This is a genomic window from Streptosporangium sp. NPDC051023, assembly GCF_040689595.1.
Classification (GTDB): domain Bacteria; phylum Actinomycetota; class Actinomycetes; order Streptosporangiales; family Streptosporangiaceae; genus Streptosporangium.
On the sequence record NZ_JBFBCE010000004.1, the window covers coordinates 1 to 211,191 of the forward strand.

The 211,191-nt window shown below is 69.3% G+C and carries 185 protein-coding genes and 2 pseudogenes; 96 read left to right on the plus strand and 91 right to left on the minus strand.

The annotated features are described in order from the left end of the window. Window positions 1-83: 83 nt before the first annotated feature. Entirely contained in the window at window positions 84-1,979 is a 1,896-nt protein-coding gene (locus AB0395_RS03605; protein ID WP_366276597.1) for an ABC transporter ATP-binding protein, read from the minus strand. Window positions 1,980-2,532: 553 nt separating this feature from the next. Between AB0395_RS03605 and AB0395_RS03610 the strand changes: the two genes are divergently transcribed. From AB0395_RS03610 to murJ, 3 genes are all read left to right on the plus strand, one after another. Then, a complete protein-coding gene (locus AB0395_RS03610) occupies window positions 2,533-2,781 on the plus strand; it encodes a DUF6400 family protein (protein WP_366276599.1) in 249 nt (82 codons plus the stop codon). Next, window positions 2,768-2,998, plus strand: a complete 231-nt coding sequence (locus tag AB0395_RS03615; protein WP_366276600.1) for a hypothetical protein — start codon at window positions 2,768-2,770, stop codon at window positions 2,996-2,998. Before AB0395_RS03610 ends, AB0395_RS03615 begins: the two co-directional genes overlap by 14 nt. Window positions 2,999-3,173: 175 nt before the next feature. Further along, a complete protein-coding gene (murJ, locus tag AB0395_RS03620) occupies window positions 3,174-4,751 on the plus strand; it encodes a murein biosynthesis integral membrane protein MurJ (RefSeq protein ID WP_366276601.1) in 1,578 nt (525 codons plus the stop codon). Between the two features lie 54 nt (window positions 4,752-4,805). On the opposite strand, the gene AB0395_RS03625 is transcribed toward murJ, so the two are convergent. Both AB0395_RS03625 and AB0395_RS03630 read right to left on the minus strand, forming a co-directional pair. Next, entirely contained in the window at window positions 4,806-6,017 is a 1,212-nt protein-coding gene (locus tag AB0395_RS03625; protein ID WP_366276604.1) for a hypothetical protein, read from the minus strand. A gap of 11 nt (window positions 6,018-6,028) precedes the next feature. Then, on the minus strand, window positions 6,029-6,841 hold the full coding sequence (locus tag AB0395_RS03630) for an AraC family transcriptional regulator (protein WP_366276605.1): 813 nt from the start codon (window positions 6,839-6,841) through the stop codon (window positions 6,029-6,031). A 117-nt stretch (window positions 6,842-6,958) separates the two neighbouring features. Here AB0395_RS03630 and AB0395_RS03635 point away from each other — a divergent pair, with 117 nt between their 5' ends. Both AB0395_RS03635 and AB0395_RS03640 read left to right on the plus strand, forming a co-directional pair. Then, window positions 6,959-7,315, plus strand: a complete 357-nt coding sequence (locus tag AB0395_RS03635) for a VOC family protein (protein ID WP_366276607.1) — start codon at window positions 6,959-6,961, stop codon at window positions 7,313-7,315. Between the two features lie 148 nt (window positions 7,316-7,463). Continuing rightward, window positions 7,464-7,958 carry a hypothetical protein gene (locus AB0395_RS03640; protein WP_366276609.1) on the plus strand — a complete coding sequence of 165 codons (495 nt, stop codon included), beginning with the start codon at window positions 7,464-7,466 and terminating at the stop codon, window positions 7,956-7,958. Between the two features lie 127 nt (window positions 7,959-8,085). On the opposite strand, the gene AB0395_RS03645 is transcribed toward AB0395_RS03640, so the two are convergent. Then, on the minus strand, window positions 8,086-9,363 hold the full coding sequence (locus AB0395_RS03645; RefSeq protein WP_366276611.1) for an aminotransferase class I/II-fold pyridoxal phosphate-dependent enzyme: 1,278 nt from the start codon (window positions 9,361-9,363) through the stop codon (window positions 8,086-8,088). Between the two features lie 168 nt (window positions 9,364-9,531). Next, window positions 9,532-10,539 (minus strand): aldo/keto reductase, encoded by a 1,008-nt coding sequence (locus AB0395_RS03650; protein ID WP_366276612.1) that lies wholly within the window; start codon window positions 10,537-10,539, stop codon window positions 9,532-9,534. 112 nt (window positions 10,540-10,651) lie between these two features. Between AB0395_RS03650 and AB0395_RS03655 the strand changes: the two genes are divergently transcribed. After that, window positions 10,652-11,197: a helix-turn-helix domain-containing protein gene (locus AB0395_RS03655; protein WP_366276614.1), complete on the plus strand. Its 546-nt coding sequence runs from the start codon at window positions 10,652-10,654 to the stop codon at window positions 11,195-11,197. A 4-nt stretch (window positions 11,198-11,201) separates the two neighbouring features. Here AB0395_RS03655 and AB0395_RS03660 read toward each other — a convergent pair whose 3' ends face one another. Further along, entirely contained in the window at window positions 11,202-12,170 is a 969-nt protein-coding gene (locus AB0395_RS03660; RefSeq protein WP_366276616.1) for a magnesium transporter CorA family protein, read from the minus strand. Window positions 12,171-12,353: 183 nt separating this feature from the next. Beyond that, on the minus strand, window positions 12,354-13,466 hold the full coding sequence (locus AB0395_RS03665; protein ID WP_366276617.1) for an FAD-dependent oxidoreductase: 1,113 nt from the start codon (window positions 13,464-13,466) through the stop codon (window positions 12,354-12,356). 95 nt (window positions 13,467-13,561) lie between these two features. On the opposite strand from AB0395_RS03665, the gene AB0395_RS03670 reads away from it, so the two are divergent. Beyond that, the gene (locus AB0395_RS03670) at window positions 13,562-14,083 is read left to right on the plus strand and encodes a hypothetical protein (protein ID WP_366276620.1); all 522 of its coding nucleotides are present in this window, start codon (window positions 13,562-13,564) and stop codon (window positions 14,081-14,083) included. 148 nt (window positions 14,084-14,231) lie between these two features. Here the strand turns inward: AB0395_RS03670 and AB0395_RS03675 are convergent, their stop codons facing one another. Then, a complete protein-coding gene (locus tag AB0395_RS03675; RefSeq protein ID WP_366276622.1) occupies window positions 14,232-14,972 on the minus strand; it encodes an alpha/beta hydrolase in 741 nt (246 codons plus the stop codon). A gap of 294 nt (window positions 14,973-15,266) precedes the next feature. Then, window positions 15,267-16,550 (minus strand): benzoate/H(+) symporter BenE family transporter, encoded by a 1,284-nt coding sequence (locus AB0395_RS03680; protein WP_366276624.1) that lies wholly within the window; start codon window positions 16,548-16,550, stop codon window positions 15,267-15,269. 374 nt (window positions 16,551-16,924) lie between these two features. Here AB0395_RS03680 and AB0395_RS03685 point away from each other — a divergent pair, with 374 nt between their 5' ends. Together AB0395_RS03685 and AB0395_RS03690 are read left to right on the plus strand one after the other, a co-directional pair. Next, a complete protein-coding gene (locus AB0395_RS03685) occupies window positions 16,925-17,491 on the plus strand; it encodes an XRE family transcriptional regulator (protein WP_366276625.1) in 567 nt (188 codons plus the stop codon). A 58-nt stretch (window positions 17,492-17,549) separates the two neighbouring features. Continuing rightward, window positions 17,550-18,767 (plus strand): MFS transporter, encoded by a 1,218-nt coding sequence (locus AB0395_RS03690; protein WP_366276628.1) that lies wholly within the window; start codon window positions 17,550-17,552, stop codon window positions 18,765-18,767. A gap of 7 nt (window positions 18,768-18,774) precedes the next feature. Here AB0395_RS03690 and AB0395_RS03695 read toward each other — a convergent pair whose 3' ends face one another. Further along, window positions 18,775-19,524 (minus strand): MBL fold metallo-hydrolase, encoded by a 750-nt coding sequence (locus tag AB0395_RS03695; protein ID WP_366276631.1) that lies wholly within the window; start codon window positions 19,522-19,524, stop codon window positions 18,775-18,777. A 186-nt stretch (window positions 19,525-19,710) separates the two neighbouring features. Between AB0395_RS03695 and rho the strand changes: the two genes are divergently transcribed. From rho to AB0395_RS03710, 3 genes are all read left to right on the plus strand, one after another. After that, complete coding sequence (rho, locus tag AB0395_RS03700) at window positions 19,711-20,838, plus strand: transcription termination factor Rho (RefSeq protein ID WP_366276632.1); 1,128 nt, start codon at window positions 19,711-19,713, stop codon at window positions 20,836-20,838. A 63-nt stretch (window positions 20,839-20,901) separates the two neighbouring features. Next, window positions 20,902-21,780, plus strand: a complete 879-nt coding sequence (locus tag AB0395_RS03705; protein WP_366276633.1) for a putative RNA methyltransferase — start codon at window positions 20,902-20,904, stop codon at window positions 21,778-21,780. A gap of 151 nt (window positions 21,781-21,931) precedes the next feature. Further along, on the plus strand, window positions 21,932-23,698 hold the full coding sequence (locus tag AB0395_RS03710; protein ID WP_366276636.1) for a prolyl oligopeptidase family serine peptidase: 1,767 nt from the start codon (window positions 21,932-21,934) through the stop codon (window positions 23,696-23,698). Window positions 23,699-23,938: 240 nt separating this feature from the next. Here the strand turns inward: AB0395_RS03710 and AB0395_RS03715 are convergent, their stop codons facing one another. Together AB0395_RS03715 and AB0395_RS03720 are read right to left on the minus strand one after the other, a co-directional pair. Beyond that, window positions 23,939-25,246, minus strand: coding sequence for a helix-turn-helix transcriptional regulator (locus AB0395_RS03715; protein WP_366276637.1), 1,308 nt, complete (start codon window positions 25,244-25,246; stop codon window positions 23,939-23,941). A gap of 124 nt (window positions 25,247-25,370) precedes the next feature. Then, a complete protein-coding gene (locus tag AB0395_RS03720) occupies window positions 25,371-26,129 on the minus strand; it encodes a dienelactone hydrolase family protein (RefSeq protein WP_366276639.1) in 759 nt (252 codons plus the stop codon). A gap of 68 nt (window positions 26,130-26,197) precedes the next feature. Here AB0395_RS03720 and AB0395_RS03725 point away from each other — a divergent pair, with 68 nt between their 5' ends. Further along, entirely contained in the window at window positions 26,198-27,019 is an 822-nt protein-coding gene (locus tag AB0395_RS03725; protein ID WP_366276642.1) for a helix-turn-helix transcriptional regulator, read from the plus strand. Between the two features lie 35 nt (window positions 27,020-27,054). Here the strand turns inward: AB0395_RS03725 and AB0395_RS03730 are convergent, their stop codons facing one another. After that, a complete protein-coding gene (locus AB0395_RS03730) occupies window positions 27,055-27,873 on the minus strand; it encodes an MBL fold metallo-hydrolase (protein WP_366276644.1) in 819 nt (272 codons plus the stop codon). 112 nt (window positions 27,874-27,985) lie between these two features. Here AB0395_RS03730 and AB0395_RS03735 point away from each other — a divergent pair, with 112 nt between their 5' ends. Next, on the plus strand, window positions 27,986-28,594 hold the full coding sequence (locus tag AB0395_RS03735; RefSeq protein WP_366276646.1) for an XRE family transcriptional regulator: 609 nt from the start codon (window positions 27,986-27,988) through the stop codon (window positions 28,592-28,594). A gap of 23 nt (window positions 28,595-28,617) precedes the next feature. On the opposite strand, the gene AB0395_RS03740 is transcribed toward AB0395_RS03735, so the two are convergent. Continuing rightward, window positions 28,618-30,156, minus strand: a complete 1,539-nt coding sequence (locus AB0395_RS03740) for a SpoIIE family protein phosphatase (protein ID WP_366276647.1) — start codon at window positions 30,154-30,156, stop codon at window positions 28,618-28,620. Window positions 30,157-30,277: 121 nt separating this feature from the next. Between AB0395_RS03740 and AB0395_RS03745 the strand changes: the two genes are divergently transcribed. Together AB0395_RS03745 and AB0395_RS03750 are read left to right on the plus strand one after the other, a co-directional pair. After that, a complete protein-coding gene (locus AB0395_RS03745) occupies window positions 30,278-34,456 on the plus strand; it encodes a HAMP domain-containing protein (RefSeq protein ID WP_366276648.1) in 4,179 nt (1,392 codons plus the stop codon). Continuing rightward, complete coding sequence (locus AB0395_RS03750) at window positions 34,457-35,089, plus strand: response regulator (RefSeq protein ID WP_366276651.1); 633 nt, start codon at window positions 34,457-34,459, stop codon at window positions 35,087-35,089. A gap of 50 nt (window positions 35,090-35,139) precedes the next feature. Here AB0395_RS03750 and AB0395_RS03755 read toward each other — a convergent pair whose 3' ends face one another. Continuing rightward, window positions 35,140-36,174, minus strand: coding sequence for a helix-turn-helix domain-containing protein (locus AB0395_RS03755; protein WP_366276653.1), 1,035 nt, complete (start codon window positions 36,172-36,174; stop codon window positions 35,140-35,142). Window positions 36,175-36,268: 94 nt separating this feature from the next. On the opposite strand from AB0395_RS03755, the gene AB0395_RS03760 reads away from it, so the two are divergent. Next, window positions 36,269-37,165, plus strand: a complete 897-nt coding sequence (locus tag AB0395_RS03760; RefSeq protein WP_366276655.1) for an alpha/beta hydrolase — start codon at window positions 36,269-36,271, stop codon at window positions 37,163-37,165. A 37-nt stretch (window positions 37,166-37,202) separates the two neighbouring features. Here AB0395_RS03760 and AB0395_RS03765 read toward each other — a convergent pair whose 3' ends face one another. Then, entirely contained in the window at window positions 37,203-37,718 is a 516-nt protein-coding gene (locus tag AB0395_RS03765; RefSeq protein ID WP_366277012.1) for a hypothetical protein, read from the minus strand. On the opposite strand from AB0395_RS03765, the pseudogene AB0395_RS03770 reads away from it, so the two are divergent. Next, window positions 37,650-37,853: pseudogene (locus AB0395_RS03770) on the plus strand (helix-turn-helix domain-containing protein); the annotation flags it as partial. The gene AB0395_RS03765 and the pseudogene AB0395_RS03770 sit on opposite strands and share 69 nt — an antisense overlap. Before the next feature lie 81 nt (window positions 37,854-37,934). On the opposite strand, the gene AB0395_RS03775 reads toward AB0395_RS03770, so the two are convergent. Continuing rightward, a complete protein-coding gene (locus AB0395_RS03775; protein ID WP_366276657.1) occupies window positions 37,935-38,588 on the minus strand; it encodes a class I SAM-dependent methyltransferase in 654 nt (217 codons plus the stop codon). Between the two features lie 231 nt (window positions 38,589-38,819). Here AB0395_RS03775 and AB0395_RS03780 point away from each other — a divergent pair, with 231 nt between their 5' ends. Next, window positions 38,820-40,667, plus strand: coding sequence for a pentapeptide repeat-containing protein (locus tag AB0395_RS03780; protein ID WP_366276658.1), 1,848 nt, complete (start codon window positions 38,820-38,822; stop codon window positions 40,665-40,667). Window positions 40,668-41,125: 458 nt separating this feature from the next. Here the strand turns inward: AB0395_RS03780 and AB0395_RS03785 are convergent, their stop codons facing one another. Further along, window positions 41,126-42,316: an NYN domain-containing protein gene (locus AB0395_RS03785; RefSeq protein ID WP_366276660.1), complete on the minus strand. Its 1,191-nt coding sequence runs from the start codon at window positions 42,314-42,316 to the stop codon at window positions 41,126-41,128. A gap of 284 nt (window positions 42,317-42,600) precedes the next feature. Between AB0395_RS03785 and pyrE the strand changes: the two genes are divergently transcribed. Next, entirely contained in the window at window positions 42,601-43,137 is a 537-nt protein-coding gene (pyrE, locus tag AB0395_RS03790; protein WP_366276662.1) for an orotate phosphoribosyltransferase, read from the plus strand. A gap of 77 nt (window positions 43,138-43,214) precedes the next feature. Here pyrE and AB0395_RS03795 read toward each other — a convergent pair whose 3' ends face one another. After that, window positions 43,215-43,646, minus strand: coding sequence for a hypothetical protein (locus AB0395_RS03795; RefSeq protein ID WP_366276663.1), 432 nt, complete (start codon window positions 43,644-43,646; stop codon window positions 43,215-43,217). 54 nt (window positions 43,647-43,700) lie between these two features. Further along, window positions 43,701-44,426 (minus strand): VTT domain-containing protein, encoded by a 726-nt coding sequence (locus tag AB0395_RS03800; protein WP_366276664.1) that lies wholly within the window; start codon window positions 44,424-44,426, stop codon window positions 43,701-43,703. 166 nt (window positions 44,427-44,592) lie between these two features. On the opposite strand from AB0395_RS03800, the gene fbaA reads away from it, so the two are divergent. After that, window positions 44,593-45,615, plus strand: coding sequence for a class II fructose-bisphosphate aldolase (fbaA, locus tag AB0395_RS03805; RefSeq protein WP_366276667.1), 1,023 nt, complete (start codon window positions 44,593-44,595; stop codon window positions 45,613-45,615). 175 nt (window positions 45,616-45,790) lie between these two features. Here fbaA and AB0395_RS03810 read toward each other — a convergent pair whose 3' ends face one another. Genes AB0395_RS03810 through AB0395_RS03825 form a run of 4 tightly spaced genes read right to left on the minus strand, consistent with a single transcriptional unit; the run spans window position 45,791 to window position 48,781 of the window. After that, window positions 45,791-46,429, minus strand: coding sequence for an SDR family oxidoreductase (locus tag AB0395_RS03810; RefSeq protein ID WP_366276670.1), 639 nt, complete (start codon window positions 46,427-46,429; stop codon window positions 45,791-45,793). Further along, window positions 46,426-47,250, minus strand: a complete 825-nt coding sequence (locus AB0395_RS03815; RefSeq protein ID WP_366276671.1) for a GDSL-type esterase/lipase family protein — start codon at window positions 47,248-47,250, stop codon at window positions 46,426-46,428. Before AB0395_RS03815 ends, AB0395_RS03810 begins: the two co-directional genes overlap by 4 nt. Beyond that, complete coding sequence (locus AB0395_RS03820) at window positions 47,247-47,999, minus strand: hypothetical protein (RefSeq protein WP_366276674.1); 753 nt, start codon at window positions 47,997-47,999, stop codon at window positions 47,247-47,249. The genes AB0395_RS03815 and AB0395_RS03820 overlap by 4 nt, the downstream gene beginning before the upstream one ends. Beyond that, the gene (locus tag AB0395_RS03825) at window positions 47,996-48,781 is read right to left on the minus strand and encodes an SDR family NAD(P)-dependent oxidoreductase (protein WP_366276676.1); all 786 of its coding nucleotides are present in this window, start codon (window positions 48,779-48,781) and stop codon (window positions 47,996-47,998) included. Before AB0395_RS03825 ends, AB0395_RS03820 begins: the two co-directional genes overlap by 4 nt. Window positions 48,782-48,849: 68 nt before the next feature. Here AB0395_RS03825 and AB0395_RS03830 point away from each other — a divergent pair, with 68 nt between their 5' ends. The 3 genes from AB0395_RS03830 (at window position 48,850) to AB0395_RS03840 (ending at window position 51,393) form a co-directional block, all read left to right on the plus strand. Continuing rightward, window positions 48,850-49,356, plus strand: coding sequence for a MarR family transcriptional regulator (locus tag AB0395_RS03830; RefSeq protein ID WP_366276678.1), 507 nt, complete (start codon window positions 48,850-48,852; stop codon window positions 49,354-49,356). 207 nt (window positions 49,357-49,563) lie between these two features. Continuing rightward, window positions 49,564-49,983, plus strand: coding sequence for a DUF3151 domain-containing protein (locus tag AB0395_RS03835; protein ID WP_366276680.1), 420 nt, complete (start codon window positions 49,564-49,566; stop codon window positions 49,981-49,983). Between the two features lie 126 nt (window positions 49,984-50,109). Beyond that, the gene (locus tag AB0395_RS03840; protein WP_366276682.1) at window positions 50,110-51,393 is read left to right on the plus strand and encodes an adenylosuccinate synthase; all 1,284 of its coding nucleotides are present in this window, start codon (window positions 50,110-50,112) and stop codon (window positions 51,391-51,393) included. Between the two features lie 94 nt (window positions 51,394-51,487). Here the strand turns inward: AB0395_RS03840 and AB0395_RS03845 are convergent, their stop codons facing one another. The 4 genes from AB0395_RS03845 to AB0395_RS03860 form a co-directional block, all read right to left on the minus strand. Beyond that, the gene (locus AB0395_RS03845) at window positions 51,488-52,366 is read right to left on the minus strand and encodes a phosphotransferase (protein WP_366276683.1); all 879 of its coding nucleotides are present in this window, start codon (window positions 52,364-52,366) and stop codon (window positions 51,488-51,490) included. Window positions 52,367-52,534: 168 nt separating this feature from the next. After that, the gene (locus AB0395_RS03850; RefSeq protein WP_366276685.1) at window positions 52,535-52,843 is read right to left on the minus strand and encodes a 4a-hydroxytetrahydrobiopterin dehydratase; all 309 of its coding nucleotides are present in this window, start codon (window positions 52,841-52,843) and stop codon (window positions 52,535-52,537) included. Window positions 52,844-53,383: 540 nt separating this feature from the next. Beyond that, window positions 53,384-54,010 (minus strand): 2'-5' RNA ligase family protein, encoded by a 627-nt coding sequence (locus AB0395_RS03855; protein ID WP_366276688.1) that lies wholly within the window; start codon window positions 54,008-54,010, stop codon window positions 53,384-53,386. Window positions 54,011-54,013: 3 nt separating this feature from the next. Continuing rightward, on the minus strand, window positions 54,014-55,519 hold the full coding sequence (locus AB0395_RS03860; protein WP_366276691.1) for a tetratricopeptide repeat protein: 1,506 nt from the start codon (window positions 55,517-55,519) through the stop codon (window positions 54,014-54,016). 248 nt (window positions 55,520-55,767) lie between these two features. Between AB0395_RS03860 and AB0395_RS03865 the strand changes: the two genes are divergently transcribed. From AB0395_RS03865 to AB0395_RS03875, 3 genes are read left to right on the plus strand one after another with little or no spacing between them, the layout of a single operon-like run. Continuing rightward, the gene (locus AB0395_RS03865) at window positions 55,768-55,983 is read left to right on the plus strand and encodes a hypothetical protein (protein ID WP_366276692.1); all 216 of its coding nucleotides are present in this window, start codon (window positions 55,768-55,770) and stop codon (window positions 55,981-55,983) included. Next, entirely contained in the window at window positions 55,980-56,375 is a 396-nt protein-coding gene (locus AB0395_RS03870; RefSeq protein WP_366276694.1) for a hypothetical protein, read from the plus strand. The genes AB0395_RS03865 and AB0395_RS03870 overlap by 4 nt, the downstream gene beginning before the upstream one ends. Continuing rightward, window positions 56,372-56,698, plus strand: a complete 327-nt coding sequence (locus AB0395_RS03875) for a hypothetical protein (RefSeq protein ID WP_366276696.1) — start codon at window positions 56,372-56,374, stop codon at window positions 56,696-56,698. The genes AB0395_RS03870 and AB0395_RS03875 overlap by 4 nt, the downstream gene beginning before the upstream one ends. 353 nt (window positions 56,699-57,051) lie before the next feature. On the opposite strand, the gene cyaB is transcribed toward AB0395_RS03875, so the two are convergent. Together cyaB and AB0395_RS03885 are read right to left on the minus strand one after the other, a co-directional pair. Further along, the gene (gene cyaB / locus AB0395_RS03880; RefSeq protein WP_366276697.1) at window positions 57,052-57,606 is read right to left on the minus strand and encodes a class IV adenylate cyclase; all 555 of its coding nucleotides are present in this window, start codon (window positions 57,604-57,606) and stop codon (window positions 57,052-57,054) included. 246 nt (window positions 57,607-57,852) lie between these two features. Further along, window positions 57,853-58,302 carry a carboxymuconolactone decarboxylase family protein gene (locus AB0395_RS03885; RefSeq protein WP_366276698.1) on the minus strand — a complete coding sequence of 150 codons (450 nt, stop codon included), beginning with the start codon at window positions 58,300-58,302 and terminating at the stop codon, window positions 57,853-57,855. 83 nt (window positions 58,303-58,385) lie between these two features. Here AB0395_RS03885 and AB0395_RS03890 point away from each other — a divergent pair, with 83 nt between their 5' ends. The 4 genes from AB0395_RS03890 to AB0395_RS03905 all read left to right on the plus strand — a co-directional run bounded on the left by AB0395_RS03890 (window position 58,386) and on the right by AB0395_RS03905 (window position 62,845). After that, window positions 58,386-59,264 carry a sigma-70 family RNA polymerase sigma factor gene (locus AB0395_RS03890; RefSeq protein ID WP_366276700.1) on the plus strand — a complete coding sequence of 293 codons (879 nt, stop codon included), beginning with the start codon at window positions 58,386-58,388 and terminating at the stop codon, window positions 59,262-59,264. Window positions 59,265-59,360: 96 nt separating this feature from the next. Continuing rightward, window positions 59,361-59,957, plus strand: a complete 597-nt coding sequence (locus AB0395_RS03895) for a hypothetical protein (RefSeq protein WP_366276703.1) — start codon at window positions 59,361-59,363, stop codon at window positions 59,955-59,957. Between the two features lie 648 nt (window positions 59,958-60,605). After that, the gene (locus AB0395_RS03900; RefSeq protein ID WP_366276704.1) at window positions 60,606-61,736 is read left to right on the plus strand and encodes a methyltransferase domain-containing protein; all 1,131 of its coding nucleotides are present in this window, start codon (window positions 60,606-60,608) and stop codon (window positions 61,734-61,736) included. Window positions 61,737-61,906: 170 nt separating this feature from the next. Next, window positions 61,907-62,845 carry a glycerophosphodiester phosphodiesterase family protein gene (locus tag AB0395_RS03905; RefSeq protein ID WP_366276706.1) on the plus strand — a complete coding sequence of 313 codons (939 nt, stop codon included), beginning with the start codon at window positions 61,907-61,909 and terminating at the stop codon, window positions 62,843-62,845. 126 nt (window positions 62,846-62,971) lie between these two features. Here AB0395_RS03905 and corA read toward each other — a convergent pair whose 3' ends face one another. After that, the gene (gene corA, locus AB0395_RS03910; RefSeq protein ID WP_366276708.1) at window positions 62,972-64,087 is read right to left on the minus strand and encodes a magnesium/cobalt transporter CorA; all 1,116 of its coding nucleotides are present in this window, start codon (window positions 64,085-64,087) and stop codon (window positions 62,972-62,974) included. A gap of 528 nt (window positions 64,088-64,615) precedes the next feature. On the opposite strand from corA, the gene purD reads away from it, so the two are divergent. Further along, window positions 64,616-65,848 (plus strand): phosphoribosylamine--glycine ligase, encoded by a 1,233-nt coding sequence (purD, locus tag AB0395_RS03915; protein ID WP_366276711.1) that lies wholly within the window; start codon window positions 64,616-64,618, stop codon window positions 65,846-65,848. Between the two features lie 35 nt (window positions 65,849-65,883). Here purD and tnpB read toward each other — a convergent pair whose 3' ends face one another. Next, window positions 65,884-67,239, minus strand: coding sequence for an IS607 family element RNA-guided endonuclease TnpB (gene tnpB, locus AB0395_RS03920; protein WP_366276713.1), 1,356 nt, complete (start codon window positions 67,237-67,239; stop codon window positions 65,884-65,886). After that, window positions 67,236-67,823, minus strand: coding sequence for an IS607 family transposase (locus AB0395_RS03925; protein ID WP_366276716.1), 588 nt, complete (start codon window positions 67,821-67,823; stop codon window positions 67,236-67,238). The genes tnpB and AB0395_RS03925 overlap by 4 nt, the downstream gene beginning before the upstream one ends. A gap of 344 nt (window positions 67,824-68,167) precedes the next feature. Between AB0395_RS03925 and AB0395_RS03930 the strand changes: the two genes are divergently transcribed. The 4 genes from AB0395_RS03930 (at window position 68,168) to AB0395_RS03945 (ending at window position 73,669) form a co-directional block, all read left to right on the plus strand. Next, window positions 68,168-69,202 carry a hypothetical protein gene (locus tag AB0395_RS03930; protein WP_366276719.1) on the plus strand — a complete coding sequence of 345 codons (1,035 nt, stop codon included), beginning with the start codon at window positions 68,168-68,170 and terminating at the stop codon, window positions 69,200-69,202. Window positions 69,203-69,582: 380 nt separating this feature from the next. After that, complete coding sequence (gene murA / locus AB0395_RS03935) at window positions 69,583-70,848, plus strand: UDP-N-acetylglucosamine 1-carboxyvinyltransferase (protein WP_366276721.1); 1,266 nt, start codon at window positions 69,583-69,585, stop codon at window positions 70,846-70,848. A 227-nt stretch (window positions 70,849-71,075) separates the two neighbouring features. Further along, complete coding sequence (locus AB0395_RS03940; protein ID WP_366277010.1) at window positions 71,076-72,365, plus strand: GTP cyclohydrolase IIa; 1,290 nt, start codon at window positions 71,076-71,078, stop codon at window positions 72,363-72,365. A 365-nt stretch (window positions 72,366-72,730) separates the two neighbouring features. Then, window positions 72,731-73,669 carry an EamA family transporter gene (locus AB0395_RS03945; RefSeq protein WP_366276724.1) on the plus strand — a complete coding sequence of 313 codons (939 nt, stop codon included), beginning with the start codon at window positions 72,731-72,733 and terminating at the stop codon, window positions 73,667-73,669. 172 nt (window positions 73,670-73,841) lie between these two features. Here the strand turns inward: AB0395_RS03945 and hisC are convergent, their stop codons facing one another. After that, complete coding sequence (hisC, locus tag AB0395_RS03950) at window positions 73,842-74,903, minus strand: histidinol-phosphate transaminase (protein ID WP_366276726.1); 1,062 nt, start codon at window positions 74,901-74,903, stop codon at window positions 73,842-73,844. A gap of 110 nt (window positions 74,904-75,013) precedes the next feature. On the opposite strand from hisC, the pseudogene AB0395_RS03955 reads away from it, so the two are divergent. After that, window positions 75,014-75,151 (plus strand): annotated as a pseudogene (locus AB0395_RS03955) (Uma2 family endonuclease); the annotation flags it as partial. A gap of 124 nt (window positions 75,152-75,275) precedes the next feature. Here the strand turns inward: AB0395_RS03955 and AB0395_RS03960 are convergent. The 6 genes from AB0395_RS03960 to AB0395_RS03985 form a co-directional block, all read right to left on the minus strand. Continuing rightward, a complete protein-coding gene (locus AB0395_RS03960) occupies window positions 75,276-76,241 on the minus strand; it encodes a hypothetical protein (RefSeq protein ID WP_366276728.1) in 966 nt (321 codons plus the stop codon). A gap of 350 nt (window positions 76,242-76,591) precedes the next feature. Continuing rightward, window positions 76,592-77,257, minus strand: coding sequence for an NUDIX domain-containing protein (locus AB0395_RS03965; protein ID WP_366276730.1), 666 nt, complete (start codon window positions 77,255-77,257; stop codon window positions 76,592-76,594). A 19-nt stretch (window positions 77,258-77,276) separates the two neighbouring features. Then, complete coding sequence (locus tag AB0395_RS03970) at window positions 77,277-79,106, minus strand: DUF4434 domain-containing protein (RefSeq protein ID WP_366276732.1); 1,830 nt, start codon at window positions 79,104-79,106, stop codon at window positions 77,277-77,279. A gap of 60 nt (window positions 79,107-79,166) precedes the next feature. Beyond that, complete coding sequence (locus AB0395_RS03975) at window positions 79,167-80,255, minus strand: glycosyltransferase (protein ID WP_366276734.1); 1,089 nt, start codon at window positions 80,253-80,255, stop codon at window positions 79,167-79,169. A gap of 19 nt (window positions 80,256-80,274) precedes the next feature. After that, window positions 80,275-81,537, minus strand: coding sequence for a nucleotide sugar dehydrogenase (locus AB0395_RS03980; protein WP_366276737.1), 1,263 nt, complete (start codon window positions 81,535-81,537; stop codon window positions 80,275-80,277). A gap of 198 nt (window positions 81,538-81,735) precedes the next feature. Then, window positions 81,736-83,406 (minus strand): glycosyltransferase family 4 protein, encoded by a 1,671-nt coding sequence (locus AB0395_RS03985; RefSeq protein WP_366276739.1) that lies wholly within the window; start codon window positions 83,404-83,406, stop codon window positions 81,736-81,738. Between the two features lie 56 nt (window positions 83,407-83,462). Between AB0395_RS03985 and wecB the strand changes: the two genes are divergently transcribed. The 3 genes from wecB (at window position 83,463) to AB0395_RS04000 (ending at window position 87,451) form a co-directional block, all read left to right on the plus strand. Beyond that, window positions 83,463-84,632: a UDP-N-acetylglucosamine 2-epimerase (non-hydrolyzing) gene (wecB, locus tag AB0395_RS03990; protein WP_366276740.1), complete on the plus strand. Its 1,170-nt coding sequence runs from the start codon at window positions 83,463-83,465 to the stop codon at window positions 84,630-84,632. A gap of 63 nt (window positions 84,633-84,695) precedes the next feature. Then, complete coding sequence (locus tag AB0395_RS03995; protein WP_366276741.1) at window positions 84,696-86,765, plus strand: glycosyltransferase; 2,070 nt, start codon at window positions 84,696-84,698, stop codon at window positions 86,763-86,765. 293 nt (window positions 86,766-87,058) lie between these two features. Continuing rightward, the gene (locus AB0395_RS04000; protein WP_366276743.1) at window positions 87,059-87,451 is read left to right on the plus strand and encodes a hypothetical protein; all 393 of its coding nucleotides are present in this window, start codon (window positions 87,059-87,061) and stop codon (window positions 87,449-87,451) included. Window positions 87,452-87,639: 188 nt separating this feature from the next. Here the strand turns inward: AB0395_RS04000 and AB0395_RS04005 are convergent, their stop codons facing one another. Further along, window positions 87,640-88,767, minus strand: a complete 1,128-nt coding sequence (locus AB0395_RS04005) for a methyltransferase domain-containing protein (protein WP_366276744.1) — start codon at window positions 88,765-88,767, stop codon at window positions 87,640-87,642. Window positions 88,768-89,025: 258 nt separating this feature from the next. Beyond that, window positions 89,026-89,853: an alpha/beta hydrolase gene (locus AB0395_RS04010; RefSeq protein ID WP_366276747.1), complete on the minus strand. Its 828-nt coding sequence runs from the start codon at window positions 89,851-89,853 to the stop codon at window positions 89,026-89,028. Window positions 89,854-90,252: 399 nt separating this feature from the next. On the opposite strand from AB0395_RS04010, the gene aroQ reads away from it, so the two are divergent. Next, window positions 90,253-90,702, plus strand: coding sequence for a type II 3-dehydroquinate dehydratase (aroQ, locus tag AB0395_RS04015; RefSeq protein WP_366276750.1), 450 nt, complete (start codon window positions 90,253-90,255; stop codon window positions 90,700-90,702). A 50-nt stretch (window positions 90,703-90,752) separates the two neighbouring features. Here the strand turns inward: aroQ and AB0395_RS04020 are convergent, their stop codons facing one another. Both AB0395_RS04020 and AB0395_RS04025 read right to left on the minus strand, forming a co-directional pair. After that, the gene (locus AB0395_RS04020) at window positions 90,753-91,544 is read right to left on the minus strand and encodes a MerR family transcriptional regulator (protein WP_366276752.1); all 792 of its coding nucleotides are present in this window, start codon (window positions 91,542-91,544) and stop codon (window positions 90,753-90,755) included. Window positions 91,545-91,681: 137 nt separating this feature from the next. Then, a complete protein-coding gene (locus AB0395_RS04025) occupies window positions 91,682-92,005 on the minus strand; it encodes a YciI family protein (RefSeq protein ID WP_366276754.1) in 324 nt (107 codons plus the stop codon). Window positions 92,006-92,148: 143 nt separating this feature from the next. Here AB0395_RS04025 and AB0395_RS04030 point away from each other — a divergent pair, with 143 nt between their 5' ends. After that, entirely contained in the window at window positions 92,149-92,814 is a 666-nt protein-coding gene (locus tag AB0395_RS04030) for a DUF998 domain-containing protein (protein WP_366276755.1), read from the plus strand. A gap of 125 nt (window positions 92,815-92,939) precedes the next feature. After that, window positions 92,940-93,347: a DUF1801 domain-containing protein gene (locus AB0395_RS04035; protein ID WP_366276757.1), complete on the plus strand. Its 408-nt coding sequence runs from the start codon at window positions 92,940-92,942 to the stop codon at window positions 93,345-93,347. 197 nt (window positions 93,348-93,544) lie between these two features. On the opposite strand, the gene AB0395_RS04040 is transcribed toward AB0395_RS04035, so the two are convergent. Next, window positions 93,545-96,124 (minus strand): S8 family serine peptidase, encoded by a 2,580-nt coding sequence (locus AB0395_RS04040; protein ID WP_366276758.1) that lies wholly within the window; start codon window positions 96,122-96,124, stop codon window positions 93,545-93,547. A gap of 1,173 nt (window positions 96,125-97,297) precedes the next feature. On the opposite strand from AB0395_RS04040, the gene AB0395_RS04045 reads away from it, so the two are divergent. Continuing rightward, window positions 97,298-97,954 carry a hypothetical protein gene (locus AB0395_RS04045; protein ID WP_366276761.1) on the plus strand — a complete coding sequence of 219 codons (657 nt, stop codon included), beginning with the start codon at window positions 97,298-97,300 and terminating at the stop codon, window positions 97,952-97,954. A gap of 106 nt (window positions 97,955-98,060) precedes the next feature. Here AB0395_RS04045 and AB0395_RS04050 read toward each other — a convergent pair whose 3' ends face one another. Continuing rightward, a complete protein-coding gene (locus AB0395_RS04050) occupies window positions 98,061-98,606 on the minus strand; it encodes a CGNR zinc finger domain-containing protein (RefSeq protein ID WP_366276764.1) in 546 nt (181 codons plus the stop codon). 354 nt (window positions 98,607-98,960) lie between these two features. Between AB0395_RS04050 and AB0395_RS04055 the strand changes: the two genes are divergently transcribed. Further along, complete coding sequence (locus tag AB0395_RS04055; protein WP_366276766.1) at window positions 98,961-99,746, plus strand: MerR family transcriptional regulator; 786 nt, start codon at window positions 98,961-98,963, stop codon at window positions 99,744-99,746. Next, window positions 99,743-100,588 carry a hypothetical protein gene (locus tag AB0395_RS04060; protein ID WP_366276769.1) on the plus strand — a complete coding sequence of 282 codons (846 nt, stop codon included), beginning with the start codon at window positions 99,743-99,745 and terminating at the stop codon, window positions 100,586-100,588. The genes AB0395_RS04055 and AB0395_RS04060 overlap by 4 nt, the downstream gene beginning before the upstream one ends. A gap of 66 nt (window positions 100,589-100,654) precedes the next feature. On the opposite strand, the gene AB0395_RS04065 is transcribed toward AB0395_RS04060, so the two are convergent. Further along, window positions 100,655-102,142 (minus strand): SPFH domain-containing protein, encoded by a 1,488-nt coding sequence (locus AB0395_RS04065; protein ID WP_366276771.1) that lies wholly within the window; start codon window positions 102,140-102,142, stop codon window positions 100,655-100,657. Between the two features lie 36 nt (window positions 102,143-102,178). Next, window positions 102,179-102,379 carry a hypothetical protein gene (locus tag AB0395_RS04070; RefSeq protein ID WP_366276773.1) on the minus strand — a complete coding sequence of 67 codons (201 nt, stop codon included), beginning with the start codon at window positions 102,377-102,379 and terminating at the stop codon, window positions 102,179-102,181. 434 nt (window positions 102,380-102,813) lie between these two features. On the opposite strand from AB0395_RS04070, the gene AB0395_RS04075 reads away from it, so the two are divergent. Together AB0395_RS04075 and AB0395_RS04080 are read left to right on the plus strand one after the other, a co-directional pair. Then, window positions 102,814-105,585 (plus strand): M4 family metallopeptidase, encoded by a 2,772-nt coding sequence (locus AB0395_RS04075; protein ID WP_366276776.1) that lies wholly within the window; start codon window positions 102,814-102,816, stop codon window positions 105,583-105,585. Window positions 105,586-105,759: 174 nt separating this feature from the next. After that, window positions 105,760-107,754, plus strand: a complete 1,995-nt coding sequence (locus AB0395_RS04080) for an NAD(P)-binding protein (RefSeq protein WP_366276779.1) — start codon at window positions 105,760-105,762, stop codon at window positions 107,752-107,754. A 10-nt stretch (window positions 107,755-107,764) separates the two neighbouring features. Here AB0395_RS04080 and AB0395_RS04085 read toward each other — a convergent pair whose 3' ends face one another. Beyond that, window positions 107,765-108,796 (minus strand): acyltransferase family protein, encoded by a 1,032-nt coding sequence (locus tag AB0395_RS04085; RefSeq protein ID WP_366276781.1) that lies wholly within the window; start codon window positions 108,794-108,796, stop codon window positions 107,765-107,767. A gap of 82 nt (window positions 108,797-108,878) precedes the next feature. Further along, entirely contained in the window at window positions 108,879-109,685 is an 807-nt protein-coding gene (locus tag AB0395_RS04090; protein WP_366276782.1) for an SDR family NAD(P)-dependent oxidoreductase, read from the minus strand. 158 nt (window positions 109,686-109,843) lie between these two features. Between AB0395_RS04090 and AB0395_RS04095 the strand changes: the two genes are divergently transcribed. The 4 genes from AB0395_RS04095 to AB0395_RS04110 all read left to right on the plus strand — a co-directional run bounded on the left by AB0395_RS04095 (window position 109,844) and on the right by AB0395_RS04110 (window position 113,666). Then, a complete protein-coding gene (locus tag AB0395_RS04095; protein ID WP_366276784.1) occupies window positions 109,844-112,288 on the plus strand; it encodes a nitrate- and nitrite sensing domain-containing protein in 2,445 nt (814 codons plus the stop codon). Further along, a complete protein-coding gene (locus AB0395_RS04100) occupies window positions 112,288-112,695 on the plus strand; it encodes a roadblock/LC7 domain-containing protein (RefSeq protein ID WP_366276785.1) in 408 nt (135 codons plus the stop codon). The genes AB0395_RS04095 and AB0395_RS04100 overlap by 1 nt, the downstream gene beginning before the upstream one ends. Before the next feature lie 67 nt (window positions 112,696-112,762). Further along, window positions 112,763-113,110, plus strand: a complete 348-nt coding sequence (locus AB0395_RS04105) for a DUF742 domain-containing protein (RefSeq protein WP_366276786.1) — start codon at window positions 112,763-112,765, stop codon at window positions 113,108-113,110. Further along, window positions 113,091-113,666 (plus strand): ATP/GTP-binding protein, encoded by a 576-nt coding sequence (locus tag AB0395_RS04110; RefSeq protein WP_366276788.1) that lies wholly within the window; start codon window positions 113,091-113,093, stop codon window positions 113,664-113,666. Before AB0395_RS04105 ends, AB0395_RS04110 begins: the two co-directional genes overlap by 20 nt. 221 nt (window positions 113,667-113,887) lie before the next feature. On the opposite strand, the gene AB0395_RS04115 is transcribed toward AB0395_RS04110, so the two are convergent. The 3 genes from AB0395_RS04115 to AB0395_RS04125 form a co-directional block, all read right to left on the minus strand. Further along, on the minus strand, window positions 113,888-114,487 hold the full coding sequence (locus AB0395_RS04115; protein ID WP_366276789.1) for a dihydrofolate reductase family protein: 600 nt from the start codon (window positions 114,485-114,487) through the stop codon (window positions 113,888-113,890). Window positions 114,488-114,660: 173 nt separating this feature from the next. Continuing rightward, entirely contained in the window at window positions 114,661-114,894 is a 234-nt protein-coding gene (locus AB0395_RS04120) for a BldC family transcriptional regulator (protein ID WP_366276790.1), read from the minus strand. Window positions 114,895-115,112: 218 nt separating this feature from the next. Next, complete coding sequence (locus AB0395_RS04125; RefSeq protein WP_366276792.1) at window positions 115,113-115,346, minus strand: hypothetical protein; 234 nt, start codon at window positions 115,344-115,346, stop codon at window positions 115,113-115,115. A 1,692-nt stretch (window positions 115,347-117,038) separates the two neighbouring features. Between AB0395_RS04125 and AB0395_RS04130 the strand changes: the two genes are divergently transcribed. The 3 genes from AB0395_RS04130 to AB0395_RS04140 are packed head-to-tail and all read left to right on the plus strand — an operon-like array spanning window position 117,039 to window position 121,371. Further along, window positions 117,039-117,863 carry a hypothetical protein gene (locus AB0395_RS04130; RefSeq protein WP_366276794.1) on the plus strand — a complete coding sequence of 275 codons (825 nt, stop codon included), beginning with the start codon at window positions 117,039-117,041 and terminating at the stop codon, window positions 117,861-117,863. Next, a complete protein-coding gene (locus AB0395_RS04135; protein ID WP_366276797.1) occupies window positions 117,775-120,867 on the plus strand; it encodes a DNRLRE domain-containing protein in 3,093 nt (1,030 codons plus the stop codon). Before AB0395_RS04130 ends, AB0395_RS04135 begins: the two co-directional genes overlap by 89 nt. A gap of 12 nt (window positions 120,868-120,879) precedes the next feature. Next, on the plus strand, window positions 120,880-121,371 hold the full coding sequence (locus tag AB0395_RS04140; protein WP_366276800.1) for a hypothetical protein: 492 nt from the start codon (window positions 120,880-120,882) through the stop codon (window positions 121,369-121,371). Between the two features lie 164 nt (window positions 121,372-121,535). On the opposite strand, the gene AB0395_RS04145 is transcribed toward AB0395_RS04140, so the two are convergent. The 9 genes from AB0395_RS04145 to AB0395_RS04185 all read right to left on the minus strand — a co-directional run bounded on the left by AB0395_RS04145 (window position 121,536) and on the right by AB0395_RS04185 (window position 132,559). Beyond that, complete coding sequence (locus AB0395_RS04145) at window positions 121,536-123,515, minus strand: FHA domain-containing protein (RefSeq protein WP_366276802.1); 1,980 nt, start codon at window positions 123,513-123,515, stop codon at window positions 121,536-121,538. Window positions 123,516-124,091: 576 nt separating this feature from the next. Next, window positions 124,092-124,469 (minus strand): DUF742 domain-containing protein, encoded by a 378-nt coding sequence (locus AB0395_RS04150; RefSeq protein ID WP_366276805.1) that lies wholly within the window; start codon window positions 124,467-124,469, stop codon window positions 124,092-124,094. Further along, window positions 124,466-124,855, minus strand: coding sequence for a roadblock/LC7 domain-containing protein (locus tag AB0395_RS04155; protein WP_271216084.1), 390 nt, complete (start codon window positions 124,853-124,855; stop codon window positions 124,466-124,468). The genes AB0395_RS04150 and AB0395_RS04155 overlap by 4 nt, the downstream gene beginning before the upstream one ends. Before the next feature lie 99 nt (window positions 124,856-124,954). Continuing rightward, window positions 124,955-127,162: a nitrate- and nitrite sensing domain-containing protein gene (locus AB0395_RS04160; protein WP_366276809.1), complete on the minus strand. Its 2,208-nt coding sequence runs from the start codon at window positions 127,160-127,162 to the stop codon at window positions 124,955-124,957. 144 nt (window positions 127,163-127,306) lie between these two features. Continuing rightward, complete coding sequence (locus AB0395_RS04165) at window positions 127,307-127,981, minus strand: DUF998 domain-containing protein (RefSeq protein WP_366276813.1); 675 nt, start codon at window positions 127,979-127,981, stop codon at window positions 127,307-127,309. A gap of 455 nt (window positions 127,982-128,436) precedes the next feature. Beyond that, window positions 128,437-129,852, minus strand: coding sequence for a xylulokinase (xylB, locus tag AB0395_RS04170; RefSeq protein WP_366276815.1), 1,416 nt, complete (start codon window positions 129,850-129,852; stop codon window positions 128,437-128,439). Window positions 129,853-130,143: 291 nt separating this feature from the next. Beyond that, on the minus strand, window positions 130,144-130,365 hold the full coding sequence (locus AB0395_RS04175; RefSeq protein ID WP_366276818.1) for a hypothetical protein: 222 nt from the start codon (window positions 130,363-130,365) through the stop codon (window positions 130,144-130,146). 261 nt (window positions 130,366-130,626) lie between these two features. Next, on the minus strand, window positions 130,627-131,283 hold the full coding sequence (locus tag AB0395_RS04180) for a response regulator transcription factor (RefSeq protein WP_366276820.1): 657 nt from the start codon (window positions 131,281-131,283) through the stop codon (window positions 130,627-130,629). 28 nt (window positions 131,284-131,311) lie between these two features. Further along, window positions 131,312-132,559, minus strand: a complete 1,248-nt coding sequence (locus AB0395_RS04185) for a histidine kinase (RefSeq protein WP_366276823.1) — start codon at window positions 132,557-132,559, stop codon at window positions 131,312-131,314. 130 nt (window positions 132,560-132,689) lie between these two features. On the opposite strand from AB0395_RS04185, the gene AB0395_RS04190 reads away from it, so the two are divergent. After that, on the plus strand, window positions 132,690-133,475 hold the full coding sequence (locus AB0395_RS04190) for an ABC transporter ATP-binding protein (protein WP_366276826.1): 786 nt from the start codon (window positions 132,690-132,692) through the stop codon (window positions 133,473-133,475). Further along, entirely contained in the window at window positions 133,472-135,976 is a 2,505-nt protein-coding gene (locus AB0395_RS04195) for an ABC transporter permease (protein ID WP_366276828.1), read from the plus strand. The genes AB0395_RS04190 and AB0395_RS04195 overlap by 4 nt, the downstream gene beginning before the upstream one ends. Here the strand turns inward: AB0395_RS04195 and AB0395_RS04200 are convergent. After that, a complete protein-coding gene (locus AB0395_RS04200; RefSeq protein WP_366276831.1) occupies window positions 135,963-136,418 on the minus strand; it encodes a MarR family transcriptional regulator in 456 nt (151 codons plus the stop codon). The genes AB0395_RS04195 and AB0395_RS04200 overlap by 14 nt on opposite strands. 74 nt (window positions 136,419-136,492) lie before the next feature. Here AB0395_RS04200 and AB0395_RS04205 point away from each other — a divergent pair, with 74 nt between their 5' ends. After that, window positions 136,493-137,002 (plus strand): VOC family protein, encoded by a 510-nt coding sequence (locus tag AB0395_RS04205; RefSeq protein WP_366276834.1) that lies wholly within the window; start codon window positions 136,493-136,495, stop codon window positions 137,000-137,002. A gap of 141 nt (window positions 137,003-137,143) precedes the next feature. Here AB0395_RS04205 and AB0395_RS04210 read toward each other — a convergent pair whose 3' ends face one another. The 6 genes from AB0395_RS04210 to AB0395_RS04235 all read right to left on the minus strand — a co-directional run bounded on the left by AB0395_RS04210 (window position 137,144) and on the right by AB0395_RS04235 (window position 141,524). Next, complete coding sequence (locus tag AB0395_RS04210; protein WP_366276837.1) at window positions 137,144-137,575, minus strand: Rrf2 family transcriptional regulator; 432 nt, start codon at window positions 137,573-137,575, stop codon at window positions 137,144-137,146. A 294-nt stretch (window positions 137,576-137,869) separates the two neighbouring features. After that, window positions 137,870-138,118, minus strand: coding sequence for a hypothetical protein (locus AB0395_RS04215; RefSeq protein ID WP_366276840.1), 249 nt, complete (start codon window positions 138,116-138,118; stop codon window positions 137,870-137,872). Then, window positions 138,102-138,245, minus strand: coding sequence for a hypothetical protein (locus tag AB0395_RS04220; RefSeq protein WP_366276843.1), 144 nt, complete (start codon window positions 138,243-138,245; stop codon window positions 138,102-138,104). The genes AB0395_RS04215 and AB0395_RS04220 overlap by 17 nt, the downstream gene beginning before the upstream one ends. 96 nt (window positions 138,246-138,341) lie before the next feature. Next, on the minus strand, window positions 138,342-139,322 hold the full coding sequence (locus AB0395_RS04225) for a DMT family transporter (RefSeq protein WP_366276845.1): 981 nt from the start codon (window positions 139,320-139,322) through the stop codon (window positions 138,342-138,344). A gap of 36 nt (window positions 139,323-139,358) precedes the next feature. Then, on the minus strand, window positions 139,359-140,102 hold the full coding sequence (locus AB0395_RS04230) for an asparaginase domain-containing protein (RefSeq protein ID WP_366276847.1): 744 nt from the start codon (window positions 140,100-140,102) through the stop codon (window positions 139,359-139,361). Between the two features lie 228 nt (window positions 140,103-140,330). Then, a complete protein-coding gene (locus AB0395_RS04235; RefSeq protein ID WP_366276850.1) occupies window positions 140,331-141,524 on the minus strand; it encodes a cytochrome P450 in 1,194 nt (397 codons plus the stop codon). Window positions 141,525-141,737: 213 nt separating this feature from the next. On the opposite strand from AB0395_RS04235, the gene AB0395_RS04240 reads away from it, so the two are divergent. The 4 genes from AB0395_RS04240 (at window position 141,738) to AB0395_RS04255 (ending at window position 144,355) form a co-directional block, all read left to right on the plus strand. Then, window positions 141,738-142,307, plus strand: a complete 570-nt coding sequence (locus AB0395_RS04240; protein ID WP_366276852.1) for a dihydrofolate reductase family protein — start codon at window positions 141,738-141,740, stop codon at window positions 142,305-142,307. A gap of 202 nt (window positions 142,308-142,509) precedes the next feature. After that, window positions 142,510-143,139, plus strand: a complete 630-nt coding sequence (locus tag AB0395_RS04245) for a TetR/AcrR family transcriptional regulator (RefSeq protein ID WP_366276855.1) — start codon at window positions 142,510-142,512, stop codon at window positions 143,137-143,139. A gap of 224 nt (window positions 143,140-143,363) precedes the next feature. Then, complete coding sequence (locus AB0395_RS04250; RefSeq protein ID WP_366276858.1) at window positions 143,364-144,050, plus strand: sigma-70 family RNA polymerase sigma factor; 687 nt, start codon at window positions 143,364-143,366, stop codon at window positions 144,048-144,050. A gap of 41 nt (window positions 144,051-144,091) precedes the next feature. Next, the gene (locus AB0395_RS04255; RefSeq protein ID WP_366276860.1) at window positions 144,092-144,355 is read left to right on the plus strand and encodes a zf-HC2 domain-containing protein; all 264 of its coding nucleotides are present in this window, start codon (window positions 144,092-144,094) and stop codon (window positions 144,353-144,355) included. On the opposite strand, the gene AB0395_RS04260 is transcribed toward AB0395_RS04255, so the two are convergent. Continuing rightward, window positions 144,296-144,724: a zf-HC2 domain-containing protein gene (locus AB0395_RS04260; RefSeq protein WP_366276863.1), complete on the minus strand. Its 429-nt coding sequence runs from the start codon at window positions 144,722-144,724 to the stop codon at window positions 144,296-144,298. The two genes, AB0395_RS04255 and AB0395_RS04260, sit on opposite strands and share 60 nt — an antisense overlap. Before the next feature lie 309 nt (window positions 144,725-145,033). On the opposite strand from AB0395_RS04260, the gene egtA reads away from it, so the two are divergent. The 5 genes from egtA to AB0395_RS04285 all read left to right on the plus strand — a co-directional run bounded on the left by egtA (window position 145,034) and on the right by AB0395_RS04285 (window position 151,103). After that, window positions 145,034-146,260 carry an ergothioneine biosynthesis glutamate--cysteine ligase EgtA gene (egtA, locus tag AB0395_RS04265; RefSeq protein ID WP_366276866.1) on the plus strand — a complete coding sequence of 409 codons (1,227 nt, stop codon included), beginning with the start codon at window positions 145,034-145,036 and terminating at the stop codon, window positions 146,258-146,260. A gap of 277 nt (window positions 146,261-146,537) precedes the next feature. Beyond that, window positions 146,538-147,851 (plus strand): ergothioneine biosynthesis protein EgtB, encoded by a 1,314-nt coding sequence (gene egtB / locus AB0395_RS04270; RefSeq protein ID WP_366276869.1) that lies wholly within the window; start codon window positions 146,538-146,540, stop codon window positions 147,849-147,851. After that, window positions 147,852-148,562: an ergothioneine biosynthesis protein EgtC gene (gene egtC, locus AB0395_RS04275; RefSeq protein ID WP_366276871.1), complete on the plus strand. Its 711-nt coding sequence runs from the start codon at window positions 147,852-147,854 to the stop codon at window positions 148,560-148,562. Window positions 148,563-148,584: 22 nt separating this feature from the next. Then, complete coding sequence (gene egtD / locus AB0395_RS04280) at window positions 148,585-149,565, plus strand: L-histidine N(alpha)-methyltransferase (RefSeq protein ID WP_366276874.1); 981 nt, start codon at window positions 148,585-148,587, stop codon at window positions 149,563-149,565. A gap of 374 nt (window positions 149,566-149,939) precedes the next feature. Further along, a complete protein-coding gene (locus AB0395_RS04285) occupies window positions 149,940-151,103 on the plus strand; it encodes a M20 family metallopeptidase (protein ID WP_366276876.1) in 1,164 nt (387 codons plus the stop codon). Between the two features lie 163 nt (window positions 151,104-151,266). On the opposite strand, the gene AB0395_RS04290 is transcribed toward AB0395_RS04285, so the two are convergent. The 4 genes from AB0395_RS04290 to AB0395_RS04305 form a co-directional block, all read right to left on the minus strand. Further along, complete coding sequence (locus AB0395_RS04290; RefSeq protein ID WP_366276879.1) at window positions 151,267-152,028, minus strand: alpha/beta hydrolase; 762 nt, start codon at window positions 152,026-152,028, stop codon at window positions 151,267-151,269. Beyond that, complete coding sequence (locus tag AB0395_RS04295; protein WP_366276881.1) at window positions 152,022-152,609, minus strand: TetR/AcrR family transcriptional regulator; 588 nt, start codon at window positions 152,607-152,609, stop codon at window positions 152,022-152,024. Before AB0395_RS04295 ends, AB0395_RS04290 begins: the two co-directional genes overlap by 7 nt. A 195-nt stretch (window positions 152,610-152,804) precedes the next feature. Beyond that, entirely contained in the window at window positions 152,805-154,226 is a 1,422-nt protein-coding gene (locus AB0395_RS04300) for an amidase (protein WP_366276884.1), read from the minus strand. A 125-nt stretch (window positions 154,227-154,351) separates the two neighbouring features. Next, window positions 154,352-154,558, minus strand: a complete 207-nt coding sequence (locus AB0395_RS04305) for a LuxR C-terminal-related transcriptional regulator (RefSeq protein WP_366276887.1) — start codon at window positions 154,556-154,558, stop codon at window positions 154,352-154,354. On the opposite strand from AB0395_RS04305, the gene AB0395_RS04310 reads away from it, so the two are divergent. The 5 genes from AB0395_RS04310 to AB0395_RS04330 all read left to right on the plus strand — a co-directional run bounded on the left by AB0395_RS04310 (window position 154,557) and on the right by AB0395_RS04330 (window position 159,497). Continuing rightward, the gene (locus AB0395_RS04310) at window positions 154,557-155,015 is read left to right on the plus strand and encodes a hypothetical protein (protein WP_366276889.1); all 459 of its coding nucleotides are present in this window, start codon (window positions 154,557-154,559) and stop codon (window positions 155,013-155,015) included. The genes AB0395_RS04305 and AB0395_RS04310 overlap by 2 nt on opposite strands. Before the next feature lie 149 nt (window positions 155,016-155,164). Continuing rightward, complete coding sequence (locus AB0395_RS04315; RefSeq protein ID WP_366276892.1) at window positions 155,165-156,256, plus strand: histidine kinase; 1,092 nt, start codon at window positions 155,165-155,167, stop codon at window positions 156,254-156,256. After that, on the plus strand, window positions 156,253-156,915 hold the full coding sequence (locus AB0395_RS04320) for a response regulator transcription factor (protein WP_366276894.1): 663 nt from the start codon (window positions 156,253-156,255) through the stop codon (window positions 156,913-156,915). The genes AB0395_RS04315 and AB0395_RS04320 overlap by 4 nt, the downstream gene beginning before the upstream one ends. Before the next feature lie 132 nt (window positions 156,916-157,047). Then, window positions 157,048-158,670 carry a carboxylesterase/lipase family protein gene (locus AB0395_RS04325; RefSeq protein ID WP_366276897.1) on the plus strand — a complete coding sequence of 541 codons (1,623 nt, stop codon included), beginning with the start codon at window positions 157,048-157,050 and terminating at the stop codon, window positions 158,668-158,670. Between the two features lie 377 nt (window positions 158,671-159,047). Continuing rightward, window positions 159,048-159,497, plus strand: a complete 450-nt coding sequence (locus AB0395_RS04330) for a hypothetical protein (RefSeq protein WP_366276900.1) — start codon at window positions 159,048-159,050, stop codon at window positions 159,495-159,497. A 230-nt stretch (window positions 159,498-159,727) separates the two neighbouring features. Here the strand turns inward: AB0395_RS04330 and AB0395_RS04335 are convergent, their stop codons facing one another. Then, the gene (locus AB0395_RS04335; protein WP_366276903.1) at window positions 159,728-160,528 is read right to left on the minus strand and encodes an MOSC N-terminal beta barrel domain-containing protein; all 801 of its coding nucleotides are present in this window, start codon (window positions 160,526-160,528) and stop codon (window positions 159,728-159,730) included. A gap of 244 nt (window positions 160,529-160,772) precedes the next feature. After that, complete coding sequence (locus AB0395_RS04340) at window positions 160,773-161,666, minus strand: oxidoreductase (protein ID WP_366276905.1); 894 nt, start codon at window positions 161,664-161,666, stop codon at window positions 160,773-160,775. Window positions 161,667-161,863: 197 nt separating this feature from the next. On the opposite strand from AB0395_RS04340, the gene AB0395_RS04345 reads away from it, so the two are divergent. Both AB0395_RS04345 and secY read left to right on the plus strand, forming a co-directional pair. Continuing rightward, complete coding sequence (locus tag AB0395_RS04345; RefSeq protein ID WP_366276908.1) at window positions 161,864-162,532, plus strand: DNA-binding response regulator; 669 nt, start codon at window positions 161,864-161,866, stop codon at window positions 162,530-162,532. Between the two features lie 130 nt (window positions 162,533-162,662). Further along, on the plus strand, window positions 162,663-163,988 hold the full coding sequence (secY, locus tag AB0395_RS04350) for a preprotein translocase subunit SecY (RefSeq protein WP_366276911.1): 1,326 nt from the start codon (window positions 162,663-162,665) through the stop codon (window positions 163,986-163,988). Here the strand turns inward: secY and AB0395_RS04355 are convergent. From AB0395_RS04355 to AB0395_RS04365, 3 genes are all read right to left on the minus strand, one after another. Further along, window positions 163,960-164,655 (minus strand): response regulator transcription factor, encoded by a 696-nt coding sequence (locus tag AB0395_RS04355; protein WP_366276914.1) that lies wholly within the window; start codon window positions 164,653-164,655, stop codon window positions 163,960-163,962. The two genes, secY and AB0395_RS04355, sit on opposite strands and share 29 nt — an antisense overlap. After that, window positions 164,652-165,806 (minus strand): histidine kinase, encoded by a 1,155-nt coding sequence (locus AB0395_RS04360; protein ID WP_366276917.1) that lies wholly within the window; start codon window positions 165,804-165,806, stop codon window positions 164,652-164,654. The genes AB0395_RS04355 and AB0395_RS04360 overlap by 4 nt, the downstream gene beginning before the upstream one ends. A 258-nt stretch (window positions 165,807-166,064) precedes the next feature. After that, the gene (locus AB0395_RS04365) at window positions 166,065-166,838 is read right to left on the minus strand and encodes a lytic polysaccharide monooxygenase (protein WP_366276920.1); all 774 of its coding nucleotides are present in this window, start codon (window positions 166,836-166,838) and stop codon (window positions 166,065-166,067) included. A gap of 861 nt (window positions 166,839-167,699) precedes the next feature. Here AB0395_RS04365 and AB0395_RS04370 point away from each other — a divergent pair. Together AB0395_RS04370 and AB0395_RS04375 are read left to right on the plus strand one after the other, a co-directional pair. Next, a complete protein-coding gene (locus tag AB0395_RS04370; protein WP_366276922.1) occupies window positions 167,700-168,626 on the plus strand; it encodes an alpha/beta hydrolase in 927 nt (308 codons plus the stop codon). 282 nt (window positions 168,627-168,908) lie between these two features. Beyond that, the gene (locus AB0395_RS04375; RefSeq protein ID WP_366276925.1) at window positions 168,909-169,379 is read left to right on the plus strand and encodes a DUF1992 domain-containing protein; all 471 of its coding nucleotides are present in this window, start codon (window positions 168,909-168,911) and stop codon (window positions 169,377-169,379) included. A 107-nt stretch (window positions 169,380-169,486) separates the two neighbouring features. Here AB0395_RS04375 and AB0395_RS04380 read toward each other — a convergent pair whose 3' ends face one another. The 5 genes from AB0395_RS04380 to AB0395_RS04400 form a co-directional block, all read right to left on the minus strand. Next, the gene (locus tag AB0395_RS04380) at window positions 169,487-170,410 is read right to left on the minus strand and encodes a 1,4-dihydroxy-2-naphthoyl-CoA synthase (RefSeq protein ID WP_366276928.1); all 924 of its coding nucleotides are present in this window, start codon (window positions 170,408-170,410) and stop codon (window positions 169,487-169,489) included. Window positions 170,411-170,477: 67 nt separating this feature from the next. Then, entirely contained in the window at window positions 170,478-171,272 is a 795-nt protein-coding gene (locus AB0395_RS04385) for a helix-turn-helix domain-containing protein (protein ID WP_366276931.1), read from the minus strand. Window positions 171,273-172,445: 1,173 nt separating this feature from the next. Then, complete coding sequence (locus tag AB0395_RS04390; RefSeq protein WP_366276933.1) at window positions 172,446-173,516, minus strand: aryldialkylphosphatase; 1,071 nt, start codon at window positions 173,514-173,516, stop codon at window positions 172,446-172,448. Then, window positions 173,513-174,631, minus strand: a complete 1,119-nt coding sequence (locus AB0395_RS04395; protein WP_366276936.1) for a phosphotriesterase — start codon at window positions 174,629-174,631, stop codon at window positions 173,513-173,515. Before AB0395_RS04395 ends, AB0395_RS04390 begins: the two co-directional genes overlap by 4 nt. A 115-nt stretch (window positions 174,632-174,746) precedes the next feature. Beyond that, complete coding sequence (locus AB0395_RS04400; RefSeq protein ID WP_366276938.1) at window positions 174,747-175,370, minus strand: XRE family transcriptional regulator; 624 nt, start codon at window positions 175,368-175,370, stop codon at window positions 174,747-174,749. Window positions 175,371-175,697: 327 nt separating this feature from the next. On the opposite strand from AB0395_RS04400, the gene AB0395_RS04405 reads away from it, so the two are divergent. The 16 genes from AB0395_RS04405 (at window position 175,698) to AB0395_RS04480 (ending at window position 195,315) form a co-directional block, all read left to right on the plus strand. Beyond that, complete coding sequence (locus AB0395_RS04405; protein ID WP_366276940.1) at window positions 175,698-176,525, plus strand: hypothetical protein; 828 nt, start codon at window positions 175,698-175,700, stop codon at window positions 176,523-176,525. 51 nt (window positions 176,526-176,576) lie between these two features. Then, entirely contained in the window at window positions 176,577-176,780 is a 204-nt protein-coding gene (locus AB0395_RS04410; RefSeq protein WP_366276942.1) for a hypothetical protein, read from the plus strand. Between the two features lie 40 nt (window positions 176,781-176,820). Continuing rightward, window positions 176,821-177,987 (plus strand): hypothetical protein, encoded by a 1,167-nt coding sequence (locus AB0395_RS04415; protein WP_366276944.1) that lies wholly within the window; start codon window positions 176,821-176,823, stop codon window positions 177,985-177,987. An 8-nt stretch (window positions 177,988-177,995) separates the two neighbouring features. Then, a complete protein-coding gene (locus AB0395_RS04420) occupies window positions 177,996-178,388 on the plus strand; it encodes a hypothetical protein (protein ID WP_366276946.1) in 393 nt (130 codons plus the stop codon). Further along, complete coding sequence (locus AB0395_RS04425) at window positions 178,385-178,702, plus strand: hypothetical protein (RefSeq protein WP_366276948.1); 318 nt, start codon at window positions 178,385-178,387, stop codon at window positions 178,700-178,702. Before AB0395_RS04420 ends, AB0395_RS04425 begins: the two co-directional genes overlap by 4 nt. 5 nt (window positions 178,703-178,707) lie before the next feature. Next, window positions 178,708-181,572 carry a pre-toxin TG domain-containing protein gene (locus AB0395_RS04430; protein WP_366276951.1) on the plus strand — a complete coding sequence of 955 codons (2,865 nt, stop codon included), beginning with the start codon at window positions 178,708-178,710 and terminating at the stop codon, window positions 181,570-181,572. Beyond that, window positions 181,569-184,751: a hypothetical protein gene (locus AB0395_RS04435; protein WP_366276954.1), complete on the plus strand. Its 3,183-nt coding sequence runs from the start codon at window positions 181,569-181,571 to the stop codon at window positions 184,749-184,751. Before AB0395_RS04430 ends, AB0395_RS04435 begins: the two co-directional genes overlap by 4 nt. 36 nt (window positions 184,752-184,787) lie before the next feature. Continuing rightward, complete coding sequence (locus AB0395_RS04440) at window positions 184,788-185,300, plus strand: hypothetical protein (RefSeq protein WP_366276957.1); 513 nt, start codon at window positions 184,788-184,790, stop codon at window positions 185,298-185,300. Then, window positions 185,297-185,686, plus strand: a complete 390-nt coding sequence (locus tag AB0395_RS04445; RefSeq protein ID WP_366276960.1) for a hypothetical protein — start codon at window positions 185,297-185,299, stop codon at window positions 185,684-185,686. Before AB0395_RS04440 ends, AB0395_RS04445 begins: the two co-directional genes overlap by 4 nt. Then, the gene (locus AB0395_RS04450; protein ID WP_366276963.1) at window positions 185,674-187,446 is read left to right on the plus strand and encodes a hypothetical protein; all 1,773 of its coding nucleotides are present in this window, start codon (window positions 185,674-185,676) and stop codon (window positions 187,444-187,446) included. Before AB0395_RS04445 ends, AB0395_RS04450 begins: the two co-directional genes overlap by 13 nt. Next, window positions 187,446-187,778 carry a hypothetical protein gene (locus AB0395_RS04455; RefSeq protein WP_366276966.1) on the plus strand — a complete coding sequence of 111 codons (333 nt, stop codon included), beginning with the start codon at window positions 187,446-187,448 and terminating at the stop codon, window positions 187,776-187,778. Before AB0395_RS04450 ends, AB0395_RS04455 begins: the two co-directional genes overlap by 1 nt. A gap of 43 nt (window positions 187,779-187,821) precedes the next feature. Further along, window positions 187,822-188,220, plus strand: coding sequence for a hypothetical protein (locus AB0395_RS04460; protein ID WP_366276969.1), 399 nt, complete (start codon window positions 187,822-187,824; stop codon window positions 188,218-188,220). Then, complete coding sequence (locus AB0395_RS04465; protein WP_366276971.1) at window positions 188,220-189,533, plus strand: baseplate J/gp47 family protein; 1,314 nt, start codon at window positions 188,220-188,222, stop codon at window positions 189,531-189,533. The genes AB0395_RS04460 and AB0395_RS04465 overlap by 1 nt, the downstream gene beginning before the upstream one ends. After that, the gene (locus tag AB0395_RS04470; protein ID WP_366276974.1) at window positions 189,530-193,555 is read left to right on the plus strand and encodes a LamG-like jellyroll fold domain-containing protein; all 4,026 of its coding nucleotides are present in this window, start codon (window positions 189,530-189,532) and stop codon (window positions 193,553-193,555) included. Before AB0395_RS04465 ends, AB0395_RS04470 begins: the two co-directional genes overlap by 4 nt. Window positions 193,556-193,586: 31 nt before the next feature. Further along, complete coding sequence (locus tag AB0395_RS04475) at window positions 193,587-194,186, plus strand: hypothetical protein (protein WP_366276977.1); 600 nt, start codon at window positions 193,587-193,589, stop codon at window positions 194,184-194,186. 73 nt (window positions 194,187-194,259) lie between these two features. After that, the gene (locus AB0395_RS04480; protein WP_366276980.1) at window positions 194,260-195,315 is read left to right on the plus strand and encodes a hypothetical protein; all 1,056 of its coding nucleotides are present in this window, start codon (window positions 194,260-194,262) and stop codon (window positions 195,313-195,315) included. Between the two features lie 276 nt (window positions 195,316-195,591). Here AB0395_RS04480 and AB0395_RS04485 read toward each other — a convergent pair whose 3' ends face one another. Beyond that, window positions 195,592-196,167: a TetR family transcriptional regulator gene (locus tag AB0395_RS04485; RefSeq protein ID WP_366276983.1), complete on the minus strand. Its 576-nt coding sequence runs from the start codon at window positions 196,165-196,167 to the stop codon at window positions 195,592-195,594. 56 nt (window positions 196,168-196,223) lie between these two features. Between AB0395_RS04485 and AB0395_RS04490 the strand changes: the two genes are divergently transcribed. Further along, a complete protein-coding gene (locus AB0395_RS04490) occupies window positions 196,224-197,144 on the plus strand; it encodes an alpha/beta fold hydrolase (RefSeq protein ID WP_366276985.1) in 921 nt (306 codons plus the stop codon). A 376-nt stretch (window positions 197,145-197,520) separates the two neighbouring features. Here the strand turns inward: AB0395_RS04490 and AB0395_RS04495 are convergent, their stop codons facing one another. Then, window positions 197,521-197,919 (minus strand): hypothetical protein, encoded by a 399-nt coding sequence (locus AB0395_RS04495; protein ID WP_366276988.1) that lies wholly within the window; start codon window positions 197,917-197,919, stop codon window positions 197,521-197,523. Window positions 197,920-198,636: 717 nt separating this feature from the next. Between AB0395_RS04495 and AB0395_RS04500 the strand changes: the two genes are divergently transcribed. Continuing rightward, window positions 198,637-200,253, plus strand: coding sequence for an alpha/beta fold hydrolase (locus AB0395_RS04500; RefSeq protein WP_366276990.1), 1,617 nt, complete (start codon window positions 198,637-198,639; stop codon window positions 200,251-200,253). Window positions 200,254-200,489: 236 nt separating this feature from the next. After that, complete coding sequence (locus AB0395_RS04505; RefSeq protein WP_366276993.1) at window positions 200,490-200,927, plus strand: hypothetical protein; 438 nt, start codon at window positions 200,490-200,492, stop codon at window positions 200,925-200,927. An 809-nt stretch (window positions 200,928-201,736) separates the two neighbouring features. On the opposite strand, the gene AB0395_RS04510 is transcribed toward AB0395_RS04505, so the two are convergent. The 4 genes from AB0395_RS04510 to AB0395_RS04525 all read right to left on the minus strand — a co-directional run bounded on the left by AB0395_RS04510 (window position 201,737) and on the right by AB0395_RS04525 (window position 209,163). Then, complete coding sequence (locus AB0395_RS04510) at window positions 201,737-202,342, minus strand: hypothetical protein (RefSeq protein WP_366276995.1); 606 nt, start codon at window positions 202,340-202,342, stop codon at window positions 201,737-201,739. A 62-nt stretch (window positions 202,343-202,404) separates the two neighbouring features. After that, window positions 202,405-207,351, minus strand: coding sequence for a DNRLRE domain-containing protein (locus AB0395_RS04515; protein ID WP_366276998.1), 4,947 nt, complete (start codon window positions 207,349-207,351; stop codon window positions 202,405-202,407). A gap of 1,087 nt (window positions 207,352-208,438) precedes the next feature. Continuing rightward, complete coding sequence (locus tag AB0395_RS04520; RefSeq protein ID WP_366277000.1) at window positions 208,439-208,750, minus strand: hypothetical protein; 312 nt, start codon at window positions 208,748-208,750, stop codon at window positions 208,439-208,441. A 251-nt stretch (window positions 208,751-209,001) separates the two neighbouring features. Beyond that, window positions 209,002-209,163: a hypothetical protein gene (locus AB0395_RS04525; protein ID WP_366277003.1), complete on the minus strand. Its 162-nt coding sequence runs from the start codon at window positions 209,161-209,163 to the stop codon at window positions 209,002-209,004. A gap of 497 nt (window positions 209,164-209,660) precedes the next feature. Here AB0395_RS04525 and AB0395_RS04530 point away from each other — a divergent pair, with 497 nt between their 5' ends. Beyond that, entirely contained in the window at window positions 209,661-210,272 is a 612-nt protein-coding gene (locus AB0395_RS04530; RefSeq protein ID WP_366277005.1) for a DUF6461 domain-containing protein, read from the plus strand. A 386-nt stretch (window positions 210,273-210,658) separates the two neighbouring features. On the opposite strand, the gene AB0395_RS04535 is transcribed toward AB0395_RS04530, so the two are convergent. Then, complete coding sequence (locus AB0395_RS04535; RefSeq protein ID WP_366277008.1) at window positions 210,659-210,892, minus strand: BldC family transcriptional regulator; 234 nt, start codon at window positions 210,890-210,892, stop codon at window positions 210,659-210,661. Between the last annotated feature and the right edge of the window lie 299 nt (window positions 210,893-211,191).

Sequence of the window (211,191 nt, forward strand, 5' to 3'; positions counted from 1 at the left end):
GTAGCCGGAGGGGTGGAGCACCCCGCCCGCCCCGTCGGGCCCCTGCCGAAAGGCTTTCGGCAGGGGACGTCTCGCGCGGCGGGTCAGTGGACCGGTTCCCTGTCCGCTTCCCTGTCCGCGGACTGGTCGAACTGGGTGCGGTACAGCTCCTCGTAGCGACCGCCCGCGGCGAGAAGGTCGGTGTGCGTGCCGCGCTCCACGATCCGCCCGTCCTCGATCACGAGGATGAGGTCCGCGGCCCGGACGGTGGAGAGCCGGTGCGCGATCACCACCGAGGTCCGCCCGGCGAGCGCCTCGCCGAGCGCCTCCTGCACGGCCGCCTCCGAGGTGGAGTCCAGGTGGGCGGTCGCCTCGTCGAGGATGACCACCCGAGGGCGGGCCAGCAGGAGCCTGGCGATCGTCAGGCGCTGACGCTCACCCCCGGAGAGGCGGTATCCACGCTCGCCGACGACGGTGTCGAGCCCATCGGGCAGCATGGAGACGAGGTCTGCGAGGCGGGCGCGGCGCAGCACCTCCCACAGCTCCTCTTCCGAGGCCTCGGGACGTGCCAGCAGGAGGTTCGCGCGGACCGACTCGTGGAACAGGTGCCCGTCCTGCGTCACCATGCCGAGCGTCTCGCGGACCGAATCGGCGGTCAGGTCGCGGACATCGGTTTCCGAAAGCCGCACCGCGCCGCTGTCGACGTCGTAGAGGCGCGCCGCCAGCTGCGCGATCGTCGACTTGCCCGCCCCCGACGACCCGACCAAAGCGACCATCTGCCCCGGCTCCGCACGGAACGACACATCGTGCAGCACCTCGACCCCGCCGCGCGTGTCGAGGGTCGCGACCTCCTCAAGCGAGGCGAGCGACACCTTGTCCGCGGACGGGTAGCCGAAGCGAACCCCGTCGAACTCGACGGAGACCGGCCCCTCGGGCACCGACCGGGCATCCGGCCGCTCGGCGATCAGGGGCTTGAGGTCCAGCACCTCGAAGACCCGCTCGAAGCTCACCAGCGCGCTCATCATCTCGACCCTCGCGCTGGCCAGGGCGGTCAGCGGGGCGTAGAGACGGGTGAGCAGCAGCGCCATCGCGACGACGGCGCCCGGCTCAAGCTGCCCCTGCAGGGCGTAGAACCCGCCTAGACCGTAGACGACGGCCAGCGCGAGCGCGGAGACGAGCACGAGCGCGGTGATGAACACCGACTGCGACATCGCCGTACGCACCCCGATGTCGCGCACTCGCCTGGCCCGTGCCTCGAACTCCGCCGACTCCTGCGCGGGCCTGCCGAAGAGCTTCACCAGCGTCGCGCCCGGCGCGGAGAAGCGCTCCGTCATCTGGGTGGTCATCGCGGCGTTGTGGTTGGCCGACTCGCGTTCGAGCCTGGCGAGGCGGGTGCCCATCCGCCGCGCGGGCAGGACGAACACCGGCAGCAGGAGCAGGGCGAGCAGGGTGATCTGCCACGAGGTCCCGATCATCACGACGAGCGTGAGCACGAGCGTCACGAGGTTGCCGACCACTCCGGAGAGGGTGTCGCTGAACGCCCGCTGCGCGCCGATGACGTCGTTGTTCAGCCTGCTGACCAGCGCGCCGGTGCGGGTGCGGGTGAAGAAGGCGATGGGCATGCGCTGCACGTGGTCGAACACCGTGGTGCGCAGGTGGAGGATGAGCCCCTCACCGATGCTCGCCGACAGCCAGCGCGTGACCAGCCCGAGCCCGGCCTCCATGACCGCGATCACCGCGATGAGCGCCGCGAGCCTGACGACGAGGCCCGTCTCCGCGCCCTGGACGATCGCGTCGACGACCCGGCCCGCGAGCACCGGGGTCGCGACCGCCAGCACCGCCGTCGTGACGCTGAGCAGCAGGAACCACACGAGCAGCCTGCGGTGCGGCCCGGCGAACGCGCCGATGCGCCGCAGGGTGGCCCTGGAGAAGGGCCGCCGGTCCTCCTGGGCGTGCATCGCGTGGTACATCGACGTCCACGCGGTGACTTCCATGTCCATCGCTTGTCTCCGGGGGGTCGGAGCCGGCTGCTCTCCGAGCCGGTTCTTCGAACAGGTTTACGACGCCACAGACGATCTCATGCGCCACCGACAAAACCACGACGGCGCCTCCACGGGAGCCCGTACGGGCCTCAGGGGGATGTCGTGGCGTCTCCGGCGTCCTTCGAAGGCGACACCTGAACCCTAAAACCTCAACCTATCTTCAGGTCAACCTCTCGCCCCGCAGAGCCGTACGGCACGGCGGACCGGCGGCCACAGGAGCACCCCGTGACAGAGAGTGGCCCCCAGAAGAACGACACCGGGCGACGGAAGCCGCACGGGAAGTCGTGAGATGCGTCACGAACTAGGCAAGGAAAGCGACATAAGGTATACAAAGGTGTAAAGAACCCTCTTGGTGGGGGTTCTGTTCCGACGAACGTTCAGGTGATCGCAAAGAACCGGCCACACCGGCCTCGCACAGGCCTGGCCGCTTTCCGGCCCCTCCCGGCCCGTCTCCGCACCCGCCAGCCGATCACACTGTGACACGTTCTCCATCCCACCGGAAAGTCGCGTCATGAGTCAGGACAGCAACAGCGCACAGGTCGTCTTCGAGATCGACCTCACCCTGGAGGAAGCCCGGCGGCGGGCCGCGGTCATGGAGGCCCTGGAGACCGACTGGGATCCGCTCGCGGTGATGCGGGGCGAGGAGGAGGCCTACGACCTCCTGTACTCGGGCCTCGACGAGCGGCAGCAGGAGATCTACGACATGCTCGTCGCGGCCGACGTCCTGCCGCGCAGGGGGCCGGGGCATGCTGCCGCTTGATCCACACGCCGACCTGGGACGCAGGGCGTGGGTGCCCTGCCCGGGATGCCGCGACGACAGGGGCTGCGCCCCCTGCTCCGACGGCCGCAACTGCCCGGAGCACTGGCGTTACCTCATCGGCAACACCGGAAGCCTCCTCCACCTGCAGTGCCCCGGCTGCACCCATCTGTGGAACCACGAAACCGGCTTCGGCGCGGGCGGCTCCCGCCCGTTCTGAACGCGCCCGCCCAAGGCCTCCCGCCCGTTCCGAACCCCCTGCCCGCCCCTGCCCGCCCCGAGCCCTCGCCCGTTCTGACGGGATGTAGTGGATTTTCACCACCCTTTCCGGCAATTCATGGTTCATTGCCTGAAGCCGTATGGGGAAGCGGGGAGCCAAAAAAAGGGGGACGACCGTGCGGGAACAGCCACGCCTGGCGCGGGCGGGGCGGGCGATGGCCGTGGCCACGCTCATCTCCAAGATCACCGGATTTCTGCGCACGTTGACGCTGGTCGCCGCGCTGGGCCTGGGGTCGCACCTGTTCGACGCCTACACCGCCGCCAACACGCTTCCCAACTCGATCTACGACCTGGTTCTCGGCGGAGCACTGACCAGCATCCTGGTCCCGCTGCTCATCCGGCACTCCGACGAGATGTACGCGCAGCGGCTGCTGTCGCTGGTGGTGTACGGCCTGGGCGTGACCGTGGTGGTCACGATGCTGTTCGCCCCGCAGATCGTGGACCTGTGCGTGTCCGACTTCACCGCGGACCAGCGGCGGACGGCGATCATCCTCACCCGGTTCTTCCTGCCGCAGATTCTGTTCTACGGAGCGGGAGCGACCGTCGCCGCCGTCCTCAGCGCCCGGGACAGGCAGGCCGCGCCGATGTGGGCGCCCGTCGCCAACAACCTCGTGGTCATCGCGACCGCCGCAGCCTATCTGGCGATCGGCGGCACCGAGCGGCTTGAGGCACTGACCACGGCCCAGACCTGGCTGCTGGGCGCGGGCACCAGCGCGGGCGTGGCCGTACAACTGCTCGTGCTCTGCCTGGCGACCCGTGGCACGGGCTTCCGGATGCGACTGCGCGCCGATCCGCGGGGCGTCGGGGTACGGCGGATCGCGGCCATGGCGAGCTGGACACTCGTCTCCGTGGTCGCGGCGCAGGCGGCGCTCATCGTCGTCAACCGGCTCACCTCGGGCGCGGGCCCGGGCGCGCTCGGCGTCCACGCCAACGCCTACACCCTTTTCCAGCTCCCGTACGCGATCGTCACCGCGTCCATCATCACCGGTGTGCTGCCGAGGTTGAGCCGGGCCGCGGCGGAAAGCGACCTGTCCCAGGTGACGGCCGAGCTGTCCCAGAGCCTGCGGCTTTCCAGCGTGGTGCTCCTGCCGGTGGCCGCCGCCCTCGTCGTGCTCGGCCCACAGGTCACCACCGTCCTGTTCGCCCACGGCAACGCCGACCCCTCGGCCGCCGCGCTGGCGGGATCGGTCCTGGCGGTGTACGGCCTGGCCCTGGTGCCGTTCTGCGGCTACCAGATCATGCTGCGCGGGTTCTACGCCCTGCAGGACACCCGCACCCCCGCCATGATCAGCCTTCTCGTCACCGCGACCACCGTCGCGGGCGCGGTCGTCTCGGCACGGCTGGCGCCGGGCCCGCAGACGGTGGTCGGGATCGCGGCGGGATACGCCGTCGCCCAGGTCGTCGGGTTCGTCGCCGCGGCCCTCGTCCTGCGACGGAGGATCGGCAGGGTCGACGGTCACCGCCTCCTGCGGGCCCATGGCCGGATGCTCGTCGCGGCCGTCGCCGCGGGCGGAGCGACGGCCGCGGTCGCCCACCTGACCGGAGGCGTCGCCGGAGCCGGGTGGGCGGGGGCGCTCCTCGTCGTGGCGGCGGGCGGATCCTGCGGGGCGCTGTGCTACGCCCTGGCGACGCGGTCGCTGCGCGTCATCGAGCTCCGCGTGCTGATCGGCGCCCTACGGTACGGTGGCGCCTGACCCGGGACCGGCCCCGCCGTCCCCCGCGCCCGAACCCGCCCGAACCCGCACGGCTCACGCGCCGCTGCCGAGCAGGGCGCTGCAGGTGTCCCGGTCGTAGGTGAGCCCGGCGGAATCGAACCAGCGCAGGGCGTTGCCCATCCTCGGATCCCAGATGGCGTCGTTGGCCACCAGTGCCTCGAGGTAGCGCCGCTGCGCGCCGGTCAGGACCGGCGGTTCCGCGACGGGTTCGGGGAAGGCCGCGGCGAGCAGCGGCCCCCAGTCGAGGTCGACGGTCCAGCTGCTGGTCATCCCCGCGACCGCGAGAGCCGGGGAAAGCACCTCCTCGAAGGACCGCGCCCTCCTGACGGCGGTGGCGACGAGCGCGAACCGCAGGTGACCGAAGATCTGACGGGGCTGTACGGCCAGCCAGGAGTCGGCCGCGACGGGGTCCTCAAGGGCGGCCAGGACCTCGTGCACCGCGGCGGCGTCACCGTCCAGCGCGGGGGCGAGCGCGGCGCAGACCCGGACGGCCGGGTGCGGGTCGGTGAGGAAGCCACGAGGGGCGGCGCCCAACTCTCCCAGCGCCAGCACCAGAGCGCAGCGCTCGTTGTGGTCCGCGGCCTCGCGGGCGGCCCGCTCCAGGCGGTCCGTGAGGTCGGCCGGTCGCGCGAGGGCGCCGGGGACCAGGGCAAGGGCGGCCAGTGTCCCGATCGCGCGGCTGCGCACGTGGAGGTTCTCGTCGTCCAGGCAGGCGACCACCGGGTCGACGAGAAGCGGCGCGACCGCCCTGAGGTCAAGCACGACCCGGGCCATGATCGCGTCGGCGAGTTCGTCACCCCAGGCGTCCTCGTCTTCGTCGAGCAGCGCCTTCAGCGTGGCGGCGATCTCCGCCTCCCGCCCCTCGGGATGGGCGACGGCCCTGATCTCGTCCTCCGAAACCTCCGGCTGGGTCGCCTCGGCCACCTCTCCGAGGAAGCCCAGCAGGACGGCGCGCAGGGGCACGGGCTCAAGCCCGGAGGAGGCGGAGACCGCGTCACGAGAGGGCCTGGCCGTACGCGGATCGGACAGCAGACCGGCGACGACCAGGGCCGCGGGCGGGGTCGCCGACCAGGGCGTCCCCTGGTGGATCACCGCTCCACACAGGTGATCGACGGCCTCGGCTCTCGGCTTCTCCGCGTCGTGGACGAGCGCTGCCAGGTGGTCGGGGGTGTCGGAGGCCACGCCGTAGGCATGGAACAGACGCGACCAGTCGGTTTCCGCCACAGCGGCCAAACCCATTCGCATAGGGAGATTCTTCACCGTATTCCCAGTGCGAGGAGGCAGCGGAGCGCGGTCGGGGTGTGGCCCAGGTGCTCGCGGACGGTCCGGGTCAGGTGGGCCTGGTCGGCGAAGCCGAGGTCGGCGGCCAGGACGGCGAGGCCGTGTCCATCGCGCTCGCCGTCCTCGACCCGTTGCAGCACCCGGCCGACGCGGACCCGGTTGCGGTAGCGGGTCAGCGAAACGCCCATCTCCCGGGAGAAGGCGCGGCTCAGCCGGTACGGCGAGACCTCCAGCAGATCGGCCAGCGAACAGAGTCCGGCCGCGTCGGGATGGCCCTCGATGATCGCCTCGCGGGCCGCCGCGACGAGCGCCCGGTCGGCGGGTCCCGGCCTGGCGGCCGGGCGGCCTGAGCGCTGTCCCGCGCGCTGGCCGGTGGCCGACGCGACCAGCCGGAGCAGTTCCTCCGTGAGCGCGTAGTCGACGTCGCCGCCGCGAGCGGCGGCGAGCAGGCGCCGGTGGGCCAGGTCGACACGGGCGTCCACATACACCGTCGCCCCGCTCCAGGGCCCTTCCCAGAGCCCGGGCGTGACGGTCACGGAGGTGCAGAGGTCGCCGCCCATGGGATGGGCGAACCGCTCCTCCTCGCCCGGCGCGCCCAGGTAGGCCATCGTCGGATCCAGGTCGGCGTCGGCTCCGTCGGCCTGCCGCCGGAACCTGCCGCGCCGTACCAGCACCAGCCGGTGGACCTCGTCGGCGTCCGGCTCGGACCAGCGGGTGTGGTGAGCACGGCAGGTCACCGCGGACACTGTGAAGTGGGGCCGGGCGGCGAGGGTCACGGCGGAGAGCACGGTGCGGACGTTACCCCGGCGGGACGACAGAACGGCCTGCAAGGATCTTCAAGACCATAACCGCCGTATGAATGATGCTGGTTACGCAAGCGACGAACGACGACCAAGGAGTCACCGATGGCCGCTCTCGCGGAACCCACCGCCATCATCATCGACTGCGCCGCCCCAGGAGCGCTCGCCGAGTTCTACCGGAAGGTCACCGGCTGGGAGATCACCCACAGCGACGACGACACCGCCTACCTCGGCGACGGCCCGATCCAGCTCGCCTTCCAACGGGTCGAGGGCTACCGGGGGCCGGGATGGCCCGACGCGGCCAAGCACGCCCACCTGGACTTCCGGGTCACCGACCTGGACGTCGCGACGAAGGAACTGCTGACGCTCGGCGCCACGAGGCCCGAGTTCCAGCCCGGCGGGAGCGACTGGACGGTCCTCGCCGACCCCGAGGGGCATCTGTTCTGCGTCAGCGCAGGCTGACCGGACGCGGCCGGGCCGGACGAGGGCCGACCGAATGGGGGCCGACCGGACAGGGCCGGGCCGGACGGAGGCTGAGCGGAGGTGAAGGGACCGCTTCCGGCGACCGGCCACCGCGCGCCCGGCCCGGCCGCCACGCTAGCGTCGCGGTGTGAGCGAGCGGTTCCGCGATCCCGGCACCTCCTGGTACGGCCTGCTGGACGACGAGATCCTTGTCCGCTGTCCTCGTTGCGACGGCCTGGCCATGGTCGTTCTCCGGGAGGGCGGCCCCGGGCACGGCCTCTTCGCCCCGCGCAGGCTGCTCTGCCCGGCGTGCGGGCTCGGCCGTGACTGGGACGGCGACCGGATCGGCCGCTACGACGCCCCTGAGGATCCGTACTTCCGCCTCCCGCTGTGGCTGAGCTCCTCCTGCTGCGGCGGCCGGACGCTGTGGGCGTACGGCAGGCGGCACCTCGACCTGCTGGAGGACTACGTCGCCGCCCGGCACCGCGAGCGCCCCTTCCCCAGCGGGGACCCCGGCACCCCAGCCTCCGCCGGGGCCCGGTCCCTGGTCGAAACGCTGCCCGCCTGGATCAAGAGCGCCAAGCACCGCGACGAGATCCTGCGGGCCGTCGCGCGGATGCGGGCCACTCTCGACGCCCCCTGAAACGACGGGGCGTCCGGACGTGGCCCGCCTGACGCGTCAGCCGGTGAAAGCGGGGTCACCCGAGAGCACCCCGGACCCGCTCCAGCGAACCCGGAGCTCCCCCGAACCCACTCCAGCAGACCCGAAACTATCGGGCCCGCTCCAGCAGCTTCTCGGTGCCGACCAGGCGCACGCAGGTGGCCAGGCCGCCGATCGCCAGCTCGACCTCCTCCAGCTCCGGGTAGCTGGGCGCGATGCGGATGGTGCTGTCACGGGGGTCGTCGCCGTAGGGATGGGTCGCGCCCGCCGGGGTCAGCGCGATGCCCGCCTCAGCGGCCCGGCTCACCACCTGGCGCGCGCATCCCTCCAGCACGTCGAGGCTGACGAAGTAGCCGCCGAGCGGGCTGGACCAGGACGCCAGGCCGGTGCCGCCCAGTTCCTTGGTGAGGATCAGGTCGACCGCCTCGAACTTCGGCCACATCAGCTCCCTGTGGCGGCGCATGTGCTCGAGCACGCCGTCCTCGTCACGGAGGAACTCCGCGTGACGGAGGTGGTTGATCTTGTCGGGGCCGATGGTGCGCTTGCCGGTGTGCCCAAGCAGCCAGGCCACGTTCGCCGGGGAGGAGCCGAAGAACGCGACCCCGCCACCGGCAAAGGTGATCTTCGAGGTCGAGCCGAAGACGAAGGCGCGGTCGGGGTTGCCGTTCTCCGCGCACAGCGCCAGGACGTCGGCGATCTCCACCGGGGTTTCGGTGAGGTGGTGCACGGCGTAGGCGTTGTCCCAGAAGATCCGGAAGTCCGGGGCGGCCGTGGGCATGGCTGCCAGGCGCCGCACCGTCTCGTCGCTGTAGGAGACGCCGCTCGGGTTGCTGTACTTGGGCACGCACCAGATGCCCTTGACCTGGGAGTCCTCACGCGCAAGAGCTTCCACGACGTCCATGTCGGGGCCCTCTTCCGTCATCGGCACGGGGATCAGCTCGATGCCGAAGCGCTCGGACAGGGCGAAGTGGCGGTCGTATCCGGGGACCGGGCACAGGAAGGCGATCCGCGGCTCGTCCGCCCAGCGGCGCTCGGCGCCCGGCAGCTTGCCGAGCAGCGCGTGGACGATGGAGTCGTGCATCAGGGAGAGGCTGGAGTTGTCCGCGGCCACGAGCTGGGCGACGGGGACCTGGAGCAGACGGCTGAAGATCGTCCGAATCTCGGGAAGGCCCTGCCCGCCACCGTAGTTACGGCAGTCGGTCCCGTCGGCGGCGGTGTGACCGCTGGGAAGCGTCAGCATGGCGGCGGCCAGGTCGAGCTGACGCGCCGACGGCTTGCCCCGGGTGAGATCGAGTGACAGGCCGCGCTGGACGAGGGCGTCGTAATCACGCAGGGCGCGGTCACGCTGCGCGATCAGCTCATCGAGGTTCAGGGCCGAAAAGGTCACGAGGTTTCCTTCGCCTGCTGGTCAGAATGGACTTCGAAGGATAGAAGACCTGTCCTTAAGCCCGAAAACCGGGCCCAATGCCACATATCATCAACGTCCCGTGTCCGCCGCCCTCGAACCCTCCGGCGGCACCGGGCCGGAACGACATCGGGTGAGGGCGACCACGGGTCAGAACGAGGCGCCCGTCACGGGGCCGTGGGCGGGGCGGGAGACCTCCTCAAGGCGGCCTGCCAGCTCGGCGGGGAGGTCGAGGGTGAATCCGGCCGCGTTCTGCTCGTACTGTTCCAGGCTGCGGGGGCCGATGATGACCGAGGTGACGCCGGGACGGGCGGCGACCCAGGCGATGGCCACCTCGGTCGGGGTCACACCCAGTTCGGCGGCGACCGCGGCGACCTCGTCGGCGATGCCGAGGCTGCGCTCACTGAGCATCTCCCCCGCCCAGCGGTCGGCGGCGGGCGAGGACATCGCCAGCAGCCCGCTCATCCTGCTGCCCGGATCGGGGGTGCCGCCGCGCCGGTAACGACCGGCCAGCACGCCACCGCCGAGCGGGGCGTAGGTGACGAGGCCCAGGCCGTGCCGCTCGCACGCGGGCAGGATCTCCGCCTCGATGAGCCTGGCCACCAGGGAGTACTGCGGCTGGAGACTGATCATCCGGGTGCCCCCGACCCGCTCCGCGGCCCACTGCGCCTCCACGATCTGCGACGCGGTGAAGTTGGAGCACCCCAGGTAGCGGACCTTGCCCGAGCGGACGAACCCGTCCAGGGTCGCCATCGTCTCCTCGATCGGGGTCTCGGGATCCCACATGTGGCACTGGTACAGGTCGACGTGGTCGGTGTCCAGCCGTCGCAGGCTCGCTTCAAGAGCCCTGGTGAGGTGCACCCGCGACAGTCCCCTGGCGTTCGGGCCGGGCCCCTGGGGGGCGAAGGCCTTGGTCGCGACGACCACCGAGTCGCGGCGCCCGCGCAGCGCGTGGCCGACGATCCGCTCCGAGTCGCCCCGATGGTAGAGGTCCGCGGTGTCAACGAAGTTGTTGCCCGCGTCGAGGAAGGCGTCGATGACGCGGCGGGCCTGCGCCTCATCGCAGCCGCCCACTCCGGGACCGGTGCCGAAGTTCATGGTGCCCAGACAGGCGCGCGAAACCTTCAGGCCCGAGTCGCCGAGCCGTACGTAGTCCACGGATGTCCCCCTAGAATCGGAACAAGCGTTCCGCTTGGAATGTGGGGAACGTTACGGAACAACGGTTCCGGTTGTCAACGGCTCACTGACACCGGTCAATGGAGGAAGAACGATGATGCGCGCCGACGCGCAACGCAACCTGGCCCGGGTGCTCGAGGCGGCCGAAGAAGTCCTGGCCCGCGACGGCCTCTCCGCGCCGATGCGGGAGATCGCCAGGCAGGCCGGGGTCGGCGTGGGCACCATCTACCGGCAGTTCCCCACCAAGGAGGCCCTCTACCAGGCGATCGTCGTGGACCGTAAACGCAGGCTGGCCGAGGAGGCGCGGGCGCTGTCGACGGCGGCCGAGCCGGGCCCCGCCTTCTTCGCCTTCTTCGCCCGCGTCGTCGAGGACGCCACCGCGAAGAAGGTCTTCGCCGACGCCCTGTCGGAGGCCGGGATCGACGTCAAAGCCGCGACCGCGGGAACCTACGACATCCGCGGTGCCATCGAGACTCTGCTGACCCGCGCCCAGCGGGCGGACCAGGTGCGCGCGGAGGTGGGGATGCCGGAACTGCTGGCCCTGCTGACCGCCACCTGCCTGGCCGCGCAGCACCAGGGCTGGGATGAGCGACTCAGAACCAGCACACTGGAGATCGTCTTCAACGGCCTGCGCCCCTGAGGATCTAGAGCCAGCCCCGCTTCTTGAAGATCGTGTAGAGGATGAACGAGGCGACAAGGATCGCCAGGGTCGAGGTCCAGAAGCCGATCGGGTGACTGAAGCCCGGATAGGGGACGTTCTGCCCGTAGAAGCCGGTGATCATCGTGGGCACCGCGATGATGGCCGCCCAGCTCGTGATCTTCTTCATGATGTCGTTGAGCCTGAACCCCTGCTGGTTGATGTGGGCCTCCCTGACGTTGCCCACCAGCTCCCGCAGGGAGTCGGTCCACTCGGCGGCGCGCAGCGTGTGGTCGTAGACGTCCTGGTAGTAGGGGGTCATCGCGGGGTCCAGTATCTCCACGCTCCTGCGCAGGAGGCTGCCGACGATCTCGCGCATCGGTACGGCCAGCCGCCGGAACCGCACCAGCTTCTTGCGCATCTCGTAGGTCAGGCGCTGGATGTGCACCCGGTCGCCGGGATCGTCGGCGAACAGGTCGTCCTCGAGTGCCTCGACCCGGTCGTCCATCGCCTGCAGCACGTCGAAATATCCGTCGACCACGTAGTCGAGCAGACCGTGCAGCAGGTACGGCACGCCGTACTTGGCCATCTCCGGGTTGGCGTCCCAGCGCCTGATCACCTCGTCGATGTCGAACCCGGGGTTCTCCCTCACCGTCACCAGGGCGTTCTTGGTGACGAAGATCGATATCTCGATGAGGTCGAGGTCCCTGTCGGCCAGCTTCGCGCCGTAGGCGGTGATGAACAGGTGGCTGTCGTAGGTGTCCAGCTTGGGACGCTGGTGACTCTGCAGCGCGTCCTCGACGGCCAGCCGGTGCAGCCCGAGCTCCTCGCTGATCTTGCCCAGATCCGCGGACGTCGGCGAGCACAGGTCGAACCACACCACGGCGGAGCTGTCTCCGACGTACTCGGAGACGTCGTCGACGGGAAAGCCCTCGGCCTCCAGAACGCCGTTGCGGTAAAGACGGGTGCGGTCCATGGCCGTCAACACTAGTCCGAGATCGGGCCTCGAAACCCCTGGCGCGTATGGTCTCGCGAACGTCGGGAACAGCCTGTCCCGAACGGCCTCCGCCGGTTGAAACCAACCGCCGTCCCGCACCGCCGCACGCGGTCACGAACCGTCCCCGGCCACGGCGAACCGCTTCGAGCCGCCACGAGCGCCTCAGGCCGCCGCGGGAGCGGCGAGGAGGCGGCGGATGTGCTGGACCGCGGTACGGCCCGCGCGGTTGGCGCCGATGGTGCTCGCGGAGGGGCCGTACCCGACCAGGTGGACGCGGGGATCCAGGACGGCCCGCGTGTCCTCGACCCGGATCCCGCCGCCGGGCTCGCGCAGGCGCAGCGGAGCCAGGTGGTTGACGACCGGCCGGAACCCGGTGGCCCACAGGATCGCGTCGGCCCTGACGAGGCGGCCGGACCTCGGGGACACAGGGGACACGATGCCGCCGCCGGGAAGGGGACCCGGCTGAAGGACGGCGTTCCCGTCGTCCCAGACCACGCCTTCCCCGACGATCCGGTCGAACATCGGCAGGCGGTTCAGGACCCCGGCCGCCATCGCGGCCCGGACCTCGGGCGTCATCGGATATCCGGTCGCGCCGACCACGCTGCCCGGCGGCAGCCCCGCGCGGACCCGGGCGTCGACCCGGGCGACGGCCGCGCGACCCGCCTCCTCGTCGAACGGCCCCTCCCTGAAGACCGGCGGACGGCGGGTGACCCAGGTGGTCGTGGTGACGCGGGCGATCTCCATCAGGAGCTGAACGGCGGAGGCGCCCGCGCCGACGACATGCCCGCCCGCGAACTCGTCCGCGCTCACGTAGTCGGCGGTGTGGAGCTGCCTGCCGAGGAACGTCTCCTGCCCCGGATAACGCGGCCAGAACGGGCGGTCCCAGGTGCCGGTCGCGTTGATCAGCGCTCGGGCCGACCAGTCGCCGGCCGAGGTCCGCACCAGCAGCCGCCCCTGCTCCCCCTCGCTCACGGAGCGCACCTCCACGGGACGGCGGACCGGCAGGTCGAAGGCTCGCTCGTAGGCGGCGAAGTACGCGGAGACGACCTCGGCGGAGGGCCGAGTCACGTCGACGCCCCCCATCGGCAGACCGGGGAGGTCGTGCACGCGGTGTGTGGCGCCGAGCGTCAGCGACGGCCAGCGAAACTGCCAGGCGCCGCCGGGCCCGGGAGAACGGTCGAGCACGACGAAGTCCAGCCCGGCCCTGCGCAGGAAGTAGGCGCTGGACAGTCCGGCCTGCCCCGCCCCGATGACCACGACGTCGATCTCCGCCATGTTTTCTGGCAACCGTCCACGCCCGGCGAATAATCCCGCCCGCACGGGGCAGCAGAAGCCATCACCACAGCAGACGCAGCCCGAGATGAGGACACATGATAGTTCTGGGACTCCTCTTGATCGTACTCGCGGGCGCGACCGTGATCGCGGTCTCCTGGGATGAGACGGCGGCGGCGACGAGCACCGCCACGTTCACGGTCTTCGACCGCACCCTCCAGTTCTCCCAGCTGGAGTTCTTCTTCGCCGGTGCCGTCACGGGAGCGGTGTTCCTGCTCGGCCTGGCGATCCTGTTCAGCGGGATGCGGCGCTCCGCCGTACAGCGGCGCAGGCTCCGCGACTCCCGCCTTGAGGCGCGCGACCGGGTCGCCCGTCTTGAGAAGGAGAAGCAGGAGCTTGAGCGCAAGCTGGAAGAATCCCCCTCCACCTCTGCCCCCTCCACCCCCGCTCCCGCCGTGTCACCGGCCGCCGCTCGCACCTCCCCGGTGGTCGACAGGGACCGCGACGGGGTCGACGACCGCGCCGAGACGACGGCTCCGCACCCCCGCGTCGAGGTTCCCCGCCAGAACTCGGCCGACCAGCTCGTCGCGGGCCGCCACACCCGCCCTTCGGGCAGGTAGCCCCCCTTCCCATCCGCCGGTACGGCACGCTCGCCGTACCGGCGGATGTTTTTTCGACGGGCCGATGTCGGGATGCCCGGCCGGAGCGAGGTCCGGCCGGGCACCGCCTACCGCCCGCTGTCGGCCTGACGGCGAGGGTGGTCGGCGGTTAGCGCAGATGCCGGGCGAAGAACCCGGCCGCGTCCTCCCCTGCGAACTGCGGGACGCCGGTGTGCCCGCCCATGTTGGCGTGCAGCGTTTTCTCCTTGGAGCCGAAGGCGTCGAACAGGTTCAGGGCCGCCTGCCGGTCGTTCCCTTCGTCATCCCACTGCAGCAGGACATGCAGCGGAATGGTGACCTGCCGGGCCTCCTCGAACATGGCGCGAGGCACGAAGCTCCCGGCGAAGAAGCCGGCGGCCACGATGCGCGGCTCGACCACCGCAAGCCGGATGCCGATGGAGATCACTCCTCCCGAGTACCCGACCGGGCCGCCGATCTCGGGCAGCGACAGGAGGGCATCCAGGGCGGCCTGCCATTCCGGGACCGCCTTTTCGACGAGCGGGAGGATGAGGGCGTCGATGATCTCGTCGCTGACCGGCTCGCCGGCCTCCATAGCCCGGCGCAGGTCGGCGCGGGCCTGCTCGGCGGCGGCCCAACGGGGCCGGTCACCGCTCCCGGGGAGCTCGATGGTGGCCGCGGCGAAGCCCTCCGCCGCGGAGTGCCGGGCCCGCGCCACCAGCCGGGGGTACATCTTGTGCAGTCCGAGCGGAGGGTGACCGAGCAGGATCAGCGGGACCGGTGCGGATGCGGATGCGGATCCGGGCGTCCACAGGATGCCGGGGATCTCGCCGAGGGTGAATTCGCGTTCGAGGACGCCGTCGTCGAGGCGCTGCTCAGAGGTGAATCGCATGGTCGTGCCTTTCGGGAGTGCTCTTGAACGGCGCTCCCGGACGACCTATCGCCCGACCGTGACCCCGGAGGGGAGCACCCATGTCGATACTGCGTTCACGGGTACCACCTCCTCGTTCTCTCGCACGGCCTCCGGCAAGGTAGCAGTGGTCACCGTGGTCCGCCAACGGGTTTTCGCGGAGGCTCCGTGGCCGAATGCCACGGAGCCACTCGCCCAAGCAACGTGCCACCCCGCGCTCAACCTGAGCCCGATCCACGAAGCCGCCGCCAGGCGCCGATTTCCCGCGAACCACGGTCACTGGTGCGTGAGCCTGTCCTCCCTTTCCGGCCCGGGAGCGATCTCGGACATGGTTTCGGCCTCGGACGCCGTCTCAGGCGACGGCTCGGATACGGCACTGGTTCCGGGGGCCGCTTCGCCTGTCCGGGGAGACCTCCTGGGACGGCGATGCAGAAGTGTCATGAGGCCTCCGGCGACGAGGCCCCAGAACGCGGCGCCGATCCCGAACAGGGTCAGCCCGGAGGCGGTGACCACGAAGGTGACCACCGCGGCCTCCCTCCTGTCCGGCTCGGCCAAGGCCGAGGCGAGGGCGGAGACGAGCGCGCCGATCAGGGCCAGGCCCGCGACGGCCTCGATGAGCACCGGCGGGGAGAGCAGGACCAGCGCGGTGGCCAGCCCCGAGCCGACGCCGAGGACGATCATCGAGGCTCCCGCGCTGACCGAGGCGATCCAGCGACGGCCGGGGTCGGGATCGGCGTCAGGGCCCGCGGCCAGGGCGGCGGTGATGGCGGCCAGGTTCACCGCGTGCCCGCCGAGGGGAGCGCCGAGCGTGCTGGCCAGACCGGTGCCGACCAGGATCCCGCGCAGCGGGGGGCGGTAGCCGTACTGGGCCAGGACCGCCATGCCCGGCACGTTCTGGGAGGCCATGGTGACCAGGAACAGCGGGAGCGCGACGCTGATCATGGCCGAGGCGCTCCACGAGGGCACGGTCAGCTCGACGACCGGGCGCACGTCCACGGCGCCGAGGCCGGGACCGGTCAGGGCGATCGCCACGACCGCGACCAGCAGGGCTCCGGGGATCGCCCATTTGCGGGCGAAGCGGCTCAGCAGCGCCCAGGCGAGCACGACAGGACCGGCCATCAGCGGCACCTCACCGAGGGCCTTGACGGGCGCGACACACAGGTTGAGCAGGACCCCGGCCAGCATGGCGCCCGCTATCGGGGCGGGGATGGCGGCGATCGTACGGCCAAGCACGGGAAAGAGCCCGGCGGCGGTGATCAGCAGCCCGCAGACCACGAACGCCCCGACGGCCGCGGGGAAGCCGCCCTCGACCGCGCCGGTCGCGACCAGCAGCGCCGCGCCCGGCGTCGACCAGGCGATGGTGATCGGCATCCGCTGTCGCAGCCCGAGCCAGATCGCCACCAGACCGTTCGCCAGGCAGAGAGCGAGCAGGCCCGACGCCGCCTGCCGCTGGTCGGCGCCAACCGCCCGCAACCCGGCCAGGACCACGGCGAAGGAGCTGGCGAAGCCGACGAGCGCGGTGACGAGGCCGGCCAGCGTCGGTTGCAGAAGGCGTGTCATCGTCTCCGTCCTTTCCATGGTTCACCGGGTCCGTCGGATCTCCGGGATTCATCGGATTCGTCGAGGCCGCCGGGCGTTCAGGGCCGCCGGGCCGTTGGAGTCGCCGGGTTTCCAGGTCCGTCGAGCCCGCCGGCCCCATCGGGTTCGCCGAACTCGCCATAGCCGACCACAGCCGACAGTGGCCGACAGTGGCCGACAGTGGCCGACCGGAGCTACTGGATTCGCGGGGCTGTCAGGTCCGTCGGGGCCGCTGGGTTCGCGCCGGGTTCAGCGGCCCCGCCAGGACAGCCGGATTCTTTAGATATCTGGCATGTCATCAACACGCCGACATTCGTTCCGTAAACGGAACATCGGTCATGCTGCACCATAGCCTCATGGACAGCGGCACACAAAACTCTCGTCCGGCTCTGGAGACCGACACCCACGACGTCGGGACGCGGATCCGCCGGTTGCGAGAGGAGCGCGGCGTCTCACTCTCCGAACTGGCCCGCCGCGCCGGTGTCGGCAAGGCAACGCTCTCCGGGCTGGAGAACGGCACCAGAAACCCGACCCTGGAGACACTCTGGGCGGTCACCGCCGAACTCGGCGTACCGCTGGCGGTCGCCCTCGGCCCGGCCCCGGCCGCTCCCGGCACCGCGATCAGGGGCACCGCCGTCACGGCCGTGCTGCTGGAGGTGTTCGAGGAGGAGAACGTCACCTACGAGCTCTACCGGCTGACGGTCCCGGCCGGGACCGCGCAGACCTCCCCCGCCCACCACGAAGGGGTCACCGAGTACATCACCGTCTTCGGCGGGACGCTCGAGGCCGGTCCCGCGGGATTCCCGCTGCTGGCCAGGCCCGGCGAGCACATACGCTGGGTCTCCGACGTGCCTCACACCTACGCCGCGATCGGCGACCAGGACGTCCAGGCCAGCCTGCTCATCCGCTACCCGCGCCGCTGAACCGACCGTCCGCGACCCCAAAGTAATCGCAAAAACCCCTAAACGTAATATTTACCCCATGACTCCACGGTCAAAGGCAGTGATCTTCTGGGCCGTCGGTGTTCTGGCGTATGTCATCGCGGTCTTCCACCGCCAGTCCCTGGGCGTCTCCAGCATCGAGGCGGCGGCTCGGCTCGGCATCGGCGCGGCCGGGCTCTCCACGCTGGCGATGCTGCAGCTACTGGTCTACGCGGCCATGCAGGTGCCGGTCGGGGTGCTGGTCGACAGGCTCGGCTCGAAGCGGATGCTGGTCATCGGGGCGACCATCATGGCCTGCGGCGAGCTGGTCTTCGCGCTGGCCGACGGACTCCTCCCCGGGGTCGCGGGCAGAGCGCTGATCGGCTGCGGCGACGCGATGACGTTCATCAGCGTGATCCGGCTGGTCAACATCCACTTCTCTCCCCGCCGCAACCCGGTGATGGTGCAGCTCACCGGCCTGATCGGGCAGGTCGGCGCGATCGCCTCAACGGTGCCGCTGATCCAGTCCCTGCACGCGTACGGCTGGACGCCGACCTTCCTGGGCGCCGCCGTACTGGGCGTGGTCTCGGCTCTGCTGCTGCTCACGGTGCTGCGTGACTCCCGCCCCGGGCTGGCCGGGGAGCGGCCGAGCCTGAGCGCCGCCTGGGCCGAGCCGGGCACCCGCCTCGGCATGTGGACCCACGCGGCCACCCAGTGCTCGGCGGCGTCGTTCCTGCTGCTGTGGGGATATCCGTTCCTGGTCCAGGGCCAGGGGCTGTCCCCCTCGGTCGCGGGCGTGCTGCTGTCGACGCTGACCCTGTGCGGCATGGTCTGCGGGCCGCTGCTCGGCTACCTCGCGGGCCGGTTCCCCTTCCACCGGTCCCGGATGGTGTTCGTCATCATCGGCACGACCGCGGGGGCGTGGACCGTCGTGCTGGCCTGGCCGGGACGGGCGCCGCTCTGGCTGCTCGTGCTGCTCATGGTGGTGCTGGCGGCCAACGGGCCGGGGTCGATGATCGGCTTCGACTACGCCAGGACCTTCAACCCCGCGGCCAGGATCGGCGCGGCCACCGGCATCGTGAACGGCGGCGGGTTCGTCGCGTCGATGACCCTGATCGCCGTGATCGGGATCGTCCTCGACCTGATGGGGAAGACCGACCTGGACGCCTTCCGCTGGGCCCTCGCCGCGCAGTACCCCATCTGGGCGCTGGGTGCGTTCCAGGTCCTCCGCTACCGGGGCAAGGCCAGGCGCCTGCTCCTGGCCGCCCAGAGTTCTTGAACGGCGCTCACCCCCGCAGGCGGGTGAACGGCTCCGCGAAGTGAGCGGTGGCGATCATGCCCTGGGCCGCTCTGACCTGCTGGAGCAGCTTCGCCCGCGTGACGGCGGCGAGGTCCGGGTCGTCGTCGTACAGGTACGGGATCGCCGGATCGTCCAGTTGCACCGGGTGCAGCACCACGTCACCGGTCAGCACCAGGTCTCCTACCTGGACGACCTGGTGACCGGGCGTGTGGCCCGGGGTGTGCAGGATCCGGATGCCGGGGAACACCTCCGCCCGGCCCTCGACCACGTGAACACGCTCGCCCAGCGGCCTGACAACCTGGTCGAGGACCGACTCCGCCGCCGTGTCGATCTCGGCCCGCTGGAACAGGTGCCTGGCGTTGGGGAAGGCGGGCACCCCGCCGATCACCGCGCCGCTCGCGTGATCGCTGTGCAGATGTGTGATGACCACCGCGTCGATCTCCCCGGCCGTGACGCCGACCCGTGCCAGCTCTGCGCCGAGCGCCCCGGGAACCGGGGCCCAGCTCGACGCCGCCGAGTCCTCGGGGCCGATGCCGGTGTCGACGAGCACCGTACGGCCCGCACCGTCACGCAGCAGATAGCAGTGGAAGTGCAGCACCCACTCCTCGGACCCGCCGTGGTCGGCACCGGGGAACATCTCCGCCAGCGGACGCCGGATCGAATCGCCCATCGGTCCCACGGCGTCGCAGAGCGGGAACACCTCGACACCGGCGATTGTTATAGGTAGGTGTGGCATCCGGTCTCCTGTTGCTGGGGGATTGACGGTGCTACCGTGATAGCAGGCGTGACGCACCGCTGGCCAAGCCGCGTGCGATGATCCGCCCTTTTCTCCGCGTGAACGCCTTTTTCGGCGTGCGGTCTTTTCCCCCGGTATTTCCCCTGTGTGAGTGACCATCCGTGGTCCCCCGTGTGAAAGGTCGTCATGACCACCCAGACAACTGTCAAACCTCCCCGGCCCCGCCAGAGCGACACCCCCGTCGAGACCGTGGCCGGGCTGCTCGACGTCCGTGACAAGACCGGACATCTCAGAACCGACGGCTACCTGCCCCGTCCCGGTGACGTGCGCGTCCCCCACTCCCAGATCAGGCAGTACGGCCTGCGCCCCGGCGACCATGTCGTCGCGACGGCGCGCAGGCCGTACGAGAGGCTGGAGGAGGTGCGGAGCGTCAACGGCGCCCCGGCCTGGCGGGACAGGCCCGACTTCGCCGACATGACCCCCGTCCATCCCCACGACCGGCTCCGCCTGGAGACCGAGTCGGTGACCACCAGGGTCATCGACCTGTTCGCACCGATCGGCAAGGGCCAGCGCGGCCTCATTGTCGCACCGCCGAAGGCGGGCAAGACGATGGTCCTGCGGGACCTGGCCGCCGCGATCACCCGCAACCACCCCGACTGCCACCTCATGGTCGTCCTCGTCGGCGAGCGTCCCGAGGAGGTCACCGAGATGCGCGAGTCCGTACACGGCGAGGTCGCCGCGTCGACGTTCGACCGCGCGGACCGCGACCACACCGCCGTCGCCGAACTCGCCGTCGAACGCGCCAAGCGCCTCGCCGAGACAGGGCGCGACGTCGTCGTCCTGCTGGACTCCCTGACCCGCCTGGCCAGGGCCTACAACAACCTCGCCCCCGGCGGGGGACGCACCCTGGCCGGAGGCCTCGACGCCGCGGCCCTGCTTCCCCCTCGCCGTTTCTTCGGCGCGGCCCGCAACCTCCGTGACGGCGGCTCGCTGACGATCCTGGCGACCGCCCTGGTCGAGACCGGTTCCCGGATGGACGACAACCTCTTCGAGGAGTTCAAGGGAACCGGCAACATGGAGCTGCGGCTCAGCCGTGCCCTCGCCGACAAGCGCCTCTACCCCGCGGTCGACCTCGACGCCTCCGGCACCCGCCGCGAGGAGATCCTCCTCGACCCCGCCGAGCTGGACCTCACCTGGCGGCTGCGCCGTACTCTGGGGGGTCTCGACCGGCAGCAGGCCCTCGAACTCCTCACCGACCGGCTCAGGGAGACCCCCTCGAACGCCGCCTTCCTCAGGCAGATCCAGGCCGCCTGAAACCGGGCACGGGCGCCGGAGGGCGACGACCGGGTCACCCGGGGAACACGGGATGATGGACGGATGCTGGCCGACGTCGTCGAACTTCTCATCTGCCCGGTCTGCGGGGGCGATCTCGGCCTGGACGAGCGGGCCGTGCGCTGCCCCTCGGGGCACGCCTTCGACGTCGCCAGACAGGGATACGTCAGCCTGCTGACCGGTTCGCGGGCGCCGGGGACGGCCGACAGCGCGGAGATGGTCGCCGCCAGGGACGCCTTCCTCGGGGTGGGGCACTTCGATCCGCTGGCCGAGGCGGTCGCGGAGGCGTGCCGTACCGGGGCGGAGGGCTCGCGCCGTACCGGGGCGAAGGTGGTCGCGGACGCGGGCGCGGGGACGGGCCACTACCTGGCGAGGGCGCTCGACCGGCTGCCCGACGCCGTCGGGATCGCGCTCGACGTCTCCAAGCACGCGGTCAGGCGGGCCGCGCGAGCGCATCCCCGGTTGGGAGCCGTCGTGGCCGACGTGTGGCGGCCCATGCCCGTCAGGAGCGACTCGGTCGACGTGCTCCTGAACGTGTTCGCCCCCAGGAACGGCCCCGAGTTCGCCAGAGTGCTCGGAGACGACGGCACACTGGTCGTGGTCACGCCCACCTCCCAGCACCTGGAACCGCTGGTCGAGCGGCTCGGGCTGCTGTCGGTCGACGAGGAGAAGGAGCGACGGGTCGCGGAGAGCCTCGGCGGCCACTTCGCGGAGACCGGACGGAGCGTCCACGAGTTCGGCATGACACTCGGACGCGAGGCGGTCGAGGCCGTCGTCGGCATGGGGCCGAGCGCCTGGCACACCGATTCTCACGCTATGCGGGCCCGTATCACGGCCCTACCGGAAACCAGTGAAGTGACGGCTTCTTTCCGTATGTCTATCTTCCAACGCCATCACCGTTCAAGCCCTGTGCTTGACAGATAACCCCGTGTTCTATGTTACTGGAGTGACATTTAGCCCGAAATTCCCACACATTAACTAAGCAAATCAGTGGTGGAGGCGACATACTGGACGGCAATCCGGCGAGCCCGCGCCTGGACGCTTGAAGTCACGCCTTGACGAGGGGAAGCGCCATATGAAGGCGGAGGAACGCTGGCAGTCCAGGTTCCGAGCGCCACGCGTGACATTGCCCGTGTGGGCGCGCCAGGCACCCGCCAGGACCGTCTACCGGAGCAACGCCTCAGGCGCGTGGGAGATCTACGCCTGGGACCGCGCCGCGGGCTCGACCCGCCAGGCGACCGCGCGGACCAAAGGCACCTCGCATGGCACGATCGACCCCACGGGTCAGTGGATCTGGTGGTTCTCCGACACCGACGGCGACGAGTGGGGCACCTGGATGCGCCAGCCCTTCTACGGCGGCCCCGACGAGCCGATCGACCTCCCGCCCGGCTTCCCCTCGGGGATCGCGCTGTCCACGACGGGCGAGGCGGTGATCGGCATGGCCAGGCCCGGCGAGGGCTTCAAGATCCATCTCGTACGGCCAGGCGAACCCGCACGAGTGATCTACGAACACGCCGAGGCCGCCTCGGTGGCCGCCGTCTCCCTGGACGGCTCCCTCATCGCGATCAGCCACAGCGAGCACGGCGACTCCCGCCACCCCGCGCTGCGGGTGATCAGACGCAACGGCGCCGTCGTCGGCGACCTGCACGACGGCCCGGGCAAGGGTGTGCTCGGCCTGCGCTTCGCGCCCGTGCTCGGCGACCGCAGACTCCTCACCCTGCACGAGCGCAGGGGACGCAGGGAGCCGCTGGTGTGGGACCCGGAGAGCGGCGACCAGCGGGAGATCTGGCTGCGTGACCCCGGTGAGATCACCGCGGACTGGTACGCCGACGGCCGCTCACTGCTCGTCATCAGGGCCAATCGGGGCCGCACCTACCTGCACCGCTACGACCTCGTCGGCGGCAGGATGTTCCCGATCGACACCCCGCACGGCGTGATCGACGCCGCCGCGCCCAGGCCGGACGGCTCCGTCGAGTACTCCTGGTCGAGCGGAGCCCACCCGCCGGTGATCAGGTCGACGAACGGCCACGTGGTGATGAACCACGGTGGCCCGACCTCGCCGCCGTCCGTGCCGGTCGAGGACGTGGACGTCGAGGGCCCCGGCGGGCGCATCCACGCGCTGGTCTCCCGCCCCGAACGGGGCTCGGGGCCGTTCCCGACGGTCTTCCTGCTGCACGGCGGCCCCAGCTCGCAGGACGACGACTCCTTCGTGCCACAGGTGGCCGCCTGGGTCGACCTCGGCTTCGCCGTCGTGCGGGTCAACTACCGTGGTTCGACCGGCTACGGCTCCGCGTGGCGGGACGCCCTGACCGGCGAGGTCGGGCACATCGAGCTTGCCGACGTGGCCGCGGTGCGGAGCGTCATGGTCGACCGCGGCGTCGCGGACCCGGAGCGGCTGGTGCTGGCGGGCGCCTCGTGGGGCGGCTACCTCACGCTGCTCGGCCTGGGCACACAGCCCAAGATGTGGGCGGCGGGCATCGCGACGGTGCCCATCGCCGACCACCTGGCCACCTACCAGGAGGAGACGGAAGCGCTGCGGTCCTACCACCGCGCGCTGCTCGGCGGCTCGCCGGACGAGCAGCCGGAGCGCTACGTGAACTGCTCGCCCATCACCTACGTCGACCACGTCCAGGCTCCGGTGCTGATCCTGGCCGGGGAGAACGACCCGCGCTGCCCGATCGGGCAGATCGAGACCTATGTCTCCCGGCTCGCCGAGCGCGGCCACCGGCACGAGGTCTACCGCTACGACGCGGGCCACGGCTCGCTGGTCGTCTCCGAGCGCATCGCGCAGATGTCGGCCCAGCTCGACTTCGCCCGCAAGCACGTCAACATCGAGAGGTGACCACCCGGCTTGGGCGCGTCGGTGTCTGGAGTGACGGGGGGAAGACACCGACCCGAAAGCGCCCAAGCCCGCGACACCGAAGGTGTCGCAATGAACATGGACTGAGGAACCTTCGTAGAGGTACCAGCGCGATACGGGTCTGTAGCCGACCGGTTGTAGAGGACGCGGAATCGTCCCGCGCACGCCAGAATCACGAACGCCCCGCCGGTCATTGACCGGCGGAGCGCCATCGTGTCCGGCTCAGGCCGACCGGTTCCCCGTCGTCAGGGCGCGCAGCTCCCGAACCACGGGCAGGGCGCGCGCCTCCTCCGGAAGCGTGGTCAGTGTCAGCCGAGCGGCTGGCAAGCTACGGCTGTCTCGCCGTTCGGCCGGAAGATCGTCGAGAGTCCGCAAGGCATGCTGAGCGCCCTGCTCCGGGTCTGTGCGCGCTTGCGCCGCCGCTCGGTGTAGCTCGAACACGGCCGACATGATGTGCCCGGAGTCGTATGCCGCCTTGGCGGCGTCCTGTGCCTCACTGGCCTGCCTGTCGTCGCCCGCCAGGGTGTAAATCAGGCTCCGGGTGTACCAGTCAGTCTGAACGGTTCCCGGTGTCTGCGCGGGCAGACCTGCCAGCACGTTCTCAACCTGGTTGAGCGTGGCGATCGCCTCGTTGGAACGCCCCTGCATCGCGAGAACCTGAGCTTCTACGCGGAGCCCGGAGAACAGCGTCCAGCTCGGCTGATTCCCGGCCAGACGGCGAGCTTCCTGAATCAGTGGCAGGACGTCATCGCCGTCATGGCCTCGCTGGGACGCCTCCCAGCTTCGCAGCACGGATGCTTGCATAGCGTCCCGGGATGCATCGGCCAACGTGTGGGTCCGCTTCCACCACCGCCCTGCCTCCCGCTTGTTGCCCAGGTTGAACCATGTCCAGGCGATCAAGGCGCTGTAGCGTGCGGCGGCGTGCGCCAGGTCCCGCTCCACGGCTTTCGGCTGGTGGCGGTTGAGGTGGGGAGCGATGTCGGTGTAGTCCACGGCGAGAGCCGCGAGCACGACGGCGGGCGGATCATAGTAACTCCGTTCGCGGTGCGCTTCGGCCGCGTCCTCCCAGTCGTCGATCATCTCCTGTGACACGCTCGCCCCGGAGATGCGCGGTCCGTAGCTCTGCCAGGTGTCGGTCAGGGTGGCCAGCACGGGCGCCACCGCACCACCGACAGCGACGGCGGCGGCATCCCGTATCAGTCGTCTGCGCTCCATGTCCTCGCCCTCATCCCGCGTTGAGGCCTTTGCCTCGACGTTACTCTTCCGCGCCTGATCGGCATCAGCCATCGCTGCATGAAGCGCCTGTGTCATGAGGTCGCCCCCGGCGTCGAATTCGGCGTCGAGAACCTTGACGGCCTCGACGGGCGGGCGGTTCTTGCCCTGCTCCCACTTGCCGATCACGGAGTGATGCCACCTGATCCGCCCGGCGAGATCCCGCAGGCTCAGCTCACGCTGTTCTCGATGCGCCCTCAGCACACGGCCGAACTCCCGCCAGTCCGCCGGTGTGGTTGGTGTTGATTGTCCGGTCACGCCTGTCCTCGCGATCCGTCTCATGCGTCGCACGGGCATGGGCACGACACAACGTGTCTTGTCCCACACTCTCGGTGACTTCAACTATGGCATCGGAAAGCGTCATGTAAAGCGGAACCCCGCACTAGGCTTCGACGCTGGTCAGCAGTGCGTGGACGCGACGCCACGCGTCGGCTGACGTGGTCCGATCGGTGCTGAGGAAACCGTGCCCGATGCCGGGGTAGACGACCATCTCGTGCTGTATGCCCGCCTCGCGCAGCGCGTCCGCGATCTCGCGTCGCTGTGCGGGCGGGACGACGTGGTCGCTCTCGCCGACGAGGAAGAGGACACGCCCGGTGATCTTCGGGGTCAGTGACAGCGTCGGTTCGGGCCGGCTGATCGGAATGTCGGTGGTCGGCAGCCAGCCGCCGTAGAAGACGGCCACCGCGGCGAGGTCGAACTCCGTGGCCGCGAGGTAGGCGATGTGACCGCCCAAGCTCAGCCCGACCATGCTGACGCGTTCGCTGCCGGCCGCGTGAAGGTGGTCAATGGCGGCGCGCACGTCACTGAGCAGTGTGGTGCGCGTCATCAGCCCCAGCAGTTCGAATCCTCGCTCCCGGCCCACAGGGTCGCGTGGCAGTTCGCTTCCGGGAGCGGTCCTGTGGTGGAAATCCGGCGCGAGTGCCACGAATCCCAGTCTCGCGAGTCGGTCGCACACGTCGCGGACAGCGGCGTCGACACCGAAGAGCTCCATGCCCACCAGGACGCCCGGGAACGGGCCGGGAGCCGTCGGCCGGGCGACGTAGGCCCCCATCGGAGGCCCGTCGCCCACCGGGATGTCCATGTGTTCGGTGCGGATGGCGTACGACCCGGCCATGCCGAAGTCCGTGTTCATGACGTTCATGGCGCCAACGTAGCCACAGCCTAGACTGGTATCCACAGGGTGTTTTTCCTAGTAATGGAAGTACCAGGATGCCTCAGTCCACGCCTCGGGCCCGAGAGCTGGGAGAGCTGCTCCGCTCCCGCCGCGAGCGGCTCCAGCCGGCCGATGTCGGTCTGCCCGCGGGAGCTCGGCGCCGAACCCGCGGTCTGCGCCGGGAAGAGGTGGCCCAACTCGCGGCCATCTCCTCGACGTACTACACCTACCTGGAACAGGGCCGCGAGGTACGTCCCTCCCGCCAGGTGCTCGACGCGCTCTCGGCGGCCCTGCGGCTCGACGCCGCCGAGCGGAGCCATATCCACGAGCTCATCCACGGCGCCCCGCCCGCCGAAACACGAGCTGTCGCCGAAACACTCTCACCTGCCCTCGTCTCGCTCGTCGACCGGCTCGACCCGTGCCCGGCCTATGTCACCGGCCGGTGCTGGGACGTGCTGGCCTCCAACCGGGCCGCCCGGGCGTTGTGGACCGACTGGCCCGCCCGGCCGCCGGAGGCCCGCAACCTGCTCTGGTGGATGTTCACCGACCGTGGCGCCCGTCAGGTGATGGTCGACTGGTCAGCCGAAGCATCCGCGCTGCTCGGCCGATTCCGCACCGCCGCGGCACGGCACCCGGGCGATCCCGGCTTCAGCGCGTTGTTCGAGCGCCTGCACGCGGCGAGCCCCGAGGTAAGAGAGTGGTGGCCACAGCACAGGGTCGTGCCCCTGAGTTCCGGCGCCAAACGGCTGCGCCATCCCGCCCTCGGGGAGATCGAGTTGGAGCACGTCGTGCTTCAACTCGCCGACGATCCCGAGCAGAAACTGGTCACCTTCACCGCCTCCGACCAGGTTCAGGCTCGGATCTCCCAGCTGCTGTAAACGGCCCCCACCCCACCGGCAGCCGCACGCCTCGATCAGCCGATCGGTGGTGCGAGGTATTCCAGCGCATAACCGTCGCCGGAGGGGGTTACCCGGGCGATGCCGGGTGAGTCGAGGTGGGCGCCGGCTACGAAGTGGTGTGGTTGGGTCAGTCGTTCGAGGAGGGCCGCTCGCGCGGCGCGGGCCTGGGACTGGTTGCCGTCGAACTCCCAGGACACGTTCGGCTGATCGAATTGGAGCGTGGGAACGTGAACGGTGTCGCCCCAGACGAGAAGGTGGCCGGTGCCGCTCCTGATGTCGTAGACGGTGTGACCGGGTGTGTGGCCCGGTGTCGGGATCGCGGTGGTCCAGTCGTTGATCGCGACCTTCTCCGACACGGGTACGACCCGGTCGCGGATCGGCTCGAGCCGCCCCGTGAACACCGAGGTGTCGCCCGCGCCGATCCACACGCGCTCGAGTTTGGTGAACGCCTCTGAACCGTCCGGCGCGATCAGGCCGCTCACGTGGTCTTCGTGGTTGTGGGTGATGGCCACATCGGTGACATGCGCGCGGTCGATTCCCGCTTCGTCGAGCGCGTCGTAGATCAATCCCATGGTGGGGTCGTGCCAGGCGTTGGACGCGCCGGTGTCGATGAGAACCGACCGCGTGCCGTCGGTGACGAAGAAGGCGTTGACCGACAGCCGCAAGTTGTCGCCGACCAGCGGGACGGCGGCCGGCAGCTCATCGAGCGTGCGCCCATCCTGGTCGCGGAGCCGTGTCGGCGGCATGTCGATGTACCCGTCTCGCAACGAGATCACCTGCAGATCGCCGAATTCGAACGTGGCATGGTGCCGGCCACTCGAGATCAAACGCATGGAACCTCCGTCGTGTTGGGCGCACATCGCGCGTCTCCGATAGAAGACTCTATCTTCTTTAGAAGAAACACTACACTGTGGGCAGCGAGGTACCTATCGATCGAGGAGCACGGTGGTCGAGCAAGACGCAAGCGCAGCCGAACCACAGCACGGTGACGACCTGGCCGGCGCGTTCGGCGGTAACGTGCGACGACGCCGCGAGGAGGCGGGCCTGACACTGGAGCAACTGTCCACACAGTCGTCGGTCAGCCGGGCGATGCTGTCCAAGGTCGAACGCGGTGAGAAGAGCCCGACGATCGGCGTCGCATCCAGGATCGCCCACGCGCTCGACGCGTCGCTCTCGGACCTGATCGGTGCGCCGACTGCTGCCGCGTCTGGTGTGGCCATTGTCATGCGCAAGAACGACCGCCCCGTTTTCCGTGACCCGGAAACCGGCTTCGAGCGGCACATGGTGTCAGCGGCCCCGGGCGCGGGAGGAGCCGAGATGGTCGTCCACTACCTCCCCGCGCAGGTCTCCACCGGGCTGCTGCCCGCGTATCCGCCGGGTACGGAGAAACAACTCGTGGTGCTCGAAGGCACCCTCACCGTCGCGATCGGCGGGATCAGCGAGACCCTGAACACCGGCGACTCCCTGTTCTTCCAGGCCGACGCGGACCACGGCTTCGCCAACCGAACGAACGCTCCCTGCGAATACATCATGGTCTTCTCGCGCAGAACCTGACGGTGAATTTCCGGCGGATGACGCTAGCGGGCGCGTAGGACCACGATCGCCATGTCGTCCGCGCTGGGCTCCGGGGCGAAGTCCTGTACGGCCCGGCGGATCCGCTCCGCGACCGCCCGCGCGGACAGCCCGACGCACTCGGCGAACAGCTTGGCCAGTCCCCCGTCGTCGTCGAGCAGCCTGCCGTCCTGACGCCGCTCGGTCACCCCGTCGGTCACGGCGAGCAGGACGTCTCCGGGGTCGAGGTGGACGAGCTGGGCCTTGAAGGTCGCCTCGGGGAAGACGCCGAGCAGCGACTGCGAGGTCACCACGGTGTCCACCACTCCGCTCGGCCGCAGCCGCAGCGCCTCAGGGTGGCCCGCGGAGACCATCCACACGTCCAGCCCCTTCGACACCGGCTTGATCTCTCCGTGCAGCAGGGTGAGAAAGCGGGCCCGGTCGCCCTCCTCCAGGATGGCCTGGTTGAGGCGGTCGAGGACGGCGGCGACGCCGTACCCCTCCCTGGCGAGCAGGCGCAGGGTGTGCCGGGCGAGGCCGGTGACCGCGGCGGCCTCCGGCCCGGTGCCGCAGACGTCGCCGACCGCGAACCGCCACGAGCCGTCGCCCGCCGCGAACAGGTCGTAGAAGTCGCCGCCGACCTCGTTGGTCTCACCGGCCGGTTCGTAGACCACGGCGGGGTCGAGACCCGGGATCTCGCCGGGCTCGTCGGGCGGCAGCAGGCTGCGCTGAAGCGCCCGGTTCGCCGCCGCCTGGGTCGCGTAGAGCCTGGCGTTGTCCATGGCCAGGGCGGCGCGGCGGCCGATGTCCTCGGCGTACTGGAAGACGTCCTCGGCGAACCGGTCGGGACGCCCGAGGCACATCACGCCGAGTGCCCTTCCCCTGGCCAGCAGCGGGATGACGAGCACCTGCGAGTCGCCGAGCTGCATGGCGCCGCCCGCCTGCGGTATCTGGACCGTGGCGAGCTCCTCGCGCAGCCCGTCGATGCTCCGCTCGTCGGTGTGCCACAGGTAGGCGGGACGCTGCGGGCCGCCGCCGTCGGTCCAGGTGTAGACCGCGCACCAGGTGGCGAGGCGGGGAACCACGATCTGGGAGATGATCGCGGGCACCATGTCCGGGTTGAGGGTCCCGGCCAGCAGGTCGCTGGCGTCGGCGAGGAACCCCATCCAGAGCGGTCCCCGGCTCGGCTCCTCCGCGGACCACTCAGCGGCCTGTCCCTCCGGCGAACCGGACAGACTCAGTCTCGCCCAGTGGGTACGCTGTTCTCCGGTGAAGGTGACACCCCATTCCTCCACCGGCACGGTCGGATGGCGCAGAGCCGTCTCCGAGGTGCTCCGCTGCCGCACCTCAAGCCGCAGCCCGTCGCCGAGATGGCTCCAGACGACCTCGAACGACACAGCCTTCGCCTGCACGGCGAGTTCCTCGACCAGTCGCTCCGCCGGAGCGAGCGCGGAAACGGCCGCCCAGGCGGTCATCACCTCTTTGGTGAACCGCCTGGCTGCGGGAACGGCCGTGTCTCCTGGGGCGAAGGTCGCGGCCAGGACGGCGCGGGGAGCGTTTGTCACTGTTCCGTGCCTATCACACTTGCCGTTGACATGCGGTAAATCGAAGGCGGGACTCGGAGTTGCGCACCGTGACAGACTGGGATGACTCGCGGCTGCGCCCCCCGGGAGTCAAGGAGGTCTTATGACCACGGCCAACACCGTGTCCGGCGTCGAGGAACGACGTTACACCGAGTCGGACCTGCAGCCGATTCTCCAGACACTGATCACCTGGCGCGACGGCGACTTCCGCCGCCGGGTGCCGCACGCGCCTCCGGGGATCCTGAGTGAGATCCGCCTGCTGCTCAACGAGGTGGCCGACCGCCGTGAGCACCTCGCGAACGAACTGCACCGGGTGCGCCGCGAGGTGGTGCGGGAGGGCCGTTTCGGGGAGCGTCTCATGCCCGGCCCCGGCGTCGGGTCGTGGACGGAGAGCGTCGACTCGGTGAACGCCCTGATCGACGCGCTGGTCGGGCCGGTCAGCGGGGCCGCGGACGTGATCGACGCGGTGGCCAAGGGAGATCTGTCCCGCAGGATCGACCTGGACCGCAGCGCGCGGGGCGAAGTGCGCCGTCTCGGCAAGGCGATCAACGGCATGGTCGACCAGCTCTCGCTGTTCACCTCGGAGGTGACCCGCGTGGCGCGCGAGGTCGGCACCGAGGGCCGTCTGGGCGGCCGGGCCAACGTGCGGGGCATGTCGGGCAGCTGGCGCGACCTCACCGAGGCCGTGAACACCATGTCCAGCCGCGTCTCGGCGCAGGTCCGCGACATCGCGCTGGTCACGACCGCGGTCGCGAAGGGCGACCTGAGCCGTAAGGTCACGGTCGACGCGGTCGGCGAGATGTTCGAGCTGAAGACCACTGTCAACACCATGGTCGACCAGCTCTCCGCGTTCGCCGAGGAGGTCACCCGCGTCGCCCGCGAGGTCGGCACCGAGGGCGAGCTCGGCGGCCAGGCGCAGGTGCGCGGCGTCTCCGGCGTGTGGAAGGACCTCACCGACAACGTCAACTTCATGGCGGGCAACCTGACGACGCAGGTCCGCGCGATCGCCTCGGTCGCGACGGCGGTGGCGCAGGGCGACCTGTCCAAGAAGATCACCGCCGACGCGCAGGGCGAGATCCTCCAGCTCAAGGACACCCTCAACACGATGGTGGACCAGCTGTCGATGTTCGCCGACGAGGTCACCCGCGTCGCCCGCGAGGTCGGCACCGAAGGACAACTCGGCGGCCAGGCCCGCGTACGCGGCGTCTCCGGGGTCTGGAAGGACCTCACCGACAACGTCAACTCGATGGCGAACAACCTCACCTACCAGGTCCGCAACATCGCCGAGGTCACCACGGCCGTGGCGACCGGCGACCTCACCCGCAAGATCGACGTGGACGCGCAGGGCGAGATCCTCGCCCTGAAGACCACCATCAACACCATGGTCGACCAGCTCTCCTCCTTCGCCTCGGAGGTCAGCCGGGTCGCCCGTGAGGTCGGCACCGAGGGGCAGCTCGGCGGCCAGGCGCAGGTGCGCGGCGTCTCGGGCACCTGGAAGGACCTGACCGACAACGTCAACGTCATGGCGAACAACCTCACCACGCAGGTCCGCCAGATCGCGGCCGTGTCGACCGCGGTGGCGCAGGGCAACCTGTCCAAGAAGATCACCGCCGACGCGCAGGGCGAGATCCTCCAGCTCAAGGACACCCTCAACACGATGGTGGACCAGCTGTCGATGTTCGCCGACGAGGTCACCCGCGTCGCCCGCGAGGTCGGCACCGAAGGACAACTCGGCGGCCAGGCCCGCGTACGCGGCGTCTCCGGCGTGTGGAAGGACCTCACCGACAACGTCAACTCGATGGCGAACAACCTCACCTACCAGGTCCGCAACATCGCCGAGGTCACCACCGCGGTCGCCAACGGCAACCTCACCCGCAAAATCGACGTGAACGCGCAGGGCGAGATCCTCGCCCTGAAGACCACCATCAACACCATGGTCGACCAGCTCTCCTCCTTCGGCGCCGAGGTCACCCGCGTCGCCCGCGAGGTCGGTTCCGAGGGCAAGCTGGGCGGCCAGGCCCGCGTCGAGGGCGCGGAGGGCATCTGGAAGCGGCTCACCGAGAACGTCAACGAGCTGGCGGGCCGTCTCACCACCCAGGTCCGTGCGATCGCCGAGGTCACGACGGCCGTCGCCAGGGGCGACCTGACCCGCTCGATCACGGTGGACGCCGAGGGCGAGATCGGCGAGCTGAAGGACAACATCAACACGATGGTGTCCAACCTGCGCGACACCACCACGGCCAACCAGGAACAGGACTGGCTGAAGTCCAACCTGGCCAGGATCTCCCGTCTCATGCAGGGCCACCGCGACCTGATGGAGGTCGCAAAGCTGATCATGAGCGAGCTGACCCCGCTGGTCTCGGCCCACTACGGCGCCTTCTACCTGGCCGAGCCTGCCGGCGATCACGACCTGCACCTGATCGCCGGGTACGGCGCGCGCCCCGGCTCCCGGATCAGGCAGCGCTTCGCGACCGGCGAGGGGATCGTGGGACAGGCCGCCCTTGAAGGCAGGGGGATCGTTCTGCAGGAGGTCCCGGCCCGCTACCTGACCGTGGACACCGGCCTCAGCAGCTCGGTGCCCGCCCAGATCGTCGTGCTGCCGATCCTGTTCGAGACCCAGGTCCTCGGCGTGCTGGAACTGGCCTCCTTCAGCCACTTCAGCGAGGTCCACCACGACTTCATGAACCAGCTCGTCGAGACCATCGGCGTCACGATGAACACGATCATCGCCAACTCGCGCACCGAGGACCTGCTGACCGAGTCGCAGCGTCTCACCACCGAGCTGCAGGAGCGTTCTGACGAGCTCCAGCGCCAGCAGGAGGAGCTGCGCCGCTCCAACGCCGAGCTGGAGGACAAGGCCGCCCTGCTGGCCAAGCAGAACCGGGCCATCGAGATCCAGAACTTCCAGATCGAGCAGGCCCGCCGTACGTTGGAGGAGCGCGCCGAGCAGCTCGCGGTCTCCTCACGCTACAAGTCCGAGTTCCTGGCGAACATGTCCCATGAGCTGCGCACCCCGCTGAACAGCCTGCTGGTGCTGGCCAAGCTGCTCACCGAGAACGCCGAGGGCAACCTCACCGTGCAGCAGGTGGAGTTCGCCAAGACCATCCACGGCGCGGGCTCCGCCCTGCTCCAGCTCATCAACGACATCCTCGACCTGTCCAAGGTCGAGGCCGGGCGGATGGACATCCACCCCCAGCGGATCTCCCTGCCCAAGCTCGTCGACTACTTCGAGGCGACCTTCGCCCCGCTGGCCCAGGACAAGGGGCTCTCGTTCGCCGTCGAGGTCGACCCGTCGATCCCGCAGGAGCTCCGCACCGACGAGCAGCGCCTGCAGCAGGTGCTGCGCAACCTGCTCTCCAACGCGATCAAGTTCACCCCGAAGGGCGAGGTACGGCTGCGCGTCATCCACGCGCCCCGCACGGTCGCCTTCGTCGACGACACCCTGCGCGGGGCGGACGGCATCCTGGCCTTCGAGGTGGTCGACACCGGCATCGGCATCGCCGCCGACAAGCTGGAGGTCATCTTCGAGGCGTTCCGGCAGGCCGACGGCACGACCAGCCGCAAGTACGGCGGGACCGGCCTCGGTCTGTCGATCTGCCGCGAGATCGCCCGCCTGCTCGGCGGCGAGATCCACGTCTTCAGCGAGGTCGGCCAGGGCAGCACCTTCACGCTGTACCTGCCGCCGTCCTACGTCGGCCCGCTGGCCTCGCGCGACGGCGGCGCGGCGGCGCCGAACTACTCCCTCTCCAGGCAGACGATCGTCGGGGTGCTTGAGGAGCCGGAGGACCTTCCCGACATACCGATGCCGGAGGAGCCGCCGATCTCGCTCTTCCCGCAGCAGGAGGCCCGGACGTGGAAGGGTGACGACCCGCTCACCGGGACCAAGATCCTGATCGTGGACGACGACATCCGCAACGTGTTCGCGCTGACCAGCGTGCTCGAACGGTACGGCTCAACGATCGTGTACGCGGAGAACGGCCGTGAGGGCATCGAGCAGCTCGAGCGCAACGAGGACGTCGCGCTGGTGCTCATGGACATCATGATGCCGGAGATGGACGGCTGGGCCACCACGTCCGCGATCCGCAGGATGCCGCAGTTCGCCGACCTGCCGATCATCGCGCTCACCGCCAAGGTCATGCGCGGGGACAGGGAGAAGAGCATAGCCTCGGGGGCCTCGGACTACATTCCCAAGCCCGTGGACGTCGACAGTTTGCTGGAACGGCTGCGTGGCTGGCTCACCCGGGGCAGGCCCGCAGGCGAATCCAACGAAGGGGCACGATAGATGCCGGACCGCGCCAAGATCCTCCTGGTCGACGACCGAGAGGAGAACCTCATCGCGCTTGAGGCCATCCTCAGCTCGCTCGATCTGGTGCCCGTGCGGGCCAGGTCGGGCGAGGAGGCATTGAAAGCCCTGCTCAACACGGAGTTCGCGCTGATCCTGCTGGACGTGCGGATGCCCGGCATGGATGGGTTCGAGACCGCCTCGCACATCAAGCGCCGCGAGCGCACCCGGAACATCCCGATCATCTTCCTGACGGTGGTCGACAGCGCCCCCGACTACGCCTTCCGCAGCTATGCGGCCGGCGCTGTCGACTACCTCACCAAGCCGTTCGACCCCTGGGTGCTACGGGCCAAGGTCGCGGTCTTCGTCGAGCTGTACAACATGAACCGCCGCCTGGCCGAGCAGGCGAGCATGCTCCGCGAACGTCTGGGCGCCGAGCTTCCCCCCGGCGACGCCGACACCCAGGCGACCGTCCTGCCCGAGCTGTCGAGGCGGCTCACCGCGGTCGAGGACGAGCTGGCCCGGGTGGTCGAGCTGGCCCGCAAGGCCAACGACCCGAGCCTCGTCGTCCCGCTCTCCGACCTGTCCCACCGCCTCAACCACCTCAGGGCGGGCTTCGACGCCCTTTCCTGAGCCAACGCCGACACCGCATGCGTCGCAAGCAAACTGAGATTTCCGCTTCCTCAGTCGTTGAGTAGCCGCCACACGGTCAGGGCGAGCCTGGCCCGTGTCAGCCCGGTGGGCTCGGTGAGTCCGATGCCCAGGGCCTTCCCGATCTGGTCGAGCCTGCGGGCGACGCTGCTGTGGTGCAGGTGGAGAAGGTCGGCGGCCTGGCGGAGGGAGCCGGTGGCGCAGTAGGCGTCCAGCGTCTCCAGATCTTCCGCACTGTTGGCCATGCGGGCGATCGCGGCCACGTCGGCGTTGTCCCGTGCGGCATCGGGGGGTATCTCGGCCAGGAGCGCCAACGCCCCCAGATCGTCGTTGCGGACGACCGGCTGACGTGGGGTGGTGAAACGGAGGGCGGTGCGGGCCTGCCGCCAGGACCGGTCGGGACTCGCGGCAGCGCCGATGCCCGCGCGGACACCCGCTGGAAACCGGGCCGGGTCCACGGTGGTGGCCAGGATGACGCCCACACCGGCGAGCGATGCCGCCCGCACCGGACGGGCCGGGCAGATCAGGCCGCCGACCTGATCGAGCGGGAGCCGCGAGCGGACGGCGAGGACGCGAACGGGCAGGTCGGCGGCGAACCCCAGGAGCCGTAGCGCCCGGGCTCTGGCCGCCTCGTCGCTGTCGGCGCTGATCACCAGTTCGACCAGGGCGGGGTCGGCCATGGTGGTGCGGGCCGGGCCGTACCTCTCCACGACGGCCGCGGCGGCGATGGCGAGCCGGTCCAGCAGCACCCCGTCGAGCGGACTCGGTGAGCCGGGGCGCTCCAGCCACACCGTGCCGATCTCCTCCTCATCGAGCGTGATCGGCGCCGTGGTGGACGCGGGTGACGGCGGGCCGGAGGCCTGCCCGCCGTCGGGCAGGGCACGGATCACCCGCCCCGTGCCGGACAGCCGAATCCCGGCCACGCACTCGGCCAGGCCCGCCGAGGCCCGGGCCAGCGCCGCGAGATCCACCCGTCGGCGCATCAGCGTGTCGTAGAACGCGACGACACGGATCACGCCTTGGACCTGTGAATCCAGGTGCGGCAACCGTTCGGCCAGTGCCTCCATGGCACGACAATAGCGCCGATCGGCGCGGAATCCGGGAGGGATGCCCGACGAATGGCGGATGATCTCGGGGGTGACGTTTGTGAGGATGACCGATATGAATCCAGAACTGGAAGCCTTCATCCCCTTTCTCCCGACCGTCGACCTGATCGACCCGGTCACCGATCGCAGGAACTTCGCCAAGCTGGCCGCCGCGAGGCCGGCACCGGACACGGCGGGAATGGAGATCGAGGACCGCACAGTGCCCGCCGGCCCAGACGTGCCGGTGCGGATCTATCGCCCGCACCAGGCGCAGGGCGCCATCGTCTGGCTGCACGGCGGCGGACTGGTCTTCGGCGACCTGGACACCGAGCACCCGTGGGCCACTCGGCTCGCGGACGGCTCCGGCGCGGTGGTGATCTCGGTGGACTACCGCCTGGCCCCCGAGCACCGGTTCCCGGCCGCCCTAGATGACGCCTACGCCGTACTGACCTGGACGGCCGAGCACGCGGCCGAGCTCGGCATCGACCCGGCCCGCATCGCGGTCGGAGGCCACAGCGCAGGCGCCGGGCTCGCGGCCGCGGTGGCGCTGCGGGCGCGTGACCGGCAAGGACCGCCCATCCGCTTCCAGCTGCTCAACGAGCCCGGGCTCGACGACCGGCAGGAGACATGGTCGCAGCGGCACTTCACCGACACGCCCTGGAACTATCGTGACAAGGTCGCCGCGGCGTGGCGGCACTACCTGGGGTCGGTGCCCGCCTCGCCGTACGCCGCCCCGGCGCGGGCCGACGACCTGTCCGGCCTGCCCGCCGCCTACATCACCACCGCGGAGTTCGACCCGGTCCGCGACGAAGGCATCGGCTACGCGCTGCGCCTGCTGCAGGCGGGCGTGCCGGTCGAGCTGCACCAGTGGCCCGGCACCTTCCACGGGTCGCAGGCGATCCTGTCCGCCGAGGTGTCGCAGCGGCAGATCGCCGAACTCGGCGCAGCGCTGCGCCGTGCCCTGGCCGATTGAGGTCGAACGGCTGAGCACCAAGCCGAAGGCCTGTCCCTCACCCACGAAGAGAAGAGATGGGGCCGATTAAAGTTCCTCCATGGCCGATGACGAAAGAGACGGCGAGAGGCTGGTGCCGGATTTCGTCGTCGGCCCTGGCTACGCCTTCTATCAAGGCCCGTCGGTGGACAGCGCGCTTCACCGGCACGCCGCCTTTCAGATCGCCGTCGCCCCCGCGGGCGAGGTGGCCATGGTGGACGCCGACAGCGGCCGTCACCAAGCGCCCGCGCTCGTTGTGCCGCCCATGGTGCGGCATCGGATGCTCGCGACGGCGGACCTTCGGGTGTTCTTCGTCGAGCCGCAGTGCGTGATGGCCGATCGGCTGCGCCGGCGTTACGGTCCCAGGATCACCGTCGCACCCGAACTGCGCCATCTCGACGAAAGCGACGTTCGCCACGCCGGTGCCAGGCCGGCCGACGAACTTGATCCCCGTCTGCTCGCGGCGATGACGGCGCTGTCGGACGGATCGGTCCCGCTGACGGATGTGGCCGCGAGAGTCGGCCTGTCTCCACAACGTTTGCGCTCCTTGGCGCGTAGCCAGCTGGGCATGCCGTTGGCGCGCTGGCGCGCTTGGCGTCGGCTGCGCGGAGCGGTCGAGGCGTTGCGGAACGAGGAGTCCCTGGCCGACGCGGCGATGACGAGCGGCTTCGCCGACCAGGCGCACCTAACACGGTGGATGCGCGAGATGATGGGCTTGACACCCAAGGTGGTGACCCCGCTGCTGCGCTCCTCAGGGCCGGAACGCGACGTACACCGAGATCGAACCCGTGAACGTCGGCACAACCTCGGCCTCCCTCACGTCACGGAAACCGGCCTGGGCGATCAGGTCCGGCAGGATGCCCTCGGCGTTGGGCCGGGTGTCCTCGACCCCGTCCGCGAACTGCACCAGCCGGAATGCCAGCCGCATCAGCCTGGTGCGTTGTAGCCCGTAGTCGGCGATGACCAGCTTTCCGCCGGGCCGCACCACCGTGTACATCGACGCGAGGATGGCCTGCTTCATATCGAGCGGACATTGGTGGAACACCAGGCTGGACACCACCGTGTCCGCGACACCGGATCCAAGGACCTGCGGCAACGCATCGCCCATGCCGATCTTCCACTGGACCCTGGCGCCGGAGGCCTCGGCCTTGCGTTGTGCCACCGCGATCACGTCCGGGTCCGGGTCCACGGCGATGACCTGTGTACGCGGCTCGATCCGATTCAGCAACAGCTCCGTCGAACCGGTGCCGCATCCCACGTCGACGATGACATCCTCCGGCCGCGGCGCGACGTGCATGAGCATCAGAGCGCGCCACAGCCGTTCACGGGTCAGCGCGACAATCGAATCGTAGAATCGCGTGGGCGCCACGCGCCCCAGAGCGGGAGTGAATGTGTTTCCGGCCATGTCCGTAGTCTCGGCGGCACGGCATGCCCCGTCTTGAACGAAACGCTCGGCCCGTCCTCGGCGCCATTCGTCGCGCTCTTCGCTCTCATCACCGCGATCGGACCATGGTTCACTCCTGCGGCTACCCGCATTACGCGAGGTCGCCGATGCGGCACCCGCATCCTGGTATGCCCTCGTACCGATCGGACACCATATGGCCGAGTACGGATCGCGGACGGCTGAAATGGAGGCATGCCGTTACTTCCGCGCCGTCGCGTCCACCGCCGAGCCGTCACGGTCACGGCCCCGCCGACGCTCCACTCGCCGCGTTCGGCCATCTGGTGGATCGTCTGCGTGATCGTGCTGGTGGGCGCCGCAGTCGCCAGCGCCTTGTGGTGGCTTTTGGCCGACCCTGCCGCCACCGTTCCCCTCTCAGGTGCCGTCGGCGGAAGCGCGGCGGGGAGCGCGCGGGGGGAGATGCTGCGCACCGCATTGGCCGCAGGCGCCGGGGTGGGGGCGGCGGTCACGTTGATGCTGGCCTTTCGCCGCCAGCGCCACCAGGAGATCACCGCCGCGCACACCACCCACGACGCCACCGAGCGCCGGGTGACTGAGCTGTACACCACAGCGGTCGAGCAGCTCGGCCACGAGGCCGCCGCGGTGCGCCTGGGCGGCCTGTACGCTCTGGAACGCCTGGCCCAGGACAACCCCGGCCACCGGCAGACCATCGTCAACGTGATCTGCGCCTACCTGCGCATGCCGTACGTCCCGCCCGAGCTCGCCCCCGCCTCTGGCCCGGAGCGGGAAGACGAGGACACACCACCGCAGGAAGCCGACGAAGCAGGCGGTGAGGCACAAGGGCAGCAGGACGACGACAGCGCAGGAGCGGCGCAGGAGTCACAGGACGCCAGCGACGGGGGAACCCCTGTGGCAACGACACGTCGGCGCCGCCCAACGCCGAGCTCTCGGCGCCGCCATCCGCAGGCACGGCGGGATGCCGGTGACCGGGAAGGGGAACGGCAAGTCCGCCTGACCGCCCAGCGCATCCTGGGTGAGCATCTGCGCGATGACCGTCCCCGCGACCGGCGAGACAAGCTTCCGCCCGGCCCGCGGTTTTGGGAGGGCATGCGCATCGACCTGACCGGCGCCACCCTCATCAACCTGGACTTCGGTCACTGCCACACCGCGGAGGCCAACTTCACCGGGGCGACCTTCAGCGGGAACGCCGTGTTCGACGAGGTCACCTTCACCGGGAACACCGCATTCAACGAGGCCACCTTCACCGGAGACGCCGTATTCGGCGAGGCGACCTTTACCCGGACCGCCGGGTTCCGCAGGGCGACCTTCACCCGAACCACCATATTCACCGGGGCGACCTTCACCGGAGACGCCGTATTCGGCGAGGCGACCTTCACCGGGGACGCCGTATTCGGCGAGGCCATCTTCTCCGGAGCCGCCGGGTTCCGCAGGGCGACCTTTACCCGAGCCGCCGAGTTCCGCATGGTGACCTTCACCGGAGACGCCGTATTCGGCGAGGCGACCTTCACCCGAACCGCCGGGTTCCGCAGGGCGACCTTCACCCGAACCGCCGAGTTCCGCATGGTGACCTTCACCGGGGGCGCCATATTCGACGGGGCCATCTTCTCCGGAGCCGCCGGGTTCCGCGGGGCGACCTTCACCGAGGGCGCCGGATTCCGCGGGGCGACCTTCACCGAGGGCGCCGGATTCGGCGAGGCGACCTTCACCCGGACCGTCGAGTTCACCGGGGTGATCTTCACCGGGGACGCCGTATTCGACAAGACCATCTTCTCCGGAGCCGCCGTGTTCGGCGAGGCGACCTTCACCCGGACCGCCGGGTTCCGCAGGGCGACCTTCACCCGGACCACCATATTCACCGGGGCGACCTTCACCGGGGACGCCGTATTCACCGGGGCGACCTTCACCGAGGACGCCGTATTCGACGAGGTGACGGCAGTTCCTACGGGCGATCATGTGTGGCCAGACGGATGGCGTCTGGAGGTGACCCCCGAAGGTGCGGGCCGTCTGGTCGCAGACGACGTGACCGACGAACCGGTTGACGTACCGGACGAGAACGCTTGACCGGATGAAGCTCTGACAGCGCCTGGGACGCCCTCACCCGGTAGCGCACCCACCCCTGTCCGCTGAGCCCACTCCTCTGCCCTGGGCTGTACGGGTGCCATCGGTCGGGTCCCCTGGTCCGGGTCGTCGTGGGCGGGGAAGAGATCGAGGGATGCCACACCGGCGACCTCGCGCAATCAACTGTCGTGAATTCGATGCCGTGGTGCCTGCCTGCGTTGTCGAACGTAGCCGCCGACGAGGGATACGACGATTGCCGGTCAGTCGGTCATCAAGCGCCGGGGCGGCGCTTCTTCCCTTCCGGGGTGAAGGTGGGCGCTTCTTCCCTTCCGGGGTGAAGGTGAAGGTGTCCCTGAACGGTCCCGTCCCGCTGCGAACCGCGAGAAGGACGGGCTCGCCGTAAACCGGCGGCCAGGTCGACTCGGCATCGGGGGCGGTTCCGTTCCAGAGAAGAGGCGCACCTAGCGGCGGGCGCGTTCCAGGGCGTCCCAGAAGCCTCTGCGGAGGGCGTGGCGGACCTCGTCGTGCAGCAGGAAGTCGATCGGCAGGGAGGACCCCTGCAGGAGGCGGGCCTCCAGATCGGAGGGCATGCGGGGCTTACGGGCCAGGACGGCCTCAAGCCACAGCGCGGGGGCGTCCTTCGCGACGGACTCGCCGAAGTCGTAGCCCTCCTTGTGGGCGGCCTTCACCGCGTCGGAGAGGGTGGTCGTGCCGTTGCCTGCCGCCTGGGGCGGCACGGGGGCGGCCTGAGGCCCGGTGTACGCGCCGAGCTGGCCCGGCTGGTAGCCGGTGTTCGCGGAGGCGTACGGCGGAGCCGTCTGCAGCGGTCCCGTCGGGCTGCTCGGAGTGACCGGCAGCGGGGCCTGGACCTGCTGTGGCTGCGGCTGTGCCGGTTGCTGCGGCTGGAGCTGCGGGGTGACCGGCGCGACGGACGGCTCCGGGGAGTACGCCGGATAGGCGGGCAGCGCGGGCTGGGCGTGTGCCGCCCTCGAGGACTGGATGACCGGCACGGGACCGGTCGGCGAGGCCCCGCTCGAGAGGGACGCCAGGGATGCGACGGCCTGCCCGTTGGCGCTCGGCTGATGACCGTTGCCCAGCGCGGGAGTCTCTCCTCCGCCGGGGGCCAGGGTGACGTACGGCCGCAGGTGGCTGCTGCCGATCTCGATCAGGTCGTCACACTCCTGGCGGAGCGAGCGGGAGACGGCCCAGCTGCCGTCGGCGGTGATGTGCACGACAGTGACCCGGATGCCGAGGTCCTGTGCGTCGCAGACGACCTGCGCCAGGTCCTCGTCGCCGCTGACCACGACGGCGTCGCAGACCGCGCTGTTGCGGGCCAGGGTCATCAGGTCGCGGTGGACCTGGGCGTCCACCCCCTCGCGGCGCCCCGGGCGGATGCGGGAGAGGCGGAGCTTGAGGCCGGGGATGTCGGCCAGCGCGTCGTGCTCGGGGGTGCGGCGGCCCTCGACGGTCGCCTCGTACCAGTAGCAGCGCAGCAACGGCAGCCCGGTGCGCTCCTTGGACAGATTGTTGAGAAGCTTGAGCAGGCCCGGGTAGTCCCACGAGACGGCCTCCCGATGGCGGGTGCCGTGCACGGCCATCGCACCGTCGGCCAGCAGATAGCCAGCGTCCACGAAAAGCGCGCAGCGATCCACGCGACACCGCCCTTTCTCCGTGGCCCGGCCCTTCCGGCTCAGACAAGCCTGAAAGAACCCCTGAGAGACCAGAACAGGCGGCCCTTTCTCAGGGTAATCAAGCAACTGATCGTCCGAGGGTGAATCCCGACGATTCGACCCGCGCATGACCATACGCCGGAGTGTTCACGCAGACCGTACCAGTTTGTCCCGTTCTTGAAGCCCTCCTCGAGGGTTGTATTCATCCACCCCCACCGCCACCCGCTCGCTCGGGGCTCTCCCCGGGCCGCCCTAGTCTTGTTGCCATGAGCGATCGTGAGAACCTGCTGGCCGAAATCAAGGACAAGGGCGTCGTGCACGGAAAGGTCGTGCTGTCCTCCGGCAAGGAGGCCGACTTCTACGTGGACATGCGCAGGGTGACCCTCGACGGGCACGCGGCGCCGCTGGTCGGCCGGGTCATGCTGGACCTCACGGAGGACCTCGACTACGACGCCGTCGGCGGGCTGACCCTGGGCGCCGACCCGGTGGCGACGGCCATGCTGCACGCGGCGGCGGCGCGCGGCCGTACGCTCGACGCCTTCGTCGTCCGCAAGGCGCAGAAGGCGCACGGCATGCAGCGCAGGATCGAGGGGCCGGACGTCGCCGGGCGGCGGGTGCTCGCGGTCGAGGACACCTCGACGACCGGCGGGTCCCCACTGACCGCGGTTGAGGCGCTGCGCGAGGCGGGCGCCGAGGTCGTCGCGGTGGCCACGATCGTGGACCGGGGCGCCGCCGACGCGATCGCCGCCGCGGGCCTGCCGTACCTGACCGCCTACACCCTTCAGGACCTCGGGCTCGCCTGAGAACGCGCCCGCCCGCCCCTGAGGACCGGTGCGGGGCCGTACGGGACCCCGGGCGAGGAAAGCCCCGGGGCCCGGTCTCAACCGCGGGAGGCGGTGAACTCCTGACGCTCCCCCGGCGCTCCCGGGGGACGGTCGGCCCCGTTCACCCGCACCCGTACCGCCGCGGAGTCGGCCAGCACCACGTCGATCTTGTCGTCGAAGAACTGGACCTGCTCGTCCCGGTCCATCTCCCGGTTGAGCAGCACGTCGCCTCCGGCGACCCTGAGGAAGACCGTGGGGCAGCGCTCCCGCAGGCACTGGACGAGGACCGTCGGAACCCGCTCCGGAGAGGCGGAGGAGACCGTGGCCGTCGGCGTGGGCGTGGGCGTGGCGGCGGGTTCCCGGTCCACGGAGAGCGCTCCCGACAGGGACATCACACCGACCACGATCAGGGCGACCAGCCCCAGCACCGCCAAACCCACGAGCACGAGGCGGGCGATGCCCATCGGATCAGACCTGTGGCGTCCCACACTGTGGAGGGTAGCGGCCGGTACGCGGGTCGCACGAGCGACCTGGAGAAACGGTCAGGAGTGCGCGTCTCCGCCGGGCGAGCCGGTCGGCGCGGCACGGTGGTGCTTGCCCTGCGGCGCGGGTACGGCTCCGCCGCCCTCCTTGCGGCCCTTCACGACCTCCAGGACGATCGGGATGAGGGACAGCACGATGATCACCAGGGCGCCCGGCAGGATGTATCTGTCGATGTTGGGCACCGCGGAGCCGACCAGGCGGCCGAAGATCAGCATGCCGTCGGTCCACAGGACCGCACCAACGCAGTTCCACAGGAAGAACCGCTTGGCGTCCATGCCGAGCATGCCCGCGACGGGGTTCAGGAACGTCCGCACGATCGGGATGAACCGGGCGATCACCACGGCCCTGGCCGGGCCGAACCGCTGGAAGTAGTATTCGGCCTTCTCGACGTACTCCCGCTTGAAGAGCTTGGAGTCGGGCCGGTCGAACATCTTGCGGCCGTATCGCGCGCCGAGGTAGTGGCCGAGCTGGGCGCCCAGGATCGCGCAGATGGGCGCCAGGACAAGCAGCAGCGGGAACGACAGCGGTTCGAGGCCGGGAATGGCCTTGGCCGCTTCCGCGGTGCTGAACACCCCGGCCGCGACGAGCAGCGAGTCACCGGGCAGGAAGAAGCCGAGCAGCAGCCCGGTCTCGGCGAAGATGATGCCGAGCACGCCGATGGTGGCGAACGGGCCGAGCAGGCCGAGCCACCACTTCGGGTCGAGGATGTTATGCAGGAGGTCCATCGGCCTGAAGCCTACCTGCCGAACACCCGGAGCGAGAGATCGTCACAGGCAGAAGTGTTGCCCGGGCTGTCCGGCCGGGAAGGAACCCTGGATACTGGCCAACGGGCCATGTCCGTGAACGGCCCCGCGCCAGCAGTTGACCGCCGTCTCTAGGGAGATGACACCGATGCCCATCGCGACTCCAGAGGTCTACGCCGAGATGCTCGACCGGGCCAAGACCGGCGAGTTCGCCTACCCGGCGATCAACGTGACCTCGTCCCAGACCCTCAACGCCGCGCTCAGGGGTTTCGCCGAAGCGGAGAGCGACGGCATCGTCCAAGTGTCCACCGGCGGGGCCGAGTTCCTGTCCGGGACCACCGTCAAGGACATGGTGACCGGCTCGGTCGCGCTGGCCGAATACGCCCGGGTCGTCGCGGCCAAGTACCCCGTGACGGTCGCGCTGCACACCGACCACTGCCCCAAGGACAAGCTCGACGGCTTTGTCCGCCCGTTGCTCGACATCTCACTCGAGCGGGTCGCGCGCGGGCAGGACCCGCTGTTTCAGTCACACATGTGGGACGGCTCCGCCGTACCACTTGAGGAGAACCTGACGATCGCGCAGGAGCTCCTGGAGAAGACCGCCCGCGCGAAGATCGTCCTCGAGGTGGAGATCGGCGTCGTCGGCGGTGAGGAGGACGGCGTTGTCGGCGAGATCAACGAGAAGCTCTACACCACCGCCGAGGACGCCCTCGCGACCGCCGAGGCCCTGGGCCTGGGCGAGCGGGGCCGCTACATGCTCGCCGCGACCTTCGGCAACGTGCACGGCGTCTACAAGCCGGGTCACGTCAAGCTCCGTCCCGGCGTGCTGAAGGAGATCCAGGAGGCCGTCGGCGCGAAGTACGGCAAGGAGAAGCCCTTCGACCTCGTCTTCCACGGCGGCTCCGGCTCGCTGCTCGAGGAAATCCACGAGGCGATCTCGTACGGCGTGATCAAGATGAACATCGACACCGACACGCAGTACGCCTTCACCCGCCCGATCGCCGACCACATGTTCAAGAACTACGACGGCGTGCTCAAGGTGGACGGCGACGTCGGCAACAAGAAGGCCTACGACCCTCGCTCGTACGGCAAGGCGGCGGAGACGTCCATGGCCGCCCGCATCGTCGAGGCCTGCCAGCACCTGAAGTCCGCGGGCACCAGGCTCACCTGAGCCCCTCCCCCCGCACCCCGGTGGGCCGTCCCCGCGACGGCCCACCGGAAGACCGCGGTCCCACCACGGTCCCGCCGCGGTCCCACTGTTCCCGCTGTTCCCGCTGTTCCCGCGTCTGGCTCGTTCCCGTCGCGGGACCGGCCCCCAGGGCCGGGACGGAGCGGGCGCCCGCGGATCATGTCCCGACCTCGACCGTCCTCCCCCAGGTGGCGTCGTCCTCGATGTGCTTCACCATGTAGTCGGCGAGGTCCGCCCGCGAGATGCTCCGCAGCCCCGGCAGGTGGCCGTCGATCGCGGCGCGCTGGCGTCCGGTCGGCAGGCCGTCGGTGAGCATCGGCGGACGGATGATCGTCCAGTCGACGGGGGCAGCCTTGACAAGGCTTTCCATGACGGCCATGTCGGCGTAGCCGTGACGGTACAGCCGCTGGATGACGAACCTGGTGACGAGCCGCTGGGCGAACGGGGTCTCCGGCGGGATCTCCAGTCCCGCCGACGACAGGCACAGCAGGCGCCGCACTCCGGTCTCGCGCATGGCCTCGATGAGGTTGGACGTCCCGCGGGAGTACACGGTGGTGGGATGCCCGCGGTCCCTGCTGCCCAGGCAGGACAGGACCGCGTCGTGACCGGCGACCTCACCCTTCCACGCCCCGGGCTCCAGGACGTCCCCGGGGACGACGGTCAGCCTGCCCTGGCCGGCCGCGGAAACCTTCGCCGGATCCCGGACGACGACGGTGACGTCGTGACCGGCGTCGAGCGCCTGGGCCAGGACCTGCAGACCCGTCCCGCCCGTCGAACCGAAGATGATCAGTCTCACGCGCTGTCCGCGAGAGTCTCGACCAGGGCGGCGGCCAGGGCGCGCTGCCCGGCGAGGGACAGGTGCACCCCGTCGTCGAGGTGGAACGACTCCGCGCCCTGCCCCGCGATCACGGAGCCGCTGTCGACCACGGGTTCCGGTTGCGTGGCCAGGAATCGCCCGATGGGGTCGAGGTCGCGGTTGCTCCAGCCGCTCTCGATCCGCTGGAACGGCTGGTAGGCCGCGACGCGCGCCTCGTCGACCGGGCTCGGGGCGAGCCACGCCCAGCGGGCGGAGGTGCGCCGCGTGACGAGGTCGCGCAGCGCGCGCAGGTTGCGCTCGGTCTCGGAGAGGCCGACCAGGGTCAGCCCGTCGGCGCCGCCGAGGCGCCGGGCGTCGTTCCCGCCCAGCATGCACAGCACCCAGTCGGGCCGCTGGAAGACCACCGTGGAGAAACCGGACAGGGCCTGCGTGGTCGTCTGCCCGGAGACGGCGGCGTTCACCAGGGTGATCCCGTCGTCGGGGCGCCGCAGAGCGATGAGGTGGCGCAGGATCTCGAACCAGGACAGCAGGTCGTCGGTGGTGCTTTCGCCCACGGCGACGACATTCTGGCCGGGCGAGAAGGGCAGCGCGTCGACCTTCTTCGCGAACCCGGGGTCGTCGAGCAGGTCGGCCGCGGTCTGGCGTACCTGCTCCTCGTGGGCCTGCCGTACCCGCAGGTAGGCGTCCTTCTGCAGGCCGAACAACGCGGCGATGCGCGCGTCGTCGAGGCCGCCGAGATATCCCAGGGCCTTCTCCGGGTGCTGGAACCTGATGAGCCGTTCGATCAATGCCGCGTTCATGAGGTTTCGTCCTTTTCTTTCGGTGATGTCGTGGGGGCAGGGCGGACGTCCGTCCTCCGGGTCCGGGTGCGGGGCAGCAGGAATCCGGCGGCGACGAGCCAGGCCAGCCCGGTGAAGCGGGCGATGGGCAGCAGGACGGCCGCGCCGGGCAGCAGCAGGGTGAGCGTGGACAGCTCGGCCACGAGGGCGATGGCCAGGCCGGCCAGCGCGAACGGGCGCGGCAACAGCCCGGCCAGCCACCCCGGTACGGCGATGCCCGCGACGAGCAGTCCCAGGAAGACGACGTGCCCGGTGCCGCCGGTGGCGAAGGCGAGATCCTGCAGCGCGTGGACCACGGCGGGCTCGGCGAGCACCTCGGGGCGTGACAGCGTCCAGCCGAACAGCGCGGACAGGGCCAGCATGGCCGAGGCCAGCACGCCACCCGTCAGGCCGATGGTTGCGCCGGGCGCGCGGATGCCGAGGTTGCGCAGGCGGGCCGAGACGGTCGCCGCGTAGATCGCCATCGGGACGGAGGCGGCGAACTGCAGGAACCCGCTCACTCCCACGGCGTCCCCGTGGTCGCGGAAGTAGGCCAGGATTCCCGCGGAGGGGCCAAAGGGCGAGGGGAAGGTCTCGCCGCCCGCCATGACCGTGCTGACGACGATCCCGGCCAGGAACAGCACGGTGAACACGACGCCGAGGATCCCCAGCGGCGGCCCTGCCTCGTTCTGCCGCCGGACGGGCGCGAGGTCGGAAGGGGTCGCGGTCACATGATCACCCGCCCGCCGGTCAGGTCGAGGGTGACGCCGGTGATCCAGGACGAGACGTCAGAGGCGAGATACAGGACGGCCTGGGCGACGTCCTCCGGGCGTCCGATGCGGCCGAGAGGATACGACGCGGCCAGCTCGTCGAGCTGCTCGGCGGACATGAACCGCTGTATGCGGTCGTTGAGCACCGCGGAGGGGGCCAGGCAGTTGACGCGGACACCGTGCCCGCCGACCTCGTTCGCCAGGTGCTTGGTGAACATCACCACGCCCGCCTTCGCCACGGCGTAGGCGGCGTTCGCCCCGCTCGGGTGGCGTCCCGCCGTCGAGGACATGGTGATGATCGCCCCCTCGCCCCGCTCGACCATGGCGGGCAGGAACGCGGCCACCGTCAGGTAGACCGACGTCAGGTCGGACTCGATGATCGCGCGCCACCGAGCCGCCCCGAGGTCGGCCGTCGACGCGGGCGCCCCCTGGCCTCCCGCGAACGCGGCGAGGATCTCCACCGGTCCCAGCTCGCGCTCGACCGTGTCGCGCATGGCCAGCACCTCGGCCTCGTCGGTGACGTCCGCGGGCGCCGCGACCGCCGTACCGCCGTCTGCCGTGATCGTCGCGACGACCTCGTCGATCGCCGCCCGGTCGCGGCCGTTCACCGCGACTTTCGCGCCGCAGGCCGCCAAGGCGAGGCAGGTCGCCGCGCCGATTCCCCGTGAACCGCCGGTCACCAGCGCGACCTTGCCCCCCAGGGCCGGACGGCGCGGCAGGGCGCCGTCGATGTCGCTGGACACATCCTTCTCCGTTCTCTTAGGTGAACTATTCATAGCACAGAACTATTCACTGGAGCTACCATCACTGCATGACCAGAGAACGGCAGGCCGGACCCGAGGGCGGGGCCGCGTCACAGTTCAGGCCAAGGGGCACGGCGTTCCTGCTCGCACAGGTGGGCGCGCACGCCGCCGCGCGGTTCGCCGAACGGATCAGCGTCCTGGGCGTCGTCCCCGCCGACGTCGGGCTGCTGCGCATGATCGCCATGCAGCCGGGACGTAGCCAGCAGTCCCTGGCCGGGGAGCTGGGAGTCGTGCCGAGCCGGGTCGTCACGCTGATCGACGGCCTGGAACGCAAGAAGCTCGTCGAACGGCGGCGCAACCCCCAGGACCGCCGCAACTACGCGCTGTACCTCACGGACGACGGCATGCGCGTGATGGCCGAGATGCGCGAACTCGGCTCAGCGCACGAGGACGAGATCTGCGCGGCACTCGACAGAACCCAGCGCGAGCAGCTCGCCGGGCTCCTCGAGGCCGTCGCCGCCCAGCAGGGCCTCGCCTACGGCGTCCACCCCGGCTACCGCCAGCCATCCCTCTGACACCGGGCGTCTTTGACCGGGCGCACTCTGACACCGGGCGCGCTCCGGCGCCGAACCACCCCTTCGGCCCCTTCAGCGCCGAACGCCCGCGACCGGCCGTACCGCTCGCGACCACAGGAAAAGGGCATCCGGGACCTCGGGAGAAGTAAGGCACGTCTCAGAGGGCCGATCTTGGCCTGACCCCGGTGTAACGGGTAGGACTGTCCTATGGAATCGCACGAGAACCTTCTTGCCGGTCCGCCGCCGACCCGGCTGCCCGACCTGCCCGAGGCCAGAGAGGCCCTGGAGTCCGGCGCCCAAGCATCCGACGTCGCCGCGCGCTTCCCGGCCTATCCGGCCGCCTGGGCCACGCTCGCGGACGAGTACTTCGCGGCGGGGCACGCCGTGACGTCGTACGCCTTCGCCCGCACCGGCTACCATCGCGGCCTCGACCAGTTGCGCAGGGCCGGCTGGAAGGGCCACGGCCCCATTCCCTGGGATCACGAGCCGAACCGCGGTTTCCTGCGTTGCCTGCACGCGCTCGGCCGCGCCGCCCTGGCCATCGGCGAGAAGGAAGAAGCGGAGCGGTGCCAGCAGTTCCTGAAGGACTCAAGCCCCGAGGCCGCCGAGGAACTGGGCACCCGCTGAGCCCTGTGGAACCTCTCCGCCAGGACGGGAGATCCCCATTTCCGACCAGGTCGGGTATTCTCACCTCGCAAGAGCCCCTGCCGCGATTGCGTCAGGGGCTTTGGTTTTTGTGGTGGGAGATTAGCGATGCCGGCTGTCGTTCTCGTGGGTGCCCAGTGGGGCGATGAGGGCAAGGGTAAGGCGACCGACCTGCTCGGTGACCAGGTCGACTACGTCGTCAGATACCAGGGTGGCAACAACGCGGGGCACACCGTCGTCATCGGCGACCAGAAGTACGCGCTGCACCTGCTGCCGACGGGAGTCCTCTCCCCGAACGTCATCCCGGTGATCGGCAACGGCGTCGTCATCGACCCGGGCGTGCTGCTGAGCGAGATCGACGGCCTCCAGGCGCGCGGGGTCTCCTCAGAACGGCTGCTCATCTCCGCGAACGCGCACCTGATCATGCCGCACCACAAGGCCCTCGACAAGGTCACCGAGCGCTACCTCGGCAAGGCCAAGATCGGCACCACCGGACGGGGCATCGGTCCCGCGTACGGCGACAAGATCTACCGGATGGGCGTGCGGGTCCAGGACCTGCTCGACCCGGGCATCCTGCAGAAGAAGATCGAGGTCGCCCTGGGCGAGAAGAACCAGATCCTCACCAAGATCTACAACCGCAGGGCGATCGACGCCGACAAGGTCCTGGAGGAGTACCTCGGCTACGCCGAGCGCCTCAAGCCGCACATCGCCGACACCTCGCTGATCCTGAGCAAGGCTCTGGACGAGGGCAAGGTCGTCCTCCTGGAGGGCGGCCAGGGCAACCTGCTCGACATCGACCACGGCACCTACCCGTTCGTCACCTCCTCCTCCCCGACGAGCGGGGGCGCCTGCTCCGGCTCCGGCATCCCGCCGACCCGCCTCACCCGCGTGATCGGCATCCTCAAGGCCTACACGACCCGCGTCGGCTCCGGCCCGTTCCCGACCGAGCTCGAGGACGAGATGGGCGACTGGCTGCGCACCACCGGCGGCGAGTACGGCGTGACCACGGGCCGCAACCGCCGCTGCGGCTGGTTCGACGCGGTGATCGCCCGCTACGCCAGCCGGATCAACGGCGTCACCGACTTCTTCCTCACCAAGCTGGACGTGCTGTCCGGCCTGGAGAAGATCCCGGTGTGCGTCGCCTACGAGGTCGACGGCGTCCGCTACGACGAGATCCCGATGACCCAGACCGACTTCCACCACGCCAAGCCGGTCTACGAGGAGTTCCCCGGCTGGCAGGAGGACATCACCGGCGCCAAGACCTTCGAGGACCTGCCCGCCAACGCGCAGGCCTACGTCAAGGCCCTGGAGAGCATGAGCGGCGCCCGCATCTCCGCCATCGGCGTCGGCCCCGGCCGTACCGAGACGCTCCAGATCCACCCGCTGATCTAGGCGACACACGGCGGCGTCCCGCCCGCGAAGGAGGCCCTTCGGGACGGCGGGACGTCTTCGCCGTGCCCGGGGTCAGTCCTCGTCGCGCCCGAGGTCAGCCGGTGCGGTGATCCACCCAGGCCCGGCAGGCCGCGGCGGTGCGCAGCCGCTTCGCCCGGAGGTGGGCGGGCCCGGTCTCGGCCATACGGGCGGCGAACAGCATCCTGACCGCGGTCAGCCCGGTGACCGCGGCCGGTGGCGCCTCGCTCCACGCGGGCACCCGTGCGGCGGCCCGCTCGGCCTGGGCGGGGCTGTGCCCGGCGTCGATCAGGCGGGGGATCAGCAGAGCCGTGTCGACCCAGACTGCGCCCTGGCAGGCCATCGACCAGTCAACAACCCACACGTGGCCACCCTCGATGAGGAGGTTGTCCGCGTGCAGGTCTGCGTGAAGCAGCCTGTCGCTGGCGAAGTCGCTGAGGTTCAGCGCTTTGACGAGTGGCCCGTACTGGTCTGCGTCCAGAGGAGCGGCGGCCAACTGTTCCTCGGCCGAGCGTAGAAGCCCATCAAGCTTGTCAGCGATGAGCGGGGCAGGCCATGGACACGGCACGCCGAGGACGGCGATGGCGTCCAGTACGGCGGGCAGGTCCGGTGAGCCTGGGGAGAGGTTGGCGGGGCGGCCAGGCACGTGTTCGAACAGCAGCAGATGCCAGCCTGCGACATCGGCTGCCCATAGCAAGCGCGGCGCAGAGACGCTCGCGGGCAGGGCCTGGGCGAAGGCGCGCTCCCGCAGCAGATGGTGGGCGACCGGCGCGGCGGCGGGAGCCGCCTTCACGAAGAAGGCGGCCCCCTCGGTGGTGGTGGTGATGGTGGCGGCGATGCCGGAGGTCAGGCCGACCGGCGCTGACTGGACGCCAGTGACGGGACCGGTTCGCTCCTGGATCGCCTCACGAGCCTGCTCAGGCAGATCAGCCCACTGCCTTCTTCGGACTTTCACTACACCCCGCATAGCACTGATGACACTTGGACGTGCAGTTGGAAGCGGGGCTCGGCCACACGACCGGGTCGACGCGGTAGCCGCCGCCGTCATGGCCTCAACGGTAGCCGCCAGACGGGGACCGGTCCCGACTTCTCCAGGGATGTCGTCGGGGAGGTGATCGCACGTCTAGACAGTCTCGGCACCGTGTCCGGCAGCGATCGCGTCGATGTGGCGTGCGAGCTCGAAGTCCTTGGCCGTGAGGCGGTTTCCGGCGTCGTGGGTGGTGATCGCGAAACGGATCCGCTGCCAGGTGATGTGAATGTCGGGATGGTGGCCGATCTCCCGGGCCTTGGCCGCGACGTACATCGCCATGTGCACGCACTCGTGATACGTGTGCTTGAACGTGCGCGCGATGGCGTGGTCCTCGCGCTCCCATCCTGGCAACTCGGCCAGACGGGCCGCGATCTCCTCTTCGGACAACGGCTGAGGAATCATCGTCATCTCCATACCGAGGGGTCAGGGCAGCGGCCTCCGGCTTCCCTCACGGTTCCCGAACCGGTCAGCCGATGGATAATCCTCCCCTCGTCCTGTGGAGATCTGCCCCAAGGGGAGGTCGGGGTATGGGAGAGACCAGACGCGGTCTCGATTCGAAGTTTCGGACGCGCGCAGGAGTTCGGTCTACAGGCGCCGGGGGACATCGGTGCGGCGGGGATAGGGTGCCACAAGTTCCACGCCGACGAGAGAAGCACCATTGACCGTTTCCGGCCACAAGTAGCTCTCGTCTTTTGGAGGACGGCCGCGACGCGATATACGGGTGCGTGGATAGGGAACCGAATCGCCACCAATCCAGCGTTCGACACTCTTGACAGACGCCTCGGCCGCTTCGGCGAGCCGGACTGTGTCGAAACCGGCTTTACCGGATTGGGTAATCCCACCCCCTGATCCGCGCTCAGCGCAGCAGGGCGACGGGCGTGCGAGCTGTACGGCCGGAACACGTCCCAGGCACCCGGGCCACGGACCCGTCGTCCTCCTCGATCAGTTTCCCAGCCCCAGAACTCGAACGGTTCTCCACCGGTACTCGCCCTCGTCCCGGTTCAGGTCGATCAGTGAGACGCGGGTGAGGGTAACGGGTATGACATCGCGGTACTGGCCCAGCGTTTCTCGGACAAGGTTCAAGGGTTCGCCGCTGGTGTTGGCGTAGGCGAGGCTGACGTGCGGACGGAACTCCTCGGTTTCGGGCACCCGGTCGGCTCCCCACACCTGACCGATCCCTCTCCTGATGGCTGCCCGAGCCTCGGTAAGAGCCGCATCCGGCCGAGCCGGGAGGTGAACACCTTCGGCGTCAACCACCAGCGGTCCGAGCCGCACCTCGATCGGGCTCAGATCCGCGATCTGCATGGCCACCGCAGGGCTGATCACCGCCAGGTCCGCTTCGCTCACCTCATCGGCGAAACCGATTCCCTGGGTCGTCATGTGCAGCCACTGGGGAGGGATGGGATCCAGCACCGCCACACCGTCCAGAGCAAGGCGTACCCGCTGGACGAACTCGTGCAGTGCCGCCTGGTCCTCCATGAGGAAATGCCAGGTGTAGAAGCTACGGCCGGGCCGCCAGCCCGGCCGCCACCACCAGTGGTCGCGAGTCTCGGTGTCGTTGTCTGCCACGCCTCACCCTTCGATGTACGGCCTGCTTTCGGCACGAAACGCACCGATCGCCTCCCGGATCACCCTGCCTTGCCCACCCCCACGGGATCCGATCGGGATCCGCTTGGCGACCTCGCCGAGTTGGAGCAGCAACGGCGCCGCTCGGACTTCCATCGGGGTCTCCAAAATCGGTACCAGGACTTCGGCGGCGCCGTCCAAAGCGCCGGTGTCGATGTGAGCGCGCGCGATGTGCAGGACAGTCATCCGCTCAGTGCCCAGGTTCCGGATGTGCGCGGGCCTGCCCTGAGAGATGTCCACAGACCGGGTGGCCACCTCCAGCGCCTGGCCGGGATCGTTGAGCATCAGGTAGGCGTCCGCCCAATAACTCAGGGCCCTCTCCGGGGTGCAGCTCAACGGCCCACCAGGGTAGTCAGCCGGACCGGGCCTGACCTCCTGGGCACGATGAAGCATGTCACGGGCGTCCTCGGTCCTGCCGAGCCGGGCGTAGTCGAGGGCGAGAGTGCTGGTTAGCATCGCCTCGGTTTCACCGCCGACCCGTGCTCCGTAGCTCAGACCACGCTCGGCCCAGGTCAGCGCCTCCAGTTTCCGATCGTCCCAGTAGGCAGCGACCTGTCGTGTCTTGCAGACCCAGGCAAGCAAACCATCGTGCCTACACTCCTTGGCGAAGTGCCAAGCTGCTCGGGCGTGTTGCTCGGCTGCATCAGGGCGGCCGAGGTCAGTGGAGACCCACCCCAAGAATGTCATCGCCCATCCGACGATCACGTACAGGTCCCAGCGGCGGCGCAGTGGCTGGTGCCCTTCCAGCAGGCGCAGCGCCTCGTCGCGAATCCGCCGCACGTCGGCCAGCAGCGGCCCCGTCGGCACCTTCAGGTAGCTGTCGGCGGCACGTTGAAGATCGGCGTTCAGGCGCTCAATCGTTGTTGCACCCACATTGCTCATCTCGGCCTCCGACAAGATGAGATCGGACTCCCGCGCGTATAACCCGAGTTGCTCGTTCCCGTCTAACGGCCGCCGGTCGCGTACCCGAGAAAGAGTCGGTGACCCTACCTCGGAGGTTCCGGGGAATGTGGGTGATCCACCCGGAACGACGTGAGCGCTGCTGTTCGGGTCCGCCCGAGTGTAGTCAATCTGGCTGATCTCATGCTGGTCACTGACGTTGTACAGCGCATATTCGGCATCGGTGAGCAGGCGCCGCGCCGTGACCTGGTAAATCCGAGCGAGCGCGTGCAGCGCGGCTACGCTCGGCCGCCGTCCTTTCGCTGGCCAGTGTTCAAACTGGTAGATCCTCGCCTTAACCATCGTGGACTCGCCCACATCAAGGGCATTCCACCTGTCGGCGACTTCCTGATGGCTGAGATTGTGCGCCCACCTGAGTGCGATCCGGGGACTGATTTCCGGATGGTCGATCTCCCACACGACGGCGATCTGCTCCCAAGTCAAGCCCCGTGCTCGGAGCCGCTGGGAGCGGTAGGCGCGTTGCCGCCTACTGGGTTCGCTGCGCTGGTCCATGGGCTGTCCACCTGGGGGCGATGAGACACCTGACGCTTCACCGTACGCCCAGCAACGGAGCCGTTACAGCTAACTCGCGAAAATCGCATAGGACAAATCCCCAGGTCACAACGGTGTACGGCGCTAACTTTTCTGGCTCTCTCACCAAGCGAATGAAGCCACAGAGACTGAAAGTCCTAGAAATGGTCGACCCGCCCGGCGCTAGCCACGTCCGGGCGGGTCCTTGATCGGACACTGGAGGTCCGACCGTGCACGATGATAAGTCCGCACCACCCGCACCGGCCATTCCCGGCTGGCGGTTGATCGTCAGTGACAAGGGCCGTTTCTGGGCCATCCGCCGCGAGCCGTTCCCCCGGGGCGCCCTGCGCGCCGGGGCGGAACCCACCGTGGACGCCGACACCTTCGACCAGGTGCGGGCCGAGGTCGCCCGCCAAGAGGAGATCGCCGAGCGGGTGGCGTCATGATCGGACGGTCCCGTCCTCACGGGCGGCATCGTGACGGGCAGGCGCGCACGAAGGTGTACCGGCGGCTGTGGGACGGCCCGGCGCGGGCCGAGGCCGAGCGGCTCGACCAGGCGTGGCCGGACTGGACCGTGCTCTACAGCCTGGGCAACCGCCGCTTCTATGCCGTGGCCGCCTGGCCCGACCCCCAGCCGGTGGTCGTCGAAGACGAGACGGCTGCGGGTCTGGAAGGGCGGATGCATAAGGCGGAGACGGCCAGGATCGCCCTGCGCACAGCGCCTGCGGCCTCCTCCGGGGTGTCGCCTTCTCCTGACCGGCGTGGTGGGGCCGTTTCCCTGGCGCCTGCCGTACCGCAGAACCCTTACCCGTCGTCTTCGCGCCGGAGGGTCGCATGATCCCGCCGATCCCCCGCCCCGACCGGCCTGCTCCCTCGCCGGAGCGCGGTGTCGCACGCTGGCGATGCGACACCGTGCAACAGGCCCACCCCGGCTGGCTGATCTTCCACAACTCACAAACCGGAGCCTGGAACGCCTACCGCCGCGCTTTCCCCCGCAAGCAGGAGACCGAAGCCGGAATCACACTCCTGATCAGAGCGAACTCCGCCGAACACCTGGAACGGAAACTGACCGCCCAGGCCGAAATCCAGGCCGCCCTGGCCGCGTCGCCCGCCCCTCCCGCCTGGCCACCTGTCGTGCCCCGTACCTTTCTGCGCTCCTGAAGACCGGTACGGCGAAGCCGGGGAGTTCATCCCCCTCTCCGCTCGCCGTACCACCCACGTGCGGTTCGGGAAGGAGGGCCCGGGCCGCACACCCACGCGGTTCCCAGCCACCGGGGAAGGGGAACCGCCCACGCGCCGGTCACCATGCCTCCGAGGACCGGCGCCCCTCGGTGCCCGGCCAAACATCCCCTCTGGCCGGGCACCACCCGACTTCACCCCCGGCCACACTCATCGGAGAACCCCATGACGACCATCACGGTCATCGGCTCTGACGGCACCTTCAGCGTCGGCGGTGCCGCCGAGCGGCTGCTGACTCCCGGCGAGGTCGCCCGCCTGTTCGACATCGCGCTGTTCTAGGCCGAGCTCAACGCGGCGCGCACCAGCGAGTCATAGGTGTCCCTCATGCGCTCCAAGTCGACACCGAGCGAGCGGGCGAAGGCATCGAGTTCCTCCTGCACGGCGGTGCCGGATTCCTCGCCGCTCGCCGTGCGCTCGATCTCGACGAAGGTCCCCGCGTGCTCGACCTCGTCAACGCAGATCACCATGTCACCGAGGGCTGCGGTCCGCCGGGTCTTCACGATGCGGACCGTGGGGTGGAAGCCCATCGCCACGATGGCGTGGTGCATCTGCTCCCGGTCGGCGACCTCGGTCTCGTGCTCAAGGCAGGCCATCGCGTTGTCCAGAGGCCGTTTGATCGTGAACAGGTGACGGTCTCGCTGGGTGCGCAGCCGGGCGAACGTCACCCCGATCTTGCTCTGCTCGTAGGTCCAGCCGTCCTCGGCGTACGCCTGGTCGTCCTGCCGCGCCGGAGACGAGAGGAGCGCCCCGCGCCGGGCCAGCGCCTCCTCCAGAGCAGGTAGATCACGCACCCGGTACTTAACCTCGATCTCCTGTGCACCATGTGCCACGTCGGCCTCCAGTGTCTGCTGTGACGCGGGGAGCCTATCGAGGGCGTTCGAGGTGCGGCGTGAAGTCGGCGCATCTCACTTGACTTGACAGCGATACATGCGAGTACGGCCCCACCTCTCCGAAGAGGACCGGGACCGTACTGCCGAGACCCCGAGCAGGAGGCCGTGCCCGGCGTCCTGGGCGATGGGGCGTCATTCCTCGATTGCGAGGAGGCTCGGCCTCGGGCGGTTGGCGTCCCGCCCGGCTCACCAGGTCTTGCCTGCCTGCTCCCGGGTCGCGTGGTTGATCCGGTTGAAGAAGTTGGTGATCGCGATGTTCAGGATGATCGCGGACAGCTGCTTGTCGTCGAAGTGGGCGGCGGCTGCGCCCCAGATCTCGTCGGTCACGCCCGGCGCCCCGTCCTGGATCCGGGTGGCGGCCTCGGTCAGCGCGAGCGCTGCCCGCTCCTCCTCGGTGAAGAAGGGCGTCTCACGCCACGCGACCACGTTGTGCAGCCGCTCGTCGGTCTCTCCGTGCTTCTTGGCCGACGCGATCCCGCCGAACACGCACGGGCCGCAGCCGTTGATCTGGCTGGCCCGCAGGTGGACCAGCTCGAGCACGAGCGGGTCGACGCCACCGGCGTGAATCGCCTTGGTGAGGTGCTGGATCGCCGTGTACACGTCGGGGGTCGCCGGGCTCTTCAAGCGTGCTTCCATCGGTCTTGCTCCTTCATCGGTTACCTGCGCCCGTCCGGGCTCGTCATCACCCATGACGGAGCAGAGCCGAGGAAGGTAACGACATGTCCGACACCAGCCCGACGGACCCGGTGGCCGAGGCGTTCGAAATCCAGCGCGACCGGCTGCGCGCGGTCGCCTACCGCATGCTCGGATCGCACGCCGACGCCGAGGACGTGGTCCAGGAGGCCTGGCTGCGGCTCTCCCGCCAGGACACGGCGACCATCCACAACCTCGCAGGCTGGCTGACCACGGTGGTCGGCCGGATCAGCCTCGACGTCCTGCGATCGCGCCAGGCCCACCCCGAGGCGTCCTACGACGACCGGCTGCCCGAGTTGGTGGTGACGGTCGATGACGGCTCCGCGCCGGAGGACCACGTGGCGCTCGCCGACTCGGTCGGGCTCGCGCTCCTCGTCGTCCTGGGATCGCTCGGGCCGAGCGAGCGGCTGGCGTTCGTGTTGCACGACCTGTTCGCGGTGCCGTTCGACGAGATCGGCCGGATCCTTGGCAAATCCACCGACGCCACCAAGATGCTCACCAGCCGCGCCCGCAGGAAGGTGCGGGCGACCGAGCGGCCGACGGTCGTCGGACGGGAACAGCGAGAGGTGGTCCAGGCCTTCCTGGCGGCGGCTCGCCACGGCGACTTCGAAGGGTTGCTGCGCGTGCTCGATCCCGAGGTGAGGCTGACGGCCGACATCCCCGATGGCGTGGTCGTCATCCTCGGCGCCACCGAGGTCGCGGCCAGCGCGCAGTTGTCCGGAGGCGCGGCGGCGCGGGTGCGAGCGGTCCTCGTCAACGGCGTTCCCGGCATCGTCGCCTGGCGCGAGGACGGCGCCCCGCTCTCGGTCATGGCGTTCACCGTCGTCGACGGCCGGATCACCGGCATCGCGGTCGTGGCCGATCCGGTCAGACTCGCGTCGATGAACCTGCCGGATCCGGAATGAGCCATTGCCGAGGTGCTCACCACGTTCCTGCGGGCGATTCACAACATCTTCGAGTTTCCACGCGTCAAAGTGATTGTGAACTCACATACCCAGCACATGAACCGCCCGAGGGCCTGCCGATTCGGAGCCTGGGCGAGCGCCGCCGTCCTCGCCACCTCACTGGCGGCGGTCCCGGGCGCAGGCGTCGCCAACGCGGCCGTCGTGGAGAGTACGGCGGCACAGGCCACCGTCGCCACCGCGGGGAAGACAGGCCAGGCCGCCAACCGGCAGAACCGGGTCGACTGGGCGGCCGTGGTCGAGCCTGCGCTGAACTGCCCTGCCCCGGGGCCGAATGCCACCTGGTACGTCGTGCGCGCCCACGTCGCGGCCGTCGGCGACCTCACCCGTGACGGACGGCGCGAGACCGTCGTCGTTTCGTCGTGCCCGAGCCCGACGTCGAGCAATCCCCTGATCGCCTTCGTCTACGACGGGGCCTCCAAGCCCTCGGCCCCCCACCTGCTCGGGAAGCTCGGCAAGGACCGCTACTTCAAGTCCCTGAAGGCCACGATCCACGACGGGCGGGTGAACCTGCGCGGCAAGGTGGTCAGCGACCAAGCCCCCAGGTGCTGCCCGGATCTGATCGTCAGCCAGACCTACGCGTGGGACGGCGCGAAGTTCCACAGGACAGCGGATAAGGCGACTCACATCTCCTGAGCCCTCGCCCGGGTCCGGCACCGGCGACCTCGCGTGATCGACTGTTGTGCGGTCGATGCCGTGGCACCTGCCGCGGTTACCGAACGTGGCCGCCGACGAGACAGGTGACGGTTGCGGGCCCGCCGGGGTATCGGCGACCGCGCCTGCCTCCATGAGACTCGTGAGCCTGGGCTGACCGACGATTCCATCGTCCTGCCTCGCCGGAGACGAGAGGGACGCCCCGAGCCGGGCCGGCGCCTCCTCCAGAGCCGGTGATCGCGCACCCGGTACTTGACCTCGATCTCCTGTGCGCCATGCGCCACGTCGGCCTCCGGTGTCTGCTGTGACGCGGGGAGCGCATGGACATCGTGGCAAAGCCGCGTCGCGGTTGAACATGGCAGGAGTCGGCCACTGCGGAGAGTGGATTGTCGCCTTCACACTGAGTGTTCAGAGGTTACGCTCAGCTAGCGAACACCTGTGACGAGAGGAGGGCCACGTGGGCGATCATGAGGGTAAGCCCGAGCCACGGCCCAAGCCTTTGCCCAAGCTGCCAAAGCCGCACCCTGACGGCGGAGCACCTCAAGATCCCGGCAAGCATGAGAAGCCGAACTCAAAATGAGTGGGCCACCGCAGGAGACGTCGCGTGAATGTCTTTTGGAAAGCGGCGCGATGACCCCGGACTGGGCGTGGGCGTACGAGACAGTTCCCCGAGAGCTGTTCCTGCCCGAGGTGATGTGGCCTTTCGACGACGGCCGCGACCTCACCGTCTCCCTGGCCGACGACCCCGCGGAGTGGCTGCGGTGGGCGAACGCGAATGTGCCGATCACCACCCAGTGGGACGACGGCCGCCACACCGGAACCGCGCCGGGCGAGCAGCGGACCAGCTCCTGCTCGATGCCGAGCATAGTGTTCAAGATGTTCCGGGAGCTGTCGGTGTTCGACGGGGCGAGAGTGCTTGAGATCGGCACCGGCACCGGGTGGTGTGCCGCGCTGCTGTCGGCACGTCTCGGGGAGGCGAACGTCACCTCGATCGAACTCGACGAGACGGTGGCCGACGCCGCACGCAAAGCCCTGGCCGCAGCCGGATGGTACCCCGAGGTCATCACCGGTGACGGCCTGCTCGGCCGGCCGGAGCGGGCGCCGTACGACCGGGTTCTCGTGACGGCGGCCGTCCGGGACATCCCCCGAGCGTGGATCGAGCAGACCCGGCCCGGCGGAGTATTGGTCATGCCGTGGGGCACCCGCTACACCTACCAGGAGGCCGTCGCCCGGCTGGTGGTCGCCGACGACGGCAGCGCGAATGGACGTTTCACGGGCGGCGCCGGGTTCATGCCGCTGCGTTCCCAAAGGACGACACTTCAGGTCACCGAGTACATCACAGGTGACGACTGGCCCTCGGACACCCGCACATCGGAGACGGGGCTTGAGGCGTCTTCGATCCTCCCTGAGGGAGAGCCATACGCCGCCGCGCCGTTCGTGACAGGACTGCTGGTCCCGGATTGCGTGTACAGCTCTGGCCGTGACGAGAGCGGCACACTCGTCACGTGGCTGTACGGCCTGACAGACCGGTCGTGGGCCGCGGTGTTCTTCTACGCCGAGAACACCCGCTGGCCCTCCCAGGTCTACCAAGGTGGACCGCGCAGCCTGTGGGACGAGGTCGAGGCCGCCTACCGGTGGTGGAGCGAGCGGGGGCGGCCGGGGCGCGAGGAGTTCGGGCTGACCGTCACCGCGGACGGCCGCCAGGAGGTGTGGCTGGGCGAACCGTCCGCGCTCGTACCCGTCCCGCGGCTCTCCGAATGAGATTCGCCGGGCAGGGGGTCTCAGCGAGGGGATCGTCCAGGTGTGAGCTCTCCGCTCGCCGTACGTGAGCAGGGCCGTGAGAAGGGTCTTCGCGGAAAGGTTGACTCCTGTCGAGACAGGATGCGAGCCGTGCTGTGGAATCGGGGTCCGGGGTCGGTAGGGTCCCCTGTGTGCATGCCGAGATCCATGGCCACAGGGGAGCCCGCGGGCTCCGGCCGGAGAACACGCTGCCCGGACTCGCCCACGCCCTGGAACTGGGCGTCGACGCGCTGGAGTTCGACGTGGCGCTGACGGCCGACCGGCGCCTCGTGCTGACCCACGACCTCACGGTTTCCCCGGTGACCAGCGCCGACCGTCACCCCGCGTTCCGCGGTGACCCGCTCTTCCCCTACGTGGGCAGGGCCGTCGGCGAGCTGACGCTGGCGCAACTGCGCACCCTCGATTGCGGCGTACGGCTGCCGCGCACCCCCGGCGACCGGTTCGCCACGACCCAGGTGCCGGTGCCGGAAACCCGCATGCCGACGCTCGGCGCGGTGCTGGGGCTGGTGGACGCCTACGGGGCGGACGGGGTGCGGATGCACGTCGAGCTGAAGTCGGATCCGACGAGGCCCGACCTCAGCGCCGACCCGCGTGAGCTGACCGAGCTGGTCGTCGCCGAGCTCGAGCGGCACCACAGGCTCGGCGGGGCGGCGATCCTCAGCTTCGACTGGCGGATCCTCAAGGCCGCCCGTTCCCTGGCCCCCGCGACCCCCCGGTACGCCCTGGTCGAGCGCGAGACGATGACCCCCGTCTGGTTCGACGGACTCCGGCTCGAGGACTTCGACGGCGACCTCGCCGCCGCGGCGCTGGCCGCAGGGGGGACCGTCCTGTCACCCGATCACGTCCTGCTGGATGAGGAGCTGGCACGCAGGGCGGAGAAGTCCGAGATGCCGCTGGTCGTCTGGACCGTCAACGACCCCGCCAGGGCCGCCCTGATGCTCGACCTCGGGGCGGCCGGGATCGTCACCGACTATCCCGACCGGATGCGCGCGCTGTGGGCCGAACGGGGCATGCCGGTGCCCGCGCCGGTCTCCCCGATGCGCGGGACGGGCACGCGGCGGACGGCCTGACCGGAGACGTCCCGCTTCGGGTGCCCGCGCGTGCGGTCGAAGCGGACCGTAGCGGAGGAACGCGGGCGGAGGAACGCGGTACGCCCGCGGGCGGGGCGCCTGACCTCCCCGCGGGCGCTCGGGCGCTCACATCCAGCCGTTGCGGCGGAACCCCCGGTAGAGCAGCGTGCAGACGACCACCATGACGCCGATCACGATCGGATAGCCGAAGGCGGACCTCAGCTCGGGCATGTTGTCGAAGTTCATGCCGTAGATCCCGGCGATCATCGTGGGGACGGCCATGATGGCGACCCACGAGGAGATCTTCCGCATGTCCTCGTTGGCGAGCGCGTTCGAGCGGGCCAGCGCCGCCTGCAGGATCGAGTTGCACAGCTCGTTCGACGACTCGACCTGCTCACAGACGCGGGCCAGGTGGTCGACGACGTCTCGGAAGTACTCGCGCATCTCCGAGGGGATCATCCTGCGCTGGGCCAGCGTCGCGAGAGGGGACTGCAGCGGGGTCACGGACCGCTTCATCTCGATCATCTCGCGCTTGAGGTTGTAGATCCGGCCGATGTCGCGGGCGCTGACCTCGGCGAAGACCATGGCCTCCACGTCTTCGAGCTCGGCCTGCATCAGGTCGGCCACGGTGAGGTACTTGTCGACGACGTGGTCGGCGATCGCGTGCAGCACTCCGGTCGGCCCCCGGTTGAGGAGCTTGGGCTTGTCCTCCAGGCGCTCGCGCACCTCCGTCAGGGGGCAGTGGAGGCCGTGCCGTACGGTCACCACGAAGTCGGGGCCGACGAACGCCATGATCTCGCCGGTGCCGATGATCTCGCTGGTCGCGGTCAGCACGTCGTGGTCGAGGTAGGCGACGGTCTTCAGGACCACGAACAGCGAGTCGCCGTAGCGCTCGACCTTCGGTCGCTGATGAGCCTTGACGGCGTCCTCGACGGCGAGGGGGTGCAGGGCGAAGACCTCCGCCAGCCACTCGACCTCGGGGGCGTCGGGTTCATGCAGGCCGACCCAGACGAAGGCGTTGGCCTTCTCGTGGGTGGAGTTGTGCTCCCGGACCAGCTCAAGGGCGTCGGGGATGCCCAGGGCGTAGATCTTCTTGCCGTCGATGTAGGCGGCGTACTCGACGAGCGAGTCGCTCGGCGGGACGCACTGGGTGCTCACCCGGTCGTCGACCGGGGGTGCGGGGCGCGGGGCGCGGACAGCACGTGCGTGCTTGATGCGGGGGAACAGAAGCGAGGAGCGCATGGCAGGCCTTCCCGCCCGACCCGGCACTGGTCGCACGCGACGCGATGTCACCTCAGTTCGAAAGAGAATGCGTGCGATGCCGGTCGGACACCGGTGTGAAGTGGTCGAGAGTGCGCACGGAGCGAGTGCGCGAGCACGTACTGCTGGGATCGCCAGAGGACATCCCCAACCACCTCCAATCAGCATCAGACAGGCCAAAGCTGCCCAAACGTAGCACAGATCCTGGGGGACGCTTCCCAGGATACCCCCGACCGCAAGGGGTGATCATGCGGAACCCGGCGAAATTCACGTCCTGTTTACAGCTATATCAACTACTTAAACACGATATGCCGGGAGAACAGATACAGATAACGCCCCAACCGCGGCACGGGCGGACGGAACACGGCACTCGCGTACGGCGCGGCGACACGGGCGGGGCGCGGGCGAAGCACCGAAAGGGCGCGGGCGGAAGGCGGGCGCGACACGGGCGGAGCGTCTGTCCACAGCCTGTGGACGAACGGCCGGCCCGCGGCCGATAAGCTCTCACAAGTGCGCGTTCTTGTGATTGGATCCGGCGGGCGTGAGCATGCCCTGTGCCGGTCGCTGGCGGCGGACCCCCAGGTCACCGAGGTTCACTGTGCTCCCGGAAACGCGGGCGTCGCGCAGGTCGCGACCCTGCACCCGGTGGTCCCGACCGACCCGGAGGCGGTCGCCCGTCTCGCCGCGGACCTGGGGGCCGACCTGGTCGTGATCGGCCCCGAGGCGCCGCTGGTCGCCGGAGTGGCCGACGCGGTCAGGCAGGCGGGCATCCCGTGCTTCGGGCCCTCCGCCGAGGCGGCCAGGATCGAGGGCTCGAAGGCCTTCGCCAAGGACATCATGGCCGCCGCGGGCGTGCCGACCGCGCGCTCCTACACCTGCGTCACGCCCGAGGAGGCCGCGGCGGCGCTGGAGGAGTTCGGCACGCCGTACGTGGTCAAGGACGACGGGCTCGCGGCGGGCAAGGGCGTGGTGGTCACCGAGGACCGGGACGAGGCGCTCAAGCACGCGGTCGCGTGCGGGCGGGTCGTCATCGAGGAGTTCCTCGACGGGCCCGAGGTCTCGCTGTTCGCGCTCTGCGACGGATCGACGGCCGTGCCCCTCCAGCCTGCCCAGGACCACAAGCGCGCCTACGACGGCGACCTGGGCCCGAACACCGGCGGCATGGGCGCGTACACACCGCTGACGTGGGCTCCGGCCGACCTCGCGGACCGGGTGATGGCCGAGACCGTCCTGCCGACCGTGACCGAGTTGGCCAGGCGTGGCACGCCGTACACCGGGGTGCTCTTCGTCGGGCTGGCCCTCACGGCGGGCGGCCCGAAGGTGATCGAGTTCAACGCGCGATTCGGCGACCCGGAGACCCAGGTCGTGCTCGACCGGCTCGAGACGCCGCTCGCGGGCCTGCTGCTCGCCTGCGCGAACGGCACGCTCGACCGGTTCGGTCCGCCCGCCTACCGCGAGGGCGCCGCGGTGACCGTGGTGGTCGCGGCGGAGAACTACCCCGCGGAACCGGTCAAGGGCGACGCCATCGAGGGGCTGTCGGACGTGGCGGGCGACGCCTACGTGCTGCACTCGGGGACCGCGTTCGACGGCGACCATGTGGTCTCCAGCGGCGGGCGGGTGCTCAGCGTGGTCGGCACGGGACCCGACGTCGCCGCCGCCCGTGAGGCCGCCTACGGGGCGGTCGCCCGCATCCGGCTGCGTGGCTCGCACCACCGCACGGACATCGCGACACAGGGCCTCTGACCGTTGTCTGTGAGTGTGCTTTGGTAAGCGCGCTCTCAGACAGCTTCCGGCTCACGCCGGAGCGTTCCCCGTTTCCGGGGTTCCCGTTTCGCCGGTGCGCGCCCGGCGCGAGCACCGGGTCTTACCGCTCCTCCACGGGCGTTTAGCGTCTCCCCGCAACTCTGGGCGACGTCGGCCGCGAGCGCGGCCAGGTTGAGCGCGGCGTTGTGGTCGCGGCCGGCGACCAGGCCGCACCTGGTGCAGGCGTAGACGCGTTCGGACAGGGCGAGCTTGGTTTTCACCGCGCCGCAACCCGAACACGTCTTGCTGGAGGGAAACCACCGGTCGGCGACGATGAGCCTGCCGCCGCTCCAGGTGGTCTTGTAAGTGAGCTGGCGTCGCGCTTCGGCCATGCCGACGTCGGCCACCGCGCGGGCCAGCGAGTGGTTGGCGAGCATCCCTGACACGTTGAGGTCCTCGACCACGACCGTGCCGTAGGTGGCCGCCAGACGGCTGGTGAGCTTGTGCAGGCCGTCACGCCGCCGGCCGGCGACGCGGGCGTGCGCCTTGCCAAGCGCCTTCTTGGTTTTGGCCCAGCGGGCCGACGCCTCACGCCTGCCGCCGTCGGGGGTGCGCGGCCCTTGACGGCGGGCCAGCTCTTTGTTGAGTTTGCGGAGTTTCCGCGACGCGGCCCGGTGGTGCCCGGGGTTGGGGATCACCTCACCGGTGGACAACACCGCGAGATCCTTGACACCGAGATCCACTCCGACCACGGCGTCCGGCTTCGCGGGGGCGCGGTCGGCCCGGTCGATCTCGCAAGTGAAGGAGACGAACCAGCGGCCACCTTCGAAGCGGACGGTGGCCGCCAGGATCCGGCCGGTGCCGCGTTCGAGGTGCCGGGCGAGCTTGCGGGTGGACTCGGCGGTGCGGATCGCCCCCAGCCGGGGCAGCCTCACGTGATGGCGGTCGGCCTCGACGCGGATCGCTCCGGTGGTGAACCGGCACGAGGGGGCGGCGCGGTGCTTGGACTTGAACCGGGGAAACCCGACCTTCGCCCCTTTGCGGGTGCCTTTACGAGAGGCCGACCAGTTCTTCAGTGCCCGCGCCACGCCGTCCAGGCCCGTGTTGTACGCCTCTTTGGAGTTGTCGGCCCACCATGGTGCGACGCGGTCTTTGGCGGTGTTCCACTCCCGGCGCAGGCTGTACAACGACCAGGGAACCTCGGCCGGCGACTCCTCGGGGACCTCGGGGACGCCGTGGGTCTTCTCCGCCTCCCGCCGGTCGAGCGCAGCCTTGATCAGGGCCAGGCCCCAGTTGAACGCGAACCTGGCCGCACCGCAGTGCGAGGCGAGAGCGGCGGCCTGCTCGGCGGTGGGGTCCAGGGCGTAGCGGTAGGCCTGCGTCACCTTCATCCGGCGGCCTCGTCTTCGGTGACGGCGGCCACCGCGCGCCGCGCCCGGTTCGCCGCAGCGCGGCGACCGTACAGACGGGCGCACAGCGAGGTGAGAATCTCCGTCACGTCCCGCACCAGATCATCATCGACCTCAGAGGGGTCGGCGACCAGCAGGCGGCGCCCCTGAGCCGACAGCGCCGCCTCGACGTACTCAGCGCCGAAGCGGGCGAAGCGGTCCCGGTGCTCCACCACGATCGTGGCCACCTCGGGGTCGGCGAGCAGCGCCAGGAACTTCTCGCGGCGCCCGTTGAGGGCGGAGCCGACCTCGGTCACGACCCGGTCCACGCTCATGCCGCGCCCGGTCACCCACGCCGTCACCCGCGCGACCTGGCCGTCCAGGTCGGCCTTCTGGTCGGCGGAAGAGACGCGGGCGTATACCGCGGTGATTGCCTCGCGCGCGGGGACGGGGGCGGGATCGACGTCTCCGACCAGGATCAGCCGTCCGACCTTGCGGGCGGGCACGGGCAGAGTTCCCTCCCGATACCACCGGTAAGCGGTGATCGGGTGGACACCCTGCGCCTTAGCCCACTCCTTCAAGTTCACCTATGCATACTAAAACATACTGAAACACTAGCTGTTTCTCACCCCTCCGGGGACGGACCGGGGGGATCACGGCACAGGCCTCCTCCCCCTCCGGGGCGAACCAGAGGGATCACAGCACAGAGCCTCCTCCTCCGGGGGGCGAACCAGGGGTACGGCGCAGGCCGCCGGGCACGAGGCCCGCGCCGCCGCCGGGAGCGGAGCGGATCAGCGGAGCGGATCAGCCGAGAACGCTGCGCCGGGTGACACCGGGACGTAGCGTCGAATCGGCATGTCCCGACAGACCAGGGGCACTCTCCCCCTGCCTGACCGCTCCGCCCATGGCTCCCCGCCCCCACGGAGGAACGATGTCGTTCGCCTCAGGATCACCGGAACGGATCGGCGACACCGGCGTACTGCGCTGGCCCGGCACCTGGCGGGTGTACGTGGCCACCCGTAGCGAGGAGATCAGGGCCGACGCCGAGCGTGCGCTGACCATGCGTGAGACGGCGGGCCAGCTCGTTTCGGTCGGTGAGGGCATCGGCACGCACCTGGCCCGCGCCGAGTCGTATGCCAGGAGCAGGCACGGCCTGCGGCGCTGGCTGACCGGTCACGCCCTCGAGGGCGCCTGGTCGAACGTCAACAGCGCGACCGTGATGCTGTACGGCGTGCTGCCGACGGCGGAGTTGTGCGGCCGGGTCACCGAGGTCGTGGCGATCGGCAGGGCCTACCTCCCCGGCGACGACCCCAGGCTGGTCCAGCTCCAGGCCCGGCTCGCCGCCGGGGACCTGGGCGAGCACGACAGACCGCTGATGCAGTCGGTGCTGCGGGCCGCGTACACCGCGCAGGCGTTGGAGACCGGCAGGGTCCGCAGCTTCCGCAACCTGCTGCTCGGCGGCGTCGTCACACTGACCCTGATCGTGCTGGGCGTGGTGGTCGTCGGCGCGATCTGGCCCGACGCGGTGCCGATGTGCGGCAACCAGGCGGTGGTCCAGACTCAGGGCCTGATGCCCGCCCAGATCTGCCCGACCGGCGGTCTGCGTCCCAGCCACGGCGACGTCCCCCTCGTCGCCCTCATCGGCATCCTGGGCGCCGCGCTGTCCACCGCGGCCTCGCTGTCCACCCGCTCCGAGCTGTCGACGCGCTACTCGCTGGCGGTGGCCCAGAACCTGCTCAAGGCGCCCGCCGGGGTTGCGACCGCCATCCTCGGGCTGTTGATCCTGAACTCCGGTTTCGTCCCCGGCTTCTCCGGGCTCGGCTCGCAGCCCGCGATCCTGGTCTGGGCCATGGTCTTCGGGTACGGCCAGCAGATCGTCACCCGCTTCGTCGACCAGCGGGCGGACAACCTCCTGTCGGCCGCCTCCCCTCTCACCCCCGCGGGCAGAGGCACCCGGGCGGCGTGAATACACTCGGGCCGGTGACACAGGCCCCAGACAGGCCACAGACAGGCCCCAGACGTCCGGCCGGCCCCCGAAACCGTCCGGCGCATCCGGCAAGCCCTCCGAGGGCGGTCCGGCGAAGGCGAAGACGGCGCCGGAGCTCGTCCGGCGAAGGCGCCGCGCACGCGTCGGGGCTTTTCACGTTCATGTGGAAATTGTCATGGGGAAAGTGTGGAAATCGTCACCTGGAAGCTTCAGGGACAGCCGGCTGATCAGTCGTCCGAGGGGTAGTTCCCGCACGAAATAGCCGGTTCAGGAGCATCCAACGGCTAGTGTTGGCCGACGCCTTCCGGTCGCCGCCCCCGCTGTATGAATATCAACTCCACCCTCAAGGAGCATGACGCATGGTCCGTTACCGCGTGCGCGGTGGCAACCCCCTCCGTGGAACCGCCTTCATCCAGGGTGCCAAGAACGCCGTGTTGCCCATGATCGGCGCGGCACTCCTCGCGGCCAAGGGCCGTACGGTGCTGCGCAACGTCCCCATCATCGAGGACGTGCGCCGCGCGGTCGAGCTGGCCGAGGCGATCGGCGCCAAGGTCGAGCTCCACGAGGCGGAACGCACGCTGGTGATCGACGCGTCGACGCTGAAGAGTCCCGTACTGCCCGCCGAGATCGCCCGCCGCTTCCGGGGCTCGGTGCTGTTCGTGCCCGCGCTGCTGCACCGCCTTGGCGAGGCCGTCATCGAGGGCGTCGGCGGCTGCAACCTCGGCAGCCGCAACCTCGACTTCCACTACCTGGGCTACAAGCGCCTCGGCGCGGTCGTGGACGAGGGCGACTCCGTCATCCACGTCAAGACGGCCGGTTTCACCGGCGCCACGCTCTACCTCGACACCCCCTCGCACACCGGCACCGAGAACCTGATCATGGCGGGCGTCCTCGGGCGCGGCACGACCGTGATCGAGAACGCGGCGCTCGAACCCGAGGTCCTCGACGTGATCGAGATGCTGACCCGGATGGGCGCGAAGATCAGTGGCGGCGGGACCGGGTTCATCACCGTCGAGGGCGTCGAGGAGTTGCAGGCCGTCGAGCACACCGTGATGCCCGACCGGCTCGACGCGGGCGTGTTCGCCATGGCCGCGGCGATCACCGGCGGCGAGGTCAACCTGGTCGGCGCCGACCTGGACCACCTCGGCGTCGTCCGCTACAAGCTGGAGCAGATGGGGGTCGAGTTCGCCGACCACGGCGCCGTGCTGCACGTGCGCAGGGACCGTCCGCTGCGCCCGATCAACGTGATCACCGACACCTACCCCGGCTTCGCCACCGACCTGCAGTCGCCGATCATGACGGTCGCCTGCCTCGCGGACGGCGCCAGCTACATTCACGAACGCATTTTCGATGGTCGATTCGCCCTGGCCTCCGAGCTGAACAAAATGGGCGCGGACATCGAGGTGAAGGAGAACAGCGCCGTCGTCCGCGGCGCGACTCCGCTCACCGGAACGGACGTGACCGCGCACGACCTGCGCTCCGGAATCGCGCTGGTGCTGGCCGGTCTGGCGGCCCACGGGGAGACCGTGATCGACTCGGGATATCTCATCGACCGGGGCCACTCATATCTCGCCGAGCGTATGCAGGCCCTCGGAGCAGATGTGCGCCGAGAGATTTCTGCATGATAACCAGCCGGTTTCAGTCTCCCAAAAACCGTTCTGACCTGTGTAAACAGTGACAGTCAGGGTTTAGACCGTGGGTTCCTCCAAGAATTGACGTCTAAACGGGCGTGACATTACGGCCCTCGCAAGCGATCGTTCCAAAAGAGAGCCGAATCAACATGGACGGCAGGATGGGACGAACATTGGTCGAGCGGGCCGAAGAAACTCCACGAGTGTCACGCCCGGGTGCCATGACACCGGACCTCACTATCGGTGTGGTGGGCCCCCATGACCTCGTCGAGAGAGTGATGCTTATGGGACATGCGGCGGCGCCCCTGCCTTGCCGCCTGGTAGCCGCTGCCTACCGGGACGAGCAGGAGGCCGCCGACAAGGTGACCCGCCTTGGAGCGGGTGTTGACGCCTGTCTGTTCGCCAGCCCGGTGCCCTACGATCTGGCCAGGCGTTCGGGGGTGCTGACGATGCCCGCGACGTATGTCCAGCTCGGCGGCGCCGCGCTGATCGCCGCGCTGGCCAAGGCGGCGCTGGACGAACGGATCGACCCCCGGAGGGTCAGCGTCGACGTACTCGGCCGGGCGGACATCGAGGAGGCCTACGCCGACCTCGGGCTGTCCGCCGGGGACGTGCACAGCCGCGACGAGCCGGGAGCCACCGGCACGATCGCGTCCTTCCACGAACGCCTGGCGCGCCAGGGAAACACGAGCGGGGCACTGACCTGCCTGCCCGCGGTCGCCGACCGGCTGCAGACGGCCGGGGTTCCGGTGGTCAGGATCCGGCCGACCTCCGCCGCGGTCCGTACGGCGCTGCACACGGCAGCTCTGCTCGGGGCGCACCACAGGCTGGAGGAATCTCAACTCACGGTGGTCCTGGTCGAGGTCCCCACACTTCGCGAACCGGTGCGCAGGGCGGCGCCACGCTACTGGCGTGACGAGCTCAGGCTGTCGCTGCACCGGCTGCTGGTGCAGGAGGCCAACCGGATCAACGCGTCGGTGACCGCGGTCGACGACCACAGCTACATGGTCACCGCGACTCGCGGCTCGGTGGCCACGGCCACCGAGGGGTTCCGGGTGCTGCCGTTCGCGGCCCGGGTGCGGGACGAACTGGGCCTGGCGGTCGAGGTGGGGGTCGGCATGGGCCGTACGACCCACGACGCCGAGTCGCACGCCAGGGCCGCTCTGGCGCGCACGCAGGCGGGCAAGCAGGCCCAGGGCTTCGCCGTCGACCGGGAGGGCAGGGCGCTGATCCCGGCGCCCAGGATGCCCCCTCAGGGCGGCGGGCCGCTGAAGCCGAAGGGCGTGGAGGTGCTCGCACGGCTGGCGGCCAAGCTGGAGGGTGGGGACACCGTGGTGGACGCGGAAGGCGCGGGCAAGATGCTCGGCGTCACGCCGCGCACGGCACGACGGTTGCTGCGCACGCTGGTCGACGAGGGGCTCGCGTGGCCGCTTCCGCCGAACCGCACTCCTCAGCCCGGCCGCCCACGCCAGCTCTACCGGCTGATCGTGGAGAAGCTCGGCGGTCGCTGAGACCCTCCTGAGGTGTGTCGCGTGACCCCGGGGTCTGTGCCGTACACGGCCAAGGCGCAGACCTCGCGACCACCTGAGGCCGGGCTCCACAGCCGGGCTTCACCGCCATGCACGACCGGGCCCGCGGCCGGGCGCAGCGCGCTCCACGAGCATGCGCGGCCGAGCCCCCGGTCGTCTTCCGCATGCCCCCACCCGATCACTCGGCGAAACTTTCCGGACACCCAAGGCGATCTTCCCGGATCACGCCGGGAAACCGCGCTCGCCACGCCCACGGAGGCCGTCACCCGGAGGTTTCCCCTCTACCCGGTCTCAAGGTCTGAAACCTGCAGGAGCTTTGCCGACATAAGGGGATATCGTCATTAGCTATGGCTTACGACGCTCCTGACAGGCGAATGTCGCTCCTCATCTGGGGCGGCCTGGCGATCGTGTACGTGGTGTGGGGATCCACCTATCTCGCGATCAGGATCGTGATCGAGACGATCCCGCCGCTGCTCAGCGGGGGGATGCGCTTCGTCACCGCCGCACTGGTCCTGGGCGCCGTCGTCATGCTGCTGCGGGGACCACGCGCCTTCCGGATGACCTACAAGCAGCTCGGCGGGGCCGCGCTGGTCGGCCTGCTGCTGCTGACCTTGGGCAACGGCATGGTCTCGCTCGCCGAACAGCACATCTCCAGCGGCCTGGCCGCCCTGCTGGTCGCCTCCGTACCGCTCTGGCTGGTGGTCCTCAGGATCGTCGCGCGGGACAGGCCGCGGGCACTGACGCTGATCGGGGTGCTCATCGGGTTCGGCGGCGTCGCGGTACTGTCGCTGACCGGCGGAGGCGCTGCCTCGAACGGCGTGGGGATCACGATCATCCTGCTGGCGTCGCTCTCGTGGTCCGTGGGCTCGTTCCTGTCCTCCCGCGTCCCGATGCCCGCCGACCCCTTCGCGGCGAGCGCGATCGAGATGCTCTTCGGCGGCATCGGTCTCCTGCTGATCAGCCGGACCGTCGGCGAACACCTCGACCTCGCGGCCGTCTCCACGCGGTCGTGGACCGCGCTGGCCTACCTGATCGTGATGGGCTCCCTGGTCGCCTTCACCGCCTACGTCTGGCTGCTGGGCAACGCCCCGATCTCCCTCGTCGCGACCTACGCCTACGTCAACCCCGTCGTCGCGGTCATCCTGGGCGCGCTCATCCTGAGCGAGCCCGTCACCGGCTCGATGGTCGTGGCGGGCCTGGTGATCGTCGTGGGCGTGGCGCTCGTGGTCTCGACCGAGCGCAGGAAGACGCCCGCCGTATCAGAGGAGGAACCCGCGCCCGTGTAGGGCGCGGGTCCCGGAAACGAGCCGGAGGGCTCAGAAACGGGGCCGGAAGGCTCGGAGACGGCCAAGAAGGCGGTCTCAGGCGGGAAACCCGCCCGAAGGTCCAGGATCGTCCGAGACCGGGATCAGGCCTCCAGGCAAGGCCTGGAGCGAGTCCTCAGAGGCTCGACCCGGGTCAGGCTCCTCTGAAGGCCGCGGCGGCGGCCAGGAAGGTGTCGTTGGCCTCGCGCGAGCCGATGGAGATCCGCGCGCCCTCACCCGCGAAGGGACGTACGGCGACGCCCTCGACCGCGCAGGCGTCCGCGAACTCGATGGTGCGCTCGTCCAGACGGAGCCAGACGAAGTTGGCCTCGGTGACGGGCACCGTCCAGCCCTGGGCGATCAGGGCCTCGCGGACCCGGGTACGCTCCTTGACCACGGTCTCGACCCGCTCCAGCAGCTCGTCCTCGGCGGCCAGCGAGGCGATCGCGGCGACCTGGGCGAGGTGGTTGATCGCGAAGGGCACGATGGTCTTGCGTACGGCCGCGGCGACGGGCTCGTTGGCGATCAGGTAGCCGACCCGTACCCCGGCCAGGCCGTACGCCTTGGAGAAGGTCCGCAGCACGGCCACGTTCGGCCGGTCACGGTAGATGGTGAGCCCGTCGATGACGTCGGCGTCCCTGACGTACTCCCGGTAGGCCTCGTCGAGGACGACCAGCACGTCCTCGGGAACCCGGTCGAGGAAGGCCTCAAGCTCGGCCGAGCGGACGACCGTCCCCGTCGGGTTGTTCGGGTTGCAGACGAAGACCATGCGGGTCTGCGGGGTGACCGCGTCGGCCATGGCCTCCAGGTGGTGCGTCTCCCCCACGAGCGGGACCTGAACCGAGGTGGCCCCCGCCAGGTCAGCCAGCAGGGGGTAGGCCTCGAAGGACCGCCAGGCGTAGATCACCTCGGCGCCCGGCTCGCTCACGGTCTCGAAGAGCTGCTGGGCCACGGTCACCGACCCCGCGCCGAGCGCGATGTGCTCCGGCGGCACGCCGTAACGCTCGGCGAGGGCGTTGGTCAGGCCGGTCGCCCCCGGGTCGGGGTACAGGTGGATCTGGGAGGCGGCCTTGGAGATCGCCTCGACCACAGAGGGCAGCGGCTCGTAGGGGGATTCGTTCGAGGAGAGCTTGTAGGACCGGCCGTCGGCTGACACCACAGCCTTGCCCGCCTTGTAAGGGGGCATTGTGTCCAGGATCGTGCGGAAACGAGGCATGGCCTTACTTTATGAGGAGCGAGCGGATGGGGCATCATCCTGGGATGCTGGAGGTGAGAGCGTTCCCTGGCGGAAGGACGAGATGAGCGTCGAACCTCCGGCCGAGGGGGAACCGGCCGACGGTCTACGTCTACGAGCTGGACCCGGCCTCCCGGAAATACGTGCCCATGGGGATCCATCACGACCGGCTGAAGGTGTCCCTGCCGTTCGAGATCGACATCGATCTCGCCGAGGTCGACGACATCTGACCCGGGCCTGACGAGACCTCGGGCCGAAGGTGACCGGCCGGCGACCGGGACGTTGACCGTCCGGGCCGCCGGCCGGCTGGCGCCAGTGTCCACCCCCCCGGGGACCCGGCGCCGGTCTGGCGGGTCAGGACTCCCGCGAGGAGACGGCGTGCAGCGGGAGGATGGGCTGTTCCGTCACGGTCAGCCCGATCAGGTCGACCAGTCTCAGCCGCCGCGACGCCGTACGGCGGGCCGCCCAGGCCTCCAGGTCGGCGGCGAGGAGGGCGGCGACGAACCAGGCCTCCGCAGGCCCGATCGGGGAGGGGCCCCTGCGGCGTTCGCTGGTCCAGTAGGCCTGGAGGTGGCCGGGAGAGGACGAGGCCGCCAGGCGCCTGGCCCTGACGTCGGTGTGGGTGACGTCCTCTGGACCGTGGGAGATGGGCTCGATCACCGCGGTCGCGCCCTCGACCGAGCAGCGCTGCCAGGCGACCGCGCGCTCGGCCAGGAGAACGTCGGCCTTGGCCCACTCGGCGGGCGGGTGGTCGTCGTGACACCAGCTGACGGCGGCGCAGCCGAAGGCCGCGTCCGGGGTCGGCACCCTGCGGACCTCCGCGCCGACCCGGGCGAGCAGTTCCGACAGCGCCAGGGCTATGGCGCCCCCGCCGACCACCGCGACCGGGCCCGGCCATGAGCGTGGTTTCCGCTCGACCAGCAGCCCCCTGTCCTCGAAGGCCCGCAGCGTCCCGGGGTCGAGCTGGTCCAGGTCCTCACCGAGCTCCTGCTGGACGGGGAGGAACTCCCCCGAGGCGGTCCGCAGCACCGTCTCCCCGGCGACCGTGCCCGCCACCCCGGTCGCCGCCTCACCCACCGTTTCGGGGACGGCTCCATCCGCCGCGTGCCCCGCGTCGCCACGCGGCTCGGCCTCCGGACGGCCGTTGCGGGACTTCGCCGCCGAGCGGCCGTTGCGAGCCTCCGCCTCGGAGCGGCCGTTGCGGGGTTCCGCCTCAGCAAGCCCCGTCGTCCTCGCCGCCGGCTCGACCGTCGTCTGTCGTGCCGTCCCGGTCGTCACCGAGAAGATCTCCACGCCGGGCGCCAGTATCCGCCGCGCCATCAGCACTCTCCTGTCTTGAGAAAAGCCTGTTCCGTGCCTGGAAAGGGCGTCGCGCGTCCGAGCGGCGCACGGCACCCGGCACGACCCGGCTCTCGCCGTCGAGAGCATGGTCGCGGACCGGGTGAGCCGTCGCCGCCCGGTGCCGGGTTCACGGTCGCCGAGACCACCAGGACAATCGTCGTAGAACTCCCTCGACTACATCCTGGAATTTCAGATTTTTGCGCTCTTAACCTCTCAGTGTGTGAATAGCGTAAGCGATAACCATTTTCATGTCTATAATTCGGTAATGGTTTTCATCGCTTGAGATTCGATGCACAGGAAGCTTTCCGCGGGAGGAGCGCTTCCCCGGACTACTCCTTGAGCGAGCGGAGCATCGGGGGATGGAGGAAAACCGCAGGTCCCCTGCGGTAGAGCTTGGCGGGACGCCCGCCGTCACGGGTCGTCGTGCCGCCCGTCGGCACCAGGAAGCCCTCGGCCTTGGTGACCTTCCTGTGAAAGTTTCGCGGGTCCAGCGAACGGCCCCAGACGATCTCGTAGACCCTGCGCAGGTCGGCGACCGTGAACTCCGGCGGGCAGAAGGCAGCGCCCAGCGGGGTGTATTCGAGCTTCCCCCTGGCGCGCTCGATTCCGTCGACCATGATGCGCCGGTGGTCGAAGGCCATCTCCCTGAGGGAGGAGACCGGCTGCCAGCTCATGTGGGCCTCGGTCGAGGCGGGTAGATCAGGGGCCAGGCCGAGGTAGGCGACGCTCAGGACGCGCTGGCGCGGGTCGCGGTCCGGGTAGCCGTACGTCTGCAGCTGTTCAAGATGGACGGGCGCGCCAGGCAGGCCCGCGCGCTCGGCCAGCACCCGCGCCGCGGCGGCGGGCAGGTCCTCGTCGAGCTGGATGAAGCCGCCTGACAGGGCCCAGCGTCCCTCATAGGGTGGCTTGTTCCGCCGCCAGACGAGCGCGCTCAGCGCCTGGCAGCGCACCGTGAGGACGACCAGGTCCACGCTGACGGGAATGCGCGGAACCATGCCAGGCACGTTACACCGATCAGAGGTTCACGCGGACGTGTAAGGGCTCCGCGGCGGCCCGCCCATCGGGCGAGACGACCTCGATCCTCACCCAGGTGTCCTGCGGCACCCGGGTCCAGTCGAACGGGATCCAGGCTGTCCTGATCCGTTCCGGCAGGTCCGGCGGCGGTGGCGTCAGGTCGACCCCCGCGACCTCGGCGACCTTGGGCTCCTGCTGTCCGTCCCAGATGATCGTCACCTTGGATCCGAGGGGGATGTTGTAGCCCCTGATCTCCACACCGTCCTGGATGTCGCGCGGCATGCGGACCGCGTCCACCGGGATCGGCCGGTCCGAGTCGCGGGTGATCTCCTCGGCCAGGGACGGCGAGCCGCAGGTGAAGAAGTCGCTCCACATGTAGGAGACGATCTTGGAGACGTACCTGCCGACCTGGGTCACCGCGGTGTCGAGCCGCTTCTTGTCCGTACGTCCCCTGGTGCCCGTCCTGGAGGCGCACGGCTCCTCCGTCGACGGCTCGAAGGCCTCGACGTTGGCCCAGAGCTGCACGTTGTAGCCCTGCTCGACCATCCTGGCCCGTGCCGCGGCCATCTCCCGGTAGTAGTCGCGGGTCGAGCCGTGGTAAGCGGTGCCGTTGGTCGTCTCGCCGACGACGGGCCGCAGCCGATCGTCGACCCGGTCGTTCCGCTGGTCGGGCCAGAACAGGCCGACCTTGCCCGTTCCACGGCTGTCCTGCGGTGCGATGATGCCGACGCCGGTCCTGGCAAGCGCCTCGAAGCCCTTGGCCACCTGCTTCGGGGTCGCGCTGAACGGCAGCCGCCTGCGCGCGTCCAGATAGGGGCTGACCAGGATGGGCTTGCCCGGCATCTCCTGCTCGACGATCTCGTGCTGGGAGGCGTAGACCGCGAGCGTCGGATGGTCGGGCTTCATGTCTCGAAGCTGCAGCTCGAACGGCTGGTAGAAGCCGCCGAGGGACACCCTGTTCGCGAACCGGTCACCGTAGTCCTGCAGGATTCGCCGGGTGAGCGTGGTGAGTGTGTCGGTGCCGCGCTCGGAGGCGCGGGTGCTCTGCGCCGGGTCGCGTGGGGCGAGCGGCAACGCGGGGAAGACCTTCACGCCAAACCGGTCGCCGAGGTCCAGCAGCTCGGTGAGGCTGTCCTTCGCGGCGGCGGCGACCAGGATCAGGTGGTAGCCCCGCCCCCTGTTCTTGATGTTGTCGCAGCTGGGGTCGTCGGTCCCGTCGTCCGGCGCGAGGATCCGGTAGAAGACGGTCTCGCCGATGGTGATCCGGTGTTCGAGCTCGGGACAGCGGAACAGCCCGTCGCCGAACGCCTCGTCGGTCCGGTAGACGAACGTCCAGCTCACCCGGTTGCCCGGGTTGGCCGCCTTGAGGTCCCGCTCGGCCGCGGCGACGCACGGCATCCCGTCCTCGACGCAGGGCTCGTAGCGGGGATCGACCTTCTCCCCCTCCTTCTCCAGGATCTGCCCGTCCTCGGTGGTCCTGCGGCCCTGCAGACCCCAGCCGATCCGAATCACGGTGTCGCCGCCGACCTCGTGGATCGCCGCGAACTGCCTGCGCCAGGTGCAGTGGTCGGTGGTGGGGATGAGCCAGTAACCGCTCAGCGCGTACGGCGTGCGCATCGCGGTGTCGAACGTTCCGCACGGGTCGGTGTAGGGGATGCCCTGGGTGCTCGCCGTCGCCGAGGGACTCCCCGAGGACCGCGTGGAGGAGGCCGGCGATGCGACCGGCGAGCCGTCCGCGGTCGGTTCGCTCTTTCCACGTGGCAGAACCATCACGACCGCCGCCACCGCCGCCAGAATCGTCACGCCGAGGAAAGCGGTGAGCCAGCGCACGTTCAGGACACTACCGTTCTGGCAATCAGGCGGACATAAACAGCTTCGCCATACAGAAGATCAGCTCTTGACCCCTGCCCACGCTTCGAGCTGGGAGACGAAACGGCGGGCGGAGTTGGGCCAGTGGTGGTTCGCACGGGCCGCTGCATACCCCCGCGCGCCCTGCCCGTGCCGCTCCCTGACGTCGTCCCGCAGGAAGACCACGGCCTGGGCCACGGCCTTCGGGTCCTGCCACGGCACGACCACACCGCTGCTGTAGCGCTCGACCAGCTCGACCGCGCGCGGCGAGGGGGTGGTGATCACGGGAATGCCGTGGGCCATGTACTCCACGATCTTCGTGGGCATGGAGTGCCGATAGTTGGGCTCGTCACGCAGGAGCGAGAGCCCGGCCAGCGCGCCGTCCAGCCGCTTGAGCGCCTCATCGTTCGGCATGAAGTCACGCCACTCCAGCACGCCCTCGGCGACCGCCGCGTTCAGGATCGGGCGCGACTGCGGGTCGGCGTAGCCGATCAGCTCGACCCCCACCCGGTGGGGCCGCAGCAGCCTGGCCACCTCGACGGCCTCCTGCACCCCCCGAGCCTCCGACAGCCAGCCGAGATAGACGACGCGGTCGTCTCCCGGCACCGTCACCGCGTCCGGGACCCACGTCTCGTTCGGCACCACGAGGTGCGTCCTGCGGAACCTGCCCGCGTAGGCGCTCTCGGCCAGCAGCAGGTGCAGATGACGCTCCGCCGTACCCTCGAGCAGGCGGGCCAGGAAGCGCACCGGCGGGCGCATGAACGCCGGAAGCCAGGGCTTCAGCGACAGGGTCGCCGGGGTGTCCTCGTGGACGTCCCAGACGACGGGGGGCCGGTTGCGCACCCCGACGACCGCGAGCAGCAGCTCGGGGTCGTGGACGATCGCGAGGTCGACCTGGCCGCGCATGCGCTTGAACACCTTGCGGGCGGCGCGCACGGCGGTGAGCCGCTTGCGCTCCGCCGCCCTGGGGAGGTCGACGCCGTTCACCCACGACCGGGCCATGACGCCCCGCGCGGTGTACGGCGCGGCATACGTGACCTCATGACCGGCATCCACCAGCGCGCGGATCTGCCGGTGCAGGATCCGGGCGTCCTCGGGGTGATGCACCACCGTCATGACGAGCACGTGCACTGCGCGCAGCCCTTCGTTACTAGAGCCGCTCGACGCGTTCACCCTCGGCGAGCACGCCTCGGGTGTCGAGCACGAGCCTGCCGTGGTCCTCGACGATCGACAGGTCGAAGGCGGCGTGCTGCTGGAGCAGCAACGTCACGTCCGCCTCGGCGACCGCCCTTGCGAGGTCTTCCTCCCGTGGCACCTGGGCGCCGTCCACCCGCCATTCCCTGACGTAGGGGTCGGCGAAGGCCAGGTCGGCGCCGAGATCGATGAGCGCACGCGCCACCGGCAGTGCCGGGGTCTCGCGCTCGTCGGCGATGTCGGGTTTGTAGGTGACGCCGAGCAGCAACACCTTGGAGCCGTTGACGGCCTTCCTGTGCCGGTTCAGCAGCCGCTGGACGCGGGCGACCACGTAGGCCGGCATCCGCTCGTTGATCTCCTGAGCCAGCTCGACGAACCGGAACGGGTAGCCCAGCTTGCGCACGGTGTAGGACAGATAGGACGGGTCGACCGGGATGCAGTGGCCGCCGACGCCCGGTCCCGGCAGGAACTTCTGGAAGCCGAACGGCTTGGTCGCCGCGGCCTCGATGGCCTCCCAGAGGTCGACGCCCAGCTCGTCGCAGAAGATCGCCATCTCGTTGACGAGGGCGATGTTGACGTGCCGGTAGGTGTTCTCCAGGAGCTTGGCCATCTCGGCCTCGCGGGTGCCGCTGACCGGCACGACCTGCTCGACGAACCGGGAGTAGAACTCGACCGCGCGCTCCTTGCAGGCGGGCGTGTAGCCGCCGACGACCTTGGGGGTGTTGCGCATGCCGTACTTGGCGTTGCCCGGGTCGATGCGCTCGGGCGAGAAGGCGAGGTGGAAGTCGGTGCCCGCGACGAGACCCGAGGTCTCCAGGATGGGGCGGGCGACCTCGTCGGTGGTGCCGGGCCAGGTGGTGGACTCGAGGACCACAAGGGTGCCCGCGGAGAGGTTGCGGGCGACCGTGGCGGTCGCGCCCTCGACCGCCGACAGATCGGGACGGTGGTCATCGTCCAGCGGCGTCGGCACACAGATGACCACGGTCCGGCTCTCGGCCAGCACCGACTCGTCGAGGGTCGCGCTGAAGCCGTTCGCCAGCATGTGCTCGAGGTCGGCGTCCGTCAGGTCGTCGATGTAGGAGCGGCCCGCGTTGAGCGACTCCACCTTGCGGGAGTCGACCTCGAAGCCGACGACACGCAGCCCGGCCGCCGTGGCCTCCTTCGCCAGGGGCATGCCGACATATCCGAGACCGATGACGGCCAGGTCGTAGGTGCTCACTCGGCCTCCTTCGCCGGCCTCGCCCCCGAGGGCGTCACGATCCGCGGCGAGCTCGCTGTGCTCGCTCACAGGGTGACCCTGGAATGCCGGAAACAACACTTCATGGTCGCAAAGGCTATCTCAAGTCCGAACGAGCCACGTCTAATGCGATTGAACGCATCGCAAACTGCCAGTTACCAGCCCGTCGATTGGAGGTCATCAAACGGTAAGTGATCGGTAAAGGTCACGGTATGTCTCCGCGACGCGGCTCCACGTGCGCTTCGCCGCCACCTCGGCCCGTCCCGCCTCGCCCATCGCGGCCCGCCGCTCCGGGTCGTCACGGAGCCCGGCGAGCGCGTCCGCGAGGGCCTCCGGGTCGCCCGCGGGGACCAGAAGCCCGGCGCCGCCGGTGCCCACGAGCTCCGACAGGGCGGGCAGGTCGCTCAGCACGACCGGCTTGCCGAGCGCCATGGCCTCGACGGGTTTCAATGGTGTAACAAGTCGGCACACCCGCAGGTCCTCGCGGGGGCAGACGAAGATGTCGATGGCCGCCTGCGCCTGCAGCGCCTCCTCGGGGCCGACCCGGCCCGGCAGGATCGCGACGTCCCCCAGGCCGAGCTCCTCGACCTGTTCGAGCAGCGCGGGCCGCTCCGTGCCGTCGCCGACGAGGAGCACCTTGACCGGGGTGCCCCGGTCCCGCAGCAGCGCGGCTGCGTTGATCATGGTCGCGAAACCCTCGTAGGCCACGATGCTCGAGACCGAGCCCATGATGATCTCGCCGGGCTCGATGCCGTACGCGGAGCGGAACGCCTCACCGTCGTACTTGGCCGTCAGCAGCGAGTCGTCGACCGCGTTGGGCGCAAGGAAGATCCTCTCCCGCGGCACGCCCCGCTCGACGATCTCGGTCGCCATGGTCTCCGCCAGGGTCACCACGGCGTCGGCCGAGCGCATGATGAACGCCTCGCGGTCGCGCTGGAGCACGTGCCGCTGGCTGCCGACGCGCTTGGGGTCGCGGGAGGCCCAGGTCTCCTCAAGGAAGCCGCGGACCTCGTAGACCAGCGGCGTCCCGGTCCGCTCCCGCACCGCCAGCGCGACCGAGCCGTTACGGTGGTCGGTCGCGGCGTGCAGGACCTGCGGCCTGAGGGTCCTGACCAGCTCGGTCACCTCGCCCGCGCCCTTGAGCATCCGCCCGTGGCTCTCGAACGGCACATCGCCGCCGTCGGGGATCAGCCGGTGGTAGGGGATGCCGTCGATCTCTTCGTACGGCGTCGCGTCCGCGTGGCCCTGCATCATCGGCCAGCCCCAGCTGGTCACGACGTGCGGGTCGAGCCCGGCGGCCTTCTGCGCGCTGACGATGCGGTGAGTCCGCACGGTGTATCCGGCCTGCGTGTACGGCAGGGCGTTGGTGACGCAGTGCAGCACCCGCCCCTCGACCCGCTCGCCCACGATGACCTTGGCCTTCGGCGGGATCGGGTTGGGCTGGATGGCGGCCAGCTCGCCCGCGTAGTAGGCGGCCCTGCGCTTGATGAAGGGGTACCTCGTGTGCCCCTGGAGCACGGCGACCGCCTCGCTCATCCGGCCCGAGTCGAAGTGCTCCTTGGCCTCGGCCCACGGGCCCTTGACCAGGCGCATGCCCAGCTTGCGGACCACCATCCTGGCCTGGCGCGCGGCGGGCCAGGCGAACCGTCCCACGACGGGACGCAGCCTCGGCGGCAGGGTCTCTGCGGCGGCCTGGGCCACACGCACCGGATCGGACTTGACCTTGGCCGCCACGACCCGGGAGACGATCACGGGGTGCTTGGCGAACCCCTTCAGAAGGCCGCTCAGCCCCGCACGGGCCGACTTCGCGGAAACCTTTGAGGAGTCTGGCGTGCTGGCATCGGATACCACGCGGTGACCGTACCATAGGCATCGTTTGCCCTACTCCCGCATGAAAGGCGAGGTCAATGAGGGACTACGCCCCCACGGGGACGACCCCGGACCCCGAAAATCCCCTCGTCCTGCACGTGCTCGGCGCGCGGCCCAACTTCGTGAAGGCGGCCCCGGTCGTCCGCGGACTCGCAGAGCTGGGGGTGCGGCAGGGCATCATCCACACCGGTCAGCACTACGACGCGCTGATGTCGGACGTGTTCTTCGCCGACCTCGGGCTGCCGGAGCCGATCGCCAACCTGGGAGTCGGATCGGGCTCGCACGCGCGCCAGACCGCCGCCCTGCTGATCGGGCTCGAGGACGTGGTGCTGGAGCACCGTCCCACGCTGGTCGTCGTCTACGGTGACGTGAACTCGACGCTGGCCGCGATCCTCGTCTGCGGCAAGCTGCACATCCCGACCGCGCACGTCGAGGCAGGCCTGCGCTCCTTCGACCGGGAGATGCCCGAGGAGGTCAACCGGGTCGTCACCGACGCCCTGTCCGACATCCTGTTCGCCACCTCGCCGGACGCGCTGTCCCACCTGGCGAACGAGGGCGTCGACCCGGCACGGGTCCACCTCGTCGGCAACCCGATGATCGACAGCCTGTTCTCCGCTCTGGACCATCTCGATCCTGCTCCGGTCCGGGCCCGTCTGGGGCTGGCGGAACGGTACGGCGTGGCCACGCTGCACCGGCCGGCGAACGTGGACGATCCGGCGTCGGCGAAGGAGCTCGTCGACGCGGTGCTTGAGGTGAGCGAGCGCCTGCCGATCGTGGTGCCGATGCATCCCAGGGGGCGTCAGCGGCTGGCTGAGGCGGGACTGGTGACCGGCGGGAACCTGCTCATCGTCGACCCGCTGGGCTACGTCGACTTCCTGTCGCTGGTGCGCGGCGCCGCCCTGGTCGTCACCGACTCCGGCGGGGTGCAGGAGGAGACGACCATGCTGGGCGTCCCCTGCCTGACGGTGCGCCCCAACACCGAGCGGCCGATCACCATCACCCACGGCACCAACCGCCTCGTCACCCCCGCGCAACTGGCCGCCGCCGCGGACCGGGCCCTGGCCGAAGGCGCGGCGACGCCCTCGGGTGAGCTGCCCCCGCTCTGGGACGGCAAGGCCGGGCCCAGGATCGCCCGGGTGATCGAGGCCTGGCTCAAGGGGGGCAACCTCTCCCCTGCCGGACAGGTCGTATCGCCCAAATCCCTGTAAAACGGCTGTTTCGGTGCGGCGTAAGCCGTACGCTGGCACGACCCTGGCGTAAAGGCGATTCCCATGAGTTCCCCCACGAGTGAGCAGACCCCCGAAGAGCCGAAGTTCCAGCGTCTCGGGCCGATCAACTGGCTGCCAGAGGAGCGCAAGGTCATCGAGCGCTTCGAGGAGCGCGTCCAAGACCTGGAGCGGCGCCTGGCCATCGCCGAGGCCCGTGCCGACTACGCGCAGTGGAAGCTGGAGTCGACCAAGGTCCAGCGGCCGTACCGGGTCGCGGAGGCGCTGACCGGGGCGAAGGGGGCCGGGGTCGTGCGGCTGCCCGGCAAGCTGAAGGCGGCGATGGCGGCCCGCAAGGGGCCCAAGCCGCCTCGGCCGGTGAGCGAGGTGGTCGCCGAGCTCGACCAGCAGGGGCCGGCCGTGGACGTGCCGCAGGCGAAGTGGCCCACGGGACCGATCAACCGGCCGGACATGAAGGTCGCGGTGATCCTGGACGACTTCTCCAGGATGGCGTTCAAATACGAGTGGGACCAGATCGAGTTCGGGCTGCGCGACTGGCCGGAGATCTTCGCCGAGCGCAGGCCGGAGATCCTGTTCGCCGAATCGGCCTGGCACGGCAACCAGGGCCGCTGGCGCTACCAGATGACCGGGTCGAACGCACCGAAGCCCGAGCTGCGGGCCTTGATCGACTGGTGCAGGGACGAGGGGATCCCGACGGTCTTCTGGAACAAGGAGGACCCGCCGAACTTCGACTTCTTCATCGATACGGCCAAACTGTTCGACTACGTTTTCACGTGCGACGGGGACATGGTGCCCCGGTATCGCGAGGTGCTCGGGCACGATCGCGTGGATGTCCTGCAGTTCGCCGCGCAACCCCGGGTGCACAACCCGATCCAGGAACGGCGGGGGCGGCTGCACGACGTCGTGTTCGCGGGGATGTACTTCCGGGACAAGCATCCCGAGCGGCGCGAGCAGATGGAGACGGTGCTTGCGCCGATCCGCGAGCTGGGGCTGCACATCTTCGCGCGCAACGGCACGGTCGACGAGAAGTACGCCTGGCCCGCCGAGTACGTCCCGCACATCGTGGGCGAGTTGCCGTACGACCAGATGCTGGCCGCGTACAAGATGTACAAGGTCTTCCTGAACGTGAACTCGGTGCTCGACTCTCCGACGATGTGCGCCCGCCGTGTCTTCGAGCTGTCGGCCTGTGCGACGTCGGTGGTCTCGGGGTGGTCACGCGCGATTGAGGAGACGTTCGGGTCGTTGATCCCGATCGCCCGGGACCAGACCGAGTCCTACAACCAGGTGCTGCATCTGATCAACAGTCCTGAGCTGCGCGCCAGGCAGGGGCATATGGCGATGCGGGAGGTCTTCGACAAGCACCTGTTCACGCACCGGGTGGATCAGATTCTGCAGTTGCTGGGCAAGCCTGTCTCGCCTGTGTCACGGTCGGTTTCGGTGGTGCTGCCGACGAACCGGGCCTCGCAGATCGAGCACGCGATCTCGTCGGTGGCCAAGCAGATCCACCGGCCGTTGCAGCTGGTGATGGTGCTGCACGGGCTGGACATCGACCCCGTGGTCGTGGCCGACAAGGCTCGGGTGGCGGGGGTGTCCGACGTGGTGGTGCTGCCTGCGGATCCTTCTTTGTCGCTGGGTGCCTGTATGAATTTGGGGATCGCGGCGGCGGAGGGGTCGCTCATCGCGAAGATGGACGACGACAACCTGTACGGAGAGCATTACCTGTCGGATCTGGTGCGTGCTTTTGACTATTCCGATGCGGAGTTGGTCGGGAAGGGCGCGCATTACGCGTTTTTCGAGGGTAGTAACACGACGATGCTGCGGCTGCCTGGGCTTGAGCATCGGTACAGCTGGCTGGTGCAGGGGGGGACGTTCCTCGGTAAGGCTGAGATGTTCCGGCATTATGGGTTCGAGGATGTGACCCGGGGTGAGGACACGCGGCTGGTGCGGCGGCTGAAGGAGGACCGGGTGAAAATCTACTCTGCTGACCGGTTCAATTTTGTTTACTGGCGGAGCGGGGATGCTTCGATGCATACCTGGCAGGCTGACGACATCAAGCTGACTCGTAACGCGCAGTTCTCCTTTGTTGGGCATCCTGAGGCGCATGTGATGATCTGATTTTGGGGACACGCTACAGGCCGGTTTTGGGGGCTGTGCTGAAGACGCGCTGCGGTGTTCGGTTGGTTCGCGCTCCGGGGGGTGGGTGCTCCGGTGCTGGCTGAAGCAATCCGTTGAGGTTTTCTCGGAAAGCAACCGCCGGGTCGGTGGGACTCGCCGGCTGTCTCTTGACGTCCTCCCGGCCCGAAAGACCTGCCGAAAAATCCGGGGAACATCACGAGGGGCCGTTTTGCATCTCCTCCCCGCCCTGAAGAATGGGGCATCCATGCTGAGGAACGTGGTGAGGAGAGCGCGTGACCGACATTGCCGATGAGATCGCCGACTGGCTGTACCCCACCATCGAGCGCGAGATGAACGGCGCCCAGGTCCTCGCCGCCGATGGCGATCTTCTCAGGGACCTCGGCGAGAAAACCCTGGGGCCCGGGGGTGGGGAGAAGTTCATCGAGCACATCTCCGGTAGCTCCCAGGTGAAGCTCAACATCATCCAGCGATACAGAGCCACCCGTGACCTCGTCAACACCTTCCGCAAGCGCCTCGGTGCCGGTGAGGCCCTGAGCACCGAGGACGCGCTGCAGCTCACACGCGCCACGATCCGGGACGAGACCCTGTCGGAGGTTCTGGCGTACCTCGCGGCCGGCTACTACCTGCGCCCCGGCTTCAAGGAGGAGTGGAAGCCCACGTCCTGAACGAAGCGGCCCCGAGCCTCTCTCCCCCCGCGCACACTCCCGTCACCGGTAGCGACGACGCAGGCGCGGTTCAGCCCGCCGGGCAAGGCTAGGCCGTTGGAGGGGAGGCGACCGGGCCTGCTGAGAGCAGGCCCGGTCAGGCTGGCGCGAAGCGTGAGGGCTCCTCGTCAGTTGATCAGATGACTGTGTCACCGTTCCTTTCTGGAAGAGCCCGATCGCGAACGCTCCTGCCTGCCCGGCGCCGCCAGTCGGATGAGGTACGACTGTGCGCCGGAGAGCCTGACGCTCTGGATGTGTACGGGGACGAGATGTCGGCGGATCCCGATGGGGAGGTCGCCGACGCCGGGAAGCAGGACCACGGCCGTCCCGTCCGGGGCGAGGACACGCCGCAGTTCCGTCCACCAGTGGGAGGAGGATGCGGCGAGCAGGCCGTGGGCGGCGACCTGGCCTCCCCAGGGGGGATTGCTCAGCACGCGGTCGACGCTGCCGTCCGGTAGGGGCAGGCGTCCGGCGTCGGCCTGGCCGATGGTGATGCGTGATCCGGCCGGGGTGACCGAGGAGAACACGGCCGTGTTCTCCCGCGCTGCGTGCAACGACTGCGGGGCGAGGTCGAAGCCGCAGAAACGAGCCTGAGGCTGCTGGTTTCCCGCTTCGGCCAGCAATGTTCCCGCGCCGCAGCAGGGGTCGAGAACCGTGTGGCCGGGATGGATGTCGGCCATCCGTGCCATGGCGGCGGCCAGCGGGGGATGCAGCGTCCCCGGAACGGAACGCCGTTTGTAGTCACGTCGGTGCAGAGGCCGGTCGGCGACCCGCAGCATGAGGGTCGCCCTCGTGCCGTCGAGGGTCACCCGCCATCCGCTGTGACCCGGCGGAGGTGCGGTTCCCGCGCGCCGCGAGTGGTAGCCGACCCCCAGCCGCCGTGCCAGGACGCGCCCGACGGCGTCTTCGACGTCGTAGCGGTTGAAGTTGCGCCTGCCCAGGAACGACGCCGACACCTCGACACCGGTGAGCGCGCCAGGACCTCCGTGGCTCTGGCGCGACCGCGTCAGCCGTTCGAGGTCGGCGATGTCGGCGAGCCGAGCGAGCGCGGTGGCGCCCTGCTTGGCCGTACCGGGGTCGGCGCACTGCCCGGCGAGCAGGAACACGTCGTCTGCCGTGCGCAGAGCGACGGCCCGCGCATCGGGCCTGTGCGCGCGAAAGTGAATCTCGCGGTGTCCCAGATGGGTGATCATGCCGAGTCCGAGCTGGAGTATCTCAGCGGCGACCGTTGGCTCCAGCCCGTGAACGCACCGCGCCACCAGGCTCGCCGCCGTCACGAGACGACGGGAGCACTGGGACGCGGGGCGGTGAGAAAAAACGCGCGAATGCGCATAGTGATCGTTCTTCTCCCACGTCAGCCCGGGGCAGCGCTACGCCACCCCGCCTCGTCGGCGACGGGTCTCTCCTCGCTTCGCCGACGGCGGCTAACGGAGGTCGAAGAAGAACGCGAACGTCATGGTTCGCGATCCTAGAATCCCTGGGACAGCTCGTTCAACCGATATTCCGCCTCTCTGGCACGACTGCCCCGTCTCCTCTCAGCTCCTGATGAAGGTCAGCAGGTCGTCGTTGAACCGGTCCTTGAAGGGGTTGATGTTGGCCAGGCCGTGCGGGGCGTCGGGATAGACCTTCAGGGTCGCGCCCTGGACGATCTCAGCCGACTTCCGTGCCGAGTCGTCGATGGGCACGATCTGGTCGGCGTCCCCGTGCACGATCAGCGTCGGGATGTCGAAGCGCCTGAGGTCCTCGGTGAAGTCGGTCTCGGAGAAGGCTTTGACGCAGTCGTAGGCGGCCTTCAGTCCAACTTGCATGCTCCACAGCCAGAACGCGTCACGCACGCCCTGTGAGACGTTGGAGTCCGGCCGGTTGGCGCCGTAGAAGGGGCCGCTGAGGTCCTTCCAGTACTGCGCGCGGTCTCCCGCCACCGCGATCCGAATGTCGTCGAAGACCTTGATCGGGGTGCCTTCCGGGTTGGCGTCGGTCTTCAGCATCAGCGGCGGGACCGCGCCGAGCAGCACGGCCTTGGCGACTCGGGAGGTGCCGTGGCGACCGATGTAGCGGGTCACCTCGCCACCGCCGGTGGAGTGGCCGACCAGGACCACGTCCCGCAGGTCCAGCTTCTCGATCACCTCGGCGAGATCGTCGGCGTAGGTGTCCATGTCGTGGCCGTTCGCCACCTGGCTGGAGCGGCCGTGCGCACGCCGGTCGTGGGCGACGGCCCGGTAGCCGTTCTCGGCGACGAAGCGGATCTGGTCTTCCCAGGCGTCGGCGTTGAGAGGCCAGCCGTGGCTGAACACCACCGGCTGCCCGGAGCCCTCGTCCTTGTAGAAGATGTCGGTGCCGTCTCTGGTGGTGATGTACCCCATCGCGAATTCCTCTCGTCGATGTGGCCTTCCCTCGAAGGCCACATCGACAGTTCCCGCTCTCGTTGAAGCCACCCCGGGCGCTCTCAACCCTTTGCCCGCCCTTGCCAGGGTTGAGGCCCCTGGAATGAGAAACGCCCTCTCCAGCAGCCGCTCACCCCCAGCGTCTTCACGCCACCTCAGCGTGTTCACCGAACACATGACGACCGACCAGGTGTCGGCGACCAGGTCCAGCGTGGTGCGGGCGGGACGGCCGGCGAGGAAGACGTCGTAGTCGCTCATGCATGTCAGTCCGCGTGCCGGTCGCTCACGCGTGTCAGCCAGGGTGTCAGGCGAACAGGACACGGGGCCCTTTGGCCTGTTCGGGGGTTCGGCTGCCTCCGGATGAGACAGAATGCTTCAGTGACCAGTGTCCACGTGCTCAACGGCCCGAACCTGAACCTGCTCGGCACCCGTAGGCCCGAGGTTTACGGGTCCACGACGTTGGCGGGCGTGGAAGAGCTGTGCCGCGAGGAGGCCATCCGGCTCGGGCTGGATCTGGTCTTCCGCCAGTCCAACCACGAGGGCCAGCTCATCGACTGGATCCATGAGGCCGGGGCAGGCGTCAAGGCCGGCGAGGTCGTTGGGGCGGTCTTCAATCCCGGGGCCTACACCCACACCTCGATCGCCCTGCACGACGCCATCGAGGGGACGGAGCTACCGGTCATCGAGGTGCACATCTCCAACGTGCACCGCCGGGAGGCCTTCCGCCACCACTCCTACATCTCCCCTGTCGCGCGCGGCACCATCGTCGGCCTCGGCGTGGACGGCTACCGCCTCGCCATCGACGCCCTCCACAGGATGTCCCGGTAGGTCCTTGCAGGCCCTTGCGGGAGGTGTCGGTCGGTGGGTTTGGGGCGCCGTCACTCCTCGCGGTTTGTGCTCGCCGTGTTCCGGACGCGCTCCAGGTAGGCGACCAACGCGGCCATCTGGCCGGCGGGCCAGGGCAGGCGTCGGCTGATCTCGGTGGTGTTGTCCTGCCACATTCTCCGGGCCGTGGTCGTGGTCCGCTCGTCCTGCTGACCGCCAGGGTGGAACGCGCTGCCCAGCGCGTCCCAGCGTGAGACGAGGTCGCGGACCTGTGGATCGTCGACGGGGGTTTCGGCCCGTACGTGGTGGAGCAGTTCCTCGACCAGGTCGGCCCACCGTGCCTTGGCCGCCTCGACGGCCTCGGGACCGAGTTCGGCCCTGCGTTCGGCCAATCGATCCCGCTGTTCCTGGGTGAAGTAGGTCTCGAACACAGAGATCATCTCCAAAGTCATCATGAACTGGTCAGGATCCGGCATCGAGGCATCGTCGAGTTGCCGCAGCAACCCGTGAACGCGGTGCTTGATCCGGTGGATTCGTTCGGCCTGGCTTTCCAGGTCACGGAGCTGAGCGGTCAGTAGTTCGCGCATCGTCGCCAGGTCGTCCGGCGAGTTCACGAGCACGCCCGCGACCTCCTCCAGCGACAGCCCGAGCGCGCGCAGTGCCCGCACGCGGTACAGCCGTCGCAGATCGTGCTCGGTGTAGCGGCGGTGCCCCGACACGGTGCGTTCGCTCGCGGACAGCAGACCGATCTCGTCGTAGTGGTACAGCGCGCGCACGGTCACCCCGGTGGCCTGCGCCAGCTCTCCGATGCTCCACCGGCGTCCGATGGCGTTCTTCCCGCTCACGTCGGCAACGCTAGAACCTCCCGTAGCGGGAGGTTCAAGGGCATGAGCCGCCCCATTCCCTCGGGTATCGCCCGTTCCCATCGCCCCGGCTCGCGCGCGAGCCGGGGCGATACCGCCAACAATCCAGGGGCCGCCGTTCAGGGGCCGAAGACCTGCTGGATCACGCTCTCGCCGTCACCGACGATCTTGCGGAACCGGCGGGTCAGCTCGATCGCCTCCTCCTTGGAGCGGACCTCGACCAGTGCGAACCCGGCCACGGCCTCCTTGGCCTCGGCGAACGGGCCGTCCGTCACGGTGATCTCGTCGCCGGAGGACGTCACGCGGATGCCGCCGGGCTCGAGGCCGCCGGTGGCCAGCAGGACACCTGCCGTGGTCAGTTCCTCGATGAACTTGCCCATCTCGATGTGCAGCTTCTCGTCGGGAACGGTGTCGGAAGGCTTGGAGATCATCAGGTAGCGCATGTGTCTTTCCTTTTCTCTTTCGGGTGCTCTGCCTACGCGTCGAACAAACCTATGTGACAGGGAACGGGGGCATTCCCTGTCACATCGCCGAGTCGACGTGTGAGCGAGAACCGAAGAAGACGAACCCGAGAAAGGCACCGGTCATGACCTCCACCGTCCAGATCCCCGCCTCCGCCGCCACCGTCTCGACCTCCACCCGTTCCCTGCTCACCTGCGCGGCCGTCGCGGCACCCCTGTGGACGGTCGTCTCCCTGGCTCAGGCCGCGACCCGCGAGGGCTTCGATCTGACCCGCCACCCGCTGAGCGCGCTGAGCAACGGTTCCCTCGGCTGGCTGCAGATCACCAACTTCCTGGTCGCGGGCGTCCTGACCGTCGCCGGGGCGAGTGGCCTGCGCCGAGTCCTGCACGGCACTCCCGGAGGCAGGTGGGCGCCACGGTTGGTCCGGATCAACGGCATCGGCATGATCGCCGCCGGAGTCTTCGTCATGGACCCGGCCGACGGCTTCCCCATCGGCACCCCGTACGGCATGCCCGAGGCGCTCACCTGGCACAGCTACGGCCACATGGCCGCGGGCTCGGTCGCCTTCATCGCCCTGATCGCCGCCTGCTACGTCCTGGGCCGCCACTTCAGCCGCGCCGGGAACCGCGGCCACGCCATCGCCTCCCGCGTCGCGGGCACCGCCCTCCTGGTCGGCGACGGCTGGGCCATGAGCGGCGGTACGGCGGGCTCCCTGAGCCTGGCCATCGGCGCCATCACCGCGATGCTCTGGATCGCCGTGGTCGCCGTCCGGTACCGCCGCGGTCTCTGAAATCCCGCGAGAGCGCGCATCGCGGGTACCGCCGACACCGCCGGCCGGTCTGGGGCCGCCTGCGAGCAGCCCGAATCCGCCCTACAGGCAAGTTCCAAGCAGTTCCAAGCAGTAAGGACATCGACATGGCCACGTTCGCCACCGTTCAGGACTACCTCGCCTCTCTCCCCGAGTCCCAGCGGCACATCGCCGACAAGCTCCTGCCCCTCATCGAGGAGGTGCTGCCCGGGGCCGGTGCGCTCTGGCACGGACACCCGGTGTGGAGTCTGGGAGCGGCCCCGGGCAAGTCCCCGGTCTGCCATCTCAAGGCCTACTCCTCCTATCTGACCTTCGGGTTCTGGCGGGGCCAGGAGATCACCGACCCGTCCGGCCGCCTCGAACCCGGCGCGCGGGCGATGGCCTCCGTGAAACTCCACGACCTGGGCGACGTCGAAGCCGCCCTGTTCACCACCTGGCTGCGGCTGGCACGGGGCCTGGAGGAGCAGGACTCCGGTGGTCCGCTGGTGGTTTCGGCCGCGGATCCAGCGAAGTAGTGCCTGACCCGCACTCGCGAAAAGACGGTTCGGCCTGGTCCGCCTGGCCTGCTGTTGGGATGTCGCGGGTCAGAGATGGGGGCGCTGGGTTTTCCGTGATCGCTGTGGGGAGTTCTGGGGCTCGGCCCCGTTTCCCGCATGGGTCTGGCCCCGCGTCATTCGACGCGAGGCCAGAACAGGAGGTCTTCTGTGATCTTCTAGGGGGTCAGGATGTCGTCGATCGCCGCGTGCAGGTCAGGCCGGGGGCCGATGTGGTGGGGGTCGCCGGTGGGCTGGGCCGTGCCGGTCAGTTTGAGGGTGCTACGGACCTGGCTCGGGGTGAGCACTCCGCTCGCCGCCTTGGCGACACCCTGGAGGTCGGCCACCACTCCGGCGACTATGGCGCTGGCGCTGGAGGTGCCGCTGAAGTAGCTGATGTACAGCTTGTTCGGGTTGGTCTCCGAGGGGGTCAGGTCCTGCGAGCCGGGGATGCCCAAGGCGGCCACGCACGCGCCGTAGGCCTGGATGTCCACGCGCGAGCCGTACGTCGAGAACGACAGCGCTCTCAGCTCGGCGGTGGGGGCTGAGCCGGTGCAGTTCGTCCCGCCGGGGCTGGGCGGTGCTCCCGCGCCGATCACGATGGCGCCGGAGTCGGGACGACCCATGATGGTGGTGGCGTAGGCGTCGGTCGGGTCGTCGAGGTCGTTGCCGCCGTTACCGGCCGCCTCGACCACGGTCACCCCGGCGGCGGTCGCCAGCACCGTCTGGTCGTAGGCGCTGCTGTCCACCTCCCAGGGATACCAGCCGCCGGAGGGGCCGTCGGGGGTCACTCCGAGCTCGTACAGGATCACGTCGCCCGGTCCGGAGTGCGCGGTGGCGTAGGAGATGGCGTCGGGAACATCAGCGCCGGTCAGGTGCAGCGTGGCGTGTGGCGCGATGCCCGCCATGCCGAGTCCGTTGTTGTCCTGGGCGCCGATGATCCCGGCGACGGCGGTGCCGTGGCCGACCCTGACGTCGGTGGAGCAGGGGTCGCCGAACAGGGCGGGCGATTGGACCACCGCGCCGGTCGCGACGCGTCCGGCCAGCTCCTCGTGGCACATGTTCCACGCGTTGATCAGTCCGCTCAGCTGGAACGGGCTGGTCCGGGTGGTGGTGGCGCCGTCACCGAGCCGCCCGCTGCCGTTGGCGCCCCATACGTGGAACCACTGGCTGAGCTTGGCGACGTTGTGCGCCGTGCCCACCGCGATCGACTCGGCGGTCAGGGAAAGCGCGACGGGTGTGGTGGAGTCGGTGGTTGTGCCGTTGCCGAGCTGCCCCTGGGCGTTGTCACCCCAGGTGTAGGTCGTCGAGGTGAGCGACGACGTCGTGGCGGCGCTGTGCAGGGAACCGGCGGCCACCTGGCTGACGTTGGTCAGGCCTGACACCGAGACCGGGGTCTTCCTGTCGGTGACGGTGCCGTCGCCGAGCTGGCCCTGGCTGTTGTCGCCCCAGGCCTTGACCGTGCCGCCGGAGACCAGGGCGAGCACGTGTTCGCCGCGGCTGCTGACCTGGCTGACACCGGTCAGGCCGGACACGGCGACCGGGGAGATCCGGTCGGTGGTGGTGCCGTCGCCGAGCTGCCCCTGGCTGTTGTCGCCCCAGGCCTTGACCGTGCCGGTGGCGAGCACGGCGACGGAGTGGGCCGCCCCCGCCGCGACGGAACCGAAGGCGGTGGACACGCCGGTGAGGCTGGGAACGGTGAGTGCGAGCGAGGAGTCGCTGGTGCCGTAGCCGAGCTGGCGCTGGCTGTTGTCGCCCCAGGCCCGGACGGTGCCGTCCGACATCGTGGCCAGCACGTGGCCGGCGCCCGCGCTCACGGCCACCGCGGTGGAGATCCCGGCGACCTGCACCGGGACCAAACTGTCGGTGGTGGTGCCGTTGCCGAGCTGCCCCTGGCTGTTGTCACCCCACGCCCACACGGTGCCGTCGGACTTCAGGGCGACCGAGAATCCGGTACCGGCGGCGACGGCGTTGACGCCGGTCAGGCCGGGGATCTTCACCGGGACCTTCTTGGTCGTGGTGGTGCCGATGCCGAGCTGGCCCTGAGCGTTGTCGCCCCAGGCCCACACCTCACCGCCTGACGCACTCCACGCCACCAGCAGCGAGTGGTCGTCACCCGCGGCGACCTTCTGCGCCCCGTACTCCGGGATCAGCGAGGCCTGGACCTCGATGTCGGTGACGGTGATGCCGTCGCCCTTGCCACCGGTCTGCGCGTTGGCGTAGTCGGCGTCGACCCCTCCGCCCTGGACGGCACCGGTCGCGTTGCGGTACCTCTGCTCCGAACGCAACGGCTCGGTGGGGGAGGTGAGAATCGGCCTGGCCTGGGCGATCTCCACCGACGGCAGCGCGTTCAGGTCGCTCAGCAGCGACTCGATGCCCTTGGGCACGGTGACGACGAACCAGGAGTTCAGGTCGGGCAGCTCGCGGCCGGTGCTCTTCTCCAACTGGAGCCGCTGCTGAGTGATCTTCGTCTCGGGCACCGACGACAGGGGCCTGATCGACGCGCCCTTGTACTTGGCCAGCACCTGCTGGATCTCGGAGGCGTCGGCCGCGTTCTCCGCGACCAGCTTCTGATCGCGCAGCCGTACCGCTTTGTCGGAGTTGAACTTCACCGACAGCTGGGTCGTGGAGAACCCCTTGGGCAGTGGCCCGTGCGTTCCCGGTGCGACCCCCTTCTCCTTGCTGTGGTCATACGACGGGGCCGGTTCGGCCGAGGCCGATCCCGCCGAGACCATGCCCGACAGCGTGCCGACGGTCACGGCGAGTAGGGCCGCGGCGAGCCGGCGTCCTGACGACCGAAACCTTCCACCATCCCGAGCAGTGGGGTGAGCGGACAACAAATTCTCCTCTGGCGTCTTTCGCGACGCGCGAGTTCAAAGTCTTACAGTCAGTGACTCCGGGCGTGCCGATAAGTAACGGCATGCTCCCTGAGCATGACAAACCGAGGCGTCGCCGCCATCGGAAGACCCATTACCCGCACAATCAGCGCGTGTCATAAAAACAACAGACCCGACGAGTCAGCATAGGCTGATCACCCACTAAAAAATCAACCATTTAAAACGACTCGCACGGGCGGCCATTAGACGAACGCGCGGAGTGATTACACCGGTCCACGGCAGCGCCGACCTGCCCGTGAAAGGTTGATTCCGCCACGCTTGACAGCGACCGGAAAGCGACGTAGAAATGACGGCCATTCGACATCCGGCGACCTGCCCAACCCATATCTTTCCAGGTCATCGCGTTTTATCGCGCCGCAGGAAGAGTGGCTCCCGCGACAAGCATCTACTCATTTCACCATTGTTTAAAGTGTGCACGGATCGCACACTTCTCTTGATAGGATGGAGCGCTCTCCCGAGATGGCGACCTTCGACACGATGCGGGGCCACGCGAAACTCTCGGTGAAACGAATTCCAAGGGAGTTCCTCCCGGCGGGCCAAACCACACGGAGCCGACGCCGTCGACTCCGATCACCACGCCCCTGTGCGGAGCGTGACAAGATTAACGTGACCCGCAGATCCCCTCCGGAGATGCGGACCCCGTCCGCAGTGGTTCTGGAAGGGATCCGTGCGGTCCATTCCGGCGCCGACGATTCCAACAATCGGGCATCTTCTCGTAAATCGCACACATCAGGGCATGTTTCCGTGCCGAACCGATAAACCCGCCACGTCCCGCGAGCTGACGGCACGCCCCCGGATGACCGGGCGGACGGACGGTGGCGGGAGGTCATTTCTTCGAGACTTCGAGGAAGGGCAGCGTGGTGTCTTCCGGAAAGGAACGTGATCGACATAATGAGATGAACGGCCTGGTCAGCACGGTTTTCCAGCATCCTCCCCTGATTCCGTCGGTATCGGCCTCTCATCGTCGTCCGCACCCCGTCCGCTCGGCGAGAACACACAGCAGGCATCTGAGCGTCCGTCCGGCAGGGGAGAGTCATGCGTTCGATCACGGGGATAGGAGTGGCCGCCGCCCTCGTCATGACTTCGGGCGCTTCGGCCGGGACTCTCCGCGCGCCCGCCATGGGCGTGACACCGCCGGGGAACGTCACGCTGTCCCCGAGCGCGTCACCGTCCCCGAGCGCGTCACCGTCCGCGAGTGTCTCGACGGACCCCAGCAAGCTTCCCCCCGGGTTGAAGGACGTCACCTCACTCCGCGTCCTGCCCCCGTGGCCTCGCCAGCACAACAACGTCCGGTTGTTCATCCACTGTCCGACCAACTCCAACCACGCGATCGTCGGCTCGACCGCGTTCAACCTCAAAGGGTCGAGACACCTCTACCGGGAGGTCGGGGTCGGCGTCTCCAAGAGGGGGCTCGGCCGCGACGCGGTCTCGATCTCCTACTACGCGCTCCCGGGCTTTCACACGGTCCGGCTGAAGTGCGTGAAGGTCAAGATCAACCACAAGACCCGGATCAGAAGGATCCGCGTGCTCAGCCGACTCGCCGTACCCATCCGTGTGCGGAGGTTCAACATCGCGCAGTTCTTCGCCTGTCCCCTGGATTTGGATGCCAGGACAGCCGAACCGCCGGGGAAGCATGCTCCGCGCCCCTCCCCCGCCTGCGGGCCGGTTCCCGGGGGGCCCGGAGGAGCGTGATCCCAGGCCGGCTCGGGCCAGTTCCCTGGGTCCCGGGGTCCAGGGTCCCGGGGTCCCGGGATCCCGGGTCGCCCCGGAGAGACGGGCTGTGGCGGGCGCCGGGGTGTCAGGGGGTGTGGCGGGCGCGGTAGGTCCGCACCTTGGTGCGGTTGCCGCACTCGGCCATCTGACACCACAGCCCGGCCCTGTTCCTTGAGTGGTCGTAGAAGGCCCACAGGCAGTCCTCCGCCGGGCACACCTTGAACCGCTGCCACGTCCCGTCGAGTGCCGCCGCTCCGACGACGGCCAGGATCCCGCCAAGTTCCCGCAGGCCTCCGCCGTCCCCCGCGGCCAGCTCCAGGTCGCCGGCGTCCCGCACCCGCAGCCGTACGGCGGCGTCACGCGCCAGCTCATCCAGGACGCGTACGGCCTCAGGGGACACCGGCGTTCCCGAGTTCGCCCTCGCGAGGGCCCGCAGCGCCTCACGGACCAGGACCGCCCTGCGCCACAGTTCCTCATCGACGGGCGTGGCCTCGTCGATCGGCGTCCGCGCCACCAGCCAGGCGCGCAGACCCTCCGGCGTCGCGAGGGCGTCGGTTCCCTGCTCCAGGTCACGGGTGTTGACGAACTCCCGTACCAGTTCCAGCTCGCCGGGGGCGTCCTGGCGCTTCATGAGACTCCCTCTCGTTGACTAACCAGTAAATCGTTTTATAGGTTACTTCTCGAACGGTTGTCGGAATATAGGGGCATGTCCCCTTCCGGCTCCCAGAGCCTGGCAGGCTTGAGAGGACGGTTCATGGCGGACAGGCGTCCATATCCCGAGAGCATCCACGCCCCTACCCGCCCACGTGGCCGCACGCTGTCCCGGTATGGAGGTCTGGCCGCCGTGATCACGGCGACGGCGCTGTGGAGGCTGGGCGGCCCCGAATCGCCCGCTTCGCCGCCGGTCCTGCCCCGGGACGGCCTCCCGACGGGACCGCGGGCGCCGGGTTGACCCTGCCGTAGCGTCAACGTTTCTAATGAGGGCATGCGAATCGGCGATCTCGCCGCGCTGGTCGGGGTGTCGACCCGGACCGTGCGCCACTACCATCACCTGGGCCTCCTGCCGGAACCGGTACGGCTGGCCAACGGCTACCGGGAGTACCGGCTGCGCGACGCGGTGATCCTCGCCCGCATAAGGCGGCTGGCCGAGCTGGGCCTGTCGCTGGACGAGATCCGCGACGTGCTGGCCGCCGATCGGGGCAGGGAGCTGCGCGAAGTGCTCCTGGAACTGGACGCCGACCTCGCCAAACAGCAGGAGGCGATCGGCGCCAGAAGGGATCGGCTCGCCACGCTGCTGGCGGAGGCGGACCTGCGCCCGGACTCGACGGTTTCCCCCGACATGGCGGCGGTGCTGCGCGCGCTCCCCGCGGAGGGCTCGAGGTTCGCCGAGATCGACCGCGAGCTGCTGGCACTGGTGGACAGCGTGGCCGACCCGGCGGGCCGGGCCCGGATGGTCGACCTGATGCGCCCGCTCACCGAGCCCGAGGCGCTCGCCCGAGGGCACGCCCTGTACCGGCGGCTCGACGAGCTCGCGGACGCGGATCCCGGCGACCCCCGCGTCGCTGTGCTCGCCGCCGACCTCGCCGCCCACCTCCCCGCCGAGCTGGCGGCGGCGATGCTCCCGGACACCGACCACGCGCGCCCTCGGGGAGACGGCCGGGCGGAGGAGGCGGACGCCATGCGGTGGATGAAGACGCTGGACGCCGAACTGTCCCCCGCCCAGGCCGAAGTGTTCCGGCTGGTCATGGCCACGCTGCGGGGAAGGACATGATGCTCCGGATCGCGCGTGCCGCGTTGTTCGCCGTGCTTCCCGCGGAGTTGCTGTTCGCGGTCCTGATCGTGTCGGGAGTCCGGCTGCCCGGCCCGATGCTCGCGGGGGCGGAACTGGCCGTCGTGCTGGTGCTCGGCTTCGAGACCGTGACCGCCTACCGGCTGTTCAGGGCGGAACGGCGGAGCGGCGCCGACCGGCGGGCGGCGCTCGGGGCGACCGTCGACCACCTGGTGCCCGTGCGGGTGCGCAGGATCATGGGCTTCGAGCTGAGGAGTATGGCGAGCCTTCTGCTGTGGGTCGCGCGCCGCCGCGACGGCGTGCCGCCCGGCGCGACCGCGGTGCCGTATTCGGGGGAACAGTCCTCGACGCTGCTGGTGCTTCTGTTCCTGATGGTCGTCGAGACCGTGGCCGTCGACCTGCTGCTGGTCGGGCTCGGTGTGTCGGACGGCCTACGGCTGCTGGTGCTGGTGGCCGACGTCTACGGGATCGTGCTCGTGCTGGCGCTCGGCGCGGCCTGCGTCACCCGGCCGCACGTCGTGACCTCCGGGGAGCTGCGCGTCCGCTACGGCGCGTACTTCGACCTGCGCGTCCCGCACGACCTGATCTCCTCGGTACGGCTGTCGCGCACCTACAACGAGAGCGGCATGGTCACCGTGACCGGCGAACGGCTCAGCGTCGCGGTTTCCTCCCAGACCAACGTGGTCGTCGAGCTCGCCGAACCGATCACCGTCGTCCGCCCCCTGGGCCGCAGCGCCGAGGTCACCGTGATCCGCTTCTTCGCCGACGCCCCGAACGCCGTACTGACCGCCCTGCGGCCTCCCCAGCGTCACAACGTCCCCTGATCGGTGCGGGGAGTCACGCGATGACCCCGGCGAGGTGCGAGAACACCACCGCCGGGGTCGTCGCCGTCAGGCCGGGTCGACGGCCTTGCCGTTGGTCTCCGGGGCGGGGAGGGTGGGGGCCGGAGTGTTCATGTTGAGGAGGGAGCGGGCCAGGCCGAGGCCGGTGCCACCGAGGGTGAGGGCCTTGGCGAGCATCTCCTCGATGCCCTGGGCACCGTTCAAGACCACCATGTGATCCACATTGCCGAAGGCCTTCGCGCCCGCCTCGACGATCTGCGGCCAGTTCTCGGCGAGCTGCTGGGCGATGACCGCCTCCTGGTTCTCGGTGAGGGCCTGGGAGCGGGCGCGGATCGCCTCCGCCTCTGCCAGGCCCTTCGCCTTCGCGGCCTCCGCCTCGGCGAGACCCTGCGCCCTGGCCGCCTCTGCGGCGGCCAGGCCCCTGGCCTTCGCGGCCTCCGCCTCACCGAGACCGGTGGCCTTGGTCGCATCGGCGGCGGCGAGGCCGCGCAGCCGTACGGACTCGGCCTCGGCGGCGGCGGCCTGCTTGACCTGGGAGGCCTGTGCGGCGGCGCGCAGCTCGGTCTCGCGGGCCTCCGCCTCCGCCTGGGCGATGCGGGCGTCGCGCTCGGCCTGGGAGAGCGTCACGGTCTCGTACGCCCTGGCGTCGGCGGGCTTGCGGACCTGGGACTGCAGACGCTGCTCGGCGAGCTGGGCCTCGAGCTCGGCGGCGCGGGTCTCCTGGATCACGACCTCCTGGCGGGCCGAGGCCTCCGACAGCGGGCCCGCCTGACGGGACCTGGCCTGGGCCTCGTCGATCTCGGCCTGGTAGGCGGCCTGCTTGATCTGGGAGTCGCGCCAGGCCGCGGCCTTGTTCGCGGCGGCGATCTGCTCGGCCTCGGTGGCCTCCTGGTCGCGCTGGGCCTCGGCGATGCGGGCCGCGGCGGCGATCTTGGCGGCGTTCGGCTTACCGATGTTGGTGATGTAGCCGGTCTCGTCGTCGATCTCCTGGATCTGCAGGGAGTCGACGATCAGGCCGAGTTTGATCATCTCGTCGGAGGCCGAGGCGCGGGTCTCACCGGTCAGCCGCTCACGGTTGAGGATGAGGTCCTCGACGGTCAGGTTACCGATGATCGAGCGCAGGTGACCGGTGAACAACTCGTGGATGGCACCGTTCATCGAGTCCTGCTGGTCGAGGAAGCGACGGGCGGCGTTGGCGATGGAGTGCAGGTCGTCGCCGACCTTGTAGATCACCACGCCCTTCACGACGACCGGGATGCCCTGCTGGGTGACACAGGAGACCTGGAGGTTGGCGGCGCGGCTGTCCAGGCGCAGGCGGCGGGCGGTCTGAAAGCCGGGAAGTACGGCGCTGCCCTTGCCGGTGACGATCTTGAAACCGAGGCTGTCGGTGTGCTCGGTCTTTCCCCTGGCCCCGAGGCCGGAGATGATCAGCGCCTCGTTGGGCTCTGCTACCCGCCAGACGGCCTTGAACAGCAGGATCAGGACGACGAGGGCGACGACGACGCCGCCCCCGACGATGAGGAACTGGGTGGGCAATGTGGCCTCCGCGGAGGAAAGGAAGAAAGAGGGAAGTCAGGCGAGCGCGCGGGCGACGTAGACCGTGCGAGGCGGGAAGTACTCCACGACGACGATGATCGAGCCGGTGAGGATCACCTCTTCGGGGACCGTGGGATGCGCGTAGAAGGCCTCGACGCCGCCGCGGACCGTCAGCAGCACCTCCCCGACCAGGCCAGGTCCGATCTTGCCGGTCACCCTGCCCTGCTTACCGACCACGCGAGGCTCCCCCTCGAACCGCGAAACGGATCCACCCGCCGTGAACAGATCCGCGTTTGCGGACGCTACTCCGACATGTCTCGCTCCACCACCCTTTGCGGGATAGAACACGCACTTCGGATCCTTCAGCCACCAGTCCGCCCGATTCGTCTCGCCTCATGGCCCCCCTCACCCGCTCACCACTCGTTTTCCCGCCCAACGCTTGGGAAGACAAAAACGTTCGGCCGCGACGATCGGCCCAAGGCCATCTCTCGCGGGCATCGCATTCCATGCATCGCTATAACACCACGTACTGCCATAACACCGTGAAATGGAAAAGCGTTGGCTACTCGCCTCCAATGACCGGTGTCACGTTGAGTTTCGTTTCGAGTTGAGCCTGGCCGGCCCGGCTCCCGGTCCCCTCCCCCCAGGGACGTCACGAGGAGTCACACGGAGTGAAACCGAACAGCAGATCACGCATCGTGGTGTTACTCACGGCGGCACTGAGCGTCAGCGCGCTGCACGGCGCCCCGCCGGCCGCCGCCTCTCCCACCCAGCGTGCCGCTTCCCCCCTCACCTCCCGCGCCACTTCCCCCCTCGCCGTCGCCGCGGGCCGGACGGCCACGAAGGCCGTCGCGAACCCGGCGGACCCGGCGGCCCCCTCGTCCGCCTACGCGCCCCCGGACGCGCGCGCCCGTGCCCGCGCCCTCGACAGCGCCGACCGGGCCCTGGAGGGAAGGGCCCGCGACCTGTACACCGGCGACGGCGACACCTTCGAACGCCCGGTCGCCGCCTTCGGCCCCCACGGCCTGCAGTACCTGACCTACCGGCGCCTGCACCGGGGCCTGCCCGTCTACGGCGGCGACGTGATCGTCGCCACCGACCGCGAGGGCGCCGCGGTCACCGCGGTCACCACCGGCCAGCGCACGCGCCTCGACGACGTGGAGACCAGGCCCGTGGTCACCGCGGAACGCGCCCGCGCGATCGCGCGCGCCCTGCTGGGCACCGTCACCGAGCAGACGGCCCCCCGCCTCACAGTGCACGCCGCGGGCGTCCGCCCCCGCCTGACCTGGGAGACCGTCGTCACCGGCACCTCGGCGGGCGCCCCCTCTGCCCTGCACGTCTACGTCGACGCCGCCGACGGCTCGATCGCCGACCGCTGGGACGACGTACGGCACGGCGTCGGCCACGCCCTCTACAACGGCGACCCCGTGTACATCGACACCTCGGGCCCCGCAGGTACCTACAACCTGATCGACACCACCCGTTCCGGCGTGAGCTGCGCGGGTCCCGACGGCCGGGTGCTCACCGGCGCCGACGACGACTGGGGCGACGGCACGGCGACGAGCCTGGAGACCGCCTGCGTCGACGCCCTGTTCGGCGTGCAGCACGAGTGGGACATGCTGCGCGAGTGGCTCGGCCGCAACGGCATCGACGGCCGCGGTCGCGGCTTCCCGATCCGCGTCGGCGTGAACCAGACCAACGCCACCTGGAGCGGCACCTCCGTCGAGATCGGCCACAACGTCGCCGGCACCAAACCGCTCACCTCGCTGGACGTGGTCGCCCACGAGTTCGGCCACGCCATCTTCCAGACCACCGGGGCCGGCGGCTCGGGCGGCGGCCGCGAGACCGACGCCCTCAACGAGTCGACCGGCGACATCTTCGGCGCCCTCACCGAGCACTACGTCAACCATCCGCCGGAGCTCGACGAGGCCGACTACCTGGTCGGCGAGGAGGTCGACTACAACGGCCAGGGCCCGATCCGCAACATGTACGACCCGGCGGCCCTCGGCGGCACGAACTGCTACACCGACCAGCTGCCCGACCAGGACCCCCACAACGCGGCGGGCGTGCAGAACCACTGGTTCTACCTGCTGGCGGAGGGCAGCCGCGTCATCGGCAGGCCGGAGCAGAGCCCGGTCTGCGCGGGCGAGGGCGTGGGCGGCATGGGCATCCGCAAGGCCGGTGCGATCTTCCTGAGCGCCCTGAACCTCAAGACCGTGCCCTGGACCCACGCCAAGGCCCGCAGGGCGACCGTCCAGGCGGCGCTGGCCCTGTATCCGGGATGCGCAGAGGCACGGCAGGTGAAGGATGCCTGGGATGCGGTCGGCGTCCCCGCGGCCTCCAACGAACCGGGCTGCCCACCGGAGACCCAGGACTTCACCGTGAACCTGGCCGAGTCGACCGGCATGATCGACCAGGGTTCCTCGACGACGGTCGCGCTGCGCACCCACACCGTGGGGAACAACGGCCAGTACGTCGACCTGTCCGCGGACGGCGTCCCCACTGGGGCCACCGTCACCTTCTCTCGTCCCCGCATATCAAGTGAGGACGATTCCACGATGACGGTCACCGCCGGGGCGACGACCCCGCCCGGCACCTACACGATCCTCGCTCGCGGCACCGGGACCGTGTCTCGTACGGCGAGCTACCGGCTGACCGTCACCCCCGCCACCCCGGAGAACGACTTCTCGCTCACCCTCGACCGCGACCAGATCTCCGTCGACCGGGGCAGCACGGCCACGCTGACGCTCACCACCGCGACCACGGCCGGCGCACCGCAGCAGGTCGCGCTGAGCGCCGTCGGGCTGCCCGACCACGTCTCGCTCACCTTCAACCCCGCCAAGATCACCACAGGGCAGAGCGCCAGGGTGACCATCCACCCCTCGAACCTGGGGCCGTTCGTCGGCTACCCCGTCACGATCCGCGCCACGGGCGCCGCCCGCCGTACGGCCGCGCTGCGACTGACCGTGCGCGACCCGCGGCCCGACGACTTCTCCGTCCGGCTCCTGTATCTCAAGTCCACCGTCGAGGTGGGGAACTCGACCTCGACCGTCCTCATGACCACGACCACCGCGGGCAGGCGCCAGCGGGTCACCGTCAGCGCCAGTGGCGCCCCGTCCGGCGTGACCGTGACGGCGAACCCCGCCTCCATCGACACCGACTCCTACAGCACGATCAGGTTCGTCACATCCAGGACCGCCGCGCTGGGCACCTATCCGATCACCGTCACCGCCACCGGGTCGGTCACGCGCTCGGCGACCTTCACGCTGACCATCGTCCCCCGCGCCATTCCCGCCTGGCAGGCTTACACCTCGTACGCGGTCGGCGATCTGGTCACCTACGGCGGCGCCACCTACCGGTGCGTAATCGGTCACGTGTCCCAGCCGGGCTGGGAGCCGCCGAGAACACCCACCCTGTGGGCGGCCGTCCGCCCGGCCGGATGACCGTGATTTTTCCCTGCCGGCCATATCCATTTCGGTAATTCATATTTCCGGCGGACGGGTCATAAAGCCCGTTCGTCGGAAATCATGAACAGCCCTTCAAAACGCCGGGTAAAAAGTTGCCGGTAACGCCGCGAGGCGGCCATGTCAGACCGCCCGATTCCTGATGATCTTTCCATGACCGATCCCCGGGAGATCACTCCTCGCAGGGCCGGGGAGTTGGGCATGGACCGCCCCATCTCCCGCCGTGACTTCTTCGACGGCGTGGCGACGGCCGCGGGGATCGCCGCGCTGAGCTCGCTCCCTGGCCATGGCCTGGGCTCCCAGGGAACGAGTGCCGCGGGCGGGCGGTCCCCAGAGCCGCTGGGGATCGCGCCCGAAGCCTGGCACCCGCCCGCGCTGACGGGACTGCGGGGCAGCACCCCCGAGACCCTCGGCGTGCCCCACGCCCTGCGCGACGGCCGGTTCTGGGCCCACGCGGGCGCCGGGGAGCCGACCGGCGAACGGTACGACCTGGTCGTGGTCGGCGGCGGCATCAGCGGGATCAGCGCGGCCCACCGGTGGCTCGAGGGCGACCCGGACGCACGGATCCTGATCCTGGACAACCACGACGACGTCGGCGGACACGCCCGCCGCAACGAGTTCACCCCGCCGGGCCGGACAGGCCCGCTGATCGGCTACGGCGGCTCCCCGTCGATCGAAGCGCCCTCCGCGTGGACTCCCGAGGGCAAGGACCTGCTCGGCAAGCTCGGGGTCCGGGTCGAGCGGTTGGCGAGCTGCTTCGACCGGACGCTCTACCCCGGGCTCGGGATGCACGACAGCGTCTTCTGCGACCGCGAGTCCTTCGGCACCGACAGACTCGTCGCCCTCGGCCCCGGCAGGAGCGCCCCCCGGTGGATCGCGGAGCTGCCCGTGGCGGAGCAGGCCAGGAAGGACCTGCTCATGCTCCACGGCGACCCGCCCGACTGGTTCCCCGGCCTGTCGGACGCGGAGAAGAAGGAGCGCCTGTCCAGGCTGACCTACTCGGGTTTCCTCAGGGACGTCTGCGGGGTCCATCCTGACGTGCTGCGGTTCGTCCAGACGATGCCGAACGACGAGTGGGGCTACGGCTCGGACGCCTTCGGCGCCGTCGACGCCTGGGGCAGCGGCGGGCACGACGGTCCCGGCTACCCCGGGTTCCAGGGGCTCGGGCTCGACCGGGCCAAGCCCTCCGAGTACAACTCGCCGAGCGTGACCAGAAGGTGGGACGCGGGGGAGCCGGACGTCCACCACTTCCCCGAGGGCAACCAGGCCCTGGTCAGGATGATGATCGGCAGGATGGTCCCGGGGTTCGCCACGGCCTCCGACATGGAGGGTGTCACCACCGCGAGGTTCGACTACGGCAGGCTCGACCTGCCGGGCAACAGGGTCCGCGTCCGTCTGTCCAGCCCGGTGGTCTCCGTCTCGAACGACGGCGCCCCCGCGACCGCGACCACCGCGACGGTCGGCTACTTCGACGGCGAGCGGGTCAGGACCGTACGGGCGGCCAGTGTGATCATGGCCTGCTGGAACATGGTGATCCCCTACCTGGTCGACGAACTGCCCCAGGAGCAGAAGCGGGCGCTGCGGGCGGCCGTCAAGGTGCCGGTGCTGTACGCGACGGTCCAGCTTCGCGACTGGCGGGCCTGGCAGCGGGTCGGCGTCAGCCGTACGCGCTTCACCGGCGCCTACTGGTGCGTCGCCGAGCTGGGCCACCCGGTCGGTGTGGGGGACTACCGGTGCCCCAGGGACCCCGGTGAGCCGATCAACGCGCACCTGGTCCGCACCCCCGCCGTACCGGGCATGTCACCGGCGGACGGCTCCGTCGCCGGGCGCCGCGAGCTGCTCGGGACCCCGTACACCTACCTGGAGTACGGCATCCGCGAGCAGCTCACCCGGTTGCTCGGGCCCGGCGGCTTCGATCCGGCCCGCGACATCCAGGCGATCACGGTCAACCGGTGGGGCCACGGCTACGCGCCTGAGTACGCGACCCCGTGGAACCTCGACTTCTACCCCGCGGGTCCCTTCCCCGCCGCGCTGGCCCGTCGCAGGGCGGGCCGGATCGCGATCGCCAACTCCGACTCCGTGCCCGCCGCGTACGCGGACGCGGCGATCACCGCCGCCTACCGCGCCGTCCTTGAGCTGCGGTCATGACCGGTCCCGCTCACGTGGCGGGGCGCCGCAGCCGGGTGAAGGCCCAGCTCATCTTCGGTTCGACCGCCCAGCTGGTCAGCTTGCGGACCGGGGGCGTGCACAGCAGGGCGGCGAGCACGACCCCGAAGGCGGAGACCGCCACGACCCCCGGCACGGTCTCCGCCCAGTTCCCGTAGAACCGCTCCGCGACCTTCACGACCAGGCCGTGGAGCAGGTAGGCGTACATGGTCGCCATGCCGAGGCCGGAGTACCAGGTGCGGCGGGAGGGGGTGATCGCGAGGAACGCCGCGACCAGCAACGCCCCCGCGGCCAGCAGACCCAGCCGGATCAGGCTGCCGGTGAGGTCGTCGACCCCGATCGAGTCGTTGGCGTGCCGCCAGCGGATCCACTCGGTCTTCACCGAGGCGTGTACGGCCAGCGCGACCGCCGCCCCCGCCACCAGCGTGACCGCCCCCGCGATCCTGACCTTGGGACGCTTGAGCAGCTCGAAGTGCTCCGGGCGCAGCATGAGCCCGAGCACGTAGAACGGGAGCAGCCCGAGCGTGCGGTTCATCGACAGCTCGTCGGGAAGCCTGCTCGTCCCGGAAAGCAGCGAGAGCCCGACCGCGACCACCAGCGGCCACCTGAGCTGCTGCCAGACCGGCGTGGACAGCCGCCACAGGAACAGCGACATCAGGAACCAGGTCAGGTAGTACGGGTCGAGGAGGCTGATGTCCAGCTTGCCGTACATGATCAGGCGGGGCAGCGAGTAGAGCAGCTCGAAGATCACGTACGGCACGGCGAGCGTGCTGATCAGCTTGCGCGCCTTCCCCGAGGAGAAGGTGAAGTTACGCGACAGGTAGCCGCTGAGCACGATGAACAGCGGCATGTGGAACAGGTAGACGAAGAAGTAGGCCGCGTGGGCGACCGGCACGTCCCGCAGATCCTCGATCAGGTGACCCGAGACGACAAGGGTGATCGCCAGGAACTTGGCGTTGTCGAAAAAGGGATCCCTGGCTGCCGTGGGGGGGAAGGCGACCCGGCGCGGACTCGTGACACTCACAGGCCACGCACCGTAGCCGACCATGCTCAACGGGCGGCGAACTGCCGATGACGTTCCGAGGAACTCCCCCTTGGAGGACCGCTCAGCCGACGGCCTTGGCGCTGGCGTCCCAGAGGGCGCGGGCCAGGGCGGGGTCGGCCATGCCCCGGGGAACCGCCTCGGGAGCGCTCCCGGCGAAGTAACGCCCGGGGTGGGCGGCGCCGTCCGGGTGGGTCGCGAGGTGGACCAGGGTGCTCGCGCCCTCCTCCGCGGTCCGGCCCATGCCCGGGATGTTCTTGACCATCCACATCATGAACGTCTTCGGGGCGAACTCCGTCTTGATCACGCCCGGGTGGAAGCAGGTGGCGGTCACCCCCGTACCGGAAAGGCGTCGGGCCAGCTCGACGGTGAACAGCGCGTTCGCCTGCTTCGAGTCGCCGTACTGCAGCCAGCCGCTCCACCTACGCCGGTCACGGTTCAGGTCGGCCGGGTCGAGGCGCCCCGTCTTGCCCGCCCTGGACGAAGTGGTGATCACCCTGCCCTTCACCCGGTCGAGCAGCAGGTTCGTCAGCAGAAAGGGCGCGAGATGGTTGACCTGGATCATCGTCTCGTGGCCGTCCGCGGTACGGGTCCGCTCCGTGGTCATGACGCCCGCGTTGTTGGCCAGGACGTCGATCTGCTCGTAGCGGGACAGCAGTTCGGAGGCGAGCCTCCTGACGTCTTCCAGGGAGGCGTAGTCACAGGTGAGCATGTCGGGAGTGGCCCCGGAGACCGCCTTGACCCGGTCGGCGACGCGAGTCAGCTTGGCGGGGTTCCGGCCGACCAGAACGACCTGCCGCCCACGCCCCGCGAGCTCGACCGCGGCGGCCTCACCAATTCCGGCACTGGCCCCGGTAATCACATTAATCATCAGATCCTCCACTGCGCGAAAACCTTATCGGTGCTAGTCTCCTGTGCGATCTTCCGGAGGCGTATCCATCCCTAAGGCAACGCGGGCCTCCACACACTCAGAGGTTGGGACGAGTGGGCATGGGCTCTGGAAACCGGTCAATTCGGTTCAAGATCTTTTTGCTGCTGCTCTTACCCCTCCTGTCGCTGAGCGCTTTATGGGGTTTTGCCCTCAATCTGACCGTCGGCGACGGGGCCGCCCTGCTGCGGTCGAACACCCTCTACCAGACCGTCGGCCTCACCTCGACCGAGCTGGGACTCCAGCTTCAGGCGGAGCGGACGCAGTCCTCGGTGGCGATCAGCTCCCGGGTTCTCACCAGTGGGATCGCCGACCAGCGCAGCCGTACCGACCGGGCCGTCGAGAAGTTCCGCACGGCGGCACTCGCCGATGATTCCGGAAGTCCGGAACTCCGCAACGCGCTGAACGGGGTGCTCAGCCAGATCGACCGGCTGGCGACCATCCGCTCCGGCATCGACACCGGCCGCAGCGCGCGGCTCGAGGTGCTGTCGAACTACAACAAGATCCTGGACTCGGTCTTCCTGCTGTACGACCAGCTCGTCGCGGTGCCCGACCTGTCGATCTACCAGCAGGCCGCGGCCATGCAGTCGATGGGCAACGCCCGCGAGATGATCGCCAGGGAGAACGCGCTGATCAGCGGCGCACTGATCGACTACCGCCTGACGGCGGGGGAGCGCGACGCCTTCAGCGAGTACGCCGCGACGAGGCGCTACCTGCACGCGCGCGGCCTGTCCGCCCTGGACTCCGAGCTGGCCAGGCCGTACCGCGAGACCTTCGACTCGACCGCCTTCGAGAAGTTCACCGCCATGGAGAAGGCCATCGTGGCGGCGAGCGACGGGCGGCTGCCCGCCGAGGCCGCACGGTGGAAGCAGACCACGAACAGCCTGGCGGCCTGGTTCGACCGGCTCGGCGTCTCCTCCTCGAACACCCTGTCCCAGCGGGCGCAGTCGGTGGCCACCGGGATCATGGTCAGGATCGCGGTCGCGGGCGGCATGGGACTGATCGCGGTGATCGCGTCGATCGTGCTGTCGGTCCGCTTCGGCCGCAGGCTGGCGGGCGAGCTGGCCACGCTCCGCTCGACCGCCCTCGACCTGGCGGACGTACGGCTTCCACGCGTCGTCGAGCGGCTGCGGCTCGGCGAGGAGGTCGACGTCTCGGCCGAGGTCCCGCCGGTCAGCGCGGGCGGCTCGATCGAGGTCAGCGACGTGGCCCACGCGTTCGACTCGGTGCAGCACACCGCCGTCGAGGCCGCCGTCGGCCAGGCCAACCTGCGCCGCGGCGTCAGCCAGGTCTTCGTGAACCTGGCCCGGCGCAAGCAGAACCTGCTGCAGCGCCAGCTCACCCTGCTCGACAGCATGCAGCGCAGGGCGACCGACCCCGACAGCCTCGAGGACCTGTTCCGGCTCGACCACCTGACCACCCGCATGCGGCGGCACGCGGAGGGCCTGATCATCCTGTCCGGCGCCGCGCCTGGACGGGCGTGGCGCAACCCCGTCGCGGTGGTCGACATCGTCAGGGCGGCGATCGCGGAGGTCGAGGACTACACCCGGGTCAGCGTGACGCAGCTGCCCGGCGCCGCGCTCGACGGCTCGGCGGTCGCCGACATCACCCACCTGATCGCCGAGCTGATCGAGAACGCCACGATCTACTCCCCGGCGCAGACCACGGTGACCGTGCGCGGCGACGTGGTCGCCAACGGCTTCGTCATCGAGGTCGAGGACCGCGGCCTCGGCCTGAACCCCGAGGAGTACGAGACGCTCAATGAGCGGCTGGCCAACCCGCCGGAGTTCGACCTGGCGGACAGCGACCGGCTCGGCCTGTTCGTGGTCGGCCAGCTCGCCGCCCGGCACGGCATCCGGGTCATCCTGCGCGGCTCCCCGTTCGGCGGCACGACGGCCATCGTCCTCATCCCCCGCGCCGTGCTCGCCGAGCTCCCCTCCCCGCTCTCCCTCACCGCGGAGCGGGTGGACGAGCGGCCCGCCGAGCTTCTCCCCGGGCCCTTCGAACCCGCCGCGCCGAACGCGCTGACCCCCGTCGCGGGCAACGGCCTGCCCCGCAGGACCAGGACGGCGGCGCAGGGGGTGTCCTCCGCGCCCCCCGGCGCCTCCCCCGCGGCGCACACGGCCCGTTCCTCCTCGGCCCAGCCCTTGGCCGCCCCCTCTCTGTCCGTGGTCGCGGACGCGTCGTCCACCGATCCCTCAGGGGCCGTCCGTGAGGTGAACGGTGAGCGCGCCGGGACGGTCTCCGCGGGATTCCGGGAGCACACGCCGAGCGCCCCAGCGGCGTCCCACGAGGCCACTCAGGGGGCCACTCAGGGGGCCGCACAGCCGCGGGCGCTGCCCCGCCGGGTACGGCAGGCCAACCTGGCCCCACAGCTCCGCCAGGAGTCGTCCGAGCTCGAACCCGAACCCGGCCCGGAGGCCGCGGAACGCTCGCCGGACGAGGCACGGGCACTGTTCTCCGCCTTCCAGGCGGGAGCGCGACGCGCCCGCGAAGAAGACGAAAACGACTTCGCACACCACACGACAGGCGACAAGGAGGACTAATGACCGGAAAAGTTTCTACCACCGGCGAGCTCAACTGGCTCCTCGACGACCTGACCAACAGGGTGAGCGCGGTACGGCAGGCGGTGATCCTGTCCACCGACGGGCTCGCCGTCGGCTTCTCCAAGGGCCTCAAGCGGGAGGACGCGGAACATCTGTCCGCCATCGCCGCCGGGTTCCAGAGCCTGGCGCGCGGAGCCGGACGCCATTTCGGCGGCGGCGAGGTGCGTCAGACCATCGTGGAGATGGAGTCTGCTTTCCTGTTCGTCACGGCCGCGGGGCAGGGAACCTGCTTGGCCGTGCTGAGCGCGGCGGACGCCGACGTCGGCCACATCGCCTACGAGATGGCGATGCTGGTCAAGCGGGTCGGCCAGCACATCTCAACCCAGCCGCGCCAAGGGCTCTCGTGAGGCTGCGAGACGTCCTGCGCGGAATCGACGGGTCCTCCCTGCCCGGAGCCGAGGGCGAGGACGGCGGATGACCCGATGGATGGACGAGGAGGCGGGACCGGTCGTCCGGCCCTACGTGTTGATCGGAGGCCGTACCAGATCCTCCGGCGACACGCTGGACCTGGTCGCGATGGTCACCGCGACCGGTACCCCTCCGACCGGCAAGTTCGTCCCCGGACCGGAACAGGAACGCATCCTCTCCCTGGTCGCCCAGGCGACCTCGGTCGCCGATGTCGCGTCCGACCTGGACCTGCCGCTCGGCGTCGTCCGGGTACTTCTCGGTGACCTACAGGACCACAAGCTCATTTCGATCGGGCGCGCATCGGCGAGCGAGCGCATTCTCAAGGAAGTGATCAATGGACTTTGGGCCCTCTGACGAACCTGTCGCGCTCAAGATTCTCATCGCGGGCGGCTTCGGGGTCGGCAAGACCACGCTCGTCGGTTCGATCAGCGAGATCCGCCCGCTGCGCACCGAGGAGGTGCTCTCCGACCGCGGCATCGGCATCGACGACGTCGAGGGCGTGGAGAGCAAGACCACGACCACGGTGGCGATGGACTTCGGCCGCATCACGATCCGGGAGGGGCTGGTCGTCTACCTGTTCGGCACCCCCGGGCAGGAGCGGTTCTGGTTCATGTGGGACGAGCTGTCCTACGGCGCGCTCGGCGCGGTCGTGCTCGCCGACACCCGGCGGCTGACCGACTGCTTCCCCTCGATCGACTACTTCGAGCAACGCGGGACGCCGTTCATCGTCGCGGTCAACTGCTTCGACGGCGCCGACAGGTACGACGCGGAGGAGGTGCGGGTCGCCCTCGACCTGGACCCGGACGTGCCGGTGCTGCTGTGCGACGTACGGCGCCGCACGTCGGCCAAGACCGTGCTGGTGACGCTGGTCGAGCACTCACTGAAGGTGCTGACGGCCAGCCAGCCGTGACCCGCCGCCGAGAACGCTGAGAACACCGAGAACACCGAGAACACCGAGGCGTCACCGAAGGCGCTGAGCCGGCGCCCCGAAACCAGCCGGGACCGGCGACGGTCCCCGCGGATTCACCCCCTTTCGCCGAGCATCCACAACGGCGCCCGACCAGGTTCTATGGCCTGGTCAGGCGCCGTTGCCCGTTTCGGGCAGACCGAACCACGACGTACCGCGGCCTTCTATCGGATCACCCGGTACGTCAGGTGGGTGACGAGGCTGGTGCCCGAGGGGTCGCCGAGGGGTTCGAGGGTGATGTCCCCGACCTTGTCGAGCAGCCGCTCACCCCGGCCGAGGATCACGGGCGCGACGTGCAGGCGCAACTCGTCGATGAGCCCCGCCGCCAGGTACCAGTTCACCGTCTCGGCGCCGCCCGCGATGGCGACGTCGCGGTCACCGGCGGCCTCACGCGCCTGGGCCATCGCCGCCTCGTTCCCGTCGGTGACGAAGGTGAACGTCGTGCCGCCCTTCATCGTCACCTGCTCGCGCGGGTAGTGGGTGAGGACGAAGACCGGCGCGTGGTACGGCGGCTCATCGCCCCACCAGCCGTTCCAGTCCAGGTCCCAGGCGCCGCGACCGGGGCCGAACATGTTGCGGCCCATGATGAAGGCTCCGGCCGCGGTGATGCCCTCGATCACCGCGGCGTGCCGCTCGGGTTCATCGAACATCCACCTGTGCAGGCGGTCGCCCACGCCCTCGCCCATCGGCTTCTCCAGGCTCTGGTGCGGTCCTGCCACGAAGCCGTCGAGGGACATCCCCATGTCACAGGTCACCTTGCTCATCTCACTACCTCCTGCGTTCCCGGCGCCCATCCGGCGCCTTCACAAGAAGGTCGAAGCCATCCGCCCGTTATCTACATTCCGGCCGGAATCTTTTTCGGGATACGGGTCCCCGATCACCGACGAAGGCGAACGGTCGCGGCAGGAACCGGAGCGGCGGTCGGTGGAGTGTGGTCTCACGTGCTGTCGGCGATGCCGTACAGCAGGGCGTTGACTTCGCCTTCGCGGTAGCGGCGTTGGCCGCTGGGGGTGCGGATGGAGGCGATCCGGTCGGTTTGCGCCCATCGGTTGACGGTCTTGGGGTCCACACCGAACAGGCGGGCGACTTCTCCAAGGGTGAGAAGGCGTTCGGTGGTGCCGATGTCCGTGGTGAAGGTGCCGTCGGAGCTGATGACCATGACGGTCGGCATGGGGAGTCTCCCAGGGGGTAACGGTAGCCGAGTGGCTCGCGAAGCGGCGGGGGTCCGAATCGGGCCGCCCAGCGGGGGTGGGTGTGCAGGGTGTGGAGCGCCTGACCCGGTGCGGGGAGTGTGGTGGTACCCGGCCCGGTGCAGGGGCTGTCCGGGCCGGGCACCGAGGGAGGCCGGTCTCCCTGGTCGGCGAAAGACCGGCGCATGAGCGGTTCCCTTCATGACGCCGCTCCCTGAACGGTGGCGGCACGGCGGGCGATCTCCTCCTGTCGTTCCACCGCCGCCTGAACCTCCTCGAAGGTGTCGGCGTCCACCGTCGGCTCCGCCCCGACCCGCAACGCACCACGCGGGAAGGACTGACGGCGAATGGCCCAGAACCGCCCCTTGTCACTGATGATCAGCCGCCATCCCGAAATCGCAGCCTCGGGCAATATGCGCCTTATGTCCTCCATGGGCGAACCTCCATTCGATCAAGGGGAAATCCGGCGCTTGTGATGACCGGACTGTCCTGTCTGTGAAATCGAGAAGAAAGTGCGGGAACAGGCTGTATGGCCTGGGCGTACTCACGATCGTTCGGTCGATTGGGCGGCCGTCAAGCAGATTCGGAGTCATGTCACCCCGAAAAGCCGCATTCGGGGTGTCTTGCCGCCTGGACGGCTGATGACTAGTGAACCGCTAGCCGCTCACCAGAGGTAGGGGAAACAATACGGAGAGTGGTATACGGGGTTTACGCTCTCGGGGAGGAGGATCGCGGCATTGACCAGAGAGCCCAACAGGTGCCTCCAGGAGGCCATTGCGGAGACCGGGTGGACCTATGACGCCCTCGCGTCCGCCATTCGGCGTATAGCCGCTGAGAACGGAGAGACTCTACGTACCAACAAGTCGGCCGTGGCTCATTGGATCGACGGTGCCCGGACATCGGGTCAGACCGGCCAGTTACATTGCTGAGGCTCCTTCCCGCCGAATGGGACGGCCGGTCTTCTTAGCCGAGATCGGCATCGCAGCGTCCGAAGACCCTCTGGCTACCGATATCGACCCGGTGCGTGCCGCCACAGACCTGGGGCGTGCCGACGTCGAGCGTCGGCGCTTTCTGGCTATCGCGGCCTTCACCACCACTGGCGTCGCCATGCCACTGAGTTACGATCACGAGCCGGTCTCTCACCTGCTCCGAGCCCGTACTGGCACTGTGCCGGTAGGGCGAAGGAGATCGACGTCATTCGTCAGGTCACTGCTGTTTTCGGTGCGGCGAAGGCTCTTCTTGCTGCGGAGAACGCCATTACCAGACAAGACGAACCGCAGGCCAGTTTCTCTCTCGTCAGTGGTCCCGCCGCTGGCACTGTCGCCAGCCATACCGCCAGGACCCTGAGCGATCTTGCCGATCACGTTGGCGCTCAACGGCAGCATCGATTCGCTGGGACGCCGAGAAGTACAGAAGTACAAGCGCGTTCATATACTCACCAACGCTGATCTCGGTGACAGTTTCGCCGTTCAGAACCGAGCTGATGAGGCGGCGCCCACCTGGGGCAGTGGACCGAGCTTCCCCCGGCACCACGCAGCCATCCGCCTCCTGCGCGCTCCGCACGGATGATGGGTGACCGGTGTCCAAGGCGCCGCCATGTGGCCACATCCTGGCTTGAACAGCAAGCAACCGTCAGCGACCAGGCAAGACACCATTTACCGCATGGTCCGGACTGTGCCACCGGAACCGACAGGCCAGCTTTCCTTATAACAACTCCATATCGATGGAAATCACGAAATCAGACGATATGCGATGGAAAGCACTTTCCTTGCCTCGGGAGTCTATGCAGATGGGGCCAGTCACAGGCGGGACAGGTGGAGGTGCAGGAGTGACACGGAAGCTACGCTACGTCGATCTTGACCAAAGGGGTCCGCGAGATGTTCTCTTACTTACCCAATTACCTCCTGTTGCGATCGGAGTGTAGGTGAAATCTTCCCCCCGCCCACTATCCGGCACGAAGATCCTGCGGCGATCCACGATTGCGTTGTCAATTGGCACTATAACGGCCGCGACCCTGGTAATCGTTCCGGGATCCTCCGCACAAGCCGACCCCACACCAACTCCCACGACAACATCGGGATCGACTAGCAGAACCTTCCCTCGACCCGATGATCCAGATGAGGCGTTGCGGACCGCAATCACCGAAGCAAAAAAGCAAGGCAGGCCAGTAGAAGTCGCGACCGCGGCTACCGAATCCGGAAGAACATGGGCCTATCCCGACGGCCATCTAACGGCCGATATCTATGCCGGCCTTGCCCGCGTGAAGCACGCTAACGGCGAATGGGCCTGGATCGACAACTCCCTCGTCGAGCAGGATGGCGTTCTGAAGCAGAGGACACCTTCTGCGGTTGCCGCAGTCCAGTTCTCGACAGGTGGCACAGGTCATCCGTTCGCCGTATTAACAAAGGGAGACAAGGGCGGGCAGCTCGCGCTCAGCTGGCCTATGTCCCTCCCAAAGGCTGTGGTTAAAGGGAAAACCGCGACCTACACGGACGCGGTCGGGCCCGGCGCTGATCTGGTGGTCATGGCACTTACGACCGGTTTTCGATTTGACGTCGTTCTCAGGGAAAAGCCGACAGGGTCATTCAAGCTTCGGCTGCCACTAGCTGCCAAAGGCCTCGATTTAAGCGCAACCAAGGACGGGTTTCTCCAACTGACCGACGGCAAAGGGCGAAAAATCAGTGACGGTCAGCGCCCCATGATGTGGGATGCCGGTCCCGAACATGGAGCTCGCCGTACCGCCGTGAAGGTGAGTGTCGAGAAGAGCGACAACGACGCCTTCCTGGTCATCGACCCCGACAAGAAATTTCTGCGCGACTCGACCACCAAATACCCTGTCACCATCGATCCCACTATCAGCCTTGGTCTGCAAGCCGACACCTGGGTCGAAAATTCCACGGCGTACGGCAGCTCCCAAGCACGATATCCAGCTATGGGCCGGGGCCTATGAGGATCCTTTCGAAGACACGAACCTCGTCGACCGATCGTTCCTGAAGTTCGATTCGTCTGCGCTGGCCGGTCGGTCGATCAAAGATGCAGTGCTCGCACTCCGACAGCACAGTTCCACTGGCTGTGGTGACGCGAACTCTGCTGTAAAGGCTCAGCGGATAACCGCTGAGTGGAACGAGCTCAGCCTGACGTGGGCAAATCAACCGACCGCCACCACCTCCGGAGAGGCGGCAGCCAGAGACACCGCCGCATGTGGCGAGGTCCAGACAATGACATGGCAAGTTTCCGGCATCGCGCAGGCATGGGCGAGCGGCGCGCCGAATTACGGAATTCTGCTACGCGGCGCAGCCGAATCAGCTACCGCCCCTGATTACAGTCGCGTTTTCGATTCGACCGAATGGGGCGGGGAGGGCATACCCAAGCTGACAGTCACATACGGACTTCCACCCGAGGTCCCTGCCGTTACCAGCGACTTCGTCGACTCCATGGAAGAGACCGACGCGATCGTGCGCAGCGGTCTGGTCGGCCTCACCTACTCATCCAGCAGCACCGACGGCAGCGCCATCGAGTACTCGATGGCGATCAGCGAGTCCACCAGCCAGCTCACCACACCCGCTCCGGTCACTGGACCCAGTGGCCAGGCCGCGCGGCAGAGCGTGACGCTGGGCAACCCGCACAGCTTCAGGTTCGTTGTAAAGGCCTGCGTGGCTCAGGGCGTTTGCAGCCAGACCCCTCTCTATCGGATCAGCAATGACGCGCCCTTCCCGCCGACGTCGCTGGGCACCGATCTGACGTCCCCGACCAACCCTGTCCTGTACGGCCTGCTCTCGCGGCCGTCCAGGGGAACGGTCACTGGCAAGTTCTACCTCTACGACAGCGCGGGCGCCCCGGTCGGACCAAGCCCCGTTGGCGAGGGAACCGTCCAGGGAGGTCAGCGGATCACCCTGCGGCTGCCCGACGGCTCAGTCCAAACGGGCAAGTCCTATACCTGGCGGCTCCAGGCATGTGTCCAGGACGTGTGCACCGACAAGAGCGCAGCCAACGTCTTCACCGTCCCCACAAGCCCATCTCCCGGGCCCAGCGGCACAGCCACGGTTACCGTGGACAGGTCGTCCATCGTGGTGAAGTCAGCCCGGACAGCGCCCGACGCCTGCTCGGGCAGTTCCTGCCCGCTCACGGTCAGCCCAGCGATCGAGGCTGGCGGCGGCTCCGAGGAAAGGCTCTCCCTGATCAAACCCGGTCTCAGCTCGGTTCCCGAGGGTGCCCGAGTCACCCGGGCGACGCTGAACCTCGGCACCGCCTCCTGCGCCGGGGGAATCTGCCCCACGAGCGCCGCCGTCGTGGCCTACGCCCCGAGCGCGGCCGTCGGTGACGACGCCACGGGAGCGAGCCTCAGCCAGACACTCAATCCGGAATCCAGTGCCCCGGCCGCACCCTCGCAACCCACCATCGACCTGACCACCCTGGTCACCGCCTGGCTCGAACAGCCGAGTACCAATCACGGAGTCGTGGTCCGCGGCTCAGGTGATCAGGTCCCGGTGGTCTCGTTCGGCAGCACTGGAGCTGCCACCCCGACCTCGCTCGTCATCGAATACCTCCCTCCTGGAGCTCCCGGTGCCATTCCCGCGCCGAAGGTCAGGCCGGGAGACGCCGGAGCACTGGTGACATGGCTCGCGCCCAGCGATCCGGGTATGGCTGACGGTGTCGGCAGCTACGACGTCCAGGCACTCGACACCGGCAACCAGGTCGTCAGGCAGGTCAGCGTCACCGGGACCGAAGCCGTCATCACCGGTCTGACGAACGGCGCCAGCTATCGATTCCAGGTCAGGGCCGTCAACTCCCACGGCGCGGGCCTGTGGGCACTCAGCGCCGCGGCCGTACCTCAGGCCGTGCCCGGCGGCGCCCAGCAGTACCTGGATGCCGTCAAACAACTCTCCCAGACCGACAACGAGCTCGCCGAGGCCAAAAGCACCACCGTTGACCAGGCGTTGACCACCAAGTCCCAGTCCGCGCTGCTGCGGGCCGTCGCGTATACGAGCGGACCCAGCTTGAGCAAGTGGGCGAAGCAGGCGGCGGCCAGAAAATTCAGCCAGCAGAGCTCAACAGTGGCGCTCTCCGACCCGCTGGTCATAGCCGATGGCGTCGGCGCCGTGACAGTACACGGCACGGTGAAGGTCGAAACGGTCTTCGCCGATGCGACCGGGGGCACCGCCGCCCTGACCACGACTGACTCAACCGTCGAGCGACGCGACTATCTCTTCCGACCCAACGGCAGCCAGCCGCAGCTCATCCAGTCCGTGAACGCGGACGCGGCCGACCCGGGCGTGCCCGTTGGTGAACTCACCGCTGAGCCGGCCGGCAGCCCGCCGATCCAGCTTCCCGTGGAGGCGAAGCCACTGGCTTTCGACGAGGCGGGGTTCTCCGACTACAGCGCCGGCGCCCCCACTCCCTCGGAAGTCCAGGAACAGTTCAAGGCCAATCTGGCCGGCATCGACCACAGAGGTATCAAGCTCTGGGCCGTCGCAAACGCCCAGAGCCAGGTGGAACGGTTCCCGGAAAACGACTGCACCAATTTCGTTTCCCGGGCGATCAACCGGGGGGGTGGAGCACCGAAAGATTTCCACCCGTTCCCCTCCATCCTCACGCGGGGGAACAACAATTACTGGTGGCAGTACGCGGGGCTGTCTGCCGTGAACCTCCGGACCTCATATTCGTGGGGCGCGGTGAACAACTGGTATCAGTATTGGATGGTTAGCAAGAAACGCGCGTCATGGGTGCCTTCATGGAAGGACCTCAGGCAGGGGGACATCCTGCTCTGGGGAACCGGCCAGGCGAACTCGCCGTGGGGACATCTTTCAGTTGTGAGCAACATCGACTCGAAGGGCCGCGTCTTCTACGCCCAGCACAGCGGCGACCACTCCTATCGCTCATTGGAGCAAGGCCGCCCCTGGTGGCGGAGCCACTATCCGAACGGTAAAATCTACGCGGTTCGCATTAACCGCTGATAGGATGTCACTGTGGCTGTCAGGACGATGCGCGCAATCTGGATACTGGTCGCCGTCGTCCTGGCAGTTGCGACCGTCCTGGTCTCGTTTGTTTTGCTACCGACGCTACGAGTCGAGTGGTGCAAACTTTTTTCCGGAAAGCGGTTCGCTGTCGCCGTTCCACCACCGGACGCCGGTCCAAAGCAGGTCGTCGCGGCATATCTCAACGCAGTGGCGGCCAGGGACGATGACACCGTGCGCGCGCTGGCCGCGCCGTCCTTTCTAGCGAAGCACGGGGGCGACGGAATCGGCTGCTCCTACCGCCGTCTGGACCTGACCTGGGTGGGTGAACCTCGTGCTGACAGTTCCCCCTATGCCCGGCAGGTGTTCTCCGTCCCCACCCGATACACGGTCGATATGGAGGAGGCGGGGCCAGAATCGGACGGGGAACGTCGTTACGACGTCCTGGTCGGAAGAAGCGCCCCCTCGGAACGATGGCGGATAATCGATTACGGCAACGGATAGAAAGGCGCGCTTGCCGGTCTGCGTTCTGCTCTATCTCTCTGAACAAAGTGGCGAGTAGAACCACGTCATAGATGGCGTCCAGGGGTGTCAGGAGACTTACAACCTCCGCGAGGAGCGGCTTTCTTGTCCCCTCCGGGACCTCACCTCCGCCCGGGAATAGGTCCTCATTCGGTCTCGTTGTGCTCCCGTATCCGTTGCGCGCCCGAACCTCTCGCGATCACCTCGGTTCGTTCGCCCGCTTCCTTGGCGGAGCTCACAAGCAGGGTGTCGTCCGGCCGGGGGGCCTCCGGCGGGACCGGTGAGTCGAAGATGTCGATGTCGACCTCCTCGCCTCCGACGGTCAACGTGTCCCACGCGCCGCTGACCACCAGGGACCGCACCGTCTCGCTCCTCAGCTCATGCAGACGCTCGATGAGGGCCGCGTCATCGGGCATGCCGGGAACCCGCGGTGACAGGCGGGCGCGGATCTGGCGCAGCCGCTCCATCAGGGCGTCGATGTCGGCGTTCCTGTCCGAACCCGCGCCGCCCTCGTCGATGCCCTGAGCGATCTTGTCTTTGATCGCCCAGGTGACCCCGTGCTCGTCGGCGGCCACCATCGCGTTCCACGCGCGACTCTTGTGCCGGTATTGCAGCATCGACATCGCGGCCTCATGGCGGACGAAGTCCGCGTCACGGAACGGCCTCCCCCGCCAGTTGCGGTTGAGGGACCGCGCCAGGGAGATGGCCGACGCCAACCCGCTGTTGAGCCCGCGTCCCGGCCAGAAGTGGATCGCGTTGGCCGCGTCCCCGAGGAGGAAGCCGTACGTTCCCGGTGTGGTCGAGGTCGGGAAGAACAACCGGGCGGTGAACCGGGGCCGCTGCACCATGTCCAGCCGGAAGCCGGTGACCGCGCTCACGTTGTCCTCCGTGATGCCGAAGAACACCAGCCCTTCCTGCACCCGCCTCCACAGCGCCGATCCCCTGATCAGAGCGGGCAGGAACAGCGTCTGGTGGGTCGAGCAGTGGAAGTCGCCGTCCTCGGTCCGTTCCATCAGGCAGGGATTGGAGGCGATGCACTCTTCGAACACCTGCCGGACGGGGTCGATGCCGATGACCTCCTTGGCCTCGTCGTCGGTGAGGCGCACGTTCAGGAATCCCTCACCGCGCAACGCGTTCAGGAGAAAGCGATTCTGGGCCACGGTCAGAAGGACGATCATGGGGTCCGAAAGATCGGACTTCACTCGTATCCCCAGCACCACATCCTGCACGTGGTGACCGTCCAGCGAATATATCGACTTGTCGGCCCTGCCGAACTTGTCGGTGAAATGCTCCCGGGTTCGGGAGCGTCCTCCCTCGCAAATGACCAGCACATGGTCCTGGGTCACGGCCTCGTGGTGCTCCACAGGGTGGAAATTCTCGGGAATCAGGCGGATGCGGCCGGGTTTCTCGTTCGCCATGTCGAGCAGCGTGTCCTCGATATAGGCGACCCGAATGTTCCGCGGACTGTAGCCGCGAATCGAGTCGGGACCGGCCGGCCACATCTCGGTGTAGGACCCGTCGGTGAACAGCCGCGCCTGGACCTCCTCCGGCAGGTTGAGGTACTGGCGGCTCTGGACCGTCACGACCTGCTGCCGCCGGTTGTTGCCCTGGGCCGCGTTCCTCCACACCACCCGCGCCCCGTCCCGGGTCCAGCGGCCGTCGTACATCGTGATGGCCACCCGGTGCCCCATGAGCTGTTCGAGCAGCAGGGCGAAACTCAGCCCGACAGGGCCGCCGCCGGAGACCGTGACGTGCAGGACCTGCCCTGATCCGACGCTCAGAGCGCGCCTGACGACCGTCTGGAGCACGGTGGCGTCCAGGATCGTCTCCAGCTCGTCGGACCCCTCGAAGCGGAACGTCTCCCCTCCGATGGTGATCGTGTCGCCGGGCTGGAGCACGTGAGAGGCGACCTTCCTCCCGTTGACGAGCGTCCCGTTGCGACTTTCGCAGTCGTGCAGCACATAGTCGTCGGCCTCGCGACGCACCTCCGCGTGAAAGCGCGACGCCCTCTCGCTCGTGATCACCACGTTGTTGTCGCCCCGGCGGCCGAAGGTCACCGGTTCGTCATCGATCGGAAACCGTTGTCCGGCGAGAGGACCTTCGTGCCCGACAATCGCATACGGCATGGGCCGCGCTCCTCTCCACCGGCAACCGATGTGATCATTTATCGTGTCACGCTTCGCGGCCCCGGAAAAGGCCACGAAACATATAGGTCACCGCCCGCCACATAGCATGGAGAAGTTTGCCGCAGGTGGCACGGAACGCTCATATACCCGGCCCGGACACATCGCCCCGAACCCGTGGAAGCAGACGGGCCACGCATTCGGCGAAAAGCGGAGGGTCACGGAAAGTAGTTTCCCCAGAAAACACGGCGGGGGACCCGGCGAGGATGCCGGTGCGCCGGTCCGGTCGCGTCCTCAGGGTGTGGCCGCGCGTCGCGGCGGCGTTCGGGCCGGTGCCGGAGTCGGGGATGACGTGGTCGGCCGGATACGCGAAAGACGCAGAAGACGCAGACGCGCCGGGGAGCCCTGGGTGACGGGAAGGTCGGCGAAAAGCCGACGGTTCCCTGTCCCGCCGACGGGGCTAGCGCTCCGCGGTGCTCTCCCCGTGCCCTCCAGCGGCGCACGGGGTGTTCACGGTGCTGTTCACCGTACGGCCGGCCCCCTCCGCCGGACCGTGCGCGGGAACGCCCGCAGGATCGTTCACAGGGCCCGCAGGCCGCTGATGACCTCTCGCAGCAGCCCCTCCGCGGGAGAGGTGTTCGCGGGAAGCGGCGAGCGCACCAGGATCAGGCCCTGGTCGAGCAGGTCGCCGAGGAGCACCTTGATCACGCCGATCGGCAGGCCCGACTCTGAGGCGACCTCGACGATCGGCCTGGTCCGCCGCATCAGCCCGAGCAGCCGCCGGTGCTCGGACCCCAGGTGCGAACCCGCCGAGATCACCGAGCCGTTCGCGACCACCATGGACAGCAGGTCGAACGCGGCGGAGGAGGTCGACGTCGTGGTCCGCCCGCCGGTCAGCGCATATGGCCGGACAACGGGCCCCGCCTCCTCGTCGACCCATTCGACGTCGTCGCTCATTGGCCCGCCACCCGTGGGGCGGTGGCCAGATGCTGGCCGACGCGGGTCACGAGGCGGGCCATCTCGTAGGCGATCAGACCCACGTCCGCGGCACCGCTGGTCATGACGGACAGACAGCTGCCCTGACCGGCGGAGGTGACGAAGAGGAACGCGGAGTCCATCTCCACCATCGTCTGCCGTACGGCGCCGCCGCCGAACTGGAGGCTGGTCCCCTTGGCCAGACTCTGGAAACCGGAGGCGACCGCCGAGAGGTGATCGGCGTCCTCCTTGCTCAGGCCTCGTGAGGAGGCCATCATCAGCCCGTCGTTCGACAGGATCAGCGCGTGGGAGACGTCCGCCACACTCGTGACGAAGTCATCCAGAAGCCAATAAAGCTCACCCGGCACGTGGTTAAACCCCTTCCCCTTTGATGATCACGCTCGTTGTGGATCCCGGACGGTCGAGGACCCGGTTCACCGGGCTCGCCTTCCGTACCCTGAACCGGCTCACCGCTCGGCACCACCGTCTTCGCTCTCGGCCCGTCCGCGCCGCCACCCCGACTGAAAGGAGTTCAGCAGCGCCCGCGCCTCCTCCGGCGACCGCTCCGCGGCCTCGGGAACCGGGTCGGCTTGGCGCGGGCCTTCTTCGCGCAGGCTCGGCGAGAGATTGGCCTGACGGACCCTGCGGGGCAGGCCGCCGCCACGCCGCGCCGACGACTTCCACAGGTCGGCGGGGACCGGCAGCACCGGCTCGACGCCCCTGGACAGTTCCGAGGGCGCGGAGGATATGGATGAAACGGGCTCGGCCTGCAGCGGCACGACCGGCTCGACGGGCTCGGGGTCTCCCAGCAGGATCTCGGGGAGCAGGATGACCACCCCGGTCCCGCCGTACGGCGAGGGCCGCAGCGTCACGCTGACCCCGTACCTGGCGGCGAGCAGGCCGACGACCGCGAACCCGAGCCGGTCGGTCTCCGCCGGGTCGAACTCGGGCGGGCTGGCCAGACGATCGTTGATCGCGGCACGCTTCTCCGCGGTCATGCCGAGGCCCCTGTCCTCGATCTCGATCGCGAAGCCGCGGCCGACCAACTCGCCGCGGATCGAGACCTCGCCTCCGGGCGGAGAGAAGACCGTGGCGTTCTCGATGACCTCGGCGAACAGGTGCATCATGTCCGCGACCGCGCCGCCGACCAGCGTGCTGCCCGCCATGGGATAGATGCGCACCCTGGCGTAGTCCTCGACCTGGGCGGCGGCGCCGCGCAGCACGTCCTCCATCAGGACGGACGAGCGCCACTTACGGCCCGCGGCCCCGCCGGACAGGATCACCAGGCCCTCGGCGTGGCGGCGCATGCGGGTGGTCAGGTGGTCGAGCAGGAACAGGTTCTCCAGGGCGGCGGGGTCCTCCGCCTGCTTCTGCATCCCGTCGAGCAGCTTGAGCTGGCGCTGCAGCAGGGACTGGCTGCGCCTGGCGAGGTTACGGAAGGACTGGGCGACGCCCTCGCGCAGCTTGGCCTGCTCGACGGCCGACTGCATCGCGCGCTGCTGGACGCTGTCGAAGGCGGCGGCCACGTCGTGGACCTCCGCCGTGCTGCCCAGCGGTTCGAGCGCCGGCGCCTCGAGCGCCACGTCCACGGCGTCGCCCCTGCGGAGCTTCTCCATGACGCGGGGCAGACGCACCTCGGCCACCTCCATCGCGGCCCTGCGCACCCCGGCCAGCTCTCGGGTGAGCCCGCTGCCGACCCGGTAGGAGACCACCAGCGAGGCGATGACCCCGACGAGGCCGAGCGCGCCCGCGACTCCGGCTCTGGTGAAGGTCTGCGCGGCGGACGGGGCGGCTCTGTCGGCGAGGGAGAGGCCGACGGCCGTCAGGGCCCGCTCGTAGACGGCCTCCAGGTCGTCACCCGCAGAGCGCCACTCGGAGGCGGAGACGGGCTCCCCCTCCTGGAGGGTCTCCTCAAGGCCGGTGTACCTGGTGTAGATGGTCGAGGTCATCATCCCGGCGAACGGCTGACGCAGCCTCGGCTCGAGATCCGGGAGGCCCTGCTCCATGAGGAAGACCCGGTTGATCGCGAGCTGGTTGAACAGCCGCAGCTCACTCGGCGAGAGAGCACGCCCCATGGCCAGCACCCCGGCGCCGAGCGCCCGCTCGCGGCTCATGAGATCCTTGGCGTAGCTGATCATGCTGAAGCTGCGCGACTGCTGGTACAGCGGCAGGTCGTTGTTGAGGCTCATGGTGCTGAAGAGCTGGTTCAGCGCGTCGGGCACCACGGAGAAGTCACGGGAGAGACCGACGAAGCCGATCCTGCCGCCGTCGACCTTGACCCGGGTCGTGTCGAGCGCGTTGAGCTGGTTCATCACCTCGTTGAACCGGATCCTCATGCCGTCCGACATCGCGGACCTGGCCGACTCGGTGGTCGTCTGCTCGCGGAACCGCTGACGCGCCTGGTTGGTGATGCCGCGCTGCACGGCGAGTGCGGCCCTGGCGGAGTCGGTGCGGGCCGCCAGATACTCGGCCGACAGCAGGTGCTCGTGCTGCAGGGCGTTGCTCAGCTCGTCACCGGGCTTGCCGACGGTGTCGTACAGGGTGGAGATCGTGAGCAGGCGCATCGAGTCGCCGACCGTGACGGTGGCCGCGAATCCCCAGAGGGCGAGCAGTGAGATCAACGGGATCGCCAGGAGCGCCGAGATCTTGAACCTGATGGGTTTGCTCGATGCCATGTCACCTCATCGGTTCGGTCCCGGAGCGCCGGAGGCGGAGACCTCCGGACGATCTCTAGATCGCCGACGAGGATAGCACTATGAAGGCCGGATATTCGTATCCTATTTGTGACATGTCATGAAGTAGTAAAGCCAACTGACAAGTTAGCCGAGAGCGGCCTGTGAGGCTCGGGTGGCGCCGCGCGCCCGGCTCAGGTGCGCCAGCCGTACGGCGAGCACCGCGACCAGCGCGATCTCGGCGGCGAGCAGGGCTCGCTCCGCCAACCCGATGAAAATCCGGTCCCCGGGGAGCGCCACGTAGGTGACGGCGACCAGTCCGAACCCACAGAGCAACGCCAGCCACTCGACCGGCCTCGCGACCGCCTTCCACCGCTCGTCCTCACCCAACCGCGCGACCATCAGCGCGCCCGCGACGGGCAGGGCGACAAACACCACGGCCGAGGCGTAGCCGTGCATCTGGCCGGTCAGGCGGGCCATGGTGCCAGCCACAGTGCCGGCCACAGTGCCGGGCGTGCCCGCGGGCACGAACGCCATGACGGTCAGCGCCCCGCTCCACACCAGCATCAGCCGCTCGACCGACGCCCCCAAGGGCGCCATGGCCGTCCGCAGCCCCGCGACCAGCGCGAGGGCGGCGATCGCCAGCGACACCATGGCGAACTCGGTCGCTCCGCTGGCCTCGACGGCGGCGTACTCACCGATCGTCAGGCCGAGCGTGTCCGGGCGGACAGCCGGGGTGACCTGTGCGACGACCAGGGCTCCGACGGCCACCGTGATTCCGGTGCAGGCGACCAGCGGGTAGAGCCTCTTCAACGCGAGCATGACCCAAGACTGTCCGCCGAGGCGTCCCTGACACATCCGGCGGCACCCCTGACCCGACCCTGACCCACCCCTGAGCCCCCGTGGATGCCTACAGGAAAGCCCCCCTCATGCCCACCCCACCCCCAACCCTCCTGCCAGCCCCTCCCTTCCCGAAACTCCTCACTTCAGCGACCCCCCGCACCCGACAACGTCTTCCTGCCCCCCTTTCCTGAAAGTCCCCGATCCAGCGACACCCCCACACCCGGTAACGCCCTCGCCCCCTTCCCCCGTTCGACACCCCCGATCGATACCGCCAACGCCTCCAGCCCCGTCCCCACCCGCAAACGGCACCCCCACGCCCTCACCCCCCGCCCCCTCCTCGTTGTGCCTCCCACGCGCCGGTACGGCGAGACGGGGCACGGACCCGTCCGGCGCCTGTGAACGGCGCGCGGCCGGTGGGCGTCCCCTGTCACGGGCTACGCGGTGCGGAACCGGGCGTCACAAACCTGGGTGTCACGAACCTGGGCATAGCGGGCCCTCACCTCCGGTGTGGCGTCGGCCTCGAAGCGCTCCGACCCGCCCGTCTCCCAGGCCGGGGGCTCGGCACCCCCCACGAGCACCCAGGCGGCCTGCCTCGCCGCTCCGTCCGCGACGTACTCACCGGGGTCGGGCACGACCACGGGCCGTCCGAAGACCGCGGGGGCGATCCGCCGTACGGCAGGCGATCTGGCCCCACCGCCGACGAGGAGCACCCTGGCCGGGTCGAGGCCCAGGGCGTCGAAGGCGTCCGCCAGGTGACACAGCATGCCCTCGACCGCCGCCCTGGCCAGGTGCGCCGGGGTCGAGGTGTCCAGGGTCAGACCGTGTAGCGATCCCGTGGCGGAGGGGAGGTTCGGGGTGCGCTCCCCCTCCAGGTACGGCACGCAGACGAGGCCTCCAGCGCCTGCGGGAGCCTCCAGGGCGAGCCGGTCGAGCGTGCCGGGATCGACCCCGAGCAGCCGGGCCGCCGCGTCGAGCACTCTGGCCGCGTTGAGCGTGCACACCAGCGGCAGGAACCGCCCCGTGGCGTCGGCGAACCCCGCGACGGCGCCGCCGGGATCGGCGCTCGGGGTCTCGGCGACCGCGAACGCCGTCCCCGAGGTCCCGATGGAGACGACCACGTCCCCGGGCTCGGCCCCGACCCCGAGCGCGGCGCCCATGTTGTCCCCGGTTCCCGGCGCGAGCCGTACCGGGCCCGGACCGGCCGCGCCGAGGGCGCGCAGCTCGCCCGCCTGCTCCCTGGGGCCGAGCACCCTGGGCACCCCGGGAACGGCGCCGAAGGCCGCCTTGAGGAGGTCCGTCCGGTAGGAGCCGGTCGCGGGCGACCAGTATCCGGTCCCCGAGGCGTCCCCCCGGTCCGTGACGAGCTCCCCGCCCCCGCCCAGCCGCCAGGTGAGCCAGTCGTGCGGCAGGCAGACCCGCGCGGTACGGCGCGCGTTGCCCGGCTCGTGCTCGGCCAGCCAGCGGAGCTTGGTCACCGTGAACGACGCGACCGGCACGCTGCCGACCGCCTCGGCCCACTTCGCCGGTCCGCCCAGCTCCTCGACCAGTTCCCTGGCCGCCTCCGCGGAACGGGTGTCGTTCCACAGCAGGGCGTCGCGCACGACCTCCCCCGCCTCGTCCAGGCAGACCATGCCGTGTTGCTGGGCGGCGACGCTCAGCGCCGCGACGCCGTCCAGACCACCCGCCCGCCCGACCGCCTCCTCTAGCGCCGCCCACCACGCGTCGGGATGGATCTCCGTCCCCGCCGGGTGCGCCGCCCGCCCGTGGCGTACCAGGGTGCCCGTCTCGGCGTCCCGGATCACCACCTTGCAGCTCTGGGTCGAGGAGTCGACTCCGGCCACGAGCGTCATCTCCGCCCTCCAGGGACGCGTTCGGGGGCGAAGCGGGTCAGGCGGGAGCGGTGAAGACCGCGCGCGCCGTCCACTTCATGCCTCAGGTACGGCCTCGTTGTACACAGACTGTGGACAACAAACGTGCACAGCCTGTGGAAACTCTTCATCACCTGCGAAAACTTGCCCACAGGGCTGTGGATGAAGCCCGTTCGGCGATGCTCGCCATCGCCGGAACAACCCGCGTGGGCCCCGCCCTGTCCCGCCGCATCCCGCCCCGCCCTGTCCCGCCGCATCCCGCCCCGCCCCGGTCTACAACCCGGATGGGTCCCGGCCCACGCTGATCTCCTCCGCGATCCGGCGGATCCCGTGGTCGTCCATGCCCGGCACCCCGGTGAGCCGCCGGTGGAGAACGGCCGTCACCAGCGAGACGTCCGCTCCCGCGTATCCGACCGCCACCTCGTGGACGACCCGGAAGAGCACGCGGTTCGCCTCGTGCTCACCGTTCGCCCGCGTCAGAGAACTCTCCGCCATGTCCGCATCCCCCTGTTGAGCCGATTGGTCGGGGGCAACGGTACGACGGAGAACCGACGGCCGGGGGGAGACCCGCGCGGATTCTCGTTCTGTTCGAATTCTCGTCCTGCTCGGGTTCCCATCCGTTCCAGGCCCCGCACGCCCACCCCGGCCGCGCGTCACCCACCCGTGCCACCCCGGTCCCGCATCACCCCGGCCGCACGTCACCCCACCCCGGCCACGCCGCCGCGCCGTCCCAACCGTGCCCGTCCCGCCTCCGGCCTATCCGGGATCGGCGACTCCCGCGTCATGGGCGAGGATGGCGACCTGAACCCGGTTGCTGAGCTGGAGTTTCGCGAGCACCCGGCTGAGGTGGACCTTCACCGTCGCCTCGCTCATCGACAGCTCCCCGGCGATCTCCGCGTTCGACAACCCGCGCGCCACGGCGCCGACGACCTCGGCCTCCCGGCCGGTCAGAACCCGCAACCTGGCCTGGGCCGCCTGCGCCACCGAAGGCCTCCTCTCCGCGAACGCGCTGATCAGCCGCTTGGTGACGGTCGGCGCGAGCATCGCCTCCCCCGCGGCGACGGTGCGGACAGCGGTGACGAGGTCACCGGGCTCCGCCTCCTTGAGCAGAAACCCGACCGCGCCCGCGCGCAGCGCGGAGTGGACGTACTCGTCGAGATCAAACGTGGTCAACATGATGATCTTCGGAGGGTCCGGAAGACATCCGATCTCCGCGGCCGCCGAGATGCCGTCCGCACCGGGCATCCGGACGTCCATCAGCACCACCTGCGGCCGGTACCGGACGACGGCGTGGACGGCCTCGCGGCCGTCGCGGGCCTCGGCGACGACCACGATGTCGGCGGCAGGCCGCAGGATCATGCGCAGGCTGGTCCGCACGAGGGTCTCGTCGTCGACGACGAGAACCCGGATCACTCTGTCCTCGCAACACCGGACGGAAACATCATGTCGTCTCCCCGTCGCCCGCCGTTCCCCGGAGCCCTCCGACGTCTGCCGTCTCCTCCGCGCCGGGCGGGGGCACGGGCAGGAGCGCGAAGAGCGTGAACCCGCCGTCCCGGTGCGGGCGGGCGTCGAGCTCCCCGCCTAGCAGCTCGATCCGCTCACGCAGGCCGACCAGGCCGAGCCCGCTGCCGGGAACCGGGAGGGGAGGGGCTTGCGGCGCGGCGTTGCGCACCGTGACCGTCAGGGCGGAGGGCAGGTGGCGCAGGACGACGTCGGTCGACACGGTCCCCGCGTGTTTGTGCACGTTGGTCAGCGCCTCCCGAACGACGTGATAGGCGGTGCGCTCAACGACGGCAGGCAGCGGGCGCGCCGTGCCCTCGTCGCCGCGCCGTACGGGAAGGCCCGCGGAGCGGGACCTGTCGAGCAGCCGGTCGAGACCGTCCAGCCCCGAAGGGGGATCGACCCCGGCCTCCGCGCCCGGCGAGCGCAGCACGCCCAGCACCTCCCTCAGCTCCGCGAGGGCCTCCCTGCCGGTGGCCCGGATCTGCGCGGCCTCCGCGGCGACGTCCTCGTCCCTGGCGTTGACCTGGAGCGCTCCCGCCTGCAGCACGATCAGCGAGACCCGGTGGGCGACCACGTCGTGCATCTCCCGCGCGATGCGGGTGCGCTCCTGCGCGCGGGCCCGTTCCTGCGCGTGTGCGTGACGGGCTGCATGGATCTGCCCGCGCGCGCCCACCCACAGTCCCGCGACGAGCGGCAGCATGACGAACAACGCGTACGTGGCGCCGGCCCCCGGCAGGTCCCCCCAGGAGAACGTGTACGCCCCCGAGACCGCACCGGCCACACCGGGCAGCGCCACGACGGCCCCGGCGGCGAGCATGTAGAGCACCAGGTGCGATCTCCTGCGGAACACCGCCGCCGCAAAATAGGAGGCGGCGCCCAGCGCGGGCCAGGTCCCGAAGGCCACCCCCGCGACGCCCGCGACCGCGAAGAGCGGCCACGGCCGTACCGGCGCCGCCCGTACGGCGAGCGCCGAGCCGGTCGCGACAGCGAGGGTCAGGACGACCTCCTGGGCCGATGTCAGTCCCGGCGCCGCCAGGAGGGGCTGCGAGGCGGGCCTGCCGAACGCCGTCAGCCACGTCGCGAAGAACACGACGGCCCCCGGCAGCATGGGCCACACGTGCCGTCCGAGCACCGGGAGCCCGCGTACGAGGGCCGGAAGCCTCTCCGGCGCGGCGCGGTCTGACACCTTTCGATCGTAGGCGGCGCCCGGTTTCCCGCCGTAATCCTTTCGTCGATGCCGAAGCCCGACCTGAGGAGGATCCTTCCTCGATTTTCGGCCGATTCCCTCCCACCCTGCCGCGCCGACGATTTCCTTCATGACGGAACGGAACATCGTGGCGGGATCGACCGCCGCCGCCCGCGCCGCCGGGCTGACCAAGGTTTACGGCTCGGGAGAGACCCGTGTGGTCGCCCTGGCCGGCGTCGACGCCGAGTTCGGGCGTGGACGCCTCACCGCGATCATGGGTCCCTCGGGATCCGGCAAGTCGACGCTGATGCACTGCGTGGCCGGGCTCGACCGGCCGACTGACGGACGGGTCTGGCTCGGCGGGACGGATATCACCGGTCTGCCGGACGACGAGCTGACCGCGCTCCGCCGCGATCGTGTCGGCTTCGTCTTTCAGGCGTTCAATCTGCTGCCGACGCTCACGGCCCTGGAGAACATCACGCTGCCCTTCGAGCTCGCGGGCCGCAGACCGGACCGGCGGGCGGTCGAGAGGGTGGTCGACGCGGTGGGGCTCGGGACACGGCTCGGCCACCGGCCCGGTGAGCTGTCCGGCGGGCAGCAGCAGCGTGTGGCCTGTGCCCGCGCGCTGGTCACCATGCCCGACGTGGTGTTCGCCGACGAGCCGACCGGCGCGCTGGACTCGGAGTCCTCGGCGGCGCTGCTGACCTTTCTACGCCGAAGCGTCGACGAGCTCGGTCAGACCGTGGTGATGGTGACGCACGACCCGACGGCGGCCGCGTACGCCGACCGGGTGCTGTTCCTCTCCGACGGGCTGCTGGTCGACGAGATGGACGCGCCGACCTCGGACGGCGTGCTCGACCGGATCAGGACGCTGGAGAAGCGGATCAGGACACTGGAGAAGGGGGTCTCCCGATGAGGCGTGCCATGCTTCGGGACCTGGCCGCGCACCGGGGCCGGGTCGCGATGACGCTGGCGGCGATCGCGCTCGGCGTCGCCATGGTCGTCGCGGGCTGGACGGTCGGTGACTCCGTCGCCGTGACGCTGGCGGGCCAGGAAGGCCGGACCCTCGCCGGGGTCGTGGTGTGGGGCGCGGACGGCGCCCAGGACCTCACCCCGGCCGAACGGGACAGGCTCGCCGCGCTGCCGGGCGTGGACGGCGCCCTCGGCGTCTCCGCGGGCAGGGCCGGTCTCGTCGGCCGCGACGGCAAGCTCGTCAGGACGGAGACCGCCCCCGACCTCGCGGGCACCGGCTGGGACGGGAGCGGCCGTTTCTCGCTGACCGAGGGGCGGGCGCCCGCGCGTCGCGGTGAGGTCGCCCTCAGGCGGGCCGAGGCCGGGCGGGCGGGACTCAGGGTCGGCGAAACCGCGCGCGTCCTGCTCGGCGACGGCGCCTCGGACAGGTTCCTCGTGGTCGGCCTGTTCGGCTACCGCCCCCTCGGGCCGCTCTCCGGCACCGACCAGGAACGGGTGCCGGTCGTGGCCTTCGAACGGGCGACCGCGGAGAGGCTGCTCGGGGACCGGTTCCGCCGGATCGAGCTGACCGCCGCCACCGGCGCGGATCTCGACGCGATCGGGAGGGCCGCGCTGCGGGCCGTCGGCCAGGAGGGCCGTCACGTCTCGACCGGCCCCCGGCTGGCCGCCCGGGCGGCCGAGCGGGCCGACGAGGACGTGTGGGAGCTGCGCCTGACCCTGCTGCCCTTCGCCGCCGTCGCGCTGCTGGTCGGTGTGTTCGTCATCGCGAACACGTTCACGATGCTCGTCACGCAGCGGATCCGCCAGTACGCGCTGCTGCGGGCGGTCGGCGCCCTGCGGCGGCAGATCCGCGGGACGGTCCTCGTGGAGGCGGTGGCCCTGGGCCTGGCCGGTGGCACCCTGGGCGCGGTCGTGGGTGCCGCGCTCGGCCCGCTGATGATCGCGATCATGCGGCCGGGCGACGAGATGACCTACGCGGGCGCCCCGGTGGGCATCCTCATCGGGTACGCGGTAGCCGTTCCCGTGACCGTGCTCGCGGCCTACGGCGCCGCCAGGCGCGCGGCGGCCGTACCCCCGGTCGCGGCGCTGCGCGCGGACGCCACGACGCCGCGGAGGGACAGGGCGGGACGATCGCTGCCGGGGCTGGCCGCCCTCGTCGCCGCCGCGGTCGCCGTCGCCCTCACGGCCGATCCGAGCTCGGGAACGCTGCCTCGTATCGTCGCGCTCGTGGCGGCGGCGATCGGCTGTGCCGGGGTGCTGTCGCTGGCCCCCGTGCTGGTCGAGGCGCTGTCGCGCCCGCTGATCTGGCTGGCCTGGCGGTACGGCGGCCCCGCGACCCGCCTCGGTGTGCGGGACGCGGCGCGGGATCCCCGGCGTACGGCGGGCACCGCGTCGGCGATCGCCGTCGGGCTCGGGCTCGTGTGCGCGTTCGCCACCGTCAGCTCGACGTTCGCCACGCTGATCGCCTCGACGACCCGCGCCAACGTGCCGGTTTCGACAACCGTGCTCAAACCGGCCGCGGGGGACGACTCCACCCTGCCCGCCGCGGACGTCGAACGGGTCAGGGCACTGCGCGGCGTGACCGTGGTCGCCGCGAGCCGCGACATGATCGCCGACATCGGGCACGCCGGGGGCACGACTCGGTGGAAGATCTCGGCGATCGAGCCGGCCGCCCTCGGCACCGTGCTCACCCCGAAGATCACCGCGGGGTCGGCCGACCTGACCCGCGGCGTGGTCATCGCGCGCAACCAAGCCGACATGCTGGGAGTCGGGCTCGGCTCCCCGCTCACCGTGAACCCGGGCTCGGGGAAACCGATCGTCACCCGCGTCGCCGGGGTCTACGAGGCCACCGAACTGTCGTCCAGCATTTTCTTCGACGTCGCACTCGCGCCGGAACCGCTGCGGCGGCGGATCACCATGATCTACGCCACCGGCTCCGCCCCCGCGACCGTCCGCCGGAGCGTGGAGGCCGCCTTCCGCGACCGGCCGGACGTCACCGTCACCGACAGGGACGGGCTCGTCGAGGAGGGCGTCGACCGGCAACGGCTGGCCTTCGTCGCGATGTACGCGATGTTCGGCCTCGCGGGCCTCATCGCCGTCTTCGGCGTCGTCAACACCCTCGCGCTCTCGGTCATGGAGCGCACCCGTGAGATCGGCATGCTCAGGGCGGTCGGCGCGAGCCGGCTTCTGGTCGGCCGGTCGATACGGGTGGAAAGCCTGGTCATATCCGTGTTCGGCGGGGTACTCGGGATCGCCGTCGGGGTCCCGGCGGGCGCCGTCATGCAGCACGCCATGCTCGGCCAGCGCCTGTGGGACGCCACCGTGCCGACCGGTGTCATCGCCCTGACGCTCGTCGGGATCGCCCTCGCCGGAATGGCCGCCGCGATGTGGCCCGCCCGCCGAGCGGTCAGGATCGACGTCCTGACGGCCGTCACCGGCCCCTAGCCGCCCTGTCCAGCACCGCGGCGCAGATCTCGGTGAGCTGTCTGACCTGCTCGGGATCGAGCAGGTCGAACAGGTTCTGCCTGACCGCCTCGACATGGCCGGGGGCGGCGGCGGTGAGCACCGTGAACCCGTCGTCGGTGAGCACCGCCCAGCTCACGCGTTTGTCGGCCGCGCACGGCACCCGCCGTACCCAGCCGCGCTCCTCAAGCCGGGAGACCGCGTGCGAGAGCCTGCTCTGCGAGGAGGCGAGCTCGGCGGCGAGCTCGCTCATCCGCAGCATGCGGTTCTCCGCCTCCGACAGCTTCACCAGGATCACGTAGTAGGCGTGCGGCATGCCGGAGTCGCGCTGCAACTGCCGGTCGAGCTCCTCCTGGACGAGCTGCGAGGCCCCCATGAACGCACGCCATGCTCGCTGCTCGTCGTCGTCCAGCCATCGGGTCACGGATCCCACCTTAGTTGAACTCTCAAGCATATGGAGGTAGCGTACTTGAGAGTTCAAGTTTTAGGGGAGGAAACATGCCCGTCCAGCGGCTCAACCACGCGGTCCTGTTCGTGCGCGATGTCGAGCGCAGCGTCGCCTTCTACCAGGAGGCTCTCGGCTTCAGGGTTGTCATGGGCGGTAAGGGCGCGGCGTTCCTGCAGGCCTCGGGCTCCAGCAACGACCACGACCTCGGCCTGTTCGAGCTCGGCGCCCAGGCGGGACCGTCCGGCGCGGGACGCTCGACCGTCGGCCTCTACCACCTCGCCTGGGAGGTGGACACCCTGGAGGAGCTGGAGCGGATCGCGGTCAAGCTCACCGAGCTGAACTCGCTCGTCGGCGCCTCCGACCACTCGACGACCAAGGCCCTGTACGCCAAGGACCCCGACGGACTGGAGTTCGAGGTGTCCTGGCTGGTCCCCGCCGACCTGCTGACCGAGGAGACGCTGAAGGGACGCAGCGGCATCAAGCCCCTCGACCTGGCCAAGGAGAAGGAGCGGTACGGCGCGCGGACCCGTGGCGGCCTCGGGGTGTCCATTCCCGTCTGACCCCCTCGCCCGAGGGCAGGGGCGGCGGCCGAGGACAGGACGACGGCCATCGCCGCTCCTGGCCCGTCCGATCACTCTCGGACCGAACCCCCGGGGACGCGGGCCGGTCGGCCGGCCCCCGGGAGCCCGTACCGCCTCGCTTCAGGCCGTCTGCTGCTGCGGCGAAACCCCGGCCTGGGGCGCCAGGAGGGTGGCGAGGCTGATGGTGTCGACGACGGCTCCGATGGAGGCCTCGACGTCCAGCCACACCGCGCGCAGCGGCGCCGCCTCCCCGAAGTAGACGATGTCCGCGGTCGAGAACCCCCGCACGGAGGTGAAGCCTCCGCCGACCGCCCGCAGCACGTCACCGACGAATATGGCCTCCGCCCTCCTGGCGAGCGTGAAACCACCCTCGTTGCCCCGCTGGGCGAAGACGAGGTTGGCCCTCCGTAGGTCGGTCAGGATGCCCCGCAGGAAGCTCGGGGGAATCTGCTGGGCGCGGGCCAGGATCTCCGCGGTGACCGACGCTGGATCATGAGCCGCGATCACCAGCATCGCGCGAATGGCGTAGTCACTACGGGCCGTGACGTGCATCCGAAGGTCCTCCCCGGTGGCATGAGCCGGTGATCGGCGACCTCTGGGCGGGTCCCCAATAAATCTACTATCTCTATGGGTTAACCATGAATTATCGCGACGGTCAGAAAAAGTGATCACTTCGCGTTATGCCCCGCCCCCCCGCGGCCACTCGACCTCGGGCTCTCAGCCTCCCCCGCCCCGCGCGCCATCGGCGCCCGCACATCACCGGCGCACCACGGGCCGCCCCCACCTCACGACAGCCGCCCACCGTGCGGGCCACCCGTCCCCGGGGGCCCGCACGTCGGGGAGCGCCTATCCCCCGGCGGCCTGGACGGTGTGCAGCAGGAGCAGGGCGGTGGTCACCGGTCCCACACCTCCCGGTACCGGGGTCAGCGCCGAGGCCTTGACGATCACGGCCGGATCGACGTCACCGACGAGGCTGCCGTCCTGCGCCTGGTTCGTACCCACATCGACCACCACCGCGCCCGGCCGGACGTGCTCGGGGGTGATGAGCCCGATCCTGCCGACGGCCGCGACCAGGATGTCACCCGTCGAGGTCACCGCGGCCAGGTCGGCGGTGCGCGAGTGGCACACCGTCACCGTGGCGTTTGGCGGGGGCGATGCCCGAGGCCAGGTCCTCCAGCTTCGCGCCCCCGGGCAGCGGGGTCTGCAGGATGATCCCGCTCACCCGCTCGTCGGCGCTCAGCGCCTCCAGGCGGTCGCGGATCTCCTCGGGGTCCGCAGGCGTCCCCCGAGGGCAGGGGCGAGCCCGGTCCCCCGTGGATCATGTAATGGGTGTCACGTTACCCGGGGGCGCGGCCTCCGGAGACGGCGGCACCGCGGCGGCCGTCGCCCGTCGCCCACCTCCCCGCGAGACGGCGACGCCCGCGAGACAGAGCAGGCCGCCCACGAGGGTCAGCCAGCCGGGCACCTCCCCCAGGACCGCCCAGGCCATCAGGACCACCAGGGCGGGGACGACGTAGGTGGTCGCGCCCATCTTGCCCGCGGTGGTGCGGGCGAGCGCGTACGCCCAGGTGGTGAACGCCAGGGCCGTCGGGAAGACACCGAGGTAGACGACGTTCAGCGTCGCGGGCAGCGGGGCCGAGACGACCTGCGAGATCAGCTGCCCCGTGAACGGCAGGCAGGCCGCCGTACCGATGAAGCAGCCGAAGGCGGTGACCTGTACGGCCGAGGCATGCCGCAGCGCGGGTTTCTGGCAGACAACGCCCGCGGCGTACGTGGCGGCGGCGAGCAGGCACAGCAGGACGCCGACGATCGACGCGCCTCCGCCGTCCGACGACGCGCCCGCGCCGTTCGACATGGAGAGGCCGACCACCGCGGCTCCCGCGAACGAGACCGCCATCCCGGCCAGCAGGCGGGGCGGGAAGCCCTCCTTGAGCACCCAGCCGCCGAGGAGCGCGATCAGCACGGGGCCGACGTTGACGAGCATGGCCGCGGTGCCCGCGTCCACCTCGTGCTCACCCCAGTTCAGGGCGACCATGTAGAGGCCGAACCACAGGACTCCCGACCCCAGGATGCCGGGCCAGGCGGCACGCGGCGGCAGTCCCCCGCCTCGTGCCAGCCAGATGACGCCGAGCACGACCGAGCCCGCGAACAGGCGGCCGAGAGCCAGGGCCCCCGGGCTGAAGTGCTGGGCGGCGCTGCGGATGGCCACGAAGGCGGAGGCCCACAGCAGCACGGTGACGCCCGCCGCAGCCAGCGCCCGGCGGTCCACGCGAAGGGCCGGCGTGATGGTCTGTTCCATACCCGAACCATAGGATGCCGACATTTCTGGCTACATCTAAATTTCCACCGGCCAGCCGACCAAACGCCCCTCAAGTGGACCAGCCCGCCGGACGCCCGCGTCCACGACGGCGGTGAGCAGCGCGGAGTCCATCCCCGGATAGGTCTTGATCAGGGCGACGTCCGTCTCCGGATCCCCGGCGACCGTCGGCGGCCTGCCCGGCGGGACGGTCGATATCTCCGCCCGGCCGCCGACCACACGTCCCAGCACGGGTTCGGGGGCGGAGGAGAACGCGGAGACGCCCGTGGCGTCGACCATGGTGACCCATCGGGCCGCGTGTAGCTCGTCGTTGACGCACACGACGGCGCCCGCGCCGCACAGCGCGGGGTCGGCGGCGGCCGCGAGGGACGAGGCCAGGTTCCGCGGGCCGTCGGCCGACAGGGCGTCAAAGGGGCGAGTGGCGCCGGTCAGGACGATCCCGCCGTAGTGCGCGGCCTGGCCCGCGAGCAGGTCGACGAGGAACGCGGTCTCCTCCAGGGTGTCGGTGCCGTGGGTGATCACGACGCCGTCGAAGCCCTGGTTCAGGATGGCCTCCCGGGCCCTGCGGGCCAGCCGCAGCATGGTCGCGGGCGCCATGTCCCAGCTGGGCTCGGCGAGCACGTCCTCGGCCACGACGTCGGCCGTGAGCATGTCCGTGGGAACGGTCTCCAGGAGTTGCGCGCCCGAGGCGACCCCCGGACGCTCAGGGCGCGTCGAGTAGGCGATGGTGTCACCGGTCGCCAGCAGCAGTACACGCCTCACCGCACGATCCCTTCGGTGTCTTCGCCCCGGCCGTCCGGGGTCCGGATGGTTCGTAGCGATCCCTCACTTTTATAATCCATAAGTAACCCCTATAGGGTTATCTCTGAGGGGCGCGTGCTCCGAGGATGCTCGGGGGACGAATCCCGAGTGACGGACAGGGCCTCGCGCGGAACGAGGGATGCTGCGGGCACGCCTCCCGGCCGCCGCCGTCCGCGCGAGGCCCTCCGCCTACCAGGCGACCGGCAGCCGGTGCACGCCGTAGATGGCCATGTCGGAGCGCATCGGCACCTCTTCCCGAGGTACGGCCAGGCGCAACCCGGGCAGGCGCTCCAGCAACGCGGGGATGGCGATGCGCATCTCGTTGCGAGCGAGCTGCTGGCCGAGGCACTGGTGGATGCCGTGGCCGAACGACAGATGACCGGTCGCCTGCTGGGTGACGTCAAGACTGTCGGCCCCGTCGAACCGCGCGGGATCGCGGTTGGCCGCGGGGATGGAGATCGTCACCGTCTCACCCGCCCTGATCGTCTGCCCCTCGATCTCCACATCCTCCAGCGCGGCCCTGACCGTGAAGTCGACGATGCTCAGATAGCGCAGGAGCTCCTCGACGGTGCCCGCCGCCAGGGAGGGGTCATCACGCAGCGCCGCCAGCTGCGGGGGGTTGCACAGCAGCGCGTAGGTGCCGAGCGCGATCATGTTCGCCGTCGTCTCGTGCCCGGCGATGAGCAGGAGCGCCGCGACCCCGGCGAGCTCCTCGTCCGTCAGTTCCCCGCCCGCGGCCAGGCCGCCGAGCAGGTCGTCCGTCGGCTCGGCGCGCTTGTTGCGCGCCAGCTCGTGAAGGTAGGTCATCAGGTCGGTCATGGCCGCCTGCTTGCGCTCCAGCGTCTCCTCCCTGCTGATGATCGCCGCGGAGTCCCGCTGGAACCGGTCGTGGTCGGTGTAAGGAACGCCGAGAAGCTCGCAGATCACCAGGGAGGGGATCGGCAACGCGAACGACTCCACGAGGTCGGCGGGCGCCCCCTGGCGCTCCAGCGCGTCCAGCCGCTCGGCGACGATCTTCTCGATCCTGGGTTCGAGCTGCTTCATGCGCCGGACGGTGAACTGACCGGTCAGCAGGCGCCGGAAGCGCGTGTGCTCCGGCGGGTCCATACGCAGGAAGAACCCGGCGGGAGGCGCGATCTCCCGCTGCTTGACGATGTACGGCAGAGCCGGGTGCTGGAGGTCGATGCGGGTGCTGAAGCGGTTGTCGGCCAGCACCGCGCGGACTCCGGAGTGACTCGTCACCAGCCAGCCGAGGTGGCCGTCCGCGTAGGTCATACGGCGGATCGGGGCCTCCTGCCGCCACAACGCCAGATCCTGCGGCGGGTCGAAAATGTCGTGGCGGGCCACGGGAAGCGTTACGGGACCGAAAGCGGCTTCGTTCACAGCGTGCTCCTTCGAAGTGGGACGCGCGTGTTCCCCCTCAGAAAACCGCACTGATAGCAGAATTACAACACATGCAGATAAGCGTTCGATGCAGCATTTTTCCGCCTCTTTTTTCGACTACTGCGACCCGCTTTTCCGGACAGCCACAATGGTCACAGGGCTGCGGAAGCCGCCACGACCACCACACGCTCGGCACCACACGAAGGGGACCGGATGCGCAAGCTCGTCTACTACGTCGGATCGTCCATCGACGGCTTTATCGCGGGCCCGGACGGCTCCATCGACTTCTTCCCCCTGGGCGGCGACATCATCGAACACATCCTCTCCGAGTACGCGGACACCGTTCCGACGCATGTGCGCGAGGCCGTCGGGATCGACCCGGAGAACACGCGCTTCGACACCGTCGTGATGGGACGCGCGACCTACGACCCCGCGCTGCGGGAGGGCATCACCAGCCCGTACCGGCATCTGCGGCAGTACGTGGTCTCGCGGAGCATCACGGAGAGCCCCGACCCCACGGTCGAGATCGTCTCCGACGATCCGGTCGGCAGGGTCAGGCGGCTCAAGGAGGAGGAGGGCATGGGGATCTGGCTGGCCGGTGGGGCACGGCTCGCGGGAACGCTGCTGCCCGAGATCGACGAGCTGATCGTCAAGATCTACCCGGTCGTCGCCGGGGCCGGAGTCCCGCTGTTCTCCGGAGGATTCGCTCCGACACAGTTCGAGCTCACCGCCAGCCGCGTCTTCGGGAGCGGCGCGGCCCTCATGACCTACGCGAGGAAATGACCCTCACCCCCAGGCCGTCCTTCACGAACCCCCCAGGCCGTCCTTCACGAGCCTCCTGCCCAGGCCCGTCCTTCGCGGGCCTCAGGCCGGCTCACCCCGCGCTACCCGTCCTGTTCGTGCCGGGACATTGCGCACACAGGTTTGACCACGCCAAAACCAGCGCTTAGCTACGGCGAACTGTGTCAAGGACTTGAATCGAATCATGACTTCTGCGGAGGAACAGCAGGTCGAGGCGGTCATAGAGTTCGCGACCCGGCTTTTCGCCGCGTTCGGCTACGACGGCACGACCCTGCAGGGGCTGGCAGAGGCCATGGGGTACGACCTCGAATGGATCCACACCAGGTTCGGCGACAAACGCGCGCTCTACCTCGCCGTCGTCGAACGGGCCAGCCAGGCCCAGCGCGCCGTCGTCGAGGGCACACTGGCGCCGCTCCCCGCCCACGACCCCGCCGAAGTCGCCTCGGTCCTGCACACCCTCGTGGACCGCTACCTGGACATGTGCCTGTCCAACCCGCAGATCCCCGCGCTGTGGATACACCGCTGGCTCGGCGACGCCGCCGACATCCCCGACCTGGAGCAGAAGTACGCCGTCCCGCTCATCAACCTCACCAGGGACGCGCTGCGCTCGGCCGCCAGGAACGGCCTCATCGCCGGCGACATCGACCCGGACCTGATGGTGCGGACGCTGGTCTGGAGTGTGTACGGCTTCCTCCACGGCGAAGCCCTCGCCCCTCCCGATCCCCCCGATCCCGACAACCCGAGGACACGGCCCCGCATGCAGGCACACCTCCACCAGCTCCTCGACCGCATGCTGAGACTTCCCGAGACTTGAGGGTCCGGCGGTGTAACGAACGGGCGGGCCACGGGAACCGAACAGTCAGGAGACGGCGACCGCACGCTCCTGTGGTGAGGAGTGGTGAGGAGTGAGGTGTCGGCTCGGCTCAGGACGGGAATCCTCATCCTCGGGCCGACAGCGCTCCGCAGACGCTTCACCGGAGAGGACACGCACGATGCCCCAAGGTCCACGAGCGGTGGTGGAGCGTTCCGGTGTCGTGGATGTCCCGCATGCCCGACCGCGAGGAGGCGATCGTGGAGTCCTTCACGGGCAGTAGGCTCCCTCCGGACGACGTCGTCGTCGCGGCCCTGCGCGCCGGAGACGAGACAATGTTCGCGGCGCTGCTGGACACCTGGTCGCGAGGGATGCTGTGGCTGGCCCGCTCCCACGTGTCGACCAACGACTCCGCGGAAGAGGTCGTGCAGGACACCTGGCTGGCGGTGATCAGGGGGATCGACGGCTTCGAGGGCCGTTCCTCGGTCAAGACCTGGGTCTACCGCATCCTGGTCAACACCGCCAGGAAGCGGGGCGTGCGGGAGAACCGCACGGTACCGTGGAGCAGCGCCTTCGAACAGCGGGAAGAACCCGCTGTCGACCGCTCGTGTTTCCAGAGTGTGAACGACCCGTTCCCCGGGCACTGGAAGAACGTCCCCGCGGCCTGGTCGACCCCCGAGGGCGAGGTGCTGGCCGCCGAGGTGCGCGACCTGATCGCGGAGGCCCTGGCCGAGCTCCCCCCCAGGCAGCGCGCCGTCATCACACTTCGGGACGTCGAGGGGTGCAGCTCGGAAGAGGTTTGCGAGATCCTGGAGATCTCCGCGGCCAACCAGCGGGTCCTTCTGCACCGCGCCCGTGTCGCGGTGCGGGGGCGCCTTGAAGATTATTTCGAGACGGCGAGGCGGTCGGCGTAGTGAAATCGGTTCAGTTCAGAGACGGTAAGGCGGTCCACGTCGTGAAGCGGTTCAGTTGCGACGAGTGGGTGGAACTCGTCACCGCTTACCTGGAGAGCGACCTCGACGAACCCACCCGGTGCCTGTTCGAGGAGCATCTGGCAGGCTGCGAGCACTGCGGGCACTACCTGCACCAGTTCCGCGTGACGGTCACCGCCCTCGGCACCCTTCGCCCGGAATCCCTGCCCGGCGACATGCGCGACCGGTTACTGTCCGCCTTCCGCGACCGGCGGGCCTCCCGGGTCGAGGAGCGGCGAAGCTCCTGAGCCGGGCACGGGCGGAGCCCCCGGACCGGTGACGGGCAAAGCCCCCGGGCCGGAGACCCGCCGCGCCCCGGGGTGAGGAACGGACGGAGCCCCCGAGGAGGAGACGGCCGAGCCGCCAGAACGGGCGAAGGCCTCGCACAGCCTCCTGAGCACGTCCTGCGGGATGTCGCCCGCGCCAAACCAGTGGAGGACCTCGACGGTCACCCGGACCTGTTCCAGGTGGACGGGACACTCGGCGCATCCGGCCAAATGGTCCTCAAAACGCCGTCGCCGCTCAGCGGACAGTGCCCCTTCGAGGTAGCCGGTGACCAGCCCCAGCGCCTCCCGGCAGCCCGCAGGCCGCTCGAATCCCACCCTCGCTCGCCTCATCGCGGTCCCCGCTCCATATTGGGTAGTGCCGCGTGCGCGCCGATCCGTTACACCGTGTTCCCGGTGTTCCCGGTGTTCCCGGTGTTCCTGACCGTTCTCCGGCGTTCCGGTGCTGTTCCCCGGGGTTCTCCCTGTTTTCGGACACTCCCCGACATTCCCCGGGCCCACCCGTTTCCCGAGGTTCCCGAGCGTTTCCGGTGCTCCTCGCCGTTCCCCGGTGTTCTTCCGGTGTTCCCTGCTCTTCCCCTGTAACGCTTGCGCGCTTCGCGGGTCTATAGACCCATACACACCAGGCGAAGAGGAGGGACGATGACCGGTCTTGCGGCCGAGGACACGCCGATCCGGGATGCCTCGGATGTGGAGGCCTTCGCACGGCACTGCTTCCTCGGCGCCACCGGGGACGAGGTGGGGATCGAGCTGGAGTTCCTGGTCTTCGACCGTACGGCTCCCGGCGACCAGGTACCGCTGGCCAGGACGGCGGACGTCCTGCCGCCGCTGCCCGGAGGGAGCCGGGTGACCTTCGAGCCCGGCGGGCAGCTCGAACTGTCCGGACCCGCGGGACCGCTGCCGGAGGCGATCACGCGCCTGCGCGCCGACGTCGACGCGACCCGTGCGGCGCTGCGAAACGCCGGTCTGGCACTGGCCGGGGTCGGCCTCGACCCGGTACGGCCCGCGAGACGGCAGCTGCGCCTGCCCCGTTACGAGGCGATGGCCGAGTTCCTTGGCATGCCGTACGGCGCGCTGATGATGTGCTCGACGGCGTCGATCCAGGTCAACCTGGACCTGGGCGAGAAACCCGCCGTGCGGTGGGAGCGGGCGCATCTGCTCGGCCCCGTCCTGCTCGCCGCCTTCGCCAACTCCTCCCTCCGCGAGGGCCTGCCATGCGGGTGGATGTCGGGCCGCCAGGAGGTCTGGGAGAACCTCGACCGGACGCGGACGGCTCCCGTCCCGGCGACCGACGACCCGGCCGCCGCCTGGGCGGAGTATCTCCTCGATGCCCGGCTGATGCTCGTGCGCGAGGACGGGGAACGATACCGCCCGATCCGCGACGGCTCGACCTTCCGCGACTGGCTGACCGCGCCCGTGCGCCCGCCGACCATGGCCGACCTGGCCTACCACGCCACGACGATCTTCCCTCCGGTACGGCCGCGCGGCTGGCTGGAGATCCGCTACCTCGACGCGCAGCACCCGGAGATCTGGCCGGTGTGCGTCGCGGTGACCCATGCCCTGGTGATGGACGACCACGCGGCGGACACGGCGCTGGCCGCGGCGGAGCCGTACGCGGGGATGTGGCTGGAGGCGGCGCGCTGCGGCCTCACCGATCCCCGGCTGCGCAGGGCCGCGGAGACCTGTTTCCGTGCGGCCGTCGAGGCGCTGCCCCGCCTCGGCATAACCGGCGATCTGGTCCGCGAGGTGGCCGCGTTCGCCGACCGCCACGTGACGACGGGCCGCCCGCCCGCGCTCGACCTGCTGGAACTGGTGAGAGAACCGGGACCGCGCCTGTCGGCCTGGTTGACCGAGAAAGGACAGGCTTGACCTCCTCCCCTCCCCGAGGGGAGGAGATTCCCGCGGTCGCCCGCGGGGTTTCCTGTTTCACCGCCGGCCGCCCGCCCGAAAAGGATCTTTCGTTGGGGTCTTACACCAGCTCCGCAGGCGTTTCACCTCTCCGCCGGCCCGGCGGCGAGGGTGGAACCGATCGTGCGGGTGACGGCTTGGTCATCGCCGCCACCGAACACATTAACGAAACCTGCGGCGTCGTGCCGGGTTTCCTCCCAACCCTGAAGGAACGGGTCTCCAGGCTTAAGGAGTTTCGATGAACGACTTCAAGGAGCGGATCGCCGCCGAGCTCATCGCGGTGCGCGACCGTTCACTGGCCTACACGGACGCCGAGGACGACCTGCTGGTCAGACAGCACTCGCCGCTGATGTCACCCCTGGTGTGGGACCTGGCGCACGTGGGCAACTACGAGGAGCTGTGGGTGCTGCGGGAGGCCGGGGGGATCACCCCGCTCCGCCCCGAGATCGACGACCTGTACGACGCGTTCAAACACCCGCGCAAGAACCGCCCGAGCCTGCCGATCCTGGGCCCCGGCGAGGCTCGCCGCTACATCGAGGGCGTGCGGGGGCGGGTGCTGGACGTCCTGGACGCGCTCGACCCGAACAATCCCAACCCCCTCCACCGGGACGCCTTCGTCTTCGGCCTGGTGATCCAGCACGAGCACCAGCACGACGAGACGATGCTCGCCACCCTGCAGCTGTCGAAGGAGCCGGGGCTGGTCCGCGACGGCGAACTGCCGCGGGGCAGGCAGGAGGGCCCTGAGGAGGTGTTCGTCCCCGCGGGACCCTTCCTGATGGGGACCGACACCCAGCCATGGGCCTACGACAACGAACGCCCCGCGCACCGGATCGACCTGCCCGCCTATTGGATCGACAGGCTCCCCGTCGGCAACCGGGCCTACGCCGCCTTCATCGAGGACGGCGGCTACGACGACCCGCGCTGGTGGAGCCCGGAGGGCCTGCTCTGGCGGCAGGAGACCCGCGCCTTCGCTCCGCTGTTTTGGACCAGGGACGGCGACACCTGGTGGCGGACCCGGTTCGGCAGGCCGGAGCCGGTGCCCATGGACGAGCCCGTCCAGCACGTCTCCTGGCACGAGGCCGACGCGTACGCCCGCTGGGCGGGCAAGCGGCTGCCGACGGAGGCCGAGTGGGAGAAGGCCTGCGGCTGGGATCCCGAGGCGGAGCGGGCGCGGAAGTATCCCTGGGGGGACGACGACCCGACCCCTGACCTGGCGAACCTCGGGCACAGGGCGGCACGCCCCGCCCCGCTCGGCGCCTATCCCGCGGGAGCCGGTCCCTACGGCACGGAGCAGATGATCGGTGACGTGTGGGAGTGGACCTCCTCACGGTTCCTGCCCTACCCCGGCTTCCGCAGCTTCCCCTACCGCGAGTACAGCGAGGTCTTCTTCGGCGGCGACTACCGGGTGCTGCGCGGCGGATCGTGGGCGGCCGACCCGGCCGCGGTCCGCACGACGTTCAGGAACTGGGACCACCCCATCCGCAGGCAGATCTTCACCGGCTTCCGCTGTGCCCGCTCCGCCTCCCCGGAGCACTCCCCGGAGCACGGATAGATGTGCCGTCACGCCGCCTGGCTCGGCGCTCCCCGATCCGTCGCCTCACTGCTCAGCGAGCCCGAGCACGGCCTGCTGCGGCAGTCGTACGCCCCGCGCATGCAGCGCCACGGCATGATCAACGCGGACGGCTTCGGCATCGGCTGGTACGACCCGACCCGGGTGGAACCGGTGCGCTACCGCCGTTCCATCCCTATGTGGGCGGACGCCAACCTGCCCGCTCTCGCCGAGATCGCCCGCTCCGGCTGTCTGCTGGCCGCCGTACGGTCGGCCAGCGAGGGCATGCCGATCGAGGAGACCGCGACGGCACCCTTCGCCGACGGATCATGGCTGCTCAGCCATAACGGCCGCGTCGCGCGCGGCCCCGTGAGGGAGCTGGCGGGCGACGGCGGCGCGGAGAGCACCTGCGACGCCGCGTGGGTCGCCGCCGCCGTGTTCGTACGGCGGCGCGCCGGCCTGACGCTCGGCGACGCCCTGTCGGAGGTCGTCGTCCACGCCGGGACCAAAGACCCCCAGGGGCGCCTCAACCTGCTCGCCTGCGACGGCGCCTCACTCGCCGCGACCGTCTGGGGCGACACGCTCTTCCTCAACCTCGACGACGGCGTGCTCGTGGCGAGCGAGCCGCTGGACGACCGGTCCGGCTGGCAGGCCGTACCGGACAGGAGCCTGCTTCTCGCCTCTCCCGACGGCGTGCGTATTCAGCCGCTGTGACCTATAGCACCGAGGAGATCCCATGCCTGTCAGCCAGTCCGCCGTACGCCTGACCAACCATCTCAGCCACGACTACCTGCGTCAGGCTCTCGAACACGACGTCCGCAGCGGGCTGGCGTCGACGCCCAAGTGGCTGCCTCCGAAGTGGTTCTACGACGCGGTGGGCAGCGAGCTGTTCTCCCAGATCACCCGGCTGCCCGAGTACTATCCCACCCGCCGCGAGCTGGACATCCTGCGACGGCACTCCGCCGACATCGCCAGGGACAGCGGGGCGGACACCCTGGTCGAGCTCGGCTCGGGGACCAGTGAGAAGACCGTGTTGCTGCTCGACGCCCTCGCCGTCGCCGGGACGCTGCGTGCCTACACCCCGGTCGACGTCGACGCGGTCACCCTGGGCGACGCCGCGCGGCGGCTCACCGCCCGCTACCCGGGGCTGGAGGTGCACGCGGTCTGCGCCGACTTCGAGCGCCACCTGGCGCTGCTGCCGCGGGAGGGACGGAGGATGGTCGCCTTCCTCGGCGGCACCATCGGCAACCTCGACCCGGCGGCGCGCGAGGTCTTCCTGAAGGAGCTGCGCGCGACCCTCACTCCCGGCGACTCCTTCCTGCTCGGAGCCGACCTGGTGAAGGACACGGGACGGCTGGTCGCGGCCTACGACGACGCGGCCGGGGTCACCGCCGCCTTCAACCGGAACGTCCTGCACGTGATCAACCGGCAGCTGGACGCCGACTTCGCGCCGGACGCCTTCGAGCACGTCGCGCTGTACGACCTGCGGCAGAACTGGATCGAGATGCGGCTGCGGGCGACCCGAGCCATGCGCGTGCGGATCGGCGGCCTCGACCTGTCCGTCTCCTTCGACGCGGGGGAGGAGATGCGCACCGAGATCAGCGCCAAGTTCCGTCCCGAGGGCCTGAGACAGGAGCTCATCGCCGCCGGATTCACCCCGAGCAACCACTACACCGACCCAACCGGCGACTTCAGCCTCGTCCTCGCCCACGCGTAGTCCCCCTCACCACTCCCCCCGGAACCCCTCCCTCACCACTCCCCCCCGAACCCATCCCTCACCACTCCCCCGAGACCCATCCCTCACTGCCTCACGCCCCCACCCGCTTCACCCTCACCCTCACTCCCCGACACCCGCCTCCACCGCTCCCGCCTCCACCGCTCCCGCCCCCATCGCCTCACCGCCCCACCCGCTTCGCCGTCTCCGGGGCATTCCAGAGCGCCGGTACGGCGAGCGGTGGCAACGGCCCGCTCGGCGCGAATGGGCGGCGCCCAGCCCGGTGGGTGTTCGTCGAGAAGGCGGTGGGGAACCGACTCCGGGAAGGGCCCCACCGGGGACTGGCGAGGGTCCGGTGGCACGGGCACGATGAAGCGGTGGATCTCGAATCCTTTCTCGCCACGGCACGGCGACTGCTCGCCGTGCCGTCGACCGCCGACCGGCCCGACGACCTGCGCAGAGCTCTCGACCTCGTGATCGACTTCGTCCTCGAATCCGGCGCGTCCGGCAAGTCCGGCTCCAGCGGTACCGGCGGATCCGGCGGTACCGGCGGTGCCGGTCTCACGGTTGAGCGGTTCGAGTCGAACGGCAAGCCGAGTGCGCTCGTCTACCCCGGCCCCCGGCGACCGCACTTCCGGATCATCCTCAACGCCCATCTCGATGTCGTGCCCGCACCGGCGCACCAGTTCCGGCCGCGCCTCGACGGCACCCGTCTCCACGCCAGAGGCGCCCAGGACATGAAGGTGTCCGCGCTGGTGCAGGCCCAGGTCTTCCGCGAGCTGGCGGGCGGGCTGCCGTACCCGATCGCTCTGCAACTGGTCACCGACGAGGAGGTCGGCGGGCGCGACGGCACGTTGCACCAGCTCGAACAGGGCGTCAGCGGCGACTTCGTCGTCATCGGCGAGCAGAGCGGGCTGCGCGTCGTGACCGACTCCAAGGGGATGGTCACCGCGAACCTGCGGGCCACGGGCCGTAGCGCGCACAGCGCCTACCAGTGGCTCGGCGACAACGCCCTGCTCAAGCTGCAGCGCAGCCTGGACAACGTGCTGGCCAGATATCCCGTGGCCACCGAGGAGGCCTGGCGGACGACGGTCACCGTGGCCAGAATCGAGACCCCCAACCAGGCCCGCAACCAGGTCCCCGCCCTGGCGGAGGCGTGGCTGGACATCCGCTTCCCCGCCGGGGACCCGGACCTGGACGGCAGGACCGCCGAGGAGATCGCCGCGCACCTGGTGACCTTCTGCGAGCCCGGTGTCATCCCCGTCGTCGAGCACGTCGACCCGCCGCACCACGCCGACCGGAACCGGCCAGAGGTGCGTGGCCTCCAGCGGGCCGCGAGGAACCAGGGCTACCACGATGGGTTCCTGCGCAAGCACGGCGCCGCCGACGGGCGTTTCTACTACCAGCGGGGCATCGACGCCGTCATCTTCGGCATCGGCGGCGACGGCCAGCACGGTCCCGACGAGTACGCGGACACCACGACGATCGTGCCGTACTACCGGGCGCTCAGCGAGTTCCTCAGGAACCCGGGACAGGGATGACCCACCCGACTCCGCCTACCTGGCGCTCAGCGAGTTCCTCGAGAACCCCGGGTGATCACGAGTGGGCGTGGCCTGCGGTCGAGGCCGGGTTTCACGATCGCTTCCCAGCAGGCAAGCGATCGTTTCCCGGACTCACCGAGGACTCGGGTGCCGAGTGTGTCGATCAACTGTCCGTCAGGAAGGCCAGGGCGTCCGAAGCGAACCGTTTGTCGGTGAACGTGCCGCTGTGGCTTCGGCCCGGGTAGACGACGAGCTGGGCGTCCGGGATGCCTTCCACCGTCTGCCGGGCCAGTTCCAGCGGATAGACCAGGTCCCTGTCACCTTGGATCAGCAGCGTGGCCGCCTTGATGTCGTGCAGCCGTCCACGCAGGTCGAAGCCGTCCTCTGCGTCGAGGACGACGACGGCGTCGGTGTGATCTTCGTGGCCGCTGTCGGACAGCCACAGCAGGCCTTCGAGCAGCCTTCGGCCGATCGTCGATTCCGTGACGACCTCGGCCAGCGCGGGGCTCGGCCGCCTGCCTTGGCGTGCGCGCTCGATGTAGGCGCGCTGGGCTCGTTTACCGATGGGGCCGAGGGTGCAGGCCGTACCGGCCAGAACGAGGCGGTCGACCAAGCCGGGATGGTCGGCGGCGAGTTGGAGGGCGATGGATCCGCCGGTGGAGATGGCCAGCATGTTCACCGGGGCCTCAAAGGTGGTTCTGATCGCCTGCGCGTAGACGGCGGCGAGGTCGGCCATCGTCGTGCCCGGTGGCAGCCCAGGTCGGCGATTGACGACGTAGACGGTGAAGTGCTTGGTGAACGGTCGCACCAGCCGCATCGTGGACCAGCGCGCCATACCTCTCGGGTTGGCCGCCTGCGGGGTGTAGAGCAGGACGACCAGGGGTGGTCCTTCACCGACCGACAGATACGGCAGGTCGTTCAGCATGGGGTGAGCCCTTCTGTGACAGCATCGATCAGGCGGTCCATCACGGACGGGTAGATGTCGGCGCCCAAGTGTTCGGCGTACAGCGGGGTCAGCAGGACCGCGCGCAGCACGCCGAGCAGCACCTGCGGATCACCTTCCAGATGGGTGCCGAGGAACTGGAGCAGATCGGCCATCGGGCCGCCCTCGGCGGCGGCCATCCGCTCGGGGGTGAGCTTGGCGGCGACCGCGGCCATCTCCTCGGGGTGGGACATCAGCCGCCGGTAGAGCGGGTTGGTGTCGAGTTCGGCGACCGTGGCGCGCAGGAAGCGCCGCAGGCGGTCGCGGGTGTCGGTGCCGCGGTTGAGCCCCTCGTCGATCACGCGCCGCCGTATCCCCTCGTACTGCCGCAGCATGGCCTCGAAGTAGAGGTCCTCCTTGGAGTCGTAGAAGGCGTAGATCGAGGATTTGGCGATGCCCGCGGGGGTCGTCAGCTCTTCCAGTGACGTCTTGCGCAGGCCCTGGGTCGAGAAGAGGCGGGTGGCGGTGTCGAGCAACCGCTCGATGATCCGCACCCGCTCTTCCTCGGAGAACGCCGGCGGCATAATATCTCCATATGAACAATCTGGTTTTATGTTCACACGATACCCCCTGGGCGCCCGGCCGACGCAAGCCGCGGGGCCGGGGTGATTCACCCGGCTCCGCGACCTCGGCCCCGGTGCCCCAGGCGGCCCACTGCCCCAGACGGCTCAGTGCCCCAAGCGGCCCACTGCCCCAGGCAGCTCAGTGCCCCAGGCGGCTCAGCGGCCGTCGGCGAAGACCCGGGGAGTGCGGTCCTTCCAGGGCATGGCCTCCTCGAGCCTGGCGGCGATCCGCAGCAGCAGGTCCTCGCGGCCGTAGGGGGCGACGATCTGCACCCCGACCGGCAGGCCGTCCGCGCTCTGCCCAAGCGGCAGGCTGATCGCGGGCTGACCGGAGAGGTTGAACACCGCGCAGAACGGCCCGTAGTCGAGGATCGACTCCAGCCAGCTCGTCATGGTGTGGCCGGGGTCGTCGTAGCGCAGGGTGCCGTGCGGCACGGGGAGCCGCCCCAGGGTCGGGGTGACCAGCAGGTCGTACTCGGTGAAGAACGCGCCGACCGACCTGCTCACCCGGTTCTGCGCGTCGAAGGCCCCCAGCAGGCGGAAGGCGCTGAGGCTCTTCGCCTCCCCGAAGGCCCGCAGGGTCACGGCCTCCACCTTGGCCGGATCCGGCTCCCTCAGGGAGACGAGCATCGGGGCGGCGACGGCGACGATCGCGAACGGCACCATGGCCCGCATGACGGCGTCCCAGTCGACGGCCGGGCTCGCCTCGGTGACGTCGTGGCCCATCTCCTCCAGCACCCGCCCCGTCCGCACGGCCGCCTCCGCCACCTGGGAGTCCACCACCGCCCCCGACCACGCCCTCGTGGTCACGGCCACCCGCAGCCCGCCGAGCTCGGCTCCCAGTTCCTCGGCGTACGGGCGCGACGGGGGCGGCGCGGTGTACTTGTCGCCGACACCGGGACCCGCGAAGGCGTCGAGGAGGTGCGCGGCGTCGCGGACGGTCCGGGTCAGCGCGAACTCGTCGGAGATCCCGAACATCGCCTCCCCCGCGTCCGGACCGCACGGGACGCGACCCCGGCTCGGTTTGAGGCCGACCAGGCCGCAGCAGGAGGCGGGGATGCGCAGCGAGCCCGCGCCGTCGCTGCCGTGCGCGACGGGCACCGCCCCCGCGGCGACCAGGGCCGCCGCACCACCGCTCGACCCGCCGACACCCCGGTCCTGGTCCCAGGGATTGCGGGTCGGCCCGTACTTCACCGACTCGGTGGAGAAGCTGATCATCATCTCCGGCACCGTGGTCAGCCCCAGGGTGACCAGGCCCGCGGCCCGGATCCGCGTCATCAGGTCGGTGTCGTGCTGCGCGACGACACCCTCGACGCTCCGGCTCCCGCAGAAGAACGGCACGCCCTTCGCCACCGGCCCGTTGTCCTTGATCAGGAACGGAACACCGGTGAGCGGCCCGTCGGCCGCGTGATCGAGAGCGGGTGAGAACGGCGGCAGCGCGAGCCCGTTCACCTCGGCGTTCGCCTTCTCCAGAGCCTGCCGGGCGACGGCCTCGACCTCGGCGGCGGTGACCTCACCGGCGCGTATCAGGTCACGCAGCCCAATGGCGTCATACCTGGCGTACTCGTGGAGCTCCACGGGCTCTCCTCCTCGGCGTCTCACGGACGGGGCCGGGCGACGACGACCTGATTTTCGCCCCGGCCAGGATCCTGCGTGAGTCCCCGAAGTTCCACCGGTTTTCCGCGCGGCCTCGGTCAGGCCGGCTAACGGCCGTCCATGCGGCCGCTGCGGAACGCGAAACCGGCCGCCTCCACACGGTTGCGCACGCCGAGCTTGATGTGGACGGACTCCAGATGGGTCTTCACGGTGCTCAGCGACATGTGCAGTTCCGTGGCGTTCCCGTGGTCGGTGCCCGCAGGCTCGGTGCTTCTCCCGCCCCTGCTCGGCGTCGTCACGACCGTGGTGGCCATGCTGGCTCCCGCGCGGTCCGCCACGCGGGTACATCCCGTCGCGGCGCTGCGGCGCACGGCCGCCACGACCGTGCGCCGGTCTTCGGTACCGCGCGCGGTGGCCGGACTCGTGGCCGCCGTCGCGGGTTTCGCCGTCCTGGTGACCGGCGGCACGGAGGCCGGGGTGGTGGGCGGCCTGGTGTCCATGGCGGGTGTGCTGCTGGCGTCCCGGGTGATCGTGCCGGCGGTCGTCTCCCCACTGCGGCGCCCGCTGCGCGCGGCCTTCGGCGTCCCCGGCCACCTGGCCGGAGACGGCGCCGTGCGCGCCCCCGGCCGGAAGGGCCGCACGGATCCCGCCCGCCGCCCTGCTCACCGAGCGCTGACCTCGGATCCTCCCCCGTCGTCTTTCCGCCTTCGCCGCATCGCCTTTCCTCGGAGCCTCCCCCGGATCCCCGGAGCCTCCCCGCGGATCCTCTGAGTCTCCCCGCGAATCCTCGGAACCCCGGACGGCGCGGCCCGCGGGGGTCACTCTCCGGAGGGAGGGCGCCTTCGGTCGCAGGAGGGAAGTGCGGGCGGGAGCGAGAGCATAACCTGGGGAAAATCCCGATCCGGATGGTGGCAGGCCCAGTGAACTCCCTCCGCGCGTCCCGGGCCGACGTGGCGATCGCCGTCGTCGTCACGGCTGCGACGGTCATCCCGTTCTTCGTGCCCTACGCGCAGCCGTGGTGGGCCGTGACCCTGGCGCTCCTGTCCTCGGTCCCCCTGGTGTTGCGGCGTACGCTGCTGGTCCCGGTGGGCCTGGTGACGGGCCTGGCGATGACGGTGCTCATGCTGGGGCAGCACGCGCTGGAGCACAGTCCCTTCCTGCTCGTGCCGTACGGGCCGCTGGTCATGACCTACACCTTCGCGGCGCTGGCCTCCCCCAGGTTGCGGGCGGTCGGGGGCGTGGTGCTGGCGGCGGGGGTGCTCTCCTCCCTCGTCCTGCCGGATGAGGACCTCGACACCTTCCGCTACGTCGTGACGGCCTACATCGCCGCGTACGCCCTGGGCACGACCACCCGGGCCAGGCAGGCGCAGCGCGAGGCGACCGAGGAGCGCGCCCTGCGGCTGCGGGAGGAACGCGCGGCGGCGGTCGCCGAGGAGCGCACGCGCATCGCCCGCGACATGCACGACATCGTGACCCACTCGGTCGGCCTCATGGTCGTGCAGGCCGAGGCGGGACCGCTGGTCGTACGGGGCGACCCGGCGAGGGCGGAGGCGATCTTCGAGGCGATCGCGACGACCGGGCGAGACGCCGTCAGCCAGCTCAGGCTGATCCTCGGAGCGCTGCGGGGCGCCCTCGGCCGCGACCCCCATCCGGGTCTCGACACCCTCTCCGAACTGGTCGAACGGACCCGTGACGCGGGCCTCGACGTGATCGTCGACGAACGGGGACCCCGCCTGCCGATCTCGGCGGCGGTGGACATCGCCGCCTACCGGATCATCCAGGAGAGCCTGACGAACGTCCTGCGGCACGCCTCCGTCCGTACCGTGTGGCTGCGCCTGACGTGGGCGCGACCCACGCTGACGGTCCAGATCGCGGACAGCGGCCGGGGCACCCGCGACTTCCGCGAGGGACACGGCATCATCGGCATGCGCGAGCGGGTGGCGGCGTGCGGGGGTACCCTCACCGTCGACCCGTCCGGTTTCACAGTCACAGCGACCTTTCCCATCGGATGACCCATATGCGAGTACTCGTCGCCGACGACCAGGACCTGTTCCGTGGCGGCTTCGCCATGATCCTCAACGCGCACGACGACATCACCGTCGTCGGAGAGGCCTCGGACGGGGACGAGGCCGTCAGGAAGACCCTCGAACTCGAGCCCGACCTCGTGCTCATGGACATCCGCATGCCCCGCATGGACGGTGTCGCGGCCACGGCGGAGATCTGCCGCCGTACCTCGGCGAAGGTGCTGGTCCTGACGATGTACGACATCGACGACTACGTGTACGACGCGCTGCGCGCCGGGGCGAGCGGCTTCCTGCTCAAGGACGTGCGGCGGGACGACCTGGTGCGCGCGGTCCGGCTCGTCGCGGCGGGAGAGTCCCTGCTCGCCCCGGCCGTCACCCGGCGGCTGATCGAGGACGTCGTACGGCGCGGCACCGCCAGACCCGCGCTGCGCAGACGGCTCGGCGAGCTGACCGACCGGGAGACCGACACGCTCCGGCAGGTCGCCCGGGGCCTGTCCAACGCCGAGATCGCGGCCGAGCTGGTGGTCAGCGAGCACACGGTGAAGACTCATGTGAGCAATCTGCTGGCCAAGCTCGGCCTGCGGGACCGGGCCCAGGCGGTCGTGTTCGCCTACGAGTCGGGCCTCGCCGTCGCCGGCTCCGAGTAGGCCTCCGAATAGACCAAGGCCCACACCCGAACCTCACTCCTGCGAGCGACCACGGATTCACCGCGCGGACCGATCCGGTCCTGCGCCCTCCCCGGCGAGGCTCTACCCGAAGCCTTCGCAAAGGAGATCTCGATGTTCCGCGTTCCCACCGTTCTCGCCGTGGCCGGGGCGGCTCTCGCGCTGACCGCCAGCGCCGCGTGCGGCGCGGCGGCCGATAAAGCCGCGCCCGGCGGCACCGACGACGGTACGGCCTGCGTGACCCACACCTCGCTCGGCGCCGTCTCGGGCACGGCGGCGGACGGCCTGTGCGCCTTCCGTGGCATCCCGTACGCCGAACCGCCCGTCGGAGAGCACCGTTTCCGGCCGCCACAACCCGTGGGCCCGTGGCAGGGCACGCTCAAGGCCGTCGACGGCACCCGTGTCTGCCCCCAGGAGCGGGACGTGCTGACCGAGGACTACCCCGACGACAAGAAGGTCTACACCGACGAGGACTGCCTCTACCTCAACGTGTGGACACCGCGACCGGACCGCGCGAAGCGTCCCGTGATCGTGTTCATCCACGGTGGCGCGGCCAGGTACGGGACGAGCAACGAACCGCGCTACAGCGGGACCCACCTGGCCACCAGGGGTGACGCGGTGGTCGTCTCCCTCAACTACCGGCTCGGGGTGCTCGGCTGGACCGAGCTCGGCGGTCTCGACCCGGCCTACCGAGGCTCCGGCAACAACGGGCTGCGCGACCAGATGACCGCGCTGCGCTGGGTGAAGGAGCACGTGGCCGACTTCGGCGGCGACCCGGCGAACGTCACCGTGGTCGGTGAGTCCGCGGGCGCCGCCTCGATCAGCGCGATGCTCGCCACCGACCACCCGGAGAAGCTGTTCCGCCGGGCCGTCCTGCAGAGCGGCAACGAGGCCTTCGTGCACACCACGGCGTTCCAGGGCAAGCTCGCCGCGGCCTTCCCCGTGCGTGACATCGCCAAGCTGAAGGCCATGTCCGTGGAGGAGGTGCTCAAGGTGCAGGAGAAGGCCGTGTCCACCCTGCCCGGCGCGGCGGGCGGCGCGCTGTACTTCGGCGCCTACGTCGACGGGACGCTGGTCCGCGACTCGGTGATCAAGCGTGTCGCGGCTGGAAACGCGCGCGGGATCGATCTCCTCGTCGGCAGCGACCGCGACGAGATCAACTTCTTCGGCCAGTTCGCCCCGGAGGGGCTGAGCGGTCTCGCCCGGCAGTACGAGGCGTTCTTCCCGAAGGAGCTCGCGGACCAGCGTGAGCGGATGACCGCGATCTACCGCAAGGACAGGACACGCCAGGAGGCGGCCCTGGCGATGTTCACCGACCAGGGCATCCGGGTGCCCCTCATCAGGCTCGCCGAGGCGCAGAACCGCTGGCGTCCCACCTACGTGTTCCAGTTCGACTGGGCGCCCCCGAAGGGGGTCGGCGCGGTGCACACGATCGAGTTGCCCTTCATGTTCGGCACCCTGCGCTTCGCCGGCATCCAGGGCGGGCAGGAGGCGCTGCGGACCGACCGGGCACGGCTGACGACGCTGTCGAACCAGATGGTCGACGCCTGGACCTCCTTCGCCCGCACCGGGGACCCCAGTGCGCGCCGTACGGTCTCCAGGCCCGCGTGGCCCGCCTACCGCACCCCGCGACGTGCCACGATGATCTGGGACATCCCCGCCAAGGTGGCCGACGACCCCCGGGGGAACGAACGCGCCCTGTGGGACAAGCTGTCGTTCAACGGCCTCGACCTTTAGATCAAGGGGATCGTCGTCGGCGCCGCACCCCTGGTAGACCGGCAAGGCGGCGAACGCGGCACGCAGGTCGGCCAGGTCGTGGCGCCGACACCGAGCAGGGCGGGCCAGAACCGTCACAGGTGAGGAACCGGCAAGATTCTCAGCGGCCTTCCAGAGGTCCGCCCTCCCCCGAAACCCCACCCGTTTTCAAAAAAAACGACGCACCAAAATACGCGACCACCGTGAAAGCGTTTTCCGAATTCGGCCGACCGGAAAAGGAGGGCGAAACATCAAAATATTCGTTCTCCCAGATTTAAACGAAACGCCATTGTCGGCATGCCGACGCCGCTCGTAGTGTCGTTTCGGAAAGGAAAGCCGTCAACGAAGGGAAAACAGCAATGAAACAGCAGGCCCCCACAGGGCGGCAATCTCGTCGCCGGATCGCCGCCGCCGTACTCGCCGCCTGCTCGGCTCTCGCGGTGATCGCCACGCCGGGCGCCGCCGACGCGAGCCAGGTGAGCGGCTCAGCCTCCCTCCTGGCCAACCAGGACGGCATATGCACGAGCGAGATCTGCTTCGCCGCCGCCAGCATCGGCAACCAGAGCATTTCCGACTTCGCCGTCGACGACCCCAACCTCAACGACAACGTATACATTTCTCCTGGACTTAATCGGGGGCTTAGGGTCGGCAATAGCGCCAAGTGGGTATGGAATGGCAACCCGAGCAGGTACGCCATCATCTGCACCGACATCAACTACCGAGGAAACTGCGCGAGTGTTGCCCCCAACTCCGGCGGCCCACTGTCATTCACCTACGCCAACGACGTAGAGTCGGTGCGCTGGGAATAATTAAAATTCACACACCTCGTTCATGTATGTCACACGAGACGGCCGGGCGGCGGCGAACCCGCCGCCTGGCCACCGCGAGCATCGTCTCGCCGCGGCGGCCGGGGCCGGCACGGCCAGGCGCTCCCCCGCGAGGTCAGACCTCTCGCCGCGTGGCGTGGCGCTTCCCGGCGAGGGCGGCCCAAAGCGCCAGGTAATCTGACACTCCCCTGGTAGTTTGCTCAGCAGCCCGCTCACCGGTCCAGGACGACGACGGGATCACCCACCCGGACGCCGCCCAGCGTGCGCGGCACGCCGGTCCGTCCGAAGAGGATCCGCCGCTCGACGTTCCGGAACCCGGCCAGCGCGCGGAGCGGCTCCCGTCCCCTCACCCCCGTCGCCTGGTCCACGTTGACGATCATGCATCGCCCGCAGGACCTCACCAGGTCGACCTCGACCTCGCCGATCCGCAGCCGCCGCGCCCTGTCCTCCCCGAACGGCCCATCCCAGCCGGAGACGACGATGTTCGGCCGGAAGCGGTTCATCGGCACGGGCTCGGGCAGCCTCGTGTTCAGCTCGGCCAGCGACTCGGGGGAGGTGACGAGCAGCGGGAGGGTGTCGGCGTATCCCACCTCCCCCGTCGCGTAACGCGGGTCGAGCGGGCGGACGTGGTCGTCGGGGAAGCACACCAGGCGGCACGCGGTGCCGAGCACGGCGGAGAACCAGTCGGCGGCGGCGTCGCCCTGGTCGACGCCGCGGGAGGGGGCGCGGAAGAGGGTGATGTCCCGCGCCTCGCCGTCCCGCCGTACGTCGTGCACGAGTGGGGTCGCGACGACGGCCGGATCAACGGGTTCGACCCGGAGCTTCCAGCCGTCGTAGACCGGCCTCAGGAGCGCCAGCCTCGGGATCTCCCGCTGGGACAGGTGCCTGCCGTCCGGGGTGACCAGCATGAGCTCGCGGTCGTGCCGTATGCCGCGTGGGGTGATCTCGGCCTCCCGCAACGTGGTGCCGCCGCCGCTCTTGAGCGGGTAGACGTTCAGCTCCGTCACGATCACGCGGGCCTCCGCGCGAACACCGGCTCCGTCACCATCACACAGGCCTCCGCGCGGACACGCGGCGCCGTGACGGCCCACGCCGTACCGGCCTGACCGCACGGGGCTCGACCGTCCAGGGCCCGGCTGCCGGGGGAATGTCTCCCCGAGGCGGGGCCGGGGCGCAAACCGTGGTTCTCATGGCGGCGACCCTATGTGCGCCCGTGAACGATCAGAAGGTTTCGAGACCTAATCTCCCATAAGAATGTCAGATTTTGTCCTCCGGGGCCTGACCGCCGACGGCGGACAGCTCGGCCACCTCCCCGGCGCTCAGCCGGAGCCCGGCCGCCGCCACGTTCTCGGCCAGGTGCGCCGGTGAGGCGGTGCCCGGGATGGCCAGCATCACCGGTGAGCGGGCGAGCAGCCACGCGAGCACGACCTGCGCGACCGTGGCGTCGTGCCGCTCCGCGATCCGCCTGATCCGCTCGTCGTCCGGCAGCCCGGTTCCGCCCAGCGGGAAGAACGGCACGTACGCGATGCCCTCCCGCTCACACTCGGCGAGCAGGTCGGCGTCCTGCTGCCGCAGCAGGTGGAAGTGGTTCTGCACCGCGGCCACCGGGGCGATGGCCCGCGCCTCCGCGAGCTGCGCCCTCGACACGTTGCTGAGCCCGAGATGCCGGATGAGTCCCCGCTCCCGCAGGGCGGCCAGCGCGGCGAACCGCTCCCCGATCGGCTCGTCCGTCGTCTCGAACCCGCCGACCCGCAGATAGACCAGGTCGAGGCGGTCTTGCCCGAGCTCACGGAGGTTCTGCTCGACCGCTGGGCGCAGATCCTCGGGGCCCGCCTCGGGCAGCCACCCCTCCGGCCCGCGCCGGGGGCCGACCTTGGTGGCGATCACCAGGTTCGGGGGATAGGGACGCAGCGCCGTACGGATCAGCTCATTGGCCGCGAGGTCCCCGTAGAAGTAGAACGCCGCGGTGTCGATGTGGTCGACGCCGAGCTCGACCGCCCCGCGCAACACCGCCAGCGCGGTGTCCCGGTCCCCCGCCGGGCCGTCCAAGCCCCGTGCGGGCAGCCGCATCGCCCCGAACCCGATGCGGGCGACACGCGTCTCGCCTCCCAGCGTCCAGTGTCCGGCCTCGTCGATCTGTGTGTGCGTCATGCCCCAACCCTGCGCCCCCGCCGTCCGCGTGGCGAGGCGGTGGCAGCAAGCTGCCATCGCGCCCACGCGTGGAAAGGCCACGACGACGACCGAGGCGAGGAGCGGTGGGAAGACCATCCGCCCTGTGGGGCGAGGCACCGTTCCGCCGCGCATGACACGTTTTGCCACCCACCACGCGGGACCGCACACTTGAGGCGATGACTGTTGATCCGGACCGGAACGTGACCCTGCGCGGCGAGCGGGAGCTGGTCGAGCGCGCCGGCCATCTGCTCCTGAGCGCCGAGCGGGAATTCGTCTGCGCTGCCGGGGATCTGAAGACCTGGAGCATGCCCGGCCTGCGCGCGCGGATCGCCGGGGCCAGGCACCGTACGGCACCGCCCCTGACCGTCCGCAAGCTCTTCAACCCGCAGGTCCTCGACGACGAGGAGTCGCGACGGCATCTCGCCGAGGTGGCCGCCCGCGGCGCCCAGGTGCGGATCTGCACGACCGGCCTGCCGCACGAGACGATCCTCGTCGACGGCCGGATCGCGATCCTCGCCGGACCGCTCGTAGGCGGCGTCCGCGGCTACACCGTGGTCCGCTCCCCCGACGTGGTCAGGAGTGTGGGCTCGCTGTTCCTGGCCGCCTGGGACGCCGCAACCGAGCTGGCCGAGTTCCGCCGCACCCACCCGCCCGTGCTCGGCCAGGAGAGCCGACGCGTCCTGGCCATGCTCGGCGCGGGCCACAAGGACGAGGCCGCGGCGCGCGAGCTCGGCCTGTCGTTGCGCACCTACCGCCGCCGGGTCGCCGAGCTGATGAAACTGCTCGACGCCGGGTCCCGGTTCGAGGCGGGCCTGCGCGCCCGCGAACTCGGCCTGACCGGCTGACACCCGGCCTCCCTCGCGAGGCGATCCGGCATAGATGATCTCGTGCCGATGGGAACGTACGCGGATCCGCGTACGGCGAAGCCTCCGGTGAGCGGATGTCCCGGCGCGGCCGTCCGGCCAGACTCGGCGCATGCTGACCCTCCTCGTCCGTGCTTTCCGCATGCCGGACCTCAGGAAGAAGATGATCTTCACGCTGGCGATGATCGCGCTGTTCCGGTTCGGGCAGATCCTGCCCGCGCCCGGCGTGAACGTCGCCGCGGTACAGGAGTGCCTGAGCAGAACCCACGGCGGCCTCGTCGACATGCTGCAGTTGTTCAGCGGCGGGGCGATGCTGAAGTTGTCGGTGTTCGCCCTCGGGATCATGCCGTACATCACCGCGGGCATCGTGATCCAGCTGCTCGCCGTGACGATCCCGCGTCTGGAGGCACTCAGGAAGGAAGGACGGCAGGGGCAGGCGAAGATCACCCAGTACACGAGATACCTGACGGTGGCGCTGGCCGTACCCCATGCCGCCACGATCGTCTCGCTGGCCCGCGCGGGCCAGATCTTCCCCACCTGTGACCGGCAGCTGCTGCGCGACCAGAGCCTGATGACGACCGTGGTGATCGTGCTCACCCTGGTCGCGGGGACGTCCGTGATCATGTGGCTGGGCGAGCTGATCACCGATCGGGGGATCGGGAACGGCATGTCCATTCTGATCTTCGCCCAGGTGGTCGCCGTGTTCCCCTCGTACCTGTCGAACATCTTCGTGGTCAGCCCGTTCGCGCTGGCGACGATGCTGGTCACGGGGGTCTTCCTGGTCGCGGCCGTGGTGTTCATCGAGCAGGCGCAGCGACGGATCCCGGTCCAGTACGCCAAGCGGACGGTCGGGCGCAAGGTGTACGGCGGGACCTCGACCTACCTTCCGCTGAAGGTCAACCAGGCCGGGATCGTCCCCGTCATCTTCACCTCGTCGCTGCTCCTCCTGCCGCAGTTGGTGACACAGCTGGCGGGAGGCACGGGTCCCGTCGCGGACTGGATCGCCCGCTATCTCGTGTCGGGCGACCACCCCGTCTACATCACGGCCTACCTCCTGCTGATCGTGGCCTTCACCTACTTCTACGTGGCGATCACCTTCAACCCGGACGAGGTCGCCGACAACATGAAGCAGTTCTCGGGGTTCGTGCCCGGCATCCGGCCGGGACGGCCGACAGCGGCCTACCTCGGCTTCGTGCTCTCCCGGCTGACCGCGCCCGGAGCGCTCTATCTCGGCGCGCTGTCGCTGCTCCCGATCATCGCGTTCATGCTGCTGCACGATCCGGGGACCCAGCAGAACTTCCCGTTCGGCGGGACGACCATCCTCATCATGGTCGGGGTTGGGCTGGACACGGTGAAGCAGATCGAGGCGCAGCTGGAGCAGCGCACCTACACGGGCTTCCTCAAGAAGCTCAAGAAGGAGCCGTCAGCCCGGACCTGACCGCGAAGACGACCAGCTGGGCACGGTCGCGGGCGCGCAGCTTGACCATGGCCCGGCTGACGTGGGTGCGGACGGTCTCGGGGCTGATGACCAGCTCGGCGGCGATCTCGTCGTTCGACCGGCCGGTGGCGACCCAGGCGACCATCTCGCGCTCCCGGGGCGTGAGGGTGTCGAGCCCCTCGACCGGGGCGGTGTCGTGACGGCCGAACAGCCCGATGACCTTCCTGGTGACGGAAGGGGAGAGCAGGGCCTCCCCCGAGGCGACGACCCTGATCGCGCGGGTGAGCTCCTCGGGCGCGCTGTCCTTGAGGACGAACCCGCTGGCCCCCGCCTGGAGGGCGGCGAAGACGTAGTGATCGACCTCGAAGGTGGTGACGACGACCACCCGGGTCGCGGCGAGCACGGGGTCGGCGGCGATGGCTCGCAACGTGTCGATGCCGTCCATGCCCGGCATGCGGATGTCCAGCAGGAGGACGTCGGGATGTGTTTCGCCCAGCAGGCGCAGGGCCCCGGCGCCGTCGGCCGCCTCGCCCGCGAACTCCAGGTCGGGCTCGCGGTCGATGAGCGCCCTGAGCCCCATCCGCATGACGGCCTGGTCGTCGGCGAGCGCCACACGGATCGGGCCCGTGGGAGGCACCACTCGGATCGGGTCCGCGGGAGAGGTCATACGGCGTCCGCCGGGAACCTGGCCACGACGCGGAAGCCACCGTCCTCGCGCGGGCCCGCGCTGAACGAGCCACCGGCCTCCGTCACCCTGGCGCGCATCCCGGCCAGCCCCCGCCCCTCGGCCGCCGGAGACAACTGTCCCCCGGTCGCCCCGGGCGACCCGCCTCCCCCGTCCGCGACCTCGAGGACGAGCGCGCCCGGCTCGTTGGCGACGCGGACCGAGGCCTCCGTCGGGCCCGCGTGGCGCAGGACGTTGGTCAGCGACTCGCGCACGACCCGGTAGACCACGCCCTCGAGATGCGCGGGGATGTACGGCTCCGCGGGCTCGACGTCGACGGGCAGCCCCGCCGCGCGCACCCCGGCGATCAGACCGGGCAGGTCGGGCCCGGGAACCCTCGGGTCGATGAGGTCGAGTGCGGAACGGAGCTGGCTGAGCGCCTGCATGCTGGTCGAGCGAATTGCCTCCAGCGACTCGCGGACCTGGTCGGGACGCTCGTCGAGCATCAACAGCGCGACCCCGGCCTGCATGGCGACGGTCGCGAGACCGTGTCCCGCCGCGTCGTGCACCTCCCCGGCGATGCGCGCCCGTTCCAGGGCGATCAGCTCCTGCACACTCACCGCCGCCTGCGCGGACCCGGCGACCGCCCCCGGGGACGCGCCGGACACCCATGCGACTCCGGTGACCGCCTCCGGGCACATGCTCTCCGCCCGCGCGGCTTCGGTGGCCGGGTCGCGGCGAACGGCCTCTTCCGTGCTCTCTGCCGACGGCCGTACCGGCTTCACGAGCAGCGCCGAGCGGGCGGCGGGCGCCGCGGCGAGAGTCCAGTCCGCGGAGGCGGCCGTGCCCGGCCCCTGCCCCGCGGGAATGCCTCCGTCGAGAACCCGCCCGGCGCAGACGCCCGTGGCCGGGGACCCCGTGGCTGCGGGCTGAACGCCTGTGGCAGGAGGCTGGACCCCCGTGGTCAGGGGCTGGCCCGCTCCACCGCGGGCCTGGACGAGACTGTTGGACGGCCATGGGATCGCCAGCCAGCCGACCCATGCCAGCATGAGGATGACCGGCAGGTCACGCAGCCGCCCCAGGCGGGACAACGCCGTCGCAGCCGCCGCGAGGGAGCTGCGCGGGCGGCTGTCCTGAGGCGTGTGCTCGGTCACCGTCCTCCCTCAGAACAGGCTCATGTGCTCCGATCCTAGCCAGTGCCGAGCCGTTCCGCCCGAGTCGGCCGGGCGTTCGAGCCGCTCTCCCCTCACCGGTCGGTCCGTCGGTTCCGTGCCCCACGGGCGTCCGTGCGACGGAGTGTCCGGCCGGATTCCCGACCGGACAGCCGTGCCTCAGGGGCGTCCGGCTCCTGGGATGCCGGACGCCCGCGGACGGTCGGTGCCGGAACCGCTCCCGGCTACCGCGAAATCAGCTCACGCGCGTGCCCAGAGCGCCGGAACGTTGGGCGGCTCCCATCCGGGCAGCGCGGTGTGCGTCTGGAGGCACTTGTAGGTGGCGCCGCTGTAGAGGACCTGGGCACCCGCCTGGTAGACGGTGCCCGCGGTCCAGTTCCCGACGGGCTGGGTGGGGGTCGTCGTCGGCGTCACGGTCGGGGTCGGGGTGGGCGTCACCGTGGGGGTCGGGGTGGGCGTCACGGTGGGCGTCGGGTTGGAGGTGGGAGTGGGAGTGGGGTTGCTCCCGCCGGCCTGGAGGTCGACGCAGTTGTAGAAGGCCATCTGGGTGTCGGCGATGTTCCAGATGGCGAGCAGCTTGATACGGCCGGTCCTGCCGCCCAGGCTCACCACGTGCGAGACCGTTGAGCCCGGCACCTTACCGCGGTCGTCGAACACCGCGATGCGGGTGCCGCCGACGAAGTACTCCCACGTGCTGGTGGAGTGACGGGCCTCGATCCGCCAGTTGAAGGTGATCGTGTCACCGACGTTGGTGACCGGCCATGCCTTGCTGTCGTCGTCGAGCGGGGACCAGCGGGCGTCGCCGCCACTGCAGTTCCGCTGCCCCTTGACGCCCTCGACGCTGGCCGGCTCCCAGATGATCTGGCCACAGTTGGAGACCTTCCCCTGGGCGCAGAGAGCCTGCCTGCTGGGAGGGGAGGTGATGTAACCGTGCGCCAAGGCGGGCGAGGCGACGAACACCACGGACGCGACGGCGAGAACCACCGCCGCTAAGACCCTGAACAATCTTCGCATGTCGTACTTCCTTTGCTAGGGGGGTAAATCAAATATAAAAGAAAGTTTCCTAACAGTAAATGCCGTAGTCATCATCACTCGCTGCCGTTGTCAGACACGGCGTGCCACCCACGGACCCGACAGGAGTCCCCGAGAGTCCTTCAGAAGGCTCCTGACCTGCCACATGACCAGGAGGCCCAGGCGGCCCGGCGGACGAGCCCGCGACGATCCCCAGCGACGGAGAACTCGGCCTCGCCCCTCCGGCGGGCACCTCCGGAGACATGCACGACGAGGGCCCGTTCGTCCCCTCCCTCTGCGCCCCTCCCCCGCCCACGACTCGCGGCGAACCGGGCGTCCCGCAGCCTGGGACCCGGAAACGTCGAGCACACCCGGCCCCGGAGTCCCGCCCCGAACACCTCTCGGAATCCACCTGCTCGACCGCTCGCCTGAGAGCGTGCTCCGGGAACGGACCGAAGCCCCGGCGGGGCGTGGAAAACCCGCCGCGCCCGGTTCTGGGAGTGGAATGCCTGAAAGAACATGAGTCCCGCGATCTCGGCACGCTTCACGGAAGTCGACGTCCGGGCCGGAACACGCACTCCGCGCCACCACACCTCGAGCGCGCCGAAGTCGTCACACCACGCCGACCGCGTGACCGAGCCGCGACGATCAGCCCGCTCGCCGGATCGTCCGCCCCCACCGGCCCCGCCGACCCGATCGGGGAATACCGGAAATCCGGCTACCCGATTTTAGTACACGTCATTTTTATGAATTGCACCTAAAATGTCACCCGCAATTATTTCGTCAACTCCTTGTTTCGAGTTCGTGGCCATCGCATCATATTTTGAGAGCGTTCTTTGTCCGCCCTTCGGCGAGGAGACGGTGATGACGGGCGTGGAAAAGGTGTTCGATGTCGGCCCCTCGGGCATCGAGGTGGCGTACGAGCGCTTCGGTGACCGCCAGGCGCCGCCCGTGCTGCTGGTGATGGGCGCGGGCGCGCAGCTGCTCGCCTGGCACGAGGACCTCTGCGCCGAGCTCGTCGCGCACGGCCTGCAGGTGATCCGGTTCGACAACCGCGACGCCGGCCTGTCGTCGCACTTCCCCGACGCGCCGGCGCCCGACCTGCCTGCGGCGCTCGCGGGCGACACGTCCTCCGCGTCCTACACCCTGTCGGACATGGCGGCGGACACCGTCGGCCTGCTCGACGCGCTCGGGCTGGACAGCGCCCACATCGTCGGCGCCTCGCTGGGAGGCGCGATCGGCCAGACGATCGCGATCGAGCATCCCGGCCGGATCCGGTCGCTGACCTCGATAATGTCCAGCACGGGTGACCGCTCCGTGGGCCAGCCGAGACCCGAGACGCTGGCCATGCTGATGGGGGCGCCTAACGAGAGCCGCCAGGACGTGATCGACTGGTGGGTCACGGCCTTCCGGTCGGTCGGATCACCCGGTTTCGAGAGCGACGAAGCCGAGCTGCGCGAATATGTCGGGCGCGCCTACGATCGAGCCCACGATCCGCTCGGCTTCGCCCGCCAGGCCGTCGCGGTCATCGCCTCGGGAGACCGGACCGCGCGGCTTCGGTCGGTTGACGTGCCCACACTGGTGCTCCACGGCGCCGACGATCTCATGTGTGACGTCAGCGGTGGGCGGGCGACCGCGGAGGCCATCCCGGATGCCGAGCTCGTGGTGATCGACGGCATGGGTCACAACCTGCCCCGCGCGTTGTGGCCCGAGGTCGCCTCACGGATCGCCGACCTCGTCAAACGCGCCGAGACGGCTCCCAGGGGCGGCGAGATCGAATCCCCGCGGTAGCCGGTCCGCGTAGTAACCGCCGGCCCCCTCCACCCCCGATGTTTTCTCCTCCCGGAGAACCAGAAGTGCTTTCTCCTCCCGGAGAACCGAAGATCGGCGATCGCCGTACTCGGGTTCACCCGCTTTACGGCAGGGCTCCAGGGAGTTTCCGAGCGGACCGGAATCGCCGTCGCCCGTACGGCCCGGCACCGGCGACGGCCGGGTCCCGCAAGAGGCGGCTCCCTCCGACGTCCCCTGGTTATCCTCGGTAACGGATGCTGATGGCGGCCCGGAGGTGAAGTCATGACGGAACGCAAACCATCTGGAGTCAGTTTCGAGACGTGGATCGACCGGCAGATTCGTGAGGCCACGGAGCGCGGGGAGTTCGACGACCTGCCCGGCACGGGGAAACCCCTCCCCGGTGAGGGCAGGCCGTACGACGAGATGTGGTGGATCAAACAGAAGATGCAGGCGGAGAACCTGTCGTTCCCGCTGCCGGGGACGCTCGCGTTGCGCAAGGAGGCAGAGGAGTGCCGCGCGGCGGCGGTCGACGCGCGGAGCGAGGCGGAGGTGCGCAGGATCGTCGACGGCGTCAACGAGAAGATCCGCGAGAGCTACGGAAAGCCCCTGTCGGGACCACCGCTCTTCCAGCCGCTCTTGGACGTCGAGGAGGTCCTCGGCGACTGGCGGGCCCGCCATCCCGCCGAGGAGAAGCCCGCCCCGGAACCACCACCCAGGAAACGCTCCTTCCTCCAGCGAATCCGGCACCACTGAGCCGTCACCTCGGGAGCGACATCATGGATGTCAGCGGGTGTCAGGGGGGCAGGGGGCAGGGGGTACAGCCCGGCGAACCCCGGCGCGCGACCGTGACGGACGCGCGGTCAGTAGTAGTAGGGGAACGGCTCCCAGTTGGGGGGACGCTTCTCCAGGAACGCGTCGCGGCCTTCGACGGCCTCATCGGTCATGTACGCCAGGCGGGTCGCCTCACCGGCGAACACCTGCTGGCCGACCAGGCCGTCGTCAACCAGGTTGAAGGCGAACTTGAGCATCCGCTGGGCCTGGGGCGACTTGCCAATGATCTTCCACCCCCAGTCCAGGGCGGTGGCCTCGAGCTCCGCGTGTGGCACGACCCGGTTGACCGCGCCCATGGCGTGCATCTGGTCCGCGGTGTACTCCTCGCCGAGGAAGAAGATCTCCCGGGCGAACTTCTGTCCCGTCATGCGCGCCAGATAGGCCGAGCCGTACCCGGCGTCGAACGACCCCACGTCGGCGTCCGTCTGCTTGAAGCGAGCGTGTTCGGCGGAGGCCAGGGTGAGATCGCACACCACGTGGAGGGAGTGCCCGCCTCCGGCGGCCCAGCCGGGCACGACCGCGATGACGACCTTCGGCATCGTGCGGATGAGCCGTTGCACCTCGAGGATGTGCAGCCTGCCCGCCCGTGCCGGGTCGATCGTTTCGGACGTCTCGCCACTCGCGTACTGATAGCCGGAGCGCCCGCGGATGCGCTGGTCACCACCCGAGCAGAAGGCCCAGCCACCGTCCTTGGGGGACGGTCCGTTGCCGGTGAGCAGGACACATCCCACGTCGGAACTCATCCGTGCGTGGTCGAGCGCCCGATAGAGCTCGTCAACGGTGTGGGGCCGGAAGGCGTTGCGAACCTCGGGCCGGTCGAACGCGATGCGCACGATGCGCTTACCACCGCGTGCCTCCGCCGAACGGTGGTAGGTGATGTCGGTGAAACCGAACCCCGTGACCTCACTCCACTCGAGTGGATCGAACAGCTCGGAAACATTGACGTCTGCCACGAATAGTCATCCCCAATCATGCCGGCCAGGTCGCCGTATCCACAACATCAAAGACTTTCCCTGAAAGTCACTCTTCGTCTTCGTGACGCGATCCGAGAAACATCTGAACGCCCCGTGTCGGATCGGGATGCCGGTAGACATTGGCGAGCAGGGTCAGCTCTTTTCCTGTGTCGATGTCTCGGACCCTCATGTACGGCGTGTGCCTGCCCATCAGGATCTCCTGCCGTCGCCACATTTCCATGAAATCCGGCAACTTGGATAGTTCTTCAAGGAGACTCAAGAATACTGGGTCATTGCCCCGCTGAACCATGTGCGTGCGCAGCCAGGCAACCGTCAGACGCGCTTCGACCTCCCATTCGACCATTATCGTACGGGACTCGGGAGCGGTGAAAAACCAGATCAGCACATTGCCGGCTCGGCTGAGTCCGCGAAAGATCCGGTTGTACTCGCGATTTCCGTGCAGCACCCACCAGGCCTCGTCCACCCACGCCGACAGATTGGGGCAGAGCGCCTCGATGTGCTTGCGCTCCTCGGTGGTCACCTCAGGACATGGCCGCGGGACGGCATCGGGCGCCGACCTGGCCTGCGCGCACGCGACCAGGTCGTGGAGATGCTGTCTGACCACGGCGTTGACCCCGAGGGCATCGGCGAGCTGGTCGACGACCTCCGGCGATGGATGCGTATTGCGTTCCTGCTCAAGCTTGGTCAGATAACTCTGGCTGATTCCCGTCGCGATGGCCAGCTTCTCCCGGCTGGACGGCTGACGGGAGGTCGGCGGCCCAGGGGAGAATCCCGGTGTCGTCCTGGACAACCTCAGGTGGCGCACATAGTCCCCGAACGAGGGAGCTTCAACGCTCGTCACGCTGATGGACCCTATCAACCACAGTCAACAAAGGTGCAATCTGCCTTATAACCGTATGACTACAACATAGCGCCCTATTTGATCATTAGCCTACATAGCACCACCTTCCACTGCACACCAGCCGAGGCCACCGAGGTACGGCCGCCGCCCAGCCGTACCTCCCATGGAGGATAATGCGCGCCCCCTGGCCGACGAGAGTTCGCCGAAGGCGATTAATCGCACAGCGACCTCTCATGCACCTGGATTGAATTTCACGTATTTTCGGCGACTTATATCCCGCAGCAGCATCCCGTGGAGCAGACACACGATCCACCAAGGCGCCCGAAAGGCGATCGCCGACGTGGACCGCACGACGGTGCCGATGACGTTTGCGATTCGGGATATCTCATAGACCGCTCACCCATCCCAGACGGTATCGGTACCGGTTCGATCGACACACACCGGGAGTCGGCCGGAGCGGAAGGAGCGGCGACCGCGCACCGCCCGCGATCACCCCCGGCGACCCGCAGGCCGCGAACACGACGACCCGGCCGATCCTCGCCGAAGGTCAACTGACAGTGAGAGTGCTATCCCTGCCATGGGTATCCCTGTTATGAGTGACACTGTAAATCCCCCTTGTGATAAGTCTTACCCGATTGTAAGAATTCTCGTGATGCCGTCGGCCGGGCTTTGACCGACAGCTTTTCCAAAGGGCGGATTCAACAGGGGCGCGCCCTGCGGACGAGGCGGAAGGCAAGGTGAACCGTAGGGGGTGTGGCCATCGGCAGGCAGCCGAGAGGTTCCGGCGTGCGCACGAGCTGTTTCTGACGCCGGGACGCGGTCGTGCCGTTTCGATGTTCGGGTTGCCCCCGGGGGGCGGGCACCCGAGGAAAGGCCGGCATGCCGGAAGACGGCGAGCCTTTGTATGACGACGGACAGACGGCAAGATCGCCCAATATCTCGCAGGCTTTTTCGTGACGGGGGTATATGTTTCCACGGCGCCGTTTCGCTCATCACTCCGAAGCATCGCCGGACACCTCAGAAAAGCCGGACGCCGCAGAAAAACCGGAACCCGCCGAAGCGGGAGGAGCCTCTCCTTGAGCCCCTCCCGAAGCCGCTCACGGCCGCCGGTGCCCGGCGGTTCTGAGAACCGGCCGCGCGGGCACGGGCGGCCGCGTGGTCAGATGATCCTCGTTATCGCGGTTCCGTGAAGGCGAGCGCTCGCGCCGGGTTCTCGACCATGATCGTGTGGATGGCCTCCTCGCTCACTCCGAGGCGGCGCAGGGTGGGCAGGAAATAGCGCGGGATGTAGTCGTACCCCTTGCCGCCGTACCTCTTGAGCTGGATCTTCTGACACACATCGTGGCCAAGCACGATCTGGCCCGCGTAACCCCGTTCGATCAGGTCCGCGACGCCCCGGACGACCTTGTGGTCGCTCGTGAGGACGAGGTGGCCCCACGGGCTCCCGGGCGAGGCCAGGAAGTCGAGCTCCACGAAGACCCCGCGCGCGAGGAGACGGTCGGCGAAGGACGCATCCGACAGGACGTCCATGCCGTGTCCCATGACGATGTTCGACGGGACGACGCCCTCCTCCTCGAGGATGTCGAGCACCTGGAACTTCTCCTCACCGACGCCGCCGAAGTGGAAGGTGATGGGGGCGCCCGTGATCCTGCTCGCGCGCCCGCTCGCGCGCACGCTCTTGAGCTCGTTGTCGGTCAACGGCACCGACTCCGCGCCGACCTCACCGATGATGCCCGAGCGGATGCCGGTTTCGCCGACCCCGATCGCGATGTCGCGCACGATGACGTCGGTGAGTTCGTCGACGCTGCGCTCGTCCATGTCCACCGGGTGGAAGGTCGGGGTGTACCAGCCTCCGCCCATGACGATGTTGAGCCCGCTCGCGTGGGAAAGCCGAAGGAGCGACTCGGGATCTCTCCCCAGGCCGATGGGAGAGACCTCGACCATGGTGCCCCCTCCGTTGTGAGCGAAGGCGAGCACCTCCGGGAGCATCTCGTCGAAGTCACCCATCATGTCGTTGTCGGCGTTCGGGCCCCCATGGCGCGTACGCGCGAGGTTGGCGAGCGTGAGCGGCTCGGCGGCCTCGGGAGAATCCTCGCCCGGGCGGCGGAACCGCGGCGGACGCCGTAGGTCGACGAAGATGTGCTCGTGCATGAGCGTCTTCCCGAGCGTCGACGGGTCCACGGGACCCGTGACGGTGAGAGCCTTACCGGCGATGTTCGGGATCTCGAAGGGATAGCGGCTCACGAGTCTGCCTTCGGGGTCGGGATGGTGAGGAGTCGCTTCGGGTTCCGCACGGTGACGGACTCGATGAGGGCGTCGTCGGCTCCGAACATCCTCAGGTACGGGACGAATTGCTGAAGGATGAAGCCGTAGCCACCGCCGCCGTAGGCGAGAAGCTGGGACTTGGCGGAGACGTCCTGCGACAGGAGGATCCGCTCGGCGTGGCCCCGGCGGGCGAGCTCCAGCACGGCCGTGGCGACGTCCTGGTCGTCGGACACGTTCAGCGCCGAGGGCAGCCGGCCGAGCTGGTCGAACTGCACGAACACCCCGCGTTCAAGGAGCGGTTCGAGCTCGTCGGGGCGCGGGGAGAGGGCGTCGCAGTGCCCGACGGCGACGCGCGTGAGGTCCGCGCCCTCTGCGGCGAGCAGGTCGAGTACGCGCTGCTGGGTGGCGGGGTCACCGGAGCGGTCGAGCGAGATCGGGGCGCCCGTGGCCGCCGATGCCCGTGCCGCCGCGACGAGGACGGCGCGCTCGGCGGGCTCTTCCGGATCAAGCGCCGCGATCTCGCCGATGATGCCCGCGCGTACCCCGGCGACGCCCTCGGTGAGGTCCCGGACGATCTCTTCGGTGAGGCTCTCGACATCGCGGTCGGCGAGTCCTTCGACCCACGCCGGGTGGTACCACCCCGTACCCATGACGATGGTGAGGCCGGTCGTCTCGGAGATCCGGCGCAGGCCCGCCGGATCACGGCCGAGACCGATGCTCGTGACGTCCACCAGCGTGCCGCCACCGGCGAGCTTGAACGCGGCGGCCTCGTTCGCGGCGAGTTCCTCGTCACCGAGCAGCCAGTTGTCCCTGTTGGGCGCCCCCATGCTGACCTCGCCGAGCAGCTCCATCGTGAGCGGCGCCCGGTAGAGCTGAAGCCGGCTCGCCGCGGTGGGTCGGGTGCGCCCCACGGCCGCCCAGGACTCGGCTGTGTCGCCGGGCGTGGCGAAATCGCTCAGGAGATGCTCGTGGGGAAGGACCGCGCCGAGCGAGTTCGGGGCGACGTCACCGGTGACGGTGACGACCGTTTCCCGCGACGCGTGCGTGGCCGTCGGCGCGTGCGCCGCCCCTGCGGTCGAGTCGATAGTGGACACCCGGCCAACATAACATAGAGGATCGTATATGATCCATGGGGAACACCTCCGCGTTCTCCCCGCACCGAGCGCCCGGCAGGTCCGCTCTCCCCCGAGGCCGGTCGCGTGGAACGGCTCACCCGCCTGGAGGGCGCGACTCACCCGGGACGGCACCGCCGGACTGGGTGGCACGCGGTTTCGCGCGGACGTGCATCCGTTCGCCCTGCGGCCCGAACAGACTGAGAACCTCAACCCGCGCCTCCCCGGTGCTGCCGAACCAGTGCGGTAGCCGGGTGTCGAACTCCGCGGCCTCCCCCATCTTGAGCACGATGTCGTGCTCGGCGAGCACCAGCCGCAGCTTCCCGCTGAGCACGTACAGCCACTCGTAGCCCTCGTGCGTACGCGGCTCGGGTTCGCACCGATTGGCGTCGATGACCATCTTGAACGCCTGCAGCCCGCCGGGGTGCTGGGTCAGCGGCACGATCGTCGAGTCCCATTGCTTGATCGGCTTCAACCGCACCCGCGGGTCACCCACCGGCGGCGCGCCGACGAGTTCGTCGAGCGGCACCTGGTAAGCGCGCGCGAGCGGCAGCAACAACTCCAGGGTGGGCCTGCGCTCACCGGATTCGAGGCGGGACAGGGTGCTGACCGAGATGCCGCTGGTCTCCGCGAGCCGAGCCAGGGTGATCCCGTGCTCCTTGCGCAGCGCGCGCAGCCGTGGCCCGACAGAGGCCAGGACCATGGCGTCTTCATTTGCCATACCAGCAAGGTTACTTGCCGACAAGCGCGGGCCCGGCGACCCCTGAGCGCACGTGACGAGCGAGGGGAGATGTCCTCGCTCGGCACCGGCGTCACCGATGTCGACCTGCCGACGCCGGCACAGGTGTTCAGTCGTCGTGCTCGCCCAACCCACGATCGAAAAGCTTGCCGTTTCCTCTCCTACCTTTAACCGGGACTGCTACGTTAGATAACCGTCCGGTGACAATTCGTGTCCTATGGCGTGCCACGCTTCGACGGTCGCGCCGTGTGCGGGACAGCGGGCTGCAGGCAGGAGAAACGTAAGCATGGCGTTTCCCGGTGGTGGACGGTGAGCGCTTTCACCGACGGGCTGATGCTGCGGTTACACGCCCCCGGCGGCCTGCCCGACCTCCTGTTCCCCGCCGACGCGACCGGCCAGGCCCGGATCCGCCGGCTGGTCAGCACGCTCTACGACCTGCCGTCCGCCGCCGTCCACGATGTGCTGAAGGTCGAGGTGACCGCGGAGGAGTACCAGTGGCCCCTCTTCCGGCCGCGGCTGCTCGCCGGCACATGGATCCGCACCACGCCCGATCACGCGCGCACCGACGTGCAGTACGAGGGACGCGAGGCCGGTGCGGCGCCGGAGTGGATCGACCTCTCGCTGCAGGTGACGGCCACCGTGGTGCTCGAACTCGACGAGGGGCGGATCGAGTCGGTCGTCCTCGGTGACATCGGCGCGTACGCGACGCTGGCCGAGTTCCAGGCGAAGTTCCGTTACTTCGACCTCGCCGGGTACATGGCCCGCCACGGGCTCACCACCGTCGACGAGCTGCGCCGGGCCTACCGTCACCTGCTCGGCGAGATCAAGCTGGCCGCCCCGCCTCCGTTCGACCCGGCCGACCCGGCCAACCAGCGTCGGCTGCGGCTGGATCTGGCGGTGCTGATCCGCGAGGCGGTGGACGTCACCGAGGCGCTGCGCTCCGCCCGGCTGGTGTGCGACCTCGCCGAGCGCGCAGTAGGCGTCCGCCGCGCCCCTGACGACCTCGCCTCGCGCTCCCCCTTCGCGCCGGTGCTGCTCCTCCCCAAAGCGGCCGTGTCGGCTCACAGCACCCCGGAGGCCGAACTCCTGGACTTCTTCGCCTCGCAGGACGTCCTCGCGATCCCCGTACCGCCGTAGAGCATCCGGCCGCCGCAGACCCGCCACGTCTCAGCCGCAGAGGAGAACACCGTGCCGCCGCCCCAGAACCCCGCCCCCCACGAGGCGGACGCCCCCGAGGCCGACGCCTCTGACACGCACAGTCCCGAGGCCGACGCCCCTGACACGCACAGCCCCGAGACGGACGCGCCCGCCCGCGGACCGGCGGCCACCCGGCCGATGACGACCGCCGAACAGGAGGCGCTGCGCCGCAAGCTCCAGGACAAGTTCCACTGACCGTGCTGTCGGTGGGAAGGCGAAAGGCGAAGAAGAGACAATGGCCGTCCGGTACATCAACGTCAGATCCAAAGTGGACATGTTCTCCCCGGTGGTGCGCGCCACGGGGAACGTCGCCGTCATCGGTACCGCCACGGCGGGGACCGACAACAAGGTGGTCCCGGTGACCGATCCGTCGGTGGCCGCCAAGGAGTTCGGCCCGGCGACCCTGCCGGATCCGAACGATCCGAACCGCGTCAGGCCCAACTCCTCACTGACAGCGGCGCTGACGACGCTCTTCGGGCAGACCCCGGGCCCCGCTCAGGTCTGGGCGGTGAAGGCCGCCGGCACGGCACCGGGGGCCGTGGGCGACCCGACGACCGCGCTCGCCGCGATCGAGGAACTCGACGTGCAGTTCGTGGTGCTCGCGGCAACCCCGCTCGACGACACCTCCGGGGCCGACTCAGGCGCGATCGGCAAGCTGGCGCAGCACGTCACCCAGGTCTCCAACTTCGGTGGCGAGGGCAAGGAACGCATGGGCGTCGTCATGCTGGTCAAGGACGCCGACGACCCGGCGGTGGTCACCGGCAAGAGCAAGCTGGTGAGCAGCCGCATGATCTACATCGCCCACAGGAGCGATGACGACGCCGCGGCGGCGGTGGCGGGAACGATCGCCGGATATCCGCCGCACATCTCCGTGCTGCTCAAGCAGGTGGCCATCACCAGCGAGCCGTTCAGCGTCACCTCGATCGACAAGCTCAACAAGGGCGAGCAGTTCGGCGATCCGCCGCAGGGCAACGGGATCAACTGGCTGGCCCGCCCGGCGCTCATCCCAGGTGGAGGCGTCTACCTCGGCGAGGGATACACCGGAAATCCAGCCGACATGAAGTTCATCGACGTCCGGCGAACCGTCGACGACATCGCCTTCAAACTCAAGGCCCGGCTGATCCGGGGGATCGGCAACCTGCGGATCAGCCGCTCCGGGTTGCGTGCGCTGGTCGTGCAGATGGAGGCCGTCCTCGATCCGCTGGTCCGCGACGAGGTGATCGAGAGCTACTCGATCGACATCCCGGTGCTCGACCTGCTCGACGGCGACCCCGCCGCGCTCACCCCGGCCCAGCTGCAGATCATTCAGGACGCGCAGGCCGACCGGGTGGCCCAGATCCTGGTTTCGGTCGACTACGCCGGTGCCATCCACCGCCTCGCGCTGACCCTCAACTTCACCTAGGAGCGGGCATGCCCGACTGGAACACCCGGCTGGAGATCCGCCTCGGCAACACCGTGATCGCGCCGATCTCGCAGTTCACGCCCACCTTCAATGTGCCGCACACGGTCATCCACTCGATCGAGCAGGACAACCTGGGTTACGTCCGGCAGCCGCAGACCTTCACTTTCACCATGACGGTGCAGGCGATCGGCACCGCGGTCGCCGACCTGACCGAACTCGCCGTGAAGGGGAAGGAGTTCGAGATCACGGTGGCGGAGAAGAAGGGCACCGACTGGGCGTTCAAGGCGCTCAAGTTCAGCCGTTGCGTGATCACCTCCGCCAACCCCAGCAACGTGGTCATCGACGGCGCGCCGAGTGCCAGCTTCACCTGCATGTCACTGAGTCCCGGGATCGAGTCGTGACCGTGCGCGACGAGGCGGGTGACGAATCCGCGGGCGTCGAGGGGCTGTTCGTGATGCCTGCCTTCGAGGCCGGCGGCCGGGTCGACCGGACCGGGATCGCACTGGTGCACGAGGGCGAGTACATCGTCCCCGCCCCCGGCAGCGAGGCGGTGTTGTCACCGGCCGCCGTGACGGGCACGGCCGAGCGGGTGGTGTGGAGCTTCCCGGTTGAGGTCGAGGTGGTCGGCGAGCTGTCGGACGCACAGCTCGACGCGGTGGCCCGGCACGTGTTCGACGAGCTCGACGTCGCGCTGCGGCGGCAGGGGGGCGGCTGAGAACGATGGCGGACGTCGAGGTGCGCGTGCCGATCCGGATCCGGCTGGTGGGTGTCCCCACCGACGAGGACCTGGCGCGGCTGGAGGCGGCTGTGGCGCGGCTGGTCGCCCGGCGGATGGAGGAGGCCGAGCGAGCGCTGGCCGCCACGCGCTCGGCCGCGGCCGGCACCGGTCTCCCCGGCACGCCGTCCGGCGCCCACGGCACCCCGGCGGTCCGATACGAGCCCGCCCTCGACGTCACCCCGGACAGCCCCGACGGCGGCTACCGGATCATGTCCTACCAAGGGCCGCCGCGCCCGGTCCGGGTGCCGGTGGACAAGCGAGCCGCCGCCGGTCCTGCGGCCACCGGGCCACAGGCGCAGCAGGCCGCGCTGCGGCGCATCACCGGGCTGCTCTCCACCGGCATCCTCGACTGGGCGGTGACCGACACCGAGGCACGTGAGGCGCTGCGCGTCCTGCGCGGGCTCGCGCCCGAGGACCTGGTCGCCGTGGTGCAGGCGCTGCGGCTCAGCGGCAGGCTCGCCGTGCTCGGCCAGGAGCTGCCCGCCGACGCCGACGACGACCTGATCGACCTCCAGCAGCGCCTGGACCCGCACTCCGGCTACCTGATGCCCGGCGACACCGTCCGGGTCGAGGTCCGCCTGGGCGCCGAGCTCCAGAACGCGGTCTCCCAGGACTACGTCCTGACCACCGCCGGGCTCGCTCTGCTCCTGCTCGACCGCCCACTGCCGGTCACCGGCCTCCTCCCGGCCGAGCTGCCCGACCGCATCGCCCGCGCGTACATCGACGCCGTGGTGTTCACCCGGCCGGAGGTGCGCGTCGCCGTCGTCGCCCGCGGATCGCGCTACGCCCCGCGGCACGGCCCCACCCGTGGGCTGTTCTGGTACACCTCGCACCCCGTGCGGCACTCGCCCGAGGAGCAGGCCCAGCTGGACAAGCGCCGTGAACTGCTCAGCTACATCTCCTGGGCGCGCGTCGACGATCCGCTCGGCCAGAACGCGTTCCACCGCTACCACACGTGGATCGAGAAGCATTACGGCACACCGGAGTTCCTGCGCCAGACCGGACCGGCCCTGTGGACCGCCTCGTTGAAGGAGGCGAGCGCACCGGTCCCCGTCTCGGTCCGCGGCCGGTTCCTGGAGCTGGCCGGCTCCGTCCGGCGCACCGCCGACGCCGTCCCCCAGGCGGAGAAGCTCGCGGTGATCACCGCGCTCGGGGAGTATCTATCCTGGCTCGACCAGCAGAGCGACGAGTCGCTCGTCCGCTACGACCCCGCGCAGGTGTGGGCCCGCTTGTACGTCCGTCAGGTCGGGGCCGACGTCAAGGCGGCCGTCGCGGAGAAGCTGCGCCATGAGCGGGAAGCGGCCCTGGACGAGCAGGCGAAGTGGGACGCCGAGGCCGCCGGCCGCAAGCTCGACGAGGCACTGCGGTTTCTGCAGAAGCGCGTGTGGAAGGTCCGCGAGCCGTACCTCGTCGAAGACCGTGAGCACGGCGCCGGCTGGCTGGTGTGGCAGTCGGAGCGGGAGACGGCGGTCCGCGACCTGATCGCGAGAGGGTTCCTGCACGACCTCATCGCGTCCATGCACACCAAGGACTTCGCCGCGACCAGCGTCGCCGCCGACTTCAAGCGCTGGCTCGAGACGCACCCGGCCGAATATGAGGCGTACCTGATCGCCCAGTCGTACCCGGAGACCGAGCGCTACGACATCCCCATCGACATCCCCGCGTGGCAGACCGCGGTGGAGGCCGCGATCGGCTTCATCCCCGTCGTCGGCTCCATCGTCGCCGCGGGCGAGGCAACCTTCGGATACGACCTGTTAGGGCACGAGCTGAGCACCGTGGACCGAGCGATCCTGGGCGCCTCTGTGCTGCTGCCCGCGGCCGGCAAGGCGTTCAAGCTCGGCAGGGGTGCCGTCACGGCCGCCGCGCTGGCCCGCGACTACCGGCTCTCGGCCCGGGAGGCCGAGGCCGCCTACCGGGCGCTGACCAAGGTCCGGCCGGGCACGAAGGGGGCGCTGCTGCTGGAGAAGGCCGCCGCCGACGTCCAGGCCGGACGGCCGGTGCGCGACGCCAAACGGCTGGAGGAACTCGGCGCCCTGTTCAAGGACATGGGACTGACCGACCGGGCGACGGCGCAGGAACTACGCGTCGGGGCCGCCGAGAGTGCGCTGGAGGGCGGCGCAGGACGCCCCGGCCAAGAGGCGGCCGAGCGGTTCTTCTCCGACCTTGAGGTGGACCGGGCGGTCGAGGCGATCGAGCAGGACGCAACCCGGCCGTCGGTGAAGGGCGTCAAGCGCCCCACCGTCGACGACGTCCGCGTGCCCACGAGGAAACGCCCGCGAGTCGATCTCGAACACCTCGCGCGCAAGCCGGGCGAGACTCTGCGGCAGGCGTACGGCCGCGCCAGACAGGTCATCAGGCAACCGATCGACCAGACGCCGCTCGGCCCTGTCTGGCAGCGGGCCCGCGCGAAGGTGGTCGGCGGCCGCTCCCTGGAGAACGCCGGCAGGCAGGAGATGTTCGACCTCTACAACAGGGTCCGCGACGAGTTCTGGACCCAGTGCCGCGACGACCCCGCCGCGGTGCAATTCCTCGAGGAGGCCGGATTCTCCTTCCCGCAGCAGGGCAAGGCGCCGCTGCTCGACGTGGTCGATCCACCGCCCGGTCTGGGCCTGCCGAAGGCCGCCGACATCCCCGTCCAGGAGCGTCGCCTCAGTCTCGACCACAACCTGGAGAAGGCCCTCGGGGAGAACTACCGCAAGGCCCTGGACGCCGACAACCTCACCTTCGAGCTGCACAACCCCAACAGCAGCCGGGAGACCGTCCAGGTGAAGTTCGGGCTGCGTGCCACCCCGGGGGTGACGGAGTGAGCGCCCGGCCCACGCCTCAGCCCGTGCTCGTGAGCTGGGTGGGAGAGAGCGACGAGCCCACCCGGCGGGCCGTGCAGGCGGCCGTCGCCGCCGGCGTACGGCGCGCGCTCGCAGGCCGCGGCATGACACAGCCGACGGTGCCCGCACCGAGCCCCGAACGCGACGGGCCGTGGGGAGCCGACGACGAGGGCCGGTGGTGGACCATGCCCGGCTACGACGGCGGCGGCGCACCGGTGGCCGTGCCGATCCGGCCCGCTCCCGGTACGGCGGGCGGAGTCGAGCGCCTCCCGTCCGGCGATGTCCTGATCCGGGATCGGTTCCCGGCGCTGCCGGTCATCCGGCTCGCCGTCGACGAGTGGGTGCGCACGGGCACCGAGCCGTACGTGACCTCGGCGGCGCTCGCCCGGGCCATGCAGTGGGGCACCTACCTCTACGGGGCGCAGGGGTTCACCGTGCTGGAGCGGCGCGGGCAGCACCCCGACGACCGGTTCGTCATGGTGCCGCTCGCCGACCGGCTGCTGATCCGTCAGTTCGGCCGCACCGCGCCGCTGCCGACCGGCGCTGAGGTGGAGACGACTCCCGGACTGCAGGTCACCGAGCGGGGCAAAGTGCTGGAACTCACCGACTACCGGATCGTCGTGACCGTCACCGGGGACGGCCGCTACATCCTCGACCTCGACCGCGGGGCCCACTGGACCCCGGCCGCCGTCCAGCGCGAGTTCGCTCGCACTCCGGCCGGCCTGCGCGTCGACCCGGCCGTGGCCGCCCGCGTCGCCACCGCCTGGCTGACCGCCGCCGGCAGCGGCGCCGAGCCCGGCACCCTGGACGAAAACGCGATGCTCCAGCACATCGTGACCATGGACCGGGACGTGTTCGCGTGGATGCCGTGGGAGCAGCGCGCCGGATACCTGGTGGTCCTCTCCGGGCTGAGGTGGCCGGACGACCGGCAGAAGAGGGCGATGATCGAGCTGCTCGCCTCCGCGCGCAGCAGCACCGAGCTGGAGGCCATGGCCGCCCTGCTGCGCGAGAAGGACGCCTACCGGCGGCTGTTCACCACCCTCGACGGCTCGGTGGTCGAATTACTGCTGCTGCTCGGCCGTACCCGCCCCCGCTCGGCGATGAGCCCCGCGTACGTCACCGCCCTGTTCCGCGAGCTGCGCCTGCTGCCCGAGGACGGCGGCCCGCCGACGGAACCCGACCCGGTCCGCCGCCTGCGCAACGCCGCCAACGGGCTGAGCCTGTGGCTGCGCTCGACCGTCGACGGCATCAAGGACCTGTTCACCCACTCCCCGGCGGATCTGTTCGAGGGCATCGGTCACCTCGTCGAGTTCGCGCTGCTGGTGGACCGGGCCACCGGCCTGCCGCCCGACCCGAAGGCCGTGCGGACCCTGGAGGTCATCTGCGAGCAGGCCGGCGCGGCCATCCGCACCGCGATGGCCGGACTGGAGTACGCCGAGCACCTCGGCGCGCCCCACGGCAGCCCCGGCGGCGGCGCGCGGATCGCCGGCGACCTTGCCGACGTGCTGCGTACGGCACTCGCCGTGGAGATCCTCAGCTGGTTCATCGGCATCGGCGAGATCAAGGAGGCGCTCGGAGCCGTCGAGCTGACCGAGCGGCTGGCGGCGCTGCTGCGGGTGCTCTCCTCGCTGCGCCGCCTGGGCCGCGCCGGCGAAGTGGCCGAGGAGCTCGGCAAGCTGGACCGGTTCGTGGCCGCGCTCACCGGTCTTGCCCAGCTCAAGGACACGACCGCGGCGGCGCAGGCGCTGCGCCTGCTTCCTCAGCACCACCTCGCCGAGGTCGTCCGCCTCGCGGAACTCCTCGACGTACCGGCCGGCACAAAAGGCGCGGCGCTGCGCACGCTCGCACGGACCAGGAACGTCCTGCCCGAGGTCGACCGGCTCGCGGACGCGCTGTCCCTGGCCAGGCGGTTCGAGCGCCGGGCACGGTCCGCGGGCGGGGTCACCGAGGACATGACCGCGGCCCTCGCGCGACTGCTCGAGACCCGCCTGGAGCGGCGGGCCCTGGCGAACATGGTGGACGGCGTGCCGTCCGCGCGCCTCGAAGAGTGGTCGCGCGCGGTGAGCCGGATGCGTTCCGAGCACATCGAGCGGCTCGGGACGGACCAGGTGAAGGCCCTCGCGTACTGGCCGCGTGCCCTGACCTTCATCACCGAGGCCGGCGGCGACGTCTACGTGGCGATGCTGCGCCGCTCCGGCGGCGACACCCGCACCGTGGACGGTCTGCTGCACGCGGTGGAGCTGCGCCGGGGCGAACTTCCCGACCCCGCCGTCTACCAGCGCCTGCTGGACCGGCTGGCCACCGGCGAGACAGCTGCTTTCGACGAGCTGGCGGGCCGGCTCTCGCGGGCCGCGGAGGCCACGCGAGGCCGGCTAGGGGCCGGCGGCCGGCGCCGCATCCTGGCCGAACTCACACAGTACGAGGAACTGGCCGCCGAGGCGCGCAAACAGGGCCAGGCCGCCCGAGCCGCCGAGTTGCTCGCCGAGGGCGAGCGCTTCGCCGCCCAGGTGGGTGACCTGACCGACCGGGAGCTCTCCGGCCTGGAGGAGGTCGCGCGGCTGGCCGAGAACATCGGCTTCGACTGGGTCGACGCCCTTGAGCTTCCCCGCACGGACCGCACGCACCTGCTCACGCTCGTTGACGACATCGTCGGCCGGCTGCCGGGCAACCGGGTCGCCGGCATGGAGGAGGTCCTGCTGGGCGTCCTGGGCCCGGGAGGGGGCCGGCGGCCCTTCCAGGGCAGTTGGGGCGAGCTCTACGCCGCGCGCACCCTCGTCGAGGACCTCGGCGCGACCGCCCTGGAGTTCCAGAAACCCCTGCCCGGCCGCGTCGTCGACATCGTCGCCGATCTGCCCGGCCGCGGCAGGGTCAGCGTCGAAGTCAAGACCAACATCACCGGCAAGGCACGGCTCGTCCAGGAACAGGCCGTCAAAGACCTGGTCACGCACGCGCCGACCGGCTACGCCGATCTGCTCTACCTCTACCACCCGAGCAGGGCCGCGGAGCTGCCCGAGCTCGGGCGGGACATGCTCCGGCTGTTCGACACACCTGAGCTGACCCAGGCCCTCACCTCGGCCGGCCGCGATCCGGCCGCCGCCCGAGCGGCGTTCAAGGCCTGGCTCGACGCGGGCAACCCGCGTGTCTACCGGGTCGACCATTGACGACCGTCCACCACGAGGCCCCGCAAGGGAGGGAAGATGGCCGAGCGGAACACCCCGGTGCTGATCGGCACGGTACCGCTGCTGTACGTGCAGAGTCTCAGCATCACCGAGGGTTATCAAATCGAGCGGATCGCGGGCAGCCGCTTCTCGCAGGCGATCGCGCCGACCACCAAGACCATCGCGATCGAGGCACTCCTGCCCGGCGCAGAGCGGCTGCTGATCAAGAAGCAGCTGGAGGCGATGGCCCTGGTGTCCCGGGTGCTGGTTGCGGCCACCGCTCCCCTGCTCGCGGTCACCGGCATCCCGGTGGTGTGCGGGCTCACCGTCAGCCTGGACATGCAGATCACCGACCTGCGTTTCACCCAGTCGGTCAACCGGCGGGAGACACTGGATGCGAGCCTGACCCTGCGGCACGTGCCTCGCTCCAGTGTCACCGCGATCCTCGGCGAGGCCGCCGACCTCGCCCTCGCCGCCGGGACGGCGCTGAGCGCCTCCCCGCCTCCGCCCGCCCCCGTGCCCCGCGTCGCGACCGCCCCGCTGGTCGGGTGAGCGCCGTGGCCCTCGACCTCACCCGCTATCTGCGGCTGCCCGTCGACGCCGACGACGGCTTCCCGCAGGCGTTCCGGCTCGCCCTCGGCGCGGCCACCTACACCATCACGCTCACCGTGACCGTGGTCGAGGAGGAACGGCTGCGCGATGGACGACCGCTGGTGCTGCCCGAGGCCGGAGCGTTCATGGTGGCCACCGTGGCCCGCGAATCACCCGGCCCTGCCCAGGTGGTGCTGCGCCGCAAACTCGTGCCGAACCTGGAGCTGGAGGGTGGCGAACTCTCCCTGGTCTTCCTGTCAATGGTCGTCGACCCGCGCAACCTCGGCGCCGCCGGGTCGTACGGGTCCGAGGTCAAGGCGGGGGTGGCGACGCGATGGGCTTTGTGATCTGGTTCCAGGTCCAGGTGGAGAAGGCCGGGCCGGGTGGCCTGCTGCCGCTGCGGGTGTCCAACGACGTCTTCAGTGGCGAGTATGTGCTCGACGCCGACATCAGGGTGGACCTGATCGCCGGCGCGGCCGCCAGCACCTTCAGCGCAAAACTGACGAACTTGCCCGCGGACGTCACCGAGACCCTCAAGACTCGGCATGCCGACGCCCTGGCCGGCAAGGATCCGGTGGGGATCTCGCTGGGTCTCGGCTACTTCGACGATCCGGACGGCCGCTCGGACCCGGTGGTGCGCGGCGTGCTCACCGGGATCCGCACCAGTGTCACCGCCGGCGGCGATCTGGTGACCGAACTGCGCGGCATGGAGGCAGCCGGTTACCGGCTGCTACGCACCGCCGTACGCGAGGGCCGACCCGGCGGGCAGTCGCTCACCGCCTCCGTGCAGGCCGTCGCCAAGGCCGCGAGCAAGGACCCGATCACCGTCACGGCCTCGGCCGACGGGCTGCCGGAGGCGAAGAACTTCAGCCTCCGCGCGGGCGACGGGCTGCAGGCACTGCGCCAGATCGCGGAGTTCGCGCAGGCACCGCTGGTGATCGGCGACGGGGTGATCCGGATGGGGGCGGCCGCCGACGCGGGCGCGCCACTTCGGTTCACCACGGCGGACAACGTCGTGTCGCTGGACCACATCCAGGAGGACCCGGAGGACCTGATCCCGGCGCCACCGCCGGCGCCGGCCGATGACGGTGGCGCGCTGGGGGCCGTCGCCGGTGCCGCCGCCGCGGCGGCCGGTGTCCGGCTGCCCGGCGGTTCCGAAAAGGCCCGCACCAGTGTGGAGGTGACCGTGCTCGGCGATCCCGCCGTCCGCCCCGGCCGCACCGCCGTTCTGGTGCCCGACGACCCGCGCGACGCCCCGCCCGGCCGGCTGCGGATCGAGCGGGTCAGGCAGCTGTTCAACAGTCGCCGCGGATACACCTGTGAGGTGCTGCTGGTCGTCGCAGAGCCGGGCAAGCGAGCGGTGCGCACGACCGGGGCTGAGGGCGTCGGTCGGCGGATGCGGGATCTCGTCGAGTCGGTGCGCAGCGAGAACCCGGCGATCGACGTCGGGGAGGTGGCGAAGTACACGGACGGCCGCACCGGTCGGCACCTCGCCGACCTGCACTACGGCCAGTCGCCCGCCGCCGACGTGGTCGCGCCGAGCGTGGAGGCGGAGGTCGAACGCGCCCCGCAGCTGCACGAGCGGCCGATCGCGTCGCCGTTCGCGTTCCACCGCTGCGGCCTGGTGGTCCCCGTGCTGCCCGGCATGCGGGCGGTCCTCGCGCACAACCGGGGCCTGGTCAACGACGCCGTGGTCACCGGGTTCCTCTGGCCGGAGCGGCCGGAGTACACACCGCCGAAGAATCGGCCCGGGGACTGGTGGCTGTGCCTGCCCACCGGGCTCGATCCCAAGGGGCTGCCGACCGGCAAGGGCGTCAACGATCTCACCGATGCGGCCGGCCGACGGGTCCTGCAGGCCAAGGGGTTGCGGATCACCGTGGGCGAGAAACTCCTCCCCGAGGTCGGTGAGCGCCCCCAGGTGCCCGACGGTCTCGCCGGAAAGCTCCTCATCGAGCACGAAAGCGGCACCACCGTCACCGTCGCGGCCGACGGCGCGGTCACCGTGGACGCCGGGGGCAAGTCCCTGACGCTCAAGAGCGGTTCGGCCTCCATCACCCTCGCCGACGGGAAGATCACCCTGCACGGCTCCTCGGTTGAGGTGGCCTGATGGCGACCGTCCTGACCACCGGCGCGTCGATCGGCTGCGGACACGGCGGCACCGTACAGGTCGTCCCCGGGCAGCGGACGCTCACCGTCGCGGGTGCGCCGGTGCTGGTGGCGGGCGACCTCGAGGGGAAGCCGATCACCCACTGCGTCCCAACGGCACCGGGCGCCGTGCCGTGCACCGCCGTCGCCTCGGTGATCGGCGGGAGCGCGACGACGCTCTCCGTCGGCGGCCATCCCGCGCTCCTGGACACCTTGAGCGGCCTGACCAACGGCAGCCCGCCCGGCGTCCTGACCGTGCTGACGCCCGGTCAGACAGTCCTGCAGGCGCAGTGAACCCACGTCGGCCGGCCCACCCCACCACGAGCAGGAGGACCCCATGGCGACCACGACAGGCCTCGGCCGCAGCCTGAAACTGCGTGACGGCGACATCGTCGTCGAGGACGGGCGGCTGGTGCAGATCTCCGGGCTGCCCAACCTCGTGCAGGCCCTGACCCTGCGCGTCCTGACACCGCTCGGCAGTGACCGGTTCGCCACCACCTACGGCCTCGATGTCACGGACGTGTTCACGCAGGCCGTCAGTGTCCGTCAGGCGCAGGACCTGCTGCGGCTCAGCCTGGTCCGCACCCTGGGCGGCGACCGCCGTGTCCATGAGATCCGCGACATCACCGTGCTCGATCCACCGCCCGGCAGCGGACGGCGACTGTGGCGGTGCCAGGTCACCGTCGTGACCGGGGACGGCGCCCAGCACACCCTCCCGCTCGCGGTGGAGGTCTGATGACCGAGTACGGCATCACCACCCAGGGATTCGTCCGCAAGGAGTTCGACACCCTGCTCACCGAGGCCACGGCCCGGGCACGGGCGGCCTTCGGCCCGGACATCGATCTGTCGGCGACCAGCCCGCTCATGAAGATCATCCAGGTCACCACCGCCGAGCACGCGCGGCAGTGGCGCCGGCTGGAGGACCTCTACTACGCGGGCTTCCAGTCCACCGCTTTCGGTCAGGACCTGGACCGGCTCGGCGAGGACATCGGCGTGCGGCGCGTCCACCTCAGTGCCTCGGGGGAGGTGACCATCACCGTCCGCAACCCGCAGCCGGAGCGGGTGTACGTGCTCCCCGAGGGCACGGTCCTGGTCACCGCGGCCCCGGTGAAGTCCTTCCACACCACCGCGCCGGTGCGGCTCAGCGCGACCGCGGACACCGCGACGGTGGGCGCGCGGGCGTTCGTCGCCGGGGCGGGCGGCAACGTCGGCGCGGGCGAGGTGATCGCGATCGATCCGGACTACCAGGCGCACTACCTGAACGTTGTCCCGCCCACGTCGTTCGCGGTGACCAACCCGAAGAACTTCACCGGCGGGCAGGCGCAGGAGGAGGACGAGACCTACCGGGGCCGCCTGCTCGGGCGCTCCCGGACCATGTGGACCCCGGAGGCCGTCCGCCAGGCCGCCCTGGACGTCCCGGGCGTGGTCGACGTGCTTCTGTCCGACCCGCTCGGCGGTGTGGACGTCTCGCAGAGCTACTTCGGCGCCTTTCCTTTCGACCAGCGCCTGTTCAGCGACGAACGACGGATCGGTGAGCCGTACTTCTTCAGCGTCGTGGTCGCCCACGACTTCTTCCGCCCCTGGCGGACCGAGTCCTCCGAAGTCGTCACCGGCCTGTTCGAGCAGGTCACCGAGGCCATCGACCGGGTCAGGCCGGTCGGCATCCACCCTCAGGTTGTGGAGGCCGACCACATCGAGGTCGGGCTGCGGGCCCGGCTGGTCACTCTGCCCGGCTACGACGCCCAGGTGCTGGTCGGCACGCTGATCGAACGGCTCGCGGCCGACATCGGCGCGCTGGCGCTCGGGCGCGGCGTCCTGTTCAGCCAGGTCATGCGCGCGCTGGTTGAGCAGCCCGGGGTCAGCGACGTGCAGGACCTGCGGCTGCGGCGCTGCCCGCCCGCCTTCGGCCGGATCACCCTCGGCACGGTGCCCTTCGCCACCGAGGTCGTGGAGGCAGGACCGGGCGAGAACCTCAGCATGGGGCCCACCGAGATCGCCGTCTTCTCCGTCGACTCCGTGCTGCTCGACCTGGAGGTCGCGTCCCGATGACGGCCTCCCTGGCCCGGATGACGGGCGACCTCACCGCCCCCTTCGACCGTGGCGCCGACACCCTGGAACTGCCCCTGAAGCCTTCCGGCGTCGGCGCGGAGGTCGTGCCGTACGACTTCGCCGAGCATCAGGCCCGGTTCGGTGCGCAGCCCGTGCCGCTGTACGTCCTGACGGCGGTGACGGACGTGACCGCGGCGACCACGTTGACCGTCGGCTACGAGGTACCGCCGGTCGGGGGTGACGAAGGCTCCCGCACCGTGAAAGTGACCGTGCCGCCCACCACCCTGTCCGGCGCCACCTTCGCCGTCGTACTTCCGCCCGAGGACGCGGGCCGTGCCGTACTGCGCACCCTGCGGAGCGAACCGGCCCCCGCGCCCGGCCCGCTGTCGGAGGCGTGGCGGCTCACCGCACTGCTCGGCAACCTCGCCCGGCTGCTCTGGGTGGCCGGCGCGGAGGCGGACGTGCTGGACCGTCACGCGGCCGACATCCGCCGTGCCGTACGGTCCAGCGAGCGGGCGTCCGGCACCACGCTCGACCGCATCGGGTACGACCTCGGCGTCGCGCGCTTCCCGGCCCGCCCGTACGGCCAGGAGGACGACACCGTCGCGCTGTACCACCTGGACGACGGCCCGGGCGCCCCGGTACGTGACATCTGGCCGCTCTACCTGGGCGGAGGCACCGGCCACCCCGGCACGGCCACCCCCGGTGTACAGGCCGGCGCGCCCGGCCGCTTCGGAACCGGCATGCGCTTCGCCGCCACGAGCGCTGAGATCTCCGTACCGCACGCCACGGCGCTGTCCACCGGTGCCGCCGCGAGCCTCACCGTGGAATGCTTCGTCAAACCCGACGCCGTCACCGGTGAAGGCGTGCTGCTGTCCAAGCACGCCGACCCGTCCGATCCCACACTGCCGGGCTGGGCCCTGAGCATCGGCACGTTCGGCCGGGGCATCGCCCGCAACGTCCGGCTGCGGATCGCCGACGGCACCGCCTCGCGCGACCTGTACGCCGACCGCAGCCTGCCTGTGGCCCGCTTCACGCACGTCGCCGCGGTGGTCGACCGTACCGCCCGCCAGGCGAGACTCCTCCTCGACGGCGAGACCGTGTCCCTCAGCGCGCTCACCGCGGCCCCGGGCGTGCTCGCGCTCGAGGGGGCGCTCGCCAACACGGAACCGTTCCGGATCGGCCGGTCGGGCACCGACCCGGCGAAGGTCTTCACCGGGATCGTCGACGAGGTGCGCCTCTCGGCGGCCGCGCGCAGCTCCTTCCACCCGGTACTGGGCGAATCAGACGCGTCGTACCGGCGGCGGCTGCGTATCTTCCGCCGGTGGGTGCTGCCCACCCGGCTCGGCGTGCAGGACACGCTGAACGAGGTCGTCGGACCGGTCCAGGTGATCGGCAGGCCCGACCGGGTGGCCGATCCGTTCGCGGTGACCGACACCGAGGCGACCCTGCTGCAGTCCGCCCACCTGCTGACCGTGCTGCCTGTGGAGGTGCCCGCCGGATCCACGCTCGACGACACGGGACGGACCGGGCTCGACGAGGCCGACGTCCTCGGGCCCCCCGGCGAGGACGAGTCCTTCGCACCGGCGCTGCTGGTCGACGCCACCGACCCGCGTGCGGACTTCGATGCTCCGCCGCCCACGCCGGGACCGCTCCGGGCCGACCCTCGGTTGATGCGGGTCGCCACCCGGCGGGCGCTGCGCGGCCTGCTCGACGCGCTCGCCGCAGCCGGGGTCGCGGGCCGGCTGCGGGTGCGGGCCGGCTTCGACCCGACCGGCCCGGCTGACTCGGGGCTGCGGGCCGTCGGCCGCGCCCTGGTGCTGACCCACTCCGGGCTGGCACCGGAACGGCTTGCCGCACAGGCCGTCCGGGCGGGCTTCGCCTTCGTCGCCCACAGACCCGGCCGTGGCGTCGAACCCGGGCAGGTGTACGCGGCGGTGCGCTCCGCCGACTCCCTGGAGATCGTGGCCGCTCCCGGCGGAACCGCTACCCCGGAGAACGGCTTCGACCTGCTCACCGGGCAGACGCTCGCGCTGCGGCTGGAACCTGCGCCGCCCGCCGGGGCCGAGGTGCGCTGGTCTCTGGTGCCGTGCGGGCAGGGCCGGGCGTCCGTCCCGGGGAACGTCGACCGGCGTGACGTCCTGATCAAGGCCGAACGGCCGGGCCATCTGGTCGCCGCCGCGCAGGTCCGCGACCGCGGGCGGGCGTTCTCCGCCTCCCGCCCACTGCGGATCGGCCTGGCCGAACTCGCGGCGGGCAGCTCGATCGCGGCGACGGGGCGGCTCGACCTGCCCGCCCCGGGCGCGCTGCGCGCCGACGAGCGCGTCCACCCCGTGTATCTGGTCGACGCGCCGGGACGGTACGCCCGCCCCGCGGGCAGCGGGCCGCAGACCCGCCGCGTGCACCCGGTCCTGGCCGCGCGGCTGGCGGCACTCGCCGCGTTGCTGCCGCCCGGCGACCCGGAGCTGCTCTCCGCCTGGGACCCCGGCGCCGCCGGGCCCGCGGCGGCCGGGCGGGCGGTGACCCTCGCGCCGGGCACCTCGACGGCCTCCCTGGCCCGCCTGGGGGCACTGGCCCACGCCGCCGGGTTCAGCCGGGTCTCCCACGACGGGACCGTATTGTCACTGACCCAGGACAGCGGACCGGCGGCACCGGTTCAGGGCCCGGCCACCGTCGAAGAGGGGGCCACGGCCACCGTCCAGGTCGCGCGGGCGGCGCCCCGCGCCGTCGCGCTCGCCGCCGGCCTGGTGTGGACGGTCAACGGCGGCACCGGCAGTGTCTCGGCGCTCGACCCGGTCGGCGGCACCGTGATTGCCTGCGTCAAGGTCGGGCTTGAGCCGGGGGCGATCGCCGCCGCGCCGGACGGCACCCGGGTGATGGTCGCCGACACCGGCGACACCACGCTCACCGTGATCACCACCGCCGACCGCAAGGTCACCGGACAGATCGCCCTGCCCGCCCCGCCCGCCGACGTGACCCACCACCCGAGTGCCGCTCGCGCCTACGTCGGCCTGCGCTCGGGCACGCTCGTCGAGGTCGATCCCGTGGCGCGGACCGTGACCCGCACGCTCGCCCTCGGCTCGTCCGTGGTCGCGGTGCGGTGCGAGCCCGGCGGCGGCAGGCTGTGGGCCGCCACCGCGGACGGCATGCTGCGCGCGGTCGCCCTGCCGACCTTCACCGCCGCCCAGACGGTCACCCTGCCGGACGCCGCGGACGTCCCGCGGGGTCTCGCGGTGGGGGCCGACCGCGCCTACGTCACCGTGCCCGGCGCGCTGCACGTCGTCGATCTCGCGACCGCGTCGATCCAGGCCACCTTCACCGACGCCGGCACCGCGCCGACCGCCCTCGCCCTCGACCCGTCCGGTGCGCTGCTGTACGTGATCGACCCGGGCGGCGGACGCGTCCACCTGCGCCGGGCCGACGGGACCGCCCACACGCTGCCCGGCCTGCCCGCCTCGCTGGCCCTGCCGGGCGCCACCGCCGTCACCGCGGACGCCGCTCACGGTTACGTCGCCTCCAACACGGACGTGGCCGACACGGTCGGCGTGCTCGACGCCGGCGACGGCGCGCTGCTCGCCTCCTGGCCGCTCGGGACCGGTCTGGGTGAGCGTTTGGTGTGGTCGTCGCGAGTCACCGGCGGGGCTCAGGCCCGGCTGACCGGGACGACGCGGCCGCGGACCACGGTGCTCGGCCTGCGGGCCGGCCCCGTGCAGGTCCGGGCCGTCCTGCGGCACGCCGACGCCACGCCGCCGTACACCTTCCGGGTTGAGCCGTCCGAGGAACTGCTCGCCATGGAGCGCGCGGGCGATCGGTTCGTCATCGGCAAGGACCAGTACGACCTGGCGATGAACGTGCTCAACCACCTGTGCCCGATCGGCGTGGAGATCGACACGCGCGCTATCCGGGCCCACGTGCTGGAGCTGCAGAGCGGGCTGCTCGACCCGTTCCCGCCGTACACCTACCCCGACTTCCGTACCCGCGGCCCGCGCCCGCCTCGCTGGACGTACGGGCTCGACCAGTGACCGATGACGACGTCCCAAGGAGGGGACCACGATGACCGTGAGCTACACACCCGCCTTTCGGCACACGGACTGGGTCGACAACGTCGACCGCGTCCGTGCGGCCGGTGACAACGGCTTCAACGTCCGCTTCCACGCGCTGGAGGCCGAGTTCTCCGCCCTCTCCGAGATCATCGCCAAGGTGAACGACGCCCTCCAACTGCCCGCTCCCAAGCCGGTGAAGTTCACCCTGACACCCACGCTCGTCACGCTGACCGATCCGTGGGAGCACGTCTTCGGGGGTGCGGCCAAGCCCATCGACGCGAGCACCGCCAGCGGCATGATGTCCCTCTCACTGCCGAACCTGGCGACCATCACAGAACTGCGGGTCTGCGGCAAGAAGAGGGCCGGGAACCTGACGGTCACGATCCGTCGGCAGGGCCTGGCCGCGGGCGCGGGCGATGAGACCGTCGTCGGCCTGACGCTGGGCAACGGCACCTTCGACACCTCCACGGCCGCGCCGACCGGAGACAGGGCCACGGTCCGCAACGACGACTTCCGCTACTACCTGACCGCCGAGCTCGACACCGCGCCGACCGGCCCCGACAGCGCCGTCCAGCTGACCTGCTTCCAGATCACCTGCGTCACCACCTGACCGGCCGTTCGTTCCGGTCCACTTCCCGGCAGACACCGTTCCCGACGAACGGTCAGCAGAAAGGAGCACCAGCATGCCCAAGGAGCCCGGAGTCCTCTACGTCAAGTACGCCGCCGGCGACGACGGCACCGATGTCATCCCGTCCGGGGCCGCTTTCTGGGCCTCTCCCTCGATCTGGATCACCGACACCGCCGGCAACAGCATCCCCAATGCCCAGGTGGGTGTGGACAACTGGGTGCACGTGCAGGTGGACAGCACGAGCACCGACTCGTACACCGGTGTCAAGGTGCAGACCTGGGTGTGCGACTACACCGCCGGCTTCATCGGACCGGACGCGGCCCGGCCCAGTTCCGGGGGTGCCAACGGCCGGACGGCCACCGTCGGCACGGCGGTGACGAAGTCCTCCCCGGGCACGATGCACGTGGTGTGGCGCCCGACCACCGCAGACCTGATCAACGGCCCCAACCCGAACGAGGGGCACCTGTGCGTCGGCGCGAACGTCTACGTCGAGACCCTGCCCGGTCCCGAGGGTGCCCGGCTGAGCAGTGGACGACTCGATGTGATCAACAACCGCCACCACGGCTGGAAGAACATCACCGTCGTGGCCAAGACCCCGCGTCTGGCACCGCTCGCCTTCCGGTTGACCAACCTGGGCCCGGAGCCGGAGAACTTCCAGGTCCGGGCCTGGGAACTCGACCAGGGCGAGGGCATCGGCTCCCTGCAGCAGGAACACCTCCTGACGCAGCACTTCGTCGACCTGGTCGACGGCGAGCCCAGGCCGGACCCGGTGCCCGCCCTGTGCCAGACGGAGCCGCCGGAGCGGAGGTGGCTGGCACAGGGCGGCCGGCTGGTGCTGCGAGGCGTGCCGGAGCGGACGGAGCTGCGTCCCGCGCAGCACCGGGCCGAGTTCACCATCCGCACCGCCGACCAGGGATGCGAGGAGCCCGGGGAACACGCCCGACTGCAGATCAGGCCGGGGGAGCTGGCGCCGGTCATCTTCGTCCTCGGCTGCGACGGCGAGCCGGGCGAAGTGCACACCATCGACATCACCCAGCAGACCGCCGACGGCGTCGTGCTCGGCGGAGCCCGGCTCATCGCCGTTCATGTGCCGGAGTGGCACTGCTGCTGACCGCCCGTCAGCGGGTGCCGACGAACGTGCGCGAGGCACCGGACAGGAGAGCGACAACCGGCATATTCGCCGAAGTTCCCAGCGGAGAGACCGGACCGATGGTGTACGACACGTCGCTGCCGACACCCTGATTCCATGTGCGACCCCGCGCCAAGGCGCGGGGTCGCACTTTCATGGCACCAATCGAACGGCACCGATGACGATCTGATCTGGCCCTGTGGAACATCCTGGATCTCCCGTCCTGGCAGAGAGGTGCAGCGGGCTCACGAGGAAAGTTCAGCTCGCCGAATCCGCGATGAGACGGCTCAACTGCAGATCGAGTATCTCGACGGCCGCGCTGTGGCTGATCTCGCCCAGCATGCGCGCGTCGGCGAGTGCTCCTGCCACGCCGAGCAGGATGCGCGCCTCCGCCTCGGCGGCGACAGCCGAACCGCAGGCCTCGGTGACAAGCCGCGCGACAGCGGCGGTCGCAGCGGACGACCCCTCTCGGTAGAGCCGGTGAAGCTGGGGGTTCGCAGCGGTGGAAGCGAGAAACGCGTGGCCTGCCAGGATCTGTTCGGTGCCGAGATTCACCAGCGCCAGAAGGACCTGACGCAGTGCCGTACGTGGTGGTTCATCCAGGTGTACGGCTGCCGCGACGGCGCTCTCGATGTCGCGTCGTTGCATGGTCGCGGCCAGCTGCAACAGTGCTTCCTTGGTGGGGAAATAGTGCTGGACCAGGCCTTTGGAGATCGAGGCCTCCGCCGCGACGCGTCCGATGGTCACCGATGCCAGGCCCTCACGCACGCACAGCCGAAGCGCCGCCCTGGCGATCTCCCCACGACGCGCATCGTGGTCCACGCGTTTTGGCATCGTCCCTCCCATAGAATGTTTACAATACGAACGTATTGTAAACGAGGGGGGTAGCCATGGACACCGTCGCACCGAACATCGGGGCGGCATTCAGGGCAGGCAAGCTCGGCCACTTCCGCGACGCCGCCGCCTACGCCAGATATCGGCAGGCCTATGACCGCGCGATGGCAGACCTGCCCGAGCCGAGCGCGACGCTGGATGTGCCGACCGACTTCGGCACCGTTCGCGTCTACCGGTTCGGACCCGCCGACGGGGTGCCGCTGTTGCTGCTGCCCGGTCGCGCAGCAGCTGCGCCCATGTGGGAAGCCAACCTGGCCGGCCTGGCGAAAAGCCGCCCGGTGTACGCGACGGATCTCATCGGAGAGCCGGGCCTGTCCGTGCAGACCCGCCGGCTGACCTCGGCCAAAGACCAGGCGGCCTGGCTCACGTCGCTGATCGACGGCCTGCCCGAACAGGCGCTTCACGTGCTAGGTCTGTCGATCGGTGGCTGGTCCGCGCTCAACCTCGTCGTTCACCGGCCGGCCGGAGTTCGCTCACTCGTCCTGCTCGAACCGGCCGCTACCTTCGGCGGCATCACCTGGAAGGTCGTCGTCGTCTCTCTGGGGTCGGTGCTCCCCATGCCCCAGGCCGTCCGGCGGCGCCTGTTGAGCTGGATCTCCGGTGGCGCCGACGCCTTCGAAGACGACCCTGTCGCCGCACTGATCGCCTCCGGCATGCGCGACTTCACCGTCAGCCTTCCCCGGCCCACCTACCCCACCGACGAGCAGATCGCCGGGATCGATCTGCCTACCCTGGTGATCCTCGGTGGCCGCAGCATTATTCACGCTCCCAACAAGGCCGCGGCACGGGCACGCCGCCTGCTCCGGCACGGCATCGTCGAACTCTGGCCAGAGGCATCGCACGCCATCAACGGCGAATTCCCCGAGCGCATCGAAACCACTGTCAACGCCTTCCTCGCCAAGGTCGAGGCGACCTAGTATCGTCGTCGCGCTCGCCACCGCGGCCGGAAGCCGTGCTCTCGCGACACGCCTTCGCTCTCCGGAGACGTGTCATGACGCGACGCCATTCGGACAAGTCATCCGCCGGGGTGTGTCCACAACGAATCCGAGGGCATCGCGATCCCTGAAACCATGGAGACTTCGATGTGGTGACCTCGCCGCTTTCGCCAACCGGGCACCGGCGACCGATCCAGGGCATCAAAAAGCCCGGCTCACCGAGTGGTGAGCCGGGCTTTCGCCTTGCGCGGCCGAGAGGACCCCAACCTCCTGACGCGCAGGAAAAACTCATCCTGCGTCGCTCATGCCGCCTATCCGAATGAACGTCTACTTCATTGCATTCATTGCAGAACCCCGACTACCAGTTGCGGCTGCATCCGTTGCGGGTGCACCAAACCTCGTGGACGGCCGTGCCGTTTACCCACAGGTCGGCGTAAATGCGCTGCACGCCGCCGGCAACGGTGATCTGAAGATGCACGTTGGACCAGGTAGTCGTCGAGTTGGTTGCTGAGCGGCAGACGGTGTCGGTGCTGTAGGACCCGTTCACCCCCCAGAAACAAACCTCGCGATAGCCGCTGACCGCCTTGATATGGCCGGAGACGTAGGCGGAGTAGCCCGAGGTCCAGTCGATGGTGGACTCGGTGTTGGTCGCCCCCCATTCCATGGACCATCCGGTGGCGGCCTGGGCAGGGGTGGTGCCGGCGAGCATGGCCACCGTGGCGGCGACGACGACTAACAGGGACTTGAGCGCGCGCATGCAAACCTCCCACAGATCGTTCAGGACATTGTCAGAAAGAATGACAGATTTAGTTTAATCGAGTGCGTCCGCACGGTGTACAAAAAAGGTCTCGTACGGCGTCCGCACCCTCGACATAAACCACCCTCCACACCATCCGAAATATCCGACACAACCAGATGGCACGACCCGACATCGAACATATCTATTAGGCTCGATCCCGACCCCTGATACGCGACACCCGTAAACAAACGCACGAAAGACCGCCCAACAACAGCACCCGGAAAACATGTCCCGGCTTGACACGTCAAGCATCCCTCGGGACAGATACCGAGCCATCTGAAATCACCGTCGGATTCCGTACCACCCGCACACGGAGAGCGCACACCACGGCGAGCACCCCCCGCAGGCATCGGGCGGCCCGATTCAACGAGGCCCGCCTACACTCTGCGATCGGGCATTCACCCCGAGGAGTACGAAGCCTCCATGACCCCCAAAATCACCTCAATAATCCCATAGCACACAAAAGCCAAGATATATATCAAGGTCGGGGCAACTCCATCCACAGATCCCCAATACGCCTTTCATGCGCCTTCAACATATCCGCATATTTCGTGATAAGACGTACAAGGCGAATTTCTAGATCGGCTGGGCGCTTTGCGCTTTGCCTGCCCACGGGGGGCCGCTCACCACGCCGCTATCTTCGGGCCGTCGACGGGGTTGATCAGAGTCGGACGAGTGCCGGGCGGAAGGCCAGCCGACGACGATTGGAGCAACGTGCGCCGGAAGTACTCCCTGCTCGCCGCTGTCTTCGTGACGGTGGCGGCGCTGTTACCCGTCTCCACGGCCGCGGGCGCGGCCACCCGAGACGAAGCCCCCGCGAACGTCGCGAAGGGCAGCGTCACCTGGGCCCCCTGCGAAGAGGAGCCCAGCGCCGAATGCGGCACGCTGGCCGTCCCCATCGACTGGTCCCGGCCCGGCGGGCCCACCATCGACCTCGCCCTCGCCCGCCGTAAGGCCACCGACCCTTCGGCCCGGATCGGATCCATGCTGATCAACCCGGGCGGACCGGGCGGATCGGGTGTCGAGTTCGCCTACGGCGCCCCCGGCTTCTTCACCGAGGAGATCCAGCGGCGGTTCGACCTCGTCGGCTTCGATCCCCGGGGCGTGGGCCGCAGCCACCCGGTCATCTGCTCGGCGTCGGTGTACAACCAGATGCCGCACGCGGTCATGACCAGCCAGGCCGACTTCGACAGGTGGACCGCCTACTCCAGGAGGCTGCGCCAGGACTGCCGGGCCCGTACCGGCCCTCTGTACGACCATGTCGACTCGGTGAACGTCGCGCGCGACATGGACGCGATCCGCGCCGCGCTCGGCGAGGAGAAGCTCACCTACTACGGGGTCTCCTACGGCACGCTGATCGGGCAGATGTACGCCGAACTCTTCCCGCAACGGGTTCGGGCTCTGGCCCTGGACAGCAACATGGACCACAGCCTCGGCGTCAAGGCGTTCCTCGACACCGAGGCCGCCGCCGTCGAGGACGCCTTCGACGAGTTCGTCACCTGGTGCGAGCACGAGACCGCCTGTGCCCTGCACGGGCAGGACGTCCGGGCGCTGTGGGAGAGGTTGCTGGCCAAGGCACGCCGCGGCGAGCTGTACTACCCGGGCGTCACGGATCGTCCGATGACCGAGGTGCAGGTCCTCTGGCAGGGCGTGCTGGGCACCGAAGGGCCCGCCTGGCAACTGCTGAGCGAGATGCTGCGCGCCCTGGACGGCGGGCCGCTGCCGGAGTGGGTGCCTCCGCTGCCCGGCCGGCAGCCTGTGACGGGGGAAGTCGCCCAGCTTCCCACCGCGGTTCTCTGTGAGGACTACAGTCTTCGGGTTCGCAACTACCGGGAGTACGCGGCGCTGCTGCGGAGCAACGCCCGTCTGGCTCCCGACATGCGCCTGAACCCGATGCCGATCGAGGACCTGCCCGTCTGCCTCAACCACCCGACCAACAACCCGCAGCACCGTCTGCGCTACACCGGCAGCGCTCCGCTGCTGCTGGGCACCTCGATCCACGACCCCTCAACGCCGTACGCCTGGACCGCCAACGTGGGCCGCCAGCTCGGTCCCAAGGTCACGCTGCTCACCTATGAGGGCTGGGGCCACCGCATCTACGGCAAGGACGAGTGCAGCACGGTTCCCATCGACAACTACCTGATCTCGCTGGCCGTGCCCCCGCCCGGCTTCCGCTGCCTCCCGGGAGGCGGGACCACGCTCAAGCGGAAGTCCGAGGTGTGGCGAACGGACCAACTCCACTGGGCCGGCCTGTCCCTCCCCCAGCCGAGCCCGTCCAGAACGTCTGGATGAGCCACAACCGCGCCTGATCACGTAAACGGTGCCCATGGCCCGCACGAGGCCATGGGCACCGCCATGTGTGACGGTCGATCTCCCCGGGGGCCGAGTCCTCTCGGCCGTGCCACGGTTCAAGGGCCTCTCCGGGCACCTCCATCCACGATGAGGCGGCGGCAATCTTGTTTCCATTACCGCGGAACCCGCGCTGGGGGTCACTCCTGTTGACCCTGGCGGCTCTGACGGCCCCCGCGATGCGTACCGCCTGGTGGTACTTCCCTGAAGGGCCGATCTACGAGTCGGAGTTGTTCATCTGCCCCGCCGACGCCGAGCCGTACGTCTTCCAGGATGTCGGCTGGCTGATAGAGATCAACTGGCGGACCATGTCCGCGGAGTTGAACGGCTGGCCCACCGTCGTGATGGCTCTTGGTCTGGCTGCGGTTCTCGCCCTTCGTGGCAGGTGGAGCACCATCGCCGCCTGGGTGACTGCGGCGCTGTTCGCGGTGATCGCCGTGGTGTTCACGATCCCCTTCGCCATCGAGATGGTCACCGATGACTGCCGGGAAACGCTTCGCTTCGGGGGGTGGAACATCGTCGAGACCGGGCCGATCATGCACTATCTGGCAGGCGCGGTGCTGGTCGTGTTCCTGTCGCTGTTCCGGCGTTATGAGACGACCGCCATGCCTCGGTGAGAGGGAGGCCGCGCCCAATCGAGCAAGGCCCATGACGTGGCCCGCCTGCAGCCCGCTATCCCGGCCCAGGTCCTCCGAAGGAAATCAGGACGCTCTTCCGGTGTCCACCTTCATCCGACAGTGTCCGTCTACTGAATCCTAACGCGTGATGTCGTCACAGACGGTAACTCTGACCTGGGATAACAACGGGGCGCCGGACGACATCGCACGTAGATCATCAATAACTACGGATCAGAAGGCTAGGGGTTCGAGTCCTCTCGGCCACGCAAGGCGAAAGCCCAGCTCACCACCCGGCGAGCTGGGCTTTTTCATGCTCTGGATCAGTTGCCGGCATCCGGCCGTGTCCGGCTAACTGTGCCGAATACATGTCGAAGATCTTTTCCTCGGTATCTTGCCGATCCGGAGACCGTTTGGCCACAGGTAAGCCGTACCCCTCCAGGGCCGGAGCGCATGCCAGGGGGCACAAGCCTGCACTCTGCTGCCCAGCAACACACGTCGCAGCAGGCCGAGGAGCCTACTCCCCGGTGACTGGCCTCGTTTGCAAGCAAGTACTCATGGGGCACTGGCGAGAGATCTAGTGAGTGGACGGTGACGGACGCTCACCGGTCGCCATCATCGGCAAGAACAGTTGAACGGGGACGCCATGTTGATCTGGCGGGACGGCCGAACCATCTACTAGAGGAGGCGTCGTGAGCATTAATTAAGCATTGGAGACGTTTGCATCATTAGGTCAGTAGCCGCAGTAAAGAGACAATCCTTTTTCCCCGCGATGATCGAATGTGATCCGAATGCGGCGAAGTGCCGAGTGATTAAATTATGTCGCGAACTATTATTGCCGCCTGGTTTCCCTCGAACCAGGCGGAGTTTAGACGTATACCGCTTACCATCTCCATGACCGCCATCATTACAGCCTCGTTAAATTGCCAGTTTTCACGTTGGCAGACCTCTCGAACTAGTGTCACTTCCTCGGAAAGCGCATCAGGCATGTTCCCATAAATGGCGTCACTGGAACGGAATCCAGGCCAATCCATTAGCACTTCTCCGTCTGCGGCGTACGCGAAGCGATGCTGAGGGCCCGTCCATGCGATACTCCACGCTTGCGCTTCCCTGCTCAGCACCCGAAGAACCTGGTTACTGCTGGCGTAGTCATCGTTTGTCTGGATGAGAAAATAGCCGCCATCGAGTGTTTCGATGAAAAAAACTCCAGCGATCTGCGAGAATTCGAGTGCCCCTTCTCCTACCTCTAAATCGCCAACCTCGAAGTTGCCTCCGATGGACAGATATTCTCCAACATCGGCAGCAGCGGGGTTGCCGAACCTTTCCTTAACGATTGTCCAGCACAGCTGGTCCAGTGAAATCCATTGATTGGTTTCTAAGAATTCCTGATAGTGGCTGATGATTTCTTCGATGGACACTTGCCCTACCTCCATTTGAGGGCGCGGAAGCCAATAGATGGCTTCCGCACCCTCATCACGGCCTACGGGTTTGCTGGTACTCCGCAGAGTTCTTCTCTGCCTAGATGGTCGCCAGGGACGGATGTATCGAACCTATTGGTGAACAGGTCTCCGACGAGCACCCTATCCTTGTCATAGAAAGACTGCAACGCCGTTCCTGCATCCGAGTTGTGTTTGCTTTTAATTGGACAATAGGACATACGATCAGGCGATGAGTCGGTAGTCTCTCGGGTTGAAGCGAAGGGAAACTCGTCGCACTGCTTTTCCCCGTCGTTGGGGTAGTTAGGCCATATGGATTGGCATGTCGGCGTGGTTTTGTCGTGATTTTTACCGGCTTCTTTCTTTCCTACCCTATGCAGGAACTTTTCACTCCTCGGAGTGCCCGGATTATCGCATCCCGGAATTACGGCTTTCCCAGAATTGTCTGGCCAAGTTTCTACATCCGGATCTGTGCATGCATTCCAATAGTGCTGGTAGGCCTGATCCAGGGTCCACGTTCGACCACTTTCCCCGATTGCGGTGCGCGTCCATTTCATCGCAGGCTCGGTCTTGTAGAAGACGCATCCACCCGCCCTGTACTTCATATAATCTGCAGTGTCGCATCGTACGATGTTCCCTATCCTCGCCTGGTCCCCACCTGCGAGATACTGCCATTTTGTATTCGGCCAGTCCGGGAAGTTCGCGTATGGTTTAATGGAGGTGAAGCTTACTAGGTCTTCGTTCGGCACCTTTACGGTGCGAGTTCCATCTTCAGTCCATTTGATAGTCCGTTGCGCAGCTGATTTGCGCTGATCGCATTTGAACCTAAACGTGGCCCTCCCGTTCGCCATCCAAGAAGTGATCAGATCAGTTCGATGATTCTTGACACTCTGATTGTTCCACTGCTGAATGTGCTCGCATCTCGCTTTATTTCCAATGTCCATGCCTAGCGTCATACTCCTCGTGGCATAAGTTCTGCCACGAGTGGTTGGATTGTAGACGTAGGCTTCGACCAAGATATCGCGCGTACTTTCGCCTTGTTTATACCTTCCAGCTCTCCCATTGAAGGTATACGCGATAAGCATAACCTCCGCCTTAAATTCATCCCATTGGGGAAGGCATACCGTCTCCGTGCATTGTTGGTACTCGTATACAGCTTTAACGGTTGACATCTGGCACCAGGTGAAGTGATTCTTAATCCACCCAACACCACGGCCGGCTAGCTCTCGTCGTTCTGCGCAGCTCACCGGTGTCAGCCGGTCGAAAGTATTTGATGCTTTTGCGGGAATGCTTGCGGGATCGTAGCTAGGAAGGTCTGAGATAGTCGCCGCAGATGCGCTTTTGGTGCGTTCTGTCTGCTCAGCTGTATCGATGGTCAAGCTTTGCCACTGTGACCACTGTCCAGAAATACCGCCAGTTGTGGTACGGGCTCGCCAGCGTACCTGCCATCCGTCGATCAGTTTCTTGGCCGGAACTTGGAGGCTTCCGACGGAATGGGAGGAGACATTGGTGACGATCCCGGACCAGATCAGTCCCTTGCCCTGAGACGGCGCCTTCGGGTCGTGAACAACTTCGACATTGACGGTCGAACGCCGGTGCGCGGGAGCGGTCACCTGCACCATGAGGTGTGGTGTGGTCGTTGACGTGGTCGTCACGCCTTGCTCTGTGGTGAACGGGCGCGTCCACAGCTTGCTCACAGCCGGTTTGCGGCCGAGAACAGCCGAGTTCGACGGGGAGACCACCCTCGCGGGCACACCGTCCGACGAGCGGGAGTGCGCCGGTTCCCTGGCCGTCGTCTTCTCTTCGGAGGCCGGTGCCGGAATCGGGGCGACGCCCGGGGCAACGACGTAGGTCACCTTCAGTACCGGTGGGTGGGCGTCCGAACCGTTGTATTCGGACGCGTGATACATCCGATCGTACGGCGGTGCGGAGGCGGACTCGTCGGCGCCGCGCAGCAGCAGGCCGTGGTTGGCCTGGCCCGACACCCAGGCCTGGACCATGCTGGTCACCGGCCAGGTCCATCCGACATCGTGCGGATATTCGCCTGTGCATCCGTTGGGGTCTGTGGCGACGACTTCCCCGCTGGTCATGACGGACGGCTGGTTGGCCCACAGTAGTGTGCTCGCGTTCCAGGCGGACGTGACTCTCTGCGCCTTGATTCCGGAACCGCTGTCGCCGCAGCTGTCAGATGCGCTGTTCCACAGCTCCAGTTTCGCGTCGGTGATTGTCTTACCCGCGAGGGACGAGGTGTTGAACTTCAGGTAGGAGCGGTCGATGGACCGTCCTCCCAGGAAATACTCGTACACACCGGCCCACACGGAGTCCGCGCCCGGATCCGAATCCCCTTGGTCGGTGATCCAGGTGTCTGTCTCCACCGGCAACGAGATCGTCTGCGTGGTCGGCGGATTCGTCGAGGTCGAGGTCGGGGTCGGAGTCGGGGAGGCAGTGGGCGTGACAGTCGGAGTGGCCGTAGGCGTCACGGTCGGGGTGGGGGTGACCGTTGGGGACGGGGAAGACCCCGGGCTGTCGGTGTAGGTCACCTTGAGCACCGGTGGGTGAGGCTCCAGTCCGCCGAACTCGGACGAGTAGAAGCCGCGGTCGTACATCGGAGCCGAGGCGGACTCGTCCACACCACGCAGCACCAGGCCGTGGTTGTTCTCACCCGATGCCCAGGCTTGCACGGTGCCGGTCACCGGCCAGGTCCATGAGACATTTTCTGGGGGCGTGCCGGAGCATCCGCCGGGATCGGTGGCGACCGCCTCGCCGCTGCCGGTCTCTGACGGCTTGTTGCCCCAGTTCAGAGTGCTCGCGCTCCAGGCTGAAGTGACTTTCTGGACCTTGATCCCCGAACCACTGACACCGCAGCCGTACGCGTCGTAGCTCCACAACTCCAGCTTGGCATCGGTGATTGTCTTGCCTGCGAGAGACGAGGTATCGAACTTCAGATACGTCCGTTCGATGGCTCTCGGGCTGCTACTGCCGTACGCGCCCGCCCACAGATCAGGCCCATCGGGACCTGTGGATCCCTGATTGTCGATCCATGTGTCCGCTTGCACCGGCAGCGCAACAGTGTGCTGCTCTCCTGGCGGCTGACCTGTTGGAGTAGGCGTGGGATCAGGTCCCGCCTGTCCAGTGCTAAACGACCACGTATACGGGGTCGTCATTGTGTTCCCTGCTACATCCTTAAGTACGCCCACATCGACCGTATAGGTAGTGTTTGCCGTCAATGGCTGTGTCGGCGTGAAAATTAGCGCTGCGTTCGACGTGCCCATTTCTGAGTCGCCTGCTACCAGCGCTCCAGCCGAATCTCTAATTGAAAGCTGCGCTTCTGTTACCTCTTCACCGAAGATCGCAGTAATCTTCGTGTTGACCGGTACATTAGCCGCGCCTTGGGCTGGATCCGCTATAACTACCGTTGGTGCTGTAGTGTCTGCTTCAGGGCTAGATACCTCTGGGTCGTCAATGATGGCGTCTGGGATGGTAAATTCGATCTCTTCTCCAGAAGATGCCTGCTCCTCGATAGCTTGCTCATCAGTCACATCGGGAGCAGTGGGTTGCACATCGCTAGCTCTGACCAGAGCGGGATTGCTGTCCGCCGCCTCTATATCGGCGCGCGTTTCTAGCCCTGTCTCCCCGTCAAAGAACCAACCAACGGCGCCTATCGGAGGAAGCTGCGGCTGCGGTTTGGGCGTGTAGCTAACGAATAGCACGGGGCCACGAGGGGCGCCGCTGCCCCAGTATCCATATTCGTAGGAGCGGTACCAGCGCCAGTTGGTGCTGTCGGACTCGCTGGCGGAGCTGAGCTGGACACCATAGTCGGCCGTGCCGTTCATCCAGGCTTGGACCATGGTCTCGATGGAGTAGTACAGCTCGCCTTCGCCCCGGGAGCAGTCGTCGCTGTAGGCGCCCTTGTTGCCGACCTGGCCGCCGGTGGTGACCGACGGCTGGTTACTCCAGGTGAGGTTGCTGATCGTCCAGTCGGTGGTGATGCGCCGGGCGACGATGCCGGAGTTGATCTCCGAGGTGCAGGCGTTGGCCCGGAAGTTCCACAGCCGTAGGTCGGCGTTGTCGACCGTGCCGCCCATGAGCGGGGTATTGCTGATGTTGAAGTCGATGTAGGCGCGCCAGGTCGCCGTGCCGCTGTTGGACTTGCCGGCGATGATGCGCTGGTAGTTGATGTCGTTGGAGTTGCCGTTGGGGTAGCTGGTGCTGACGAAGGTGTCACCCGCGATGCCGGTGCCGGTCCAGGTGTCGGAGGCCAGCGCCACCGTCACCGGGTAGGTCACCGCCGGGTCGGCCAGGAAGGCGGCGTCGGGGGTCAGCACCAGTGCTGAGTCATCGCCGTTCTGCTCCGTCGCGGTGGTCGCCGTGCCGACGCGGCCGGTCTCCGGCTGCCGGGCCGCGGCCGCGTCCAGCATGGGGGCCGCGGTGACGGGGGCGACCTTCTTGTCGCCCTTGGCGGCGAGCAAGGCGGGTTTGCCGGAGGAGTCCTTGCCGTAGCGCATGCCCTTGGGCAGGTCGACCGGGATGCGCAGGCTCAGCTTCTTCTTCGCCGCCGGGCGCTGCCGGATCACGAGCTTCTGCTGGAGTCCGGTGGGGGTGGCGGTGACGACCAGGTCGACGCCTGGGCCGTAGGCCGAGGGGTAGGTGGCGGTGTCGCCGGTCAGTTGCGGTTTGGGCAGTTTGGCGTCGGCGGAGAGCGCGGCGTCGCCCTTGTCGCCCTTGGTCTTCAGCAGGGTGGTGTCGCCACCGGTCGACAGGGTGAACTCTCCCTTGACGGCCTTGGGTCTGATGACCCCGCCCTCTTCGACCAGCGTGGTGTCGACCGGTTGCCACGTTCCGTTTTTCTGCACGTGGATGGGCGTGGAGTACAGCTCGGTGTAGAGGGTCTTGCCGTCGGGGTTGGCGAACGTGGTCGAGGTCTCCGTCTGGTAGGAGGGGATCTCGACGCGCTTGTTCTGCTTCTTCGCCTCCTGCTTCGCGGCGTCCACCGGGCTGGGTGTCGGGGTCGACGTGGCAGCGGGAGCGGCGGGTTCAGGAGTGGGATCGGCGGTCGCGGGTGCGGCCATCAGGGAGGTGGACAGTCCGAGCGCGGCTATCACGGAGACGCGGCGCTGACTTCTGGACAAACCACCGATGCCTGGTCGGAGTGTGCGCACTCTGGCCTTTCTCGAACAGTTGTTGCAAACCTCGCGATCTTCACATAAGGGCAACATAAAGTAAAGATCGACTTACGTGCACAAGGAGTGACCGAATGTGATCTTGGTGATGAGATGGCGCTACGAGGGGCGTTTGTTGTTTGCTCTCGTTGGCCAGTGGCTGGATTCGGCCGCATCGCCACCGAGGCCCATCCGAAGGCCCAGCTACTGGGCCATGGCTTGCTCGCCCAGTACCTCGGCGTGACGTCCACACCTACCAGCCGCGGGCCGCGTCCATGGAAGTGGTGTACAGCAGCCGCGTACAGCAACACCGCCTTACGACATCGCCCGCCACCAACCCGCTTCCACTGCCTGGGCAGGCCAAGAGGTCGCCGACGAGGCACCCGCCCTTCCCTACGGATCAGAAGGTTAGGGGTTCGAGTCCTCTCGGCCGCGCAAGGCGAAAACCCAGCTCACCACCCGGTGAGCTGGGCTTTTTCGTGCCCTGGATCACTCGCCCGTGTCCGGCTGTGTCCGGCCATGACCGGCGGCATCCGGCTGATCCTTCCCAATGCCTTCCCGCGGGGAAGGGCGCAAGATCTCGGCGATTCGGCGCATGGCGATCTCGTCGTGGCCGACGAGGCACTTCTCGTAGGTCCGGTGGAGAACTTCCACCGCCCGGCGCACTGGAGCACCGGCACAGCCCGCCCCGGAATCTCGAACTCGAAGGCGCTGGGAACCTCGGAAGCGCCCGGGGCCTCGAAGACGCCCAGAACCTGGAGAACGCCCAGAATCCCAGGGAAGCCCAAGCGCTCGAAGCCGTCCTGACCAGGACGCGCGCATGTGTGCGGCGCGGCCCTGCTCCGGCCGGGCCGCACACATACGCGGCCGGGCCTGTCCGGTCACGGGCCCGACCGCGCGTATGGGGTCCGGGACGGTGTCAGCGCGTGTCGATCCGGATGCTGAGGATCGGGTGATAGGGGATCCTGGTGTAGGAGGTCTGCCCGGCGGGCACCCACGGGCTGTCGATGGCGAGGATCCCGGCGTAGTGGTGACTCTCCATGACGACGGCCCGGTGCTGGTACGTGCCGCTAGAGCAGTAGCTGCTGATCCCGTGCTCGCCGGGGATGGGGTCGAGCTGGTAGCTGCATTCGGTGGGCCAGGCGTTCGCGCCTGAGGCCGTGGCGGTCACCAGTCCGGCCGTCGCCAGGACGCTGGCGAATGCGGTCGCGGCCCATTTTCTCACATTCATATGGTGCTCCTGGGGGGTGGCCGGAATGCCTTCGCGGCAGACCAGCGCATTTACAGTTAGGAAGCTTTCTTAAAAGAAGTAAATGCGGGCGTAGGGGGGGCGTCAATATGCCCGCGGTGGTTCAGGTGTCATGTTCCGGACAACCGTCACGGCGAAAAGGTCTCCGCACACCCGCGCGCCCGTCCGGCCAGGGTTTCAGCCCCAGCGCGGCCGCGGGGTTCTCGTTCCGATCGGGGATCGGCGCGAGGCCGTCACTTGAGGATCGGGAAGCGGCGGACGAGTTTGGTGCCGCCCCACCACTCGCCGAGCCCGAGGGTGTTGCCGGCTCCGGCCAGCGCCAGGCCGGCCAGGACGATGGAACGCCGCCTCGGGAAGCTGGACTTCTTTTCGGAGCAGCGGCCGGCGCAGGACAAATCTGGAGATCACTTTAGGCGTTCGCTCAACTACCAGCGAAGGTCTGGTCGTGGCCGCTCAGGCTGCAGGCCCTGACGCTCGTGATGGATTGTTCCCAATACCTTCCCAAGGTAGGCCGCCTATAGCCGTCGAGCTGACGTTTATGCAGGTAGACGGCATGACCAAACGCGGACGACTCCCCCCTACGGATCAGAAGGTTAGGGGTTCGAGTCCTCTCGGCCGCGCAAGGCGAAAGCCCAGCTCACCACCCGGTGAGCTGGGCTTTTTCGTGCCCTGGATCACTCGTCGGTGTCCGGCTGGGACCACAATCAAGCTGCCGGTCGCGATCTGGGCGCTTTCTACGCCCGCTATCGCGTGCTTCCCAATGCAACCCTCGAAGGGGGAGCGCGGAACCGGCCCGGCAACGCCTTCTTCGTGACAATCGAGCAAGGCAACCCGTAACAACCTTTGAGGAGGGGGCTCTCCGCCGGATGCCCCCTCCTTCCGAGAGGCGGCCATGCAGTCACCGACCTACCTGCACGATCTTCTGGCCTCAACCCTCTTCACCGAGGGGCTCGACGGCGACATGGATCTGTGGGCGCTGGGATTCGACGCCATCTGGATCAAGGGGGCGGACCTCGACGCCCTCGCCCCGATATACCAGCTGGACCTCTCTACCCGCACCCCGTGCCACCTGAATGAGATCCTCGACCGGAACATCGACGACGGATCCCTCTGGGTCGCCGAGGTCGGGGACTGGATCAGCGTCGTGCCGGGGACCGCTGAACGCGAGCACTTGTTGTCCATCACTGTGGGCGGCCGCGAGGCCTTCGGCCTCAGCATGGACATCAGTAACAGGGACTATTTCCATTACGCCCGCGACGGGCGCCTGGTGACCTCCTTCAGCCCCTCCCTGCCGGAGTTGCGCTTCGGCGACGACCCGCACGCGCTCGATCACCTGATGGGCGGCCTGCGCTTCCAGATCAGCGCTGACGACGTCTTCGATGATCGCGTGGACCGGGAGGAGAGCGTCAGCTCGGCCTTGGCGCTGATCGGGCGCTTCACGGGAACCGATATCGCCACCGACTGGTTCGAGGCACAGCACTCCTGTATCAGACCCACCTCCTGACGGCTCATGCTCAGCCGGCGCGGCACGTCGGTTGCGTCCACGGATGGTGTACAGCAACGCCGCCTTACAGGATCACGTCGCTCCAACCCGCATCCACCGCTCCACCAGCGAGGGAAGCCGCTGACGAGGTGCCCGCTCTTCTCTACGGATTAGATCGTCAGCGGCTCGGGTCATGACGATCGCTGACGTCGGTATCCACGGCTCTCAGCACCAGGAGATCACTGCCGCAGCCCTGTTTCCTCGACCTTGCCATCGGATGAGGAGAGGCGACTGACGGCAACGTCCACCACCGCAGACACACTCAGGGCACCGTCGGCATCCGTCCAGCCCAGCTCGTAGCGAGCAGGGTGATTGCCACGCCTGAAAAGCGGACCGAGCATGCGCCATTAGATGATCTCGGGCTGACCACTCCTCAGCAGCGCGCGGACCTCGCCCTCCCTGTAGCGACGTTGACCGCCCGGAGTGCGGATGGAACCGAGCCTGCCCTCTCTCCCCCATCGAGTGACGGTCCTCGGATCGACGCCGAACAGGCGTGCGACCTCGGCGGGGGTCAGGAGCCGCTCGGCGGTGTCGGCGATGGCGAAGGTGCCGTCAGAGCTGATGACCATGATGGTGGTCATGGGGGAATCTCCCGATCGGTGTGGGTGGGGATGCGGCCGAACGGCTCGCGGAGCATGGTCGGCATGAGCCGTCCGGGGTCTGCTGCCGGAGGATCTGGTCGGTGGATGGTGCCCTGCCGGAAGTCAGGGTCCGGCCGGGCACCGGGAGCGCCGGTCTGCGGGGGCATGAAGACCGGCGCGGAGCGGTTCCCCTTCCCCGGTGTCCCGGGAACCGCGTGGGTGTGCGACCCGGGCCCTCCTCCCCCGGCGCGCCGAGGGGGGACGGGGGGCGTGGGTATGGGGTCCGCCGCCCGGATTTG

Excerpts from the sequence above, each read along its gene's own strand:
- AB0395_RS03720 (WP_366276639.1), bottom strand. The coding sequence starts at position 26,129 with ATGAACGTCATGAACACGGACTTCGGCATGGCCGGGTCGTACGCCATC.
- wecB (WP_366276740.1), top strand. The coding sequence starts at position 83,463 with ATGAGGGACTACGCCCCCACGGGGACGACCCCGGACCCCGAAAATCCC.
- AB0395_RS04030 (WP_366276755.1), top strand. The coding sequence starts at position 92,149 with ATGACCTCCACCGTCCAGATCCCCGCCTCCGCCGCCACCGTCTCGACC.
- AB0395_RS03895 (WP_366276703.1), top strand. The coding sequence starts at position 59,361 with ATGAACCGCCCGAGGGCCTGCCGATTCGGAGCCTGGGCGAGCGCCGCC.
- AB0395_RS04210 (WP_366276837.1), bottom strand. The coding sequence starts at position 137,575 with ATGCACGTCACGGCCCGTAGTGACTACGCCATTCGCGCGATGCTGGTG.
- AB0395_RS03665 (WP_366276617.1), bottom strand. The coding sequence starts at position 13,466 with ATGGCGGAGATCGACGTCGTGGTCATCGGGGCGGGGCAGGCCGGACTG.
- AB0395_RS04460 (WP_366276969.1), top strand. The coding sequence starts at position 187,822 with ATGGCGACCACGACAGGCCTCGGCCGCAGCCTGAAACTGCGTGACGGC.
- AB0395_RS03755 (WP_366276653.1), bottom strand. The coding sequence starts at position 36,174 with ATGGAGGCACTGGCCGAACGGTTGCCGCACCTGGATTCACAGGTCCAA.
- AB0395_RS03940 (WP_366277010.1), top strand. The coding sequence starts at position 71,076 with ATGACACCGGACCTCACTATCGGTGTGGTGGGCCCCCATGACCTCGTC.
- AB0395_RS04400 (WP_366276938.1), bottom strand. The coding sequence starts at position 175,370 with ATGGCAAATGAAGACGCCATGGTCCTGGCCTCTGTCGGGCCACGGCTG.
- AB0395_RS04190 (WP_366276826.1), top strand. The coding sequence starts at position 132,690 with ATGACGGAACGGAACATCGTGGCGGGATCGACCGCCGCCGCCCGCGCC.
- AB0395_RS03685 (WP_366276625.1), top strand. The coding sequence starts at position 16,925 with ATGGACAGCGGCACACAAAACTCTCGTCCGGCTCTGGAGACCGACACC.
- AB0395_RS03870 (WP_366276694.1), top strand. The coding sequence starts at position 55,980 with ATGATCGGACGGTCCCGTCCTCACGGGCGGCATCGTGACGGGCAGGCG.
- AB0395_RS04195 (WP_366276828.1), top strand. The coding sequence starts at position 133,472 with ATGAGGCGTGCCATGCTTCGGGACCTGGCCGCGCACCGGGGCCGGGTC.
- egtA (WP_366276866.1), top strand. The coding sequence starts at position 145,034 with ATGACCGGTCTTGCGGCCGAGGACACGCCGATCCGGGATGCCTCGGAT.
- AB0395_RS03960 (WP_366276728.1), bottom strand. The coding sequence starts at position 76,241 with ATGGCGCGGCGGATACTGGCGCCCGGCGTGGAGATCTTCTCGGTGACG.
- AB0395_RS04160 (WP_366276809.1), bottom strand. The coding sequence starts at position 127,162 with ATGGCATCGAGCAAACCCATCAGGTTCAAGATCTCGGCGCTCCTGGCG.
- AB0395_RS03635 (WP_366276607.1), top strand. The coding sequence starts at position 6,959 with ATGGCCGCTCTCGCGGAACCCACCGCCATCATCATCGACTGCGCCGCC.
- AB0395_RS03695 (WP_366276631.1), bottom strand. The coding sequence starts at position 19,524 with ATGCCACACCTACCTATAACAATCGCCGGTGTCGAGGTGTTCCCGCTC.
- AB0395_RS04035 (WP_366276757.1), top strand. The coding sequence starts at position 92,940 with ATGGCCACGTTCGCCACCGTTCAGGACTACCTCGCCTCTCTCCCCGAG.
- AB0395_RS04330 (WP_366276900.1), top strand. The coding sequence starts at position 159,048 with ATGAAACAGCAGGCCCCCACAGGGCGGCAATCTCGTCGCCGGATCGCC.
- AB0395_RS04530 (WP_366277005.1), top strand. The coding sequence starts at position 209,661 with ATGCAGTCACCGACCTACCTGCACGATCTTCTGGCCTCAACCCTCTTC.
- AB0395_RS04025 (WP_366276754.1), bottom strand. The coding sequence starts at position 92,005 with ATGCGCTACCTGATGATCTCCAAGCCTTCCGACACCGTTCCCGACGAG.
- AB0395_RS03890 (WP_366276700.1), top strand. The coding sequence starts at position 58,386 with ATGTCCGACACCAGCCCGACGGACCCGGTGGCCGAGGCGTTCGAAATC.
- rho (WP_366276632.1), top strand. The coding sequence starts at position 19,711 with ATGACCACCCAGACAACTGTCAAACCTCCCCGGCCCCGCCAGAGCGAC.
- AB0395_RS04150 (WP_366276805.1), bottom strand. The coding sequence starts at position 124,469 with ATGAGCGACGACGTCGAATGGGTCGACGAGGAGGCGGGGCCCGTTGTC.
- AB0395_RS03750 (WP_366276651.1), top strand. The coding sequence starts at position 34,457 with ATGCCGGACCGCGCCAAGATCCTCCTGGTCGACGACCGAGAGGAGAAC.
- AB0395_RS03725 (WP_366276642.1), top strand. The coding sequence starts at position 26,198 with ATGCCTCAGTCCACGCCTCGGGCCCGAGAGCTGGGAGAGCTGCTCCGC.
- AB0395_RS04470 (WP_366276974.1), top strand. The coding sequence starts at position 189,530 with ATGACGGCCTCCCTGGCCCGGATGACGGGCGACCTCACCGCCCCCTTC.
- AB0395_RS04295 (WP_366276881.1), bottom strand. The coding sequence starts at position 152,609 with ATGCCGCCGGCGTTCTCCGAGGAAGAGCGGGTGCGGATCATCGAGCGG.
- AB0395_RS04260 (WP_366276863.1), bottom strand. The coding sequence starts at position 144,724 with ATGAGGCGAGCGAGGGTGGGATTCGAGCGGCCTGCGGGCTGCCGGGAG.
- AB0395_RS04520 (WP_366277000.1), bottom strand. The coding sequence starts at position 208,750 with ATGAATGTGAGAAAATGGGCCGCGACCGCATTCGCCAGCGTCCTGGCG.
- AB0395_RS04320 (WP_366276894.1), top strand. The coding sequence starts at position 156,253 with ATGACCCATATGCGAGTACTCGTCGCCGACGACCAGGACCTGTTCCGT.
- AB0395_RS03690 (WP_366276628.1), top strand. The coding sequence starts at position 17,550 with ATGACTCCACGGTCAAAGGCAGTGATCTTCTGGGCCGTCGGTGTTCTG.
- AB0395_RS03760 (WP_366276655.1), top strand. The coding sequence starts at position 36,269 with ATGAATCCAGAACTGGAAGCCTTCATCCCCTTTCTCCCGACCGTCGAC.
- AB0395_RS03670 (WP_366276620.1), top strand. The coding sequence starts at position 13,562 with ATGATAGTTCTGGGACTCCTCTTGATCGTACTCGCGGGCGCGACCGTG.
- AB0395_RS04305 (WP_366276887.1), bottom strand. The coding sequence starts at position 154,558 with ATGGCCACCACGGTCGTGACGACGCCGAGCAGGGGCGGGAGAAGCACC.
- AB0395_RS04120 (WP_366276790.1), bottom strand. The coding sequence starts at position 114,894 with ATGCCGACCGTCATGGTCATCAGCTCCGACGGCACCTTCACCACGGAC.
- AB0395_RS04420 (WP_366276946.1), top strand. The coding sequence starts at position 177,996 with ATGCCCGACTGGAACACCCGGCTGGAGATCCGCCTCGGCAACACCGTG.
- AB0395_RS03930 (WP_366276719.1), top strand. The coding sequence starts at position 68,168 with ATGTCGTTCGCCTCAGGATCACCGGAACGGATCGGCGACACCGGCGTA.
- AB0395_RS03835 (WP_366276680.1), top strand. The coding sequence starts at position 49,564 with ATGGAATCGCACGAGAACCTTCTTGCCGGTCCGCCGCCGACCCGGCTG.
- AB0395_RS04365 (WP_366276920.1), bottom strand. The coding sequence starts at position 166,838 with ATGCGAAGATTGTTCAGGGTCTTAGCGGCGGTGGTTCTCGCCGTCGCG.
- AB0395_RS04290 (WP_366276879.1), bottom strand. The coding sequence starts at position 152,028 with ATGCTGAACGACCTGCCGTATCTGTCGGTCGGTGAAGGACCACCCCTG.
- corA (WP_366276708.1), bottom strand. The coding sequence starts at position 64,087 with ATGCGCTCCTCGCTTCTGTTCCCCCGCATCAAGCACGCACGTGCTGTC.
- AB0395_RS03800 (WP_366276664.1), bottom strand. The coding sequence starts at position 44,426 with ATGGACCTCCTGCATAACATCCTCGACCCGAAGTGGTGGCTCGGCCTG.
- AB0395_RS04450 (WP_366276963.1), top strand. The coding sequence starts at position 185,674 with ATGGGCTTTGTGATCTGGTTCCAGGTCCAGGTGGAGAAGGCCGGGCCG.
- AB0395_RS04505 (WP_366276993.1), top strand. The coding sequence starts at position 200,490 with ATGCGTACCGCCTGGTGGTACTTCCCTGAAGGGCCGATCTACGAGTCG.
- AB0395_RS04485 (WP_366276983.1), bottom strand. The coding sequence starts at position 196,167 with ATGCCAAAACGCGTGGACCACGATGCGCGTCGTGGGGAGATCGCCAGG.
- AB0395_RS04145 (WP_366276802.1), bottom strand. The coding sequence starts at position 123,515 with ATGCCGTATGCGATTGTCGGGCACGAAGGTCCTCTCGCCGGACAACGG.
- AB0395_RS03850 (WP_366276685.1), bottom strand. The coding sequence starts at position 52,843 with ATGATTCCTCAGCCGTTGTCCGAAGAGGAGATCGCGGCCCGTCTGGCC.
- AB0395_RS04245 (WP_366276855.1), top strand. The coding sequence starts at position 142,510 with ATGACTTCTGCGGAGGAACAGCAGGTCGAGGCGGTCATAGAGTTCGCG.
- AB0395_RS04205 (WP_366276834.1), top strand. The coding sequence starts at position 136,493 with ATGCCCGTCCAGCGGCTCAACCACGCGGTCCTGTTCGTGCGCGATGTC.
- AB0395_RS04165 (WP_366276813.1), bottom strand. The coding sequence starts at position 127,981 with ATGCTCGCGTTGAAGAGGCTCTACCCGCTGGTCGCCTGCACCGGAATC.
- tnpB (WP_366276713.1), bottom strand. The coding sequence starts at position 67,239 with ATGAAGGTGACGCAGGCCTACCGCTACGCCCTGGACCCCACCGCCGAG.
- AB0395_RS04355 (WP_366276914.1), bottom strand. The coding sequence starts at position 164,655 with ATGACCTCTCCCGCGGACCCGATCCGAGTGGTGCCTCCCACGGGCCCG.
- AB0395_RS03775 (WP_366276657.1), bottom strand. The coding sequence starts at position 38,588 with ATGGCCGGAAACACATTCACTCCCGCTCTGGGGCGCGTGGCGCCCACG.
- AB0395_RS03945 (WP_366276724.1), top strand. The coding sequence starts at position 72,731 with ATGGCTTACGACGCTCCTGACAGGCGAATGTCGCTCCTCATCTGGGGC.
- AB0395_RS03815 (WP_366276671.1), bottom strand. The coding sequence starts at position 47,250 with ATGAACGCGGCATTGATCGAACGGCTCATCAGGTTCCAGCACCCGGAG.
- AB0395_RS03965 (WP_366276730.1), bottom strand. The coding sequence starts at position 77,257 with ATGGTTCCGCGCATTCCCGTCAGCGTGGACCTGGTCGTCCTCACGGTG.
- xylB (WP_366276815.1), bottom strand. The coding sequence starts at position 129,852 with ATGACGCTCGTGGCCGGAGTCGACTCCTCGACCCAGAGCTGCAAGGTG.
- egtC (WP_366276871.1), top strand. The coding sequence starts at position 147,852 with ATGTGCCGTCACGCCGCCTGGCTCGGCGCTCCCCGATCCGTCGCCTCA.
- AB0395_RS03900 (WP_366276704.1), top strand. The coding sequence starts at position 60,606 with ATGACCCCGGACTGGGCGTGGGCGTACGAGACAGTTCCCCGAGAGCTG.
- AB0395_RS04495 (WP_366276988.1), bottom strand. The coding sequence starts at position 197,919 with ATGCGCGCGCTCAAGTCCCTGTTAGTCGTCGTCGCCGCCACGGTGGCC.
- AB0395_RS03780 (WP_366276658.1), top strand. The coding sequence starts at position 38,820 with ATGCCGTTACTTCCGCGCCGTCGCGTCCACCGCCGAGCCGTCACGGTC.
- hisC (WP_366276726.1), bottom strand. The coding sequence starts at position 74,903 with ATGCCTCGTTTCCGCACGATCCTGGACACAATGCCCCCTTACAAGGCG.
- AB0395_RS03610 (WP_366276599.1), top strand. The coding sequence starts at position 2,533 with ATGAGTCAGGACAGCAACAGCGCACAGGTCGTCTTCGAGATCGACCTC.
- egtD (WP_366276874.1), top strand. The coding sequence starts at position 148,585 with ATGCCTGTCAGCCAGTCCGCCGTACGCCTGACCAACCATCTCAGCCAC.
- AB0395_RS03615 (WP_366276600.1), top strand. The coding sequence starts at position 2,768 with ATGCTGCCGCTTGATCCACACGCCGACCTGGGACGCAGGGCGTGGGTG.
- AB0395_RS04465 (WP_366276971.1), top strand. The coding sequence starts at position 188,220 with ATGACCGAGTACGGCATCACCACCCAGGGATTCGTCCGCAAGGAGTTC.
- AB0395_RS04125 (WP_366276792.1), bottom strand. The coding sequence starts at position 115,346 with ATGGAGGACATAAGGCGCATATTGCCCGAGGCTGCGATTTCGGGATGG.
- AB0395_RS03875 (WP_366276696.1), top strand. The coding sequence starts at position 56,372 with ATGATCCCGCCGATCCCCCGCCCCGACCGGCCTGCTCCCTCGCCGGAG.
- AB0395_RS04050 (WP_366276764.1), bottom strand. The coding sequence starts at position 98,606 with ATGAAGCGCCAGGACGCCCCCGGCGAGCTGGAACTGGTACGGGAGTTC.
- AB0395_RS04080 (WP_366276779.1), top strand. The coding sequence starts at position 105,760 with ATGACCGATCCCCGGGAGATCACTCCTCGCAGGGCCGGGGAGTTGGGC.
- AB0395_RS03885 (WP_366276698.1), bottom strand. The coding sequence starts at position 58,302 with ATGGAAGCACGCTTGAAGAGCCCGGCGACCCCCGACGTGTACACGGCG.
- AB0395_RS03705 (WP_366276633.1), top strand. The coding sequence starts at position 20,902 with ATGCTGGCCGACGTCGTCGAACTTCTCATCTGCCCGGTCTGCGGGGGC.
- egtB (WP_366276869.1), top strand. The coding sequence starts at position 146,538 with ATGAACGACTTCAAGGAGCGGATCGCCGCCGAGCTCATCGCGGTGCGC.
- AB0395_RS04310 (WP_366276889.1), top strand. The coding sequence starts at position 154,557 with ATGCTGGCTCCCGCGCGGTCCGCCACGCGGGTACATCCCGTCGCGGCG.
- AB0395_RS03995 (WP_366276741.1), top strand. The coding sequence starts at position 84,696 with ATGAGTTCCCCCACGAGTGAGCAGACCCCCGAAGAGCCGAAGTTCCAG.
- secY (WP_366276911.1), top strand. The coding sequence starts at position 162,663 with ATGCTGACCCTCCTCGTCCGTGCTTTCCGCATGCCGGACCTCAGGAAG.
- AB0395_RS03660 (WP_366276616.1), bottom strand. The coding sequence starts at position 12,170 with ATGGACCGCACCCGTCTTTACCGCAACGGCGTTCTGGAGGCCGAGGGC.
- AB0395_RS04240 (WP_366276852.1), top strand. The coding sequence starts at position 141,738 with ATGCGCAAGCTCGTCTACTACGTCGGATCGTCCATCGACGGCTTTATC.
- AB0395_RS04370 (WP_366276922.1), top strand. The coding sequence starts at position 167,700 with ATGACGGGCGTGGAAAAGGTGTTCGATGTCGGCCCCTCGGGCATCGAG.
- AB0395_RS04345 (WP_366276908.1), top strand. The coding sequence starts at position 161,864 with ATGACTGTTGATCCGGACCGGAACGTGACCCTGCGCGGCGAGCGGGAG.
- AB0395_RS04340 (WP_366276905.1), bottom strand. The coding sequence starts at position 161,666 with ATGACGCACACACAGATCGACGAGGCCGGACACTGGACGCTGGGAGGC.
- AB0395_RS03625 (WP_366276604.1), bottom strand. The coding sequence starts at position 6,017 with ATGCGAATGGGTTTGGCCGCTGTGGCGGAAACCGACTGGTCGCGTCTG.
- AB0395_RS04105 (WP_366276786.1), top strand. The coding sequence starts at position 112,763 with ATGACCCGATGGATGGACGAGGAGGCGGGACCGGTCGTCCGGCCCTAC.
- AB0395_RS04480 (WP_366276980.1), top strand. The coding sequence starts at position 194,260 with ATGCCCAAGGAGCCCGGAGTCCTCTACGTCAAGTACGCCGCCGGCGAC.
- AB0395_RS04475 (WP_366276977.1), top strand. The coding sequence starts at position 193,587 with ATGACCGTGAGCTACACACCCGCCTTTCGGCACACGGACTGGGTCGAC.
- AB0395_RS03745 (WP_366276648.1), top strand. The coding sequence starts at position 30,278 with ATGACCACGGCCAACACCGTGTCCGGCGTCGAGGAACGACGTTACACC.
- AB0395_RS04055 (WP_366276766.1), top strand. The coding sequence starts at position 98,961 with ATGCGAATCGGCGATCTCGCCGCGCTGGTCGGGGTGTCGACCCGGACC.
- AB0395_RS03860 (WP_366276691.1), bottom strand. The coding sequence starts at position 55,519 with ATGGACCAGCGCAGCGAACCCAGTAGGCGGCAACGCGCCTACCGCTCC.
- AB0395_RS04175 (WP_366276818.1), bottom strand. The coding sequence starts at position 130,365 with ATGGCGGAGAGTTCTCTGACGCGGGCGAACGGTGAGCACGAGGCGAAC.
- AB0395_RS03840 (WP_366276682.1), top strand. The coding sequence starts at position 50,110 with ATGCCGGCTGTCGTTCTCGTGGGTGCCCAGTGGGGCGATGAGGGCAAG.
- AB0395_RS04375 (WP_366276925.1), top strand. The coding sequence starts at position 168,909 with ATGACGGAACGCAAACCATCTGGAGTCAGTTTCGAGACGTGGATCGAC.
- AB0395_RS03730 (WP_366276644.1), bottom strand. The coding sequence starts at position 27,873 with ATGCGTTTGATCTCGAGTGGCCGGCACCATGCCACGTTCGAATTCGGC.
- AB0395_RS04110 (WP_366276788.1), top strand. The coding sequence starts at position 113,091 with ATGGACTTTGGGCCCTCTGACGAACCTGTCGCGCTCAAGATTCTCATC.
- AB0395_RS04455 (WP_366276966.1), top strand. The coding sequence starts at position 187,446 with ATGGCGACCGTCCTGACCACCGGCGCGTCGATCGGCTGCGGACACGGC.
- AB0395_RS03710 (WP_366276636.1), top strand. The coding sequence starts at position 21,932 with ATGAAGGCGGAGGAACGCTGGCAGTCCAGGTTCCGAGCGCCACGCGTG.
- fbaA (WP_366276667.1), top strand. The coding sequence starts at position 44,593 with ATGCCCATCGCGACTCCAGAGGTCTACGCCGAGATGCTCGACCGGGCC.
- AB0395_RS03675 (WP_366276622.1), bottom strand. The coding sequence starts at position 14,972 with ATGCGATTCACCTCTGAGCAGCGCCTCGACGACGGCGTCCTCGAACGC.
- AB0395_RS03680 (WP_366276624.1), bottom strand. The coding sequence starts at position 16,550 with ATGACACGCCTTCTGCAACCGACGCTGGCCGGCCTCGTCACCGCGCTC.
- AB0395_RS03605 (WP_366276597.1), bottom strand. The coding sequence starts at position 1,979 with ATGGACATGGAAGTCACCGCGTGGACGTCGATGTACCACGCGATGCAC.
- AB0395_RS04115 (WP_366276789.1), bottom strand. The coding sequence starts at position 114,487 with ATGAGCAAGGTGACCTGTGACATGGGGATGTCCCTCGACGGCTTCGTG.
- AB0395_RS04045 (WP_366276761.1), top strand. The coding sequence starts at position 97,298 with ATGCGTTCGATCACGGGGATAGGAGTGGCCGCCGCCCTCGTCATGACT.
- AB0395_RS04440 (WP_366276957.1), top strand. The coding sequence starts at position 184,788 with ATGGCCGAGCGGAACACCCCGGTGCTGATCGGCACGGTACCGCTGCTG.
- AB0395_RS04225 (WP_366276845.1), bottom strand. The coding sequence starts at position 139,322 with ATGGAACAGACCATCACGCCGGCCCTTCGCGTGGACCGCCGGGCGCTG.
- AB0395_RS04430 (WP_366276951.1), top strand. The coding sequence starts at position 178,708 with ATGGCGGACGTCGAGGTGCGCGTGCCGATCCGGATCCGGCTGGTGGGT.
- AB0395_RS04415 (WP_366276944.1), top strand. The coding sequence starts at position 176,821 with ATGGCCGTCCGGTACATCAACGTCAGATCCAAAGTGGACATGTTCTCC.
- AB0395_RS04060 (WP_366276769.1), top strand. The coding sequence starts at position 99,743 with ATGATGCTCCGGATCGCGCGTGCCGCGTTGTTCGCCGTGCTTCCCGCG.
- AB0395_RS04090 (WP_366276782.1), bottom strand. The coding sequence starts at position 109,685 with ATGATTAATGTGATTACCGGGGCCAGTGCCGGAATTGGTGAGGCCGCC.
- AB0395_RS04490 (WP_366276985.1), top strand. The coding sequence starts at position 196,224 with ATGGACACCGTCGCACCGAACATCGGGGCGGCATTCAGGGCAGGCAAG.
- AB0395_RS03830 (WP_366276678.1), top strand. The coding sequence starts at position 48,850 with ATGACCAGAGAACGGCAGGCCGGACCCGAGGGCGGGGCCGCGTCACAG.
- AB0395_RS04250 (WP_366276858.1), top strand. The coding sequence starts at position 143,364 with ATGTCCCGCATGCCCGACCGCGAGGAGGCGATCGTGGAGTCCTTCACG.
- AB0395_RS04010 (WP_366276747.1), bottom strand. The coding sequence starts at position 89,853 with ATGGGGTACATCACCACCAGAGACGGCACCGACATCTTCTACAAGGAC.
- AB0395_RS03655 (WP_366276614.1), top strand. The coding sequence starts at position 10,652 with ATGATGCGCGCCGACGCGCAACGCAACCTGGCCCGGGTGCTCGAGGCG.
- AB0395_RS04100 (WP_366276785.1), top strand. The coding sequence starts at position 112,288 with ATGACCGGAAAAGTTTCTACCACCGGCGAGCTCAACTGGCTCCTCGAC.
- murA (WP_366276721.1), top strand. The coding sequence starts at position 69,583 with ATGGTCCGTTACCGCGTGCGCGGTGGCAACCCCCTCCGTGGAACCGCC.
- AB0395_RS04325 (WP_366276897.1), top strand. The coding sequence starts at position 157,048 with ATGTTCCGCGTTCCCACCGTTCTCGCCGTGGCCGGGGCGGCTCTCGCG.
- AB0395_RS04535 (WP_366277008.1), bottom strand. The coding sequence starts at position 210,892 with ATGACCACCATCATGGTCATCAGCTCTGACGGCACCTTCGCCATCGCC.
- pyrE (WP_366276662.1), top strand. The coding sequence starts at position 42,601 with ATGAGCGATCGTGAGAACCTGCTGGCCGAAATCAAGGACAAGGGCGTC.